Source organism: Hymenobacter jeollabukensis (assembly GCF_005771675.1).
GTDB classification, from domain to species: Bacteria; Bacteroidota; Bacteroidia; order Cytophagales; family Hymenobacteraceae; genus Solirubrum; species Solirubrum jeollabukense.
The window spans coordinates 110,656-291,466 of record NZ_VAJM01000009.1; the positions used below are offsets into that span (position 1 = coordinate 110,656).

The following is a 180,811-nucleotide window of genomic DNA, read 5'->3' on the forward strand; positions in this document are numbered from 1 at the left end:
AGGAAGTGGAAAACACTCCTGCTATTGCCGGCATGGTAGCCAAGGTTGGCCACCTGGTAGAAGTAACCGAACTGTAGACCTCAGCTCATCATGAATCTCAGCAATCTTAAGCCCGCTGAAGGCTCGGTACGCAATAACAAGCGTCTGGGTCGTGGTGAAGGCTCGACCCGCGGCGGTACCTCGACGCGCGGCCACAAAGGCCAGAAGTCGCGTTCGGGTTACTCCAAGAAAATCGGCTTTGAAGGTGGCCAGATGCCCCTGCAGCGCCGCGTGCCGAAGTTCGGCTTCAAAAACATCAACCGTGTGGAGTACAAGGGTATCAACCTGGACGTACTGCAAGCCCTGAACGAGAAATCGGCGACGGGTACGATGGATGTGGCCTACTTCATCCAGCACGGTCTGGTGTCGAAAAACGCCAAGATCAAAGTTCTCGGCCGTGGCGAACTGACCGCCGCCGTGGAAGTACACGCCCACGCTTTCTCGCAATCGGCTATCGAAGCCATCGAGAAGGCGGGTGGCAAAGCAGTGACCCTGTAGTCAAAGCACGCCGGCGATGAACAAGTTTATCACGACGATTAAGAACATTTTTGCGATTGAGGATCTGCGTACGCGGATTCTCAATACGCTTTTTTTCATCGCCATTTACCGGCTGGGTTCTTACGTTGTGCTGCCGGGCGTCGATCCGTCCCGTCTCGACACCAAGTCGGGCGGGATTTTCGGCATCCTCGACACCTTGCTCGGCGGCGCGTTTAGCCACGCTTCCATCTTCGCGTTGGGCATCATGCCCTACATCTCGGCCTCTATCGTACTGCAGCTGCTGACCATCGCAGTGCCGTACTTCCAGAAGCTGCAGAAAGAAGGGGAGTCGGGACGTAAGAAGATCAACCAGTACACCCGTCTGCTCACCATTCCTATTGTAATGGCACAGTCGGTAGGCTTTATCGCCACGATTAACGCAGATGCGCTGGTTAACCCCGGCGTGTTCTTCACCGTCTCGACGATGATTATTCTCACGGCCGGTACGCTGTTCTGCATGTGGCTGGGCGAGAAAATCACCGATAAGGGCATCGGTAACGGTATCTCGATGATCATCATGATCGGTATCGTCTCGCGCTTTCCCGGCGCTATCATCGGGGAAGCCGCGGCGAAAGGGATGCGTGGTTCGCTGATCTTCCTGATCGAGCTGGCGGTGCTGTTCTTCGTGGTTATGGGCGTTATCATCCTGACGCAGGCTGTGCGCCAGATTCCAGTGCAGTACGCCAAGCAAGTCGGTGGCGTAAGCCAACTGAATGCCCAGCGTCAGTTTATCCCGCTGAAGGTGAATGCGGCCGGCGTTATGCCGATCATTTTCGCCCAGTCGCTGATGTTCGTACCGGCCATTGCCGCCTCGGCGTGGAAGGACAGCGACACGGCAACGTTCATCGGCCAGAAGTTTTCGGATTACACATCGTGGCAATACAACCTAGTGTTTGCGGTACTGATCATCCTGTTCACGTACTTCTACACCGCCATCAGCGTGAACCCGAAACAGATTGCCGATGACCTGAAGCGCAGCGGCGGTTTCGTGCCGGGCGTGAAGCCTGGTGATGCTACCTCGGAGTATATCGACGAGGTGCTGACCCACATTACCCTGCCCGGCGCAATTGCTTTGGCTTTGATTGCAATCTTTCCGGCCATTGCGTTGTTGTTTGGGGTCACTCGTCCGTTCTCAGCCTTCTACGGCGGCACGTCGCTCATCATTATGGTGGGCGTGGTACTCGATACCATGAATCAGATTGAAAGCTATCTGCTCATGCGCCACTACGATGGAATGATGAAAACGGGCAAGCTGAAAGGTCGGTCGCAAAACATTGCGCTGGCCTCCTAAGCCATGATCCTCTACAAGACCGAAGACGAAATTGAGTTGATCCGAGCCAGCGCTGATGTGCTGGCTCGTGCCCATGGGGAAGTTGCGGGCATGATCCGGGAAGGAATTACCACTGGCGAGCTGGATAAGCGCGCCGAGGAGTTTATCCGGGACCACGGCGGAGTACCTTCCTTTAAGGGCTACAACGGGTTCAAATACAGCCTGTGCATTTCGCCCAATGCGGTGGTAGTGCACGGGTTTCCCGGCAACCATGTATTGAAGAGCGGTGACATCGTTTCGGTAGACGCGGGCGTGAAGCTCAACGGCTACCACAGCGACAGCGCCTATACCTACCCGGTAGGGGAGGTGAAACCGGAAATCCTGGCCTTGCTCGAAGCCACCAAGCAGTCCTTGTACGAGGGCATCGAGCAGGCCGTAGCTGGCAACCGCATGGGTGACGTCGGCTACGCCATTCAGAACTACGTGGAAAAACGTGGGTATTCGGTGGTTCGGGAACTTGTTGGGCACGGCATCGGTAAGAGCCTGCACGAAAAGCCCGAAGTGCCGAACTACGGCAAGCGTGGCTCGGGCCTGAAACTGCAGAGCGGCTTGGTTATGGCCATCGAACCGATGGTGAACCTTGGCACCAAAGCCGTAGTGCAGGAACAGGACGGCTGGACCATCCGAACCAAAGACCGACAGCCCTCGGCGCATTTCGAGCACACCGTAGTGGTTCGTCAACACAAAGCGGAGATACTAACCTCTTTCGCCCACATAGAAAAAGCGTTACAGCAGACCTCGCAGCCTTATGGCCAAACAGTCATCGATTGAGCAGGACGGAACCATCCTGGAAGCCTTGTCTAATGCCATGTTCCGGGTGGAACTGGAAAACGGGCACCAGCTGATTGCGCACATCTCCGGAAAGATGCGCATGCACTACATCAAGATTCTGCCCGGCGATAAGGTGAAGCTCGAAATGTCGCCCTACGACCTGTCGAAGGGGCGAATCGTTTACCGTTACAAATAACCCCCCGGACATGAAAGTCAAAGCCTCGGTCAAGAAGCGCAGCGCCGACTGCAAAGTGATCCGCCGTAAAGGGAAGCTTTACGTGATCAACAAGAAGAACCCGCGCTACAAGCAGCGTCAGGGCTAATCAACAAGCAATAGGAAGAACATGGCACGTATTGCAGGGGTAGACATCCCGGACAAAAAGCGCGGCGAAATCGCCCTCACCTACATCTTCGGCATCGGTCGTTCGTCGGCCCAGGCTATCCTCACCAAGGCAGGCGTCGACCTGAACAAGAAGGTGAGCGAGTGGACGGAAGCCGAGTCGGGTGAAATCCGTAGCATCATTGCTTCGGAATACAAAACCGAAGGTGTGCTGCGCTCGGAAGTTCAGCTCAACATCAAGCGTCTGATGGACATCGGTTGCTACCGCGGCCTCCGTCACCGCAAAGGGCTGCCGGTTCGGGGTCAGCGCACCAAGAACAACTCGCGCACCCGCAAAGGCAAACGGAAGACCGTTGCCGGCAAAAAGAAGGCTACGAAATAATTCATAGCGGGAATCGGCGGCGGGCCTTCATGACTTTCCAACTGCCGCCAACACCTCTCGCTCGTTTTCTGCGAAAACCAAATGGCACAAAAGAGAAAAGACAAAGCCAAGAAGCGCATTGTGCAGGTGGAAGCCACCGGCCAGGTGCACATCAAGGCTTCGTTCAACAACATCATCATCTCGGTCACCAACAACAACGGCCAGGTGATTTCGTGGGCTTCGGCCGGCAAGATGGGCTTCCGTGGTTCCAAAAAGAACACGCCCTACGCCGCGCAAACCGCAGCTCAAGATTGCGGCAAAGTGGCTTACGACCTGGGCATGCGCAAGTGCGAAGTGTTCGTGAAAGGTCCGGGCGCTGGCCGCGAGTCGGCTATCCGTGCGTTCCAAAATATGGGCATTGAGGTGCAGACCATCCGCGACGTGACGCCGCTGCCGCACAACGGCTGCCGTCCGCCCAAACGTCGCCGCGTCTGAGTAACGGCAGACGCGTGGCCGCTACCGCCCCGTGAGGGAGCTATGGTGGTCAGGCAGTTTTCTTTTCTTCCCAGAAAAATCACCTCTCAAGAATGGCACGTTATACCGGCCCTAAAACCAAGATTGCCCGTCGCTTCGGGGAAGCCATTTTCGGCCCGAGCAAGGCACTCACCAAGAAAGCATATCCTCCGGGCCAGCACGGCCGCGGCCGCCGCAAGAAGCAGTCGGAATACGCCGTGCAGCTGATGGAGAAGCAAAAAGTGAAGTACCTCTACGGGGTACTGGAAAAGCAGTTCGCTAACCTCTTCGACAAAGCCGCCCGCGTACCCGGTATCACCGGCGAAAACCTGCTGGCTTTCCTGGAGACGCGTTTGGACAACGTGGTATACCGTCTGGGCATTGCCCCGACGCGCCGCGCTGCCCGTCAGCTGGTTTCGCACAAGCATATCACGGTAAACGGCGAGGTAGTAAACATCCCGTCGTACCACGTGAAGCCCGGCACCATCGTAGCCGTGCGCGAAAAGTCGAAGTCGCTGGAAGCCATCGTGAACAGCCTGTCGGTGCGCAACGCCCGTCAGTTCGGCTGGCTCGAATGGGACGGCAAAGAGCTGGCCGGCAAGGTCATCTCGACGCCGCAGCGCGACCAGATTCCCGAGAAAATCGAGGAGCAGCTGATCGTCGAACTGTATTCGAAGTAAGCCTGATAGCAGAGCCGGCCGCTGCCTGGAATACCCATTCCGGCAGCGGCCGGCTCCTGCATTGGTTTCTTCCTTCCTTCAACATCCCTTACATCCGCATCTATGTCAATTCTCGCTTTTCAAATGCCGGAGAAGGTCGTAATGGAGAAATCCGACGACTTCTACGGAACGTTTGAGTTTAAACCGCTGGAGAAGGGTTACGGCGTGACGATCGGCAACGCGCTGCGGCGCATCCTGCTGTCGTCGCTCGAGGGGTACGCAATTACCTCGGTCCGCACGAGCAACGTGCTGCACGAGTTCCAGACCATCGAAGGCGTTATCGAGGACATGTCGGAAATCATCCTGAACCTGAAGCAAGTTCGGTTCAAGAAGATCAACGACGTTATCGAAGACAAAATCACGGTGCGCATCAGCGGCCAAGAGTCCTTCACGGCCGGCGACATCAACAAGTTCACCAACGGCTTCCAGGTGCTGAACCCGGACCTGGTGATTTGCAACATCGACCCGAGCACCTCGCTGGAGTTCGAATTCACGGTTCAGAAGGGCCGTGGCTACGTGCCCGCCGAGGAAAACAAGCCGGCTGACCAAGTATTCGGTCAGATTGCCATCGACGCCATCTTCACGCCCATCAAGAACGTGAAGTACAGCATCGAAAATACCCGCGTGGAGCAGAAGACCGACTACGAGCGGTTGTTGCTGGAAATCCACACGGACGGCTCGATTCACCCCGAAGATGCGCTGAAAGGCGCCGCCAACATCCTGATCCAACACTTCATGTTGTTCTCGGACAACACGATGACCTTCGAAACGGCCAAGGCCGAAGAGGAGACCAGCGTGGACGAAGAGACGCTGCACATGCGCAAGGTCCTCAAAACCCCGCTGCAGGACATGGACCTGTCGGTTCGCGCCTACAACTGCCTCAAGGCCGCCGATATCAAGACCCTCGGCGACCTGGTGCAGCTGGATCTGGCCGACATGATGAAGTTCCGCAACTTCGGCAAGAAGTCGCTGACCGAGCTGGAAAACCTCGTTGAGGAAAAAGGCTTGCACTTCGGCATGGACGTGGCCAAGTTCCGTCTGGAAGAAGACTAATTCTGTAATGTGCGGAATGCGGGTGAATGTGGGTAATGTGAAAATGCCGTTTTGACGGCTTCGCACGACCCGGTTCATTCTTCTGCATTCCGCACATTAATCACATTTCCCACATTCAACTAGGTGTGCCCTCCGGGGCGGCGGTTCTAATGAGGTTTCGGCCCGCCGTGGTCGTCGTCCGCAAGCACACCACTAACTTTTCTTGACCAATGCGTCACGGTAAAAAAGACAACCACCTGGGCCGGACTACCGCCCACCGCAGCGCCATGCTGTCGAACCTCGCCATCTCGCTGATCCTGCACAAGCGGATTACGACGACCACGGCTAAGGCCAAGGAGCTGCGCAAGTACGTAGAGCCGATTCTGACCCGCTCGAAGGACGACACGACGCACTCGCGCCGCATCGTATTTGCTGAGCTGCAGAACAAAGAAGCCATCAAGGAGCTGTACGGCGAAGTAGCTGGCAAAATTGCCGGCCGTCCGGGCGGTTACACCCGCATCATCAAGCTGAGCGCCGGCCGTGCCGGTGACAACGCTGATATGTGCGTAATCGAGCTGGTGGACTACAACGAAGCTATGCTGGAAGCCAAATCGGCTGGCGAGGCTAAGGCTACGACCCGTCGTTCGCGCCGCGGTGGTAAGAAAGCTGAAGGTGCCGCTCCGGCTGCTCCCGCTGCTTCGACCACGCAGGTAGAAACCTCGGCTCCGGCTGATACCGCTACCGAAACGCTGAAAGAAGGCGAAACCCGCGAAGACAAGACCGAAGAGTCGGCTTCGTAATTCGCCGCGCTGACAGCGCTTAGAATTGAAAGGGACGGTTCCTGCGGGAGCCGTCCCTTTTTTGTGACCTCACCCCCCGGCCCGCTCTCCTTAGATTCCGCGAATAAAGCGGCGGAAGGGGGAGCCACGGCGGCGCAGATAGGGTGCGTTTTGATATTGAATTGGGTCACCGGAAGTCCGATAGCCTGGAAACCATTGTTGGGAAGCTACCGGACTTCCGGTGGAGGCAGCTGCACCTGTATTCGAGCCTACCGGAAGTCCGGTAGCAGTTTTGTACATGTTTTTTGGGCTACCGGAGGTCCGGTAGCGCAGAAATCAATGTAAGATGATCTACCGGACTTCCGGTAGGGCGGAAACCATTGGTGGAGAGCTACCGGACCTCCGAATAAGCCAGAAACTGGGACAGCGTAGCTACCGGACTTTCCAGACGGTACTAAATCGTGGTGGGAGGAGCGCCGGAAAAGTCAGGTGGTGTCAGGGACAAGAAGGTGGTAGGGCATTCTTGGTCTGCGCAAACGGTTGATTTGGCCTGTCACCTAGGCGAATCCCCGGCACTTGTGTTTCTTTGCCATCGGGCCCGTGTGGGATGGGCCTTGCTGACTGATTCCCCATGGGCTGGTCAGGCCCGCAATTCACTTTTTCATTCTCCGATTATGAGCATCATCGCCGCCATCAATGCCCGGCAAATTTTTGACTCGCGCGGTAACCCGACCGTGGAAGTAGACGTGACCACCGACAACGGGGTGGTGGGCCGCGCCGCCGTGCCCTCGGGCGCCTCGACCGGGAAGCACGAAGCCGTGGAGCTGCGCGACGACGACAAGTCGAAATACATGGGCAAGGGCGTGCTGACGGCCGTGGACAACGTCAACAGCAAGATTGCCGAAGAGCTGGTGGGCTTCTCGGTGTTTGAGCAGGCGCTGCTGGACCGCATCATGCTGGAGCTGGACGGTACGCCGAACAAGGCCAACCTGGGCGCCAACGCCATCCTGGGCGTGTCGCTGGCGGCGGCCCGGGCCGCGGCGCAGGAAGCGGGCATGCCGCTGTACCGCTACGTGGGCGGGGTGGGCGCCAACACGCTGCCGGTGCCGATGATGAACATCCTGAACGGCGGCTCGCACGCCGACAACTCGATTGACTTCCAGGAGTTCATGATCATGCCGGTGGGCGCCAAGTCGTTCACCGAGGCTATGCGCTGGGGCTCGGAAATCTTCCACCATCTGAAGAACGTGCTCAAGAAGAAAGGCCTGAGCACCAACGTAGGCGACGAAGGCGGGTTTGCACCGAACATCGAGTCGAACGAGGCGGCCATCGAAGTGGTGCTGCAGGCCATCGAAACGGCCGGCTACAAGCCGGGCGACGACGTGATGATTGCGCTGGACGCGGCCGCTTCGGAGTTCTACTCGGATGGGCACTACCACTTCAAGAAGAGCTCGGGCGACAAGCTGACCTCCTCGGAAATGGCGAACTACTGGGCTGATTGGACCCGCAAGTACCCCATCATCAGCATCGAGGACGGCCTGGACGAGGACGACTGGAGCGGCTGGAAGCAGCTGACCGACGCCGTGGGCGACAAAGTGCAGCTGGTGGGCGACGACCTGTTCGTGACCAATGTGAAGCGCCTGCAGGAAGGCATCGACAAGGGCGTGGCCAACGCCATTCTGATCAAGGTGAACCAGATCGGCTCGTTGTCGGAAACCATCGACGCGGTGAACCTGGGCCGCCGCTTTAAGTACAAGAGCATCATGTCGCACCGCTCGGGTGAGACGGAGGACAGCACCATCGCCGACCTGGCCGTGGCCCTGAACACCGGCCAGATCAAGACCGGCTCGATGTCGCGCTCGGACCGCATGGCCAAGTACAACCAGCTGCTCCGTATCGAGGAGGAGTTGGGCGAGGTGGCCTACTTCCCCGGCCGCAACATGTAATCAAGGATTTCGGCGGATTTCTGGCTCCGCCGACCTTCGGTTCGGATTGCACGTGTAGATGATCAAAAAGGTCGGGGCTTCGTGTCCCGGCCTTTTTGTTTTGTGACCTGAACCCGCAAACAGCCCGGTAACGATGTCAACTGCTTGCGGTTGTCCGGGCAATCGTCCACGAAATCCGTGCAATCCGGAAAATCCGCCGGAATCCGTGATTATCTTTGGCTATGCGTTTTTCTGACGTGCTGGGGCGCGTACCACGTTTGCTGCGCAACTTTTACCTGCTCACCGGGCTGGCGTTTTTGGTGTGGATGCTGCTGTTTGACTCGAACGACCTGCTGAAGCAGTACGAGATGCTCGATAAGTACCGCGAGTTGCAGGAGCAGAAGCAGTACTATACCGGCAAAATAGAGGAGGTAAAACAGGATCGGGCCGAGCTGTTGAGCAGTCCGGAGATGCTGGAAAAGTTTGCCCGCGAGAAATACGTGATGAAGCGGCCGGGGGAGGACGTGTTCTTGCTGGTGCCGGAGGAGAAGGAATAGCGCGGCTGTAGCGCAAGGCTGGTTATCAGCTCATTCGGCTGATGCTTGTACAAAGGGCAGGTGAATTATGACGCCTCATTGCGCAACGCGTGATGATTGGGTGTTTATTGTAATATTTTGTGGGTGGGCTAAAACTCTGAGTGATTTTTCGCCTTAACTTTCGGAGTTCATTCTAACCAACAAATCATTTTTGGATATGGAGAAGCCCTACTTTTCGAGGTACGGTAACAAGCTCCGGCTGTTAACATGGCTGGTAATGAGCTGGTTGGGCCTACAGCAGGCCGCCGCTCAAACGTACACCATGCCGGTAACCGGCAGCAACACCATCACCACCTGCGCGGGAACCCTGTATGACAACGGCGGAGCCAATGGCCCCTACGTCGGTAACACCGGCTCCCTGACCATCATGCCGGCTACCACCGGCAACAAGGTGCAGCTCACGTTTTCGTCGGTATCGATTGATTACTACGATTACCTGACCATCTACGACGGCACCAGCACGTCGGCCCCGATTATCGGCACGTACTACGGCACTGCCAACATCGGAACGGTGTATGGTACGTCGACCAGCGGGGCCATCACGCTGCGCCTGACCGGCACCAACTACTACGGCTACACTGGTTTTGCGGCCAGCATTGCCTGCGTAACCAGCGTGCCGCAGCCTGACCTGGCCGTGCAGGGCGCTTCCGCTTACCCGCTGTCGGCGGTGGCGGGCAGCTACCTCTCGCTGAGCTGCAGCATCTACAACCTCTCGGGCACTACGGCCACGAGCAGCAACGTGGGCTACTACCTCTCGACGGACAACACGCTGAGTTCTTCGGACCAACTGCTGGGCTACTCCACGGGCTACGCGCTGGCCGTGGGCGGATCGTCGTCGCGGAGCGCTTCGGTGCAGATTCCGACGACGGTGGCGCCCGGTTCGTACTACCTGCTGTTTGCGGGCGACTACGATAACCTCGTCAACGAAAGCAACGAGAACAACAACGTCGCCAGCGTGTCATTCACGGTCAGCTCGCCGACCTACGACCTGGTGATTCAGACGCCGAGCGTGACGCCGACCTCGGTGGCGCAGGGCGGTACGCTCTCGCTTTCGTGCTACATCAGCAACCTGGGCAACGCCACGACGACCTCGAGCAGCGTGGGCTACTATCTCTCGAGCAACACTACGCTGGACGCTTCGGACGTGCTGCTGACCTCGACCTACGGCGGCTCATTGGCTCCTTCGTCGTTTGGCACCAGCCGCTACGGCTACACCAACATCCCGACGACGACGCCGACGGGCAGCTACTACGTGCTGTTCGTGGCCGACTACCAAGGGCTGGTTTCGGAAAGCAACGAAACCAACAACGTCGCCTCGGTGGCCATTACGGTGTCGCCGCCCGGCGTTGACCTGCAGATTCAGCAGGCCCAGTTGGGCAGCACTTCGGTGCTGGCCGGCTCGAGCATCTACGCCTCGGGCTACCTCTATAATACTGGCAACACCAACGCCGGCGCTCATCGGGTGGGTTACTACCTGTCGAGCAACACCACCTTCGACGCCTCGGACGTGCTGCTCTCGAGCGGCAGCGTAACCAGCCTGACGGCCGGTCAGTACCTCTCGCTGTACCCGACGCTGACCATTCCGTCGTCGACTACCACCGGCAGCTACTACGTGCTGTTCGTGGCCGACGACCAGGCCCAGGTGACGGAAACCAACGAAACCAACAACGTGGCCAGCGTGGCCCTGACGGTGACGCAGCCGAACGTGGACCTGCAGATTCAGCAGGCTACGCTGACGCCCACGACGACCACGGCCGGGGGCAGCGTGTACGCCAGCTGCAACATCTACAACGCCGGTACCACCTACGCCTCCTCGTCGTACGTGGGCTACTACCTCTCGACCAACACCACGCTGGACGCTTCGGATACCTATCTGAACTACGCGTACGGCAGCTCCCTGTCGGGTGGCTACAGCTCGTCGCGGGCAATGTCGCTGACGATTCCGTCGTCGACGGCTACCGGCAGCTACTACATCCTGTTCGTGGCCGATTACCAGGGCCAGGAGGCGGAGACCAACGAAACCAACAACGTGGCCAGTGTGGCCCTGACGGTGACGGCTCCGAACGTGGACCTGGTCATTCAGCAAGCGACGCTGACGCCCACGACAACCTCCGCCGGGGGCAGCGTGTATGCCTCCAGCAGCATCTATAACCAGGGCACCACCCAGGCGCTGTACAGCCCCGTGGGCTACTACCTCTCGACCAACACCACGCTGGACGCTGCGGATACTTACTTGAGCTCCTCGTACGGCAGCACGCTGTCGGGCGGTTTCAGCTCGTCGCGCACGGCTACGCTCTACATTCCGACCGGTACCGCGGCGGGCAGCTACTACGTGCTGTTCGTGGCCGACTATCAGGCGCAGGTGACGGAAACCAACGAAAACAACAACGTGAGCAGTGTGGCGCTGACGGTACTGCCGCCCAGCCCCGACCTGACCGTGAACAGCTTCTACCCGGCTTCGTACTACCTGAACTCCGGCTCCAGCACTGCCGTGTCGGGCTACGTGTACAACCAGGGACAGGCCTCGGCCACGTCGAGCAACGCTGGTTTCTACCTCTCGACGGATGCCTCCTTCAGCACCAACGACGTGCTGCTGGCCAGCAGCACCGGCGGCGCGCTGAGCGCCGGCGCGTCGAGCTACCGTACGTCGACCGTGACGATTCCGGCCGCCACGGCCACCGGTACGTACTACCTGCTGTTTGTGGCCGACGACCAGGCCCAGGTGACGGAAAGCAACGAAACCAACAACGTGGCTTACTACTCGGTCTACGTGACGAACGTCGCGCCGATCAACGGTACCCTGGTTCCGTACTCGGGCTCGGCCAGCATTACCAGCTGCAGCACCAACATTTACGACAACGGGGGCAACGGCCTCTACTCCAACTATTCGGACGGCTCGCTGACGGTTAACCCCGGCACGACCGGTAGCAAGGTGCGCCTCACGTTCAGCACGTTTAGCGTTGAAACCTGCTGCGACTACCTCATGATCTACGATGGCACGAGCACCAACTCGCCGTTGCTAGGTACTTACAGCTACAACCCGGGCGTGGTAACGGCGTCGAGCACCAATTCGAGCGGTGCGCTGACCGTACGCTTTGTTTCCAACAGCAGCGGCACTTACGCGGGTTTCGAAGCCGCCGTATCGTGCGTGACGACCGTGCCGGCCGACCTGACGCTGACGCAGGTAACTGCTACACCCACGACCGTTATGGCCGGTGGCACCACTACCGTGAGCCTGAGCGTGAACAACGTGGGCGCCGGCGCGGCTGCTTCGACGCCGGTGGCCTACTACCTCTCGGCCGACAATACGCTGGATGCCGCTGACCGTCTGCTGGCCAACGTGACCGGCGCGGGCCTGAACGCCAACACCAGCGTGACGCGCAGCAACGTGGTGACGATTCCGTCGACTACCACGGCCGGCAGCTACTACCTGATCTGCGCTGCTGACGCCAACAACGTGGTGACGGAAAGCAACGAGAACAACAACGTGGCTACGGGCGTCGCCATCACCGTGACGGCCGTTACCGCCGACCTGGCGGTCAGCTCGCCGACGCTGACGCCGACCACGGTAATGGCCGGCAACAACGTGACGGCAACCTGCTTCTACGAAAATGCCGGTATGGTAAGCTCCAGCGCCCATACGCTTGGTTTCTACCTCTCGACCGACGCTACCTTCAGCACCAACGACGTACTGCTGCACAGCATCAGCATTCCTTCGATGGCAGCCGGCAGCGGCCTGACGCGCGTAGGCACCTTTGCCATTCCGGCCGCCACGGCCGCTGGCAACTACTACCTGCTCTACGTGGCCGACGCGCAAGGGCAGATTACCGAAGGCAACGAAGTCAACAACATCGCCAGCCAGGCCCTGACCGTGACCGTCAACACGGCCGCACGGGAGCAGTCGGCGGGCTTTGCCATCACCCTGCACCCCAATCCCACCGCCACGGGCCAGCCCTTCCTGGTGGAGTTTGCGGGCAACGGCACGGCCCCGGCGGCCAACCTGGCGCTGTACAACAGCCTCGGTCAGCTGGTGAGCGAGCAGCGGGCTACGCTGCGCGGCAGTGCGGCTCCGGTGAGTGTTTCGACGGCGGGCCTGGCCCGTGGCGTGTACACCCTGCGCATCACCGGCGAGAAGCTGAACGCCACGCGTCAGGTTATCGTCGACTAACGGCGGGCAAACTATCCGCTAACATCGGCGGCATCGGCCGTGGGTTTTCGAACCCGCGGCCGGTGCCGCCGATTGGCGTTTATGGCCCCAGCCGCAACTTATGGCCGCAATCGACGCGTTAGCCAATCATGTTTCGTAGAGCAACTCGATTTCGGGCCGGACGGGCCGGCGTGCTGACCCTGACCCTGGGGCTGTGCCTGACGACGTGGCCGGCCACCCCGGCGGCGGAAGCGCCTTCGCAGGTGCAGGTGGCGCGGCGCTTTCTGCTGGCCGTGCTGGCCGGGCACCGGGCGGCGGCATACCGCCTGCTGGCTCCCGAAACCCAGGCTCGTTTGTCGCCCGACGGGTTTGCCGCCGCCGCGCAGCCGCTCTACGCCGAAGGCCAGCGCCGCGGAGCCACCATCGACCTCTACAAGTTCGGCGTGCGCATCGGCGACACCGACAGCCAGCCGTTCTGCGCCTTCATGTTTCGCAGCGACACGGCGGCGACGCGGCCCGAGGTACAGCTGGACGTGACCTTCGGCAGCGACGCGGCCCGGCAGGTGCAGGGCTTCGGCCTGGTGCCATCACCGCCCGCCCGCTAGCCCGGCAGGGAAATCTTGCCCATGGTGACGGCCGGCACGCGCTGCCGTCCCTGCCCGATGGAGAGGGCCGAGCCGGCCAGCGTCTCGTTGGCCAGCACGGCGAAGAGCACGGCTTCCTTGGCATCGGGCGCGACGTCCAGGGCCTGGGTGTCGGCGAAACGGCAGTGGGGGAGGCCCTGCCGGATGGCGCCCAGCAGCGCCGGATTGTGCATACCGCCGCCGCTGACGTACACGGCCGCGCGTGGACTGCTGCCCAATGCCTGCTCGACGGCCAGCCGGATGCCCGCGGCGCTGAAGGCCGTGAGCGTAGCTAGCAGGTCGGCGGGGGAGAGGCTGGTGGAGGCGCTGCGCTGCTGGGCGGCGCGCACGTAGGCGGGGCTGAACAGCTCGGGGCCGGTGGTCTTGGGCAGCGGCGCGGCGAAGAACGGGTGGTCGAGCAAGGCGGCGAGCAGCGCGGCATCGGTGGTGCCGGCGGCGGCAAACTGCCCGTCGGGGTCGAAGCTGTGGCCGGGGTACAGCTCGCGCACGAAGGCATCGAGCAGGGTATTGCCGGGGCCCACGTCGGTGCTGAACACGAGTGCCGCGTCGCGGGAGGCGGGCAGGTAGGTGAAGTTGGCAATGCCGCCGAGGTTGAGCAGCAGTCGGTCTTCGGCCGCGCTCGAAAACAGCAGGTAGTCGCCGTAGGCAGCCAGCGGGGCACCTTCGCCGCCGGCGGCTATGTGCTTCTGGCGGAAGTCGCTGAGCGTGATGAGGCCGCTGCGCACGGCCAGGTGGTCCCCGTCGCCGATCTGCAGCGTGGCGTTGAGCGGGTATTCGGCGCGCTGGTGCTGGTGCTGCGGGGCGTGGTACACCGTCTGCCCGTGGCTGGCCACCGCGTCAACGTCGGCGGGGCGGATGCCCCAGCCTTGCAGGGCCTCGAGCACCAGCTGGCCGTGCAGCGTACCGATCCAGGCGTTGAGCAGGGTCAGCTCTTCCAGCGAGGCGGTTTCGAGGGCGAATACCCGCCGGATGCGCTGGCGCACGTCTTCCGCGTAGGGCAGGGTGATGAACTGCTCCAGGGTGAGGCGGGTGGCGGGGCCGTGGCCTTCGAAGCGGCACAGGGCCAGGTCGAGGCCATCGAGCGAGGTGCCGGACATCAGGCCGAGGATGCGGCGGGTGGGCTGCTGGGCCGCCTGACAGAGGCGGGCGAGGTGCGGGTTCATGGCGGTGAAGGTAGCGCCCCGGGCCGGCACGCTGTATCTTCCGGCGTCACCAATTACCCGCCGCTATGCCACCCAAAACTACCCTTGCCGACCTGCCCCTGGTAACTGCCGCCACCCGCGCCGAGTGGCGGCAGTGGCTGCTGGAAAATCACGAAACCGCCCCCGGCATCTGGCTGGTCTACCACAAGAAAGCCAGCGGGCAGCCCAGCATCAGCTGGTCCGAAGCCGTGGAAGAGGCACTGTGCTTCGGCTGGATCGACTCGAAGGCCGTGAGCCTCGACGCGCACCGCTACAAGCAGGTATTCACGCCGCGCAAGCCCCGCAGCGTGTGGTCGAAGATTAACAAGGCCACGCTGGAGCGGCTGCAAGCGGCTGGGCAGATGATGCCCGCTGGCCTGCGCGCCGTGGAGGTGGCCCGGCAGAACGGCTCCTGGACGGCCATCGACTCCTCGGAAAACCTGGAGGTGCCCGCCGACCTGGCCGAAGCGCTGGCCGCGAATGAAGAGGCCGGCCGCAACTTTGCTGCCCTTAGCCCTTCGCGCCGCAAGATGCTGCTGTATCGTCTGCTGGCGGCCAAGCGCCCCGAAACCCGCGCCCGACGCGTTGCCGACGTCGTGGAGGAAGCCCGGCAGACGCCGCCGAAGCCGCGCAAGGCTGCCGCGGGCGAAGAGGGAGACGGTAAATAAGTAGAACGTCATGTCGAGCATGTTGCGCATCAAGCAAGGATCGAGACATCTTGCTTGATAGTAACTCCCTCGTTGAAAAGGATTTTACTATCGACCATCAGCACGCGAGATGTCTCGACAAGCTCGACATGACGTTCTGAAAACCTATTCGTAAGCTTTTTGGCGACTGGACGGTTATACCCTGCGGCATTTGCCGACCAGCATTTCCTCATCTTCCTCATCATGGCCGACACGACCACCAACACCGTTGCCAAAACCTTCGCCCTCGGCGGCGACCTGACCATCAACCGCATGGGCTTCGGTGCCATGCGCATCACCGGGGAGGGCATCTGGGGGCCACCCAAGGACCACGACGAATCCATCCGCGTGCTCCGGCGGGCCGTGGAGCTGGGCATCAACTTCATCGATACGGCCGACAGCTACGGGCCCAACGTGTCGGAGGAGCTGATTGCCGAAGCGCTGCACCCGTACCCCGCGGGCCTCGTCATCGGCACCAAGGGCGCACTGCTGCGCACCGGGCCCAACGAGTGGCCCATCGACGCCAGCCCCAAGCACCTGGAAGAAGCTCTGCACGGCAGCCTCAAGCGCCTCAAGCAGGAGCGCATCGACCTCTACCAGCTGCACCGCATCGACCCGAACGTGCCCGCCGAAGAAAGCTTCGCCTGGCTGCAGCGCAACCAGCAGAAGGGCCTGATCCGCCACATCGGCCTCTCGGAGGTGACCGTGGAGCAGATCAAACAGGCCCAGGAGTTTTTCCCGGTGGTGTCGGTGCAGAACATGTACAGCGTGGACAACCGCAAGTGGGAAGCCGAGCTGGACTACTGCCAGCAGCACAACATTGCCTTCATCCCGTGGTACCCGCTGGCCGGCGGCAACCAGGAGGCGCTCAACAAGCTCTCCGGCATCGGCCAGCGCCTCGGCGCCAGCCCGCAGCAGGTGGCCCTGGCCTGGCTGCTGCACCGCGCCCCCAACATCCTGCTGATTCCAGGCACTTCCAAGGTGAAGCACCTCGAAGAAAACGTGAAAGCCGCCGACCTGCAGCTCTCGGCCGAGGATATGGCCGCGCTGGATCAGCTGGGGTAGGGGAAGAGGCGAAAGGAAAAATGAACGTCATGTCGAGCGAAGTCGAGACATCTCGCTGGATAGTAATTCTCTCGTTGAACAGGATTTACTATCAGACGTCAGCACGCGAGATGTCTCGGCTGTGCTCGACATGACGTTCAGGTGGAACCTACATCAACAGAAACGGCCCGACGGTACACTACCGCCGGGCCGTTTGGGCAGCCGGAAAGACCGGACCTAGATAATCTTCTTGCCCGCCATGGCCTGCTTGATGCTGATCTGCATCACCCGCTCGGCAAAGGGGCTGGTCAGCGCCTCCAGGTCGTCGAGGGCGCGGTAGATGGTGTCTTTGTCGCCGGAGGTGAGGGTGCCGCGCAGCACCTCGGCCTGCTGGCGCGTCTGGCTGATTTCTTCCTCGGTCAGGTGCTGGCCGTTGGTGTGCACGAAGCGGTCCACCTGGTAGAGCATCTGCTCGGCGGCGGTGCGGGCTTCGATGACCATGCGGGCGGCCACGTCGTCCTTGGCGTGGGTCAGCGAGTCCATCAGCATCTGCTCCACTTGCTCGTCGGTGAGGCCGTACTGGGGCTTGATTTCCACGCTCTGCTTAGTGCCGGAGCGCAGCTCGATGGCCTCGACTTTCAGAATGCCGTCGGCGTTGAGGATGAAGTTGACGTCGATTTTGGGCAGGCCGGCGGGCATGGCCGGGATGCCGCGCAGGTCGAATTCGGCCAGCTTGCGGTTTTCCTTCACCAGGTCCCGCTCGCCCTGAAACACCGAAATCTTCATGTTCACCTGCCCATCCACTGAGGTGGTGTACTGGCGCCCGGCTTTGGTCGGAATCTTGGAGTTGCGCGGAATGATCGGGTCCATCAGCCCGCCCATCGTTTCGATGCCCAGGGTGAGCGGCGTCACGTCGAGCAGCAGGATGTCGCGGCGGTTGCCGGCCAGGATGTCGGCCTGAATGGCGGCGCCGAGGGCCACCACTTCGTCGGGGTTGAGCGAGGCGTTGGCCGGCTGCCCGAAGAACTCGGACACCGAATCGTACACCAGCGGCACGCGCGTGGAGCCGCCCACCAGCAGCACCGCGTCGAGCTTGTCGGCCGTAAGCTTGGCGTCGCTCAGGGCCCGGCGGCAGCTGTCGATGGTGCGCGTCACCAGCGGGCGGATCAGCTCGTCGAATTCCTGGCGGTTCAGCGTGAGGTTGTTGGCCTGGTCGAGCTGGGCGCCGAACAGGTCGTGGTCGGAGAGGTAGCGCTTGGCCTGCTCGGCCAGCAGGCGCAGGCGCTGCTTGAGCTGCGGGCTGTCGGCCACGGCCTGCTGCAGCTCGTGGCGGTGCACCCAGTGGTTGACGATGGCGCGGTCGAAGTCGTCGCCGCCGAGGTAAGTGTCGCCGTTGGTGCTCAGCACCTCGAAAATGCCTTGGTGCAAGCTCAGGATGCTGATGTCGAAGGTGCCGCCCCCGAGGTCGTATACGGCCACGGTTTTCTCCTCGTCGGGGTTCAGGCCGATGCCGTAAGCCAGCGCGGCGGCCGTGGGCTCGTTCACGATGCGCAGCACTTCCAGCCCGGCGAGGCGGCCGGCGTCGCGGGTAGCTTGGCGCTGCGAGTCGTTGAAGTAGGCCGGTACGGTAATGACAGCCTTGTTGACGGGCGTCTTGAGCGCGTGCTCGGCGCGGGCGCGCAGTTCCTTCAGAATTTCGCTCGACAGCTCGATGGGGGAGTAGAAGCGGTCCTCCACCCGGATTTTCACCAGCCCCTCGGAGTCGTCGTCGATAACCTTGTAGCCCAGGTCGCCGGCGTGCTGGCCCAGGTCGCGGTACGACTTGCCGAGCAGGCGCTTCACCGAGTAGATGGTGCGCTCGGGGGTGGTTTCGAGGTAGTCCTTGGCGTCGTTGCCCACCAGCGGGGCCGCGCCGTCCTGCGGGAAGTGCACTACCGAGGGCACGATGGTGCCGCGGCCCTGGTCGTTGATGGCAATGGGCTGCCGCGACTCGGGGTGGATGTAGGCGACGAGGCTATTGGTGGTACCCAGGTCGATGCCGACGATGATTTCCTCCTGCTGGAGGGCGCCGGTTGACAGGTTGATGGAAACTTTGGCCATATTAAGTGCTCAGAACGCAGCCCGGTTGGGACTGCCGCGCCGGGGCGCAAAAGTACAACGGAAACCGCCGCCCGGTCGGGCCGCTTATCTTTGCCGCGTATGCGCAGCACAACAACCATCCTGGGCCTGGGGTTATGCCTGCTCGGCGCCTTGGGCGTGCTGCCCGCCTGCCAATCCTCCGATGCCGGGCAACCGGCCGGGCCCCCGAGCACCCGGATCAGCGCCCGGCCGCCCCTGGCTACTACGCAGCCGGCCCCCGCAAAGCTATTGCCGGGCTTGCCCGATTCTTTGCAGCCCGCCGTCCTGGCGCCGCTGCCCGGCCTGCCCGATTCGACGCGGGCGGAAGTGCAGCGCTTGCACGCTGCCCTGGGGCCGGAGGCGGCTACGCTGCGCCCGGCGGTGCTGGAGCGGGCCTACGCCGGCTACCAGCGCCTGCGCCGCGCCCGGCAGCTGCGCGGCCCCCGCGTGCTGGCCGTGGCCGACATGGAGCTGCCGTCCTCGGAGCCGCGCCTCTGGGTTATCGATGTGCGCAACAGCCGCCTGCTGCACCATAGCCACGTGACGCATGGGCGCGGCTCGGGCGGCCTGCGCGCCCGCCGCTTTTCCGACCGGCTGAAGTCGGCCTGCACGGCGCTGGGCTTTTACCGCACCGGCGACACCTACCGCGGAAAGCACGGCCTCTCGCGCCGCCTGCACGGCCTCGACCGGGGCCAGAACGGCCACGCCAGCAGCCGCTACGTGGTGCTGCACGCCGCCGATTACGCCAGCGCCGACTACCTGGCCCGCAACGGGCAGCTGGGCAACAGCCGGGGCTGCCCGGCCCTGCCGCCCGCGCAGTATCGGGCCATCATCAACAGCCTGGACGAGGGCAGCTGCCTGTTCATCTACGGGCCCGATGCGGCTTACGCCTCCGCGTGGCTGCCGGCAATGCCCTGATTAGCAATGCGGCCGGCTACGCTTAGGTAGTCCTGCGGGAGAACTACGGAGCCGCGTAAGGGCTTGTCGTAAATTAATACCAGTGTTTTTTTAAAATACTTCAATCTTTCTGCCGACGCGTTACGTATCTGACGCTGTAATCGAATACTAAGCCACGCTGGCTGCCGCACCGGCTGTCGTTCGACTTATTCTTCTTTTGCCTGGTGGCTACGAGTTGTAGTGCCAGCCGCGCCCATTCCTTCTTACCGCCCCACCGCCGGGGCACCCTAGCGTCGAGTCGAGCCTGCCGGTTGCCGGTGGGCAGCGCGCTCATGTTTATCCTGGAATGTGTCGTCCGGCAATGTCGCCGGGTGCATGATTCATATATCCCAACCCAAACCCCCAATCCTATGAAGAACGGTTTCCGCCCGTTATTCTTCCTGGGCTTGTCGGCAGCCGCGACGCTTGGCGTCGTGGCCTACAGCGGGCAGCAAGCCCCGCTGGAAGCCTCAAGCCACCGCGAAGCCCCGTTGATTGCCGACGACCCGCTGGCCGACAACACCGACCTCTACGCCTTCCGCTCGCCGGACGACGACTCGAAGATTACCATCATTGCCAACTACATTCCGCTGGAGCTGCCCCAGGGCGGGCCGAACTACAACACGTTCGGCGAAAACGTGCGGTACGAAATCCACATCAAGAACAAGTCGACCAGCACGGGCGACGACATCACCTACCGCTTCACGTTCACGCGCGTCAATCAGGACCCGACCACGTTCTTCAACATCCGGTTGGGGCAGCAGAACCTGAAGACCACCTACACGATGGAGCAGAGCCTCGGGGGTGGGGCCTTCACCACGCTGATTTCCAACGGCGTAGTGCCGCCGCCCAACGTGGGCCCGCGCTCCATCACGGCCGCCGCCGGTCTGAATACGACCTACAATACCCTCATGACCGGCGCCATCCAGACGTTGAGTAACGGCGGTAAGGTGTTCTGCGGCCCCGTCGACGACCCGTTCTTCGCCGATCTGGGCGGCATCTTTGATTTGGGCGGCATCCGCGCCCCCGGCCAGGCCCGCGACGGGTTGGCCCGGAAAAACACCCACGCCATTGCCCTGCAAATCCCGATTGCAGCCCTGCAGAAGGATGGCAAAACGGCCGCGCAGGCCGCTAACATCCTCGATCCGGACTTCGTTATCGGCGTGTGGGCCTCGGCCAGCCGCCCGGCCCTGCGCACCCTGAACGCCGACGGCACGCAGACGCACACCGGCTCGTACGTGCAGGTGTCGCGCATCGGCATGCCGCTGCTGAACGAGGTGGTGAACCCCATCGGTGCCAAAGACGCCTGGAACGCCAAGACGCCCTACGCCGAAGCCACCGTCACCGACGACTACCTCTCCAACCCGGAGTTGGGCTTGTACATGGCTGAGGGCACTGCCAACGGCCAGACCTACTACGGCAGCTCGGTGCTCGGCTTAGCCGCATTGCGCATTCAGTCGGCTTCGCTAGCCGGTAGCCCTGGCCTGCCCGCCGCCGGCTTCGACTTCCGCAACGGCGCCGCCGGCCTCTCAGGTCTGGCCGGCAACTCGGCCCTGGCTGGTACGGCGTTGGCAGCCAATGCCTACGGCCCCTACCTGCTGCGCGCCGGAAAGCCCCGCTCGGTGGATATTCTGCCCATCTTCCACACCGGCGTGCCGAACGCCATTCCGTACCAGCTGGCTACCGGCAAAACGCCCCGCAACCCGCTCACGGCCGGCAAGCCTTTCATCAACAACTTCCTGCTGGCCAACGCCACGGCGGCTAACCCCGGCGGCGACATGCTGCGCTTGAACATGGCCGTGCCCGTAACGCCGCGCAACTCGGCTGACTTCAGCTCGGAGGGTCTGCTGCAGGCCGCCGTGCTCGGTCTGACGGACGCGCGCTATAACGCCAACGCCACGCTGCAAGCCATTCCGAACATGGACGGCTTCCCGAACGGCCGCCGCCTGGAAGACGACGTGACCCGCATCGAGCTGCAAGCCGTGGGTGGGGCCGTACTGGCCGCCATCGGCCTGTTCTACGACGACTACACCGCTACGTCGACCAACCCGCTGACGCCGCGCCTGCTGGGCGTAGTCGGCTTCAACGCCGGCATCACGGCCAACGACACCACGCTGAAAGCGGCCTTCCCCTACGTACAGACGCCCTGGAGCGGCACCAAGGCCCAGCAGACGGCCCTCTCGCAGCGCAGCAGCAACCTGAACATGCAGCCCCAGTTGATGTCGGCGCAGGTGTACCCGAATCCCTTCGGCGCCAGCACCACCATCCGCTACGAAACGGCCGTGAAAATGCCCGTAACCATCGTTATCATGGACCTGATGGGCCGCGTGGTGGCCACGCCCATGCGCAACAAGACGGAAGCCCCCGGCGTGCATGAGTTCCGCTGGGATGCCGGCCGTCTGGCCGCAGGCGAATACATTGCCACCATCCGCACCGGCAATACCACGCTGCAGTCGGTACACATTCTGCACCGCGGCGAATAGCCTAAGGTGAACTACGGTGGGGCGGCCCGGCGCCGCCCCACCCGCGGCGGCCCCCGGCTGCGTCGTCAGTTGCCGCTGACGACGCGGCCGAGGGCACCAGCCGTAGCTGAATTGCCCCTCTCAACTCCCCGTTTCCCTCTTCTATGTCTCTACCTCGACGCATACTATACGCCTTGCTGCTGGTGGGTTTCGCCGTATCGGTGGCGGCGGTATTGCTGGCCCGTAAGGAGGCGCCCGTGCCGCAGCTCAAGGAGCGCCGCGGCGCCCTGGCCGTGGGCGGCGAGTGGCTGAACACCAAGCAGGCCGTAGCGGGCCTGCAGGAGAAGCTGCGCCGCAACCCCGATGATTACGAAGCGCGCCTGCAGCTGGCCCAGGCCTACGTGCAGGAAAGCCGCGTGACCGGCGACCATACCTACTACGACGCCGCCGCGCTCAAGCTGGTGGACGAGGTGCTGCTCAAGCGCCCCGACGATTTTGAGGCGCTGTGCACCAAGGCTGTCATTAGCCTCTCGCAGCACCACTTCGGGCAGGGGCTGACGCTGGCCGAGCGCGCCGCCGAGCTGAATCCCTACAACGGCTTCGTGCAGGGCCTGCTCTGCGACGCGCACGTGGAGCTGGGGCATTACCCCGAAGCCATCAAGGCCGCCGACCGCATGAACGAGCTGCGCCCCGACCTGCGCGCCTACTCCCGCGTGTCGTACCTGCGCGAAATTCACGGCGACGTGAATGGCGCCAAAGAAGCCATGGACCTGGCCGTGCGCGCCGGCGTGACCGGGCTGGAACAAACCGAGTGGTGCCGGGTGATGCTCGGCCGCCTCTACGAAAACTCCGGGCAGCTGGCCCCGGCCGAAGCCGCTTACCGGCAGGCCCTGCAGACGCGCCCCGGCTACGCCTACGCCCAGGCCGGGCTGGCCCGCGTGGCCCGCACCCGCGGCGACTACCACACCGCCATCCGGCTGCTCAAGCAGGCCCGTGCCCAGGTGCGCGACTTCGCCTTCGACGACGAGCTGACCGACCTGTACCGCCTCAACAACCAGCCCACGCAGGCGGATGCTTCGGCGCAGAACGTCATCAAGCAGCTGCAGGCCCACGCCAACACCAACGACCAGGAAGACGGCCAGGGCCACTACACCGACCGGGAGCTGGCCTACGCCTACCTGAAAGCCGGCGACCTGGACCAGGCCCTTAAGCACGCCCAAACCGAGTACGAGCGGCGCCCGGCCAACATCGACGTGTGCGAAACCATGGCCTGGGTGCACTACAAGCGCAACGAGTACGCCGAAGCCCGCAAGTACATGACGCAGGCCCTGCGCACCAACTGCCGCAACCCCCAGCTGCTCTATCGCGCCGGCTGCATTGCCCTGCGCAACGGCGAAGTGGCCCAGGGCGAATCGTGGCTGCGGCAGGCCCGCGAGCAGAACCCCAATTTCAAGCCCGACCCGACCGACCCCACGCCGGCCCTGCTGGTGGCCCGCCGCTAGTCGGCTTCGCTTTTCCAGGCTGCGATGAAACCGCTTTTTCCGCCCCGCGCCGGTGCGCTGCTGGTGCTGCTGCTCTTACCGCTGTGGGCCGGGGCGCACCCGTTCAGCAACGTCGACATCAGCAGCCTCTCGCGGCCCCAGGCCGTGTGGGGCTACCTGCAGCTGGGCTTTCAGCATATCATTCCCCTCTCGGCCGACATGACCTGGGGGCTCGACCACATCCTGTTCATCGTGAGCCTGTTCGTGCTCGAGCCGCGCCTGAAGCCGGTGCTGCTGCAGGCCACGGCCTTCACGGTGGCCCACAGCATCACACTGGGTCTGGCCGCCGCCGGGCTGATTTCGGTGGCCCCGAGCGTGGTGGAGCCGCTCATTGCGCTGTCCATCCTCTTCGTGGCCCTCGAAAACCTGATTACCGACCGACTGCGGCCCTGGCGGCTGGCGGTGGTGTTCGGCTTCGGACTGCTGCACGGGCTGGGCTTTGCCGGCATTCTGCGCGACATCGGCCTACCCCGCCACCTCTTCTACGAAGCCCTCGTGAGCTTCAACGTGGGTGTGGAGCTGGGCCAGGTCAGCATCATCCTGCTCTGCTGGCTGATTATCGGCTGGTGGACGGCCCCGAAACCCTGGTACAAGCAGCGCGTGCTCATGCCCATGTCGGTATGCATTGCGCTGGTAGCCGCCTGGTGGACGGTCGAGCGGGTGTTCTTTGTCTGACACCGCGCGGGCCTGGTTCGATTGTTCCAGAGCCTCGTCTGCTTGATTTCCTGCGCCGGTTTTCCGGCCGCTTCTGCACCCCTGAATGGCTGCTGGCACCAGCGCAACCAGCCATTTAGCCATTCAACAATTTAACAGTTCAACGACCTCATGCGTCAGGCCTTCATCGTGCTGCTGCTGTGCAACTACCTGCTGGTAGTGGCTTGCGGCTGCGTGGGCCGGCGCACCGACGACTGGGAGCGGTACCGGCCCAAGCGGGCCTACGTGCACAGCTCCACCTGCCAGCGCGACAACGCGCTGCGCCTCGACTGCTTCGACCGCTGCAACGGCGACCAGCACCGCTGGACGCCCCGGCAGCCCGGCGAAGATATCTGGCACCACATTGCGGCTCAAGTGAACGGCACGGACGTGCACTTGCTGGCGGAAACAGCACTGCTGCCGCCGCGCCCCGCCCTGCGCCAGCCCCGGCCCGCCTTCCCGAGGTGGACGCCCGCGCTGGCCCTGGGTTTGTTGGCTGAGCCCGACGCCCCGCCCCGACGCGCCTAAGACCACCTGACCACCGCTCGGCCGACGTGCCCGCCGTGGTCGGTTTCCGGCCTGAGCCCGCCGCGCATCTGTCGCGTCGACTTGGGCACCCGTCTTATTCTCGTCATCCGACGTCCTGCCGGCCGCCGCGCTTTCCGCGGGCCGGTTTGGCGTCACCGCTTTGCCGCTATGCCCTTACTGCTACGCTCCGGCCGCTTGGCCCGGCAGCTAAGCCTGCTGTTGTCTTTCCTATCGGTTTTCCTGGTCTCGGCCACTACGGCGACGGCCCAATTGGTAGCTGCTCTGCGCGGCTCGGTGCTCGATTCGGCCTCGCACCGCCCGCTGCCGGGCGTGACGGTGCGCCTCGACGGCCGCCCTACCGACGGCGCCACCACCGACGCCCTGGGCCGCTTCCGCCTGGGCGGCCTGCCCGCCGGCACCTACCAGGTGCACGTATCGGCGCTGGGCTACCGCAGTCAGCACACTGCGCTGACCGTGGGCAGTGCCGCGCCCGAGCCGCTGACGGTGGCCCTGGTGCCCACCGCCCTGCAGCTGGCCGAAGTAACCGTGGCCCAGCCCCGCGACCTGAACCAGAGCGTGGCGGCCATCAGCGGCATCGACCGGCAGCTGCGGCCCGTCAATTCGGCCCAGGACCTGCTGCGGCTGGTGCCGGGCCTCTTCATTGCCCAGCACGCGGGTGGGGGCAAGGCCGAGCAGATTTACCTGCGCGGCTTCGACTGTGACCACGGCACCGACTTCAACGTGAGTATCGACGGGATGCCGGTGAACATGGTGTCGCACGCACACGGGCAGGGCTACGCTGATTTTCACTTCGTGATTCCCGAAGTAGTAGAGCAGCTGCGCGTATACAAGGGCCCGTACTCGGCCCGTTTCGGCGATTTTGCCACGGCCGGCGCGGGCGAATTCACCACCAAGACCAGCTTGGAGCAAAGCCAGGTGAAGCTGGAAGTCGGCCGCTTCGACACGCGCCGGGCGGTGCTGCTGCTGGATTTGCTGGGCAAAAACGGCCACCTGTTCAGCCAGCGCGGGCGCGAAAGCGCCTACCTGGCCGCCGAGTACAATTTCACCAACGCCTACTTCGAGCAGAAGCAGCACTTCAACCGTTTCAACGGTCTGCTGAAGTACACCGGGCAGCTCTCGGAGCGCACCACGCTGGCGGTGAGCGGCTGGCACTTCAGCTCCCGCTGGGACGCTTCGGGCCAGGTGCCGGAGCGCGCCATCCGGGAGGGCCTGATTACCCGTTTCGGCTCCATCGACCCCACCGAGGGCGGCAACACGGCCCGCACCAACGCCAACGTGCAGCTCACGGTGGATTTGCCCCACGACGCGGTGCTCACCCAGCAGGCGTACTACTCGCGCTACGGCTTCAACCTGTACTCCAACTTCACCTTCTTCCGCGACAACCCCGTGAACGGGGACCAGATCCGGCAGAACGAAGCCCGCCACCTCGCCGGCTACCGCGGCACCTACGAGCGGGGCTTTGCCGTGGGCAGTCGTACCCTGCGCACCACGCTCGGCGTCGGCACCCGCTTCGACGACGTGGACCTGGCCCTGCGCCACGCCGTGCGCCGCGCCGTCACCGATACGCTGGTCAGCGGCCGGGTGCAGGAGCAGAGCTACTTCACCTGGCTCGACGCCACGCTGCCGTTGTCGGACCGCCTCACGCTGAATGCCGCCGCCCGCCTCGACTACTTCCGGTTCCGCTTCCGCGAAGACCGGTTTGATTCCCTCTCCGGCCGGGCCAGCAAGGCCCGCGTCAGCCCCAAGCTGAACCTGTACTACCAGCTCAGCCCGGCCGTGCAGCTGTTTGCCCGCTCCGGCTTCGGCTTCCACTCGAATGACGCCCGCTCGGTGGTGCTGAACCGCGCCGGCGCCCTGCCCCGCGCCATCGGCTATGAGGTTGGCTCCAACTTCAAGCCGGTGCCCGAGCTGGTGGTGAACCTGGCCGTGTGGGCCCTGCATCTGCAGGACGAGCTGATTTACGTGGGCGATGAGGCCGTGGTGGAAAGCGCCGGCCGCACCCGCCGCCTGGGCCTCGACCTGGCCGTGCGCTACCAGCTCACGCCCGCCCTCTTCGCCGACGTGGACTTCAACCTGAACCGCGGCCGCTCGGTGGACGACCCCCGGGGCCAGAACTACATTCCGCTGGCGCCCAGCCTCACCAGCATCGGCGGGCTGACGTGGAAGCGCCCCGGCGGCTTCAGCGCCAGCTTGCGCTACCGCCACGTCGACAGCCGCCCGGCCAACGAGGACAACTCGGTGCGCGCCCGCGGCTACACCATCGTCGATGCCCTGGCCAACTACACCCACCGGCGCTACCAACTGGGCCTGACCATCGAAAACCTGCTGAACGTGGACTGGAACGAGGCCCAGTTCGACACCGAAAGCCAGCTGCGCGGCGAGGCGGCGCCCGTGTCGGAGCTGCACTTCACGCCCGGTACCCCGTTTTTCGCCAAGCTGACGGGCAGCTTCTTCTTCTAGGGTGTGTGGACAGTAAGCAAAAAGAACGTCATGCTGAGCTTGTCGAAGCATCTCTACCGCTTCGTTGCATCGTGCGGTAGAGATGCTTCGACAAGCTCAGCATGACGACCTGGAAAGCATCAGAATACCTCTTTTAATTACTGTCCACAGACTCTAGAACAGCAGCCCGTCATCCTGAGCGCAGCGAAGGAACTTCCTCGCACCCTGCACCGTCGCTGGCTACGAAGTACCAACGTTTTTTCAGTAACACCGAAGCGCAGCCACCGCGGCCCGGACGATTGGGCGTTGGTGGCTGCGCTTTTCGGTTGGTGCAGGGTTGGAGGAAGGTCCTTGACTACGTCGACCTGCGGTTCGGCTGCGCCTCAGGATGACGTTCTAATAATCGGGTGCCATTTAAGCAAAAAGCCGCTCCCGGATTCCGGAAGCGGCTTTTTTGCCTTCAATCAGTCTGCGGTTACTTCACCACCAGCTTGCGCGTGAGGTGCAGCTCGGGCACGCTCACCGTGTACACGCCGGCGGGCAGCTGCTTGTTCGGCTGCAGGCGCGTGGTCGTCGAGCCGGGGTAGAGCTTGATGACTTCCTCGTGCACGCGGCGGCCGGTCAGATCATGCAGCTGCAGGGTCACCGTCTGCTCCTCGGGCGCCACCAGCGTCAGCTCGATGCGGTCGGCGGCGGTGGGGTTGGGGTACAGCTGCAGGTCCGCCGCCACAGCCAGCTTGGCATCCGTGGCGGCCGTCACGGTGCTGTTGCGGCCAGCCGTGGCGGTGTTCACGACGGTCGGGGCCGTGTAGGTTACCTTCAGGAAGGCTTTCTGCGCGGGGTTGGCGGTGCTGTTCTGGCGGGCTTTCAGGGTAATCCAGCCGTCGGCTGTGGGCGTGTAGGAGCCCGTGAGCGTGCCGGTGCCGGTAGCGCTGCTTACCTGCGTGCCGCTGGCGTTAAACAGCGCCATTACCAACGAGCGGGTGCCATCCGAGGGAAACAGGTTATAGCTCACCGTCTTGTTGGCGCCCACGTAGATGCGGCCAGCCGTGCGCCAGGCCGTTGAGGCGGCTGGCAGCTGCCCGCCCTGGCCCAGGGAGCGGCTGTCCCGGTCGCCCAGGTCGTCGGCCAGTTCCCATTCCTGGGTGGTCGTCATGGCGGCGCGCACGTAGTTGGTGCCGATGTTCACCGGGGCCCACACCGAGTAGCCGCGGCGGCCGCCGGTGGCCGTGCCGTTGCAGGGCGGCGTGTTGATGCTCACCGTCTGCGAGCCGCTCACCGTGACGGTGGCCGTGCCGTTGGCGCCGGAGTAGTCCTTGAGCACCGTGCCCGGGGCAAAGTCGCACGACACGGTGTTGTTCTGCCAGGCGGAGAAGTTGTCGTTGATGCCGATGATGGCCTTGGTGCTGCGCTCGATGACGAGGTGGTCGGCGGCCTGGTAGCGCACTTTGTAAGCGCCGTCCTTGAAGCGCAGGTTTTGGTGGCACCAGATCAGGTTTTCCAGGTCCGAGCGCGTGGGCAGGTCGGTGGTGCTGGTGGGCTTGTGCGAGAACCGCTTGCCGGTGTTGCCCACGTTGAAGAGGTCCTCGAAGAAGATTTGCGGCGAACCGTCGAGGGCCAGCGCGGCGGCGTAGGTGGCCGACAGGCGCGGGTCGAACGGGTCGATGTGCGGGGCCAGCTCCGAGCCGGTGTTCCAGCCGGTGTAGTTGCCGGTGCTGCCAGTCTGGGGCCGGAAGGTGTCGTGGTTGTTCACGAAGGGCACCGTGCGGTGCACGTACTGCCCGTTGGTGAGCACCACCCGCGTGCCCTGCTGGTAGCTGGGCAAGGAGCCCAGGTCGAAGTTGCCGCCGCCGCTGACGATGCTGTAGAGGCCGTTGCGCAGCGAAAAGTCGAAGGTGCCCGCGCGGTTCTGCACGTTGGTGCACCACTGGTCGAGCTGGCTGCCGCCGCCTACCCATTCGCCCACGGCGTACATGCCCGCGCCGCCCGAGGCCCAGCCGGCGTTGCTCTGCAGGTTGTAAAGAAAATCCTCGGTGGCGAAGTCCGGGAAGTGCTTCACCGCGTCGAGGCGCACCCCGTCGAAACCCTCCTGCTTTTTGTACCAGATCAGCCAGTTGCGGGCCTGCGTCCGCATATAATCGGCCGTTTGGGCGGGGTTGTACGTGGCATTGGAGCTGCTGCCGTATGAGCCGGAATAATAGCTCACATCGGGCCCGAAATACACCGCGTTCCAGTCGCCGGAAGTAGAATTATTGCCGGGGTTGGGATTGAAATTCTGCCAGTTTTTGGGCCAGCGGCCCGAGCGCGCAAGGTAGTTGCCCGCGTCCTCCGCCGAGGCCGGCGTGTTGTAGGAAACGTAGCGGAAGTTTTTGTACTTACTCGTGCTGTAGTCTTCCCAAGCGGCCGGGTCCTGCCCGCCCGCGCCCGACTGCGAGCCGGCCCCGTCGACGTGGTTCAGCACCACGTCCTGCACCACTTCGATGCCGTTGGCGTGGAGCACCGCCACCATGCGCAGCAGCTCATCCTTGGTGCCCAGGCGCGTGCCCACGAAACCTTTCTGGTATTTGTCGCCGAGGTCGTAGTGGTCGAACGGGGAATAGCCGTTGCCCTGGTTGCCGTTTTTGATGCTCGGCGGAATCCAGACCGCGTCGACGCCCATAGCCTTAAGGCGGGGCGCCAGCTCGGCCAGGTAGTTAGCCCAGCCGTTGGGGTAGTTGGAGTTCCAGTAGTCCCACCAGAAGCCCTGGAGGACGACTTTGGATTGTGCCTGTGCGGCAGGGCCCATCAGAAGGGCCACGCCGACTGCGGCCAGCGCCCCCAAGCGGGACGCGGTGCGCCAGATTTTCAGCATGAGTAAAGGTTGGGAATGCGGTAAGGGAAAAGGGACAGAACCGGGATGCGTGCACGCAAACCGGGGCGGTAAGTTGCGGAATATTTTTAGGTTCCCCAATCGTTTGCGCAGGTTTTTCCGCTCCGGGGAATCATCCGCCGCCCCGGTTCGTTGAGAATATCAATTGCAGCCTATATCGGGGCCGCATCGTATAGAGCCTAAGCGGGCCGCAAGGCCCTGTAGCCCAAACGAAACCACTCCGATGGAAAAGCATAATAGCGTCGTTCACCGCCTCCGCCTGAAAGTCAAAGCGCGTCGTCTGGCCCGCCGGGCGCTGCCGTTCGTGGCTTCTCTGTTTCTGGCCACGCCACTGGCCGGGCCGGTGCGCACCACGCAGGCGCACGGGCACCAGCTGCCGGTGGCGCTCAGCCGCCCGGCTGCGCCCTCGCCCGTTACGCTGCTCACCCAAGGCACCCGCCAGCTCTACGACGAGATGAACCTGCAGGCTCAGGGGCTGAGCTTCGACGTGTTCGAGAAGGCCTACACGGGCTACTTGAACCTGCGCGCCGAAGACAAGCTCGACCCCAACCGCGAGCTGCTGGCCGTGGCCGATTTCGACCTGCCTTCCACCGAAAAGCGCCTGTGGGTGCTCGATCTGGGCAAGAAGGAAGTGCTGTTCCACACGCTGGTGGCCCACGGCCACAATTCCGGCGAGAACGTGGCCACCAACTTCTCAAACCAGAACGAGTCGAACATGAGCAGTCTGGGCTTCTACGTGACCGATGCCGAGTACGTGGGCAAGCACGGCCGCTCCCTGAAGCTTGACGGCCAGGATTTGGGCTTCAACGACAACGCCCGCGAGCGGGCCGTGGTGATGCACGGCGCCGACTACGTGAGCGAGGATTTCATCAAGCAGAACGGCCGCCTGGGCCGCAGCCTCGGCTGCCCGGCCCTGCCCATGGACCAGTACGCCCAGATTATCGATACGCTGGGCAAGGGCGCCTGCCTGTTCCTGAACGGCAACGACCCCAACTACCAGTCGCAGTACCTCGATACCGACGAAGCGGCCCGCGTGTACGCCACGGTGGCCAGCGGCGGCCAAACGGTGTAGTAAATCAGTGCCCTCGAAAAACGACGAAAGCCGGCGGATATCCGCCGGCTTTCGTCGTTTTTCGGGTAAATCAGGGGCGGCGCAGCTACAGCGTCACGCCAAACTTCTGCCCGACGGTCTGCAGGTCGTCCACCACTTTCTGCAGCAGCGGAATGCCGTGGGTGAGGCGCTCCTCCGTCATGCGGCGCTCCGGGTCGCCGGGGATGAGCACCTGCTGCCCGGACACGGCCTTAGCATGGCGGAAGGTTTCGATCCACTTGTCCATGTGGGCCTTGAACTCGGCGGCGGGGCGGAAGGCGTCCACGCGCATCACGCCGAAGAAGTGGCCTATGCCCTGGCCCACCGGGTCGGCGGGGGGCTGCAGGAAAGCCACGAACGGGGGCACCCAGGGGCCATAGTTGGCACCCGACAGCACGGCGGAGAGGATATCGACGGTGGCGCCGAGGCCGTAGCCCTTATGGCTGCCGGTTTCGCCGCCCAGCGGCACCAGCGCGCCGCCGTTGCGGGTTTCGGTGGGGTTGCTGCTGGGCTGGCCGTCTTTGTCCTGAATCCAGCCGGCGGGGGCGGGTAAGCCCTTGCGCTCCAGGATTTCCATCTTGCCCTGGGCGGCCGTGGTGGTGGCCATGTCGAGCACGAAGGGCGGCTGCTCCCCGGCCGGAATGGCGACGGAAATCGGGTTGGTGCCCAGCAGCCTTTCCAACGAATACGTGGGCGCCACCAGCGGCGAGGCATTGGTGAGGGCAATGCCAATCATGTCGTGGGGCAGGGCCAGCATGGCGTGGTAGCCGGCAATGCCGAAGTGGTTGGAGTTGCGCACGGCCACCCAGCCCGTGCCCGCCACCCGCGCCTTTTCGATGGCCAGCCGCATGGCGTGCGGGGCCACCACCAGCCCCAGGCCGGCGTCGCCGTCGACCACGGCCGTGCTCGGCGTTTCGTGCACCACGCCGATGCGCGGGGCCGCGTTGATGCGCTGGGCTTCCCAGAGGCGCACGTAGCCGCTGAGCCGCGCCACGCCGTGCGAGTCGACGCCGCGCAAATCGGCGGACAGCAGGGTTTCGGTGGCCTGGCGGGCGTCCTCGGCGGGGCAGCCCATGGCGCGAAATACGCCCTCGGCAAAATCAAACAGACGCTGGTACTCGAAAGTCAAGGGGGCAGCAGGTAAAGGTGGAAGGGTAGGAGGGCCGCGCCAGCCCGAACAGCCAGCGGCACTCATGCCACAATTCGGAAAGCGCAAAAATGGTTGTCAGATGCCATTCCGCATTTCGGAACGGGCAAAAATGCCTGTCGGACCCCGTTCCGCATTCCGGAACGACCAAAAACGGTTGTCAGACCCCATTCCGCATTTCGGAATGACCAAGAATGGTTGTCAGACCCCATTCCGGAATGCGGAATGGCTAAAAACGCTTGTCAGACCCCGTTCCGCGTTTCGGAATGGGGTCTGACAAGCCGCCGGGGGCATTACTGACAGTTACTCGCCCAGCATTTCGGCCAGCAGGCCCTCTTTCAGCGCGTAGGCGGAGGCTTTGATGCGGGTGAGGCGGCAGGCGTTGAGCACGAAGTCGATGAGCACGCAGGCCACCACAATCATGTCGGCGCGCATGGGCGTCATGCCGGGCAGGGCCAAGCGCTGCTCGTGGGTGGTGTTCAGCAGCTCGTCGTAGCTGCGGTAAAAGCTGTCGAGCGACACCTCGCGGGCGGCGGGCTGCCGCGCCAGGTCCTGGCCCTGCCGGGCCGCTTCCAGGTCGCCCAAGGTATCGAACGAGCCGGAGGCGCCCACCAGCGTGCCGGGGCGGAAGTGCTCCACGGCCGAGAGCATGGGCACCAGCGCGTGGCGCAGGAAATCCTGCTCGGCGCGCACGTCGTCCGGGGTGAGCGGGTCGTGGCGGAAAAACTGGTCGAGCAGGCGCTGTGCCCCGATTTCAAAGCTCTGCTTCCAGAAAATCTGCTGGTCGTTGGCAATGATAAACTCCACCGAGCCGCCGCCGATGTCCATGAGCAGATGCGGCTCGTCGCCCAGCGGCACGGCCTGCCGGATGCCCTTGCAGATCAGCTCGGCCTCGCGCGCGCCGGCAATGATTTCCACCCGAATGCCGGTCTGCTCGAAAATGGCCTTCACCAGCTCCTCGCCGTTGCGGGCCACGCGCACCGCGCTGGTGGCCGTGGCGCGCACGTCCGTCACCTGGTGCAGCTCGATTTCCTCCTGAAACGCCTGCAGCGTGTGCAGGGCCCGGTCGAAGGCGGCTGGCGCAATTTCGCCGTTGCTGATGCCGCCTTCGCCCAGCTTCACGCCCACCTTGGTGCGCAGCAGCACCCGCGGCGCCTCGCCGCGCCGCTCGGGCAGCTCCACGATGAGCAGGTGAAACGTGTTGGTGCCCATGTCGATGAGGGCCAGGCGCTTTTTGTGTGACATAGCTTTGAGGTGACACGTAACACGTGACAAGTAACAGGGAAGTAGTGAGGAGCGAAACAGGACACGTAGGCGGGAGTCCGCAACAAGTTACTTGCTCAACCTGTCACGTGTCACCTGTCACCTTTTCAATTCGCGAACCGGCAGAAGGTACCCAGCGGCAGCTTGCGCTGGCCCTTGTCGTGCAGGTAGATTTCCCCGATTTCGCGCTGCTGGCCGTAGGGCGCGTAAATCGTGTCGATGAGGTTGTCCAGAATCAGCGCGGAGTAGCCGATGGAGTAGAGGTTGATGACGTAGAAGTGGTCCTGCGGGTCGAGCAGCTCCCGGCACATCTTCAGCATCTCGTTGAGCTGGTCTTCGAGCTGCCACTTTTCGCCGGTGGGGCCGCGGCCGTAGGCGGGCGGGTCGAGGATGAGGCCCTGGTACTTGTTGCCCCGCTTCACTTCGCGCTGCACGTACTTGAAGGCGTCTTCCACCAGCCAGCGCACCCCGTCGAGGCCGGAAGCTTCCATGTTGTCGCGGGCCCAGAAGTTGACCTGCTTCACCGAATCGAGGTGAGTGACATCGGCGCCGGCGGCGCGGGCGGCCAGGGTGGCCCCGCCGGTGTAGGCAAACAGGTTGAGCACCCGGGGCTTCTCGGCGCGGCGCTTCTTCGTTTGCTCGTAGATGAACTGCCAATTCGGGTCCTGCTCCGGAAACAGCCCGACGTGCTTAAACGACGAGAGGCCCAGGCGGAAACGCAGCTTCAGCCCGTCGGGCCGCTCGTAGTCGATGTACCACTGCTCGGCCATGCCCGGCTTGAGCTTCCACTGGCCTTTTTCGGTGGCCGCGTTGGCGCCTTTTTCGCGGGTGAAAGTGGCGTGGGCCCGGTCCCATTCGCTCTTGGGCAGGTGCGGGTCCCACACGGCCTGGGGCTCGGGACGGCTGAGCACGTAGCGCCCAAAGCGCTCCAGCTTTTGAAAGTTGCCGCTGTCGAGCAGCTCGTAGTCGGGCCAGGGACTGGTGGTGAGGAAGGAGTACATGCGCTACCTTTGGTGAGCCCCGCGGGGCGGGCCGGCAAAGGTACGGCCGGGCGGCGGATGACGTTTGGGCGGGTAGGAGAGAAGAAGATTTTACTGAGCTTACCACATGCACGCGCCGTTGTCACCCTCGTTCAGCCTTGCGTCGCCGCGCGGCCACTCGTTGGATCCGCCGGAAGTGCTGGCGTTGTTCCTGGAGCTGCATCGCCGGAGTCAGCACCGCATCTACCTGCTCTATGTCATGCGTGAAAGCGGGATTCTCGCGGACGGCGCCGGCGCTGAAATCTATCTCGTCGATGACAAGAAGTTCGAGGTGGTAGAACAGCTAGCCCACGATGAATGCCGCTGCACGTTCATCTTGAAAGACAAAATGAATTGGCCTTACCGGATGGAGCTACTAAAAAAGGGCAGTTGGCGTGTCGAATCGTTCCAAGAGCAGTGCGTGGGCTGCTTTGGCGAAGGAACTGACGGTGGGCACGACTGGGGCTGCGGCGTGTGCGGTGGTAGCGGTTGGGGCGTGCTCTAGCGTATCTTGGCACATGCCTCACACCGAACTCCCCCGCCTGCTCGACCAGCTCGAACGCGCCTTCCACAGCGACGCCTGGTCCGGCCCATCCTTGCTGGCTACGCTGATTGGTTTGTCGGCCGAGCAAGCGGCGGCGCGGCCGATTCCGCCGGCGCACAGCATCTGGGAGCTGGTGCTGCACCTGCGCACCTGGGCCGCCACGGCCAGCGCCCGCATCGAGCAGCGCTACCACGTGCTCATCGAGGGCGAGGACTGGCCCGCCGTGCCGCTGGTGGCCGATGAAGTGGCCTGGCAAACCGCGCTGGCCGAACTCTCCAAAGCCCACGAGCGGCTGCTGACGGCCGTGCAGGCGCTGCACGACAAGGACTTGAACGAAGTACTCGGCGCCGAGCGCAACCGCCCGGACGGTTCGGGTGTTTCCATTTACGTATTGTTGCACGGCACGGCGCAGCACTACCTCTACCACGCCGGCCAGGTGGCACTGCTGCGCAAGCTGGTCTGACCGTTTTTTCTCTGCTTTTCCATGCGTTTTCATAAGTACCAGGGCACCGGCAACGACTTCGTGATGATTGACGACCGGAGCCGCAGCTTCCCGGCCGACGACTACGCCCTGGTGCGCCGCCTCTGCGAGCGGCGCCGCGGCATCGGCGCCGACGGGCTCATCCTGCTGCGCACCCTGCCCGGCTACGACTTCGAGATGGTGTACTACAACGCCGACGGCTACCTGGGCTCGATGTGCGGCAACGGCGGCCGCTGCACCGTGGCCTTTGCCCAGCAGCTCGGCGTGATTCAGGACAAAGCCCACTTCCTCGCCGCCGACGGCCCGCACGAGGCCACCGTGGATGCCGACGGTACCGTGCGCCTGCGCATGATGGACGTGGCCGGCCAGCAGGAGGTGCCCGACGGTATTTTTCTCAACACCGGCAGCCCGCACATCGTCCGGTTTCTGCCCGCCAGCTCCCTGGCCGAGCACAACGTGTACGCCGAGGGCCGCGCCATCCGCTTCGGCGAGTTTTTCAATGCCCGGGGCGGCACCAACGTCAACTTCGTGGAGGAGCCGCAGGTGAGCGGGCAGCCCTGGCAGGTGCGCACCTACGAGCGCGGCGTGGAAGACGAAACGCACTCCTGTGGCACCGGCGTAACGGCCGTGGCCCTGGCCGCCGCCCGCCGCGGCGCCCTCAGCCCGGTGCCCCTGCGCACCATCGGCGGCGACCTGTCGGTGTCGTTCCGGCAGCAGCCCGACGGCTCGTTCACCGAGGTGTACCTGAATGGCCCGGCGGAATTCGTCTTCGCGGGCGACATCCAGCTCTAGCCCATGCTGCGCGGCGACACCGTGTACCTGCGGGCCCTCGAAGCCGACGACCTCGCCTTCCTCTACGAAATTGAAAACGACGGGAGCGTGTGGGGCCTGGCCTCCGACACGCTCACGCCCATTTCGCACTACTCCCTGGAGCGCTACCTCGACGCGGCCGCGGCCGATTTCTACGAGGTGCGGCAGCTGCGCCTGGTCATCTGCGCGGCGGCGGATGGAGCCGCCGTGGGCACCGTGGACCTGTTCAACTTCGAGCCACACCACCGGCGCGCGGCCGTGGGCATCATGGTGCTGCAGAACCGCCGCCGCGCCGGCTACGCCGCCGAAGCCCTGCTACTGACGCAGCGTTACGCCCGCCGCACCCTGCACCTGCACCAGCTGTATTGCACCATCGCGGGAAATAATCAGGCCAGTCTGCGCCTGTTCCGCGGGGCCGGGTTTCGGCGCGTGGGCGTGCGGCGGCAGTGGCTCAGCACCGATGTGGGCTGGGAAGACGCCGTGGAAATGCAATGCGTGTTAACGGGCCAATAGGCCCGTTTTTTTGTGGGATATCATTCCATTTTATGGTTGAGTTAGCCGGGAAGTATCCTTTTGCCGGGGGCCTGCGTATGCCTATCTGCCGCGCTTGGTTGAGAAGGGTTGTGTAACCGGGCCGACCAATTCTTACTGCCACACCTGTCGCCAAATTTTTTGACGCTCTTACGCATGTCCTTACTCGACGTCCCATCCTACGCGCCGGCACCTGCCAACAACACTCCCTCGGATGCTTCCACCGAGGCCACTACCGAAGTTACCACCGACCAGCAGCTGCCCGACCTGGTGTGCTTCGCGCACCTGCACTGGGATTTTGTGTGGCAGCGCCCGCAACACCTGCTCTCCCGCTTTGCCCGGCACACCCGCGTATTCTATGTGGAGGAGCCCTGCACGCACTGGGGCGACAAAACGATGGAGCCCTGGCTGGAAATCAAGGACCGCGAGGAAGGTAAACTGAAAATCGTGGTGGTGCACCTGCCCGAAGGCCTGGCCGAAGAAGCCGCCGATAAGGTGCAGGCCGACATCCTGGGCGAGTACTTCAAGCAGGAAAAAATCCAGGACTTCGTGGCCTGGTATTACTCGCCCATGTTCCTGGCCAAGTCGCGGCAATTCAAGCCCGCTTTGACCATCTACGACTGCATGGACGAGCTGGCCAACTTCAAGGGCGCCCACCCCGAGCTGCGCAGCCGCGAGCAGGAGCTGTTTCGCAAAGCCCAGCTCGTTTTTACCGGCGGCCAGACCCTCTACGAAGCCAAAACCAAACAGCACCACAGCGCCCACGCCTTCCCGAGCAGCATCGACAAAGCCCACTTCGGCCAAGCCCGCAAGGCCGCTGCAGATCCGGCCGATCAGGCCCACATTCCGCATCCGCGCGTGGGCTTCTTCGGGGTGGTTGATGAGCGCCTCGACATCGAGCTGCTGGGCCAGCTGGCCGCAGCGCGGCCCGAGTGGCAGTTGGTCATCATCGGACCGGTGGTGAAAATCGACCCGGCCACGCTGCCTAAGTCGAGCAACATCCACTACCTCGGTGGCAAGGACTATAAGGAGCTGCCCGACTACCTGCGCGGCTGGGACGTAGCCACCCTGCTCTTCGCCGACAACGAAAGCACCAAGTTCATTTCGCCCACCAAGACGCCCGAGTACCTGGCCGCCGGCCGCCCCGTGGTCAGCACGCCCATCCGCGACGTGGTGCGCCCCTACGGCGAGCTGGGCCTCGTGCACATTGCTGCTCGGGCGCCCGAGTTCGAGCAGGCCATCGAAAAAGCCCTGGCTGACAGCGCCGACCCGGCCTGGCTGCAGCGCGTCGACGCCTACCTCGGCACCATCTCCTGGGACCAGACCTGGCAGGGCATGGTCGACCTGATGCAGGCCGAACTGAAAAAAGCCAACGCTTAGGATTCACGCCGCCGCTTGCCACACCAATTCGTCTTACCCAACCAACCCTAAACTGCCCCCGGAGCTATGTTTGATTACCTCATCGTCGGAGCCGGCTTCGCTGGCAGCGTGCTGGCCGAGCGCCTTGCCACGCGCTCCAATAAGAAAGTGCTGATTATCGACAAGCGTAACCACATCGGTGGCAACGCTTACGACCATTACAACGAGGACGGCATCCTGGTCCACAAGTACGGCCCGCACATCTTCCACACCAATTCCCGGGACGTATTCGAATACCTCTCCGACTTCACCGACTGGCGCCCTTACGAGCACTGGGTGCTGGCCTCGGTCGACGGGCAGCACGTACCGATTCCGATCAACCTGGACACTATCAACAAGCTCTACGGCACCAACATGACCAGCTTCGAAGTCGAAGCTTTCCTGGAGTCGCAGGCCGAGCACATTCCGGTCATTAAGACCTCGGAGGACGTGGTGGTGAACAAGGTGGGCCGCGAGCTGTATGAGAAGTTTTTCCGCAACTACACCCGCAAGCAGTGGGGCCTCGACCCCTCGGAGCTGGATAAGTCGGTGACTTCGCGCGTGCCCACCCGCACCAACCGGGACCGGCGCTACTTCACGGACACCTACCAGGCCATGCCCCTGCACGGCTACACCAAGATGTTCGAGAAGATGCTCGACCACCCGAACATCAAGATCATGCTGAACGTGGACTACCACGAAATCATGAACGTCATTCCCTTCAAGGAAATGATTTTCACCGGCCCGGTAGACGAGTACTTCGACTTCAAATTCGGCAAGCTGCCCTACCGCTCCCTGGAGTTCAAGCACGAGACGCTGAACAAGGAGCAGCACCTCGAAGCGCCGGTGGTGAACTACCCCAACGAGCACCTCTACACGCGCATCACCGAGTTCAAGGCCCTCACCGGCCAGCAGCACCCCAAAACCAGCATCGTGTACGAGTACCCCAAGGCCGAGGGCGACCCGTATTACCCCATCCCGCGCCTCGAAAACGCCGAGCTGTACAACAAGTACAAGAAGCTGGCCGACGAGACGCCCAATGTGCACTTCGTAGGCCGCCTGGCTACTTACAAGTACTATAACATGGACCAGGTGGTAGCCCAGGCGCTAACGCTTTATAAGAAGCTCACCGAGAAATCGGAGGAAGCGCAGCCGAAGAAACCCGCCATTACCGGCTCGGCTACGCTGATGGAAAAGCTGCTCCCCCGCGACCCGGACAAGTAGCAGGCGTAAGTTGATCGGGCCGGCAGAACGCTCCCATTAGAACGTCATGTCGAGCGAAGTCGAGACATCTCGCGTGTGTATTCAGATAGCATTCTTCTCGTTCAACGAGGAAATTACTATCGAGCGAGATGTCTCGACTTCGCTCGACATGACGTTCTTTTTAGCGCACAGGCATCATGGCTCCGCCCGCAATGACGTTCTGGTAGCGGCATCCGGCGGAAACCTGACAACTTAGCTTACTGACCCAACCCTGCACTCTTTTTGAAGAGGCGGGGTTGTTCATTTCTGGGGCATCTGATAACGCGTCTGGGGCTTTTCCCTTAGAAAACGTATTTTTGAGGTGCGCCCCAGCGCATTCAGTACATTTTCCTCTACAGCATGTTCGATTTTATCGGGAAGGCCGTCACGAAAGTCTTCGGCACCAAGTCGGAGCGGGACTTGAAAGGCATCATCCCCTACGTGGCGACCATCAACGCCGAATACGCCAAACTGGCAGGCATCTCCGATGACGAGCTGCGCGGCCAGTCCGACGAGCTGCGCGCCATCATCGATGAGCGCCTGCGGGCCGTAGACGGCCAGATTGCCGAGCTGCACGGCCGTATCAACGACCAGCCCAACCTCGACATCCAGGAAAAGGAACAGATCTTCGACCAGATCGACGCGCTGGAAAAGCAGCGCAACGTGCAGCTGGAAGAGGTGCTGATGGAAATTGCGCCGCGCTCCTTCGCCATCGTGAAGGAAACCGCCCGCCGCTACAAGGAAAACGGCCAGCTGGTGGTTACGGCCACCGAGCACGACCGCAGCCTGGCGCGCACCCGCCCGCACATTCGCTTCGAGGGCGACAAAGCCATCTGGCCGAACAAGTGGATGGCCGGCGGCTCGGAAATGACCTGGGAGATGGTGCACTACGACGTGCAGCTCATCGGCGGCCTGGTGCTGCACCAGGGCAAGATTTCGGAAATGGCTACGGGTGAAGGCAAGACGCTGGTGGCCACGCTGCCCGCGTTCCTCAATGCCCTGGCCCGCCGCGGCGTGCACGTGGTAACCGTCAACGACTACCTCGCCAAGCGCGACTCGGAGTGGATGGGCCCGCTGTTCGAGTTCCACAACATGCGGTGTGACTGCATCGACAAGCACCAGCCCAACACCGACGCGCGCCGGCAGGCTTACCTGGCCGACATCACCTACGGCACCAACAACGAGTTCGGCTTCGACTACCTGCGCGACAACATGGCCCGCGACCCGGAGGAGCTGGTGCAGCGCAAGCACCACTACGCCATGGTCGACGAAGTGGACTCCGTGCTCATCGACGACGCCCGGACCCCGCTCATCATCAGCGGCCCGGTGCCCCGCGGCGACGTGCACGAGTTCCTGATCCTGAAGCCGCGCATTCAGCGTCTGGTGGAAGAGCAGAAAAAGCTCATCCAGCAATACCTGCTCGACGCCAAGCGCCAGCTGAAGGAAGGCAAAGACGGCCCCAAGGAAGGGGAGGGCGGCCTGGCGCTGTTCCGCGCCTTCCGCGGGCTGCCCAAGAGCAAGCCGCTCATCAAGTTTCTCTCCGAAACCGGCAACCGCGCCATTCTGCAGAAGACGGAAAACCACTACCTGCAGGACAACTCGCGCCAGATGCCCCAGGCCGACGCGCCGCTGTTCTTCACCATCGACGAGAAGAACAACCAGATTGAGCTGACCGAGCGCGGCATCGACCTGATTACCGGGCAGGGCGAAGACCCGCACTTCTTCATCATGCCCGACATCGGCATGGACCTGGCCGCCATCGAGAACAACAAGGCCCTGACGGCCGAGGAGCGCCTGCACCAGAAGGAACACCTGATGCAGGACTACCAGGAGAAGTCGGAGCGCATTCACACCGTCAACCAGCTGCTGAAGGCCTACACCCTGTTCGAGCGCGACGACCAGTACATCGTCAGCGAAGACCACAAGGTGAAGATTGTGGACGAGCAGACCGGCCGCGTGATGGAAGGCCGCCGCTACTCCGACGGCCTGCACCAGGCCATCGAGGCCAAGGAAAACGTGCGCATCGAAGACGCCACGCAGACCTACGCCACGGTGACCCTGCAGAACTACTTCCGCATGTACCACAAGCTGGCCGGCATGACCGGTACGGCCGAAACGGAAGCGGGCGAATTCTGGCAGATCTACAAGCTGGACGTGGTGGTCATCCCGACCAACCGCGGCATTGCCCGCAAAGACCAGCACGATAAAGTGTACAAGACCACGCGCGAGAAGTACAACGCCGTGGCCGAGGAAATCCAGGAGCTGGTGAAGGCCGGTCGCCCGGTGCTGGTGGGTACCACCTCGGTGGAAAACTCGGAAATCATCAGCCGCCTGCTGCAGCTGCGCAAGATTCCGCACCAGGTACTGAACGCCAAGCAGAACCAGCGCGAAGCCGAAATCGTGGCCGGCGCCGGCTACCCCGGCACCGTGACCATTGCCACCAACATGGCCGGCCGCGGTACCGACATCAAGCTGCGCGAAACCTCCAAGGAGGCCGGCGGTCTGGCCATCATCGGCACGGAGCGCCACGAAAGCCGCCGCGTCGACCGGCAGTTGCGCGGCCGCTCGGGCCGCCAGGGTGACCCGGGTACTTCGCAGTTCTTCGTGTCCTTGGAAGACAACCTGATGCGCTTGTTCGGCTCGGAGCGCATTGCCGCCCTCATGGACCGCATGGGCCTGGAGGAAGGCGAGGTGATTCAGCACTCGATGATTACCTCGTCGATTGAGCGCGCCCAGAAGAAAGTGGAGGAAAACAACTTCGGCATGCGTAAGCGCCTGCTGGAGTACGACGACGTGATGAACGCCCAGCGCGAGGTGGTGTACCGCCGCCGCCGCAACGCCCTCTTCGGGGAGCGTCTGGAGCTGGACGTTTGGAACATGGTCTACGAAGTGGCGGAGGACATCGTGGCGGGCCACAAGGTCAGCGGCGACTACAACGACTTCCAGCTGGCCATCATCCGCGTGTTCGGCTACGACACCCACATTTCGGCCAACGAGTTTGCCTCGCAGCCGGCCGCCGCGCTGGTGCAGAAGCTCTACGACGAGGCCCTGGGCTACTACCACTCCAAGAACGAGGTCATCGGCGAGTCGGCCCTGCCGCTCATCAACGACCTGCTGGCCCAGAACGCGCCGTTCGAAAACATTGCCGTGCCGTTCAGCGACCAGCGCAAGCAGGTGACGGCCGTGGCCAGCCTGCGCAAGGCCCAGCAGACCAACGGGCAGGAGCTGATCCGCGCCATGGAGAAGGTCATCGTGCTGTCGATTATCGACGAGGCCTGGACCCAGCACCTGCGCTCCATGGACGACCTGAAGCAGGTGGTGCAGAACGCCGTGTACGAGCAGAAAGACCCGCTGCTGGTTTACAAGTTCGAGTCGTTTGAGCTGTTCAAGCGCATGATCAGCAAGGTGAACGAGGAAACCGTGAACTTCCTGTTCCACGCCGACATCCCGGCTACCACCCAGGCCCCCGGTCAGGAGCCGGAAATCTTCTTCGAAGAAGCCGACACCGTGCCGCGCATGCCGCAGCCCCGCGTGAAGGCCGAGAAGGAGCAGGTGCACTCGCAGCTGGAGTCGGGCTACACCGCCGAGGACGACAACGCCGAGGGCATCGTGGAAAAGCAGGAGCCCGTTCGCTCGCAGAAAATTGCCAACCGCAACGACAAGGTGAGCGTGCAGTACATGGACGGCCGCATCGTGCGCGACGTGAAGTTCAAGAGCGTGGAAGAAGACGTGCTCAGCAACCGCGCCGTGATTATCGACTAACGCTCGAATTCGGTGAAAGATTGAAAACCGCCCCGGCTACCAAGCTGGGGCGGTTTTGCGTTGCTGGCGCCGGTTTAGCGAGTGAAACGAGCGTAACCGGTGCCTAAAATCAGTCAGGCTTTCAGCCTGCGTCCGGCGTCTGATGCTCCGACGATACATGGCAGCGTTTCACGCCGGCTGAAAGCCTGCTTTATGGTGGGCACCGGTTACGCTCGTTTCACTCGCTAAACCGGCGCCAGCCGCAATCCTTACCTTTGCCCCATGCTCTCCACCGATAACCTGGCCGCGCGCATCGACCACACGCTGCTCAAGCCCGAGGCCACCCGTGACCAGATCGTGCAGCTGTGCGCCGAGGCGCGGGCGGCGCAGTTTGCCAGCGCCTGCGTGCCGCCGTGCTACGTGAGCGTGGCCGCCAACGAGCTGTACGACTCGGGCGTGGCCGTGTGCACGGTGGTGGGCTTTCCGCTGGGCTATCAGCTCACCAAGGTGAAGTTTTTCGAGGCGCACCAGGCCCTGAGCGAAGGTGCCACCGAAATCGACGTGGTGATGAACGTGGCCGCGTTTAAGTCGGGGCGCGACGCGGAGGTGGAGGACGAGCTGGGGCAGCTGGCCGAGCTGTGCCATTTCCGCGGCGGCATCCTCAAAGTCATTATCGAAACGGCGCTGCTCAGCGAGGCCGAAATCCGCCGGGCCTGCGACCTGTGCGCCGCCGCCGGAGCCGATTTCGTGAAAACCTCCACTGGCTTCAGCAGCCGCGGCGCCTCGGTCGAGGATATTCGCATCATGCGCGACCAGCTGCCGGCCCACATCCGTATCAAGGCGTCGGGCGGCATCCGCACCCACGCCCAGGCCGTGGCGCTGGTGCAGGCCGGGGCCGACCGCCTCGGGGCCTCCGCCGGCCTGGCCCTGCTCACGCCCCCCGATTCCGCCGAAGCTGCCTCCACCCATGAACCGACTGCCTACTAACGTGCCCGTGCTCCTCGCTACGCTCGCCCTGGCCGGCTGCGCTGCCTCGGGCCCGGCCGCGCCCGGCGCCACCACCGCCGCCCCCGATACCACCAAACCCGCTACTACCACGGCGGGCCGCGCCAGTCAGCCGGCCGAAGACCTGAGCAAGTACCGGCCGAAGTTCAGCCCGCCGCCCGCGCCCAAGCCGCTGACGGGCAAAGCCTTCGTCACGCCCACGGCCAGCGTGAACACGCTGATTGACCAGCGCCTGCGCGACCAGGCTTACACCAATCAGAACGTCAAGTACACCTCGGGCTACCGCATTCAGGCCTACGTGGGGCTGGAGCGCGACGAGGCCATGGCCATCCGCCGGGCCGTCATCAGCCGCTACCCGGAGGAAACCGACTACGTGGTGTTCAAGCAGCCGATTTACCGCCTCTTCATCGGCGACTACGCTACCCGCCTCGACGCCGAGCGGGCCATGCTGCGCATCAAGCCGCTGGCGCCCAAGGCGGATTTGCAGCCGGCGCAGGTGCTCATCAACAAAACCCGCTTCTAGCCTATGCCGCTCATTCGTCAGCTGCAGTGGGAGGAGCTGGATTTGTTGCAGGGCCTGGAGGCCATTCCGACCCAGGACGACAACGGCGGTATGCACTACCGCGTGCGCCACGACGGCCTAGTGCTGCTCGTGTCCTTGTGGCCCGATCTGGGTTTGGTCGACGTGACGCTGGTGCAGACGGGCACCGAGGCCATTCTGCTGGACCTCACCGTGGCCGTGCGCGGGCGCATCCGCTACAACAACGACAAGCGCGGCGAATACCTCGAGTTTGCCGACTGCGTGCTGGTCAGCCGCGTGACGCTGGCCGAGGAGCAGATGGAAGCCGCCTTCAGCCCCAACCTGCTGGGCCGCACCATGCTGCTGGCCGTCAAGCCCCACGTGAGCGTGCTGTTTGAGTAGGGGCGGGACCAGCTGACCAGCAAGCCGCGCGGTTGTACCTTGCGGCTTATGCAGCATTTGCTTACCCGCATTCAGGAACTGGCCGCCGCGCAGGCCGCCGACGTGGTGGCGCAGCGCCACCACTTGCACGCCCACCCCGAGCTGTCGTTCAAGGAGTTCGAAACCGCGAAGTACGTAGCCGCCGAGCTGCGCAAGCTCGGCCTCGACCCGCAGCCCATTGCCACCACCGGCCTCGTGGCCCACATCGAGGGCCGCAACCCCGGCCGCCGCACCGTGGCCCTGCGCGCCGACCTGGACGCGCTGCCCATTCAGGAGCAGAACGAGGTGCCCTACCGCTCGCAGAACCCCGGCGTGATGCACGCCTGTGGCCACGACGTGCACACCTCGTCCCTGCTCGGCGTGGCGCGCATCCTCTCGCAGCTGCGCGACGAGTTCGAGGGTACCGTCAAGCTGATGTTTCAGCCCGGCGAGGAGCTGGTGCCCGGCGGCGCGTCCATCATGATCAAGGAAGGCGTGCTGGACAACCCCGCGCCGCAGTCGGTACTCGGGCAGCACGTGTTTCCGCAGCTGCCGGCCGGCCAGGTGGGCATCCACGCGGGCCGCTACATGGCCTCGGCCGACGAGCTGTACCTGACCGTGCGCGGCAAGGGCGGGCACGGCGCCATGCCCGAGCAGAACATCGACACGGTGCTGGTGGCGGCCAACCTGATTGTGGCCGCCCAGCAGCTGGTGAGCCGCCGCGCCAACCCCAAAATTCCCTCGGTGCTGTCCTTCGGCAAAGTTATTGCCAACGGCGCCACCAACGTGATTCCCAACGAGGTCTACATCGAAGGCACCTTCCGCACCATGGATGAAGCCTGGCGCGAGCAGGCCCACGTGCACCTGCGCCAGCTCTGCGAGGGCCTGGCCACGGCCATGGGCGCGACGTGCGAGCTGGAAATCCGCCGCGGCTACCCCTGCCTCGACAACGACGTGACCGTAACCAGCCGCGTGCGCGCCGCTATGGTCGACTACCTCGGCCCCGACAACGTCATCGACATCGACCAGTGGATGGCCTCTGAGGACTTCGCTTTCTACTCGCAGCAGGCGCCGAGCTGCTTTTACCGCCTCGGCACCCGCGCCCTCGACGGCCGCTTCGCCTCCTCCGTCCACACGCCCACCTTCGACGTAGAAGCCCAGGCCCTCACCGTCGGCCCGGGCCTGATGGCCTGGCTGGCTTTGCGCGAGCTGGCCGTGGAAGCGTAAGCCGCAGTCACCGCTAATCATCCGTATCCGCTTATGAAGTCAATCCTGATGCGCGTGGCGCTGGCCGGTGGCCTGCTGGGGCTGCTCACGCCCACGGCCACCCAGGCCCAGCGCAAGCTCCGCAACCCGCTCAACGGCAGCACCGAGTTGCAGCTGGAGCTGGCCCGCCAGAACGGCGACTTTTTCTGGGGCAGCCTGCAGGCCCGACACAGCTTCGGTAAGTACGGCGAGTCGTTTGTCAACAACTGGGGGCAGGTCGGCTACGAGCATTTCTGGTCGGAGCACTGGAGCGGCGGCGGCAACGCCCGGCTGTACCTGCTGGAAGAGCTGGGCGGCGACGTGAGCAGTCTGCAGCTTTACTTCCGTCCGGAAGTGCTGCTGCGCCACCGCGGCGACGTGTTCGGGCTGACTTTCGGGCAGCGCCTGAGCCTGGATTACCTGTTCCAGCCCGCCGACCAGCGCAACCTCAGCCAGGCCCGCCTGCGCCTCGACCTGGAGCGCTTCTACAACGTGGGCGAGCGGGTGAAGCTACGTCCGCGCATTGCCTACGAAGCCGCCGCCAACATCCGCCTGCAGCCCCCCGACGACGCGCCCGATCAGCGCACGCTCGAACAGGGCATCTGGCGGGCCGAGGTTGGCATCCGCCTTTCCGACCACTTCGACCTGACGCCCTACGTTGCGCGCCAGACCGATTTTGCAATCTACCTGCCCCAGTTCGACGCCGACGGCAACCTCGTCTCCGGCGGCCGTACCAACGTGCGCACACCCGTCGTTGGCATCGACCTGCGCTATACCTTATTCCAAGGCAAATCGACCTTCAACCGGGTGCAGCTGCCGACGCAACATTGATGATGATGTCATTTTGTCGGTGCTGGCTGGCGCGGGAAATGGCGCTTTGCAGGCTTTGACCCTATAATAAGCTTTGTTTTCTTCGAACGTAGTTTGGGTTGTGATGATAAAATAAGACTTTTTGTCTGAATTATTTGATTGGTACGAAATTGATAAGTAGGAGAGCGTCCGCGCCACTTTCGACGCGGTTCACCTTCTGAACTCAACCCAATCAAATACTCTATGGCAACCATGTTCAACACCCAGCCCGCCCGTCGCGCCGTGCGTCCCTTCGACGCTGTTCTGAGCCAGTTGTTCAACGATACCCTGCCCGGCTACACCACCGGCACCGGCTTCCTGCCCGCCGCCGACGTGCTGGAAACCGCCACCGGCTTTGAGCTGCTGCTCACCCTGCCCGGCGTGCCCAAAGATGCGCTGACCATCGACGTGCAGGAAGGCACCCTGACGGTGAGCGGCGAGCGGAAAGCCCCGGTCACCGAAGGCGAAAACGCGGTGAAAGTGCGCCGCACCGAGTCGAGCTACGGCACGTTCTCGCGCAAGTTCCGCCTGCCCGAAACCGTCAACGCCAACGCCATCGAGGCCGAAATGACCGACGGCGTGCTGCGCCTCGTGCTGCCTTTCGACACCGACAAAACAACCAAGCGTCAGATCGAAGTGCGCTAACCGGCTACCAGACTGCAAAAAAGGCACCTTTCGTTGGTGCCTTTTTTGTTGGTACGCGTGTTGCTGCCTTAGCAAACTGATGCAACCCTGTACGAGCCGGCGGGTATCTAGCGTTAAAGCGCCGCTGGCTCATTGGAGCTTCACGAAGCGTTTCGTACTTTAAGCCCGGACTCACTTTTTTCCCTTCTTAGCTTACCCATGCAAGCCAAACAAATGATGCTCGGCCTCCTGGGCTCCGCCATTCTCGGCGGGAGCGTGGCCGTGGGCGGGTACAAGCTGCTGGAACCCGCGCGCCCCGATGCGCCGCAGGCCGTAGCTGCCGACCCCAACGTGCGCTACACCAGCGCGCTGCGTAGCTCCACCTACAACGTGCCCGAAGGCCTGAACTTCGTGGCGGCCGCCTCGGCCGTGACGCCCGCCGTGGTGCACGTGATGACGGAATACGCCCCTAAAATGGCGCAGAACGACCAGATTCGCATGGATCCGTTCCTGCGCCAGTTTTTTGGTGACGACTTCGACGGCGGAATGCGCCGACAGCCGCAGGGCGCGCAGGTCGGGTCGGGTTCGGGCGTGATTATCGCCGCCAACGGCTACATCGTGACCAACAACCACGTCATCGATAAGGCCGACAAGATTGAGGTGGTGCTCGACGACAAGCGCAAGTACTCCGCCAAGCTCATCGGCGCCGACCCCACCACCGACCTGGCCCTGCTGAAAGTGGAGGCCGACAACCTGCCCTACGTGCGCTACGGCTCGTCCGACAACGTGAAAGTAGGGGAGTGGGTCTTGGCCGTGGGCAACCCCTTCAACCTGAACTCGACCGTGACAGCCGGCATCATTTCGGCTAAAGGGCGCAACATCAACATCCTCAACCGCGAGGACCGCATGGGCATCGAGTCGTTCCTGCAGACCGACGCGGTAGTAAACCCCGGCAACTCGGGCGGCGCCCTGGTCAACCTGAACGGTGACCTGATCGGCATCAACTCGGCCATTGCCTCGCACACCGGCTCGTTTGAGGGCTACTCCTTCGCCGTACCCAGCTCCATCGTGAGCAAGGTGGTCGACGACCTGCTGAAGTACAAAGTGGTGCAGCGCGCCCTGCTCGGGGTGAACATCCGCGAGGTCGACGCCACGCTGGCTTCGGAGAAAAAGCTGAAGTCGCTCGACGGGGTGTACGTGGTGGGCCTGAGCTCGAACAGCGCCGCCGCCGACGCGGGCCTGAAGGAAGGCGACATCATCACCGAAATCAACGGCGCGAAGGTGAATACCTCCTCGCAGCTGCAGGAGCAGGTGGCCCGCTACCGCCCCGGCGACAAGATCAAGGTGAGCTACCTGCGCGGGGAAGACCGCCGTAGCGCTACGGCCACCCTGCGTAACTCGTCGGGTACCACCGACATCGTGCGCGAGGAAACCACCGCCTCTATCGAGTACGAAGGCGCCAAATTCTCGCCGCTGAGCCGGCAGGAAATGAACAAGCTGGACCTGGAAGGCGGCGCCAAAATCAGCGGCGTGCGCGGCTCCAACTTCCGCGAAACCGGCATTGCCGACGGCTTCATCATCACCCGCATCGACAAGAACAAGGTGAGCAAGCCCCAGGACGTGAAGCGCTACCTCGAAGCCGCCAAGCAAAGCCAGGGCGCGCTGGTTGAGGGCATCTACCCCGACGGCCGCAAGTCCTACTATCCCATCGGGCAGGTCGACTAAGCGGACTGGCTGCTACTGCGGCACTTACTGAAAAAGCCCTGCCACGGATACGGCGGGGCTTTTTTGTGCCAGTATGTGCGCAAAAGCCCCGTTTATAGGCTTATTTCGAATACCGGCTATCGGTCCCGCAGCCGCCCCGGGTTAGTAGCAATAGTACTGTACCGAAAGTGAGCGAAGAAGCTAACGACGACCAATTCCAGGCCAGAACCCGCGCCAACATCCAGCAAGCCGTCCAGGTATTGCAGCAGACGCTGCAGCCCTACCTGCGCACCTTCAGCGCCGAAGAGCTGACCATGCTGCGGAAGGTGGCCACTACGCCCGGCCCCCGCGCCTTGCCCTTGCCCGCTGCCAATACCGACCTGGGCCGCCTGCACGGACGGCTAACTCAGCTGCGCGGGCAGATGGCGCCGTTTGCGTGGCTGGACGACCTGCGCGCCGAGCTGGAGGACCTGCTGGTGCTGCTGGAAGGTACGCTTATCTGGTACGGCGCTGAGCGGCACGACCTGACGCCCGACCTGCAGCAGGCCCTGCGCCTGATAATGGCCAACTGACGGCTGGCGAGGCGCTGGCAGCGTGCCACGGGTATTTGCTAGCTTTGCTGACCGGGCGCGCCCCTGCCCCGGCTGCAACTCCCACCCCGCACCATTTCCTTATGAAACAGGCCATCGAAGAAGCCACCGCCACCGGCACCGACGTAATTGACCACGACCACCACGGCATTCGGCAAGTACTGCGCGAACTGGGCGTAGAGGCTACCAACCCGGCCTACAGCACCGGCCTGCAGTGGGGTGGTAACGGCAACGAGCGAATCCTGAGCATTTCGTCGCCTACCGACGGCAAGCTGATTGCCAAGGTGCGCGTGGCCACCGCCCAGGACTACGAGCAGGTCGTTACGACGGCCCAGGAAGCCTTTAAATCCTGGCGCCTGGTGCCCGCGCCCAAGCGCGGCGAAATCGTGCGGCAGATCGGCAACAAGCTGCGCGAGTACAAGGAGCCGCTGGGCAAGCTGGTGAGCTACGAAATGGGCAAAATCCTGCAGGAAGGCCTGGGCGAAGTGCAGGAAATGATTGACATCTGCGACTTCGCCGTGGGCCTCTCGCGGCAGCTGCACGGCTACACCATGCACTCAGAGCGCCCCGCTCACCGCATGTACGAGCAGTACCACCCGCTGGGCATCGTGGGCATCATCTCGGCCTTCAACTTCCCGGTGGCCGTGTGGAGCTGGAACGCCATGCTGGCCGCCGTGTGCGGCGACGTGAGCATCTGGAAGCCCTCGGAGAAAACTCCGCTGGTGGCCGTAGCCGTGCAGCACATCATCAAGGACGTGCTGCGCGAAAACGAGCTGCCCGAGGGCATCTTCAGCGTCATCGTAGGCGACGCCGAAATCGGTAGCCTCATGTCGGCCGATGAGCGCGTACCGCTGGTGTCGGCCACCGGTTCGACGCGCATGGGCAAGAAGGTGGGGGCCGTGGTGGGTGCCCGCCTCGGCAAGGCCCTGCTGGAGCTGGGCGGCAACAACGCCATCATCATCACCCCCCACGCCGACCTCGACATGGCCATCCGCGCCGTGCTGTTCGGGGCGGTGGGCACCGCCGGCCAGCGCTGCACCACCACGCGCCGCCTCATCGTGCACGCCGACGTGTACGACGACGTGAAGCAGCGCCTGCTCTCGGCTTACCCCAAGCTGCCCATCGGCCACCCGCTGCAGGAGGGCAACCTCGTGGGCCCGCTCATTGACACCGACGCGGTGCAGGCCTTTACCAAGGCCCTGGAAGCCGTGCAGCAGGAAGGCGGTACGCTGCTCACCGGCGGCGAGGTGCTCAGCGGCAAGGGCTACGAAACCGGTACCTACGTGCAGCCGGCGCTGGTGGAAGCCAAGAACGAGTACCACACCGTGCAGGAAGAAACCTTCGCCCCGATTCTGTACCTGATCAAGTACGAAGGCGCGGTGGAGAACGGTATTGAGCTGCAGAACGGCGTGCGGCAAGGCCTGTCCTCGTCCATTTTCTCGCTGAACATGCGCGAGACGGAAGCCTTCCTGGCTCACACCGGCTCCGACTGCGGCATTGCCAACGTGAACATCGGCACCTCGGGCGCCGAAATCGGCGGGGCTTTCGGCGGCGAGAAGGAAACCGGTGGCGGCCGCGAATCCGGCTCCGATGCCTGGCGCGTGTACATGCGCCGCCAGACCAACACCATCAACTATAGCACCCAGCTGCCGTTGGCCCAGGGTATCAAGTTCGATATCTAGGCCGTTTTCGGCCAACGTAAAAAAGCCCCGCTGCCATTGGCAGCGGGGCTTTTTTACGTTGGCTAGCGGGCTTGCTCCTTCGCAGGGGCGGGCAGTCGTCTGGGCTGCCGGGGGCGGTCTACCAACGGCCATGTGCCATCGGAGTTCAGGGCAACGGGGCGATACACGCGCACGTAATCAACCAGAAACGGGTCGTTGGGCTGCGGGCACTGCTGGTCGTTGCGAGTCACGCTATCAGGCAGTACGGGGCAGTGGTAGTTATTTTTGCAGTCCCACTGATAATGCGTGCTCAAGAGCAGCCCCATTTCCTGATCCGGAATGCCTACTTGGTTGCGGTCTGAGTTGCGCGGATTGCGCAGGCGCTTATAAAGCTTCCCATCGAGGTACCATGCCAGCGTGCGAGGCGTCCAGACCAATGTGTAAGTATGAAAACGAACTGCGGGCTCGTCGGCTGAGCGGAAGTAGTAATTGCCGACGCGGCGGCGGTGGCCGCCAAGCGCATTGGCTTGCAGTGTGCTAAAAAAATCCCGCCGGCCGTTAGTGTTGATGGTCTCAAAACCATCAATTTCCCAGGAGTCGCCCGCGGTCCAGCCGGCCGGCAGCGGCCCACAGGCCCCATTGCCGCTCCACAGCCAAAAAGCCGCCTGCAAGCCTGAAATGTTGGGCACCCGGCAGCGGATTTCAAAGATGCCGTAGCGGAAGCCTTCTTCGGTGCAGAGCGAGTCGCCGCGAAACAGGGCACGCAGCATACCGCTGGTCTTATAAAACTCGCCGGTCGTCACTTTGCCGGTGCGCGCCGACGTTACTTGACGCAGCGGCTCGGCGTGGTAATTAAAGTCCAGCGCGACGCACTGATCCCGCGGGTCATCCGGATTGGGCACCAGGCGGATATCCTCGCGGCGATACGCCACGTTGTCGGTACCGATGTTGCCGCACGGCGTCGAGGCTATCCAGTTGGCGTTGCCCCAAGTGTGCTCCGGCGCCCACTTGCGCAAATGTGGGCTCAGCAAAGAATCGACGGAAGAATAGCGAAAATCCTCCGCAAAAACGATGCGGTATTGACTAGCTAGCGTGGGCAGAATAGTAGGCTGGGCGCCCACAGGTGCACTGGTCGCACAAAGCAGCCCCGCTACGATATAGAGAAATCTGTTGTTTGGCGGCATAAATGATTCGCAAGGCATATGCGCTGCAGATAAACGCATTTGATCTGACCGCGGTATGTACGTCTCTTCGGACTAACGGGCCGGGTAGAGACAATAAAGTAATAGTTCTTGCCCTGCTCAAACTGCTGCACGAACTCCTGGCGCGTAAACGACGCCTCGCTGCGCGGCCAGCGAGTGAGCGTGGTACGTAAGGAGGGCGCCGTGGACGGCATCTACGTGCCCACCCTCGCCCGCCGGGCCAAGGTAGCCGAGGCCGTCATGCCGTTTTCCAGCCACGCCACCGAGCGTATTCAGGTGCTCTACTAATGCGGGCAACCGGCCACGCTGGAAGCGCCGAATGTGGCCGGCTGCGTAGTGCGGCCCTTCGCTCACCTTCGATGCCTTGACCACCTGCTGTTACGCGCTGATGAGCTGCGCCCCGTCACCTATATGTACCGCCTGAGCGGCCTGGCCGGCATCGTGGGCCGGCGAAAGTTTGTGGTAGAGCCGACAAAGCTTATGCTCCGCACCAAGCCTCGCAGCCACTGACAGCGGGACTTAGTGCTGGAAAAGAGCACCAAGAAAAGGACCTGAGCAGGTGCTTATTCCACCAATTTGATGTCGCCGTGGCCCTTATAGAGAAGTTGGTTGTCAGGCTCGTATAGCACGTAATACAAGCGGTAGTATTCGCCGCTTTTATATTCGCCGGCCGGCAGCGCTAGTGTAGTCAGTAGCTGCCCGTTGCCGTATAGCGAAGGCTCAGAGCGATGTTTGACCTTGTACTTCTTGTCCACAATCACAATGGCCAATCGTCGGAGCACCGAGGACGTTGAAGCCCGCAAGATCAATGAGCTGATACTGCCCACTTTGTTTGGGTTTGGGTACAGGCTGATGGAGCGCACGGCATCTATCTTCTGTGCGCCATTCAGGTCCATTGCAAGGTCCTTGAACAGATCTTTCTCCTTCGCGTTCCAGGTGGCGTCAGAAGTCCAGTCGGTATCGTCCTGGGCGCCGACGGGGTTATTGCTGCTGTCGCGGTAGCTGATGCCGTCGCCAGTGCCTGGATCAATCTTGCTTTTGCCGCAGCCCGTAAACAGAGTTAAGCTGAGCAGCGTGAGGAACGTTGTAACGTGGACAGGAGTACGCATGTGAATGTTACGATGAGTAGGCAATAAAGTAATAGTTCTTGCCCTGCTCAAACTGCTGCACGAACTCGGCCCGGGTAAATGGCGCCTCGCTGCGCAGCCAGCGCTTCATCAGCGACACCTGCAGGCCCGCTTTTTCCGTCAGCAGGTCGTACACCTGCTCGGGGCGGGTGCCGTAGCAGTCGGCCGCGCCCAGGCCGTGCTCGAAGATGACCACCGGCCGGGTGCGGCGCAGCGTTTCCACCGCGCCCTGTAGCACCTGCAACTCGGCGCCTTCCACGTCGATTTTGATCAGGTCGACGCGCTGATCCTGGGGGATGACGTGGTCCATCAAATCGGTCTGCACCTCGATGGTGGTGTCCTGCTCGTCGGGCTTGTCGTAGTTGCGCTTCTGCAGGCCGCTGTAGGCGGGGTTGCTGATAACGTAATTGAAAGTAGCCGTGCCTTTGCTGTTGCTCAGGGCCACATTGAGGATGCGGGCCAGGCCGGGCGCGTCGTAGCGACGCTGCAGGTCGGCGTAGAGGTCGGGGAGGGGTTCGAAGCCGAAGTGCTTGCCCTGCGGGGCGGCGGCCAGCATCAGGTCCAGTACTTCGCCCTTGTGGCAGCCGATATCAATACAAGTCGACTGCGGGCGGCACACGCGCTTAATCACGGCGCGGGTCTGCTCATCGTACTGCTGATTCTTGGTAAAGGCAATCGGCAGGCGTTTCAGGATGGATTTGAGCACTTCTTTCATGGCCGGCGGGGGCTAGGCAAGGGAAAATCGGCTTTAAAGTTGGGAAAAAACGGCCGGTTTCGCCCGGTTTGCGGCCGGTGCAACCTTCCTAAATCGGCCGGGGTCTTTGAGGCGCTAATGGTCAGAGGAGTAGAAAATCTGCCGCCGATGTCTGAACTTTACCCACCCCCTGCCGCCGTTAGTGATTCGCTGACCCCTCCTTCGCCTGCTGCGCCTATGGAAGCCGTTGCCTACGTTGACATTAATGCTCCGCTGGTGGAGCGCTGCCGCCTCGGCGACCGGCGCGCCCAGGCCGAGATATACAAGCGCTACGCCAAAGCCATGTTCAACGCCTCGCTGCGCATCACCGGCGACTACGCCGAGGCCGAAGATGTGCTGCAGGAGTCGTTTCTGAGCGCTTTCCGCGAGCTGCACACCTACAAGGGCGACTCCTCGTTCGGCAGCTGGCTGAAGCGCATCGTCATCAACAAGAGCATCAACTGCCTGCGCAACCGCCGCCTGCAGCTGGTGCCTCTGGCCGAGCAGCACGACGGCGCCGCTTCCGAAGAAGCCCTCACCCCGGGCGAGCAGGACGACGTGCAGTGGCGGGCCGATGTGCTGCGCCGCTGCATTCAGGAGCTGCCCGACGGCTACCGCCTCGTGCTGACCCTGTACCTGCTGGAAGGCTACGACCACGGCGAAATTGCCAGCATCATGGGCATCACCGAATCCACGTCCAAGTCGCAGTACAGCCGCGCCCGTAAGAAGCTGCTGGACCTGGCCCGCGAACAAGGACTGTAATCATCGTTTCATAAGATCAGCGGCCACCAAGGGCGTCCCACCCAATCAGCGCCCCGGCCGCGGGGAGCCCCGTGCGAAAGAACCATGACTGTCATGAAACCCAACTCCGGACTTGAGGCCTTCGTCGAGCGCAACCGCGCCGACTTCGACGCCTTCGAGCCGCGCCCCGACCTCTGGGACGCCCTCGAAGCCCGCCTCGACCAGCCGGCCGACGCTGACGAAGCCTCCGGCGCGACGCCCACCCCCGTCGTGCCCCTGCACCCCTTCCCGGCGGCCCCGGCGCCCACCCAGCCCCAGGTTACCGCTCCCGCCGCTAGCTTTGGCTGGCAGCGCTACGCCGCCGCCGCGGCCGTGGCCCTGCTGCTGGTAGCCGGCGGCTACGGCCTGCGCCGCGCCGACGAAACGCCCGGCGCCGTGGCCGCCACCGACACGGCCGCCATGACCACGCTGGGCGGCCCGTCGACCTCTGTAAGCGTCATGGACGAGCCCGAGGCCCTGGCCGTATCGAGCAATGCCGCGGCCCGCCGCCTGGAAAAGGCTGTGAAGCGCATGGAAACCTACTACGCGGCCCAGATCAGCGAGAAAAAGCACGAGCTGGATTTGCTCGACGCCGCCGCGCCCGGCACCATGCCCAAGGACGCCGACTGGCAGCAGGAAATGGCCGCGCAGGATTCCACTTACCGGCAGCTGCGCGCCGACCTGTTTCAGAACCCCGACCCGAACGCCGTGCTGGACGCGATGAACCAGAACCTGCAGATCCGGTTGGACATCCTGAACCAGCAGCTGCGCACCCGGGAGCAGATTCGCCAGTACCACGACGACGCGTACACCCTCGCCGCCGACAAGTAACCCCCGCTTTTCCTTCCACCCCATGCATTCCCCGATTCGACCTTTTCGGCAGGGCATTCTGGCGCTGACGGCCCTGCTGGCTGTGGCCGCCGGCCCTCGCGGCGCCGCGGCGCAGTCCGCCGCGGCCCGGCCGGCCGGCGGGTACGTGCAGCCCTGCCCCGCCGACCGGTTCTGGGACGAAACCCTGGACGCCCGCTTTCAGCAGCTGCAGCAGCCGGCTGACGGGCAGACGACTCCGGCGCAGACCAGCCCCGCGCAGCCGCAGCCCGAGCCCGGCAACAACGGCGGCCTGACGGCCGAGAAAACCCGCAAAATCACCCGTTCCTTCGCCGCCGTGGCGGGCCGCCCGCTGACGGTGGAGACGCGCTACGGCCGTGTGCAGGTGAATACCTGGACGCGCAACGAAATCAAGGCCGAAGTCGACATCGTGGCCCGCGCCGACGAGGACGATAAGGCCCAGCGCCTGCTCGACATGATTCAGGTGCTGATGCAGGAAAACGCCAACCCCGAGGTCGGGCTGCTGCTCAAAACCCAGCTGGGCGAAATGCCCAAGGAGTGCTGGAGTCGGCAGCGCATCTACGAAATCAACTACACCATCTGGATGCCCAAGAGCACGCCGCTGAAGGTGAAGAACAGCTTCGGCGACGTGAGCCTGACCGGCGACCTGACCGGCCCCACCGACCTGGCCGTGTGCTACGGCAGCCTGCGCACCGGCCGCCTCGAAGGCCCGCGCAACTCGGTGCGCCTCAACAACGGCGCCGCCGTGCTGCCCTACGCCCGGCAGGCTACCATCGAGGCCAACCACTCGCGCCTGCGGCTGGAAGAAGGACTGCGGGTGGATCTGCGCAACAACGGCTCCGACATCGACATGGGCACGGTGCAGAGCCTGGCCGTGCTCAGCAAGTACGGCGACGTGAACCTGGGCACGGTGTACAACCTGCAGGGCTCGACCGGCTACTCGCGCTTCAGCATCGACAAAGTGGCCGAGCAGATGGACATGAAGGTGCAGTATTGCCCCTCCTTCGAGGTACGCACCACCGGCCCCAACTTCCGCCGCATCAGCGTCGACGGGGGCTACAGCACCATCCTGCTGAACTTCCCCGACAACGCCGGCTTCAACTTCGACGTAAACTCGGAGAACGGCAAGGTGCTGATGGACAAGCGACTGGTGAAGGTGCATAGCGAGGAAAACAGCTCGTCGAGCACCGAAATGCAGGGCCAGTACGGCGGCGTGCAGGTGAAGCCCGCGGCCAACGTAAACATCAAAGCCCGCTACAGCAGCGTGAGCTTCAACCGCTAAACAGAACTTACCGCATACCCTGTTTCGGAAAAGGCAGGATGAGCGGAGTGAAGAGAAAAAGCCGGCTGCAACCGGCTTTTTCTTTTTTCGGGGGTAGGGAGGACAAAAAAAGCACGGTCATTCTTCATCTGGCGTACGGCGTAGCCGAAGGACCTTGCTCGAACCTTGCACCGCCGCTGCCTACGAAGTGCAGACGCTTTTTCGGCAACTGCATTAACTGACAAGCGCGGCCATCAAGCCCGGACGACAGGGCGTTGGTGGCTGCGCTTGTCAGTCCGCGCAAGGCTTGAGGAAGGTCCTTCGGCTACGCCTCAGGATGACGGGGAGCCGGCCTTACCTTTACCCGATGCGTTTCCTGTTATTGGCCAGCGCCGCGTTGCTGCTCAACGCGCCGGTCTTTGCCCAAACACCCGCCGCCATGCCCACGCCGCCCGCTGCTCCGGAAGTCACTGCCCACGCCTCGCGCATGCACACGCTCACGCTGCGGCTGCGCCCCGGCCAGGACCTGCGCCAGCAGCTCACCGCGCTGACGCAACAGCAGCACCTGCGCGCCGCCGCCGTGCTGACCTGCGTGGGCAGCCTGACCCAGGTGACCCTGCGCCTGGCCAACCAGGAAGGCCCGACGGTGTACCGCGGCCACTTCGAAATCGTGTCGCTGGTGGGCACGCTGGCCGAGAGCGGCAGCCACCTGCACCTCTCCGTGGCCGACTCGACCGGGCGCACCATCGGCGGGCACCTGCTCGATGGCAACGTGGTGTATACCACCGCCGAGCTGGTGCTGGGCGTGCTGGAAGACGTGGAGTTCGGGCGCGAGGCGGATCCGACGTTTGGCTACCGCGAACTGGCCGTGAAGCCGGCCGCTGCGGCGTCGGCAAAGGCGGGCCGCAAGCCGCCGAAAGGGAAAAAATAAGTCGGGCGGCGGCGCGCAATCTGCCGTCGTTTCCTTAGTATTATTGTAGTAATATCCGAATAGCGCCTAGCGTTATGCCCGGATGAGTGCTCGTGTTTTTACCCCGTTTCTATGCCCCACCGCTACGCTGGTTCCACGCTGCTGCTGAGCCTGCTGGCCGCTGCCGCCACGGCGCAGCCCTCCGCCCCCGCCGACGCTCCGTCGCGGGCCGCCCGGACTACCGCTGCCCCCACGCCCACCCAGATGCCGCTGCTCGGCCGCGAGGCCCTGCGCCAGGGCGTCGCGCTGCACGATAAGAACGACTTCGCCGCCGCCATTGCCACCTACCTGCGCGTGCCCGCCAGCGACTCGGCCTACACCGACGTGCAGGGCGAGCTGGCCCTTTCGTACTGGGCCAACGACCAGTACGCCGAAGCGGCCGCCGCCGCCCAGCGCGCCATCGACCTGGGGCAGCGCAGCCCCATGCCCTATGCCACGCTCGGCAACTCACAGGAGGAGCTGAAACAAGTCGATAAGGCGCTGGCCACCTTCAAGACCGGGCTGAAGCAGTACCCGTACTCCGGGCCGCTGTGGTTCAACCAGGCCGTGACCCTGGCCGGGCAAACGGGCCAGACGGCCGCCGCCGTGGCCTCGTACCAGCGCAGCCTGGAGCTACGGCCCATGCACCCGGCCAGCCACCTGCAGCTGGCCCGCGTGGAGCTGCAGCAGGGCCATTCGGCCCACGCCCTGCTCGGCTACCTGACTTACCTGATGCTGCAGCCCGACGCCGACGGCAGCCAGAGCGTGCTGATCCTGGCCGAGCAGCTGTCCTCGGGCAGCCTGGAAGTGGAGGCCAAGGACAAGCGGCCCGCCACCACGCCCAACGAGGCTTTTGCGGAGCTCGACGAGCTGCTGGCCTCGCGCGTGGCCCTGCGCAAGGACTACCAGAGCCCGGTGAACTTCCAGGCCGCCGTGGTGAAGCAGACCAAGCTGCTGGTGGAGAAATTCCCGCTGGCCAAGGACGCCGCCTCCGCTGACTTCTGGCAGCGCGCCTACGGGCCGCTGGTGGAGGCGCTGCGCCAGGGCGACAACCTCACGACCTTCACCTATCTCATCCTCTGCTCGGCCGACGACAAAAAGGCCCTGAAGTGGGTGAAGGGCAACATGAGCAAGGTCAACAAGCTCTACGACGCGGCCCGGCCCCAGCTGAACCTGCTGCGCGACTTTACCACCGTGGAGCGCGGCGGCAAGCCCACCAAGGTAGAAGCCTGGTACTACGACGAAGGTGCCCTCAGCGGCCTCGGCGACGCCAAGCGCGACGCGGCCGGCAAAGTCATTCCCGAAGGCCCCTGGCAGTTCTTCGACAATCAGGGCAACCTGGAAGGCGAGGGCAGCTACACCAGCGGCGAAAAAACCGGCGCCTGGCGCTACTACTTTGCCGACGGCAAGCTGCAGCGCGAGTGCACCTACGACGCGCAGGGCAAGCTCACGGGCGCCTTCAAGCAGTATTACGACACCGGCAAGCTGGAAATCGAGGGCAACTACCGCGCCGGGGAGCCGGTGGGGCCCGCCAAGATTTTCCATCCCTGCGGGGCCCTGCGCGAGGAGCGGCGCTACAACGACGCCGGCCAGCAGGACGGGCCCTTCGTGAAGTACTTCGCCAGCGGACAGGTGGAGGAGCGCGGCACCTACCGCCAGGACCAGACCGACGGTCCGCTGCTGGATTTCTACGCCGACGGCACGCCCGAGTACGAGGTGACCATGGCCGCCGGCAAGCAGCAGGGCCCAATAACCTCCTACTACCCCGGCCCCGGCAAGCGCGTGGAATACCGCGGCACGATGGAGCAGGGCGAGATGAATGGCGCCTACACCGGCTACCACCCCAACGGGCAGGTGCGCGAGCAGGGCAGCTACACCAAGGGCAAGCGCACCGGCCTCTGGAAAACCTTCTACGCCGATGGCAAGCCCTCCACCGAGCTGAGCTACGACGCCCAGGGCAAGCTGCACGGCGTGCTGCGCGACTACGACGTGGACGGCCAGCTCTACAGCGAAATCACCTACGACCACGACCGGGCCCGCAAGTCGGTGTACCTGGACCGGCAGGGCAAGCCGCTGCAGCAAAACAACCTCAGCGGCAACGGCGAAGTGGCCGTGCGCGGCCTGCGCCCCGACGGCACGCCCGCCTACAGCGGCACCTACCGCCAGGGCCTGCAGCAGGGCGAATGGACCTACGTGTACCGCCACGGCACGCCCTCGGTGCGCCAGCGCTACCGCGACGACCAGCTCGACGGCGTGGTGGAAGCCTTCCACCCCAACGGCCGCGTGCGCACCCGCACCACCTACGAAGCGGGCAGCAAGCACGGCCGCTTCGAGGAGTACGCCGCCGACGGGGTGCTGCGCCAGGAAGGCTGGTACGTGAACGGGCAGCGGCAGGGCACCTGGCGCGACTACTACGCCGACGGCACGCTCAGCGAGGAATACGGCTTTTACCAGGGCGACGAAAACGGCCAGCGCCGCAGCTACACGCCCACCGGCAAGCTGTGGGGCGAGCAGTGGTTTAAGGCCAGCCTGCCCACCCGCGTCGTGGCCTACGACTCCACCGGCCGCGTGCTCGACGACCGGAAGCTGGCCGTCGACGCGCCGAACTACGAGCTGACCTACCCCTCGGGCAAGCTCCGCACCCGCACCGGCCTGAGCTGCGGCCTCTACGCCAGCAAGGAGTGGTATTTCGCCTCGGGCCAGGTCGAGAGCAGCGTGGGCATGCGCCAGGGCCGCCGCGAAGGAGTGTTCCGCGCCTTTTATCCCAGCGGCAAGACCTCCGTGGAGGGCAGCTACCAGAGCGGTGAGCCCAGCGGCGAGTGGAAGTATTACTCGGCCGAGGGCAAGCTGCGCAGCCAGGGCCGCTACGTGGGCGGCGAGAAGGACGGCGAGTGGACCACTTACTACGAAAGCGGGCAGGTGGCCTCGGTGGAAACCTACCGCAGCGGCGAGCTGCACGGCCTGAGCCGCACCTTCGACCCCGCCGGGCAGCTCATCTACGAGAAGCGCTACCAGCAGGACGACATCATGGCCTGGCGCAGCGCGCAGGCCGACGGCAAGCCCGGCGCCTGGCAGGACCTGAGCAGCCAGAACGGCACCGTGAAAAGCTACTACGCCAACGGCAAGCTGGCCGCCGAGGAAACCTACCGCAACGGGCAGTTCGACGGTACCTGCAAGCTCTACCACAGCAACGGCCAGCTCATGCGCGAAAACACCCTGCGCGACGGCCTGAACGTGGGTCCGCAGCGCGAGTACGGCGCCGACGGCAAGCTGCTGGCCGACGAAGCCTACGCCCACGGCGAAAAGCACGGCCGCAGCCGCTACTACCGCCCCGACGGCACCCTGCTGCGCGAGGAAAGCTGGCGCAGCGGTGAGCAGAGCGGCCCCACCGTGTACTACACCGCCCAGGGCAAGCCCGAGCGCACCGACTCGTACTGGAACAACTACGTCTATGGCAGCAAATAACTGGCAGCGCGCGGCTCTGGTGGCCGCGCTGGGGCTGAGCGTATTCGGCGCCCGCACGGCCCGGGCCCAGCAGCCCGCGCAGGTGCTGGCCGAGGCCCGGCAGCAGTTTCCGGGCCAGCCCGCCGTCTTCCTCGACTACCGGCAGGATGTGCTGCTGGAGCTGCGCGGCGACTCGCTGGTCGTGTCGGCGCGGCACCACCGCGACCTGCTGCACGTGGCCGAGGGCACCGGCGCCTACGCCGCAGACCGGGTGTTCAGCTCGCATTTTTCTAAGCTGCAGAAGATTGAGGCCCGCACCATGGTGCCCAATGGCACGAGCTACCGCGCCCAGAAGGTGCAGCAGTTTCACGAGCAGTTCGAAATTCGGCCGGGCATCTTCTTCGACGACGTGCGGGCCACCAACTTCACCTACCCTAACGTCAGCCCCGGCGCCCGCACCATCAGCGACTACACGCTGAAATTCCGCGACGCGCGCTTTCTGCAGCCGTTTTACTTCGCCACCGGGGTGCCCGTGCGCCACGCCGAGCTGACGGTGACGGCCCCGCGCGCGGTGAAGCTAAACTACAAGCTCTTCGGCACCGAGGGCGCCAACGTGCAGTTCTCGAAGGAAGAGAAAGGCAGCACCGTGGTCTACCGCTGGGTGGCCGACAATTTGCCCGCCCCGCCCACCGACGCCGACGCCCCCGAGGATGCCTGGTACCTGCCGCACGTGGTCTACTTCGTGGAAGAAGCCCCGCTGGCCGGCAAGCCGCAGCGCATGCTTTCGGGCGTGCCCGAGCTGTACACCATGTACCGCAGCTTCGTGAAGGACCTCGACCAGCCCGCGCCCGCGCCGGTGCTCCAGCACCTCGTCGACTCGCTCACGGCCAAGGCCGCCACGCCCGACGACAAGGCCCGCAACATCTACCACTGGGTGCAGGACCACGTGCGCTACATTGCCTTCGAGCAGGGCATGCGCGGCTTTGTGCCCCACGCGCCCGCGGCCGTGTATACCCGCCGCTACGGCGACTGTAAGGACATGGCCAGCCTCACCCACGGCATGCTGCAGCTGGCCGGACTGAAGTCGCACATGGCCTGGATTGGCACCCGCGACCTGCCCTACCGCTACTCCGAGCTGGCCACGCCCGGCGTCGACAACCACATGATTGCGGTGTACGAGCGGCCCGGCGGCGAGCTGGTGTTCCTCGACGCCACCGACCCCTACAACCCCTTCGGCCTGCCCACGGCCATGATTCAGGGCAAGGAAGCGCTGATTGGCCTCGATAAGGAGCACAGCCGCGTGGCCGAAGTGCCGGTGGTGGCCCGCGAGCAGAACGCCCGCACCGACGCCACCAAGCTCACCCTCGACGGCACCAGCCTGCGCGGCAGCGGGCAATTGGCCCTGGCTGGCTACGCCCGCGGCCGCGCCACCGCCGCCCTGCGCAGCGCCGACCAGCTCACCCAACAACGCACCGTGCGCAGCGTGCTGGAGCGCGGCTCCAACAAGTTTTTCGTCGACAAATACACGGTGAGCGGCCTCGCGGAAGCCGAAAAGCCGCTGACCGTGGACTACCAGTTTCACCTCGACGACTACGTGCAGCGCGCCGGCGACGAGCTGTACGTGAACCTGAACCTGGAACGGGAGCTGACCAACGACCAGATCGACCTGGCGCGGCGCCGCCTGCCCCGCGCCAACGAGTACTGCCGCCGCTCCAGCCAGCAGACCGAGTTTGAAATACCCGCCGGCTACGACCTGAGCCACCTGCCCGCCAACGTGCAGGCCGACGACGCGGTGGCCGGCTTCCGCATCAGCTACCGCCGCGAGGGCAACAAGGTGGTGCAGGACAAGGAAGTGTACGTGAACTACCTGCTGCTCGAACCCAAGCAATTCGCCGCCTACAACAAAGTCGTCGGCCAACTCAGCGAAGCCTACCGCGACGCTTTGATTTTGAAACGCAAGCCGCTGTAGCACGGGCTTTATCTGCTTTATTATCCGCTTATGCGCTCTGCATTCACCTTCCACCGGCCGCTGCTGGCCCTGCTGCTCACCGGTGCCGCCCTGCCCGCGCTGGCCCAGAAAACCGCCAAAGTCGAGCTGCCCGATGGGCTGACCTACGCCGACTACAAGTGGCAGGACCGCCACGCCCGCCTGCCCGTGTCGGCCGCTGATGAAGGCCAGCCGGCCGTCATCCTGCGCGACTTCACGGCCCGCGAGTACGCTTTCGACGCCCGCCACCGGCCGCTGATGTATACCGTGGAGCACCGCATCGTGCGCGTGAACACCGACGAGGGCATCGAGCAGTACAACAAAATCTACCTGCCCGTCGACGGCAGCGGGCAGGTGCTGCAGCTGCGGGCGCGCACCGTGAGCCCGCGCGGGCAGGTAGTGGAAGTGGCCGAAAAGGATATGAAGGAGCTGAAGGACGGCGAAGGCAGCCGCCGCAACTTCCGCATCATTGCCGTGGAGGGCGTGGAGAAGGGCAGCGAGGTGGAATACATCTACGCCCACCTTTCCGACGCCGACTACTTCGGCCGCGAGTGGCTGCAGAACGCCGTGCCCGCCCACGACGTGGACTTCGAGCTGATTGCCCCGGCTAGCGTGACCTACGAGGCGCGCACCTACCATGGCCCCGAGGCCAAAATCGACACGCTCAGCAGCACCAAAAAACGTCGCCTGCGCGTGCAGCTCGCCGACGTGCCCGCCCTGCGCGACGAAGCCTTTGCCCACAGCTCGGCCCAGCGCATGCGCGTCGAGTTCAAGATTGCCTACACCGCCCAGCGCGGCCGCAGCCGCCTCTTCACCTGGAACGACGCCAGCCAGCTGGTGTACGGGCAGGTGTGGGAGCTGGACAAGGACGAGAAAAAGGCCGTGGAGAAGTTCGACAAGCAGCTCAATGTGTCGACTTCCCTGCCGGTGGAAGAGCAGATCCGGGCCCTGGAACAGGGCGTCAAGACCAGCATCAACGTGGGCCCCGGCGTGTACCGGGTGGGGCAGGTGGTGGCCACGCGCACGGCCTCGGAGCTGGGCATGGCCCGCCTGCTGGCCGGCCTGCTGCGCGCCCACGACATCACCCACGAGGTGGTGGTGGTGGCCGACCGCAGTGAAATTCCCTTCGACGGCGACTTCGACACCTGGAACCAGCTCGACCATTACGCCTTCTACTTTCCCGCCACCAAGCAGTACCTCGCCCCCGGCCGCCCCGAATACCGCTACGGCATGATTCCGGCCGAGTGGACGGCCGGTAAGGCCTTGTCGGTGAAGCTGGTGCAGCTGGGCACGGCCGAGTCGGCCGTGGGCGTGCTGCGCGACATTCCGGCCCTGCCCGCCGAGCTGAGCCCCAACGACCTCGACATCAAGGTGGACTTCGCCCCGGCGCTGGACAAGGCCACCGTGGCCATCCGGCAGATTTTCGGCGGCTACCAGGCCCAGCCCATTCAGCCCTACTTCCCGCTGATGCCGACCGACAAGCGCACCGAAGTGCTGCAGACGCTGGTGAAAAGCTCGGTGCCCGATGCTACGTTTAAGTCGCTGGAGGTGAAAAACGCCGAGCCCAACCGCAACGCCCTGCAGCACCCGCTCACCATCGACGCCACCGTGGAATCGGCCGCCGTGCTCGACCGGGCCGGGCCCAAGTACCTCTTCAAAGTCGGGGAGCTGATCGGGCCGCAGTCGTCCCTGTACCAGCAGGAAGAACGGCAGCTCGACGTGGAAAACGTGTACAACCACCGCTTCAACCGTACCATTACCTTCGACATTCCGACCGGCTACCGCATCCGCAATCTTACGGACCTCAACATCAAAGCCGACGCCGGCCCCGCCGACAAGCCGGTGTATTTCTTTCACTCCGGCTTTCAGCAGCAGGGCCAGAAGGTGACCGTGCAGATCGAGGAAAGCTACAACCAGATCTACTGGCCGAAAAAAGACTTCGAGGCCTTCCGCAACGTCATTAACGCCTCCGCCAACTTCAATAAAGTGGTGTTGGTGCTGGAAAAAGGCTCGTAACCGCCCCAGCCCGTGAGCCGGCGCATGTCGCGCATCAAGAAGCGCAGCCATCATGCCCTTACGATTGGGCGTTGATGGCTGCGCTTCTGCTTGTTGATGCTGAAAAGACGTCTGTACTTCGTCAGCCGCGGCGGGGCAGGGTGCGCGGAAGGTTCTGGACTACGTCGACCTTCGGTGCGGCCATGCCTCCGGATGACGGTCTTTTTCCGTTGGCAACACCAGGCTACTCGCGCAGCCAGCGCGTCATGCGCGGAAATGCGTCGGCGGTGGTCAGGCCCATCCAGACCAGTAAGGGGAGGCCGGGGTACTGCCCGCGCTGGTAATTGCTGGTGAACCACTCGCTGTGGCCGTGGTAGCCGTCGGCGTGAAAGACGACGGCCGGGGAAAGGCCGAGGGCTACGGCGGCGGCGTAGCTCCAGAGCTGGGCCACGATTTCGTCGCCCTGGGCCTCGTCGGGCGTGCGGTAGTCGGCAATGTTGGCGCCGAGCGTGGCGCGCACGGCGGCGGGCACCACGGCCAGATGCCCCGCCTCGTGCAGAATGTCGCCGGGGTAGAGCAGGCGCCTGCGGTCCACCACCAGCCCGCCGTTGTCGATGCGCAGGCCGGGCAGAAAGGAGTCGGCCAGCACCGGGGCCTCGCGTACCGGCAGGCCGGTGCGGCGCACAAAATCAAGGAGCTGATCAACCAGCGCGGTGTCGGGAGCGGCTGGCGAGGCGGTAGGAGAGGCAGCGGGCATGGCGGAATAAAAAGGAAAGATAGGCAGTACCGCGAGCCGGTGCGTAAATAGTCGGCATGCCGAGTATTTCTGCTACCTTACCAGCCATCCATTCCCACCGAAGCCATGCTGCCCCAGCCCGCCCCGAATACCCTTGTCGACACGCCCGCGCTGGCCGCCTTCCGCCGCCAGCTACTCAACCCGCTCAAGCAGCGCCTGTTTTTGTTCAGCCGACTACCCGCGGCGGGCATTGCCGGGGTGCGCGTGCAGCAGCTCACGCTGGAGGCCGCCACCGTCACGGTGCCCTTCAAATTTCTCACCCAGAACCCCTTTCGTAGCATCTACTTCGCCTGCCTGAGCATGGCCGCCGAAATGGCCTCGGGCGTGCTGGCCATGATGCACACCAGCACCGGCGCCCCGGTGTCGATGCTGGTGGTGGGGCTGGAGGCCGACTTCACTAAAAAGGCCGTCACGCGCATTGCCTTCGAGTGCGCGGATGGGGCCGCCATTGCCCGGGCCGTGGCCGAAAGCCGGGCCACCGGCGAGGGCCGCACCGTGCAGGCCACCAGCACCGGCCGCGACGAAAGCGGCGACGTGGTGGCCGTGTTTCGTATCACCTGGTCGTTTCGGGCAAAAAAGCGGGCGTAAGAGCTGGGCAAGAAAACGGCTTCGGAAGCGTGCAGAGCAACCGCCCACGCACAAGCAAGGCGGTAGCACGGTTGTCGTGCGGCGGTAGTCAGCCCCGCTTACATGACGGCTGGCGAAAGGCGAGCAGGCAGTCAAAGTATTTTGCCGGGCCGTGCGTCTTGCTCCATACCCCGGCGGCCCTTTGCCAGCCGGCTATTCGTTTCGCTATGCCTTTTCTGCAGCGCGCCCGTCGTCAGGGCGCTGAGTTTCTGAATCCCGTGCCCACTGCCAAAGGCGTGGAAAACGGCATGTTGCCCATCATCTGGAAGATGCTGCGCGGGCCCGAGGAACGCGTGCCTAATCCCGCGCTGGCCCCGTTTCGCACCGAAGCCGCGGCCTGTGCCGGCCCGGCCGCCGACCTGCGCGTGACCTGGCTGGGCCACTCCACGGTGCTGCTGGAGCTGGACGGCCGCCGCATCCTGACCGACCCAATGTGGGCATCGTACGCCTCGCCGGTGCCGCTGGGTTTCGGCAAGCGCTTCTTCCCGGTGCCGCTGGCCCTGCAGGATCTGCCGCCGCTCGACCTCATCGTGCAGTCGCACGACCACTACGACCACCTCGACCCGGCTACCCTGCGCCAGCTGGCCCGGCTGCAGCCCACCGTGCCGGTGCTGTGCCCGCTGCGGGTGGGCCGTTACTACGCCGAAGCCGGCTGGGCGCCGCAGCTGATTCACGAGCTGGACTGGACCGACTCCTTCCAGGTGGCCGACCTGACCGTGACGGCCGTGCCCGCCCGGCACTTCTCGGGCCGCGGTATCACCGGCCAGAACCAGACGCTGTGGGCCTCCTACGTGCTGCAGGGCCCGCGGCACCGCGTATTCTTCGGCGGCGACACCGGCCCGTTTCTGGCCGGCCACACCGAAATTGGTGCCGCCTACGGGCCGTTCGATCTGACCATGCTGGAAGTAGGCGCCTACGGGGAGGGCTGGCCCGACATTCACCTCGGGCCCGAAAACGCCATTCAGGCCCACCAGGCCTTAGGTGGAAAGGTGCTGCTGCCGATTCATTGGGGCACTTTCAACCTGGCTTTTCACAGCTGGCGCGAGCCGGTGGAGCAGGTGCAGGAACTGGCCGCCGCGGCTGGTATTCCGCTGCTGTTGCCCAAGCCCGGCGTTCCAACGGAGGTCGAGCCCGCGGGCTTCATCTCGCGCTGGTGGGAGCGGTAGGGCGTGGAAAAGGCTGCGCGCAAGCCGGCCAGCGGCTTCCGTGGCGGATTACTTCAAAACCAACGAAGGCCGCGCGTCCCGGACGCGTGGCCTTCGTTGTTTGAGCCCAATGAGCGGGCTGCCTATTCGTGCCGGTTCGGCAGCGTGTCCTTGGTCAGAATATCGACCAGGCCGTCTTCGCTCACCACGATGGCCATGCACGGATAGGGCGAGCTTTCCACGTAGCGCAGGGCCGAGTTGTATCGCGCCCCCCGGGTGCTGGAGCCCCGGCCCGAGGCCTTGCCGTCCAGAATCACGCCGATGGAGTAGCAGTAGGCCTCCGGGTCGATGAGCACGGCCCCGTCGATGGCGGTGACGAGGCGGGTGATAAGCGGGGTGAGCGGTACCGGCTCGATGAGGGTGCACTGCAGCTTCAGGCGGTCGGCCTCGGCCAGGGCCTCGGTGGTGATGACGACCAGCGTACCGTGCTTCTGGCGGCTGGCTTCGAGCAGCACGTCCCAGAGGCGCTCCACTTTTTCGGGTTCCGTCACGCCGAAGGTGTCGCGCAGGCCGCGGCGGAACTCCGAACGGCTCAGGCGCGACTGGGGCAGGTTGGGTTGCCCGTAGGCGGCGCGCACCAGTACCTGCCCGTCGTGGCGCAGCTCCCACACGTAATGGTGCAGGAAGCTGATGACGAACATATCCTCGCGGGTGGCGTCGTACTGGCCCAGGGTGCGGCCCAGGGCGTACACGTTTTCGCCGTCGGAGAGCAGGCTCACGTCGCTGGTCGACATCTGCAGCAGCTTGCGCACGGCGCGGTAGTCGCTGAGCGGGGTGGGGCAGGTGAGGGCGAAGATTTCCTGCACGTTGGGGTGGCCGCGCCGGGCCAGCACCAGCTGCCCCACGCCGGCCGTGCCCTCGTAGCGCAACGACGACACCGTGTTCAGCACGTTGAAGAGCTTGGCGCCGGCCGGGTCGAGGCCCAGGGCCTGGGCGGGCGTGTCCATCAGGAACTTGCCGGCGGCCCGCACGATTTCGTCGGTGTCGCGGGGGCGGGTGAGCAGGCCGGAGCCGGGCTCGGGCTCGGTGAGGGCCTTCACGCACTCCTCGCTGAAGCGCGCAATGGCCGCTTCGATCAGCGACGACGCCAGGGGGCGGCCGTCGGTATAGTAGCGGTAGGGCTTCAGGGCCGGGTGGTGGCGCAGGGCCTTGCGGCGCAGCTGCAGCACCGTCACCACGAAAAACTCGCCGATGAGCACCGGCCAGCCGGCGAAGGAGCGGCGGGCGCCGTTGCGGGGCGTGAGCTCGTCGAGCACTTCCTGTACGGCCAGCTTAATGCCCTTGAACTCGTGGCGCTTCCGCCGGATTTCGGCGGTGTCGCCCTCGCGCCCCGGCCAGCCCTCCGACTCGGTGCGGCGCAGATACTGCCCGCGGGCCACCACGCCGTAGAAGGCTTCGGAGGGCAGGCCGCAGGTTTCGGGCTCCAGGCACACGGCCGCGCCGCCTTCCATCGGAATACCGATGAGCATCACGATGGGTTGCAGCTCGGCGTCAAGGTCGTCGAAAATGCCCTCGGCCATGTGCTGCGCGGCCTGCTGAAAGCGGTGCTGGTAGGGCCAGATGGTAAACTCGGCCGCTGCCGGAACGATAATGGCATTGGGCGAGACGACGGGCAGCGGACTGAACATGGGGCGGCGTTGGGGGAGAAAGGGTGCTACAAGTACCCGCCGCGCCCCGAAATGTTTCGGCGAATACAGCGGCGCGGGCCGGGCCTACAACGAGAAGAGGATCGGTAGTACCATCTTCTGACGGATGGGGGCCCCCTTATACTTTGCCGGCTCCCATTTGGGGCTGGCTTTTACGATGCGGATGGCTTCTTCGTCGAGGCCGGAGCCCAGGCGCTTCACCGGTTTGATGTTCGAGAGCGAGCCGTCTTTCTCGATGACAAACTCCATCATCACCTTGCCCGATACCTTGCGCTGCCGGGCCAGGGCGGGGTATTTCTGCACCTGCTGCACCCACTCAAACCAGGCCTCGGTACCGCCCACCGGCCGGGCCGGTTCGTCGGGCGCCACGGTCTGCAGGCCGTCGGCCGTGGTGGCCGGGGTGGTGCTGGCCGGAGCAGCGGCGGTGCCCGCGTTGTCGCTGCCGGCCGGAATCTGGAAGGTGATGGGCATGGTCACGCGCTGGCGCACCACGCCGCCCTTGTGCTGGGCGGGCGTCCAGCGCGGGCCAGCCTTGATCAGGCGCAGGGCTTCGGCGTCGCACTCCGGCGAGAGGCTCTTGGTGACTTCCCAGTTGGAGGTGGCGCCGGTTTTCTCCACCACGAAGGTCACTTCCACCGTGCCCTGCACGCCGGCCTGTAGCGCGGCGGTGGGGTAGTTCAGCCGGTCGCCGATGTAGTTGCCGTAGGCCTCCACGCCGTCCACGGGCACGGCGGGCTTCTCCACCGCGTCGTACACGTCGGGCGCGGCGGTCTGCTTGGGGTACTTCAGCTTGGTTTTCTGGGCCAGGGCTGCGGGCGCGGCGGCGGTGAGGGCGGCCAAGATGAGGGCCAGGCAAACGGGACGGAGCATAGGCGGTGAGATGGTGAAGTCGTGAAGTGGTGAGTTTGATGTTGGAGCAAGTTGAACGTCAACTCACCATTTCACGATTTCACCATCTCACCAGATTCACCTCAAGCTAGGAAAAAGCGGCTATTTTCGGCCCATGACCACCCCCGACGCCACCCCCGCCCCCGATTCCTCGGCCCGTAACTCGGCCCGCGCCCCCGAGCCGGTGGGCCTGTACCCGCACGCCCGCCGCGTGGGCAACCTGCTGTTCCTGTCCGGCGTGGGCCCGCGCCAGCGCGGGCAGAAGCACGTGCCCGGCGTGGAGCTGGACGAAGACGGCAACATCCTGCGCTACGACTTCGAGAGCCAGTGCCACGCCGTGTTTCAGAACGTGCGCTACATCGTGGAGGAAGCCGGGGCCCGCTGGGAAGACCTGGTCGACGTGACCGTGTTCCTGACCAACATGCAGGACGACTTTCAGACCTACAACCGCCTCTACGCGGAGTACTTTGCCACCAACCAGCCCTGCCGCACCACCGTCGAAATCAACTGTCTGCCCACGCCCATTGCCATCGAGCTGAAGTGCGTGGCCTGGGTGGGCGAGCGGTAGGCCGCGGCGTGTGCCGGCCAGCCTGACGGGGCCGTCGGAGCAACCGGCTCCGGCGGCCCCGCTGCGTTGATAGCATCGGGCGGGGCGCACCTGCGTATGTACAGCTGCCGCGTAACCCCGCTACCCGACAGAAAAGATGGCCAAAAGCAAAAAGTCTACGCCGCAGCATTCCGCTTCCGCCAGTTGTCCGCGCCCCAAAGGCACGCTGATTATCATTGGCGGGCACGAGCAGAAAGACCCGCAAACCGTGGGCGACGAGGTGGGCAGCTCCGCCGATGAGCTGGCGCCGGAAAGCATTCTGAAGCGCTTCGTGGCGGAGCTGCACGGCGACGGGCCGGTGCTCATCGTGCCCACGGCCTCCGCCGAGCCCGAAGACACCGCCCGCGACTACGTGCGCCTGTTCCACGACCTGGGCGTGAAGCGGGTGGAAGTGCTCAACATCCGGACCCGCGACGAGGCCAACGACGCGGACCGCCTGCGCCAGCTCGACGACGCGGCCGGCCTGATGTTTACCGGCGGCGACCAGCTGCGCCTCACGGCCACGCTGGGCGGCACCGAGATGATCCGGCGCCTGAAGGAACGCTACGCCCACTCGCGCATCGTCATTGCGGGCACCTCGGCCGGGGCCACGGCCATGAGCACGCCCATGATCTACCAGGGCCGCAACGACGCGGGCTTCCTCAAGGACGAAATCCACATCACCACCGGCCTGCAGCTTATGCACGACGTGGCCATCGATACCCACTTCGTGGCCCGCGGGCGCATCGTGCGCGTGGCCCAGATCATTGCCACCAACCCCGGCTGCATCGGGCTGGGGCTGGAGGAAGACACGGCGGTAGTGGTGACCGACGGGCAGGAAATGGAAGTTATCGGCAATGGCATGGTAGTCGTCGTCGACGGACGCCAGTGCCAGGGCAATACCATTCACGAAATCCAGCCCGGGGAGGTGTTCAGCATCCGCGAGCTGCGGGTGCACCTGCTAGCCCGCGGGCAGCGCTATACCCTGCCGGTGCAGGATCAACTGCACGTGTAAAACACCGCCGGCTCGCAAAAAAGCCCCCGTACCGCGCGGTACGGGGGCTTTTTTGCGGGCCGGGGCTGGCGGAGCGGCGGCCATCGGTCCGACTTAATTCAGCTTAGGCCGTCTTGGCGGTGCTGCGGCGGGTGCTGCTCTGCCCGCCCTTGCGGCCGGCTTCGCGGGCTTCCTGGGAGGTCCATTCGTGGCCGCGGCCGCTGGCGTGCGAGGCCTTGCCGCCCTCGGAGGCAATGCGGCGCTGCTGCTCGGGGTCCATCGAGGCAAAGCCGCGCCGGCTGGTGTTGCTCTGAGGGCGGCTGCCGCCGGCTTTGGCGGCAGCGGCGCCGGAAGTAGTGCGTTGCGTCACATGATTGGTTGCCATAACAGTAGGGGTTGGTTGAGGAAAAAAGAGCGGGGAGTGGGGACCTTGCTACTAACGCAAGCCCGGCGGCAACAGTCGATGATTGGGCCTGAAAAAACAGGTAACGCGGTGCATTTTACCGCTTTGTACGGATGGTTTGACCCCCGTCGGGCCGGGCTACTGCGTACAAATAGCGCGGCCCGTTACGCTGCCTCGGCCCGGACTGCTGCCGTCAGCCGAACTGCGGGGTGAGCCGAACCACGCAGGGCGGTGCTCAGGCGGTGCTCAGGCGGATGACGGGTGCTGCCGGAGAGGTGGGGGTGAATAAGGGTGCCGGAGCAAAAAGCCCGGTGCCACGGACGCGATAGAGCGGGGTGGATGACGGGTAAATGCCTGAAATACTGTTATTTATTGATGGTTTGTGGCGTCATTGCCAAAGTTAACCGCCTGGCCGCTCATAGCTCCCGGGGTTAGTTACTATTTTGATTATCCGTATTTATAACTACCTGTTGCGGCGGGTGGCTTCCGCTTCCGTGCAAGTGCTGAAAATGCCGCTTCCGGCCGGCCAACCGGCGGCTTTCCCCGTTATTGTCGAAACCCGGTTCTGCCCCCACCACGCCACGCCCATGATACGCCTCCTTCTGGTCGACGACCACACCATTATCCGCGACGGTATTCAGGCCCTGCTGGCCGACGTGCCCGATTTCCAGGTGGTGGGGCAGGCGCGCAACGGCCGCGAGCTGCTCGACATGCTGCCCGCTACCCCGGCCGACGTGGTGCTGATGGACCTGAACATGCCCGGCGTGTCGGGCTTCGAGGCCGTGCCGCTGTTGCGCGAGCAGTTTCCGCAGGTGCGGGTGCTCATCCTGAGCATGCTCGACCACGAGAAGTACGTGCAGCAGGTGCTGGAAGCCGGCGCTCTGGGCTACGTGCTGAAGAATGCCAGCAAGGAGGAAATCGTGCACGCCATTCGCACGGTGGCGGCCGGCAAGCCTTTCCTCTGCACCGAAATCGGGCTGAACCTGCTCAGCAAGCTGGTGCAGGGCCACGCCGCGCCGGCCGCCAAAAAGCCCTCTGACCTCTCCAACCGCGAAACGGAGGTGCTCAAGCTCATTGCCGAAGGCCTGACCAACGCTGAAATTGCCGACAAGCTCTTCACCAGCAAGCGCACCATCGAAACGCACCGGCAGAACATCATCGAGAAAACCCAGGCCAAGAACACGGCCGCCCTCATCAAATTTGCTATGGAAAACGGCCTGCTGGTCTGAGGTGGCCCGGCCGGCGCTGCCGTGGCGTTGTGTAAAAGGCTCGGCCCATCCCGGGGGCAGGGTAGTATGGCCGGCGGCGGCGGTTTCGCGGGGGCTTAGCTTATATTTAGCCGGCCGCCGCGGTTGCCGCCCGCGTTTTGGTTCCCATTCCCGACGACCCTTTCCTTATGGAGCAAACTCCCGACGAACAGGATGCGGCGCGGCACCGCATGCAGGAGTTGCACCGCCCGGTCGATGGCCACGACCCGAGCCCGACCACTGCTACCCCCCCGCCCGCCGACGCGGGCCGGCTGGTGCGGGAGCTGCAGCTCGAGCTGAAACGGCAGCAGGAAGCGCTGCGCACGGCTCAGGCCGAGCGCGACGCTCTGCGCGAGCAGTACGCCGACCTCTACGATTTCGGGCCCGTGGGCTATTGTACCCTCGATGCGCAGGGGCTGCTGCGGCAATTGAGCCTGCGCGCCGCCCAGCTGCTGGGCCTCAGCGGCAGCACGGCGCCGGGCCCGCCCTTCGCGCAGTGCGTGGCCCCCGAAGGGCGGGCGTCCTTCCACGCGTTTCTGCAGCGGGTGCTGGCCACCGATGAGCGCCAAAGCTGCGAGCTGGAGCTGCGGCGCCCCGATGGCAGCGCCTGCTACGTGCTGCTCGAAGGCCTGCGCCTGCCGCCCGAGGCGGGTGAGCCGCGCTGCCGCCTGGCCCTCACCGACGATACCGCCCGCCGCCAGGCCGCTGAAAGTCAGGTCGTGAGCGAGCAGAAATTCCGGGCCCTGTTCGAGGACTCGGCCGACGCGGCCGTGCTCGTGCGCGACGAGGTCTTCCTCGACTGCAACCCTGCCGCCCTGGCCATGCTCGGGGCGACCCGGCGCGAGCAGCTGGTGGGCCAGTCGGTGCTGCTGCTCACCCCCGAGTTTCAGCCCGACGGCGTGCCCTCGGCCCAGGGCCTGCGGCAGCACGTGGCCACTGCCCGGCACGAGGGCTCTTTCCGCTTCGAGTGGCTGCGGCACCGCTTCACGGGCGAGGAAATCTGGCAGGAAATCGTGCTGACGCCCGTGCGGGTGCAGGGCGAAGGGCTGCTGCACGCCGTCTGGCGCGACATTACCGCGCGACGCCGCGCCGCGCGGCAGCTGCAGGAAAGCGAAACCCGTCTCAGCACGGCCCTGGATGCGGCCGAGCTGGGCGTGGCGCAGTGGAATTTCACGACTGATGAGGTGTTTTTCGATGCCCGGGCGCGGCAGATGTTCGGCCTGCCCGCCGAGGGGCCGCCGCTGACTTTCCCCGATATCCGGCAGGTGCTGCACCCCGACGACCGGGAGCGGGTGGAAGCCGCCCTGCAGCGCGCCATCGAGGAGCACCAGCCGGTGGAAATGGACCAGCGCGTGGTGTGGCCCGATGGCACGGTGCGCTACGTGGTATCGAGTGGGCAGGTGGGCTATGATGCCGCCGGACAGGCCCTGCACATGACCGGCGTGGTGCAGGACGTGACCGACAAAAAGCTGGCTGCCCAGCGGCTGCAGGAAAGCGAGATGCGCCTGAAAACGGCCGTGCGGGCCGCCGACATGGGCATTGGCATCTGGAATTTCACCTCCCAGCTCTTCTACGTCGACGAGCGGGCCCGCCGCATGTTCGGCCTGCCGCCCGAAGGCCCCGAGCTGACTTTCGCGGAGCTGATGGCCATGGTGCACCCCGCCGATGCCGAGCTGGCTGCAAGTTCCCTGCAGCGCGCCGCCAGCGGCGAAGCACCCCTCGACGTGGAAGTGCGCGTGGTGTGGCCGGATGGCACGGTGCGCTACGTGTACGCTAACGGTCAGGTGATGGTGGGAGAGGCCGGCGCACCCGTGCGCATGAGCGGAGTGCTGCGCGACGTGACCGAGAGCCGCCTGGCCGAGCAGCGCCTGCGCGAAAGCGAAGAGCAGCTGCGCACGGCTCTGAACGCGGCCAACATGGGCGTGGGCCTCTGGGAGCCGCACCGGGAAGAGGTGGTGCTCGACGCCCGAACCGCCGAAATCTTTGGCTTCGCGGCCGGCGCCGGCCGCTTTCCCGCCGCCGCCTTGAGCCAGCTGGTGCACCCCGACGACCTGCCCGGCGTGGTCGGGCAGGTCGAGCGCGGCCTGCGCAGCCACCAGGCCTTTTCGCTGCACGTGCGCGTGCAGCCCCCGGCGCCGACGCCGCTGCGCTACGTACGCATCAGTGGGCAGGCCCTCTACGACGACCACGGCCAGCCCAGTCGCGTGGTCGGCGTGGTGCGCGACATCACCGAGTTCCGGCGCGCCAATCTGCGCCTGCGGGAAAGTGAGCAGCGCCTGCGCCTGGCCCTGGAAGCGTCGCAGACCGGAGTGTTCGAGTGGCTTTTCGAGAGCGACGAGCTGTTTTGGGACGCGCGCACCCAGGCCATTTTCGGGCGCTCCTACGACGAGCGCCGCCAGAGCTTCGACGTCATTCGCCGCGCCGTGCACCCGGCCGACGCCGACGCCGTCACCGCCGCCCTGACCACCACCATCCGCGACGGGGTGCCCTTCGAGCTGGAGCACCGCATCGTGCGGCCCGATGGCGCGGTGCGCCACGTGGCCACCAGCGGGCAGGTGCACTACGACGAAGCCGGCCAGCCCCAGCGCCTGGCCGGCCTGCTGCGCGACGTGACCGAGCGCCGCCAGGCGCAGGACGAGCTGAACGCCAAAAACCGCCTGCTCGACCACATCCTGACGGCCATTCCGGTGGTGCTGTCGCGCGTGGCGGCCGACGGCACGCTGGAGCAGGTGACGGGCGCCGGCCTGCGCCGCCTCGGCGTGGCCGACAACGCCCTGGTGGGCCGCAACGTGTTTGAGGACTGGCCCCAGCTGACGCCCTACATCAAGCGGCTGATGGCGGGCGAGCCGGTGGAGTTTGTGGGCGCCCCGCCCCGCCGCGGCGACGAGCAGCTGTACTTCCAGAATTACGGCTTCTTCGACGAGGAAAGGCAAACGGGCGTGCTCTTCGGCCTCGACGTGACCGAAACCCACCAGGCCAACGCCCGGCTGGCGGCCGACGCGGCCTTTCTGCAGGGCCTGGTGTCGAACATCCAGGAGGGCATCATGGCCTTCGACACCGAGCTGCGCGTGACGGAGTGGAACTACCTGATGGAGGAGTATCTGCAGGCCGAGCGAAGCACGGTGCTCAACCAGCCGATTTTCGAGGCGTTTCCGGCCGTGGATACCCCGCGCAACCGCGACATTCTGCGCCGCACCCTGGCCGGCGAAACCCAGACCTACTACAACGTGCCCTTCAGCCGGCGCGAAGGCTTCTTCGATGCGGCCTTTGTGCCCCTGCGCGACGCGCAGGGCGCGGTGGCCGGGGCGCTGGGCGTTGTCCGCAACGTGACGGAGCGCAACCGCCTGATGGAGGACGCCACCCAGGCCCGGCTGCAGCGCGAGAAGGAGGTGCTCAGCGCCATCATGCACACTCAGGAAGACGAGCGGAAGCGCATTGCCGAAGCCCTGCACAACGGCGTGGGCCAGCTGCTGTACGCGGCCAAGCTGCACCTCTACAACCAGCCCGTGGACGAGGCCCACCGCACCGCGGCGCAGGGGCTGCTCAACGAGGCCATCAAGGCCACGCGCACCATCAGCTTCGAGCTGACGCCGAACATTCTGGAGGACTTTGGCCTGAAAACCGCGCTGGAGGAAATCTGCAAGCGCATTCCGCAGCAAAACCTGGCCGTGCACCTGAACGTGAGCGTGATGCCCCATCCCTTGCCGCGCCTGCTCGAAACGGCCGTGTACCGCATCGTGCAGGAGCTGCTCAACAACGTCATCAAGCACGCGCAGGCCCGGGAAGCGTTTATCTACGTGGAGGTGCAAAACCAGGTGCTGCACGCCAGCGTGGAGGACGACGGCACCGGCTTCGACGTGGAAGCCAGCACCCGCAAGCACGGCGGCATCGGCCTGACCGGCATCCGCAACCGGGTGAGCCTGCTCGGTGGCCGCCTCGACATCCGCTCCAAGCCGGGCCTGGGCACCACCATCACCATCGAGCTGCCCCTGGCCGCGCCCGAACCGCAAGCCGCTGACTAGCGCCCGGCGGGCATCCGGCCGGTAGTCGCTTCCTTTGCCCCATGCCCGTTGCCAACACCATCCGCCCGCTGACTATCGAGCCGCGGGACATCTTTACCGACAACCTCGCCACCTACGCCGCCGAGGAGCGGCACTTTGCCGGCCGCCACAGCCTCATCGGCTGGCTGCGGGTGGCCGTGTTCCTGGCCGGGGCCGGCGGGGCGTGGGGGCTGTTTCGGCACGACGAAAACCTGGCCGCCTTCGGCTGGCTGATTGGCGCCTACGTCATCTTCATGCTGGTGATGCGCTGGCACGGCCGCGTGGGCTACCAGCTGCGCCAGCGCCAGCTGCTGCGCCTCATCAACCAGGAAGAGCTGGACCGCCTGGCCGGCCAACTCACCGGCTTCGACGCCGGCCTGCGCTACCAGGACGCCCAGCACCCCTACACCGCCGACCTCGACGTGTTCGGCCCGCACTCCCTGTTTCAGCTGACTAGCCGGGCCACCTCGCGCCTGGGCCAGGACCGCCTGGCCGCCTGGCTGCAGGCTCCGGCCACCATACCAGAGTTGGAGCAGCGTCAGCCCGCCGTGGCTGAGCTGGCCGCCGACGTGGCGTGGCGGCAGCACTGGCAGGCCCGCGCCCGGCAGTTCCCCAAGCAGTCCGATGACCCGCGCCCTTTCCTGGCCTGGATGCACGCCCCCGATTTCTACCAGGGCCGCGGCTGGGTGCTGGCCCTGCTGCCGGTGCTGCCGCCGCTGGCCGTGCTGGGCATTGCCGCCTGGCTGACGGGCTCCTCGGGCTGGCTGGCCACCGTGCCGGTGCTCCTGATGTACGCCGTCAACTACCGCTTCCGGCAGGAGCGCGACGAGGTGTTTGAGCGCTGCATGGATATGTACGACGTGCTGCGCGCCTACCGCGACCAGCTGCGCCACCTGGAGCAGCGCGAATGCGCCGCCCCGCGCCTCGCCGAGCTGCGGCAGGTGTTGCTGGCCCACGGCGCCCCGGCCTCGGCCTACGTGGGCCGGCTGGCGGGCATCGCGCAGAATTTCTCGCTGCGCTGGAGCACCCTGGCCGGCTTCTTCGCCAACAACCTGCTGATGTGGGACTTCTTCTGGATGTGGCGACTGGAACGCTGGAAACGCCAGCTCGGCGGCCGGCTGGAGCCCTGGCTGGAAGTGGTGGCCGAAGTGGAAGCCCTCGGCAGCCTCGCCGCCGTGCAATACGCCAACCCCACCTGGGCCGTGCCCGCGCTGACCGCGGCGCCCCTGACCTTCGCGGCCACTCAGCTGGCGCACCCGCTCATCTTCAGCCCGGGCCGCGTGGCCAACGACTTCGCCACCGAGGGCCCGGGCCGCACCGGGCTGGTGACGGGCTCCAACATGTCGGGCAAAACCACTTTCCTGCGCACCATCGGCGTCAATGCCGTGCTGGCCCTGGCCGGCGGGCCGGTGTGCGCCCAGGCGCTGCGCATCGGGCCGCTGCAGCTGTTTACGGCCATGCGCACCCAGGACAACCTGGCCGAAAGCACGTCGTCCTTCTATGCCGAGCTCAAGCGCCTGCGCCAGCTGCTCGACCTGACGGCCGCCGGCCAGCCGGTGTTCTTTCTGCTCGACGAAATCCTGAAGGGCACCAACTCCCGCGACCGGCACGACGGCGCCCGCGGCCTCATCCGGCAGCTGCACCGCCGCCCCGCCAGCGGCCTCGTGAGCACCCACGACCTGGAGCTGGGCGACCTAGCCGAGGAGCTGCCCGGCTTCGTGACCAACTACAGCTTCAACAGCGACATCGAGGGCGACGAAATCCGCTTCGATTACCGCCTCACGCCCGGCCTCTGCCGCGAGTTCAACGCCAGCAAGCTGATGGAGCTGATGGGCATTGAGGTGCAGAAAAGATTCTAACCCGCACGACGCTCCATCTGCCTGTCAATAACGCGTGCCGCGCCTGCTAGCCGGCGGCTGCTGCTTTAGCAATGCCCGGTGCCCCCGCGCCGGGCGTTTTGCGTACAACGCGCGTTGCTAACCACGGCGCCCCGGGCGCCACCAACTTGCCGCATGTACGTCCGCCAAAATCTTCGATGGAGCATCATCTGGCGCAGCGCCTGGCGCAGCGTGTTCATTCTGACGCTCTACAACCTGGTTATCTGCTGGTTTTACACCCACGGCTTCAACCACTTTTCCATTCCCTGGCAGCCCGTGGCCACGCTGGGCACGGCCGTGGCGTTCTACATCGGCTTCAAAAACAACGGCTCCTACGACCGGTTCTGGGAGGGCCGGCAGATTTGGGGCGGCATCGTCAACACCAGCCGCACCTGGGCCATTCAGGCGCTGGAGTTTGTCACCTCCCGCGTCGATGCGCCCGAGCTGACGGATGTGCGGCCCCAGGCCACGGCCCGCGAGCTGACGGAGCGCCACCACCGGCTGCTGTACCGCCACATTGCCTGGTGCAATGCCCTGCGCCTGCAGCTGCGGCTGCAGCGCGACGACCTCTGGGACAGCGACGTGGCCCCGTTTCTGCAGCCCGAAGAATCGGAGTTTATGCGGCAGCGGGCCAACCCGGCCACCCATCTGCTGCGCCGCCAAGCCGCCGAGCTGCGCATCCTGCGTGAGGAGCGCGGCCTGCTCAACGACTTCCAGCACGTGAACATGATGCGCACCCTGGAGCGCCTCTTCGACCTGCAGGGCGGCTGCGAGCGGATCAAAAACACGCCCTTCCCGCGCCAGTACGCTTTCTACAGCTTCCTGTTCGTGTGCCTGTTCTCGCTGATGCTGCCCCTGGGCCTGCTGCGCGAGTTCGACCAGCTCGGGCCCGGCATGGTCTGGCTTACCGTGCCCTTCTCGGTGCTCACCAGCTGGGTGTTCAACACCATCGAAGTGGTGGGCCACACCAGCGAAAACCCCTTCGAGTACCAGATGAACGACGTGCCGATGACCGCGCTGTGCCGCACCATCGAAATCGACCTGCGCGAGATGCTGGGCGAAACCGAGCTGCCGCCGAAGACCGTGCCCATCCAGGATATTCTGTACTAAGTGAGGCCGGAGCGGGAGCCAGAAGCCCTGCCAGGCAGCGCTGCCATCCGGGCATCGGTCTGCCAGATGCCGCGCTCGGCCCGCCGCTCCGAAACGGTGGGCGGTCTGACGGGCATTAGCCGCTACCAAGCCGGGAGCCTCGGGTATTGTTGAAGGAATAGTTGTGGCTTTTTTTAAGGTTTGTTTGGGCGCGGGAAAACGCGTTGAATAAGACGCAGATGCTAAAGCGGTAAAATTCAGGCAGTAAAATGCCGGGAAATAATAGGGCTGTTGTATATTAGGGGTATCAGAGCAAGAAAGACTTGTATAAAAGCAAGCTGATTGGTAATCTGACCAGACCGCCCCCGACTTCCCGCCACCGTTAACACCGCACACCTATCCTCGCACCTGCTCCCACGAATTATGGAGGTTTACCGCGAAATTCTGCCGGAGAGCTACCTGCTCATCCTGGCCGACGACGTTCCGCCGAGCTTCGAGCGTGAGCACGCGCTCGACTATGCCCTGCGCCGCGCCGCCCGCAGCGGCAAATCCAGTGTGTGGGTCGACTGCAGCCACCTGCATCACCTGCCGCCCGATGCGGCCGAACTGCTGGCCTACTACCACGACCGGCTGGCCCGGCACGGCATGAGCCTGGTACTCTGCCACCTGACCGACGACGTGCAACTGGAGCTGCAGGCCCTGACGGCCGCCCCGCTCCCCGTGGTGTCGACGCTGCTCGACGCCGAGCGGTACTGTCACCGTCCCGCCTCCTTTGGGCGCTTCGCTTCCTAGGCTCGGCGCCCGGCGGCACTTGAGGCACTGCCCCACGCGTTTGGCGGCCACTTTTGGGCTGCCTGGCAGCGGCTGTTGTCCTACATAAGGTCCACAAAACCTGGCTTAGCACCGCCACGGCCGAGCGGCCGTGGTGGTTTTTCGGCGGGCGTTGGTTACGTTCGGGCGCGGTTGCGTTTAAGGCTGGGCTTTGGGCCTGGCCCGCGCCGCCCGCCTCCGCTTATGCGCCGACACGAACGCACCCTTCAATACTTCTTTTTCGGACAGGACTTCGCCGACGGTCTGCGCGTCACGCTCGGCATTCTGCTGCCCACGCTCCTGATGGCCCAGTTCGGTCAGTTCGAGCTGGGCCTTACCGTGTCGCTCGGGGCCGTATGCGCCAGCCTGACGGACATTCCCGGTCCGGTACGGCACAAGCGCAACGGCCTCTGGCTTTGCACCGCGCTGGTGTTTGTGGTGGCCCTGCTCACCGGCGTGGCCCGGCTGAACGTGTGGGTGCTCGGCGGCGAAATCCTGCTGCTCAGCTTCGCCCTCACCATGCTGCTGGTCTACGGCGCCCGGGCCGGGGCCATCGGCTCGGCCGGGCTGCTCATCATGATCCTGACCATGGACCGCGACCTGACCATGCCCCAGCTGGCCAGCTACGCGGGCCTGGTGCTGCTGGGCGGGGTGTGGTACACGCTGGTGTGTCTGCTGTTTTTTCGCATTCGGCCCTACCGGCCGGCGCAGCGGGCCCTGGGGGAGTGCATTCACGCCATTGCCGAGTATTTGCGCCTCAAGGCCGAGTTTTACGACCCCGAAACCAGCCTCGACCGCGACTACCGCCAGCTGGTGCAGCAGCAGGTGACGGTGAGCGAAAAGCAGGACGCGGCCCGGGAGCTGCTGTTCAAGTCGCGCATGATCGTGCGCGAAACCACCGGCACCGGCCGCCGGCTGGTGCTGACGTTCGTGGATGCGGTGGACCTCTACGAACAGATTACGGCTACTTACTACGACTACGCGGCCCTGCGCCAGCGCTTCAACCACACCGGCGTGCTGGCCGACGTGGCCCGGCTGATTCGCGTGATGGCCGTGGAGCTGGACCACATCGGCCTGGCCATTCAGGCCAACCGCGCCCCGGCCACGCCCCACGACCGGCTGCCCGAGCTAGAGCAGCTTAAGGCCCGCATCGACCGGATCGGGGAGGAGGAGCCGGGCTCCAACCTGGTGCTGCGCAAGATTCTGGTGCAGCTGCGCAACCTGCACCAGCGCCTGGCCGACATCAGCCGCGAAACCGACCCGACCTACCGCGCCCCCGCGCCCAACGGCGCCGCCGAGGCCGATTACAGCCGCTTCGTGTCGCACCAGTCGCTGAGCCCGGCCATTCTGCTGGGCAACCTCACCATGTCGTCGGCCACGTTTCGGCACGCGCTGCGGGTGAGCGTGGCGGCCATCATCGGCTTCGCGGTGGCGCGGCTGCTGGTGAGCGGGCACCACAGCTACTGGATTGTGATGACCACGGTGTACATGCTCAAGCCCGGCTTCAGCCTGACCAAGGAGCGCAACATTCAGCGCGTGACGGGTACCCTGGTGGGCGGGCTGATTGGGGTGGCGGTCATCTGGCTGGTGCCGAATGAAATGGTGCAGTTCGGCTTTCTGCTGGTGTTCATGATAACGGCCTACAGCTTCCAGCGGCTCAACTACGTGGTGATGGTCACCTTCCTGACGCCCTTCCTGGTCATCATGTTTCACTTCCTGGGCATCCGCTACGTGGCCGTCATCGAGGAGCGCGTGCTCGACACGGTTATCGGCTGCGCCATTGCCCTGACCACCGGCTACGTGTTGTTTCCGCGCTGGGAGTCGGAGCAGCTGACCACCTATATGCGCGACGTGCTGCAGGCCAACCGCTACTACCTGCACCGCCTGGGCGAGTGCCTGGCCGGCGGCACGCTCAGCCTCACCGACTACAAGCTGGCCCGCAAAGACGTGTACATCAGTTCGGCCAACCTGGCGGCGGCGTTTCAGCGCATGCTCTCCGAGCCCAAGAGCAAGCAGCGCCACGAGGCCGAAGTGCACCAGTTCGTGGTGCTGAACCTGATTTTGTCGTCGAACATTGCCACGCTGGCTTCGGCGGCGCGCGGCGGCGCCTTGCCTGCCCGCCCGGCCGAAGCGCTGAAGCCGGTGCGGCAGTCGTTGATGCTGCTCACCGAGAGCCTGCGCAAGCTCAGCCCCGACGAAGTACCGGAGCTGGCGCCGCTGTCCACCGCCCCGGCACCGCTGGCCGCCGCCAAGCCTGCCCCGGTCGGGGAGGAGCGGCTGCTGCTGGAGCAGCTGGAGTTCGTGCAGAAAGTCAGCAACGACCTACGCAAGGTGACGGACGTGGTGGCCGCATAGGCCGGCCAGGTCTATTCGTAGTAAGCGTAGAGGTAACGGTAAAACGTGTTTTTGCCGCCATGGCGGTTGGTGTTTTCGCGTTCCAGCAGGCCCGTTGGGGTATACGAAAAGACCGTGTAGTGCTGCCCCTGGGTGCCCGTGGATACGCTTTCTTCGCGCCCGATTAGCTGGTGCAGGACGTTGTAGGTAAAGCGGACGCTGGTCGTACTCACGGTACCTTCGGGCGAGGTAGTGGTGGTTTCGTGCCGTACCAAGCGGCGCCACCGGTCGTAGGCAAAACGCTGGTGTACCTGCCGGGGCTGGCCGTGGCGTAAGGCCGACAGCATGCGCTGCAGCTCCTGGGCGCCTTCCTGCTTTCGGGTCTTGTTGCCTGTTAGCGCATTCGCTGGGAGCTGCCCGTACTCTATCGGCCGGCCCTGCCGGTAGAGGCGGTAGCTGGCCTGGCTCCGTAGCACTCGGCCTTTAGCTGAATAATAGCAATGCAGCGTCAGGGCAGTGTCGGGGTGCGGGGTGTAGGTATATACCCGCTGCAGCACCGTGGTGCCGTACGGTCGGCCGTTGACGGTCAGCCGGTAGTGCCAGCTCTGGGCCAGGGTGGTGTCGCCGTGCTGGTAGAGGTGGGTTTCGGCCAGGATAGGCGAGGAGCCATCGGAAAGGAATGCCTTTTGCACGCCCTGCTGGGTAGCCGGGTTAAAGTAGTAAAGGGTCAGAAAGGGCCACCGCTGCGTGGGCGCATCGACGCGGCTCACGCACTGGCCCTGCGCGTCGTAGCCCCACTGCCGCCGGCTGGGTGAGTTGGCCGAGCCGGTGGTGGCCATCGTCCAGCGGCCCTGCGGGTCGATTTCCTGGTATCCCACCGTGTCGCGGACCATTCCCTCGTCGTCGAGTTGCAGGCGCAGCACCGACCGAACCCGGTTGCGCGCGAATACCCGTTGCGTGGCCGTATCGGGTTCGGGGTGCAAGGGGGCGACGGGTTTGAGGTTGGCAGTAGCGTCGGGCAGCCACGCAGCGGGGGCGGAGGTGACGCGCCGCATGGGGTCCCAGCCATAATAGCCCAGGGGCAGGCGGGGATTACCGGGTATCACCACGCCGTTTTGAATGACGGATTGCGCTACTGCAGCGCGGGCGGCCAACAGGCTGCTCAGCAGCAGCGCGGCCATCGATAAAGTGGAGGTACGTACGATAATGAATTGAATTAAATGGGAGCTTAAAATAACGCAAAAGCGCCGCAACTGGAAGAGCTGCGGCGCTTTCTGTCCTGAAATTCAAGCGGCTTATTTGGCCGCCTGCCCGTCGGGCTTGAGCGTGCGACCCAGCCAGTCGAAGAACACGCGGTTCCAGAGCACCGAGTTCTGCGGCTTCTGAATCCAGTGGCCCTCGTTGGGGAAGTACAGGAAGCGGCTCGGAATGCCGCGCAGCTGCGCCGCCCCGAAGGCCTCCATGCCCTGGCCCTCGGGCACCCGGAAGTCCTTGCCGCCGTGGATGACCAGGATGGGCGTATCCCACTGGCCCACGAAGTTGGCCGGGCTGAATTCCTGATAGCTCTTGGGCTGCGTTTTGTCCCAGGGCGCACCCTTAAACTCGTAGTTGGCGAAGAACATTTCCTCGGTGGTAGGGTACCAGCTGGCCAGGTCGTAGAGGCCCGCGTGGGCAATGAAGGTCTTGAAGCGGCCCTGGTGGTGGCCCGCCAGATAGTACACCGAAAAGCCGCCGTACGAAGCGCCCACGCAGCCGCGCCGGTCCTTGTCCACGTAGGGCTCCTCGCTCACTTTGTCGATGGCGGAGAGGTAGTCGCGGATGGGCTGCCCGCCCCAGTCGCCGCTGATGGCATCGTTCCACTCGCGCCCGAAGCCGGGCAGGCCGCGGCGGTTCGGGGCCACCACGATGTAGCCCTGCGCGGCCATCAGGGCGAAATTCCAGCGGTACGAGAAGGCCTGGGTGATGGGGCTCTGCGGGCCGCCCTGGCAGTAAAGCAGCGCCGGGTACTTCTTGGCCGGGTCGAAATCGGGCGGATAGATGACGTACACCTGCATCTGCTTGCCGTCGGTGGTCGTCACGCGGCGGTTTTCCACCTTGCCCACCTTCACCGGGCCCATCACGTCCTGGTTGAGCTGGGTCAGCGCGGTTTCCTGGCCGTTCTTGAGGTTCACGCGCACCACTTCGGCCGGGCTTTGCATGGTGGTGCGGTTGCAGATGGCCACGTCCGTTCCGGCCAGCTCAAAGCTGTTGTAGTTCTGCAGACCCTGGGTGAGCTGCTTGATTTTGCCGCCCTTGCTGGGCATCGAAAACAGCTGCTCGGTACCCTCCACCACGGCCACGAAGTACAGCGTCTTACCATCGGCCGACCAGCGCACGTTGCCCGCGCTCAGCTCCGAGCCCTTGGTCACGTCCTCGTGCTTGCCGGTTTTCAGGTCGTGCACGATGATGCCGTTGCGGTCCGACTCGAAGCCCGGCGTGGCCATGCTCAGCCAGGCCACTTTCGAGCCGTCGGGCGAAAACACCGGCTCGATGTCGTAGCCGCCCAGGCCTTCGGAAAGGTTCTGGGTTTTCCCGTCACGCACCGAGTAGAGGTACACGTCCGAGTTGGTGCTGACGGCTTCGGCCCGGCCCGAGAGCTTGCGCGAGGTGTAGGCCAGCCAGTAGCCGTCGGGCGAAAAAGCCAGCTGCTCGGAGCCGGCCAGGGGCCGCACCGGCGCGTCGAAGGCTTCACCGGCCTGCACGTCCTTGCCGTAGCCGGTCGGGCGGCCATCCTCGCCCACGGGCTGGAAGAACACGTGCGAGGCCTTGTCGTCTTCCCACTGCGTCCAGTGGCGGTAAAACAGGTCGTCGTAGAGCTTGGCGTCGGCTTTGGGCAGGTCGGGGTAGAGGTCCTGCAGCGACTTGCGCACCTTCACGTCCTGGGTGTACAGGATGAACTTGCCCGAGCCGGCATACTTCAGATTCGACAGGCTGCCGTCCGCAAACTCGCTGATTTTCTGCTTGCCGGCGCCATCGGCATTCATGGCGTAGAGCTGCGTACCCTGGCCTTCGTCGGCCAGGAAGGTGAGCTTGCCGTCGGGGCGCCAGTTCAGGGTGTTTTCGCTGAACGGGGTGCTGGTGAGCTGCTTCACCGCGCCGCCGGCTGCGGGCACCGTGTAGATGTCGGTGTTGCCGCGGTTGGCGCCCAAATCGTAGCGCGTGACGGTGAAGGCCACGGTTTTACGGTCGGGCGACACCTGGTATTCGCCCAGGCGGCCGAGCTTCCAGAGCAGCTCCGGCGTGAGCGTCTGCTGGGCCGAGGCGGAGAGCGTAGCGCCGGCCAGCACGGCCAGCAGCAACGGTTTTTTCATGGCAGAAAAGAGGGGGAATGTGAAGTCCCGAAGGTAGGCAGCCCCGAGGGCTTTTAAGCCGGCCGGTCGGCGCATTTTGGGGTACCTTTGCCGGAGCATGGCAGCAAACTCCCGGCAGATGAAGCTTTTGCAGCACCCTTCCCGCTACGGGCGAGGTGCCCGCGGCTACGCGCGCCAGCTGGTGTTGCTGCTGGCTCTGCTGCTCAGCGGCCTGCTGCGGCCCGAGCGGCCCCTCGCCGCCGCCACGGTCGTCGCCCGGCAGACCGACGACGCCCTGGCGGCGGCCAGCCGGCACGCCGTGTTGCCGGCCCTGCTGCCGGGCGCCGAAGTGGCCGCACCGCAGCCGGGGCCCGAGCCGCTGCCGTTGCCGCCCGCGCTGCTCCCCGCCGCGCTGTTCCTGCCAGCGGCCCGGTTGCCCCGTCCGGCGCCGATCAGCATTCGACCGGTCCAGCCGGCGCGCGGCGAGGCCACCGCCCGCCTGATATCGGAAGTCCCGAACGGCCCGTAAAGGCAAGGGTCATCGGGCGGCAGCCCGGCTGCTTTGCCCGTTCATCCATCGGTTGCGTCGCCGGCCGGCTCCTACTAGGCCGCTGACGCCTGCCCGCGTTTTTCTACTCCTGAGTCACGCGCCCGTCCATCGACTGATGGGCCGGCGCCTTTGCGGCCTGTCCGCCCCCCCTACCTATGCCTACTACCGTTGCCCCGCCCGCGTCGTCGCCGGCCGAAACGCTCAAAAATACCGCCCTCGTCGTCCTGGGTATCATTTCCGCCGCCTTCGGGCTGAAGGGCTTTCTGCTCGGCAGCCATTTCATCGACGGCGGCGTGACCGGTGTTTCCATGCTGCTGGCCCAGGTGCTCGGCCTGCCGCTGGCCGCCCTGCTGCTGGTTATCAACCTGCCCTTCGTCATCCTCGGCTACCGGCAGATCGGCCGCCTGTTCGCCCTGAAAAGCGCCCTGGCCATTGCGGGCCTCTCCGTGGCCTTGGCCGTGCTCCCCATTCCCGACATCACCCCCGACAAGCTGCTGACGGCCGTGTTCGGCGGCTTGTTCATCGGCGCGGGCATCGGGCTGGCTATGCGCGGCGGGGCCGTGCTCGACGGCACCGAAATAGCCGCCCTGCTCATCACCAAGCATAGCCCGCTAGTCAAGGTCAGCGACGTGATTCTGATTCTGAACGTGTTCATCTTCACCGCCGCGGCGTTTTTCCTGGGCAAAGAGCCCGCGCTGTACTCTATCCTGACTTACGTTGCGGCCTCCAAGTCCCTGGATTTCCTGCTCAACGGCTTGGAGCAGTACACCGGCGTCACCATCGTGTCGGACTTGAGCGAGGAAATCCGCGAGGCCATTACCGAGAAGCTGGGCCGGGGTGTGACCATCTACCAGGGCAAGCGCGGCTACGGCAAGCGTGGCGACCGAAACGTGGACCGCGACATCGTCTTCACCGTCGTCACCCGCCTGGAGCTGCCGCAGCTGCGCACTGAAGTCCGCCGCATCGACCCCGCGGCCTTCCTCATCCAGCAAACCGTCGACGACGCGGAGGGCGGCATGGTGAAGAAACGGCCGCTGCATTAAGAAGCGGCATAATATTCTAGAACGTCATGCTGAGCCCCGCGAAGCATCCCTACCGCTTCGTTGTTCGGTAGAGATGCTTCGCTGGGCTCAGCATGACGTTCTTTTTGTTTAGTATGTGCGCAGCCCCGGCCAGCCAGCAGCTCTACTTTTGACTTCCCGGCGCCGTTTCCGGCGCTTCGCACCATGCCCGATTTCCGTCTTCGCGTTTTCCAGGCCGTGGCCCGGCACCTGAGCTTCACCAAGGCGGCCCAGGAGCTGTGCATCACCCAGCCGGCCGTCACCAAGCACATCCGCGAGCTGGAGCGCAGCTACGAGCAGCGCCTGTTCGAGCGGCGCGGCAACCGCGTGAGCCTCACCGAAGCCGGGCAGCTGCTGCTGCGCTACGCCGGGCAGGTGCACGAGCTGCACCACCAGCTGGCCGAGCAGCTGCACACCCTGCACGATACCACCGCCGGCCGTCTGCGCCTCGGGGCCAGCTCCACCCTGGCCCAGTACGTGGTACCGCCCATTCTGCCCGGTTTCCAGGCCCGCTACCCCCGCGTCGAGCTGACCCTGCTTATCGGCAACTCCGAGCAGGTGGCCGAAGCCCTGCTGCGCGGCGAAATCGACCTGGGCCTGGTGGAAGGCCAGGTGAAAAACCGCGACCTGCACTACGAATTTCTGCTCGACGACGAGCTGGTAGCCGTACGCCGCGGCACCGGCGCGGCCCTGGCCCCGCAGCCGCTAGCCGAGGTGCTCCGGCACCCGTTGGTGCTGCGCGAACGGGGCTCCGGCACGCTGGAAGTGCTGGAGCTGGCCCTGCGTGACCGAGGCATCCGTCTGGCCCAGTGCCGCGTGGCCATTTACCTCGACAACACCGAGGGCATCAAGTCCTACCTCGAAGCCGCGCCCGAGTGCGTGGGTTTCGTGTCGGTGCGCGGGCTGAAAAAGGAGCTGGCCAGCGGCGAGCTGGCGGTGGTACCCATCGAGGAGCTGCGCCTGACGCGCCATTTCGAGGCGGTGTGGCTGCAGGGGCAGCCCCTGCTGCGGGCCGCCGAACAGTTTCTGCGCTACGCCCACCAGCAGTTCGGAACCGATGCTCATAACCAGAAGTAATTACCGATAAATATTATTGATAACCGTTCGGGGAGGGAAGGGCGTAATTTTGGGGCAACGCACCCACCCATTCCCGCCCACCCGTGAAACTTGCTCATCACCCCACCGCGGCCCCAGTCGAAGAAGACTGTAGCCGCTCCGTCCCGTTCTGGCACCGCCCGGTCCTGACCGTCGGTAGCCTCCATATCACCCCGCAAATGCTGGCTTTCGGGCTGGCCCTGCTGATTTGCCTCACGCCCTGGGGCTCCCCGCCGCTGGCCCTGGCCCTGGGCCTGGCCCTGGCGCTGACCATCGGCAACCCTTTTCCCGCGCAGAGCAAGCAGTACACCAGCAAGCTGCTGCAATGGTCAGTAGTGGGCCTGGGCTTCGGCATGAACGCCCACGCGGCCCTGCGCGCCGGGCAGGAAGGGCTGCTGTTCACCGTGGCCTCCATTTTCGGTACGCTCACCCTGGGCTACTTCGTGGGGCGCTGGCTGGGCATTGCGCCCAAAACCTCCCACCTCATTGCCAGCGGCACCGCCATCTGCGGCGGCTCGGCCATTGCGGCCGTCGGCCCGGTGGTGAAGGCCTCGGACGAGGAAATGTCGGTGGCGCTGGGCACGGTGTTCGTGCTCAATGCCGTGGCGCTGTTCCTCTTCCCGGTTATCGGCGAGGCGCTGAGCATGACGCAAAACCAGTTCGGTCTCTGGGCCGCCATTGCCATTCACGACACTTCCTCGGTGGTAGGAGCCGCCAGCCACTACGGCGACCAGGCCCTGCAGGTGGCCACCACCGTGAAGCTGGCCCGCGCCCTCTGGATTATCCCGGTGGCCCTGGGTACGGCGGTGCTGTTTCGCACGCCGGGCGCCAAGGTCAAACTGCCCTACTTCATCCTGGGCTTCATCGGCGCCATGCTGCTGACTACCTACGTGCCCGCGCTGCAGCCGCTGGGCCCCTGGATGGTGAAGCTGGCCAAAATTGGCCTGACCGTGACGCTGTTCCTCATCGGCGCCGGGCTCAGCACCAAGGTGCTCAAGGCCGTCGGGCCGAAGCCTTTCATGCAGGGCGTGCTGCTGTGGCTGACCATTTCGGCCGCCTCGCTCTGGGTGATTCTGCATACCGTAGCCTAACCCCTCCCGCCACCCACCCGAGCAGAGCCCCGGCTACTAAGCCGGGGCTCTGTTACTTTTGTAGTCTTTCTGCTAATTCCACGTCCGATCATCTGCCCGACACCGCTGGCCCCGCCGCGGTCAATCGTCCACTAAATCCGTGCAATCCGGCAGGATCCGCCCAAATCCGTGATTCATGAAGCTGCCCGCTTTTCAGGACCTCATTATTTTTGAAAACGATGACTACATCGTCATCAACAAGCCGCCCTTCCTGGCCACCCTCGACGAGCGGGTAGGGGGGGCGCCCAACATCCTGCGCCTGGCCCGGCAGCACTACGACGACATTCAGGCCTGCCACCGCCTCGACAAGGAAACCAGCGGCGCCCTGGCCCTGGCCAAAAATCCGGAGGCCTACCGCAACCTCGCCATGCAGTTTGAGGACCGCAAAGTGCGTAAGGTCTACCACGCCGTGGGCTGGGGTGTGCACCACTTCGACGGCTTGCGGGTGGAGCGCAACATCGAAACCACCACCAAGGGCAAGGCCCGCCTGGCGCCCGGCGGCAAACACGCCGAAACCCTGGTCCGCACCCTCGAAACCTTCGCCCGTCACACCCTCTTCGAGTGCCTGCCCGTCACCGGCCGCATGCACCAGATTCGTCTGCACCTGATGTACCTGCAGGCCCCCATCGTGGGCGACAAAATGTACGGCGGCGAGGATTTCTACCTCTCCACGCTCAAGCGCAAATTCAACATGAAGGAAGGCGAGGAGGAGCAACCATTCATCAAGCGCTTCGCCCTGCACGCCCGCCAGCTCACCTTCGCCGGCCTCGACGGGGAGCCCATCAGCGTGGAAGCCGAGTACCCCAAGGACTTCCGCGTGCTCGTCGACACCCTGCGGCAGTACAGCTAAACAAGTCAGTTGACAGGAACGGCCGGTGCGCCGGGAGTTGCACAAACTCCCGGCGCACCGGCCGTTTTTATTAGCCTGACCTACCGCCGCTCAAACACCGCCAGCCGCGTGTAGCCTTTCTCCGGCTTGCGGGCGTCGCGCTGCACCGAGTCTTCGCGCACCAGCCGCAGCCGCGCGTCCTGCCGCAGCTGCCCGTAGCTCACCCGCGCTTCGGTGGGCGAAAACCAGTTGTCCCAGAGCAGCAGCGTGCCCGCCGGCACGGGCTTGTTCTCGCGCCAGGTATCCAACAGTTGATGCCGCGTGCTATCAAACGGGTCGATGCCCAGGCCGACGCTCCAGTACGGATGGTCCCAGAGCAGGAGGCGGCCGGCGGTGCGCGGCTGGAGTTGCGCGGCCACGTCTTCAATGAGCTGCTGCTCGGCCGGGCGGCTAAAGTCGGTGCGCCAGCGGAAGCCGGTGCGGGCCCCGGTGAGCGGGAAGACTAGCACGGCGGCGGCCAGCACGTAGGCCACCGCCGCCCGCCGCGGCTCCGGGGCCAGGCTCGTCAGCAGCGCCAGGCCCTGCAGGGCAATGACGGTCATTAGTGGCACCACGGCGTCCATCACCCGCGTCATGCCGAAGGAGGCGAACAGGCCCAGTGCCCAGAATACGGTGTGCGCGCCCAGGTAGGTCACCACGCTGCCGTACACCAGCAGCCGCTCGGCCCAGCGGTAGGCGGGCGGGCGGGCCGCGTCGCGGGCCGTGAGCCAGTTCAGCACCCCGGCCAGCATGCCCAGCCAGAACAGCCCCAGCAGCACCCAGCCCAATATTCCCGGCAGCTGCTGCACGAAGTGGCCCCAGCGGCCCGCGCCGTAGTGCGAAATGGTTTCGTAGGCGTTGCGGTGAAACACCCAGCCCAGGTCGCGGTACACCACGGCGCCGGCCACGCTATAAACCACGTAGCCGAAGGGCAGCCAGGGCAGCACCCGCCACTGCCGCGTCAGCACCAGGTACACCGCCCACACGGCCAGGATCAAAAAGCCCTCAGAGCGCACGAAAGGCAGAAACGACAGCACGATGGCCGCCGCGGTGGCCCGGTTGCGCACCGTCAGCGCTGCCCCACTTACCAGCAGCAGGCTGAACAACGGCTCGGTCAGCCCCGAAAACTGAATGCGGAAATAATCCGGGGTGCAATACACGAACAGCACCGCCAGCCAGGGCCAGCGCAGCCGCAGCCCCGCGGCCACGCGGTAGGCCTGCCAAGCCGCCAGCGCCGCCACCACGCAATTGAAGAGCTTGATGCCGATAAAGCCCGCCTGGCTCGGCAGCACCGTCAGCAGCACAAACACCGGCTTGGCCCAGGAATCAAAGAAATTGTCGGGGTGCGCGGGGGCGTAGCGGCTGAACAGGTAGTGGTTGATACTGTCGCCCAGGTCGTAGGTATTGCCCGTCAGAAAGGCCGTCAGCACCGAAACCAGCAGGCCGGCCAGCGTCAGGCGCAGGGCCAGGCGGCGCTCAGCCGGGGCCGGTGAACTAGGGGCCGGGAGGCGCGGAATAGCCAGTGAATCGGCGAAAATCATGCGTAGCAGCGTTGGGGCGCCGAAGATACGGCCGCTTCGTTGTGAGGGCCCGAATTGGATTAATTACGCTACTGCTTTGCTTCTCAAGCAAAAAGCACTAATTTTGTGTCCGTTTTTCCCGGACCCTTTCTTCTTTCTCAGGGTTTCGGGCTGAATCGTAAATACTTACCCAACCCCACAAGAAACTGATCCATGGATCATCTGAGCTTCAAGACGCGCTCGGTGAACAAAGCCTCGGCCGATAAGGCCTGGGTTGTTGTTGACGCCAGCGACAACACGCTCGGGCGAGTGGCCAGCCAGATTGCCAACATTCTGCGCGGCAAGCACAAGCCCTCGTTCACGCCCAACGCCGACTGCGGCGACTACGTCATCGTCATCAACGCCGACAAGCTGCGCGTGACCGGCAAAAAGTTGACGGACAAGATCTACCTGCGCCACACGGGCTACCCCGGCGGTCAGCGTAGCATCAACCTCCGCGACAAAAAGGCCAAGAACTCGGCCTCGGTTATCGAGCACGCCGTGAAAGGCATGTTGCAGGGCAACCGCCTCGGCGCCGCCCAGTACCGCAACATGTTCGTGTATGCCGGTGCCGAGCACCCGCACGAAGCCCAGCAGCCCACCACGGTTTCGCTGACCAACCTGTAAAAAACCGCGTAGCCCCGCTGCGGGCCGCGTCTCATTGATTCTCAACTCATGGAAATCACCAACACCTCTGGTAGAAGAAAAACCTCGGTGGCGCGCATCTACATGCAAGCCGGGCAAGGGAATATCACTATCAACGACCGGGACATGAAGTCGTACTTCAGCAACGAGCTCCTGGAAACCATCGTCAACCAGCCCTTCGCTACGGTCGATGCCGTGGGTAAGTACGACGTGCAAGTAAACGTGCACGGCGGAGGCATCGCCGCTCAGGCCGAAGCAATTCGCCTGGCTATTTCGAAGGCCCTGGTTGAAGAAAACGCCGAAGCCCGTCCGGCCCTGAAGAAAGAAGGCTTCCTGACCCGCGACCCCCGCATGGTGGAGCGCAAGAAGCCGGGCCGCCGCAAGGCTCGTCGTTCGTTCCAGTTCTCGAAACGCTAATCTTCCAGAGGAACTCCTATCATGGCTCAGTCCGTAACCTATAAAGACCTGCTGGATGCTGGTGCCCACTTTGGTCACCTCACCCGTAAGTGGGACCCGAAAATGGCCCCGTTCATCTTCATGGAGAAGAACGGCATCCACATCATCGACCTGAACAAGACCCTGGCGTCGCTGGAGCAAGCCACCTCGGCTATCCGCAACATCGCCAAGTCGGGCCGCAAAGTAATGTTCGTAGCCACGAAGAAGCAGGCTCAGGAAATCGTTTCGGACGAAGCGAAGCGCCTGAAAATGCCCTACGTGACCGACCGTTGGCTGGGTGGCATGCTCACCAACTTCGCCACCGTACGCAAGTCGCTGAAGAAGATGAGCACCATCGACAAGATGGTGAAAGAGAACACCGCCTACGCCGCCCTGGCTAAGCGCGAGAAGCTCATGATGAACCGCGAGCGTGAGAAGCTGGAGCGCGTACTCGGTGGCATTGCCGACCTGAGCCGCCTGCCCGCCGCCCTGTTCATCGTGGACGTGAAGCGTGAGCACATTGCCGTGAAGGAAGCCCAGAAACTGGGTATCCCGGTATTCGCCATCGTCGACACGAACTCGAACCCCGAGCTGGTCGACTTCCCGATTCCGGCCAACGACGACGCCTCGAAGTCGATTTCGCTGATCATCAACGCCGTCGGCAAAGCCATCGAAGAAGGCCTGTCGGAGCGTAAGGTGGACAAAGAAGACGCCGACCGCAAGCAGGCTGACGAAGAAGCCATCCAGGAAAAGCAGACCGCCGACGAATAGTCCCGCACTGCCCCTGATTTGAGAGGAGGGAACATTCGAAGCACACAGGCTCCGGTTGTTCCCTTCTTTTTTAAGCTGCGGCTAGCAGGAACGACTTTGCAGAACGTCATTCCGAGCGAAGTCGAGGAATCTCGCTGGATAGTAAAATCAATCATTGAGTTGCTATCAGGCATCAGCACGCGAGATGTCTCGGCTGCACTCGACATGACGTTCTAAAGTCACCGGCCGCAGTTATCCACGAGAAACCCTCATCAACCTCTCCCAATTTTCACCGCTATGGCAATTACCGCCCAAGACGTGAACAAGCTGCGCGCTATGACCGGCGCCGGCATGATGGACTGCAAAAAAGCGCTGACCGAAGCCAATGGTGACTTCGAGCAGGCCAAAGACATCCTGCGCAAGCAGGGCCAGAAAATTGCCGACAAGCGTTCGGACAACACCACCTCGGAAGGCCTCGTGCTGGCCAGCGTAAGCGAAGACGGCACCAACGGCAAGCTGGTGGCCCTGGCCTGCGAAACCGAGCCGGTAGCGAAAGTAGCCGACTTCAAAGCCCTGGCCCAGCTGGCCATCGAAGCGGCCGTGAAGAGCAACGCCGCGACCAAGGAAGACCTGCTGGCCGCCCCGCAGGCTGACGGACGCTCGCTGCAGGAGCACATCACCGACCTGATGGGCAAAATCGGCGAGAAAATCGACGTGGTAGCTTACGCTACGCTGAACGCCGAGAAAGTGGCTTCGTACATCCACTCGGACAACAAGAAAGGCGTACTGGTGGGCCTGAAGAACACCGGCGGCACCGACGTAGCCGGCGTAGGCCGCGACGTGGCTATGCAGATCGTAGCCATGCGTCCCGTAGCCGTTGACAAAGACGGTGTGGACTCGGCTACCGTGGAGCGCGAAATCGAAATCGGCAAAGAGCAGGCGCGTGCCGAAGGCAAGCCCGAAGCTATGCTGGAGAAGATTGCTCAGGGCAAGCTGAACAAGTTCTACAAGGAAAACACCCTGCTGAACCAGGAGTTCGTGAAAGACGGCTCGCTGACCATCGCCCAGCTGCTCGACAAGACGTCGAAAGGCATGACGGTGACGGACTTCAAGCGCGTGGCTATTGGTGCGTAAAACACCTAGTAACTAATACGGAAAAAGCCTGCTGGTACTTACCAGCGGGCTTTTTTTATTGCCAAAGCGGAACTCAAACGCTTTACGGCCGTAAACGCCCTTCCAATGATATATGATACCATGCTAAAAGCAGATCAAATAGGTAGGTTAAAATATTTAATTGCTTCTAATCTATTGTATGATACCGATAAAATATTATCTTTGGTAGTGTCAAAATGGGAAGCGCATTCGACTAGCAAAATCTTGCTTTAAGCTAGGAAAGTGCCCCGTTCGGCGAAATTACGGTCTTGGGCAGACCAGGTAAGATGATAATAGAGTCAATAACGCCCACTTTTGTACCCCGCTTCTCCACCGGCTTCTTGCCACTGCAACAATCTAACCTTTTCCAAAAATGAAACTTAGCGCTACGCCTTTTCACCGCGCCACCGGTGAACTGCTGCCCGCTTACAGGGACGCTTACCTGCGCGGGGACCTCACAAGCGAAAACACCGAACTGGTGGACGCCTATCTGAAAGCCAACAAAGGTTTGGCTGACGAAACGCTCCGCCGCTTCTACGAAATGAAAAATGCTGGCCACAGTGTCAAGCCGGTAGGCTGGGTACAGCGGCAGTTTGATTTGATTCGGACAGAACCGGAGCGTTTCCGCCGCCGGGCTGCCATGCTGGTAACGGCTGGTGCGCTGGTTGGTGGGGCCGTGTTTGCCGGCACCAACCTGCCCACTACGCCGACGGAAAACCTGCCGGCCGTGACGGAAGTAACGGATGCCGCCATGGGCACCGAAGCCGCCGGCGCCATGCGCATGGTGGCCGTACGTGGCCGCATTCTTGACGAAAACGGGCGGCCCCTGGTAGGCGCCACCGTGCTGCAAAAAGGAACCCGCACGGGCGTGAGCACCGACGCCAACGGCACCTACACGATGCGCATTCCGGCCGGCCAGAAAGCCACGCTGCAGTACGCTTACGGCGGCTACGCCGAAGAAGAACTGCAGGTACGAGCCGGAGCTACTGAGAACGTAACTCTGGTACCGCGCGCAGCTGAGCGCGCACCGAAAAAGCGCTGGCTGTTCTTCTAACCTGAGAAAAGGCCAGCGGCGCAACACGGAACGCAAGAAGCCGGAGCGCCGCCTGGGCTTGACTTCACTGCAAAAGTCCCTCCGCTGCGGCGAAGGGACTTTTGTCGGGCCCAGCCGGGCTACTATTTCCATGCTTCCTGACTGCCGAAATTCCGCTACATGAGACTTCCTTTTCTGCACAAAACGGTTGTGAAGAAAATCACGGGAGACGCATTAGGCATCGAACGTTACAAGGCCGACGCGGTCATCTCCAACCTGCTACGTGAGCTGCCCGAGCTGGTAGCCGCCGCGGTAGTGGATATCCAGTCGAAAAAAACCCTGGCCGCCTACACCACCGTGGCCAGCTTCGACCCCTACAAAATCAGCAGCCGTAACGCGGAGCTGATTAGTCAGACTCAAAAAAACCTGACCGCGCCGTGGCTGGCCGGCCAGCAGCTCAATGACCTGGTGATTGTGCTCGACGAACAGCTGCACTGCCTGCGCACTACGCCCGACGGGCAGCGCTTGTGCTACGTAGCCGTGCGCCTCGCCGATACCAACATGGCGCTGGTCCGCGACGTGATGCGTCGCCATTCCAACTGACCTTCTTTTTAACATCCACCACCTCTTTTCCTCACCCTTTCATGGCAAACATTACCCCGCAACAAGCTGTCCAGAACATTCTGAAGGAAATCCCCTCGCTGGTTGCCGTTGCCGTCGTGGAGACCGAAACCGGTATGCCGCTGGCCCACCACTCCAACCTGGCTACGTTCGATGCCGAAACCGCCGCTGCCTACAACACGGAGGTTATCAAGCAAAAGCTGAAGGCCATCCAGGCCCTGAAGCTCAATCAAACGCTGCAGGATATTCTGCTGACGCTGACCGACCAGCTGCACCTGCTGAAGCTGTCGGCCGACGGCGGCAAGTTCATCTACCTGGCCGTCAACTCGGCTGACACCAACCTGGCTATGGCTCGTCAGGTAATGAAAGGCCAAGCTTCGGTGCTGAACTAAGGCACTTTTGCTTCTGACAGAAAGCCCGCTGGCACAATGCCAGCGGGCTTTCTTGTTTGTACGCCTCACTGGTCAAAACGCGTGGAATTAGTTTCAACCTACGGGTTGGCACGCTGCCAGGCGCGCAACCGGGCCCTAGCGTTGCGCCGCACGCTGAGGTAGTACAGGCCGTAGTCGTTGAGGTGGTAGGAGTGGCGCAGCTCCCACTTGCCCGGCAGCGGAAACCGGAAGTAGCCGCGGCGGCCCGAAGGGTGGGTCCAGAGGATGCCTTGATGGACCTGGGCATCGGCCACGCCGGGCTGGTCGAGGCGCTTGAAGGAGAGAGGGACGCTGCCACGGTTCAGGCGGGCAGGCGCGTAGGCGGTATCGACGCGCCAGGTGAGCGGGTTGGTGACCAGGGCGCCGTCGTAAGGCGGATAGTCGTGGCCCCAGGAGCCGGTGTTCCAGCTCACGTAGCAGCCAGTTTGCAGCGAGTCGCGGCAAGGGCGCAGCGCCCGGTAGCCCAGCGTGTCGACGTTCAGCCCGACGAGGTAGGCGGCTACGAGGCGGCGGCGCAGGGCCGGGTCGCGGTCGAAAAACTCGCGCAGCAGGCGCCGGGCGTGGTAGGTGCCCTGGCTGTGAGCGGCAATGATGATGGGCCGGCCCTGGTTGTAATGAGCTAGGTAGTACTCGAAAGCCGATTTGACGTCGGCATACGCTAGGGCCAGAGCCTGCCGGCTGTTGGCGGTGCTGTCGAAGAAGGAGTAGAGCGTGGCCTGCCGGTAGCGCGGAGCATACACGCGGCCGGCGGCGTTGAACACGCTGGCCTGGGTGCGGATGCTGTAGCGGTCGGTGTAGCGGTTGACGTGCCGGTTGGCAATGTCCGTGTTCCAGCCCCGCGGGCGCACGCGCGTGGTCAGGTGCAGAAAGAACACGTCGGCCGGGGCACTGGCCTGGCGGCTGCGCAGACCGGAGTTCAGCGGCACGGCATCGGCCGAATCGGCGCGGGTGGGCAGGGTAGCCCAGCTCTCGGGGCGGCTGTAGTCGGGCGCGGGCGGCGGCGTGTAGTGCTCGAAGCTGCGCAGGGGCTTGATGAGCCGGATGCAGCCGCCACTAATCAGCATCAGCAGCACCAGCGCTGCCGGCCACCAGAAGCCTGACCGTGAGGAGGCGCCCATGCGGCTAGTTCTGCTGAGGCGTGGTGCCCGCGTCCGGCGTGGTGGTGACCGGGGCGGCTGGTTTAGCGTCGGTGAAGGTGTTTTCGAGCAGGCGCTCCTGGCGGAAGTACGTCAGCTTGCCGCTACGGTCGAAGCGGGCGCGCACCTGGGCCAAGGTCTGCTGGTACTGGTTCAGGGACTTGCGCAGGGAACGGCCGCGCTCCTGGAAGGTGGCCGTTACGGCACCATCGGCGTCGGGGGCGCTGATCTGCAGCGTGCTCGGGTCGAAGCTGATGCGGCTTTCGGTGAATTCGGGGAAGTGCGTGCGGTTCAGCTCATCCTCGATACCGGCGGGCGTGGTGTTCTGCAAGGAGAAAAACCGCTCCACCTGCGGGGCAAAGTGCTGGCTGGCGTTGAAAGGCGCCGTCAGCAGGTCGTTGTAGAAGGCCGTAAGCACCCGTTGCACCTTGGCGCGGGTAGCGGCCTCCAGCGCCGCCGCGTCGGTGACGGGGCCGGTGGTGCTGCCGGTGGCGCCGACGGAGTCCAGCGGCTGCGAAGTCAGTGGGATGGTGGGCTGCACGCGCACGGTTTCGGGGGCCTGCACGGGCGGCAGATCGAGCTGGGCCGCCTGCGGGCCTTCTTCCACGGCTACGGCGGTGGTATCAGCGGCGGTGATGGAGTTGCTGGTCAGGCGCTCCGAGCTGCGGTTGCCGAGCACCAGGTAGCCAATCAGCGCCAGCAGCGCCACCACGCCGCCGATGATGAGCACCATGCCCAGCGGCGACTGACGCGGAGCTTCCACGGGCTCGTCAGCCTCATATGCTACCGGCGACGAGCCTATGGGGCCTTCCGTCGGGCGGTGGGTGCCAGGGTCAATCACCACCGGCTCCAGGGGCGGCGCACCGTAGGGCGCGGCCACCGGCGGCAGCAGCGGGTCGTCGATGGGTGGGGGAATGACGTGGGGACCGGCTACCGAGGTGGGCGCATCGAACGAGAAAGGCGGTACTGCTACGGGTTCCGCGGGTACGTCGACCGGGGCGGCGGGCGGCGCGGCGTTGGTTTCGCCGAACAGCAACTGCTGCTTCAGCCTGTTGAATTCGTCCTGGGTAATGGCGCCCGCGTCGAGCATTTCCTTGAGCTGACGCAGGGTATCGAGGGGAGACGGAGTGGGCTTATCCATGGGGAGCGGAGGAGGACCGGCGGTTCAGGCTACTTACGGTCGAGGGCGGACAGTCGGTCACGCCGGCGCTGCACCAGAATCTTGCGGCGCTCGGTTTCGGTGGCGTTCTGCGTGAGTTTCTGCTGGTCTTCCTTGATTTTAGTGGCATGCTGCACGTTCTGCTCGCGCAGCTGCTGCATCTTGGCCAGGTTGCTCACCGTATCGGCCGCCAAGGTCTTGATTTCCTTGTCGAGCCGGGCCTTTTCCTTTTCGGCATCGGCCAGCTGCTTTTCGGCGGCGGCCACCTCGAGCTTGTAGTGGTAGGGGCGGTAGTCCCGGGCAAAGTTCTGCACCATGGTGCGCAGGGCGGCAAACTCCGAGGCGGTTTTGTCCGGGTCTAGCCAGGTACTGCCGTTGTCAAAGGCGGCGAAGACCTGCAGCTCGGCGGTGCTGTCGGTGGGGGCCACCACGTTGGTATAAAGGTCGAGCAGCTTGCCCGACACGCTCGAAACCGGCGTTTGCTTGGCCAGCAGCACGTCCTTATTGCCGCCGATGCCGAGCACGCCGCCCGCGCGCAGCTTGATGTTGTAGCTGTCCTTCAGAAACTGCTGCCAGAACTCGCGGGCTTCCTTGGCGGGGCCTTCCACCTGCACTTTCAGGGCCGGCCGCTCGCGCTTGTCCACGCTCACGGTGCTCGTACGCACGTCGTATACCTGCGCCGCGGCGGGCAGGCTCAAGAGCAGCAGCCCGGCCAGCAAAGCGCGGAAAAATGGGGTTGTCATCAGCAAGGAGGTTGTAGTGAGAGAGGGGGAGGCCAAGCTACACCAAATCGTGGCGTTCGAGGGCGGCGCCAAAGTCGGCGCGCATGTCGGCGAAGCGGCGCAGCACGGCGGCTACGAAGGCTTCGTCGAGCAGCTGCGGCAGCTCGGCGTCGCCGCCCAGCAAGTCCAGCTCGGCCACCTTGTAGGTCTGTTCCAGCGGGCCCTGCTCACACTTGAGCAGGTACTTGCCGTTCCACGCCAGCAGCGTGAGTTTCATGTCGGGGTGCGGAATGTCGGCTACGTGGCGCATGGGCAGGTATTTGGCGGGGCGAAGATACCACCTTGGGGCGGCAAACGCCGGGCTACTCAAACCGCGGTTTAGGCCCGCGCGTACAACAGGATCAGTTGCCGCGCTCCTTTCACTCCAACCATCCACAGCCATGCCACAGGGAGATAAGTCCAAGTACACGGACAAGCAAAAACGCCAGGCCGAACACATCGAAGACAGCTACGAAAAGCGCGGCCTCTCGGAAGAAGAAGCCGAACGCCGCGCCTGGGCCACCGTCAACAAGCACGACGGCGGCGGCAAAAAGCCCGGCGGCTCCGGCCGCAAGTCCAGCTAAGTTTCTTGCTGACATATATAGAAAACGGCCGCCGGAAGCTCCGGCGGCCGTTTTCCGTGTAGTGGGCTGGCATCAATCTATAATCAGCGCCAGCCTTAACCGGCGGGCGGCGTTTGCCGGGCCCGCGGCAGCTTAAATTCCAGCGTGGTGCCCTGCCCGGCGCTGCTGCGCACCCGGATGGTCGACTTGTGCGCCTCCACGATGTGCTTGCTGATGGCCAAGCCCAGGCCCGAGCCGCCCGCGTCGCGTGAGCGGCTTTTGTCGATGCGGTAAAACCGCTCGAAGATGCGGCGCTGGTGCTCTTCAGCAATGCCTTCACCGTCGTCGTGCACGCTGATGCGCACCGACTTGCCCACGTCGGCAAGCCGGACGGTGACGTGGCCCTGCTCGCGGCCGTACTTGATGGCGTTGTCGATGAGGTTGACGAGCACCTGCCGGATGCGGTTGCGGTCGGCCAGCACCGGCATTCCTTCGGCGGGCAGGTGGTCGGGCTGCAGGTGCAGCGTCATCTGCCGCTTGCTGGCTTTCTGTTCCAGATGATCGAAGATTTCGCGCACCAGCAGGGCCAGGTCGAAAGCCTGCCGGCGCATGCGCACCACGCCCTTTTCCAGCTGCGAAATCGTGACCAGGTCCTGCACCAGCGCGTCGAGGGCGTCGAGGGCGGAAGCGGCTTTGAGCAGGAACTTCTCGCGAATAAATACCTCGTCTTCGCCCGCGTCGAGCACGGTGTATACAAAGCCTTGGGCGGCGAAAATCGGTGTTTTCAACTCGTGCGACACGTCGGCCAGGAAGTCGGAGCGCAACTGCTGCAGGCGCCGCAGCTCGTCGATTTCCTTCTGGCGGCGCACGGCCATGTCGAGGATTTCCTCGCGCATGCGCTTGAGCGGCTCGGGCCGGAACAGGAACTTGTTCGACAGCTTCTTGAACTCCTTGCGCTTGACGTGCTCCAGGCCCGAGTAAATCTGGTTGACCTCGCGGAACATTAACGCCTCAAACGAGAGGTAAACCAGCAGAAAGCAGGCCGCCACCGTGACCCCCCCCGCCAGCACGGCCTGCTGAAACGGCAGCTGCGGCACCGCCGAGGCAAACAGCGTGAGCACGCCCGCAACCAGCAGCGCGATGATGACGGCAATGGCCCGGGACGACAGATGGAGGCGAAACACGAACGGAATGGGCGCCTCCTGGGCCGAAAACGCGCTGCGGACGGCCGGCTCCTGCACGACGCGGCCCACCACGGCGCGCCACAGCCCGGCGACGGTTTGGTTGGTCTTCACCGCAAAAGTCGTTGTTTAAATGGCTAAATGGCTGCCTCATTAAATGGCTGGCCGTTCAGGAAGACAGAACGGTCGGCCATTTAACAAGGCAGCCATTTGACAATTAATCAGTTATCCGCGTTGAACTTGTAGCCCACGCCCTTGATGGTCTGGATGTGGTGTTCCCCCACTTTCTCGCGCACTTTGCGCACGTGCACGTCCACGGTGCGGGCCAGCACGAATACGTCGTTGCCCCAGATGTTCTGCAGCAGCTCGTCGCGGCCGAAAACCTTGTGGGGCGAGGCCGCCAGGAAGGCCAGCAGCTCAAACTCCTTTTTGGGCAGGGTGATTTTGCGCCCGTCCTGGTACACGGCGAAGCCCGTGCGGTCGATACGCAGCCCGTTGATGTCGATAACGTCGGACTGGGGGCCGGCGGGCTCCAGGTCGCGGCGCACCACAGCGGCCAGGCGGCTCATCAGGGCGCGGGGCTTGATGGGCTTGCTCAGGTAGTCGTCGGCGCCGGCGTCGAAGGCGGCTACTTCCGAAAACTCCTCCGAGCGGGCCGTCAGGAACAGGATGTAGGTGTCCTTGAAGCGGGGCATGGCGCGCAGCTCACGGCAGGCGGCAATGCCGTCGAGGTTGGGCATCATCACGTCGAGCAGGATGATGTCGGGCCCGAACTGCGGGGCCACCTCCAGCGCCTTGCGGCCGTCGGAGGCCGTAGCCACCTCGTAGCCTTCCTTGCGCAGATTGTATTCGAGCAGCTCCACGATGTCCGGGTCGTCGTCGACCACCAGAATCTTGTAGGGCGTGGAAGCGGAAGCGGCGGAATGTTGCACGGCGGGAATGACTTAGGTGAGCAAAGGCACGCGTTGCGCCACAAAAATACCGCCTAGCCGGGGAGTGTGCGTGTTACCATATTGTGAACCACGGATTCGACGGATTTTTCGGATTACGCGGATTTCGTGGACGATTGTCCGTCAGACGAGACAGCCCGACCGCAAGGCTGAGCTGTTTGTGTTAGTGCCGGCTCAGTTCGTCACCAAAAAATGAGCCGAAGCGGTCAGCCTCGGCTCAATAATCGTCCACGAAATCCGCGTAATCCGAAAAATCCGTCGAATCCGTGGTCTAGTTCTTCGCTACCACGGCCAGCTTGTTTTTCAGGCCGCTGCATTTGTACATGTCAATCTTCACCGAGCCGACGAACATTTCCGCCTCGAACAGCACCGGAATCTTGTTCCGGTCGTCGGAGAGGTACACGGAAATGGCGTCCTCGCCGCGAAACAGCTTGTTCTTGGGCATCTTGGGCGTCAGGCGGATGGCGCGGATGACGCCGGCCTTGGTTTCCACGTTCTGCCGGCCCATGTACTTCACCGTCATGTCGAATACCTCGTCGTCGAAGAAGCCCTTCACGTTCATCACCTCGCCGATTTTGCGGTTGTTGTAGTCCAGCGTCCGCAGGTAGTAAAAGCCGCTGACCAGGTCCTGCACATTGTCGGGCACCTTGAACGACTCGCGCTTGATCTTGTTCTTATCCCGTTTGTGAGACTCCACGTCCACCGTATTCTTGTAGTGGTCGAAGTCCACGGTTTCGCGCTTGCGGTAGTTGTTTTCCTCGATGTTGCGGAAAAAGCGCTGCGGCAGAATGCTCGTCGTGTCGATGTAGGAGCGCCAGGTGTCGCGAACTTTCAGAAACAGGTCGAAGGAGCCGGTGGTGCGGCCCGTCACGGTGGCCTTGTAGCAGGGCCGGTCGTTCACTTTGTGAATGTCGTCGGACAGCTCGATGGTGGCTTCGGCGGCCGTAAGCAGGCCGTAGTGCACTTTGTACTGCATCGTCTCGCCGCGGCCGAAACTATCGTTGCGGACGGTACGCGGCGCCTCGTTTGGCGCGAAGGCCATCAGGCCGGCGCTCAGCAAAGCAGGTAGGGAAAGCAGAAGCCAGGGGCGACGGTTCATGTAAGCAAGTAAACGATATGCAATCTGGGGCTTTTTGATGCTAGGCAAAGCAGGTGCCAAGCAAATATACCGGGCGCCGTTGCCACACGAAACCCATATACGGGATTTCCGCCGTTGGCAGCTTAACGGATGTTGATGTGGCTGTAGTTCAGCGGCTAAGAAATTGTGACCCGGTGTGATACTATGTCGTCCGCGCCCTCAACGTCGTAGCGCGGTCGACACCAAACGAAAAAAGCCCGCGACACCAGTCGCGGGCTTTTCCAAATGAAAGCAGAGAGGCTTACAGCGTGTCTTCGCCGTCCTCGGGGCCGCTCAGGTCCACCGGAATGGCGGCGGCTACGGCTTCGGGCTCACCCTTGGCCATGGCGCGTACTTTAGCTTCGATTTCGTCGGCCAGCTCGGGGTTGTCCTGCAGAATGGTTTTCACCCCTTCGCGGCCCTGGCCGAGGCGGTTGCCGTTGTACGAGAACCAGGAACCCGACTTGGCGATAATGCCCATGTCGGTAGCCAGGTCGAGTATTTCACCGACTTTGCTGATACCCTCGCCGTAGATGATGTCAAACTCGACCACTTTGAAGGGCGGCGCGACTTTGTTTTTCACCACCTTCACCTTGGTGCGGTTGCCGGTCACGTTATCCTTGTCTTCCTTGATCTGACCGATGCGGCGGATGTCGAGGCGGACGGAGGCGTAGAATTTCAGGGCGTTACCACCGGTGGTGGTTTCGGGCGAGCCGAACATCACGCCGATTTTCTCGCGCAGCTGGTTGATGAAGATGCACAGGCAGCCGGTCTTGTTGATGGTGCCGGTGAGCTTGCGCAACGCCTGCGACATGAGGCGGGCGTGCAGGCCCACTTTCGAGTCGCCCATGTCGCCTTCCAGTTCGCCTTTCGGCACCAGGGCGGCCACAGAGTCGATAACGATGATGTCGATGGCACCCGACGAAATCAGCTGGTCGGCAATTTCGAGGGCCTGCTCGCCGTTGTCGGGCTGCGAGATGATCAGGTTTTCGGTGTCGATGCCGAGCTTCTGGGCGTAGATCGGGTCGAAGGCGTGCTCGGCGTCGATGAACGCGGCAATGCCGCCCTTCTTCTGGGCTTCGGCAATGGCGTGCATGGTCAGCGTGGTCTTACCCGACGATTCCGGGCCGTAAATCTCAACGACGCGGCCGCGGGGCAGGCCACCAATGCCAAGGGCAATGTCCAGCCCGAGCGAACCGGTGCTGATGGCGGGAATGTCGCCGACTTTGTTGTCGCTCAGCTTCATGACGGTGCCCTTGCCGTAGGCTTTGTCGAGCTTATCCATCGTGAGCTGAAGCGCCTTGAGTTTCTCGGCTTGTTGGTTGACCGTCTTGTCAGTGGTAGCAGCCATGTGTTGCTGGGGGTTGGGGAGATATGATGTAGGTTTGAAAGTCCTTTCGGGCCAAGCCGCCGGGACGGGAGCTATTACGGTGAAAACCGCGTCAGCGTCCGTTGCAGGCAGCTTTTTCTAACACAGCCGACCGTCTTTTTGTGCCAACTGCGCAATAAATATATGAGAAAATCTTTGCTAAAACTATTAGTAGCTGGGGTTCTGTATTTTATAAGTCCGTTAGCATGGGGTCAGCTCGACAACCGGGCGTTTCAGTACCGCGCCCCGGTGCGGCCGGAGTACGACAATCAGCTGCGGCTGGCGGTGCAGAGCTTTCTGTTCACGAAGGATAACGAATATTTCAACAAGATCTTCGAGGGCCGCACCTACTACGGCACCCAGCTGGCCACCCGGCTGGCCTACTTTCCCAGCCCCAAGCTGCGGCTGGAGGGCGGCATCTTTCTCTATAAAGATTACGGCAACCCGCGGATGCGGCAGGTGCAGCCGCTGTTTACGGCCATCTACCAGACGGGTCCGCACCGCATCCTGTTCGGCAACATCGACGCCCACCTCAACCACAACTACATCGAGCCGCTGTTCGACTTCGAGCGGGTGATGCTCAAGCGGCTGGAGGAGGGCATGCAGTACCAGTACACCACCCGCCGCTGGAACATTGATGCCTGGGTGGACTGGCAGCGGCAGCAGTACCGCTTCAGCGACTTCCAGGAGCGCATTGCCGGCGGGCTGGTAGCCGACGCGGCCGTGGTGCGCGACTCCAGCGGCTGGCTGGTGCGGGTGCCGTTTCAGTTTCTGGCCACCCACCGCGGCGGGCAGCTCGACACCATCGAAACGCCCTTGCAGACCCTGTTCAACGTGGCCAGCGGCCTGCGCGTGCGCAAGGAAGTGGGCCGCAAGTTCCTACATAGCTGGTACGCCGACGCCTACGGTACCTTTTTCCACGACTATTCCTTCACGCGGGAGCTGCCCTACAAGAACGGCACCGGCCTCTACCTGAACTTGGGCGCCGATACGCGCTTCTCGAAAATCCAGGTCAGCTACTGGAGCGGCACGGGCTTCGTGGCGCCGCTGGGCGGCCCGCTCTACCAGTCGATTTCCTACACGGTGCGCAACCCCGACTACACCGAGCGCCACCGGCAGCTGCTGATTCTGCGCTTCTTCAGCGACTACCGCCTCACCGACGGCCTCACGCTCAGCACCCGCTTCGAGCCGTTCTACGACTTCACCAACAAGCAGATCGAGTTTTCCTTCGGCACCTACATCAACTTCAACCGCGAATTTCGCCTGACCACGCTCAAGCGGGAATAAGCGGCAAGACGACGAGGCTGAACGGCTCCTGGGAGGTGCCAGGTGCTCAGAAACCATTGGTTTTGCCCAGGTGCGACGTCACATAAGGACGAAAACCACAGTTTCCGGGCATATGCGACGTCACATGAGGATAAAAACTGTGGTTTCCGGGCAAGTGCGACGTCACATGAGGACGAAAACCACGGTTTTTGCCTTCATGTGACGTCGCACTTGGGTAAAATCAATGGTTTCCGGGTACCTGGGATGTCCTATGTGCCTCGCGGCAGCAGTTTTGCGCGTAGCAGCAGGCCCGGTAGGGTTCGAGTAAATGCAGAACAGACCTGCTACCTGGAATAAGGTGGATTCCACCGCGGTTACGCTCGGCTGAGCGTGTAGTGCCAGATGCCGGGCTCGTCGATGCCGGTGCGCTGAAAGCCCAGGGCCTCGGCCGTGGCCTGGCTGCGCTGGTTGTCGGGGCGGCAGCGCAGGGTGAGCTGGCGGGCGTGCAGCATGGCAAAGGCAAAGTCGACCACGGCGGCCAGGGCCTCGCGGGCGTAGCCCTGGCCTTCGGCGGCGGCGGCCAGGTAGTAGCCGATTTCGCCGGTGCGGATGCGCGGCGAATCGGGCTGCAGACTGATGTCGCCGAGGTACTGGCCGGTGCCGAGCTGCCAGATGCCCCAGACCAGCAGGCGCCGCTGCCGCCACTGCTCCGTGAACAGGCGCAGCTGCTGCTCAGCGTCGGCGTAGGTGCGCACCGCCGCCACGCGGCGCGGAAAGGCCGGTTGCAGGCGCGCCGCCTCCGCATCGAGCAGGGCGAAGAAGGCGGAGGCGTCGGTGAGCAGGTAGGGGCGGAGCAGCAGGCGGGCCGTGCGCAGGGGCGTCGGGGCCAGCAGAGGCAGGAGCGTCATAGGCGGCACTTTTCCACACGTAAGGCGGTGCGGAACGGTTGCGCGCGGGCTGGTTTCAGTGGGCAAACTCCAGGCGCGCTACGCGAGGCGACGATAATCAGGACCAAACTGCGCTTCTACATCTGCGAGTGAGGCCAGGTGCCACAGCGCAGCCGCTCCGGTACCACTTGGCGCCATGTTCACCTCGGTAAGCAGATAACCGTTGGCAAGTTCCAGCAGCGCGGCAGTGAGTATGTCGTCTTCATACTCATAGCTGATGATGCCCACAATAGGTTGATTCAACACAAACGGTACCCGATGAGTTAGCTCCGTTGACCCGGCAGGTAGCGCGTCCTGCGTGCCCACTCCGTCCTCAAGGGATTCGACCATCGAAGGCAGGTCGATAACCAGCCCGTTATCCAGTTGCAGGTAGCAGTAGCACGTATCGAGCCAGCCATCAACGAGGCCAAACTGAGCGGAAATCCGGATAATGGAACGGCCTAATAACTCTCTGAGCAACATATGGCAATGGACCAACCTAAACGCAATAACGCCGCGGCTGGTAAACCGCGGCGTCACCAAGTAAAACCATAATCTGCTTACCGCTGCGCCGGCAGCGTCGAAATCAGGGCAGCTTCGCTCAGGTGCGGGTGGCGGTACTGGGCCGGGCTGCCCAAGGACTGCTGGGTGCGCATCACGTTCATCTGCCGGGCGGCTTCGTTGAAAAATTCCAGGCGGCGGATGAGCATTTCCTTGGTCAGCACGCGGCCTTCGGGCGTCTTCATGTAGTCCTTCGCGTCGTCGAGCAGGCGGCGCATGATGGCGTTGCTGTTGTCGAAGCTGGCTTCGTACTGCTGCTTGAACTCGGCCACGCGGGCCAAGCCGTCGGTGGTGAGCTGAAACGAGGCGCCGCCGTGGTTGAGCACCTCGCTCAGCACGTAGATTTCCAGCGGCAGCGAGGTTTCGAGGGCCGTGGTGCGCAGGTCGAGGCCGGCGCGCAGCGCGTCGTCCACCATGTGCAGGTTGCGGGAAAAGCTGTCGTAGTAGCCTTGGACTTCCATGGGAAGAGAATGATGAATTATGAATGCTGAATTATGAATTTGATTCTGGCTTGGTGCGGAACGACCAATTCATAATTCAGCATTCATAATTCAGAATTGCTAGAGCAGTTCCTGAACGATTTGGTCCACCGTCACGCCTTCGGCCTCGGCCTTGAAGTTGCGCACGATGCGGTGGCGCAGGATGGCCGGGGCCACGGCGCGCACGTCCTCGATGTCGGGGGAGTACTTGCCGTTGAGCAGGGCGTTGCACTTGGCCCCCACGATGAGGTGCTGCGAGGCGCGCGGACCGGCACCCCATTCCAGCAGCTGGGTGGCGCGCGGGGTGGCGCGGGGCCCGCCGGGGCGGGTTTTGTGCACCAGGTTCACGGCGTATTCGATGACGTTGTCCGTCACCGGCACGCGGCGCACCAGGTGCTGGAAGGCCTCGATTTCGTCGGCCTGCAGGATGCGCTGCACCGTGGGCTTGAAGTCGGCCGTGGTGTTTTTCACGATCTGCAGCTCGGCCTCGTAGCTGGGGTAGTCCAGCGTGATGTTGAACATGAAGCGGTCCAGCTGCGCCTCGGGCAGCGGGTAGGTGCCTTCCTGTTCGATGGGGTTCTGCGTCGCCAGCACGAAGAAGGGGCGCGGCAGCGCGTAACGCTGCCCGGCCACCGTCACGGCGTGCTCCTGCATGGCTTCGAGCAGGGCCGCCTGCGTCTTGGGCGGCGTGCGGTTGATTTCGTCGGCGAGGATGATGTTGGCGAAAATCGGCCCCTTCACGAAGTGAAATTCGCGCTGCTGGTTGAGCGTTTCCGAGCCCACGATGTCAGAGGGCATCAGGTCGGGCGTGAACTGAATGCGGTTGAAGGAGAGGTCCAGCGCGTTGCTGATGGTTTGCACCAGCAGCGTTTTGGCCAGACCCGGCACGCCCACCAGCAGGGCGTGGCCCTGCGAGAAAACGGCGGTCAGCATCAGCCGCACCACCTCGTCCTGCCCGATAATAACCTTACCGATTTCCTGCCGCAAGGTGCGGTACGACTGCGCCAGGGCGTCAGCCGCTTCTTTGTCCGAGGAGTATGTGCGCATTAAGGGAGGTATCAGTGGTCAGTTGCGAGTTGTCAGTGTAGCATGGTCGAGGTTCCGCGCCCGGAGGCTGCGTCAGGCCCGACAACTAAAAACGGACAACGGACAACCGCTTATTGTTCGGCATCCAGCACTTTGCAGCCGGCGTACTCGGGGTCTACTTCGATAAACACGGTGCCGCGGTTGCGCAGGAACCACTCATCGAGGGCTTTATTTTTCTTCTGGTTCAGGGCCGCCAGCGCAATCTTCTGGTAGTCGTCCTTGAGGTTGGCCTGGTGGGGCGGGGTGTTCGACTTCAGCCAGATGATGCGCACCGCGTCCTTGCCGTCGTCGGTGCGGTAGGGCAGGGGCTTGCTGATGCGGCCCACCTTCATCGTGTCGATGGTGAAGAAGATGGCCGGGTCGAGCTGGTCGAGCGGAATGTAGGAGCTGCCGTCGCGGCGGTTGGCGAGCAGGCCCCCGTTGGCACCCGACTCCTTGTCCTCCGACATATCCTTGGCCGCTTTGGCGAAGGTGATGCTGTCGTGCTGAATGCGCGAGCGAAGCTTGAGCAGCGCCGCCGAAGCCGCGTCGATATCGGCGCCGCCCGATACGGGCTTCATCAGGATGTGGCGGGTGTTGTAGGAGTCGCCCTTCTTCTCGATCAGCTGAATCAGGTGGTAGCCGAACTGCGACTTGACGATGGGCGAGAGGCCGCCCGGCTCCATGCGCAGCGAGGCCGCTTCGTACTCGGGCACCAGCTCCTTGCGCTTGAAGAAGCCCAGGTTGCCGCCGTCCTTGGCCGATACCGGGTCTTCGGAATACTGCCGGGCGAGGGCGGCAAAATCGGCGCCGGCCAGAATCTGGGCGCGCAAATCGTTCATTTTGGCCACCACGGCCTGCTCGGCCTTCTCATCGGGCTTGGCCAGCTTCACGATCTGGCCTACTTCCACTTCGGTGGAGTAGTAAGGCAGCGAATCCTTGGGAATCTTGTTGAAGAACTGGCGCACCTCGCGCGGCGTCACCGTCACCTTGCCAGCAATCTGGTCCTGCATTTTCTGCTGCACCAGCTGTTCCTTCACCTGAAGCCGCAGCTCCTCCTTGAGCTGGCGCAGGGGCTTGTTGTAGTACTCTTCGAGCTTCTTCTCCGAGCCGATCTGCTGGATGAAGTAGTTCATGCGGCGGTTCAGCTCGTTGTTTACCTGCGAGTCTTCCACCACCACCGAGTCGGTTTCGGCCTTGGCTACCAATAGCTTGTTGAGCGTGAGCGACTGCAGAATCTTGCACTGAATGTCGGGCGGCAGGGGCTTGCCCTCGGCCTGCTGCAGCTGCTGCTGGTAGATGGCATCGAGGTCGGAGCGCAGCACAATCTGGTTGTCGACTTTCACGATGATACCGTCGACGGTCTGGCGAGCGGGGCCCGAGCGGCCTACCCCGGCCAGGGTTTGCGCCTCAGCGCGGCCGAAAACCAGCACGGCCAGCAACAAGGCGGCGAAACGAAACAAATAGGTCATGTCAGAAGAAAAAGCAACGGTGGCGGGCCCGGCAAACGCCCGATGACGGCCGACACTACCACCCCGCCAAGGCAAACGCCACAAGCGGCCGGTAAATTTCAACATAAATAGCTGCGCGGACAAAAAGCCGGCCCGCTACGACCGAAAGAGCCCGGCTGCGGGGCCAGGGTTGCAAGCGTCCGGCCGTGGTTTTCGGCCAGTCGCCAGTCATTGCTGCGGCCGGTTAAAAAGCGCCACGGCTACAACCAAGTGGCCAAGAAATACCAGTAGCTTAAAAATAGTGGTGCCACGGCTTTAAGCCGTGGCACCACTTCGTTCGGACGACAATCGTCCACAAAATCCGTGTCCGTCAAATCCGGAAAAATCCGTGGTCTACTTGGTGACCAGCTTGCTTACTTCGGCTTCGTTGACTTTCACCGGGTACTTGCCGCGCAGCTCCTGCACCCACTGCTGCTCCAGGTAGTTCTGGTAATCGGAAGTGGCCTGGCCGCGGGCTTCGGCGAGGGTTTTGGGGCCGGCGGGCAGCACTTTCTCCACCTTCACGGCGTAGTAGCGGCCATCCTGCTGCACGGTGTAGGTGCCGGGCTGCTGGGGCACGCCGTCCACCACTTTGTTGTCGCCTTTGGGGAAGGCCCGCTGCTGAATCTGCACGCCCAGCGGGTTCTGAGCCTGGTTGTTCAGCATTTCCTCCAGCACGCTGGGCTGAGAGCTGAGCAACTCAATTTTGGCCGTCGGTGCGCTGGCGCGCGCAGCCGTAGCGGAGCTGATGCGGTTGGCCGAAACCTTGCTGTCGGTCAGGAATTTTACCACGCGCTGGGTGCGGTCCTTGGCTAGGCTGGCTTTTTCACCGGCTTTGAACTGCCCCGTGACGCGCACGCTCATGTCCGGCTCGTTCACCAGCCGCTGCAGCAGCTTCGTGCGGTTGAGCAGCCCAATCTTGGTCATTTCCACCGAGTTGGGGCGGAACTCCAGGGCCGGCGGCATGTCGCGCTGCACTACGTACTGCCCCACGGCCAGCTGCTGCTGGGCTTTCTTGAGCAGCTCCGGCGTGGCGGCGTTGATGACGGTAGCCTGCACGCGCGGCTCCCACTGGTATTTCGCCTGGTTCTCGGTGAAATACTTCTGCAGGCCCACGGTGTCCTCGATGGCCTTCGACCATACCTTCTCGTCCATCAGCTGGAACAGCAGAATTCCGTCGCGGTACTCTTTCACGAGCATGCGGTAGTCTTCGTGCTTGGTTTCCAGGTTGGCGCGCTCGTACTCCATCAGCGACTGATCCACGAACTGGTCGTAGAGCAGCTGCATGGCGTAGCTGGGCGAGGTGCCAGGACGGGCCTGTTGGTGCTGGGCTGTGTAGTCGGCGAAGTCCTTCACCGTGTAGGCCTTGGTGCCGATGGTGAAGACCGGCGTAGCGCCGGCCACGGTGCTCTTTTTACCCTTGGCGGCCGGCACGTTGGTCAGCCGGGTCAGGTAAGGGTCGGTTTTGAAATGGCCGGCCGTCAGCGCGGTGTCGGCCTGGGCCAGCAGCAGGTCTTTTACCGGCGCCACTTCGGTGAAGTGGTTTTCGGTGCGCACGCGCTTGATGAAGGCGGCGCGGTTCAACTCGGAGCGGGAGTCTTTGGCTACTTTTTGCTTCAGCCCGGCCTCCGACTGCTCAAACGTGGGCACCGCCTGCTTTTCGATCAGCTTGATGATGTGCCAGCCGTAGGGCGTCTGCACGGGGCCGGCAAGCTGGCCCGGCGTCTGCAGCTTGAAGGCGGCCTCCTCGAAGGAGGGAATCATGCGGCCGGTGCCGAAGGGCGGCAGCTCCCCGGCGTTAGCGGCTGAGCCCTGGTCCTCGGAGAACTGGGCCACGAGCTTGTCCCAGTTTTCACCCTTCTGCAGGCGGCTGTACAGCTCGTCGACCTTCTTCTTGGCCATGACGGAGTCGGCCTTGGGCATGCCGGGCGTGGCGCGCACCATCAGGTGAGCCACTTTGATTTCGCCCTGGGCCGGGCGCATGTCGTTGACCTTGATGATGTGGTAGCCGAAGCGCGTGCGGATCGGCTGCGACACTTGACCCACCGGCGTTTTGTAGGCCGCGGCCTCAAACGGGTACACCATCTGCAGGGCCGTGAAGTAGCCCAGGCGGCCGCCGTTTTCGCGGGCTGAGGGGTCTTCCGATGTTTCGCGGGCTACTTTCTCGAAGTCCTCGCCGCCGGTTACGCGCTGGCGCAGGGCCACAATCTTGTTGTAGGCGGCCAGCGTGTCCTTGGGGTCGGCCTCGGGCGTGACGCGGATGAGAATGTGCGAGGCGTTGACCTCCTTCTGCATGTGCTCATACGCTTCGCGCACCAGCTGATCCGTGACGCTTTTCTCCGTCAGGTAGGGCTGGGCCAGCTGCTGCTTGTAGCCCTCCAGCTCGCGCTTGAAGGCCTGCGTAGTGTCGAGGCCTTTGGCTTCGGCTTCGATGACCTTCAGCTTGAAGTTGGTGTACAGGTTCAGGTATTCCTGCACACTGGCCTTGCTGCCGGCATCGGGGGCGGAGCTGTTGTTTTTGCGGTACACGTAGGCAAACTCCGACGCGGGCACTTCGTGGGTGCCCAGGGTCATCAGGACCGGCTGCGGGGTGGAGGTTGCGGTAGTGGGTTTAGTGGCCTGGCAAGCGGCCAGGAAGGCGGCCACCGCGGCGGCGCCGGAAAACAGAATGCGGTTGTTACGCATACAAAATAATTGGCACGAAAAAGCCGTCCGCACGCTAGATCACGCCCGGCGCGGACGGCTGCTTGTCGCAATGTTACGCAAAAATCGGCGCCTGCCGAAGCCTTAAAGCTCAGGGCAGGCGCTTACTCAGGCGGCAGAAATTGCGCGTACCGACGGTGGTGTACTCCACGTGGTCCATGATGCGGTTGACCAGGGCAATGCCCACGCCGCCTTTTTTGCCGATGCGGATGTGCTCCTGCAGGTCTGGGTCGCGGTATTCAGTGGGGGAGAAGGACTGCCCGTCATCCTCGGCTTCAAAGCGAAACTCGTGGTCGGCAATTTCCACCCGGATGTCGAGGTGCTTGTGCTCGTCCTCGTGGTTGGAGTGAATGATCAGGTTGGCTACAATCTCGTCGACGGCCAGAATAATCTGGTTCTGCAGAATATCCGAGAGCTGGTGCTCCTGCAGCACGCCCGCCACAAAATCGCGCACCGTCTTCAGATTGCTGCGGCTGCAACTGACGCGGATGGTGTGCTGCATGGCGAAATCGGGCGTAGACAACGAAATTAAACGGCCGTAGCCTCCTGCTGGGTGGGCACGATGGTCATCAGCGAGTCGAGGCCCAGAATCTCGAACACGTTGTGGACTTTGTCCTGCATGTTGAAGAATACCAGCTTCACGCCGGCATCCTGAAAGCGCTGCAGGTGCGAGATGAATACCCCCAGACCGGCCGAAGAGATGTAGTTAAGGCGCTGGCAGTCAATCATTACCTTGCGGTAATCGAGCACGTCGGGCTTGGTCAGCTCTGTGTCGAGCGACACCGAGGAGCTGGCGTCCAGCTCGCCGTCGAGGGCGAGGGTGAGGGTATCGGTGGAGGCGTGGGGTACAATTTTCATAGCTGAGTTCTACGCGGTGGTCAGGCGAGGGGTTGGGCGTTCTTGAACTTGATGATGAGCAGGGTCTGGTCGTCGAAGGGCGGCAGGCCGCGGCTGAACTCCTCCACGTCGCGGATGATGCTCTGCTTGATGTCCTCGGCTTCGAGGTAGTGGCTGCGTTCCAGGAGCTTACGCAGGCGGTCCTCGCCGTACTCCTCGTCCTGGGCGTTGCGCGCCTCCACGATGCCGTCGGTATACATGACCATCACGTCGCCGGGATTGTAGTCGTAGTACATGTTCTTGATGCGCTTCTCGTAGGCCGCCCCGTCGCGCAGAATGCCCAGGCCGAGGCCTTCCGTCTGGAAATAGAACGTTTCCTCGGTAATGGCATTGTAGTAGAGCGTGTGGCAGTGCCCGGCCCGCGCGAAGGCGAAGCCCCGCTCTTTGTAATCGACGATGTAGAAGGAAGCGGTGATAAACGAACTGCGCTCCAGGCAGTGGCTCAGGGCCTGATTGGCCATAGCCATGAACTTGCTCGGCTGCAGGGGCTGGCCCTTTTCGGGCTTGTCGAGCAGCATCAGCGAGTGGAAGATGCCCTTCATCTGGGCCACGTGGAAGGCCGCCGTGGTACCCTTGCCCGACACGTCGCCGATGATAATGGCAATGCGCGAGGCGCTCAGCTGCAGGAAGTCGTAGAAGTCGCCGCCCACTTCGCGGGCGGGCAGGCTGTGCCAGCGGATTTCAAACCAGCTGTCGGCGGGCAGGGTCTTCGGAATCAGGCTTTCCTGCACCAGGCTGGCAATCTTCAGCTCCTCCTTCACTCGCTCCGACTGCAAGGACTCCTGCAGCAGGCGCAGGTTTTCGATGCTGAGCACCGTCTGGTTGGTGAAGATCTGCAGCAGGCTGAGGTTTTCGCGGTCGAAGCCCTGGCGCGTTTCCTTCAGCAGGTAGAGCGTGCCGTAGTGGTGCTTGGTGGAGCGCAGCGGCATCACGATGAGCGAGCCGTAAGGAAGCTCCAGGGCGCGGAAGCCGGCGCTGTTGGGCAGGTCGTTGTTGAGGTACTCGATGTGGCCGATGTTGTAATCGGCCAGCAGGCGGCAGATACCTTCACGGGTGGACGCGTCTACCTGGTAGGAGAAGCCGGGCGCTCCGCCGTCGGTGTCGAGGTCGAGCCACGCGGCGTCGGCCTCCACCGTTTGCACGGCGGAATCAAACAGGAGCGAGTAGACCTCCTTTTCGCTTTGCCCTTTCTGAATCAGCTGGGAGAGGCGTTGCATGCTCAGGATTTCCTCGCGCTTCTGCTCGAATACGCCCGCAGTGGGCAGGTTGAACAGGGTCACGAGGAAGCCCATCACGGCGTAAAAACCGGCAAAGAAGCTGGTCAGGACCAGAAAGGCGTGCTGGGCCAGCGGGCCGGCCAGCTGCGGGTCGTCCTGCAGGCTATAGAAATAAGCCCCGAACACCGCCATGACGCCCAGAATAGCCAGCTGCAGAAACACGATTTCCCACTTCTGGCGGCGGTTCAGGTAGGCTATCCACTGCTGGTGCGCACTCAGGTACACGCCCAGGCCGGCCAGCAGCAGCAGCACCGGCAGGATAAACCAGGAAATCGTGTCGCCGCTGACCAGGCGGAACATCAGGGCCACGCCCAGCAGTACCTCAAACCAGCGCCATTCCTGCCGGATGCGCGGCTGGGAGCGGAAAAACACCAAGGACCGCCACGTGTAGCAGGTGCGGGCCAGGAAGTAGACGAAGAGGCCGAGGTTGATGACGTAGAACGTGTTCAGCAGCACCGGGCCGCGGTCGGGCACGTAGGCGGCGAGCAGGTGCTCGGTGAGGTGCAGCACCACGCACACGGCCGCCAGGGCGCCGGGCCAAACCAGCAGCTGGCGCAGCAGGGGCACAAACTCGGTGCCGCGCAGGCGGTCGGGGCGGGCCCGCTCGTGCAGGAAGACACCGGCGGCAAACAGGGCCTGGGTGGTCAGAATGGCCCAGTCGGGGGGAAAGCCCCAGCGGGCCGCCGCGGGTGGGCTGGCGCGCAACAACATGCACAGCAACAGCCCCAGCCAACTGAGCACCGCCACGGGCAGGGCTAGCGGAATAAGCTTGCGGAGCAGTGCAATCATGCGTGGTGGTGGAGAGGGCAAGGCGCCGTCAAAAAACGGCAACGAGGGCGACAGGAGGACCAAGATACGAACCACCCAGAAAATAGATAAGCCCTTTAACGGGCTTTTAATTAGGAGGTACTGGCAGTCAGCGGTATACCAAAACCGCCGCCCCAAAGTGGGCGGCGGTTCGGCGTAAAACAACTCGGAAAACGTCCGGAAGCAGCGTCAGCCGTTTCCGGATCAAGACCAGAATTAGCGGGAGCTGTAATTGGGCGCCTCGCGGGTAATCTGCACGTCGTGGGGGTGCGACTCGCGCAGGCCGGCGCCGGTGATGCGCACCATCTGGGCCTGCTGCAGGGCGGGCACGTCGGCGGCGCCCACGTAGCCCATGCCAGCGCGCAGGCCGCCCACCAGCTGGTAGAGCACCTCGGCGGTGCTGCCCTTGAAGGCCACGCGGCCCACGATGCCCTCGGGCACCAGCTTTTTCACGTCGTCTTCGGCGTCCTGGAAGTAGCGGTCCTTCGAGCCTTCCTCCATGGCCTCTACTGAGCCCATGCCGCGGTAGGTTTTGAATTTGCGGCCCTCGTAGATGATGACCTCGCCGGGGGCCTCCTCGGTGCCGGCCAGCAAGGAGCCGATCATGATGCTCGACGCGCCGCCGGCCAGGGCCTTCACCGCGTCGCCGGAGAACTTGATGCCGCCGTCGGCAATAACCGGCACGCCGGTGCCTTCGAGGCCGCGGGCGGCTTCCATCACGGCCGAGAGCTGCGGCACGCCGATGCCGGCAATGATGCGGGTGGTGCAGATAGAGCCAGGGCCCACGCCCACTTTCACGGCGTCGGCGCCGGCGTCGGCCAGGGCTTTGGCGCCCGCGGCGGTGGCCACGTTGCCGGCAATCAGCTCCAGGTTCGGGAATTCCTTTTTCACCCGGCTCACCATGTCAATCACGCCCTTGGAGTGGCCGTGGGCGGTGTCAATGCTGATAACGTCGACGCCGGCTTCCACCAGTGCCTTCACGCGGTCCAGAGTGTCGGGCGTGACGCCCACGGCGGCCCCGACGCGCAGGCGGCCAAACTCGTCCTTGCAGGCGCGGGGGCGGCTGCGGCGCTTCCGGATGTCGCGGTAGGTGATGAGGCCCTGCAGGCGGCCGTCGGCGTCCACCACCGGCAGTTTTTCCACCCGGTTGTCCTGCAGCACGATTTCGGCCTGGGCCAGGTCGGTACCCACGGGCGTGGTGATGAGCCGCTCGCCGGGCGTCATCAGCTCCGTGACGGGGCGGGCCGGGTCCTTCTCGAAGCGCATGTCGCGGGAGGTGAGCAGGCCCAGCAGGCGCCGCTCGCCGTCGACGATGGGAATGCCGCCGATTTTGTTGTCGCGCATCAGCTTCTGGGCGTCGCCCAGGGTGGCCGTGTTGCTGAGGGTAATGGGGTCGAGCACCATGCCGCTCTCGCTGCGCTTCACGCGGCGGACTTGGTTGGCCTGCTGCTTGATGCTCATGTTCTTGTGGATGAAGCCGATGCCGCCCTCCTGGGCCATGGCAATGGCCATGTCGGCCTCGGTCACCGTGTCCATGGCGGCCGAAACGAACGGGATGTTGAGGGTGATGCGGCGGGTGAGCCGGGTGCCGGCGTCGGCGTCGCGGGGCAGAACCTCGGAGTAAGCTGGCAGCAGCAGTACGTCGTCGTAGGTCAGGGCCTCGAAGGCAATCTTGGCGGCGGGGTCGGCGGCCATAGGCAAAAGGCTTTTAGCGTGGTTTACTCCTCTTGCCACGCAAAGCTACGGCGAATTTCGGACTCCCGACGAATCGGCGGCTTACTTAATGGAAAGCTGACGGGATACATGCCCGGGGCCAAGAACCAAACAAGAACGTCATTCCGAGCTTGTCGAGGAATCTCGCGTGGGTTCGTCCGAGAGTAGAATTCTCGTTGAACGAAAGGAATAGTACCCGAACATCAACACGCGAGATTCCTCGCCAAGCTCGGAATGACGTTCTGAGTAGCGGCGTAACTGGTGCTCAATATCCTGGCGGCAGCGGCGCGGCCATGGGCGCGTCCGCCCGCAAATCCAGGTTCAGCAGCAGGCTCAATTGCAGGGTGTGGTTGTGCTCGAATACCCGGCCGTTGCGCTGCTGTAGCAACTGATTGAGGTAGCCGGCTTCCAGGCGCACCAGTTTGGAAGCGGTGTAGCCCAGGCCGGCGTAGAGGCGGTTCTGATCGAAACGGTTGGGGGCATTGCGGCCAAAATTCACCAGGATTTCGTCGGAGGCAATGAGGTAGGGCATGCGCGTGGTCAGCCTGGGGCCGAGCAGGGGCAGCAGCAGGCCGAGCTGGTAGCGGGTGCGGTTCTGGTAGGTGAAGCGGTTGGCTTCGGGCCAGCGAATCCAGCGCTGCTCCAGGCGGTAGCGGTGCAGCAGCTGCACCCGGCCCGATACGTCCTGCACCTGCACCTGCTGATAAAAGCCGTGCTCGGGCGCCGATTCGGACGCGGCGAACTGGCCGTAGGGGTAAATCTTCTGGTAGAGCGCGCCGGCGCCCAGCTGAAAGTGCTGGCCGAGGTGGTAGTTGGCGGCGAGGCGCAGCACCGTTTGCTGGGGCTTGCGGCCCTGGTCGGCGCGGCGCAGCTGCATTTCGGCGTAGCTGCTCCACTTATCGGTGAGGCGCAGCTGGCCGGCGCCGACCAGCCAAAGGTTGTCGTTGCGTTCGGCCACGCGGGCTTCGGGCAGCTGTTGGGCGGCGACGAACAAAGGAAGGAAGAAGGCCAGCAGCGGGCCGGTAGCGCGGAAAAGTGCAGTCATGCCGGGGCGGGAAAAAAGGCGGACGACCAGTGTTATCAAACTGTTACCGAAGATCGGTCAAGGTTACGGGAATGTTACGCTTTGGTATGTTAAGTTTTCGGCCGGTGTATGTTAAGTTTTTCGGGATGCGGTGCCGCCCGCGGAGCCGGGGCTGGCTGCCCCGCGCCAACTTTGCGTACTTGCAGGGCCGCTTGGCCCCAATGCTCCCGCCCGTGTCCACCTCCCCCAACGAAATTGAAGTCAGCTCCTGGGAGGAGCTGCAGCACGTCCTGTTCCGCGACACCTGGGACGGCCGCCTCGGCCGGTTCCGCTCGCCGTTTGTGTACCGGGGGGTACGTTCCAGGGCCTACACCCTCAGCACCAGCCTGCAGCGCCTCGGCGGGCCCTACCACGAGCTGGAAAACCACTTGCTGCGCAACTTCCGCAAGTACGCCCACGACACGGCCGTGCCCGATCATTCCTCGGTGTGGGACTGGCTGGCGGTGGCCCAGCACCACGGTCTGCCCACCCGCCTGCTCGACTGGACGTACTCGCCCTACGTGGCCCTGCACTTCGCCACCGACGACCTCGAAGCCTACGACCAGGATGGCGTTATCTGGGCGCTGAACTACGTGAAGGCGGCCGAGTACATGCCCCAGCGGCTGCGCGAGGCCCTGCGCGCCGAGGGCTCCAACGTGTTTACGCCCGAGCTGCTGCAGCCCGTGTGCCGCAACCTGCGCGAGCTGGGCGACATGCAGCCCGAGCAGCCGTTTCTGCTGTTTCTGGAGCCGCCCTCGCTGGATGCGCGCATCATCCACCAGTACGCTTTGTTCGCCCTTATGTCGACGCCGCACGCCAACCTGGACAGCTGGCTGGAAGAGCACCCGGAGCTGTTTTACCGCATCATCCTGCCGGCCCGCCTGAAGTGGGAAACCCGCGACAAGCTCGATCAGGCCAATATCACCGAGCGGGTGCTGTTCCCGGGCCTGAGCGGACTGAGCCGCTGGCTGCACCGCCACTACAGCCCCACCACCGGCCACGGCGGCCAGCCCCTCGACTCCGGCCGCGACCCGCTGGGTTAGTAGATAGCGGATTCGTAGCCGCTGGCTGGTGCGGGCCGAATCCGTAGCTTGGCCGACCAACCCAACGGCCCCGTCATGGTTATTGCCCAGCTCAGCGACACCCACATCAACGACGACGCGCCGGAGGCCGCCGTCCGGCTACGGGCGGCCGTGGCGCACCTGCTGCACCTGCCGGCCGTGCCCGACATCGTCCTGCTCACCGGCGACTGCGCCGAGCACGGTACGGCCAGCGAATACGCGCAGCTGCGGGAGCTGCTGCGGCCGCTGACCGTGCCCGTCTACGTCATCCTCGGCAACCACGACGACCGGCCGCGGCTGCGGGCGCTGTTCGGGGCGCAGGGCGAGCAGACCATGCCCGAATTCATGCAGTACACAGTGGCGGCCGGGCCGCTGCGGCTGCTGGCGCTGGATACTCACGTGCCGGGGCAGGACGGCGGCACGCTGTGCCCCGCCCGCCTGCAGTGGCTGGAGGAGCGACTCACGGAGCAGCCCGAGCGGCCCACCATCATCCTGATGCACCACCCGCCGTTCCGCTGCGGCCTCGCGCCCTTCGACGCCATCGGACTGGACGCCATAGCCGAATTCGGCGCCGTGCTAGCCCGGCACCCGCAGGTGACGCGCGTGCTGGCCGGGCACCTGCACATGGCCATGCAGCGGCCCCTGCACTCAGCCCTGGCGGTTACCTGCCCCTCCACACTACACCAGCTGCTGGCTGATGTTCGGCGCCCGGCCGGGCTGGAAGTCCGGTTCGACCCGCCCGCCGTGCTGCTGCACACCTGGTCGGACGATACCGGTCTGCTCACGCACACCAGCCCCATCGGGGAGCCTGGGCCAGTAGTCGTCATGCACGACGGGCAGCAGTGGCAGGCGCCACCGTGGCCGGTGCGCGGGTGAGGTAGCGCGAAGCTCTGCTGCGCGTATTCAGCGCGTTAATCATCGATATACCTAACCTGTTCTGCGGCAATCGTTCGGAATACGCGCAGCAGAGCTTCGCGCTACGGCGCTACATGCCTTCCAGCCGCTTCTTGGTCAGCTTAGTGGGAATGTGGTTCATAGGGTCGTCGGGCCAGGGGTGCTTGGGGTAGCGGCCCTTCAGGTCCTTGCGCACCTCGAAGTAGCCTTTCTCCCAGAAGCTGCGCAGGTCGCGGGTGACCTGGGCGGGGCGGCCGCCGGGGCTGAGCAGGTGCAGCAGCAGCGGCACTCGGCCGGCGGCCACGGCGGGCGTTTCTACCAGCCCAAACAGCTCCTGCAGCTTCACGGCCAGCACCGGCGCGGCCGGGTCGCCGTAGTCGATGCGGACGTGGGAGCCGCTGGGCACTTCCAAGTGCGCGGGTGCGAGACGGTCCAGCTCCTGGCGCTGGGCCCAACCGCCGGGCAGGCGCTGCAGCAGCAGCTCAGCCACGTCGAGGCGGCCTACGTCGGCGAGGCTGCGCAGGCCGGCCAGGTTGGGCGCCAGCCACTCGTCGGCATCGGCCAGCAGGGCTTCGGTGGAGGCGGCGGGCCAGTCGGCGGGATTGAGGTGGTGCAGGAAGGTCAGCCGCTCGCGCAGCTGCTGGGCGTGCTCGGTCCAGTTGAGGGCGCGCAGCTCCCCGTCGCGCACGGCCGTGAGCAGGGCCGCCGCCACGTCGTCGGCGCTGGGGTTGGGCAGGTTGGTTTCCGACAGCACCAGCGCGCCCAGGCGGCGCAGCTTGCGGGCCAGCACCCGGCCGGTAGCCGCGTCGAACTGCACTTCAGCCTGCTCGCTGATTTGCTCCCGGAACAGCTCTTCTACCTCCACCTTGGTCAGCGGCGCGGCCAGGGCGGCGCGGGGCGCGTTGGCGGGGCCGTCGAGGTGGGCGGCGGCGAAAAACACGTCGGAGCCGGCGAAAAACTCGGCTGGCAGCTGCACCCGCTGTCCGGTGACGAGGCGCAGCCGGTCCGAGCCTTCGCGCTGGCCGAGGCGGTCGGGGTAGGCGAGGGCGGCCAGCAGGCCGGCTACGTCGGGCTCCAGGTCGGCTGATTTCACGCCGGCGCGGCCCCGCAGGGCAGTAGCGGCTTCGCGGACGCGGCGTAGGCCCTGGCTGTCGGGCTGCAGGCCGGGCAGGGGCGCGCGGCCGGTTTGCAGGGCTTCGAGGCGCAGACGCAGGTCGGGCGGGGCGGGGCGGCCGTCGGTGGCGCGCAGGATGTCGCGCTCGGCCAGCAGGGCGGCGAGGGCGCAGGCCGTGGGGCCGTGGCCCAGCTCCCGGCCGCGCACCACCAAGTGGCCCAGGCGCGGCGGCAAGCCCAGGCGGGCCAGCTCGCGGCCGTGCGGGGTGGGCTGACCGGCCGGCGTGAGGGCGCCGAGGCGCACCAGCAGCTCCCGGGCCTGGGCCAGCGCCGGGGCGGGCGGGGCATCGAGCCAGAGCAGATTTTGCGCTTCGGCGCCCCACAAGGCCAGCTCCAGGGCCAGGGCGCTGAGGTCGGCGGTGAGGATTTCGGGCGCGAGGTGGGCGGGCAGCGCGGCCTGGTCGATTTCGGGCCAGAGGCGGTAGCACACGCCGGGGCCGAGGCGGCCAGCGCGGCCCCGGCGCTGGTCGGCGGCGGCCTGGCTGACGGGCACGGTTTCGAGCGTGGTGAGGCCGGTGCGGGCAATGAAGCGCGGCACCCGGGCAAAGCCGCCGTCCACGACCACCCGCACGCCTTCGATGGTGAGGCTGGTTTCGGCAATGCTGGTGGCCAGCACCACCTTGCGCCGGCCGGCGGGGGCGGGGCGCAGGGCGGCATCCTGCTTGTCGAGCGGCAACTCGCCGTGCAGCACGTGAAGGTCGATTTCCGTGGGCAGCGTGGCTTCCAGCTTTTCGCCCACGCGGCGCTGGTCGGCCAGGCCGGGCAGGAATACCAGCACATCGCCGGCTTGGGTGTTCAGCGCCTCGCGCACGGTGGCGGGCGTCAACTCGGCCAGCCGCTCGCCGGGGCGGTTCGAGAGGCCGGCGGCGCGGCGCGGGCTCAGGTAAATCGTTTCGACGGGGTACATGCGGCCCTCGCTCGTCACCACCGGGGCCTGCAGCCAGGGGCCGAGCCGGGCCGCGTCCAGCGTGGCCGACATCACGACGAGGCGCAGATCGGGCCGCAGTACCTGCTGGGCGTCGAGGGTGAGGGCCAGGCCCAGGTCGGCCTGCAGGCTGCGCTCGTGAAACTCGTCGAAGAGCACGGCGGCCACGCCTTCCAGGGCCGGGTCGTCCTGCACCATGCGCGTGAGGATGCCCTCGGTGACGACTTCGATGCGGGTGCGGGCCGAAACCTTGTTTTCGAGGCGCACGCGGTAGCCGACGGTCTGGCCCACTGGCTCACCCAGCAGCTGGGCCATGCGGGTGGCGGCGGCGCGGGCGGCCAGCCGGCGCGGCTCCAGCACGATGATTTTGCCTTCCGCGGGCCGCCAGGGCGCGTCCAGCAGGGCCAGCGGCACCAGCGTGGTCTTGCCGGCGCCCGGCGGGGCCTGCAGCACGACGCGGTTGCCGGCCACCAGGGCCGCCAGCAGCTCGGGCAGCGCGGCGCGAATCGGCAGATCGGGGAAGGTCAAGTGGTGAAGTGGTGAGATGGTGAACTGGTGAGTTGACGTTCTGGCTTGGTAGACGGCACTCACCAGTTCACCATCTCACCACTTCACTAATTAATACACCGGCACCTGCGGGTCGACTTTCACCGACCAGGCGTGGATGCCGCCGCGCAGGTTCAGCAGGTTCTGCAGGCCGTGGCGGTGCTGCAGGTAGGCCAGGGCCTGCATGGAGCGCACGCCGTGGTGGCAGATGAGCACCACCGGCTGCTCGGGGCTGATTTCGTCGGTGCGGCGGGCCAGCTCGCCCAGCGGAATGAGCTGGCTACCCGCGATACGGCAGTACTCAAACTCCTCGGGCTGGCGCACGTCCACCAGCTGCAGGGTTTCGCCGGCGGCCAGCCGGTCGCGGAGTTGTTCGGGCGTGAGTTCGGGCAGGGACATGCGGCGGTGAAATGGCGAGATGGTGAAATGGGGCGTTGATGTTCGGGAGGTGCGGTGCTGCGCGTTTCGCGCAAGCAGGACGGCACTCACCAGCTCACCATCTCGCCATTTCACCGACAAAAGTAGCTTCGGAGTCGTTAGCTTTGACGGCGCCACGCGTTGGCTGCCCGCTCCGTCCACCGTTTCGTTTCTCTGTTTTGTCCTGGTATGACCTTCTGACCGCGGTGGCCGGCACCGGCCCGCTGGAGTGGGCGGCCTTTGCCACCGGGCTGGCCTGCGTGGTGCTGGCGGCCGTGGGCACCATCTGGAATTTCCCGGTAGCCATCGTCAGCTGCGCGTTTTACGTGGTGGTGTTTCACCGCGCCCAGCTGTATTCCGACCGCAACCTGCAGTTCGTGTTCATTGCCATGAGCGTGTACGGCTGGTACGAGTGGCTGCGCGGCGGCAAGGCGCACACGGCCCTGGTCGTGACGCATTCGACGGCGCGGGAGTGGCTGTGGCTGACCCTGGCCGGGGCCTGCTACACCGGCGGTTTCGGCTACTACCTGGCCCATCACACCGACGCCGCGCTGCCGTTTCTCGATTCGCTGACCACCGCCATCAGCCTGATGGCCCAGTACCTGATGACGCGCAAGCGCCTGGAAAACTGGCTGCTGTGGATTCTGGTTGATATCATTTACGTGCCGATGTACTGGGTCAAGAGCCTGCACGCCACCAGCGGGCTGTACCTGCTCTACCTCGGCATTGCCGCCTTCGGCTACTGGGAGTGGCGCCGACTGATGCGCCAGGCCCAGGCCGCTCCCGCCTTCGACACCGCTACTCCACCCACCCGCTGATGCTGCGCGTTGCCCTCACTGGTCCCGAATCGACGGGCAAAACCACGCTTAGCCAGCAGCTGGCTGCCCGCTACGGCACGCTGTGGGTGCCCGAATACGCCCGCGAGTACCTCGACCAGCACGGCATCGGCCTCGACTACACCCCCGACGACCTCGAAGCCATTGCCCGCGGGCAGCTGGCCGCCGAAGAAGCCGCCGTGGCCGAAGCCGAAGCCCGCGGCCTGCCGGTCATCTTCTGCGACACCGAGCTGCTGGTCATCAAGGTATGGGCCGAGCATGCCTTCGGGCAGTGCCCCAACTGGGTGCGCGAGCAAATCGAGCAGCACCGCTACGACCTGATTCTGCTGCTGGGCACCGACATTCCCTGGGAGCCCGACCCGCGCCGCGAGCATCCGCACCTGCGCCAGTATTTCTACGAGCTGTACCGCCGCGAGCTGAACGGGCAGCTCTCGAACTTCGCCGAAATCAGCGGCCCGGCGGCCCACCGCCTGGAAGAAGCCTGCTTCCTGGTCGATACCCTGCTGGGCCGCGTGCCCGATTCCATCCTGCCCGGCCGCGACCCGTTTCAACTACCCTTATGAGCGCCTATTTCCTCGAAAACGAGCAGTGCCGCGTGCGCGTCAACCAGCACGGCGCCGAGCTGAGCAGCCTCGTGCGCAAAGACCTCGACGGCCTCGAATACCTCTGGCAAGCCGACCCGGCGGTGTGGGCCCGCCACGCGCCGGTGCTGTTTCCCATCGTCGGCCGCCTGCCCGAGGATACGTATTACCACCAGGGTCAGGCCTACCGCCTGTCCCAGCACGGCTTCGCCCGCGACCGGGCCTTCGAGCTGGTGCGCGCGTCGGCCACCGAGGTGCAGCTGCGCCTGACGGACGACGCCGCAAGCCAGCAGGCGTTTCCCTTCGCTTTCGAGCTGACCATCACGCACCGGCTCCAGGGAACCACCGTGCACGTTATCTGGGAGGTGCGCAACCCGGCCGCCGACCAGGAGCTGCTCTTCAGCATCGGCGCGCACCCGGCCTTCCGCTGCCCGCTGCTGCCCGAGGAAACCTTCGAGGACTACGCTTTCCGCTTCGACCACCCGGTGCAGCTGGAGCGCCACCTGCTGCAGGGCGGTTTGCTGAACGGCCAGACCGAAGCCGTGCCGACCAATGGGCAGGAGCTGCCGCTGAGCTACGAGCTGTTTGCCCACGATGCGCTGGTGCTGAAGCACTACGACTTCACCCGCCTGGCCCTGGTGAGCCGCCGCAGCCCCCGGGCCGTGCAGATGCAGTTCGACGGCTTTCCCTACCTCGGCCTCTGGACCAAGGGCCCCGGTGCCCCGTTCGTGTGCATCGAGCCCTGGCACGGCATTGCCAGCAGCGTGGGCGACCCCGCCGAGCTGGCCGACAAGGAAGGTATTCTGACGTTGGCGCCCGGCGCCTCGTTCCGGGCCGCCTACACCATCAGCGCCGAGTAAGCGGTGGAAATCCGCCTCATTCCCGCCGCCGCTACCTACGACCTACGCCACCGCGTGCTCTGGCCCGACCAGCCGGCGGCCTACGTCGAGCTGCCCGAGGATGCGGCGGGCTGGCATTACGGCGCGTTCGAGGACGGGCAGCTGCGCAGCGTGGTGTCGTTGTTCGTCGACGGCGAAGTGGCGCGTTTCCGCAAGTTTGCCACCGAGCCCGCGTGGCAGGGAAGGGGCATCGGGTCGGCTTTGCTGCGGCACATGATGCAAGAAGCCGCCGAGCATGGGGCCCGGCGGCTGTGTTGTGATGCCCGGCAGGAGAAGGCCGGTTTTTACCAGAAGTTCGGCTTCGGTGTGGAGGGGGAGCCGTTCTACAAAGGCCCGATTCCCTACGTGCGCATGAGCTGCGCGCTGCCGGCGGCGGGCTGAAAACTTAGAGCAGCATCGGCTCGCGCGGGCGCACCGGGCGGCGGTTGTAGTCGGGCTCCCAGTCGTTGATGGGGCGCGAGATGCCCGGCGGCAAGTCCAGGTCGGGCAGGCCGTCGTCGAGCGGTTCGCCGCCGTCGTCGTCGTTGTCGGTGGCGGGCGGGCGGTAGGGCGTGGGGCGCGGCATCACCATGAAGTAGGCCAGAATGGTGAGGACCACGAGGGAGTAGATAAGGCTAATCATGGCGGTTTCCGGGCTGGGGTGACAACCGGCGCCACGGCGTCGGCTATGTAGCTGGTAACGGGACAAGGGCCGGCCTGGTTTTGGTCGGACCCGGTTTTTTGCGGGGGAGCGGCGTCACAGGTAATATACTTAAGGGTAGTGGGTTATCCTAACTATTGGAGCTGCGTCAGGCGTGGTCATGGCAAGTCTGCCGGGACAATACCAGACGTCCTGCTGAGCCCCGCGAAGCAGCCCTGCCGCCTCGCGGAACAATCCAGATGAAGCGGTAGAGATGTTTCGCGGGGCTCAGCAGGACGGTCCTGCTTACCCCCGCCGCTTTCCGGATGGAAACCCAAAAGTTGCGGCAATCCGCGCCCGCCGCTACCTTTGCGCCGCGTTTAGGGGTGCTTTGCCGTACGCAGCAAAGCTGAGATGATACCCATTGAACCTGATTCGGCTAATACCGACGAAGGGAACAAACGGTCCGCGAGCGAGCAAACCATGACTCCGACCCCTGGGGTGTGGCTTCGTTCCATTTTTTTCCATTCACACCTTGTTTAAGTTGTCGAATCTGCCGGGGGCAGCGCTGCTAGCGTGCCTGCCCATCGGCGCGGCGTGGGCCCAGGGCCCCGTCAGCGGCACCGTCACCGACGGCCGCACCCAACAGGGCCTGCCCGGGGCCACCATCCTGCTCGACGGCACGGCCGTGGGCACCACCGACGCCAGCGGGGCGTACCAGGTGCCGGCCGTGGCGGCCGGCGCGCACGAGCTGCGCATCACCTTCGTGGGCTACGACGCGGCCACGCGCTCGGTGCAGGGCCAGCCCGGCGCCCAGCAGCTGAGTCTGGCTTTGCAGCCCGGCAGCGTGCTCACCGGCGAGGCGCTGGTAACGGCCAGCCGCGCCAACGACCGCACCGGCACGGCCTACACCAACCTGAGCAAGGAAGACCTGGAGAAGCGCAACTTCGGTCAGGACATTCCCTACCTGCTCGACCAGACGCCCTCCGTCGTGACCAGCTCCGATGCCGGCACGGGCATCGGCTACACCGGCCTGCGCATTCGGGGCACGGGCATCGAGGGCATCAACGTGATGGTGAACGGGGTGCCGCTCAACGACGCGGAGTCGCATGGGGCGTTTTTCGTGAACCTGCCCGACCTGGCCTCCTCGACGACCTCCCTGCAGATTCAGCGCGGGGTGGGCACCAGCCAGAACGGCGGGGCAGCTTTCGGGGCCAGCCTGAACCTGAGCACCCTGGCCCAGCGGCGCGAGGCCTACGCCGAAAGCCAGAACAGCTTCGGCTCCTACCACACCTGGAAAAACAACGTCTCGTTCGGCACCGGGCTGGTGGGCAAGTACTTCACCTTCGACGGCCGCCTCTCGCGCCTGGCCTCCGAGGGCTACATCGACCGGGCCTCGTCGGACCTGAAGTCGTACTACTTCGCGGCGGGCTACCAGCGCGGCAGCACGCTGCTGAAGTTCATCACCTTCTCAGGCCGCGAGAAAACCTACCAGGCCTGGAACGGCGTGCCGGAGGAGTTGCTCAAAACCAACCGCCGCTACAACGAGTTCACCTACGACAACCAGACCGACAACTACCAGCAAAACCACTACCAGCTGCACCTGGCCCAGGGCATCGGGGCCGACTGGAACCTGGCGGCGGCCCTGCACCTGACGCGCGGCTTTGGCTATTACGAAGAATACAAAACCGACCGGGCACTGGCTGATTACGGGCTGGCGCCGGTGGTGCTGGGTGATACCACCATTGAGTACACCGACCTGATCCGGCGCAAGTGGCTGGACAACTACTTCTACGGCGGCACCGTGGCCCTGAACTACCAGCCGCGCCACAACGACCGGCTGCAGGCCACCGTGGGCGGCGCCTGGAACCGCTACGACGGCGACCATTACGGCGAGGTCATCTGGGCGCAGTACGCCTCCAACGGTGCCATTCGCCACCGCTACTACTTCAACGACGCCACCAAGACCGACTTCAACACCTACGCCCGCGCCACCTGGCAGGTGCTGCCACGCCTGGGCGTGTACGGCGACGCGCAGGTGCGCCACATCGGCTACGACATTCGGGGGCTCGACGACGACAAGCGCGACGTGACCACCCACGCCCGCTACACCTTCTTCAACCCCAAGGCCGGCGCCACCTTCGACCTGGCTACGGGCAGCCAGCTCTACGGCAGCGTGGCCGTGGGCCAGCGCGAGCCGGTGCGCTCCGACTTCACCGACCGCCCCACCACCGACCGCGCCAAGGCCGAGCACCTGACCGATTTCGAAGCGGGCTACCGCCTCACCCAGGCCACCGACTCCTGGCTGGGCCGCGGTACCAGCCTGCGCCTGGAAGTGAACTACTTCTACATGGACTACCGCAACCAGCTAGTCAACACCGGGCAGCTGAACGACGTGGGCTCGGCCATCCGCACCAACATCCCGCGCAGCTTCCGCACGGGCGTGGAGCTGACTGGGGCCGCCGGGCTGCTGCAAAACCGCCTTACCCTGAGCAGCACCCTCACGCTGAGCCGCAACCAGCTGCGCAACTACCTCGAAACGGTGTACGTGTACGACGACGACTATAACCTGCTCGACACCCGCGAGCTGACGTACCGCAACTCCACCATTTCCTACTCGCCTGCGGTGGTATCGGCCAGCACGGTGGAGGGCGAGCCGCTGAAAGGCCTGCGCTTGGCCTTGCTCTACAAAACCGTCAGCCGCCAGTACCTCGACAACTCGGCCAGCGCGGCCCGCAGCATTCCGGCCTACCAGGTGATGGACCTGCGCCTGCGCTACACGCTGCGCCCCTCGTGGATGCGGGAGCTGGAGCTGGGCCTGCTGGTCAACAACCTGCTGAATAAGGAGTACGTGAACAACGGCTATACCTTCGGCAACTTCGACCCCGCCGGCCAGCGCCTGAGCTACAACTACTACTACCCCCAGGCCACGCGCAACTTCCTGGCTTCGGTGGGCGTGAAGTTCTAGATTCAGAACCAGGCCGCTAATTGCAGAGCCCGGCGCGTCAAATGGATGCGCCGGGCTTTTGCTTTGGGTGCTATCCGGCGGGCAAAAATCCAGTTCCGGCCCCGGCCGAAGGCAAAACCTCTTTCCCTGAGCGGCGGGATTAACTATATTTGTAGCCCCCGCTTTGCATCGTGCTGTTTCTCACCACCATATTGCCCCGTCTGCGCTTCAGTCTGCTGGCCGCTACCCTGCTGCTGGTCGTCGGGCTGAACAACCAGGCCGTAGCCACCTTCCGCGTCGCGGCCAAGGCTGGCGCGCCGGCGCGGGTGACGGGCGCGCCCAAGGGCACGGTGGTGAAGCAGAAGGTGATGCTGGAAGCCACGAGCCAACTCGGCCCCTGGCTGCAGCCCGCCGCCGAAGCCTGGGAGCCCGCGGCCCCTGCGGCCGCCACCCGAATTGCCTGGTTCCGGGCCACCGCGCCCGCCGTACGGCCCTCGGCCGTACCCGACTGGTTCCGCACGCGCCTGCTGGAAGCGGCGCTGTCGCCGCACGCGCCCTAGGGCGGCCGCGCGCCGCATTGGGCGCGCCGGCCCCGGCTTTAGGCGAAGCCTGAGCGGATGGCCGAAAAACGGAAGCAGGTTTTCTGACCTGCGTCAGCCGAAGAGGCGGCCGCGTAGCCGCCGCAGTCGATGACTTTCATCGGCCGCACCCCAACCCCGCAATTCATTTACCCCTTTTTTCATGCGTAATAAAGGTATAGTCATTGCGCTGACGCTTATCGTGTCGGCGTTGTGCGTCTACTTTCTCTACTTCACGTTCGTCTCGCGGCGGGTGCAGGCCGATGCCGTGCGCTACGCCACCCACAACGGTGAAGTCAACCAGCCCCAGCGCCAGCACTACCTCGACTCGGTGTGGCGGGCGCCCGTCACCAGCGTGCTCGGGGCCGATTACACCTACCGCGACGTGCGCGCCTCGGAGCTGGGCCTCGGCCTCGACCTGAAGGGCGGCATGCACGTGACGCTGGAAGTGTCGCCGGTGGAGATTGTGCGCGCCATGGCCGGCAACTCCAAGGATGCCAAGTTCAACCAGGCCCTGCGCCGCGCCCAGGAGCTGCAGAAGCAGAACCCGAGCACCTCGTTCACGGCCCTGTTTGGTCAAGCCTGGCGCGAAGTGGCCCCCGGCGACCGGCTGGCCCGCATCTTCGCCAACACCACCAACCGCAGCCGCAACATCGACGCCGGCACCACCGACGAGAAAGTGTTGCGCACCATCGACCAGGAAGTGGAGGAGGCCATTACCCGCGCCTTCACCATCCTGCGCACCCGCGTCGACAAGTTCGGCGTGAACCAGCCGAACATTCAGCGCGTGAAGGGCACCGGCCGCATCCAGGTGGAAATGCCCGGCGTCGACAACCCCGACCGTATCCGCAAGCTGTTGCAGAGCCAGGCCAAGCTGGAGTTCTGGGAAGTGTGGAACATCGACGAAATCGGGCCGTTCCTGACCCAGGCCAACGAGCTGGTCATTGCCCAGGAGAAAGCCGCTAAGAACGGCACCGCCACCACGGCTGCCGCCACCCCCGGCGACACCACCGCTGCCGCTGCTACCGCCGCCGCCGACACCACTTCGCTGGCTGGTAAGCTGGCCAACAAAACCAAGGACGCCAAAGCCGCCGCCAAGGACACCAGCGCCGCCGCCCAGCAGGGCCAGGGCCTGTTCCGCTACCTGACGGCCGTGGGCCCCGGCACCCTAGGCGCCCGCCTGCGCGACACCGCCCGCGTCAACAAGCTGCTGGCTTCGCCCGAAGTGCGCGCCGCGCTGCCCCCGAACCTGACCTTCCTGTGGAGCTTCAAGCCCGACGTGATTGGCAAGGAAGAGATGCTGACCATCTACCCAATCCGCAAGTCGCGCGACCAGCAGGCCCCCATCGGCGGCGAAGTGGTAACCGACGCCCGCCAGGACTACGACCAGAGCGGCCAGCCGGAGGTATCGATGCAGATGAACCCCTCGGGCGCCAAGAAGTGGCAGAAGCTGACCGGGGCCAACGCCGGCCGCCAGGTGGCCATCGTGCTTGACGACCAGGTGCAGTCGGCCCCGCGCGTCAACGGCGAAATTGCCGGGGGCAACTCCAGCATCTCGGGCTCCTTCACCATCGACGAAGCGCAGGACCTCGCTACCAAGCTGAAGTCGGGTACGCTGCCGGCCCCCACGCGCATCGTGGAAGAAGCCGTGGTGGGTCCCTCGCTCGGTCAGGAAGCCATCAACCAGGGCCTGTACTCCTCGCTGGCTGGTCTGGGCGTCATCATGCTGTTCATGGCCTTCTACTACGGCCGCGCCGGTCTGGTCGCCGATGCCGTGCTGCTCTTCAACATGTTCCTGATTCTGGGCGTACTGGCTCAGTTCAGCACCGCTCTCACCCTGCCCGGCATTGCCGGTATGATCCTGGTCATTGCCACCTCGGTGGACGCCAACGTACTGATCTTCGAGCGGATCCGCGAAGAGCTCAACCACGGCCTCTCGCACAAGGACGCCATCAACAAGGGCTACTCGCGCGCCTTCACGGCCATCTTCGACACCAACGTCACCACGCTGATTATTGCCATCATCCTGGGCTTCTTCGGCACGGGTCCGGTGCAGAACTTCGCCGTGACGCTGGGTATCGGCGTGTTCACCTCGTTCCTCTCGGCCTTCTTCGTGTCGCGCCTCATCATCGAGTGGCTGATCAAGGGCAAGGAAACGACCCGCATCACCTTCTCGACCTTCCTCTCGCGCAACCTGTTCCAGAACGTGAACTTCGACATCGTGGGCAAGCGCTACTTAGCCTACGCCCTCTCGTCGTCGATCATCGTGATTGGCTTTATCCTGATGTTCATTCAGGGTGGCCCGAACCTGGGCGTGGACTTCCGTGGGGGCCGCGCCTACGTGGTGGACTTCAACAAGGAAATGGTGGCCTCCGACGTGCGGGAGCACCTGCACGGGGTGTTCCAGGATGCCGGTACCGAGGTGAAAACCTACGGCTCGCCCGACCGCCTGCGCATCACCACCGGCTACCTGGCCGATGACGAGAGCGTAACTGCCGACCAGAAAGTGCGCGCCGCCCTCGACCGCGGCCTGCAGCAGTACGCCGCCGACGCGCCGGTGGTGCAGAGCACCTCGAAAGTGGGCGCTACCATTGCCGACGACATCAAGAAAACCTCGGTGCTGAGCCTGGGCCTGACCCTGCTGGCCATCTTCGTGTACGTACTCTTCCGCTTCGAGAAGTGGCAGTACTCGATGGCCGCCGTGGTGGCGCTGTTCCACGATGCGCTGTTCGTAATTGCCTGCTACCCGATTGCGCGGGCCCTGGGCATGAACCTGGAAATCGACCAAGTATTCGTGGCCGCCGTGCTCACGGTAATCGGCTACTCGATGAACGACACCGTGGTTATCTACGACCGGATTCGCGAGTACCTCAAGGAAAACCCCAACCTGACCTTCGCGCAGGTGGTGAACCCGGCCCTGAACAGCACCTTCTCCCGCACGATGATTACCGCCACGACCATCCTGATGGTAGTGACGGTGCTCTTCTTCTTCGGCGGCGAGACGCTGCGCTCGTTCTCCTTCGCCATGATTGTGGGTATGATCATCGGGACGTACTCTTCGCTGTTCATTGCCGCCCCGCTCATTCTCGACACCTCGGCCGGCAAGGCCAAAGGCAAAGGCTCGGAACCCGGCGCTCCGACCGACGCCGCCGCGCCCAAGCTGTCGACGGCCCTGCAATAAGGACCACGGATTCAGAAGGATTATTGCGGATTCTACGGATTTCGTGAACGATTCGGCAAGCAGCCCGACCTCAACAGGTCGGGCTGTTTTGTTTTGTGGGTATGTCAAGGTCAGGATTAAAAGTCTTAATCAGACATTGACATCCGCTAATATTTTATTTAACTATGAAGGTTGCCGACAAGCGGTGGATACTAGTTATCAGTTGATTTCCACTGGTTTTGTCGGCTGGTGCTTTCCCTGAAAATCGGTTGTCACTGAATTTCATGTAGCTACATGGCTTTTCGGGAATTTTAGGAATTATCAAGCAACCATTTGTCCAGCAGCCTGCGAGTTGCCAGCTGTAAACTTCTCCCACCGCCGTGTCCTCCGCTCAGCCCGACCACGACCCCGATTTGCTGCTTGGCCTGCTTGGCGGCTGCCAGCGGGCTGACCGTGGCAGCCAGCGCCGGCTCTACATGCTGTACTACAGCTACGCCATGGGCATCTGCCTGCGCTACGCCCGCACCCGCGACGAAGCCATGGAAGCCGTCAACGACGGGTTCATGAAGGTGTTCCGCGACGTGACGCGTTTCGACACGACGAAATACGACCAGCTGACCAGCACCTTCCGCGGGTGGCTGAAGCGCATCATGATTCACACCGCCATCGACCAGTACCGCGCCAGCGGCAAGCACCGCCTGCAGCAGTCCATCGACGACACGCCGGCCCTGCAGTACGCCGACGACCACTACACCGCCCTCGACGCGCTGAGCTACGACGAAATCATTGAATTGGTCGGTCAGCTCACCCCCGGCTACCGGGCCGTGTTCAACCTCTACGTCATCGACGGCTACACTCACGAGGAAATTGCCAGCCAGCTCGGCATTTCGGTGGGGGCTTCCAAGTCCAACCTCTCCAAGGCCCGGGCCCACCTGAAAACCTTGCTCTTTAAAAACCGCCACCATGCATACGCCGGATCTATCGGATGAAGAACTCGATGCGCTGTTTCGGCAGGGCGCCGAGCGCTACCCCGAGGAACTGAACCTGGGGGCGTGGGCGCGCATGGAGCAGAAGCTGGACGAGGCCCACGTGCAGCAGCTGGTCAACCGCAAGGTGGCCCGCCTGTTCGCGGCCGAAATCGGTATCGTGGCGGTGCTGCTGCTCATCTGGGGCGGCTACCGCGAATACCTGCCGCTATCGGAAACCGCCGCTCCGGCCGCTGCCGCCGTGGTGGGACATGCAGCCGCACCGGGTAATGATGCATCGGCACCGATTCGCCCCGGCGCAGCAGCCGGCACGACGCGTAAGCTGAGCCCCGCCGCTGAGGTGGCCGCCGCAACCGCCGCTGCCAGCCAGACCGCTGAACCGGCTGAAACGAGGACCGAGGCACCAGGTCAGCCGCCGGTAAATGCTGCCGATCCGGCCGTGTCGGCACCCGCGGAGCTGGCCGTCGGGCCAAATTCGCGCCGCAAAACGCGCCGCGTGCCGTTGACCGCGGGGGCTCTGGCCGCTGATGAACCAGGTGCGACGACGGAAGCCGGCGAGGCAGCTACCAGGTCGGCAGCCGGCCGGACGCCCAACCGCCGCCGGCGCCAGGCTAAGCTGAACGCGGCGCTACTGGCGGCGGCAACCGCCCGTCCGAAGCATCCGGCGGCTAGTGCCGCTGCCAGCCGTGAAATGAGCGCCCGGTGGTCTGAGCATACGATTCCCACCACGGCTGCCGCGCTGAACGATGGTTCGGCACCGGCTGCCGCTGAAGCCGGGACGGGGAGCAAGGCCGCCAGCCGTACCAACCGCAACGTCGGTTCCAAAGGCGGGCAAGGCACTTCGGCTTCGACGGGCTTGCTGCCGCTGCCTTCTGTCAGCAGCAATCAGGCAGGAGCCTTACAGCCCGCCTCTGAATCGGCACTACTGGCTGCTCCAGCCGCTGCCGCGACGCGGGGCAACGCTACCGGCACTACGACTGCCGGGGCGGACCAACCCAACAACGAAGGCGCCGGGCTGACGGCCGACGCGCTGCGGCCGCTGACGACGGCGCTGCTGACGATGCCCGCCGAGGAACTGCCCGCTACGCTGCCGGCCGACAGCATCGTGCGGCGCCGCCCGCGGCCGTTCGTGCCCAGCCGCATCTTCATCACTGGGCTGTACGCGCCGGAGCTGACCACCGTGCGCAACGCCGGCTTCGAGCGGCCAGGCCACAGCGCGGGCATTCAGGTGGAATACCTGCTGCTGCCGCGGCTGCGCCTGAACGTGGGCCTGCTCAGCTCGATGAAATACTACCAGGCGCGGGGCTCCGACTATACCTGGCCCCGGCCGCCGATGTACACCATTCCGCGCGTGGAAGGCACCTGCCGAATTACCGACGTGCCGGTGAACCTGCGCTTCGATGCCATGCAGGGCGTGCGTTACCGGGCTTTCGTCAGCGCGGGGCTGTCGTCGCTGCTGATGCGCGACGAGCAGTACTACTACCACTACAACAACTACGGTACCTCCTACAGCCGCACCTGGCAGGTGAAAAAAGGCAGCAAGCACCTTTTCAGCGTGGTCAACCTCTCGGCCGGGCTGGAGCGCCAACTTTCGCTACGCTGGGCCCTGCAGGCCGAGCCCTACGTGAAGCTGCCCCTGGGCGGGGTAGGGGCGGGCAAGGTGCGCCTGAGCAGCGGCGGCGTGTTCTTCGGCCTCAAGTACGGCTTGTAACTTCTCATCCTCTCCACCGGGCGCGGGCCACTGGTCCGGGCTACATTTCCTCCACCATACCATGTTTTCACGGCAAATACCCCGCGTGCTTGGCCTAGCGGCGGCAGTGGCCCTGGCGGCCGGTGCTGCGCTGGGCGTGAGCAGCTGCTCGTACCAGAACGAGCAGGAGCTGTTCGCGGGCGAGCAAATCAGCTGCGACACCGTCAGCGTCACCTACCGCGGCACCATCGCCCCGCTGCTGGCCCAGCACTGCCAGCGCTGCCACGGCCCCACCCGCGCCGAGAGCGGGGTGGTCGTCACCTCGCACCACGACGTGCAGACGCTGGGCCGCACCGGGCAGCTGCTGGGCGTGATTCAGCACAAGCCGGGCTACCCGGCCATGCCCGACGACGAGCCCATGCTCGGGGCCTGCGACATCAATAAAGTGAAGATCTGGGTGCGCGCCGGCATGCCCGATAATTAATCCTACCCAAGCCTCCACCAACCATGAAACGCCTTTTCACCCTGCTGGCCGCTACCCTGCTGCTGGCCGCGCCCCTCTCGGCCCAGCAACGCTATACCACGCGCTCGGCCAGCATCGATTTCTTCTCCGATGCCCCGCTGGAAGACATTTCGGCCAAGAACACCCAGGTTACGGCCGCCATCGACCTGCTCAGTCAGCAGATGGCCTTCGTGGCAACGATGAAGGAATTCGTGTTTCCCGACGGGCTGATGCAGGCGCACTTCAACGAAAACTTCGTGGAATCGGAAAAGTACCCGCGCGCCACCTTCAGCGGCCGGCTGCTGGGCATTCCGGAAAGCGGCATGCCCACGGCGGGAATCGTGCCGGTGGAAGTGGAGGGCGACCTGACCATTCACGGCGTGAAGCGCCGCGTGAAAGTGCCCGGCACGCTGGAGTTTATCGACAAGCAACTGGTGGCCAAGGCCAAGTTTTCGGTAGCCCCGGCCGACTACAAGATTGACATTCCGAGCTTGATCAAGGAGCACATTGCCAAGACGGTGGACATTACGGTGTACGCCGTGTGCGCCCCGCAGATTGCCCCGCCCGTGTCGCAGCAGCAAGCCACGCCGCCGGCCCGGCCCTGATAACCCGCCTTCTTCCTCCACCACCTCCTCCGTATGCTTACTCTTTACCCCACGCCGCTGCGGCGGCTTTTGCTGAGCGGAGCCCTGCTGCTGGGCCTGCACCTGACGGCCGCCGCCCAGGACGACCTGCTGCAGCAGCTGGAGCAGCAATCCACCACCGAGGCCAAGCCCGACTTCGCCACCGGCACCTTCAAGGGCACGCGCATCGTCAACGGGCAGTCCATCGAAACGCCGGCCAGCGGCTCCATGCAGTTTCTGATCGGGCACCGCTTCGGGCAGCTCAACAGCGGCGCCTACAACTTCTTCGGGCTCGACCAGGCCACCATCCGCCTCGGGCTGGAGTACGGGCTGAACGACCGGCTGGCCGTGGGCATCGGCCGCAGCTCCATGGACAAGACTTTCGATGGCTTCGTGAAGTACAAGGCGCTGCGGCAACACTCCGGCCCCCACGCCGTGCCCGTAACGGTGACCTTGCTGGCCACCAGCACCATCACCACGCTGAAATTCCCCGTCGGGGCCGACCGCAGCACCTCTTCGCGCATGGCCTACAGCTACCAAGCCTTGGTGGCGCGCAAGTTCAGCCCCGGCCTCTCGGCCCAGCTGATGCCTACGCTGGTACACCGCAACCTGGTGCCCCTGCCCGGCGACGACAACGACGTGTACGCCGTGGGCGGGGCCGTGCGGCAGAAGCTCACCAAGCGCATTGCCCTCACGGCCGAGTACTACTATGTGCTGTCGAGCACCACGGCCAACCAGACGCACAACCCGCTGGCCCTGGGCTTCGACATCGAAACCGGCGGGCACGTGTTTCAGCTGCACTTCACCAACGCCCAGGGCATGGTGGACCCGCTGTTCATTCCGCGCACCACCGGTAACTTCTTCAAGGGCGACATTTTCTTTGGCTTCAACATCAGCCGCTCCTTCGGGCTGAATCACAAAAAGCAGTAAACCAATCCTGTAGCGCGAACCAGTGGTTCGGGAGCGGCAGCCCGGTTTGTAATCCGAGTGTCGGCCGGGCTGCCCCCACGCGAGCCAGCCGGCCGGGCCGGCGGTTCGCGCTACAGGTTGCCAAACGGGAAGCTCCGTTTCGGGTGTCCGGCCGCGCCAATGGAGGAGGCGTGCGGATGTCCTAACGCACGACGGTAGCGGCCGCGCCGCCGGCAACGGAGCTTCCCCATTATGCCAGGATGCCCGGTCGATTGGCCGGGCATTTCTGCGTTTGGCGCGGCTGGGTGCGGGGCCGCCACACGTGGGGAGACGCGGCCGGTAGTGCGGGCAAGCGGGGCGTTGCCCAACACCAGAAGCCACCCGGCCGTTAAACTGAACGGTTGGTGGGACATAGCGCCAACGCGACGCCATGCGCAAGCTGCTTTCCTTTCTCGCGCCGCTGATAGCCAGTACGGGCTGCGGCGACTGTGTGCCCGTCGAGCCGACGCCCGACGAGCGGGCCTGGGTGGAGGTGTACCGGCCCGGTCAGCAGATTACGTTTCGCAGCAACCGCGGCGCCACCAACGTGCTGACCATGCAGCCGCTCAAGGAAATGCGCAGCAACCAGGACTGCAACAAGCTGGAATCCGGGAAGTACCAGCCCCTGCGCCTGACGCTGGTGCTGCAATCGGCTACCAACCACGGCGGGCCGGAAAACCCCAGCTGGTCGCTGCAACTGGACAAAACCAGTCCCGAGCGCCCGGCCACGCTGCTGTTTAACCTGGCCGGCCTGCTCGGCGACAACAGCGACGTGCCCGGCGGCAAGGTATTCAAGCTGCTGCCGGCCCCGGTGACGCTCAGCAACGGCCGCAGCTTCCCCGCGGCCTACGCCATCCGCAATGGGCAGAACGCCATCTACCTGCGCGGTAGCCAGCTGCGGGCGGCCTACTGGGACCAGCGCGCCGGCCTGCTCCGCTACGAGCTGGAGAGCGGGGAAGTGTTCGACCTGGCCAACTAACGGCCTATTGTAGAGAGGTATAATTGCGTGTCGTCGCCCGCGCCGCGTGGGAATTGTTCACGCATGAATCGTTCCACGACGAGACGCAACCTTGCGTTTCCACATCGTTCGACGACCCGTAACCAATCTGGCCCGCTCATAAACGACAACAGCCCCGGTCACGTGACCGGGGCTGTTGCTGAACGGAGAAAAGTCGGAATCAGGCGTTAGAACGAAGCCGTGACGCCTTCGGCCACTACTTCCTTCACTTCGGGAACCATGCGCTTGAGCAGGTTTTCGATGCCCGATTTCAGCGTCACCGTGGCCGAGGGGCAGCCTGAGCAGGAGCCCTGCAGGTTCACCGTCACGATGCCTTCGTTGTAGCTCTTGAAGGTGATGTTGCCGCCGTCCTGCTCCACGGCGGGACGCACGTAGTTGTCGAGCAAGTCGATGATTTTCTGGGCCGTGGCCTGGTCTTCGGCCGAGCCGGCGGCGCCAGCGGCTTCCTGCTGGGCGGCGCGGTGCTCGGTCACGGGGTCGACGAGGAAAATGGGCCCGCCCGACTCCACGTAGGACTTCAGGAAGGTGCGCAGCTCCGGAATCAGGTGCGTCCAGGTCAGGTCCGACGACTTGGTCACCGTCACGAAGTTCTGGGCTAGGAACACGCGGCTCACGTAGTCGAACTTGAATAGCTCCTGGGCCAGCGGCGAGTTGGCGGCGGCTTCGGCATCGGGGTAGTCCACGCTCACCCCGTCGCTGAGCAGCTGGGTGTTGAGCACGAACTTCATCGACTCGGGGTTCGGGGAGGCTTCGGCGTAGATGGACACCGAGCCGGCGGGGGCGGTAGTATTCATGGTTGAGACTGTGCTGCTTAGAGACGAAGAGGGAGCCGCAAGGAAGCGGATTTGGTGTATAACCGCAACTGCCGGCCCGCGGTTGCAAAAGTAACAGATTGCGGCCGCCCGGTAGGCGAAAATACCCGCTGGCGGGTATGGCGGCGAGGCCGCCGCAGCGGGTAGTTTTGGCCTTTGCCCGAGCCCGGTTGCTATGAGGCGCCGCCTGCTGTTGCCCTTCGGCCTGCTGACCCGCCGCGCGGAGGCTGTGGCTAGGCCGTGGTGGCCGGGTGGCCGGAATATTTCCTAGCATCTCCCCGATGACCCGAATTTCGTTGCTCTTCTGCTGTTTGGGGGTGCTGTGGCTGGCGGCCGCGCCGGCGTATGCCCAGACGCCCCCGCTGGATGTGCTCTGCGACGAAACCTTTCAGCATCCGCCGCCCGACCACTACCTGCTGGGGCAGTTTCAGAACAACTCCCTCGCGCTGGGGCCCGAGGGCTACACCATGCGCTTCACGGCCGCGCAGCCGACGCTGGTGAACCAGTCTACCAACCCGCCCGGCCCGGCCCTGAACCAGCAGACCGACTTCGTGCTCGAAGCAGAGGTGCGCGGGCAGGGCTCCATCGGATTCTACTGGGGCGGGCAGTCGTCCGCCGAGGGCAACGAGTTCAACCTGTTGCAGCTCGACCTGGCCAATGCCGGCAGCCCCGGCTTTTCGGTGTGGCAGTTGCGCCGGGGCAGCCAATGGACCAAGCTGACCAGCGGTGCCCTGCCCGGGCCGGCCGCCGCGCCCGACTGGCACGCCCTGCGCGTGGCGCGCCGGGGCGACGCGGTGCAGTACTGGCTCGACGGCACCCAGGTGTGGCAGCAGCCCTGGAGCCCGCCCCCCGGCCGTAACGTGGGCCTGACGGTGCAAAACCCCGGCTCCCTCATCACCCTGCGCCGCCTGCGCATCCTGCATCGATACCACCTCAACCTGGCCCCCAACCTGCCCGCCGGCCTGCGCCGGGAGCGGCTCACGGCGCCGGGTCTGAACACCGAGCGCGAAGAAAGCTCGCCCCGGGTATCGGCCGACGGGCGGTGGCTGTACTTCGCCCGCGTTATGGGCGACAATAAGGCCGTGGACAGCTCCACCGGCTACAACTCGGACAGCTACGTGACCGAGCGGCAGGCCGATGGCAGCTGGGGCCCCGTGCGCGCCCTGGGCTACCCCATCAACAACGACGTATCCAACTACCCGCAGGCCGTGTCGCCCGACGGGCAAAGCCTGCTGCTGGGCGGCCTCTACACCCCCGAAGGCCGGGGCGGCGGCATGGGCTACTCGCACAGCCAGCGCCAGGCCGATGGCAGCTGGACGATGCCGGCCGCTCTCATTCCCGCCGCCGACGACAGCCAGCAGCCCGCGTTCGGGGTGCGCAACCAGTCGGGCGCCCTCGACGCCAGCGGCACCGTACTGGTGCATTCGGCGGTGCTGGCCTCCGACCTCAACAACACCGAGCTGTACCTGCGCCGCCGCTTGCTCGATGGGCACTGGTCGCCCTCGGTGCCGCTGCCAGCTTCCATCAACACCGCCGGCAACGAAACCACGCCTTTCCTGGCTCCCGACGGCAAGACGCTCTATTTTTCCTCCGATACCCACCCCGGCTACGGCAGCTTCGACGTGTTCGTGAGCCGCCGGCTCGACGACTCGTGGGCGCGCTGGAGTGAGCCGCTGAACCTGGGGCCGGCCGTCAACTCCGCACTCAGCGAAATCGACTTCTCCACCACCGCCACCGGCGACTTCGCCTACTTCGCCAGCGTCGACAACCTCACCATGCTGGGCGACATCTACCGGATGGCCCTGCCGACGGCCCTGCGCCCCACGGCCACCGTGCTGGTGCGCGGCCGCGTGCTCGACGCCCGCACCGGCCAGCCCGTGCCCGGCGCCCAGCTGCGCTACGAGCAGCTGCCCGACGGCCGGCAGGCCGGCGAGGTGCCCGCCACCGCGGCCGGTACCTTCGAAATAGCCCTGCCCGCTGGCCTCCAGTACGGCTTCCGGGCCGAGGCCACGGGCTACCTCACCGCCTCCGACAACCTGGACCTGGGCGCCACCGCCACCGGCGAAGTCAGCCGCGACCTGTACCTGCTGCCCGTGCTGCCCGAGGTGGCCCCACTGGCCGCCGCGCCGGTGGCCGTGGCCGCCGCCTCGGTCGGCACCCCGGCCAAGGTGGCCCCGCTGACGCCGCCCCGGCCCACCGCGGCGCGGCTGGTGCTCAACAACGTGTTTTTCGAGCAGGGCAAGCCGGTGCTGCTGCCCGCTTCCTTCCCCGAGCTGAAGCGCCTGGCCCAGACGCTGCGCGACAACCCCACGCTGCGCATTCGCCTGGAAGGCCACACCGACAACCAGGGCGACGCTGCCAAAAACCAGCTGCTGAGCGAGCTGCGCGTGGCCGAAATCAAAAAGTACCTGATCCGCCAGCAGGTGGCCGCCGACCGGCTCGAAACCGTGGGCTACGGCCCCACGCGCCCGATAGCGGCCAACGACGTGGAGGCCAACCGCCGCCGCAACCGCCGCGTCGAATTTGCCATTCTGCAGCGCTGAGCCGCCTTTCCCCTTTCTGATGATGACTTTACCCCGATTCCGGCGCGTGGCGCTGTTGGTGTTAGCCGCGCTGCTGAGCGGGCGGCTGGCGTCGGCCCAGCAGCTGGTGCCCCGCCTGCTGCTCGACGAGGATTTTCAGGACAACCGCCGCAACTGGCCCCTGGGCGAGCTGGGCAATGCCCGCTACGAGCTGAAGCACGGCGAGTACAGCGGCGAGGAATACACCCACAACAACCGCCAGCGCGTGGCCCTGATTCAGGTGCCGCTGCGCGCCGACCGCGACTTCGACATCGAGGCGGAGTACCGCACCAACAACGTGGGCACGCTGGCCTGGGGTGCCCGCGACGAGTACAACATGCAGCTGTTCGGCATCAATCCTGACAAGCACGTGTCCATCTGCGGCTGGCAGCGCGGCACGTTTTTCTGGGGCGCCCCCGAAAGCACCACCGCCCGCGGCATCAGCCAGAAAGGCTGGAATACCCTGCGTCTGGAGCGGCGCGGCGGCCGGGTGCGCTACTTCATCAACGGCGAGCAGGTGGCCGAAACGGCCTTTGCCGGGCTCTGGGGGCAGGGCATCGGGCTGGAAACCAACCGCAGCTCCACGGCCCGACTGCGCCGCCTGCGGGTGTGGCAGCTGGAGCCCGCTCCGCCGGCCGCCCCGGCGCCGGTAGCAGCCGCGCCGCCCGCCGCGCCTGCCCCCACCGAAACGGCCGACGCGGCGGAGGCGCTGGCCACGCCGCTGCACGCCGGGCAGCGGCTGGCGTTGCGCAACGTGTTTTTCGTGCAGGGCAAGCCGGAGCTGCTGGGCACCAGCAAGCCCGAGCTGGCGCGGCTGGCGACGGCCCTGAACGGACAGCCCGCGCTGCGCATCCGCCTGGAAGGCCACACCGACAACCAGGGGCCGGAGGAGAAGAATCAGACCCTGAGCGAACAGCGCGCCGAGGCCATCAAAGCCTTCCTGGTGAAATACGGCGTGGCTGCGGCCCGTCTCCAAACGGCCGGCTACGGTTCCACTCGCCCGGTAGCGGCTAATGATTCCGAGCCGAACCGCCGCCGCAACCGCCGGGTGGAATTCGTGGTCGTGGAGTAAGCTGCGGGCCGGGCTGGCCCCGTAGCTTTGGGCATGGCTGCCACCGTTTCCCGCCTCACCCGCGCCCTGTTCCGCCCCGTCGACATTGCCTGGCTGGTGTATCTGCGCCTGGGCGCGGGCTTTCTGCTGGCCCTGGAGCACGGCGGCGGGCTGCTCATCGGGCGGGTGCGCAACTACACCGCGCCGCGCTTTCACCTGCGCTACCTGGGCTGGGAATGGCTGCCGCACCCGCCCGCCGGCGTCATCTATGCCCTGTATGCGCTGATTGTGGCCGCCGGCCTGGCCGTGGCCGCCGGCTGGCGCTACCGTTGGGCCGCCGCCCTGCTCAGCCTGGGCTACGTGGCCCTGCTGCTGCTGGAAGAAACCGAGTACATCAACCACTTCTACCTCTACGCCCTGCTGGCGGCCGTGCTGGCCCTGCTGCCCGCCCACCGCGCCGCCTCCGCCGACGTGCGCGCCAGCCGCGTGGCCCCCGTCGCCACGGTGCCCGCCTGGATGCGGGCCCTCATTCTCTTTCAGGTCGGCGTAGTGTACGTGTTTGCCGCCCTGGCCAAGCTCAACCCCGACTGGCTGGCCGCGCGCCCGCTCAGCGTGTGGCTGGCGGCTAAGGCGCACTACCCGCTCGTCGGCGGGCTGCTGGCGCACCCGAGTACCGCCTGGCTGCTGAGCTACGGCGGGCTGGCCTTCGACGCGCTGGTGGTGCCGCTGCTGCTCTGGCGCCGCACCCGGGTGTGGGGCTTCGCCTGGGCGGCCCTGTTTCACCTCTCAAACGTGGTAGTGTTCGGCCTGGGCACCTTTCCGTGGGTGGCGCTGCTACTCACCAGCCTGTTTTTTGCCCCCGATTTTCCGCGCCGCCTGCCCGGTTTCGCCGGCCGCTGGTTTCGTAGCCGATTGCCCGCGGTGCCTGCCACTGAGCCGGCCGCATTGGTCACCGATAACTTGCCCCCGGCCCCGACGCGTCGCCGGGTGCTGGCCGGCCTGGCCGCTTTCGTGGCGGTGCAGCTGCTACTGCCGCTGCGCCACTTCCTTTACCCCGCCGACGCGCACTGGACCGAGGAAGGCCACCGCTTCAGCTGGCACCTGATGCTGCGCGCCAAGCAGGGCTCGGCCAGCTTCCGCGTACGCCTGGCCAATGGCCGCGAAGAAACCGTCTGGCCCGATCAGTACCTGACGCCCAACCAGGCCCGCAAGCTCGTCGACAGCCCCGATCTGCTCCTACAGTTTGCCCACCTGCTGGCCCAGGACTACCGCCGGCGCGGCCTGCCACCCGTCGCCGTGTACTGCGACTCGCACCTGAGCCTGAACGGCCACCCCGCCCGCCCGCTGGTCAGCCCCCGGCTGAACCTGCTTACCCAACGGCGCGGCTGGGGCCACTACCCTTGGGTGCTGCCGGGGCCGGGCGAGGAAAGTAATCCGGACCGGTAAAGACCCGTTGGATTATGAACGGGCTGACTTGCTACACCCGGCTCCCGCGGGCCCGCAGCAGCATATCGGCCAGCACCAGCGCCGTCATGGCATCCACGATGGGCACGGCGCGGGGCAGCACGCAGGGGTCGTGGCGGCCTCGGCCGGCCAGCTCGATGGGCTGACCCTGGTCGTCGATGGTTTGCTGGGGCTGCAGAATGGTGGCCACGGGCTTGAAGGCCACGCGGAAGTAGATGTCCTGCCCATTGGAGATGCCGCCCTGAATGCCGCCGGAGTGGTTGGTACGGGTGCGCACCTGCCCGGCCTCGTCGGTATAAAAAGCGTCGTTGTGCTCCGAGCCGAACAGCAAGGTGCCCGCGAAGCCCGAACCGTACTCGAAGCCCTTCACGGCGTTGATGCTCAGCATGGCCTTGCCCAATTCCGCGTGCAGCTTGTCGAACACCGGCTCGCCCAGGCCGGCGGGCACGCCGCGCACCACGCCTGTTATCAGCCCGCCCACGGTGTCGTGCCGGTCGCGGGTCTGCCGGATCAGCTGGGCCATGCGCTCGGCCGTGTCGGGGTCGGGGCAGCGCACCAGGTTCGAGTCGATGAGCGCGAGGTTGAGCTGCTCGTAGCCCACCGGCACGGCCACCGCCCCCACCTGCGACACGTAGCTCTGCACCGTGATGCCGTGCTGGCGCAGAAATGCGGCGGCTACAGCCCCGGCGGCCACGCGGGCGGCCGTTTCGCGGGCCGAGGAGCGGCCCCCGCCCCGGTAGTCCCGGTGCCCGTATTTCTGGTCGTAGGTGTAGTCGGCGTGCGAAGGCCGGTAGGCGTGCTGAATGTGCGAGTAGTCGTGGCTGCGCTGGTCCTGGTTGCGAATCAGCAGCGCAATGGGCGTGCCCGTGCTCCGCCCCTCAAACAGCCCCGACAGCACCTCCACCTCATCGGCCTCGCTGCGCGGCGTGGTCAGCTCCGACTGGCCCGGGCGGCGGCGGTCCAGCGCGTGCTGAATGTCGGCCACCTCTACGGCCAGCCCGGCCGGGCAGCCGTCGATAATCACGCCGATGCCGGGGCCGTGCGACTCGCCGAAGGTGCTGATGCGAAACAGGGTGCCGTAGGAATTGCTCATGGGGGCAAAGGTAGACGGCGGAAAGCCGTGGTGCTGCGCTGACGCGAATGACACAGCTGTACGGCATGTCATTGCTGGGGCTACGCTTCGCAATGACAGCGGGGTGGTCGTCGGCTTTTCCTGGCGTACCTGCGTACTGCCAGGCGTTACCGTTCGCCATGCCCTGCCTTTACCGCTGCCTGATTCTCGCCTGCCTGCTCGGCCTCAGCCAGCGCGCCCGCGCCCAAACCAGCCCGCCGCCCCGCCGGCTGGACCGCGCCTTCCAGACCTGGTACAACTACACCGGCGACCATCAGCTCACCGACTTCTGGGGTCTGCACACCGAAGCCCAGCTGCGCCGCGCCGATTTGCTGCCCCGGCGCCAGCAGCTGCTGCTGCGCCTGGGCCTGAATCAGCACTGGTCGGATAAGCTGCAGACGGCGGCCGGCTACACGTTCCTGCGCACGTATCCCTACGGCGAGTACCCCGAAGGCCACAGCTGGGAGCACCGCGGCTACGAGGAAGTGCAGCTGGCCGACACGCTGGGGCGCCTGGCATTGGGCCACCGCTTCCGCCTGGAGCAGCGCTGGATTCGGGGCGCAGGCGAAGCCGGTCCGACGTTCAGCAACCGCGCCCGGTACCAGTTCAGCGCCCAGCTGCCCCTGCAAGGCCGCCGCGTCGACCCCAAGGAGTGGTACCTGACTGCCTACGATGAACTGTTCGTGGGCTTCGGGCGGAATGTGGACCAGTCTTTCAATCAGAACCGCCTCTACGCCGCCCTGGGCCGGCAATTCACCAAAGCCGGCAGCGCCGAGCTGGGCTACATGTACCACGTGAAGGCCCACGGCGACGGCCGCACCTTCGAGCGAAACCACACGCTGTACGTGGCCGTGACCTACGACCTGGATTTGCGGCGGAAATAGCGCGAGCTTTATAGTTCGCGTATCGTTACTGACGGCCGCACGACAATCGTTCAGGCGTGTTGTTCAACGAAACGCGAACTGAAAGTTCGCGCCACAACTCGTCAGATAATCAGCCGCACGCCGCCCAGCTCCGAAATCTGGTAGGGAAACTGGTCGCCGGGCGAGCCGATGAACATGAAGTTCTTCGGAATGCCCCACTCGCGCGACAACTCGTCGATCAGCTCGGGCCCGAACTTGCCTTGCCGGGTCACGAATTCCACCTCGATCTGCTCATAGGCGCGGTCGAGCACGCGCACGTCGTTGAGCAGCTCGGGCGCTACTTGCTCCCCCTCGCGCAGCAGCGTCACGATTTTCAGGCGGGTGGTGAATTCGTTTTCCACCACGTAGGTCATCACCTTGTTGAGGTTCGATACGTTGTCGCCCTTGGTAAAAAACACGAATTCCTGCTGGTTCAGCTCGCGCAGCAGGCGGCGCACCGTGAGCCGTCCGTAGCGCGACCAGCTGCCGTACCGCTCCGAGAGGCGCTGAATGCCGTGCAGCAGCAGCTTCAGAATGGCCACCCGCTCCAGCATCACCACCACCAGCAGCATGGTGGGCACGAAATACTGCAGGAAGGTCACGAGGTGGGCGGGGTGCAGCTTGATGTTGCCGAACAGCCCCACCACCACGCCCAGCAGGGCCAGCACCACCGTCGGGATGGTGGCGTAGACGGGCCGGGGCAGGCGCCGCCGCTTGCCCTTCAGCAGGAAGTTGCCGATGGCGAAGAAGGCCATGACCGAGAGAAAGGAAATGGTGTAGACGCCCGCCAGCGGCCCGAGCTGCCCGCGCGTGATGAGCAGGATGCTGATGCAGAGCGCGAAGAAGCTGATGAGGATGATGTAGTTGCTGCCGCGGCGGTTTTCCTTCAGAAAGCTCTGCGGCCAGATGCGGTCCAGGGCCATGCGCTTCATCAGCCCGCTCACGCCCACGAAGGACGTGAGCACGGCCCCGCTGAGCACGGCCACCGCGTCGATGGAAATGAGCGCGGCCAGCCAGCGGCCCCCGGCCACCTGGCCGAGGTAGGAGAGGAGCGTTTCGGTGTGCTGGCCCACCGTCAGCAGCGGCAGCACGCCCACGGCCAGCAGGGCCAGCACTGGGTTGAAGAAGCTCACCACCACCCACATGTTGCGCAGCGTCTTCTGAAACACGCCCGGCGCCTGCTCCTCCACGAAGTTGGCCGAGCTTTCGAAGCCCGAAATGCCCAGCATGGCCGCGCTGAAGCCGTAGAACAGCGCCGTGCCCAGGCTGCCGTGCAGCGGCGCCCGGAAGTTGAGGTGGAGCGTATCTAGGCCGTGCGTGACCAGGTACCAGGTGGCGGCGCCCACCAGCAGCACCAGCGTGGCCAGGTGCACCAGGAAAATCACCACCGCCACCTTCGCCGACTCCGACATGCCCAGCAGCGTGAGCACCAGGAACAGCCCGAGCAGCCCCATGGTAGCCGGCAGCACCGGCAGCGGCTCCCAGAGCGTGTGCAGGTAGTGCATGGCCTCGCTGGCCGAAATAACCGCCGTGGCCATGTAGGAGAGGATGGTGAGGGCCGCCGCCAGCGAGGCGTTGCTTTTGCTGGTGGTATTCAGCAGCACGTTGTAGGCCCCGCCGTTGAGGGGCAGGGCGCCCACCACCTCACCGTAGATTTTGCGGAACAGAAACAGCACCGCCGCCACCAGCAGCAGCGCCAGCCAGGCATACTGCCCGGCGTAGGTAATGGCCAGGGCCGACACGTAGAGGCACGACGAGGAAATGTCGTTGCCGCAGATGGCAGTGGCTTCCAGCTCATTCAGCTTGGTATGCGTGCTCATGGGAGAGGAAAGCGAAAAGGAGGGAAGCAGGCGGCGCATAGCCTACGCGCTGCCGGGCCAAAAAGATGAAGATATTCCGCCAATAACCCCGCAACTACCCCAGGCCCGACCCCGCAAACGCCCGCCAAGCATCCCGAATCGTTTATCTTTGAGCTTCCCATCCCAACTCATCCCACGCATGTCTTCCGAAACCGACGTCCTCTCGCCCAAGGCCCAGGTGCAGCGCAACAAAGGCTCCCTGAACGCCGCCGGGTTCACCGATTACTACGACATCGACGACCTGCTCACCGAAGAGCACAAGCTCATCCGCCAGAGCATCCGTGACTTCGTTAAGAAGGAAATCAGCCCCAACATCGAGAAGTGGGCCCAGCAGGCGCACTTCCCCTCCGAAATCGTGCGCAAGTTCGGCGAAGTGGGCGCCTTCGGCCCCACCATCCCCACCGAGTACGGCGGCGGCGGGCTCGACTACATCAGCTACGGCCTGATCATGCAGGAAATCGAGCGCGGCGACTCCGGCATGCGCTCCACCGCCTCGGTGCAAGGCTCCTTGGTGATGTACCCCATCTACCAGTACGGCTCGGAGGAGCAGCGCCGCAAGTACCTGCCCAAGCTGGCCTCCGGCGAGTGGCTGGGCTGCTTCGGCCTCACCGAGCCTGACCACGGCTCGAACCCTGGTGGCATGACCACCACCATCAAGGACATGGGCGACTACTACCTGCTCAACGGCGCCAAGCTGTGGATCAGCAACTCGCCCCAGAGTCAGGTGGCCGTGGTGTGGGCCAAGGACGACAACGGCCGCATCAAGGGCGTCATCGTGGAGAAAGGCATGGAAGGCTTCACCGCCCCCGAAATCCACAACAAGTGGAGCCTGCGCGCCAGCATCACCGGCGAGCTGGTGTTCGACAACGTGAAGGTGCCCAAGGAAAACCTGCTGCCCAACGTGGAAGGCCTCAAAGGCCCGCTCGGCTGCCTCGACTCGGCCCGCTACGGCATTGCCTGGGGCGCCATCGGCGTGGCCATCGACTGCTACGAGTCGGCCCTGAAATACTCGCTGGAGCGGGAGCAGTTCGGCAAGCCCATTGCCTCGTTCCAGCTGCAGCAGAAGAAGCTGGCCGAAATGATTACCGAAATTACCAAGGCCCAGCTGATGGTGTGGCGCCTGGGCATGCTCAAGAACGCCGGCAAAGCCACCTCGGCCCAGATTTCGATGGCCAAGCGCAACTCGGTGGAAATTGCCCTGCACATTGCCCGCGAAGCCCGCCAGATCCACGGCGGCATGGGCATCACCGGCGAGTACCCCATCATGCGCCACATGATGAACTTGGAGTCGGTCATCACCTACGAAGGCACCCACGACATCCACCTGCTCATCACCGGGGCCGATATTACGGGCATCCAGGCGTTCAAGTAAGCCTTTTGTCGCAGCCTGAAAACGGCCGCCTCCCTGTCAGGGAGGCGGCCGTTTTCGTTTCTTGTGCTCATGAACCAGGAAACCGTCCGCTACCTGATCAACTACTACCCTCAGCTGATGACGGCGGCTGAACGGCGGCTGCAAACCCACGTTGTTTCCACGCAAAAGCTGGCGGCGGTGGCCCGGCCCGAGTCCCGGCCGCGCTTCCGGCAGTGGATGGAGGAGCGCGACTTGCTGGTCCACGACGAGGCACTGCTGAGTCGCCTTGCCAACGGCCCCGACGCGTTTTTTCAAGCCACGGCCGAGCGCATATACCGGGAGCACGGCGGGGAGCTGCTGCTCAACAACTGCCCGCATTGCGGCCGCATGGCCCGTACGCCGCAGGCCCGGCAGTGCCGCCACTGCGGCCACAACTGGCACTGAGCGGTATCTTGCGGCCCAATGGGAGCTAGCTGTGAACTAAGACGCATCAGCGCCGCCGATGGCCTGTTTTTTCTGCAGAATCCGCGGGCCCTGGCCCGGCAGGTGAAAGCCGAATCCGAGCAGCACTACGCCGATTTACAACGCCTGGGCTATGCGGCCCAGCAGGCGAATCATGCGCCCGATCCAAACGTGCGCTATTACGACTGGATTGTCTTAGTGGCGCAGACAGCGGGCAGCAACGCCGCCTGGCAGCTTCTGGTTGAGGAAAGCCACGTAGTCGGTGAGCTGGAAGAACAATGCCTGATGGAGTGCGAAGCCCGGCTGCTGCTGCCCGCTCAGGTACGGGCGCTGACCATAGCCATGCGCAGTGCCAGCCAGCCGGCCGAGCTGTACCCCGATCAGGCGGAAGATACGCTTGCTGAATTGCAGCAATTGCAGAATGACTTCAACCGCTTTCTGCGGGCAACAACTGACACGGGCCAGGCTCTGTTGCTGCTCACGGGCCCCTGAAGCGACCAGCGGGTTTTTACGGTTTCTTTAAAAGCGCCTGAAAGCCTGAGCATCTGCCGAGCAAACGGGAAAATCGGATTACAGCAGCTCCGTCAACTCCCGAACTTCCGCCGCGGCTTGGGCGAAGTCGGGGTGCTCAGTTCCGAAATGCGCCTGCACCCGCTGGCAAAACGCCTGCAGATCAGCGGGGCCGGTGGTAGTGACCATATCGAGCTTGTCCTGCTCGTAGGTGGACACGAAGGGCCGCGGCGGATCGGGGTTTACGATCCGGGACGCTACCCAGTCGGCCCAGGTGCCTTCGGGGGTAAGCTCGACGAGCAGGGCCAGCAGGGTAACCTGGGCGGATTGGTAGAGTACCAGCGCCTCTTCTTCGGAAAGGCTGATTCCCCGGTCAGGGGGCAAGCCGATCAGGCGCTGAAACAGGGGCAGGCGGGCACTGGCCTGCGTGAAACTCAGGCTCGGCAGACCGTGCACCAGGCCGTGGTCGGAAATATACGGGAGGTGGTCGATCAGGCTGACGGCGAGCAGCAGGAGCTGGGCCAGCTCGGGCGAAACCGACTCGAAGGGCGCCGATGCAGGAGTACCGGGGGCTGGGCGGGGCGCCATGCCCGAGCGGACGGTATGGCCAAGACGGGCAAACAAACCCTGCAGCGCCAGCTGCCGCAGGTGCAGCTCTTCCGTCAAGGAGCTGTTCTTGCTGGTCACGCGCCGGATGAGCTGGAGCGGGGCTTCCAGGCAGTGGCGGCTATTCCGGTACTTCAGCTCCAGGGCGGCTGCCTGCTCGTCCGGGTCATCGTTGGGGTGCAGGGAGGACGCTATTTTGCCCCAGATAGGCGGGCATTCCAGGGCTAGGCGGGCCACCACCAAGTAGCGGTGCATAGCGGGCAGGTCGGCGCGCAGCTCCTCCAGCAGTTGGGGAAGCTCGCGCACGTTCCGGCAGCGAACCTGCTCTTCGGCCGTAAAGCCAAATTCCTGATCCAGGATGCGGGGCAGCGGGTCGTGTGAATTCATCAAGAGCAGGGAAGTGGTGACATGGGCTAAGGTCAGCCCTACTGGTACCGCATCAACCAGAAAGTTGTCATCCGTGGGCAGTTCATCGTCGGAGAAAATAGCAGACATACTAGAGGGAAATAAAGCAAGCAATGCAATTATAGAAGATCCGGCCAACGATTCATCAGGCACGGAAAGACAAAAGGCCGCTCTGCGCAGAGCGGCCTTTTGCTTGTCGGATTCCGACACGGTCGAACAGGCCCCGCCGGCGAAGAATTACTTCTTCTCCAGGTAGTAAATCGTCTGGCTGAACACCGTGCTGCCGCCGTTAGCTACGTCGCTGGGCGCGATGTTGACGATGCGCCAGCCCTGCGCGGCGTACTGGTTGACGATGGTCATAGCAGCCTTGTGTACTTCGGTCATGTTGTTGGCCATCTGCTTGGCCGAGAAGCGGCTGAAATCCACCGCTTTCACTTCTTGCTTGCCGTCGGGTTGTATGGTCACGATGCTGGCCTGCGCGTCGAAACCCATCGATACGCGGCTGATAACCATCATGTAGCTGCCGCCGTCGCCCGCGGTAGCTGCGGGCGCCAGATGGCTGAAGCTAACCAGACCCAGGATCAGAGCGAACAGGAGTAAACGAATCTTCATGCGGAAAGGGAAAAATTGGGTGAAACAATGCCGCAATATTGCCAATGCCGCGCCGAATACAAGCCTTTGCATTGATAGATTTATAAAAAATACTTGTCGTTACCGCAGTTCGTCAAACGCGTACTGCGCCGTGCTCCAGAACTCGTCCAGGGCCACGATGCGCGGTTTGAAAAAGGAAATCAGCCGGGGCCAGTCGTTGCGGTCGAACATATTCACCGGCGTCAGCTCCTGGTAGATGCGGCTGATGGGCTTGCCGTACTCGTCGGCGGCGTCGGCGGCCCAGGTCCAGGCTTCGCCGGTGGTTTCTTCCAGCAGGGCCCGCAGCTCCCGAAACTGCTCGAAAAACAACTCGCGCAGCCCCGCGTCGGGGTGGGTGATGTCGATGCCGACGGTGGCGCGGCGCGTGTCGGCGTGCAGGCGGAAGAACACGTGCTTGAGGCCGGTTTTGTAGTTCACCCAGTTGGTGGGCAGGCCTTCCGACGAAGGCACCGGCTGCATGTATTGGCCGAAGGCGGTCCAGAACGCCTGCCGCAGCTGCGCGGCTTCGGTTTTGCTGTACATCGGGGAAAAGGCTAAGCGGGGCGCGAAGGTATAATGCGCCCTACGAAGTAAGTTGGCCCGACGATATGCTTCACCCGCCGCGTTTGTCTGTGCTATGGGCCTCGATACCGTTGAGCTGATCTATGAACTCGAAACCTACTTCGGCCTCGCCATTCCCGACCGCGAAGCCGAGCAGATGGGCACCGTGCAGCAGCTGGCCGACGGCGTCTGCCGGCTGCGCGGCGGCTGCGACGCGGCCACGCCCTCGCCGGTGCGGCAGCACTGCCTCGCCACGCTGAGCCGGGAGCTGCAAGCCGCGCTGAATCTGGCCAACCCGCCCGCCGGCACCACGCCACTGGCCGAGCTGCTGCCCGCCACGGCCGCGCACTGGCGGCCCCTGCTGGCGCGGCTGGCCGCCCAACTCGGCTGGGCTCTGCCCCAGTTCACCGACCCCTGGCTGCCGGTGCCGCCGACGTCCTGGCTGGGGTGGCTGTTCTGGCGGGAGCCCCAGCGCTGGATCGACTGGCGGCAGGCCACGGTGGACGATTTGGTGGACTGGACAGTGGCGCTGAACTACCAGCGCTTCTACCACGGTCCCCATTTGACCCGGGCCTACGACGTGCTGCGCGCCGTCTGCGGCCTCGTCAGCGAGAAGTCGGGCGTCGATATCTGGGAAATTCGGCCCCAGGACAGCATCACCAACGACCTGGGTATGGATTGACAAGCCCGCTACATTGCTATTTTGCAGCCGCTAAGCCTCCGCCCCATGCCCACGACCCCCGCCGCTCCGCTCGTCATCCTCGAATGCCTCGTCGCCGGCACCTCGCACCGCGACAACCTCGCCGAGCACGAGCCCCAGCTGAAAATCAACCAGCCCCTGGTGCTGCGCCGCGAGGCCGACAGCACCTTCGATGACTGGGCCGTGCAGGTGCATACCGAGCCCGCGGCCGGCGGCGTGTGGCTGGGCTACCTGCCCGAAGGTCGCAACGAAACCGTGGCCCGCCTGCTCGACGCGGGCAAGCATATCAGCGCCCGCCTCACCCACAAATCCTGGGAAGACGACTGGCTGTACCTCAACATCGAGGTGCTGCTGCACGAGTAGCCGGGGCGTTTCGCCAACCCGGCCCGGCTCGTCAGCGCCGTTGGGCCGCGCCAAGGGCGTAGCCAACCTTGAAGCGCAGGGCCAGCTGCGGCAGCCAGGCCGTCGTGCCGGGCGTTTCGTCGCTGGCGAAGAGGCCCTCGTACACGCCGCCGCGCGACATCACGTGTTCGTTCTGCACGGCGTAGCGCACGCTGCGCCGCCGTGCGCCCAGCCCGCCCGCCAGCTCCAGGCGCCAGTGCGGCCCCAGGCCCCACAGCCAGCCGGCATTGGCGCCCAGCGCCCACACGTCGCGCCGCACCCGGGCCGGGTCGAAGTAGTGCAAGTACTCGGCCTGGTCGTAGCTGCGCAGGGTGTAGCGCTGCGGCACGTAGGCCGCTTCCAGAGCCCAAAATCCGGCCTGGGTGGCCTGTTCGGCAAAGTAGGAGCGCAGCTCGGCCCGCAGCTTGTGGCAGTGCCAGTCGGTGCGGTACCGATACCTGTACGGCTGCCGGCGAATGGAGTAACCGTAATCGAGGGCCACGCTCAGGCGCGGAAGCAGCCGGTACTCGGCCCCCAGCATCAGCGTGGGCGTGCTCGTGTCGATCAAAGTGAGGGGCACCAGCTTGAGCGTGGTGCGGGCCCGCAGAACCGTGGGCGGTTCCGTTTGGGCCAGCGCGAGGCCGGGCAGCAGCAGTAGCGCGGAAAGCGAACGAAGCATTGGGCGGGGTATCGGATAGGAGCGGAAGATATTCATTTTGGCGTGGTGCGCGTGGGGCTGATTTGGCCGGCGCCGGGGGCTGTCGGGGCGCGCCGGGCAAATGGGTATATTCCGTAACCCGCCACCGCTCCGTCGGCGAAATGGCAATTTCGGTCAAGGCGGCGGGGCAGGTGCCAGCCTGGCTTTGGAACGCCACTCACCAGGTTTCTTACTTCCATGAAAACGTTGTTGTATCTGCTGGCCGCCGGGCTGTTCGTAGCCGTGGTGGCCGTGGTGCTGGCCGCCGTGCTGCTGGGCCTGCGCCGGGCCCTGCGTGGGGCTGCCTCCGGTAATCCGGTCCCGCGCCGGGCCCTGCCGCTGACCGCCGCCGCCCTGGCCTTCTGGCTGGGCCTGACGGCTGCCCTGGCCGCTGCCGGTGCCCTGAGCTTCGACGCCCGGCCGCCCCGGTTGCTGCTGCTGTTGCCGCTGCCGCTGCTGGCGACGGTGCTGCTGGCGCGCTCGGCCGCCGTGGGCCGCCTGCTCGACGCGCTGCCCCGTGCCGGGCTGCTCTACCTGCAAAGCATGCGCGTGGCGGTGGAGCTGGTGCTGTGGCTGCTGTTTCTGGCCGGCGCCGTGCCCCGGCAGATGACCTTCGAAGGCCTGAACTGGGACGTGCTGACCGGGCTGACGGCGCCGGTGGTAGCGTATTTCTGCTTCACGCGCCGGAGCTGGCCCTGGCAGGTGGCCGTGGGCTGGAACGTGCTCGGCTTGGCGCTGCTGCTGAACATCGTCACCATTGCTCTGCTCTCGGCCCCGACGCCCTTCCGGCAGTTCTGGAACGAGCCGGCCAACGTGGTCATCAGCCAGTTTCCATTCGTGTGGCTGCCGCTGTTCATCGTGCCCGTGGCCTACACCTCGCACGTGTTGTCGCTGCGGCAGCTGTGGCGCCGGGCCGCCAATACGGCAACGCCGCTACCGGAAACCGCCGCCCCGACGGCGTAACCGCAGTTAGTGCGGGCTGGGCTCGTTTGCTAGTGGGTGCCGATGCGCAGCAGGTAGCCCACCTTGACGTTCAGCGCCACGTGGGGCAGCAGGTAGTCGCCCGGGGAGTGGTGCTCGTGCTCGATGGCCGGCAGCTCCGTGCCGCTGTAAATCTTGGGCAGAAACTCCAGCTGGCGCTGGCCGGGCGCCTCCTGGTTGTTGCGCACGCGCACCCAGCGCAGCCCCAGGCCCCCGAAGGCGTCCAGCCGCCAGCGCGGCCCGAGCCGGGCCATTACGCCGGCTTTAGCGGCCAGGCCCGTCACCTGCTTGCGGTACGCCACCCGCCGCAGCGTCGGGTCGTATTGATACGTGTACGGATCGAACGGACCGGGGCGCAGCTCGTCGTAGCGCTGCGGAATCACGAATACTTCGGCGGCCCAGTAGGCGAGGGGCGTGGTACCGGCGCTGGGATAATAGCGCACTTCCGCCCGCAGCTTGGTGTAGCGGAAGTCCAGCTTTTCTTCGTGGGCGGTGCCAGGCTGCCAGCGCCGGAAGCGCGGCGCGTAGCTGGCCTCCACGCTCCAGGCCGGCGAGCAGAAGTATTCCAGGCTCAGCGGCAGGCAGCTGGTATTCGGGTCGGCGGTGCTCAGCGGCGCCACTTTCAGCACCAGCGCCCCGGCCGCAGTCGGCGTCTGGCCGCGGCCGGTTTGCGGCAGCAGGCAAATCAGGAATAACAAGCCTGGCAGGCGGTACACGGACATACTGATTAAGAAGCGGGCGCGGACTTCAACCGCAAAGACAAACTTATAGCAGATCCGCCAGGTCGGTCATTTCCTGGCGTAGCTCATCCAAGCGCGGCTCGTCGGCAAAGTGCTCCTGCACGCACTCCACGAAGCCGGTTATCATCATGCAGATGATTTCCTGGCGCCGGACGAAGCGCTCCGCCGGCGTCAGCGCTGCTTCCGGATCATCGGCGGCGGTATCGGCAGGGGCGGCCGGCGCTTCGGCGGGCGGCTCCTCGCTCAGGTGCTCTTCCCAGCGCAGCACGTCCAGCACGTTCGACACCAGCGCCATGGCCAGCACCTGCGTGCTTTGGTAGAGCAGGGCCACGTCGTGCCACGACATCTGCGTGGGCGCAGTGTCGTCGGCCTCGCGCAGGCGCGCGTTGAGCGACACAATGGCCGCCGGCGTGCAGCCCGATAGCTGGGCCACGGCCTGCGCGAAGGGCAGTTCCGAAATGGTGGGCAGCACCCGCGCCAGCGTCACGGCCAGCCGCAGCATGTGCAGCTGCTCTTCCCGAAACCTGATTTCGAAAATGGGCTCGTCGTCCTCGTCAGCTTCGTCGTCCTCGGCGTCCTCGTCCCAGTCGTCCTCCTCTTCCGCGTCGGCTGGTGCTGCGGGGGCGTTGTCCGGCAGCTCGGTGGTTTGCAGCGTGTCGGCCAGGCGGGCAAAGGCGCCTTCGATCTGCAGGCGCAGCAGGTGCAAATCTTCCTGCGCTTCCTCGTCGTCGTGCGCCGCAAACCGGCCCACCAGCTCCACGAAGGTTTCCCCAAACGGCAGCAGGTGCGCCCGGATGGCGTCGGTCTGCTCCGCGTCGAGTTGCATACTCTGCTCCAGAAAGCGCAGCACCGGCACGGCCAGCGGCCCGTCGAGCACCAGGCAGCCCACCAGCAGGTACACGTAAAACAGCTCCGGCTCTTCCAGCAGCTGCCGGGCCAGCATGTCGTTGCTGTTGATGGCCGTAATCATGCGGGTGCCGGCCAGGTCCAGCCCGGTCAGGTCGGTTATTTCCTGGGGCAGCGGGTCGTGGGGGCGGCTGAAGAACTGCAGGCAGCCCATGCCGCACAATTGCAGAAAAGGGGCTACGCGCTCATAAAAGCCGGGCGGCAGCGCGTCGGCGGCGGTGGGGGCGTCACTCTGTTCAGACATATATCGACGGCGGATGAACACGCGGTACAGAGGATAAGGTAAGCAACATTTCGTTGTCTTATTCGCAGCCTGCAATGCAACTTATTTGCTAATATTTTTGGCAAATAAAGCTTGGCTCCGAAAAGATTTGGCTAAAAATATTGTGCAGGCGAAATGATTTGCCGCCGACTGGTGTTACTTTACCTACTGAACCTACCGCTTTACGCTTTTCCCGTATGCGCGAATCATATCTGACCGGTGGCGCCGACAACATGAACGCCACCGACAAAGAGATTGACAAGGCCTTGCGCCCCCTGAGCTTTGCCGACTTCGCCGGTCAGGCCAAGGTCGTCGACAACCTGCAGGTGTTCGTGGCCGCCGCCAAGCAGCGCGGCGACGCCCTCGACCACGTGCTGCTGCACGGGCCTCCCGGCCTCGGCAAAACCACCCTTTCGCACATCATTGCCAACGAGCTGGGCGCGGGCATCAAGATGACCAGCGGCCCGGTGCTCGACAAGCCCTCCGACCTGGCGGGCCTGCTCACCAACCTCGACCCGCACGACGTGCTCTTCATCGACGAGATTCACCGCTTGAACCCGGTGGTGGAGGAGTACCTCTACTCGGCGATGGAGGACTACCGCATCGACATTATGCTCGACTCGGGCCCGAACGCCCGCTCCGTGCAGATTTCGCTGAGCCCGTTCACGCTCATCGGGGCCACCACGCGCTCGGGCATGCTCACGGCGCCGCTGCGGGCCCGCTTCGGCATCAGCTCCCGCCTGGAGTACTACGACGCCAAGCTGCTCACCGACATCGTGCAGCGCTCGGCCGACATCCTGGGCACGCCGATTCACGAAGACGCGTCCTTTGAAATTGCCCGCCGCTCGCGCGGTACGCCGCGCATTGCCAACAACCTGTTGCGCCGCACCCGCGACTTCGCCCAGATCAAGGGCACCGGCACCATCACCCGCGACATTGCCCAGTTCGCCCTCAGCGCCCTCGACGTGGACTCGCAAGGCCTCGACGACATGGATAAGCGCATCCTGTCGACCATTATCGACAAGTTCAAGGGCGGGCCGGTCGGCATTACCACCATTGCCACTGCTTGCGGCGAGGAAGCCGAAACCATCGAGGAAGTGTACGAGCCGTTCCTGATTCAGGAGGGCTACATCAAGCGCACCTCGCGCGGCCGTGAGGCCACCGAGCAGGCTTACACCCACTTGGGCCGCCCGCTGCCCCAGCACATGCGCGGCAACGTGGCCGGCGACCTGTTCACGCAGGAATAGAGCCGCGTAATAAGGGAGCTGACTGTATTTAATATGATGCAGTCGGCTCCCTTATTATTAGCCTGCGTCTCACAGGTCAGCCACCTGGCCGATAGCGGCAACAGAAGGATTAAGCAAATATCGAAGTCCTTATGAAAGAGGGTATAGTAGTAATGAAATCATTTTTAGGGACGACTAAAGCCGATCCAGACGTGGAGAAGCGGGAGGACTACTGGCAGCTGATTGGCAAGCGAGGCAGAATCATAGACGCTCCCGCCACTTCCGATGGCCGGGTGCTGGTGTTATTTGAGAATGACCTGGATGATTATGGTCTGGAAAATCATAATCCGGTCAGGAACTCTCTTTGGATTTGTCTTTCCGATTTGGTAACGGAGAAATAGCCTTTTAAAGGCGCCAGGTATTACCTCCGCGGCAAGCTTGATTAGGCCTGTTGCCAAGTGTGCCCGTGCCTACCCGGGGCGCTTTTTTGTTGGCTGGGCTAGCGTCCGTTCCGCAAAGCAAGTCGCGAATCGGAGCCTGCATCTATGCGGCTGTTTCCCGACCTTTGTGCTCATGCTTGCCTCTGACCTCACCCGCGCCGAATGGACCGGCTTCATCAAGCGCCGGGCGGCGGAGCTGGGCTTCATGGCTTGTGGCATCTCGCGGGCCGAGTTTCTGGAGGAGGAAGCGCCACGGCTGGAGCAGTGGCTCAGCAAGGGTATGCAGGGCCAGATGCGCTGGATGGAAAACCACTTCGACAAGCGCCTGGACCCGCGCCGCCTGGTCGACGGGGCCAAGTCGGTGATTTCGCTGCTGCTGAACTACTACCCGGCCGCGGAGGACCAGCAGCCCGACGACACGCTCAAAGTCAGCAAGTACGCCTACGGCCGCGACTACCACCACGTCATCAAGGACAAGCTCAAGCACCTGATGTGGGATATGCAGGCCCACATCGGCGAAGTGGGCGGCCGGGCCTTCGTCGATTCGGCGCCGGTGCTCGATAAAGCCTGGGCCAACAAGAGCGGCCTGGGCTGGGTGGGCAAGAACTCCAACCTGATTACGCCCGGCGCCGGCTCGTTTTACTTCATTGCCGAGCTGATCGTGGACGTGGAGCTGGCCTACGACGGCCCCATCCGCGACTACTGCGGCAGCTGCACCCGCTGCCTCGACGCCTGCCCCACCCAGGCCATTACCGAGCCCTACGTAGTCGACGGCAGCAAGTGCATCAGCTACTTCACCATCGAGCTGAAGGACCAGCTACCCGCCGAAGTGCAGGGGCAGTTTGGTAGCTGGATTTTCGGCTGCGACATCTGCCAGGACGTGTGCCCCTGGAACCGCTTCAGCCGCCCCACGCAGGAGGCGCAGTTCAGCCCGCACCCGCAGCTCAAGGAAATGCGCGAGCAGGACTGGCGCGAAGTCACCCAGGAAGTGTTCCAGACGCTGTTTCGGCACTCGGCCGTGAAGCGCACCGGCTACGCGGGGCTGCAGCGCAACATCCAATTTATAATAGAAACGCCGGCCTCAGGGGGGCCGGCGTCCATCATCACAGAAGAAGGGGGAACTACGTCAGGCTAACCTGGCGGAATACCCGGTTAAGCACCCGGCGGTAGAGCCGGGCAAATTGCTGGTAACACCAGGCCTTGAGCTGGCCGGCCTCGTCGGGCACCAGCGTACGCAGGGCCTTCCGAAGCTCTTTCTCAAACAGCGTTCCGTCGAAGCTGACCTTGAGCAGAATGGTTTTTACGTATTCCAGCATCGTGGTAATGAAATGAAGTGGAAGTGGGAATGATGGGGGCTGGGAGAACGGACGGCATCCCTATACGTGTAGGAACGAAAAAGGCTAACAAACATTAGCTCTTTCTAACCGGTACGAGGAAAGATACAACCATTAGGAGGTAAAATGCAAGGCGTGGGCAAAAAAAAGGCCGCTGCCAAGTAGGCAGCGGCTGGTAGGCCAAAAAATGCGAATACTCGCGTAACTCCGGATCAGTAGGTGAAGACCTGAATGATGGCCGATGCCGCGTCGTAAGTGAGGGGCTCGTCGAAGGCTTCGGTAGCAGCGGCGCGGATTTCGGCCGCCGTAATGCCACCAATAGTAGGTAGCAGGGTACTGGCGTCGCGCAAGGCCAAATTCGCTACTTGCTGCATTACGCGGTCCTCCTCGGCATATACGTTGGCCTGCGCCGTGGGCAAAGCCGCAGCCTCGGTGCCGCTGATCCAGTGCTTCACGGTGGCACCCGCCTGCCGACGCAGTTGACGCAGGTGCGCCGCGTGGCGGCCTTCCACCGCGAACATACGGCTGAGGCTGTCAATCTGGGCGTTGTTGCTGGCTAGTAGCGGCATGGCATACGCATACACGCGCACCCCCAAGTCTTCGAGTACCTGGGCCACCAGCAGCAGGGTGCTGGTGTTGGTGAAGACGTCAGGGAAAATCCGGTTCGAGCCGCCGCGGCCGCCGGTAAAATCATAGTTGGGACGCGCTGCCAGTACGCCACCTGAGGTACGGATGTACGATTCGAGCAGGGCAATATGCTGGCGTTGTTGGGCTCGCATCAGCAGGAAATCGGGCGCGCTACCAGCCGGTACGATACTGATGGGCAACCGGGTGTAAAACTCATCCTGCAGCCATTCTACTCGCAAAGCCAACTGCAAGCCGTCGAGGCTGGTGCCGGTGATTTGGGCGGAAGCCGGCTGCGCGGTCAGGGCACCGAGCACGGCGGCCGGCAGAGCTGCGGCCGCCGTGTGGGCCAATTGCGTCAGGGCGCCGCGCCGGGCCGTGGGATGCGCCGCCGCATCGGCCGTGGCTAGTTGCTCAAGAAAAGAAAGCAGATTCATACGGGAAGTGCGCGGCATTAATTGGTGGGCAGGGAGCCTACCGAGAGTTGAATGGGGGCGGTATACTTGCTGAGCTCGGCCAGCACCTCGGCGGGCGTCAGTACTTGGTTGAGGCCCGCATCGGCGCCGCTTTGAGGCACCACATCGGAACCCGCAAAGCTGCCGGGGGTACGCAGGTCACGCACGGCGGCGGCGTGGCGGGCCTTCACGGCCATCATCTTCACGTATAGGCGTAGCAACACCGGGGTGCTCAGCAGCCGGGCCGCGCCGCAGTACGCGGCCACGGTCAGGTCGGCCAGCGACTGCGCCGCCGCCAGCACGCCGACGCGCGTAGTCAGCGTAAATGACGAGTAGTCGAAGCCCAGCCCGCCGATGTTGCTGTTAGCCGTAAACCCGTTGGCGCTTATAGTCAGCAGCAGCAACTCGCGGTGAATGGTATTGTGGCGGTTGATGTCGCGCAGCACGCCGAGGTCGGCGGCCGCAGCGGTCAAATCAGCGGGCGGATTGGCCAGCACTTTATCGTACAGCTCGGTGGCGGTGCGCTCCAGCAGGTAGAGGTAGTTCAGCACGCCTTCGTCGCCGCCCGTCAGGCTGATGGTGGGGGTAGTCAGCGGGGGCGTTTCCGGGTCGGGGCAGGCCGTCAGCAGCAGCAACGACGCGGCCGCCACCCCGGTGTGGGTAAGAAAGGTCCGCCGGCTGAGGCCCGACGGGGTAGTAGAAGTTGATGCCTCGGGCATACGCAGAATCAAATGAGCTTACGGGCAGGGAATTGCCGCCGGCCTGAACCGCAAAGGTACTCGCTCCAACGCAAATCCGCAGCTTCCATCACAGGAGGCTACACCGCGCCACGGAGTTGCACCCGCCGAGCCGCTGCAGCCAAGTAATTTCCCTAACGAACAAGCGCCAGCCCGCGGGTGGCGGACTGGCGCTTGTGGCTTGAACATCGAGGAACGCCTCAGGGGCGAATGTAAGGACCAGCAATGCCGCGCACGGTGGTGCTGTCGAGCGGCTCATCGAAAGCCTCGCTGACCTCAGCCGCCGTGTAAGCCGGCGAAGCAGTCAGGCCCGTCGTTAGGTCGGCCACGCCACCCTGCGCCAAGTTGCTTTCGGCCGGGAAGTCGGTTGCCAGTGAAGCGGTGGTGGAAGCGGCGTACACGGCTGTGGGCGCCCCGTTGGACTGCGCATTGGTAATCCAGCCGTATTGGCTGACGCCACCGAAGGCCGTTTGCCGACGGATGTAGCGAATATAAGCGGCGTGGCGGGCTTCGGTAGCGTGAATCTGCAGGGCTACCTGCAGCACGTTGGAGCCACCGATGTTGACGGTCGACGACTGGCCCGCGTTGGTCACCGTTACCGAGGTGTTGGCCGCTACTTGAGCGGTGCGAGAGATATTGCCAGCCTGGCCTTTGTAAGCGCGTACGCCCAAGTCTTCAAAAGCCTGCGCCGTAGTCAGAAAATTGTTGATGGTGCCGAACGCGGCGCTGAAATCGAAGCCCGACGGCGCCGCAGCGACGTTGGGCCCCAACGCCGCCGTCAGCAGGGCTACGTGGGCGTTTTCATGGTCCCGGATTTTCTCGATACTTGTCCGCAGCCCGGTGTTGGCCGTGAACGAGGCCACCAGCGCCGGTGCTGAAGTGGCTTGCAGGGCTTGGGTATAGAATGCTGCTTCGAGACGCTCCAGTAGCAGGGCGTAGTTCAGCACGTCATTCAACGGGCTGCCCGAGCTCTGCGCCAGCGTCTTGTTAAACGCTGCCCCGATGATGGCCGGCGCGCTGGCCAGCGTGATTTTCTTGGAAATATCGCCGAGGGCAGCGAGGGCGCTCCGGCGAGAATTCAGGCGGTCGGTTACTTCCGGGTCCACCTTCTCCAGTTCAGCGATAATTTTAAACAGGTTCATGTCGTATGGAGGCTTGGAGGTGGATTAGCTAGGCAGGTTGCTGCCGTTGATGGTTTCGCGGATGAACGGCTGCGCGGTGGCCAGTACTTCCGTGGGCGTGAGGGCGCGGTCGAGGCCCAAGGCATTCACCACGTCGTTGGAGAACGTGCCGAGGGAGATGATGTCGCGGATTTGGGCAGCGTGACGCGCTTCTACCGATACTATCTTGCCGGCCAAGCCCAGGTACGTTTTGCCGGCTGCCGTCGTGGTGTCGATCAGACGGCCGGCACCATTGTAGGCCGCCACGCCCAGATCCTCGAAAATGCGCGCCGTCTCCAGCACGTTGGTGCGGCTGGTGAAGTTGATGTTCGAGAAATTGGGGGTCAGGTCGGCGATGATGTTGCCTGGAGCGTCCCGGTTGATAGCTGCCTTGAAGAAATCCCGGTGAATGGCTTCGTGACGGGCAATAGCCTGCAAGGCCGTACGCTCGGCAGCATCGGTGAAAGTGGTAGCGAAGGCCGAGTTGGAGACTACCTGGGCGTAAAAAGCCGCCTCGAGCTGTTCCAGAGCATAGGCATAGTTAAGAATGCCGACGTTGCCGGTGCCTAGGTTAACGCTGTTCGGCATGCTCGAGCCGTTGTCGTCGTCGTCGCAGCCAGCTAGCACCAGCCCGACTGCGGCGGCCGTCATGCCAGAGTAGCGCAAAAAGGAGCGGCGGTTGACGGATTGCAGCAGCTGGCTGCTGAAGCCGGCCTCATCGGGGGCCGAAACAGGAGGTTGGGTGGCCATGCGAAATAAGGGGGTGTGGTGAATGGTTGGGTGAAAACCTTCGGCGTAGCACTTCCTAGGCCGGTGCCTGATGGGGCGCCGGAAGGAATATGTTGTACCAGGAAGGGAGAGGAATTTGATGCACGTACGCGGCGGTAGGATGTGTGGATTCTTTTTTGGAAAATATTTGTTTATATGTTGTAATTTTTATATAGAATCACTGAGAGCTGTGCCTTTAGCGAAACCACCGCCAGCAGCCCGAAAACGGGTTTTCTTCGTAGGTTTGACTGCATGGCGTGGCGTAGTTTTTTTTTATGGGCCTTACTGCTGGCGGGCCTGGTAGCCGCGCCGGCCCCGGGCTACGCTCAGACCGCCGCCCCCGCCGCCGAGCAGCAGGCCGCGCTGGAGCTTGGCCGCAGCAGCTTCCCCGTCAACGAATACTTCACCATTGCCTTCCGGCTCAGCGGGGCGCCCCTGGAGCGCTATTCCGCCTTCCCCGACATTGAAGGCTTCAAGAAAAGCGGCAAGACCTCGACCACCACGACCCGCACCGTGGGCGGGCGCAGCAGCATGGAGCTGGTGCTGACGCAGCGCTACGCCGCCTTTGCGGAGGGTGAGTTCGTGCTGAAGCCCTTCACTATCACCGTCAACGGGCAGGTGCTGCGCTCGGCCGGGGCCACACTGCGCGTACTGCCGCAGGCGGCGGGGGCAGCGGGCAGCACACCGCCGGCCGGGGCCGGCCCGCCGCCCGCCGGCAAGCAGCCGCTGGTAGGCATTGGCAACCTCGACCAGCTGCTGGGCAAGCCCAAGCCGCAGGAGTACGTGGAGCCGCGCGACAACGCCTTTTTGAGCGTGGAGCCGGACCGGGCCACCGCCTGGGTGGGCGAGCCGGTGCACGTGGGGCTGTACTTCTACCTGGCCCCCGCCGACCAGGGCCTGCTCGATTTCTACCGCTTTGCCGAGCAGCTGCCGCCCATTCTGCGGCAGCTGCGCCAGCCCACGGCCTGGGAAGAAGCCTTCGACGAAACCGACATCCGGCCCGACTCGGTGCGCGTGGGCGGCAAGCCTTACCTGCGCTACCAGCTACACGAGGCCGTGTACTACCCGCTCAGCGCCCGGGCGCTGACGTTTCCGCGGGTGGCGCTGCAGATGAAGAAATACCGCCTGGCCAAGCGCCCCGTCGAGGGCGACGACAACCGCCTGGAAGGCTACAAAACCTACTTCAGCCAGCCCCGCACCGTGCAGGTACGCGCCCTGCCCCCGGTGCCCGCCGGGGCCGCGCCCTCGGCCGTAGGCCGCTACCAACTGCGCGAAGGCGTGGGCAGCACCAGCTTCCGCACCGGGCACACCATTAGCTACACGCTCACGGTAGAGGGCGAAGGCAACCTGACCGCCCTGGCGCCGCCCGTGCCCCGCCCCCTGCCCGGCCTGGAGGTGTACGGCCCCGAAGTGCACCAGGAACTCACCCGCGCCGACGGCCGCGTGACGGGCCGCAAGGTGCTGCGCTACCGGCTGGTGCCGCGCCAGCCCGGCCGCCTGCGCCTGCGCGACGTGCTGCGCGTGCCCGTCTTTAACCCCGACCTCGGCCGCTACGACACCTTGCGGCCGGAGCTGGAGCTGGCCGTGACGGGCCCGGCCGTGACGCCGCCGCAGGAAGTCACCGCCTTCGTGCGCACCGACCCGTTCTACGCCCAGCAGCTGGCCAATGCCGACGCGACGCTGATGGACATGGACACGCCCCGGCAGGTGAAGCGCTACGCCAACCTGGTGCTGGCCCTGCTGTTGGTGTTGGCCGGCATCGGCTGGTGGACGGCCCGGCGCTGAGCCCCCGACTAATCATAAAAAAAGCCGCTGACCCCGGGCCAGCGGCTTTTCTTACGGAACTCAGGTGCCTTACGACGCCGTCACGCGGCTTTTCAGGTAGGCCACCAGCACTTCCAGGCCCTTGTCGAAGTGGCGGTTGTTCGGGATGATGATGTCCGCGTCTTGCTTGAAGGGCTTGATGTACTTCTCGTAGGTCGGCGCCACGTGGTGGGTGTAGCGGTAGAGCACGTCCTCCAGGTCGTAGCCGCGCTCGTCCCGGTCGCGCACGATGCGGCGCAGCACCTTCACGTGCTCCCGGGCGTCGATGTAAACCTTCAGGTCGAGCAGCTTGGCCACTTCCTCGAAGTAGAACACGAAGATGCCTTCGACCACCACGATGGGCGCGGGCTTGAATACCAGCTCCTTGGCCGGGGCGTCGGGGTTGTTGAAGGTGTACTCCGAGCGGCGCACCTCCAGGCCCTGGCTGATGCGCAGCACGTCGGCGGCGTAGGCGGCCGAGTCGATGCTGGAGGGCAGGTCGAAGTTGGTGACGCCCTGCGCGTCCACCTGCTGATCCTCGCGGGGGTGGTAGTAGTTGTCCTGCGAAATCAGGCAGATGTCCTCTTCCGGAAACGAGGCCAGAAGACGGCGCAAAAAGGTCGTTTTGCCGGAGGCGCTGCCGCCGGTGATACCAACGATGAAAGGCTGTTGCATGGGTGCTGACTGCGGCCCGACCAGCAGGGCCAACCTTGCAAAAGTAAGGGTTTGGGAGATTAAAACGCTTGTCGGCCGCCCAATGAAGCCGGCTTTCGTTGCGGCGGGGCTTATTCCACAGAGTATTGCTCCCGTAGAAACGCGGCCAGCTGCGCCACGGCCCGCGCCCGGTGGCTGAGGGCGTTTTTTTCGTCCAGCGTCATTTCGGCGAAGGTGCGGCCCCGGTTTTCGGGCTCAAACACCGGGTCGTAGCCGAAGCCACCCTCGCCGCGCGGGGCCGTGGTGATGTGGCCCGGCACCTCGCCCGCAAACGTCCACTGATCGGCCGCGCCCGACACCAGGGCAATGACGGTGCGGAAACGGGCGGTGCGCTCGGCCGAGCCGTCCAGCTCCCGCAGCAGCTTCTGCAGGTTGTCGGCGGAGGAACGCTGCGGGCCGGCGTAGCGGGCTGAGTACACGCCCGGCGCGCCGCCCAAAGCCGTTACTTCCAGGCCGGTATCGTCGGCGAAGCACGACACGCCGTAGTTGTCCCACACGTAGCGGGCCTTCTGCAGGGCATTGCCCTCCAGCGTGTCCTGGGTTTCGGGCAGCTCCTCCGCGCAGCCGATATCGGCCAGGCTCAGCAGCTCGACGTGGGCGGGCAGCAGGGGCCGGATTTCGTCCAGCTTGTGGGCATTATTGGAAGCGAAGCAGAGGCGCATGGGGTGAGATGGTGATTGGTGAAATGGTGAGTGTCACGTTCGGAAGAAGCCAGGTCTGACTTGCCTTGCTCTGCGGGCAAAGGTAGGGGCGCAAAAAAACCGGCTGCTGCCGGTCTTAGCTTAACGTCCGCACATTCCGAGCCGATGGGCTATTAAATTCACCATTTCACTATATCTCTATTTCGCCACCTACCGAAACATCGACTTGATGCTGCCCCAGGAGCGTTGCACGGCGCTGGGCGTCTGGCTGAGCATGGTGGTGTACACCTGGTCGCCGGTGCTGGTCTTCACCTGCAGGCGGTAGGTGTAGGGGCCGGAGTTGGTACTGGCGGTGCTGGTCGTGCCGCGGTAGAGGTTGGCGTCGAGGTATTGGTAGCGGCGCTGCCCGGTGGGCACCACCACGCTGATGCGGTCGAAGCTAACGTCGGTGGCGCCTTTGCGGTAGAGCTCGAAGTTGGTCAGCCCGTTTTCGTTGAGCACCTCCCACTCTACGCGTACCGAAGCACCATCCAGCGTGGCCTGGAACACCGTTAGGGTAACGGCCCAGGCGGCGGAAGCGGCCAACAACAGCGTAAACAGAAGCGACAGAATAAATCTACGGGTCATGCGGCACGGGTAACAAAGGGTGGGATGGGGGCGAGGTCGGGCCGGACCGGGACCAAAAATAACTTTTTTGCCCAATTCAGCTAGGTAAAGTTTCTATTACGGCCGAAAAAAACGGGCTGGCTTTTCTTTTTAGCCTCAAGGTCTTACCTTTGCCCTCCCTTCCGCAAAACCGGCGGGGCCTAACAGGACATCACGCATCAGCGCCATGAAAAAGGACATCCACCCCGAGTACCGCGAGGTAGTGTTTCAGGACACCACGAGCGACTTCAAATTCATCACCCGCTCGACCATGACCTCGAGCGAGACCATCACGATGGAGGATGGCAAAACCTACCCCGTCATCAAGGTGGAAGTTAGCAGCCAGTCGCACCCCTTTTACACGGGTAAGAACGTACTGCTCGACACGGCTGGCCGCGTAGAGAAGTTCATGAACCGCTACAAGAAGAAGTAAGCTTCTTTGAGGTATTAGTTGCGGGTGGGCCGTTGTCGGTGACGATGGCCGCTTGCTCCGAAGCTCCCGCCGGCTCCGTGCCAGCGGGAGCTTTTGTTTTGGCGCGGGGTTTTATGCTGACCAGCAGACTCCGACCTTTGCACCCGGCGCCGCGCAGCTGCGCGGCGCCGTTGCCACTGACAACCGGCAACTGTCACCTGACAACTTCCCATGACTGTTCTGCTCTTCGACGACCCCGCCATCCGGCCCAATCTGCTCCCGTTTACCTTCACCCGGCCCGTGGCGGCGCTGCGCTGCGGCATTCTGACGCTGGCCGAGAAGTGGGAGCACCGCCTCGGCCAGGAAGTGCATTACCTCACCGAGCCCTACCTGCAGGCCAAGTTTCCGGCCGCGCCCGCCGAGGGGCCCGCGCTGGTTATCAACGGGGCCGTGTGCGCCGACGACCTGCTGGCCCGGCAGGTGCAGGCCCTGCAGCCCGGCGAGGCCCTGTTCGACGACGAGCTGCTGGTAGCGGCCCATTTGGCCGACGCGAGCAAGGTGGCCGAGCTAATTCAGGACGGCTTTAGCCGCACCAAGCAGGTGGCCGAGCCGGTGACGGTTATCAGCCAGCCCTGGCACTTGTTTCTGCGCAACGGGGCCGAAATCCGCCGCGACTTCGCCCTGCTGACTAAGGGCCGGGTGTCGCAGCCGGTGAACGACGCGCACACCATCGTGTACGCGCCGGAAAACATCTTTATCGAGGAGGGCGTCAAGATTCGGGCGGCCATTCTGAACGCGGAGGACGGGCCGATTTACCTCGGCAAGAACTCCCAGGTGCACGAAGGGGCCATCATCAAGGGGCCGCTGGCGCTTGGTGAAGGCTCGCACATCAACTCGGGCGCCAAGATGCGCGGCGACAACACCGTGGGCCCGCACTGCAAGGTGGGCGGCGAAGTGGGCAACTCGATTCTGCTCGGCTACTCCAACAAGGGCCACGACGGTTACCTGGGCAACTCGGTCATCGGGGAGTGGTGCAACCTCGGGGCCGACACCAACACCTCGAACCTAAAGAACAACTACGCCCCGGTGAAAATCTGGAGCCACGCCGCCGGCCGCTTCGTGAATACCGGGCAGCAGTTCTGCGGGCTGATGATGGGCGACCATAGCAAGTGCGGCATCAACACCATGTTCAACACCGGCACGGTGGTGGGCGTGGCGGCCAACATCTTCGGGGCCGGCTTCCCGCGCAACTTCATTCCTTCGTTCAGCTGGGGCGGCCCCGCGGGCTTCGAAACCTTCCGCCTGCCCAAAGTGGCCGAGGTGAATGAGCGCGTGATGGCCCGCCGCGGCCTGGCCTACGACGAAGTGGAGCGCGGCATCATGCAGCACGTGTTCGAGCTGACGACCAAGGACCGCGCGTGGGAGCGGACGGCCCCCGCCGCCGACAACGCCAGCATCGAGCTGTAGTCCCATGAGCGAACAACCATCCTTGCAGGGCCCCGACCGGGCGCTGACCATCTTTCTGGTGGCGGTGCTCTTTGGAGGCGCGTTTTTCGCGTTTTTTCAGTCCATCACGGCCGGCCTCGTGGCCGAAGCGGTGACGGCGGCGGGCGCGTGGGGGCTGCTGCGCTTCGTGCGCGGCGCCCAGGCGCAGCCGCCGGCGGTCCGGATTATGGGCGCCATCGGCATTGCCGTGCTGGTCATGGCGGTGCGCACGGGGCTGCTGTTTTTGTTGCGTTAGCGGTTGAGGGCCTATGCGTTTCGCTGATATTCCGGGGCTGAACGAGGTCAAGCAGGTGCTGCGCCAGTCGGTGCGGCGCCAGCACGTGGCGCACGCGCAGCTGTTTCGCGGGGCCGAGGGCTCGGGCGCGCTGGCGTTGGCGCTGGCCTACGCGGCCTTTCTGAACTGCGAAAACCGCCAGCCGGAGGACTCCTGCGGGCAGTGCCCGAACTGCCGCAAAATCGACCGGCTGGTGCACCCCGACCTGAACTTCATCTTGCCGGTGACGACCACCAAGGCCGTCAGCAAGGACGCGCTCAGCCACAAGTTCACGGCTGACTGGCGCACGTTCGTGCTGGCTGACGGTGGCCTGTACCAGGGCCTGAACGACTGGATGCAGCACATCGGGGCCGACAACAAGCAGGGCAGCATCTCGAAGGAGGAGGCCGTGCAGCTGCTCAAGCTGGTGTCGTTGAAAGCCTTCGAGGCGCCGTTCAAAATCGTCGTCATCTGGCTGCCCGAGCTGATGCACCCGGCCGCCGCCAACGCCGTGCTCAAGCTGCTGGAGGAGCCGCCGCCCGCTACCGTGTTCCTGCTGGTGAGCCAGCAGCCCGACAAGCTGCTGCCCACCATCCTGAGCCGGGTGCAGGTGGTGCCGGTGCCGCGCTTCCAGGAGCCGGACCTCACGCAGTACCTCGTGGATAACTACCAGGTGCCCGAGGCCAAGGCCCGGCAGCTGGCGCTGGTGAGCGAGGGCAACCTCGGCGCCGCCCTGGCCGCCCGCGACGCGCCCGACAACGACTACTTCACCTTCTTCCGGGAGTGGATGCAGGCCTGCTTCCGCGTCAGCCAGGGCAAGCTGGAGGACATGGTAGCCCAGGCCGACAAGTTCCAGAAGCTGGGCCGCGAAAACCAGAAGGAGCTGCTGCAGTACTCCCTGGGCCTGGTGCGCAAGGTGCTGCTCTTCGGCCTCGACAGCCAGCTGGTGCCCCACCTGCCGGCCGCCGAGCAAACGTTTATCAGCAAGTTCAGCCCCTTCGTGCACCGCTACAATGCCGAAGGCCTGGCGCAGGTACTCAACGAGGCGCACTTTCACGTGGAGCGCAACGCCAACCCGCGCATGACCTTCGTGGACGTCTCGCTGCAAGTGGCCGACCTGCTGCGCGTAGCGGTGAACTAGTGAGGTGGTGAACTGGTGAGTTGATGTTTGGGAGGCGCAGACTGCGCAGTTAGCGCAATCAGAACGGCACTCACCATTTCACCAGCTCACTGGTTCACCAACTCGCCACTCACCATTTCACTATCTCACCATTTCACCATATGACCCGTCCCATCCGCATCGGAACCCGCGGCAGCAAGCTGGCCTTGTGGCAGGCCCACCACGTGGCCGATACCCTGAACGCCGCCGGCCTCGCCACCGAAATCGTCATTATTACCACCAAGGGCGACGTGGTGCTGGACCGCTCCCTCGACAAGATCGGGGCCAAGGGCGTGTTTACGGAGGAGCTGGAGGAGAGCCTGCGCACCGGCCACATCGACATTGCCGTGCACAGCGCCAAGGACGTGCAAAGCACCATCCCCGACGATTTGGAGCTGCTGGCCTTTATGACGCGCGAGCAGGTCAACGACGTCATCATCAGCTTCGACCCGGGTTTCTCGCTCGATAAGCCCGACATCGTGCTGGGCACCAGCAGCACCCGCCGCCGGGCCCTCTTCAAGCGCCACTACCCGCACGCCATTACGGCCGAGGCCCGCGGCAACCTGCAGACGCGCCTGCGCAAGCTAGAGGAAGGCCAGTACGACGCGCTGGTGCTGGCCTTTGCCGGCGTGCACCGCATGGAGTACGACAAGCTCATCGTGCGTGTGCTGCCCGAAACGCAGTTTATCCCCGCCGCCGGGCAGGGCTCGGTGGCCATCGAGTGCGCCAAGAGCCTCGACATGCCCCGCAAGCTGGCCCTGCGCAACCTGCTCGACGACCCCGACACGCACACCTGCCTGCGGGCCGAGCGTGCCTTTCTGCGCACCATGGAAGGCGGCTGCAGCATCCCTAGCTTCGCCCTGGCCACCTTCACCGACGAGGGCGCCCTGCAGCTGCACGGCGGCCTCATCAGCCTCGACGGGCAGCAGTACGTGGAGGAAATCCAGCTCACCCACGACCCCGAAGCCGCCGAGCAGCTGGGCGTGGCCGTAGCTGAAGCCGTGCTCAGCCGCGGCGGCGTGCAGATTCTGCGCGACATCCGGGAGCATCGCGAGTCGGAGTCAGCGACGTTTTAATTTTTAGATCTATCAGTATGAAGCAGCATTTCGTTATGAAATGCTGCTTCTATGTTTCAATACATTGTGCTTTTCCTGATACCATGCAAACAGGTCTTACACGCTGGACAACTATCATGATGATGCTAAACCTTGGTGCCTGCTATCCGGACAAGCCAAGTAAAAATCTGGAAAGGCCAGCAGCAGGTCAGATTAAGCCAGAGGTAACCCCGGATAGCTCGAAGTATTATTTGGTAACTCAGGATATGTTATCGGCTCAGCCGCTTGCCTATGCCCGCGCCCGGAGGAGGCTGAAAGAACGTCTTGCCGAGCCCAAAAAAGAAAGGATACTTATCCAGCCGGTTATCCGAAATGCAGAAACCGCAGTTGCAATTGCCGAAGCACTAGCCTTTGATGCATTCGGTGGGCCAAGTGAAATAGTACCAGAGCGGCCTTATTCGGTTATGCTGTTGGATGGGTATTGGATTGTCAACGGCACATTGCCTGAGAGCTATATTGGTGGAACGTTTGAAGTGACGCTAGATGCCAAAGATGGGCGCGTGGTATGTCTATGGCACGGCGAATAAGTAACTTAGCAATGCCCAACAACATATCTATAAACGGTGAAAGACTATGGCTGGCCTTTGGTCAAGCCTATTGGCTTATCGACGCGCTGTACCTGACAGAGATTGTAGCAGAAGCACACAAACTGGATGCGCAGGATTTAGTCGCGTCTGCCCAGCATGTGTTTGAGTGGAACCCTACGCCCTTCGCCCGGTTTGAGCTACCCGCAGCAAGTGGCCTGTACTAGCTGGAAGTAACCGATATAATCCTAGGCAACGACGCTGGTTCAGCGTACGCGGAACGTCCGCAGCACCATTTCGGCACCGATTCGGCCGTGTTGGTGGTAGTGGCCGAGAAAAACATTCCCACGTTGATCGAGCGGCAGTTTTCGTAAGACGCGCTGATCGAGTGCCAGCCAGATGAACGGCCCTACCACGACGTATTCAGCGCCCGGTACTGGCAGCAGGTGACGGCTGGCTTGGTACCCGTTACCGTTGGGTTGATTTATAGCCCGGGGCTGGACTCCGGGTTTGATTTTGTCGGCAGCGGCTTTTATCAGCTAAAGGTCTGATCGGCGGGTGCTCGTTTGCTAGTCACCGCGTACAGCACCAACGCCATGACGGCCCCGCTGGTGTCGGCCAGCATGTCCTTCTGCGCGTCCCAGATGTCGCCCTGGCTGCCGAGGAAAGCCGCGCCCGACTCGCCGCCGGCCGTGGCCGCGTACAGCCACTCGATGATTTCGTAGCTCATGGCCACCGTGCCGATGACGCACAAGGGCAGCAGGTAGGAGAGGAAGCGGCTGCGGATCAGCCCGCGCGCGTCGGTGTATTCGATGAGGGCGTAGGCGTAGAAACCCACCGTGACGTGCGCCACCCGGTCGTACATGTTGCGCTTGAAGCCGAACAGGTCGTTGAACCAGTCGAAGGGCACCCGCTCGAAGGTGTAGTAGCCGCCGATGGTGTGCATATAGAGCAGCACGCTCATCAGCAGGTAGGCCGTGTTGGAAAACTGCACGCCGCGCAGGTATAGCACCGTCAGCGCCCCGGCAATGAGCACGATGGGCAGGTTTTCGACCACCCAGGTGGCGCGGCTGTAGGGGTGAATGGCCAGGGCCAGGAACAGCACCACGTAGCCGGCCAGCAGCAGCTTGGGAAACCAGGAGGGGTTGCGCAGGGGAGTAGGGGTAGACGTCATAGGGGGCGGCAAAGGAGAGTTGGAGCCGCTTACGCAGAAAGCTGGACCATTGGTGGCCCTGATTTTTACGGATAAAGACGATTCAGCGGCACGGCGCAGGCACCCCGGGCATCGGGTAGCCTGATTCAGGCGGCCGAAAAGCTGGCGTAGCGCTGTCCAAACCTGTTACTTGTGACCTGTTACCCGTCACCCTCCTTATGCGCCCCAACCCGCTGCCGCCCGCGCCCGAACTGCGCACCGCCCGCCTCACCCTGCGCCCCTGGCACCCCGACGAAGCCCCTGCCGTGCTGCAGCTTATCGAGCAGGACCGCGCCCGCCTCACCCGCGACTTTCCCAAAACCACCCGGGCGGTGCAGGACGAGGCCAGCGCCCGGGTGTTCATCGAAATCTGGGACGCCGACTGGCTGATCGGCAAGGGCATTCAGTTTGGCATCTGGCCGCAGGGGGCCGAGGCGCCGGTGGGCTTCGTGAGCGTGCGCAACATCGAGTGGGAAGTGCCCAAGGCCGAGCTGGCCTACCTGCTCAGCCGCGCCGCCGAGGGCCAGGGCCTGATGCACGAGGCCGCCACGGCCGTCATCGATTGGGCGTTTCGGACGCTGGGCCTGGAGCGGGTGTACTGCCACGCCGACCCCGAAAACCAACGCAGCGCGGCCCTGGCCCAGCGCTGCGGCCTGCGCCGCGAGGGGTTGCTGCGCAACAACTTTCGCGGCGGCGACGGACTGCTGCACGACAGCTACAGCTTCGGCCTGACCAGGGCCGACTGGCTGGCGGGTTCCACCGAATCGGCTTAGCTTCGCCGCCGTAACTTGCGTATCGGCCTTTTTCTCCCCCGATACCCCATTCGGCCCATGATTCGCTCATTTCGCTTTTCCGGTCTGCTGGCGGCCGCGCTGTGGCTCGGCGCGGCCGCCGCATCCGCCCAAGAGGCCAAGACCAAAAAAACCAAGCCCAGCAAAAAGGACGAAGTAGTGACCCTGCACGTCACGCAGGGCAGCACCACGCTCGGCGACATCCGGCTAGTGACCTACGAGCAAACCCCGCTGCACCGCGCAAACTTTCTGCAGAAAGCCAAGAGCGGCTTTTACAACGGCACCACCTTTCACCGCGTCATTCCCGGCTTCATGGTGCAGGGCGGCGACGCCAACTCCAAGGACAGTGACCCCAGCAACGACGGCATGGGCCAGCCCGGCGACCCAACCATTCCGGCGGAACTGCGCCCCGAGCTGACGCACAAAGCCGGCGCCGTGGCCGCCGCCCGCATGGGCGGGCCTCCCGGCACGCCCAGCAGCTCCTCGCAGTTTTACATCGTGCAGAACCCCAACGGCACGCCCCACCTCAACGGCGGCTACACGGTGTTCGGCCAGGTGATTCAGGGGCAGGACGTGGTGGATAAAATAGCCAAGGCCCCGCGCAACGAGATGGACCGCCCGAACGAAGCCATCAAGATGGACGTGAAGGTGCAGAAGCTCAGCAAGAAGAAAATTGCCAAGCTCTACGGCTATCAGTATTAGGTGAGGTGGTGAGGGGTGAACTGGTGAGTGTCGTTTTGACGGCTCAACATGCGCGGAGCCGCGCCGCCAGCACATCAAACTCACCATTTCACCACCTCACCAGTTCACCACCCTATGCGCCTGCTCATTACCGGGGCCAACGGCCTGCTCGGCCAGAAGCTGCTCGACCGTCTGCACCAGGAGCCCGGCGTGGCGCTGATTGCCACCGGCCGCGGCCCGTTTCGGCTGGCGGAGGCCTATCCCGCCGTGCCCTACGTGCCGCTCGATGTGAGCGACGCCGCCCAGGTGGCCGCGGTGCTGCGCGAGCAGCAACCCACGCACGTCATCCACACCGCCGCCATGACGCAGGTGGACGACTGCGAGGTGCACCCCGACGCCTGCTGGCTGCACAACGTGACGGCCGTGGACATTCTGGCCCGCGCCTGCGCCGCCCAGAGTGTGCACCTGACGCACCTGAGCACCGACTTCATCTTCGACGGCTCGGACGGGCCGCTGGCCGAGGACGCCCGGCCCAACCCCATCAGCCACTACGGCCGCAGCAAGCTGGCTGCCGAGCAGGCCGTGCAGGCCACGCCCGGCCTGCGCTGGGCCATTGCCCGCACGGTGCTGGTGTACGGGGTGCTGCGCGGCGGCGGGCGCCCGAACATCGTGCTGTGGGTGCGCGACTCGCTGCGGGCCGGCAAGCCCATCAACGTGGTGTCGGACCAGTGGCGCACGCCCACGCTGGCCGAGGATTTGGCCGAGGGCTGCTGGCTGATAGCCCGGCAAAGCGCCCGGGGCATTTACCATCTTTCCGGCCGCGAGCTGCTGACGCCCTACGATATGGCCCGGCAGGTAGCCGCGCACTTCGGCCTCGATGCCGGGCTGATTACCCGGGTCGACGCCAGCACCTTCACCCAGCCGGCCCGCCGCCCGCCCCGCACCGGCTTCATCATCGACAAAGCTGAGCGGGAGCTGGGCTTCCGGCCGCACTCCTTCGAGGAGGGAATTGCAGTAGTGGCCGCGCAGGCGTAGGTCGGCTGTTCGGGAGTTAGCGGTGGTCTAATACATGGTGCATCGTCGATTATGCTCGTCAATGACGAGTTGAATGCGGACGTGGTGCATGGCCA

The 180,811-nt window shown here is 64.3% G+C and carries 167 protein-coding genes and 1 riboswitch (1 of these 168 cut by a window edge); of the genes, 111 read left to right on the plus strand and 56 right to left on the minus strand.

All coding sequences use genetic code 11. The features are described 5' to 3' along the window. The 15 genes from rpmD to FDY95_RS17415 all read left to right on the plus strand — a co-directional run. Positions 1-77 carry the 3' portion of a 50S ribosomal protein L30 gene (gene rpmD / locus FDY95_RS17345; RefSeq protein ID WP_138079747.1) on the plus strand. Its footprint begins 103 nt before the window's first position, so 77 of the gene's 180 nt are visible here — the last part of the coding sequence; its start codon lies beyond the left edge, outside the window; the stop codon is at positions 75-77. 13 nt (positions 78-90) lie between these two features. After that, positions 91-537 (plus strand): 50S ribosomal protein L15, encoded by a 447-nt coding sequence (rplO, locus tag FDY95_RS17350; RefSeq protein WP_111478208.1) that lies wholly within the window; start codon positions 91-93, stop codon positions 535-537. A gap of 16 nt (positions 538-553) precedes the next feature. After that, entirely contained in the window at positions 554-1,867 is a 1,314-nt protein-coding gene (secY, locus tag FDY95_RS17355) for a preprotein translocase subunit SecY (RefSeq protein WP_138079749.1), read from the plus strand. Positions 1,868-1,870: 3 nt separating this feature from the next. Further along, on the plus strand, positions 1,871-2,677 hold the full coding sequence (gene map, locus FDY95_RS17360) for a type I methionyl aminopeptidase (protein WP_138079751.1): 807 nt from the start codon (positions 1,871-1,873) through the stop codon (positions 2,675-2,677). Next, positions 2,655-2,873 (plus strand): translation initiation factor IF-1, encoded by a 219-nt coding sequence (gene infA / locus FDY95_RS17365; RefSeq protein WP_078013177.1) that lies wholly within the window; start codon positions 2,655-2,657, stop codon positions 2,871-2,873. Before map ends, infA begins: the two co-directional genes overlap by 23 nt. Positions 2,874-2,883: 10 nt before the next feature. Next, positions 2,884-3,000: a type B 50S ribosomal protein L36 gene (gene ykgO, locus FDY95_RS17370; RefSeq protein WP_034256541.1), complete on the plus strand. Its 117-nt coding sequence runs from the start codon at positions 2,884-2,886 to the stop codon at positions 2,998-3,000. Between the two features lie 21 nt (positions 3,001-3,021). Continuing rightward, positions 3,022-3,399, plus strand: coding sequence for a 30S ribosomal protein S13 (rpsM, locus tag FDY95_RS17375; RefSeq protein WP_126691125.1), 378 nt, complete (start codon positions 3,022-3,024; stop codon positions 3,397-3,399). 81 nt (positions 3,400-3,480) lie between these two features. Next, a complete protein-coding gene (gene rpsK, locus FDY95_RS17380) occupies positions 3,481-3,873 on the plus strand; it encodes a 30S ribosomal protein S11 (RefSeq protein WP_138079753.1) in 393 nt (130 codons plus the stop codon). 92 nt (positions 3,874-3,965) lie between these two features. After that, a complete protein-coding gene (rpsD, locus tag FDY95_RS17385; RefSeq protein ID WP_111478211.1) occupies positions 3,966-4,571 on the plus strand; it encodes a 30S ribosomal protein S4 in 606 nt (201 codons plus the stop codon). 102 nt (positions 4,572-4,673) lie between these two features. Then, entirely contained in the window at positions 4,674-5,663 is a 990-nt protein-coding gene (locus FDY95_RS17390) for a DNA-directed RNA polymerase subunit alpha (protein WP_111478212.1), read from the plus strand. A 209-nt stretch (positions 5,664-5,872) separates the two neighbouring features. Beyond that, complete coding sequence (rplQ, locus tag FDY95_RS17395; protein WP_138079755.1) at positions 5,873-6,442, plus strand: 50S ribosomal protein L17; 570 nt, start codon at positions 5,873-5,875, stop codon at positions 6,440-6,442. Positions 6,443-7,095: 653 nt separating this feature from the next. Further along, positions 7,096-8,367, plus strand: coding sequence for a phosphopyruvate hydratase (gene eno / locus FDY95_RS17400; protein WP_138079757.1), 1,272 nt, complete (start codon positions 7,096-7,098; stop codon positions 8,365-8,367). A 221-nt stretch (positions 8,368-8,588) separates the two neighbouring features. Then, on the plus strand, positions 8,589-8,903 hold the full coding sequence (locus FDY95_RS17405; protein WP_111478215.1) for an FtsB family cell division protein: 315 nt from the start codon (positions 8,589-8,591) through the stop codon (positions 8,901-8,903). Positions 8,904-9,159: 256 nt separating this feature from the next. After that, on the plus strand, positions 9,160-13,110 hold the full coding sequence (locus FDY95_RS17410) for a CARDB domain-containing protein (protein WP_171025729.1): 3,951 nt from the start codon (positions 9,160-9,162) through the stop codon (positions 13,108-13,110). A gap of 128 nt (positions 13,111-13,238) precedes the next feature. After that, the gene (locus FDY95_RS17415; RefSeq protein ID WP_138079761.1) at positions 13,239-13,694 is read left to right on the plus strand and encodes a hypothetical protein; all 456 of its coding nucleotides are present in this window, start codon (positions 13,239-13,241) and stop codon (positions 13,692-13,694) included. On the opposite strand, the gene FDY95_RS17420 is transcribed toward FDY95_RS17415, so the two are convergent. Beyond that, positions 13,691-14,896, minus strand: a complete 1,206-nt coding sequence (locus FDY95_RS17420; RefSeq protein WP_138079763.1) for an anhydro-N-acetylmuramic acid kinase — start codon at positions 14,894-14,896, stop codon at positions 13,691-13,693. The two genes, FDY95_RS17415 and FDY95_RS17420, sit on opposite strands and share 4 nt — an antisense overlap. 65 nt (positions 14,897-14,961) lie before the next feature. Between FDY95_RS17420 and FDY95_RS17425 the strand changes: the two genes are divergently transcribed. Together FDY95_RS17425 and FDY95_RS17430 are read left to right on the plus strand one after the other, a co-directional pair. Next, positions 14,962-15,582: a YdeI/OmpD-associated family protein gene (locus FDY95_RS17425; RefSeq protein WP_138079765.1), complete on the plus strand. Its 621-nt coding sequence runs from the start codon at positions 14,962-14,964 to the stop codon at positions 15,580-15,582. Between the two features lie 222 nt (positions 15,583-15,804). Beyond that, a complete protein-coding gene (locus tag FDY95_RS17430) occupies positions 15,805-16,665 on the plus strand; it encodes an aldo/keto reductase (RefSeq protein ID WP_138079766.1) in 861 nt (286 codons plus the stop codon). 216 nt (positions 16,666-16,881) lie between these two features. Here the strand turns inward: FDY95_RS17430 and hscA are convergent, their stop codons facing one another. Then, on the minus strand, positions 16,882-18,744 hold the full coding sequence (gene hscA, locus FDY95_RS17435; protein WP_138079767.1) for a Fe-S protein assembly chaperone HscA: 1,863 nt from the start codon (positions 18,742-18,744) through the stop codon (positions 16,882-16,884). A gap of 99 nt (positions 18,745-18,843) precedes the next feature. On the opposite strand from hscA, the gene FDY95_RS17440 reads away from it, so the two are divergent. The 6 genes from FDY95_RS17440 (at position 18,844) to FDY95_RS17465 (ending at position 27,403) form a co-directional block, all read left to right on the plus strand. Next, the gene (locus tag FDY95_RS17440; RefSeq protein ID WP_138079768.1) at positions 18,844-19,680 is read left to right on the plus strand and encodes a murein L,D-transpeptidase catalytic domain family protein; all 837 of its coding nucleotides are present in this window, start codon (positions 18,844-18,846) and stop codon (positions 19,678-19,680) included. 389 nt (positions 19,681-20,069) lie between these two features. After that, positions 20,070-22,181: a DUF4331 family protein gene (locus FDY95_RS17445; protein ID WP_138079769.1), complete on the plus strand. Its 2,112-nt coding sequence runs from the start codon at positions 20,070-20,072 to the stop codon at positions 22,179-22,181. 143 nt (positions 22,182-22,324) lie between these two features. Then, positions 22,325-23,662, plus strand: coding sequence for a tetratricopeptide repeat protein (locus FDY95_RS17450; RefSeq protein ID WP_138079770.1), 1,338 nt, complete (start codon positions 22,325-22,327; stop codon positions 23,660-23,662). 24 nt (positions 23,663-23,686) lie between these two features. After that, positions 23,687-24,376: a HupE/UreJ family protein gene (locus FDY95_RS17455; protein WP_138079771.1), complete on the plus strand. Its 690-nt coding sequence runs from the start codon at positions 23,687-23,689 to the stop codon at positions 24,374-24,376. A 150-nt stretch (positions 24,377-24,526) separates the two neighbouring features. Further along, the gene (locus tag FDY95_RS17460) at positions 24,527-24,922 is read left to right on the plus strand and encodes a hypothetical protein (RefSeq protein WP_138079772.1); all 396 of its coding nucleotides are present in this window, start codon (positions 24,527-24,529) and stop codon (positions 24,920-24,922) included. 168 nt (positions 24,923-25,090) lie between these two features. Then, positions 25,091-27,403, plus strand: a complete 2,313-nt coding sequence (locus tag FDY95_RS17465) for a TonB-dependent receptor (protein ID WP_138079773.1) — start codon at positions 25,091-25,093, stop codon at positions 27,401-27,403. A 454-nt stretch (positions 27,404-27,857) separates the two neighbouring features. Here the strand turns inward: FDY95_RS17465 and FDY95_RS17470 are convergent, their stop codons facing one another. Then, complete coding sequence (locus FDY95_RS17470) at positions 27,858-30,233, minus strand: alpha-amylase family glycosyl hydrolase (protein WP_138079774.1); 2,376 nt, start codon at positions 30,231-30,233, stop codon at positions 27,858-27,860. Between the two features lie 241 nt (positions 30,234-30,474). On the opposite strand from FDY95_RS17470, the gene FDY95_RS17475 reads away from it, so the two are divergent. Then, complete coding sequence (locus FDY95_RS17475) at positions 30,475-31,323, plus strand: murein L,D-transpeptidase catalytic domain family protein (RefSeq protein WP_138079775.1); 849 nt, start codon at positions 30,475-30,477, stop codon at positions 31,321-31,323. An 85-nt stretch (positions 31,324-31,408) separates the two neighbouring features. Here FDY95_RS17475 and FDY95_RS17480 read toward each other — a convergent pair whose 3' ends face one another. The 3 genes from FDY95_RS17480 to FDY95_RS17490 form a co-directional block, all read right to left on the minus strand. Continuing rightward, complete coding sequence (locus FDY95_RS17480; RefSeq protein WP_138079776.1) at positions 31,409-32,470, minus strand: Ldh family oxidoreductase; 1,062 nt, start codon at positions 32,468-32,470, stop codon at positions 31,409-31,411. A 321-nt stretch (positions 32,471-32,791) separates the two neighbouring features. Then, the gene (locus FDY95_RS17485; protein WP_138079777.1) at positions 32,792-33,733 is read right to left on the minus strand and encodes a Ppx/GppA phosphatase family protein; all 942 of its coding nucleotides are present in this window, start codon (positions 33,731-33,733) and stop codon (positions 32,792-32,794) included. 125 nt (positions 33,734-33,858) lie between these two features. After that, positions 33,859-34,752: a class I SAM-dependent methyltransferase gene (locus FDY95_RS17490; RefSeq protein WP_138079778.1), complete on the minus strand. Its 894-nt coding sequence runs from the start codon at positions 34,750-34,752 to the stop codon at positions 33,859-33,861. A gap of 106 nt (positions 34,753-34,858) precedes the next feature. Between FDY95_RS17490 and FDY95_RS17495 the strand changes: the two genes are divergently transcribed. From FDY95_RS17495 to amaB, 16 genes are all read left to right on the plus strand, one after another. Continuing rightward, complete coding sequence (locus FDY95_RS17495; RefSeq protein WP_138079779.1) at positions 34,859-35,275, plus strand: hypothetical protein; 417 nt, start codon at positions 34,859-34,861, stop codon at positions 35,273-35,275. A 13-nt stretch (positions 35,276-35,288) separates the two neighbouring features. Continuing rightward, positions 35,289-35,777, plus strand: coding sequence for a DinB family protein (locus tag FDY95_RS17500; RefSeq protein ID WP_138079780.1), 489 nt, complete (start codon positions 35,289-35,291; stop codon positions 35,775-35,777). 21 nt (positions 35,778-35,798) lie between these two features. After that, positions 35,799-36,587, plus strand: a complete 789-nt coding sequence (gene dapF, locus FDY95_RS17505) for a diaminopimelate epimerase (RefSeq protein ID WP_138079781.1) — start codon at positions 35,799-35,801, stop codon at positions 36,585-36,587. A gap of 3 nt (positions 36,588-36,590) precedes the next feature. After that, entirely contained in the window at positions 36,591-37,118 is a 528-nt protein-coding gene (locus tag FDY95_RS17510) for a GNAT family N-acetyltransferase (RefSeq protein WP_138079782.1), read from the plus strand. A gap of 174 nt (positions 37,119-37,292) precedes the next feature. Continuing rightward, the gene (locus tag FDY95_RS17515; protein ID WP_138079783.1) at positions 37,293-38,516 is read left to right on the plus strand and encodes a glycosyltransferase family 1 protein; all 1,224 of its coding nucleotides are present in this window, start codon (positions 37,293-37,295) and stop codon (positions 38,514-38,516) included. Positions 38,517-38,582: 66 nt separating this feature from the next. After that, entirely contained in the window at positions 38,583-39,758 is a 1,176-nt protein-coding gene (gene glf, locus FDY95_RS17520) for a UDP-galactopyranose mutase (protein WP_138079784.1), read from the plus strand. Between the two features lie 378 nt (positions 39,759-40,136). Continuing rightward, positions 40,137-43,538, plus strand: coding sequence for a preprotein translocase subunit SecA (gene secA / locus FDY95_RS17525; protein ID WP_138079785.1), 3,402 nt, complete (start codon positions 40,137-40,139; stop codon positions 43,536-43,538). Between the two features lie 261 nt (positions 43,539-43,799). After that, the gene (gene deoC, locus FDY95_RS17530) at positions 43,800-44,504 is read left to right on the plus strand and encodes a deoxyribose-phosphate aldolase (RefSeq protein WP_138079786.1); all 705 of its coding nucleotides are present in this window, start codon (positions 43,800-43,802) and stop codon (positions 44,502-44,504) included. Beyond that, complete coding sequence (locus tag FDY95_RS17535; protein WP_138079787.1) at positions 44,485-45,045, plus strand: SPOR domain-containing protein; 561 nt, start codon at positions 44,485-44,487, stop codon at positions 45,043-45,045. Before deoC ends, FDY95_RS17535 begins: the two co-directional genes overlap by 20 nt. A 3-nt stretch (positions 45,046-45,048) precedes the next feature. After that, complete coding sequence (locus FDY95_RS17540) at positions 45,049-45,444, plus strand: hypothetical protein (RefSeq protein WP_138079788.1); 396 nt, start codon at positions 45,049-45,051, stop codon at positions 45,442-45,444. 48 nt (positions 45,445-45,492) lie between these two features. Next, complete coding sequence (locus FDY95_RS17545; RefSeq protein WP_138079789.1) at positions 45,493-46,689, plus strand: M20 metallopeptidase family protein; 1,197 nt, start codon at positions 45,493-45,495, stop codon at positions 46,687-46,689. A gap of 33 nt (positions 46,690-46,722) precedes the next feature. Then, positions 46,723-47,538: a hypothetical protein gene (locus FDY95_RS17550; protein WP_138079790.1), complete on the plus strand. Its 816-nt coding sequence runs from the start codon at positions 46,723-46,725 to the stop codon at positions 47,536-47,538. Between the two features lie 222 nt (positions 47,539-47,760). Further along, positions 47,761-48,201, plus strand: a complete 441-nt coding sequence (locus FDY95_RS17555; RefSeq protein WP_138079791.1) for an Hsp20/alpha crystallin family protein — start codon at positions 47,761-47,763, stop codon at positions 48,199-48,201. Positions 48,202-48,399: 198 nt separating this feature from the next. Beyond that, on the plus strand, positions 48,400-49,905 hold the full coding sequence (locus tag FDY95_RS17560) for a Do family serine endopeptidase (protein ID WP_246074065.1): 1,506 nt from the start codon (positions 48,400-48,402) through the stop codon (positions 49,903-49,905). Positions 49,906-50,072: 167 nt separating this feature from the next. After that, complete coding sequence (locus FDY95_RS17565; protein ID WP_138079792.1) at positions 50,073-50,456, plus strand: hypothetical protein; 384 nt, start codon at positions 50,073-50,075, stop codon at positions 50,454-50,456. Between the two features lie 101 nt (positions 50,457-50,557). Then, positions 50,558-52,156: an L-piperidine-6-carboxylate dehydrogenase gene (amaB, locus tag FDY95_RS17570; protein ID WP_138079793.1), complete on the plus strand. Its 1,599-nt coding sequence runs from the start codon at positions 50,558-50,560 to the stop codon at positions 52,154-52,156. A gap of 62 nt (positions 52,157-52,218) precedes the next feature. Here amaB and FDY95_RS17575 read toward each other — a convergent pair whose 3' ends face one another. Further along, positions 52,219-53,358, minus strand: a complete 1,140-nt coding sequence (locus FDY95_RS17575) for a glycoside hydrolase family 16 protein (RefSeq protein ID WP_138079794.1) — start codon at positions 53,356-53,358, stop codon at positions 52,219-52,221. A gap of 135 nt (positions 53,359-53,493) precedes the next feature. Here FDY95_RS17575 and FDY95_RS27000 point away from each other — a divergent pair, with 135 nt between their 5' ends. Next, a complete protein-coding gene (locus FDY95_RS27000) occupies positions 53,494-53,625 on the plus strand; it encodes a hypothetical protein (protein ID WP_262710193.1) in 132 nt (43 codons plus the stop codon). Between the two features lie 275 nt (positions 53,626-53,900). Here the strand turns inward: FDY95_RS27000 and FDY95_RS17585 are convergent, their stop codons facing one another. Next, positions 53,901-54,446, minus strand: a complete 546-nt coding sequence (locus tag FDY95_RS17585) for a hypothetical protein (RefSeq protein WP_138079796.1) — start codon at positions 54,444-54,446, stop codon at positions 53,901-53,903. Positions 54,447-54,453: 7 nt separating this feature from the next. Beyond that, positions 54,454-55,179: an FkbM family methyltransferase gene (locus FDY95_RS17590; protein ID WP_138079797.1), complete on the minus strand. Its 726-nt coding sequence runs from the start codon at positions 55,177-55,179 to the stop codon at positions 54,454-54,456. A gap of 216 nt (positions 55,180-55,395) precedes the next feature. Between FDY95_RS17590 and FDY95_RS17595 the strand changes: the two genes are divergently transcribed. The 7 genes from FDY95_RS17595 (at position 55,396) to FDY95_RS17625 (ending at position 66,483) form a co-directional block, all read left to right on the plus strand. Next, positions 55,396-55,959, plus strand: a complete 564-nt coding sequence (locus FDY95_RS17595; RefSeq protein ID WP_111478249.1) for an RNA polymerase sigma factor — start codon at positions 55,396-55,398, stop codon at positions 55,957-55,959. A 93-nt stretch (positions 55,960-56,052) separates the two neighbouring features. After that, a complete protein-coding gene (locus tag FDY95_RS17600; RefSeq protein WP_138079798.1) occupies positions 56,053-56,808 on the plus strand; it encodes a hypothetical protein in 756 nt (251 codons plus the stop codon). A 22-nt stretch (positions 56,809-56,830) separates the two neighbouring features. Next, complete coding sequence (locus FDY95_RS17605) at positions 56,831-58,108, plus strand: hypothetical protein (RefSeq protein WP_138079799.1); 1,278 nt, start codon at positions 56,831-56,833, stop codon at positions 58,106-58,108. 346 nt (positions 58,109-58,454) lie between these two features. Further along, positions 58,455-59,018, plus strand: coding sequence for a PPC domain-containing DNA-binding protein (locus tag FDY95_RS17610; RefSeq protein WP_138079800.1), 564 nt, complete (start codon positions 58,455-58,457; stop codon positions 59,016-59,018). Positions 59,019-59,129: 111 nt separating this feature from the next. Beyond that, on the plus strand, positions 59,130-62,501 hold the full coding sequence (locus FDY95_RS17615; protein ID WP_138079801.1) for a toxin-antitoxin system YwqK family antitoxin: 3,372 nt from the start codon (positions 59,130-59,132) through the stop codon (positions 62,499-62,501). Continuing rightward, positions 62,488-64,449 (plus strand): DUF3857 domain-containing protein, encoded by a 1,962-nt coding sequence (locus FDY95_RS17620; RefSeq protein WP_138079802.1) that lies wholly within the window; start codon positions 62,488-62,490, stop codon positions 64,447-64,449. Before FDY95_RS17615 ends, FDY95_RS17620 begins: the two co-directional genes overlap by 14 nt. Before the next feature lie 30 nt (positions 64,450-64,479). Further along, entirely contained in the window at positions 64,480-66,483 is a 2,004-nt protein-coding gene (locus FDY95_RS17625; RefSeq protein ID WP_138079803.1) for a DUF3857 domain-containing protein, read from the plus strand. Between the two features lie 223 nt (positions 66,484-66,706). Here the strand turns inward: FDY95_RS17625 and FDY95_RS17630 are convergent, their stop codons facing one another. Beyond that, positions 66,707-67,219, minus strand: coding sequence for a hypothetical protein (locus FDY95_RS17630; protein WP_138079804.1), 513 nt, complete (start codon positions 67,217-67,219; stop codon positions 66,707-66,709). 105 nt (positions 67,220-67,324) lie between these two features. On the opposite strand from FDY95_RS17630, the gene FDY95_RS17635 reads away from it, so the two are divergent. Both FDY95_RS17635 and FDY95_RS17640 read left to right on the plus strand, forming a co-directional pair. Then, a complete protein-coding gene (locus FDY95_RS17635; RefSeq protein WP_138079805.1) occupies positions 67,325-67,846 on the plus strand; it encodes a DUF4442 domain-containing protein in 522 nt (173 codons plus the stop codon). 206 nt (positions 67,847-68,052) lie between these two features. Then, the gene (locus tag FDY95_RS17640; RefSeq protein WP_138079806.1) at positions 68,053-69,051 is read left to right on the plus strand and encodes an MBL fold metallo-hydrolase; all 999 of its coding nucleotides are present in this window, start codon (positions 68,053-68,055) and stop codon (positions 69,049-69,051) included. Positions 69,052-69,173: 122 nt separating this feature from the next. Here FDY95_RS17640 and FDY95_RS17645 read toward each other — a convergent pair whose 3' ends face one another. Beyond that, a complete protein-coding gene (locus FDY95_RS17645) occupies positions 69,174-70,718 on the minus strand; it encodes a DNA integrity scanning protein DisA nucleotide-binding domain protein (RefSeq protein ID WP_138079807.1) in 1,545 nt (514 codons plus the stop codon). Between the two features lie 84 nt (positions 70,719-70,802). Further along, positions 70,803-71,606 carry an energy transducer TonB gene (locus FDY95_RS17650; RefSeq protein ID WP_138079808.1) on the minus strand — a complete coding sequence of 268 codons (804 nt, stop codon included), beginning with the start codon at positions 71,604-71,606 and terminating at the stop codon, positions 70,803-70,805. A 133-nt stretch (positions 71,607-71,739) separates the two neighbouring features. Between FDY95_RS17650 and FDY95_RS17655 the strand changes: the two genes are divergently transcribed. After that, positions 71,740-72,192, plus strand: coding sequence for a RidA family protein (locus FDY95_RS17655; protein WP_138079809.1), 453 nt, complete (start codon positions 71,740-71,742; stop codon positions 72,190-72,192). A gap of 136 nt (positions 72,193-72,328) precedes the next feature. Then, complete coding sequence (locus tag FDY95_RS17660) at positions 72,329-73,225, plus strand: cyanophycinase (protein WP_138079810.1); 897 nt, start codon at positions 72,329-72,331, stop codon at positions 73,223-73,225. A gap of 103 nt (positions 73,226-73,328) precedes the next feature. Here the strand turns inward: FDY95_RS17660 and FDY95_RS17665 are convergent, their stop codons facing one another. Next, complete coding sequence (locus FDY95_RS17665; protein ID WP_138079811.1) at positions 73,329-73,589, minus strand: KGG domain-containing protein; 261 nt, start codon at positions 73,587-73,589, stop codon at positions 73,329-73,331. 605 nt (positions 73,590-74,194) lie between these two features. Between FDY95_RS17665 and FDY95_RS17670 the strand changes: the two genes are divergently transcribed. The 6 genes from FDY95_RS17670 to FDY95_RS17695 all read left to right on the plus strand — a co-directional run bounded on the left by FDY95_RS17670 (position 74,195) and on the right by FDY95_RS17695 (position 85,025). Continuing rightward, positions 74,195-74,836, plus strand: coding sequence for a response regulator (locus tag FDY95_RS17670; RefSeq protein WP_138079812.1), 642 nt, complete (start codon positions 74,195-74,197; stop codon positions 74,834-74,836). 167 nt (positions 74,837-75,003) lie between these two features. After that, positions 75,004-78,876, plus strand: coding sequence for a sensor histidine kinase (locus FDY95_RS17675; protein ID WP_138079813.1), 3,873 nt, complete (start codon positions 75,004-75,006; stop codon positions 78,874-78,876). 41 nt (positions 78,877-78,917) lie between these two features. Beyond that, positions 78,918-80,753 carry a MutS-related protein gene (locus FDY95_RS17680; protein ID WP_138079814.1) on the plus strand — a complete coding sequence of 612 codons (1,836 nt, stop codon included), beginning with the start codon at positions 78,918-78,920 and terminating at the stop codon, positions 80,751-80,753. Positions 80,754-80,906: 153 nt separating this feature from the next. Further along, complete coding sequence (locus FDY95_RS17685) at positions 80,907-81,881, plus strand: bestrophin family protein (protein ID WP_138079815.1); 975 nt, start codon at positions 80,907-80,909, stop codon at positions 81,879-81,881. Between the two features lie 402 nt (positions 81,882-82,283). Next, a complete protein-coding gene (locus FDY95_RS17690; RefSeq protein WP_138079816.1) occupies positions 82,284-82,652 on the plus strand; it encodes a hypothetical protein in 369 nt (122 codons plus the stop codon). A 222-nt stretch (positions 82,653-82,874) separates the two neighbouring features. Beyond that, positions 82,875-85,025 (plus strand): FUSC family membrane protein, encoded by a 2,151-nt coding sequence (locus tag FDY95_RS17695; RefSeq protein ID WP_138079817.1) that lies wholly within the window; start codon positions 82,875-82,877, stop codon positions 85,023-85,025. Between the two features lie 11 nt (positions 85,026-85,036). On the opposite strand, the gene FDY95_RS17700 is transcribed toward FDY95_RS17695, so the two are convergent. Then, positions 85,037-86,185: a hypothetical protein gene (locus FDY95_RS17700; protein WP_138079818.1), complete on the minus strand. Its 1,149-nt coding sequence runs from the start codon at positions 86,183-86,185 to the stop codon at positions 85,037-85,039. 114 nt (positions 86,186-86,299) lie between these two features. Then, a complete protein-coding gene (locus tag FDY95_RS17705) occupies positions 86,300-88,354 on the minus strand; it encodes a S9 family peptidase (RefSeq protein WP_138079819.1) in 2,055 nt (684 codons plus the stop codon). A gap of 97 nt (positions 88,355-88,451) precedes the next feature. Here FDY95_RS17705 and FDY95_RS17710 point away from each other — a divergent pair, with 97 nt between their 5' ends. From FDY95_RS17710 to FDY95_RS17730, 5 genes are all read left to right on the plus strand, one after another. Continuing rightward, a complete protein-coding gene (locus FDY95_RS17710; protein WP_138079820.1) occupies positions 88,452-88,862 on the plus strand; it encodes a hypothetical protein in 411 nt (136 codons plus the stop codon). Positions 88,863-89,038: 176 nt separating this feature from the next. After that, entirely contained in the window at positions 89,039-89,926 is an 888-nt protein-coding gene (locus tag FDY95_RS17715; RefSeq protein ID WP_138079821.1) for a YitT family protein, read from the plus strand. A gap of 183 nt (positions 89,927-90,109) precedes the next feature. After that, positions 90,110-91,021 carry a LysR substrate-binding domain-containing protein gene (locus FDY95_RS17720; RefSeq protein WP_138079822.1) on the plus strand — a complete coding sequence of 304 codons (912 nt, stop codon included), beginning with the start codon at positions 90,110-90,112 and terminating at the stop codon, positions 91,019-91,021. 83 nt (positions 91,022-91,104) lie between these two features. Then, positions 91,105-92,130 carry a YeiH family protein gene (locus tag FDY95_RS17725; RefSeq protein ID WP_317129500.1) on the plus strand — a complete coding sequence of 342 codons (1,026 nt, stop codon included), beginning with the start codon at positions 91,105-91,107 and terminating at the stop codon, positions 92,128-92,130. Between the two features lie 175 nt (positions 92,131-92,305). After that, positions 92,306-93,019, plus strand: coding sequence for an RluA family pseudouridine synthase (locus tag FDY95_RS17730; protein ID WP_138079823.1), 714 nt, complete (start codon positions 92,306-92,308; stop codon positions 93,017-93,019). A gap of 80 nt (positions 93,020-93,099) precedes the next feature. On the opposite strand, the gene FDY95_RS17735 is transcribed toward FDY95_RS17730, so the two are convergent. Continuing rightward, positions 93,100-94,578, minus strand: a complete 1,479-nt coding sequence (locus tag FDY95_RS17735; RefSeq protein ID WP_138079824.1) for a hypothetical protein — start codon at positions 94,576-94,578, stop codon at positions 93,100-93,102. 192 nt (positions 94,579-94,770) lie between these two features. Here FDY95_RS17735 and rplM point away from each other — a divergent pair, with 192 nt between their 5' ends. From rplM to FDY95_RS17770, 7 genes are all read left to right on the plus strand, one after another. Next, complete coding sequence (gene rplM, locus FDY95_RS17740; RefSeq protein ID WP_138079825.1) at positions 94,771-95,223, plus strand: 50S ribosomal protein L13; 453 nt, start codon at positions 94,771-94,773, stop codon at positions 95,221-95,223. Between the two features lie 48 nt (positions 95,224-95,271). Further along, positions 95,272-95,658: a 30S ribosomal protein S9 gene (rpsI, locus tag FDY95_RS17745; protein ID WP_111478281.1), complete on the plus strand. Its 387-nt coding sequence runs from the start codon at positions 95,272-95,274 to the stop codon at positions 95,656-95,658. Between the two features lie 21 nt (positions 95,659-95,679). After that, entirely contained in the window at positions 95,680-96,447 is a 768-nt protein-coding gene (rpsB, locus tag FDY95_RS17750; RefSeq protein WP_111478282.1) for a 30S ribosomal protein S2, read from the plus strand. A 276-nt stretch (positions 96,448-96,723) separates the two neighbouring features. Continuing rightward, positions 96,724-97,560 carry a translation elongation factor Ts gene (gene tsf, locus FDY95_RS17755; protein WP_138079826.1) on the plus strand — a complete coding sequence of 279 codons (837 nt, stop codon included), beginning with the start codon at positions 96,724-96,726 and terminating at the stop codon, positions 97,558-97,560. A gap of 391 nt (positions 97,561-97,951) precedes the next feature. Beyond that, entirely contained in the window at positions 97,952-98,632 is a 681-nt protein-coding gene (locus tag FDY95_RS17760; RefSeq protein WP_138079827.1) for a carboxypeptidase-like regulatory domain-containing protein, read from the plus strand. 159 nt (positions 98,633-98,791) lie between these two features. Continuing rightward, a complete protein-coding gene (locus FDY95_RS17765; protein ID WP_138079828.1) occupies positions 98,792-99,214 on the plus strand; it encodes a hypothetical protein in 423 nt (140 codons plus the stop codon). Positions 99,215-99,255: 41 nt separating this feature from the next. Continuing rightward, the gene (locus FDY95_RS17770) at positions 99,256-99,624 is read left to right on the plus strand and encodes a hypothetical protein (protein ID WP_138079829.1); all 369 of its coding nucleotides are present in this window, start codon (positions 99,256-99,258) and stop codon (positions 99,622-99,624) included. A gap of 98 nt (positions 99,625-99,722) precedes the next feature. Here the strand turns inward: FDY95_RS17770 and FDY95_RS17775 are convergent, their stop codons facing one another. From FDY95_RS17775 to FDY95_RS17790, 4 genes are read right to left on the minus strand one after another with little or no spacing between them, the layout of a single operon-like run. Further along, positions 99,723-100,781, minus strand: coding sequence for a DUF3089 domain-containing protein (locus FDY95_RS17775; protein WP_138079830.1), 1,059 nt, complete (start codon positions 100,779-100,781; stop codon positions 99,723-99,725). Between the two features lie 4 nt (positions 100,782-100,785). Further along, entirely contained in the window at positions 100,786-101,940 is a 1,155-nt protein-coding gene (locus FDY95_RS17780; RefSeq protein WP_138079831.1) for an SHOCT domain-containing protein, read from the minus strand. 29 nt (positions 101,941-101,969) lie between these two features. Continuing rightward, on the minus strand, positions 101,970-102,701 hold the full coding sequence (locus FDY95_RS17785) for a hypothetical protein (protein ID WP_138079832.1): 732 nt from the start codon (positions 102,699-102,701) through the stop codon (positions 101,970-101,972). Positions 102,702-102,738: 37 nt separating this feature from the next. Next, positions 102,739-102,990 carry a hypothetical protein gene (locus FDY95_RS17790; protein WP_138079833.1) on the minus strand — a complete coding sequence of 84 codons (252 nt, stop codon included), beginning with the start codon at positions 102,988-102,990 and terminating at the stop codon, positions 102,739-102,741. Between the two features lie 130 nt (positions 102,991-103,120). Here FDY95_RS17790 and FDY95_RS17795 point away from each other — a divergent pair, with 130 nt between their 5' ends. Next, positions 103,121-103,303: a hypothetical protein gene (locus FDY95_RS17795; RefSeq protein ID WP_138079834.1), complete on the plus strand. Its 183-nt coding sequence runs from the start codon at positions 103,121-103,123 to the stop codon at positions 103,301-103,303. Positions 103,304-103,398: 95 nt separating this feature from the next. Here FDY95_RS17795 and FDY95_RS17800 read toward each other — a convergent pair whose 3' ends face one another. From FDY95_RS17800 to recA, 4 genes are all read right to left on the minus strand, one after another. Further along, positions 103,399-104,577 carry a sensor histidine kinase gene (locus FDY95_RS17800; RefSeq protein ID WP_246074066.1) on the minus strand — a complete coding sequence of 393 codons (1,179 nt, stop codon included), beginning with the start codon at positions 104,575-104,577 and terminating at the stop codon, positions 103,399-103,401. Positions 104,578-104,684: 107 nt separating this feature from the next. After that, positions 104,685-105,395 (minus strand): response regulator transcription factor, encoded by a 711-nt coding sequence (locus FDY95_RS17805; protein ID WP_138079835.1) that lies wholly within the window; start codon positions 105,393-105,395, stop codon positions 104,685-104,687. A 289-nt stretch (positions 105,396-105,684) separates the two neighbouring features. Continuing rightward, positions 105,685-106,512 (minus strand): DUF3108 domain-containing protein, encoded by an 828-nt coding sequence (locus FDY95_RS17810; RefSeq protein WP_138079836.1) that lies wholly within the window; start codon positions 106,510-106,512, stop codon positions 105,685-105,687. Positions 106,513-106,792: 280 nt separating this feature from the next. Continuing rightward, entirely contained in the window at positions 106,793-107,881 is a 1,089-nt protein-coding gene (recA, locus tag FDY95_RS17815) for a recombinase RecA (protein ID WP_138079837.1), read from the minus strand. 267 nt (positions 107,882-108,148) lie between these two features. On the opposite strand from recA, the gene FDY95_RS17820 reads away from it, so the two are divergent. Next, entirely contained in the window at positions 108,149-109,186 is a 1,038-nt protein-coding gene (locus FDY95_RS17820) for a hypothetical protein (RefSeq protein WP_138079838.1), read from the plus strand. A gap of 353 nt (positions 109,187-109,539) precedes the next feature. On the opposite strand, the gene FDY95_RS17825 is transcribed toward FDY95_RS17820, so the two are convergent. The 11 genes from FDY95_RS17825 to FDY95_RS17875 all read right to left on the minus strand — a co-directional run bounded on the left by FDY95_RS17825 (position 109,540) and on the right by FDY95_RS17875 (position 122,128). After that, positions 109,540-110,073 carry a GNAT family N-acetyltransferase gene (locus tag FDY95_RS17825; protein ID WP_138079839.1) on the minus strand — a complete coding sequence of 178 codons (534 nt, stop codon included), beginning with the start codon at positions 110,071-110,073 and terminating at the stop codon, positions 109,540-109,542. Positions 110,074-110,151: 78 nt separating this feature from the next. Next, positions 110,152-110,574: a hypothetical protein gene (locus FDY95_RS17830; RefSeq protein WP_138079840.1), complete on the minus strand. Its 423-nt coding sequence runs from the start codon at positions 110,572-110,574 to the stop codon at positions 110,152-110,154. A 77-nt stretch (positions 110,575-110,651) separates the two neighbouring features. Continuing rightward, entirely contained in the window at positions 110,652-111,113 is a 462-nt protein-coding gene (locus FDY95_RS17835) for a hypothetical protein (RefSeq protein WP_138079841.1), read from the minus strand. 99 nt (positions 111,114-111,212) lie between these two features. Continuing rightward, complete coding sequence (locus FDY95_RS17840) at positions 111,213-112,178, minus strand: AAA family ATPase (RefSeq protein WP_138079842.1); 966 nt, start codon at positions 112,176-112,178, stop codon at positions 111,213-111,215. A gap of 110 nt (positions 112,179-112,288) precedes the next feature. Next, positions 112,289-113,668 (minus strand): peptidylprolyl isomerase, encoded by a 1,380-nt coding sequence (locus FDY95_RS17845; RefSeq protein ID WP_138079843.1) that lies wholly within the window; start codon positions 113,666-113,668, stop codon positions 112,289-112,291. Between the two features lie 372 nt (positions 113,669-114,040). Continuing rightward, positions 114,041-116,371 (minus strand): peptidylprolyl isomerase, encoded by a 2,331-nt coding sequence (locus FDY95_RS17850; RefSeq protein WP_138079844.1) that lies wholly within the window; start codon positions 116,369-116,371, stop codon positions 114,041-114,043. A gap of 109 nt (positions 116,372-116,480) precedes the next feature. Next, complete coding sequence (locus tag FDY95_RS17855) at positions 116,481-116,891, minus strand: ATP-binding protein (RefSeq protein WP_138079845.1); 411 nt, start codon at positions 116,889-116,891, stop codon at positions 116,481-116,483. Between the two features lie 26 nt (positions 116,892-116,917). Continuing rightward, a complete protein-coding gene (locus tag FDY95_RS17860) occupies positions 116,918-117,247 on the minus strand; it encodes an STAS domain-containing protein (protein WP_138079846.1) in 330 nt (109 codons plus the stop codon). Positions 117,248-117,267: 20 nt separating this feature from the next. Then, positions 117,268-119,352, minus strand: a complete 2,085-nt coding sequence (locus tag FDY95_RS17865) for a GAF domain-containing SpoIIE family protein phosphatase (RefSeq protein ID WP_138079847.1) — start codon at positions 119,350-119,352, stop codon at positions 117,268-117,270. A gap of 234 nt (positions 119,353-119,586) precedes the next feature. Beyond that, entirely contained in the window at positions 119,587-121,065 is a 1,479-nt protein-coding gene (gene guaB / locus FDY95_RS17870) for an IMP dehydrogenase (protein ID WP_138079848.1), read from the minus strand. 283 nt (positions 121,066-121,348) lie between these two features. Then, on the minus strand, positions 121,349-122,128 hold the full coding sequence (locus FDY95_RS17875; RefSeq protein ID WP_138079849.1) for a DUF2490 domain-containing protein: 780 nt from the start codon (positions 122,126-122,128) through the stop codon (positions 121,349-121,351). A 212-nt stretch (positions 122,129-122,340) separates the two neighbouring features. Here FDY95_RS17875 and FDY95_RS17880 point away from each other — a divergent pair, with 212 nt between their 5' ends. Together FDY95_RS17880 and FDY95_RS17885 are read left to right on the plus strand one after the other, a co-directional pair. After that, positions 122,341-123,189, plus strand: coding sequence for an FRG domain-containing protein (locus FDY95_RS17880; RefSeq protein WP_246074067.1), 849 nt, complete (start codon positions 122,341-122,343; stop codon positions 123,187-123,189). Positions 123,190-123,237: 48 nt separating this feature from the next. After that, complete coding sequence (locus FDY95_RS17885) at positions 123,238-124,083, plus strand: phosphodiesterase (RefSeq protein WP_138079851.1); 846 nt, start codon at positions 123,238-123,240, stop codon at positions 124,081-124,083. A gap of 109 nt (positions 124,084-124,192) precedes the next feature. Here the strand turns inward: FDY95_RS17885 and hrpB are convergent, their stop codons facing one another. Together hrpB and FDY95_RS17895 are read right to left on the minus strand one after the other, a co-directional pair. Next, a complete protein-coding gene (gene hrpB / locus FDY95_RS17890) occupies positions 124,193-126,727 on the minus strand; it encodes an ATP-dependent helicase HrpB (protein ID WP_138079852.1) in 2,535 nt (844 codons plus the stop codon). A gap of 90 nt (positions 126,728-126,817) precedes the next feature. Further along, positions 126,818-127,144, minus strand: coding sequence for a rhodanese-like domain-containing protein (locus tag FDY95_RS17895; protein WP_138079853.1), 327 nt, complete (start codon positions 127,142-127,144; stop codon positions 126,818-126,820). Positions 127,145-127,341: 197 nt separating this feature from the next. On the opposite strand from FDY95_RS17895, the gene pnuC reads away from it, so the two are divergent. From pnuC to FDY95_RS17915, 4 genes are read left to right on the plus strand one after another with little or no spacing between them, the layout of a single operon-like run. After that, a complete protein-coding gene (gene pnuC, locus FDY95_RS17900; RefSeq protein WP_171025730.1) occupies positions 127,342-127,980 on the plus strand; it encodes a nicotinamide riboside transporter PnuC in 639 nt (212 codons plus the stop codon). Then, complete coding sequence (locus FDY95_RS17905) at positions 127,980-128,561, plus strand: AAA family ATPase (RefSeq protein WP_138079855.1); 582 nt, start codon at positions 127,980-127,982, stop codon at positions 128,559-128,561. Before pnuC ends, FDY95_RS17905 begins: the two co-directional genes overlap by 1 nt. After that, positions 128,558-129,439: an aldose 1-epimerase family protein gene (locus FDY95_RS17910; RefSeq protein WP_138079856.1), complete on the plus strand. Its 882-nt coding sequence runs from the start codon at positions 128,558-128,560 to the stop codon at positions 129,437-129,439. Before FDY95_RS17905 ends, FDY95_RS17910 begins: the two co-directional genes overlap by 4 nt. Before the next feature lie 3 nt (positions 129,440-129,442). Continuing rightward, complete coding sequence (locus tag FDY95_RS17915; RefSeq protein ID WP_138079857.1) at positions 129,443-129,859, plus strand: GNAT family N-acetyltransferase; 417 nt, start codon at positions 129,443-129,445, stop codon at positions 129,857-129,859. Positions 129,860-129,863: 4 nt separating this feature from the next. Here the strand turns inward: FDY95_RS17915 and FDY95_RS17920 are convergent, their stop codons facing one another. Then, positions 129,864-130,100 (minus strand): hypothetical protein, encoded by a 237-nt coding sequence (locus FDY95_RS17920; protein WP_138079858.1) that lies wholly within the window; start codon positions 130,098-130,100, stop codon positions 129,864-129,866. A gap of 369 nt (positions 130,101-130,469) precedes the next feature. Beyond that, positions 130,470-130,573, plus strand: a riboswitch (TPP riboswitch). 59 nt (positions 130,574-130,632) lie between these two features. Between FDY95_RS17920 and FDY95_RS17925 the strand changes: the two genes are divergently transcribed. From FDY95_RS17925 to FDY95_RS17965, 9 genes are all read left to right on the plus strand, one after another. Further along, on the plus strand, positions 130,633-133,065 hold the full coding sequence (locus tag FDY95_RS17925) for a TonB-dependent receptor (protein WP_246074068.1): 2,433 nt from the start codon (positions 130,633-130,635) through the stop codon (positions 133,063-133,065). A 170-nt stretch (positions 133,066-133,235) separates the two neighbouring features. Further along, positions 133,236-133,604: a hypothetical protein gene (locus FDY95_RS17930; RefSeq protein WP_138079859.1), complete on the plus strand. Its 369-nt coding sequence runs from the start codon at positions 133,236-133,238 to the stop codon at positions 133,602-133,604. Positions 133,605-133,785: 181 nt separating this feature from the next. After that, entirely contained in the window at positions 133,786-136,803 is a 3,018-nt protein-coding gene (secDF, locus tag FDY95_RS17935) for a protein translocase subunit SecDF (RefSeq protein ID WP_138079860.1), read from the plus strand. Between the two features lie 359 nt (positions 136,804-137,162). After that, positions 137,163-137,771, plus strand: a complete 609-nt coding sequence (locus FDY95_RS17940; RefSeq protein ID WP_246074069.1) for an RNA polymerase sigma factor — start codon at positions 137,163-137,165, stop codon at positions 137,769-137,771. Beyond that, positions 137,746-139,479 carry a hypothetical protein gene (locus FDY95_RS17945; protein WP_138079861.1) on the plus strand — a complete coding sequence of 578 codons (1,734 nt, stop codon included), beginning with the start codon at positions 137,746-137,748 and terminating at the stop codon, positions 139,477-139,479. The genes FDY95_RS17940 and FDY95_RS17945 overlap by 26 nt, the downstream gene beginning before the upstream one ends. A gap of 61 nt (positions 139,480-139,540) precedes the next feature. Next, entirely contained in the window at positions 139,541-139,942 is a 402-nt protein-coding gene (locus FDY95_RS17950) for a c-type cytochrome (protein ID WP_138079862.1), read from the plus strand. 23 nt (positions 139,943-139,965) lie between these two features. Next, positions 139,966-140,565 (plus strand): YceI family protein, encoded by a 600-nt coding sequence (locus tag FDY95_RS17955; protein WP_138079863.1) that lies wholly within the window; start codon positions 139,966-139,968, stop codon positions 140,563-140,565. A 33-nt stretch (positions 140,566-140,598) separates the two neighbouring features. After that, a complete protein-coding gene (locus tag FDY95_RS17960) occupies positions 140,599-141,513 on the plus strand; it encodes a DUF5777 family beta-barrel protein (protein WP_246074070.1) in 915 nt (304 codons plus the stop codon). A 409-nt stretch (positions 141,514-141,922) separates the two neighbouring features. Continuing rightward, the gene (locus FDY95_RS17965) at positions 141,923-142,510 is read left to right on the plus strand and encodes a hypothetical protein (protein WP_138079864.1); all 588 of its coding nucleotides are present in this window, start codon (positions 141,923-141,925) and stop codon (positions 142,508-142,510) included. Positions 142,511-142,716: 206 nt separating this feature from the next. On the opposite strand, the gene FDY95_RS17970 is transcribed toward FDY95_RS17965, so the two are convergent. Next, the gene (locus FDY95_RS17970) at positions 142,717-143,343 is read right to left on the minus strand and encodes a NifU family protein (RefSeq protein WP_138079866.1); all 627 of its coding nucleotides are present in this window, start codon (positions 143,341-143,343) and stop codon (positions 142,717-142,719) included. Positions 143,344-143,642: 299 nt separating this feature from the next. On the opposite strand from FDY95_RS17970, the gene FDY95_RS26395 reads away from it, so the two are divergent. From FDY95_RS26395 to FDY95_RS18000, 3 genes are read left to right on the plus strand one after another with little or no spacing between them, the layout of a single operon-like run. Beyond that, positions 143,643-145,904 carry an OmpA family protein gene (locus FDY95_RS26395; protein WP_171025731.1) on the plus strand — a complete coding sequence of 754 codons (2,262 nt, stop codon included), beginning with the start codon at positions 143,643-143,645 and terminating at the stop codon, positions 145,902-145,904. A gap of 22 nt (positions 145,905-145,926) precedes the next feature. Beyond that, entirely contained in the window at positions 145,927-146,994 is a 1,068-nt protein-coding gene (locus FDY95_RS17995) for an OmpA family protein (protein WP_171025732.1), read from the plus strand. Positions 146,995-147,027: 33 nt separating this feature from the next. Further along, positions 147,028-148,419, plus strand: coding sequence for an HTTM domain-containing protein (locus tag FDY95_RS18000; RefSeq protein WP_138079870.1), 1,392 nt, complete (start codon positions 147,028-147,030; stop codon positions 148,417-148,419). A 31-nt stretch (positions 148,420-148,450) separates the two neighbouring features. Here FDY95_RS18000 and aroC read toward each other — a convergent pair whose 3' ends face one another. Further along, the gene (aroC, locus tag FDY95_RS18005) at positions 148,451-149,530 is read right to left on the minus strand and encodes a chorismate synthase (protein WP_138079872.1); all 1,080 of its coding nucleotides are present in this window, start codon (positions 149,528-149,530) and stop codon (positions 148,451-148,453) included. A 158-nt stretch (positions 149,531-149,688) separates the two neighbouring features. Between aroC and FDY95_RS18010 the strand changes: the two genes are divergently transcribed. Beyond that, complete coding sequence (locus tag FDY95_RS18010; protein ID WP_171025733.1) at positions 149,689-150,432, plus strand: DUF2490 domain-containing protein; 744 nt, start codon at positions 149,689-149,691, stop codon at positions 150,430-150,432. Positions 150,433-150,533: 101 nt separating this feature from the next. Here FDY95_RS18010 and FDY95_RS18015 read toward each other — a convergent pair whose 3' ends face one another. After that, complete coding sequence (locus FDY95_RS18015) at positions 150,534-152,270, minus strand: APC family permease (RefSeq protein ID WP_138079875.1); 1,737 nt, start codon at positions 152,268-152,270, stop codon at positions 150,534-150,536. Positions 152,271-152,448: 178 nt separating this feature from the next. On the opposite strand from FDY95_RS18015, the gene FDY95_RS18020 reads away from it, so the two are divergent. The 3 genes from FDY95_RS18020 (at position 152,449) to FDY95_RS18030 (ending at position 154,614) form a co-directional block, all read left to right on the plus strand. Then, a complete protein-coding gene (locus tag FDY95_RS18020; RefSeq protein WP_246074071.1) occupies positions 152,449-153,681 on the plus strand; it encodes an acyl-CoA dehydrogenase family protein in 1,233 nt (410 codons plus the stop codon). Positions 153,682-153,750: 69 nt separating this feature from the next. Continuing rightward, positions 153,751-154,104, plus strand: coding sequence for a hypothetical protein (locus FDY95_RS18025; protein ID WP_138079877.1), 354 nt, complete (start codon positions 153,751-153,753; stop codon positions 154,102-154,104). Positions 154,105-154,206: 102 nt separating this feature from the next. After that, a complete protein-coding gene (locus FDY95_RS18030) occupies positions 154,207-154,614 on the plus strand; it encodes a hypothetical protein (protein ID WP_138079879.1) in 408 nt (135 codons plus the stop codon). A 78-nt stretch (positions 154,615-154,692) separates the two neighbouring features. Here FDY95_RS18030 and FDY95_RS18035 read toward each other — a convergent pair whose 3' ends face one another. The 3 genes from FDY95_RS18035 to FDY95_RS18045 form a co-directional block, all read right to left on the minus strand. Further along, positions 154,693-155,733 carry a hypothetical protein gene (locus FDY95_RS18035; protein WP_138079881.1) on the minus strand — a complete coding sequence of 347 codons (1,041 nt, stop codon included), beginning with the start codon at positions 155,731-155,733 and terminating at the stop codon, positions 154,693-154,695. A gap of 147 nt (positions 155,734-155,880) precedes the next feature. Then, positions 155,881-156,255, minus strand: a complete 375-nt coding sequence (locus tag FDY95_RS18040; protein ID WP_171025734.1) for a DUF4177 domain-containing protein — start codon at positions 156,253-156,255, stop codon at positions 155,881-155,883. Positions 156,256-156,354: 99 nt separating this feature from the next. Next, on the minus strand, positions 156,355-156,816 hold the full coding sequence (locus FDY95_RS18045) for a DUF4268 domain-containing protein (RefSeq protein WP_138079884.1): 462 nt from the start codon (positions 156,814-156,816) through the stop codon (positions 156,355-156,357). A gap of 94 nt (positions 156,817-156,910) precedes the next feature. On the opposite strand from FDY95_RS18045, the gene FDY95_RS27140 reads away from it, so the two are divergent. Continuing rightward, the gene (locus tag FDY95_RS27140; RefSeq protein WP_212744918.1) at positions 156,911-157,516 is read left to right on the plus strand and encodes an acyl carrier protein; all 606 of its coding nucleotides are present in this window, start codon (positions 156,911-156,913) and stop codon (positions 157,514-157,516) included. A gap of 45 nt (positions 157,517-157,561) precedes the next feature. After that, positions 157,562-157,897, plus strand: a complete 336-nt coding sequence (locus FDY95_RS18055; protein WP_138079886.1) for an HIRAN domain-containing protein — start codon at positions 157,562-157,564, stop codon at positions 157,895-157,897. A 31-nt stretch (positions 157,898-157,928) separates the two neighbouring features. Here the strand turns inward: FDY95_RS18055 and FDY95_RS18060 are convergent, their stop codons facing one another. Then, a complete protein-coding gene (locus FDY95_RS18060; protein ID WP_171025735.1) occupies positions 157,929-158,594 on the minus strand; it encodes a DUF3575 domain-containing protein in 666 nt (221 codons plus the stop codon). 216 nt (positions 158,595-158,810) lie between these two features. Between FDY95_RS18060 and FDY95_RS18065 the strand changes: the two genes are divergently transcribed. After that, positions 158,811-159,575, plus strand: coding sequence for a hypothetical protein (locus FDY95_RS18065; protein ID WP_138079890.1), 765 nt, complete (start codon positions 158,811-158,813; stop codon positions 159,573-159,575). Between the two features lie 29 nt (positions 159,576-159,604). Here the strand turns inward: FDY95_RS18065 and FDY95_RS18070 are convergent, their stop codons facing one another. Both FDY95_RS18070 and FDY95_RS18075 read right to left on the minus strand, forming a co-directional pair. Further along, entirely contained in the window at positions 159,605-160,315 is a 711-nt protein-coding gene (locus tag FDY95_RS18070; protein ID WP_138079892.1) for a DUF3575 domain-containing protein, read from the minus strand. Positions 160,316-160,358: 43 nt separating this feature from the next. Next, on the minus strand, positions 160,359-161,483 hold the full coding sequence (locus FDY95_RS18075) for a hypothetical protein (protein WP_138079894.1): 1,125 nt from the start codon (positions 161,481-161,483) through the stop codon (positions 160,359-160,361). 215 nt (positions 161,484-161,698) lie between these two features. Here FDY95_RS18075 and ruvB point away from each other — a divergent pair, with 215 nt between their 5' ends. From ruvB to queG, 3 genes are all read left to right on the plus strand, one after another. Continuing rightward, entirely contained in the window at positions 161,699-162,748 is a 1,050-nt protein-coding gene (gene ruvB / locus FDY95_RS18080; protein ID WP_138079896.1) for a Holliday junction branch migration DNA helicase RuvB, read from the plus strand. A gap of 152 nt (positions 162,749-162,900) precedes the next feature. Then, complete coding sequence (locus FDY95_RS18085) at positions 162,901-163,128, plus strand: hypothetical protein (protein ID WP_138079898.1); 228 nt, start codon at positions 162,901-162,903, stop codon at positions 163,126-163,128. A 172-nt stretch (positions 163,129-163,300) separates the two neighbouring features. Beyond that, complete coding sequence (queG, locus tag FDY95_RS18090; RefSeq protein ID WP_138079900.1) at positions 163,301-164,302, plus strand: tRNA epoxyqueuosine(34) reductase QueG; 1,002 nt, start codon at positions 163,301-163,303, stop codon at positions 164,300-164,302. On the opposite strand, the gene FDY95_RS18095 is transcribed toward queG, so the two are convergent. The 5 genes from FDY95_RS18095 to FDY95_RS18115 form a co-directional block, all read right to left on the minus strand. Further along, entirely contained in the window at positions 164,289-164,483 is a 195-nt protein-coding gene (locus FDY95_RS18095; protein ID WP_138079902.1) for a hypothetical protein, read from the minus strand. The two genes, queG and FDY95_RS18095, sit on opposite strands and share 14 nt — an antisense overlap. A 230-nt stretch (positions 164,484-164,713) precedes the next feature. Continuing rightward, a complete protein-coding gene (locus FDY95_RS18100; protein ID WP_171025736.1) occupies positions 164,714-165,562 on the minus strand; it encodes a ferritin-like domain-containing protein in 849 nt (282 codons plus the stop codon). Between the two features lie 17 nt (positions 165,563-165,579). Then, positions 165,580-166,299 (minus strand): ferritin-like domain-containing protein, encoded by a 720-nt coding sequence (locus FDY95_RS18105; protein ID WP_138079906.1) that lies wholly within the window; start codon positions 166,297-166,299, stop codon positions 165,580-165,582. Positions 166,300-166,517: 218 nt separating this feature from the next. Further along, on the minus strand, positions 166,518-167,459 hold the full coding sequence (locus FDY95_RS18110; protein WP_138079907.1) for a ferritin-like domain-containing protein: 942 nt from the start codon (positions 167,457-167,459) through the stop codon (positions 166,518-166,520). 24 nt (positions 167,460-167,483) lie between these two features. Beyond that, on the minus strand, positions 167,484-168,227 hold the full coding sequence (locus FDY95_RS18115; protein ID WP_138079909.1) for a ferritin-like domain-containing protein: 744 nt from the start codon (positions 168,225-168,227) through the stop codon (positions 167,484-167,486). 270 nt (positions 168,228-168,497) lie between these two features. Here FDY95_RS18115 and FDY95_RS18120 point away from each other — a divergent pair, with 270 nt between their 5' ends. After that, entirely contained in the window at positions 168,498-170,030 is a 1,533-nt protein-coding gene (locus FDY95_RS18120; protein WP_138079911.1) for a BatD family protein, read from the plus strand. A 69-nt stretch (positions 170,031-170,099) separates the two neighbouring features. Here the strand turns inward: FDY95_RS18120 and FDY95_RS18125 are convergent, their stop codons facing one another. The 3 genes from FDY95_RS18125 to FDY95_RS18135 all read right to left on the minus strand — a co-directional run bounded on the left by FDY95_RS18125 (position 170,100) and on the right by FDY95_RS18135 (position 172,030). Then, positions 170,100-170,723, minus strand: coding sequence for a uridine kinase family protein (locus FDY95_RS18125; protein WP_138079913.1), 624 nt, complete (start codon positions 170,721-170,723; stop codon positions 170,100-170,102). Positions 170,724-170,833: 110 nt separating this feature from the next. Continuing rightward, complete coding sequence (gene rdgB, locus FDY95_RS18130) at positions 170,834-171,424, minus strand: RdgB/HAM1 family non-canonical purine NTP pyrophosphatase (RefSeq protein WP_138079915.1); 591 nt, start codon at positions 171,422-171,424, stop codon at positions 170,834-170,836. 189 nt (positions 171,425-171,613) lie between these two features. Further along, positions 171,614-172,030 (minus strand): hypothetical protein, encoded by a 417-nt coding sequence (locus tag FDY95_RS18135; protein ID WP_138079917.1) that lies wholly within the window; start codon positions 172,028-172,030, stop codon positions 171,614-171,616. A gap of 205 nt (positions 172,031-172,235) precedes the next feature. Here FDY95_RS18135 and FDY95_RS18140 point away from each other — a divergent pair, with 205 nt between their 5' ends. The 7 genes from FDY95_RS18140 (at position 172,236) to FDY95_RS18170 (ending at position 177,244) form a co-directional block, all read left to right on the plus strand. Then, entirely contained in the window at positions 172,236-172,481 is a 246-nt protein-coding gene (locus FDY95_RS18140) for a type B 50S ribosomal protein L31 (protein WP_111478349.1), read from the plus strand. Between the two features lie 210 nt (positions 172,482-172,691). Beyond that, entirely contained in the window at positions 172,692-173,927 is a 1,236-nt protein-coding gene (locus tag FDY95_RS18145; RefSeq protein ID WP_138079918.1) for a GlmU family protein, read from the plus strand. A gap of 4 nt (positions 173,928-173,931) precedes the next feature. After that, positions 173,932-174,201, plus strand: coding sequence for a hypothetical protein (locus FDY95_RS18150; protein ID WP_138079920.1), 270 nt, complete (start codon positions 173,932-173,934; stop codon positions 174,199-174,201). A 13-nt stretch (positions 174,202-174,214) separates the two neighbouring features. Continuing rightward, positions 174,215-175,360 (plus strand): DNA polymerase III subunit, encoded by a 1,146-nt coding sequence (locus tag FDY95_RS18155; RefSeq protein WP_138079922.1) that lies wholly within the window; start codon positions 174,215-174,217, stop codon positions 175,358-175,360. A gap of 140 nt (positions 175,361-175,500) precedes the next feature. Beyond that, complete coding sequence (gene hemC, locus FDY95_RS18160) at positions 175,501-176,454, plus strand: hydroxymethylbilane synthase (protein WP_138079924.1); 954 nt, start codon at positions 175,501-175,503, stop codon at positions 176,452-176,454. 17 nt (positions 176,455-176,471) lie between these two features. Beyond that, positions 176,472-177,020, plus strand: a complete 549-nt coding sequence (locus FDY95_RS18165; protein WP_138079926.1) for an NTF2 fold immunity protein — start codon at positions 176,472-176,474, stop codon at positions 177,018-177,020. 11 nt (positions 177,021-177,031) lie between these two features. Further along, the gene (locus FDY95_RS18170; protein WP_138079928.1) at positions 177,032-177,244 is read left to right on the plus strand and encodes a hypothetical protein; all 213 of its coding nucleotides are present in this window, start codon (positions 177,032-177,034) and stop codon (positions 177,242-177,244) included. A 308-nt stretch (positions 177,245-177,552) separates the two neighbouring features. Here FDY95_RS18170 and FDY95_RS18175 read toward each other — a convergent pair whose 3' ends face one another. Further along, entirely contained in the window at positions 177,553-178,191 is a 639-nt protein-coding gene (locus FDY95_RS18175) for a DUF2238 domain-containing protein (protein ID WP_138079929.1), read from the minus strand. Between the two features lie 197 nt (positions 178,192-178,388). On the opposite strand from FDY95_RS18175, the gene FDY95_RS18180 reads away from it, so the two are divergent. From FDY95_RS18180 to FDY95_RS18190, 3 genes are all read left to right on the plus strand, one after another. Next, entirely contained in the window at positions 178,389-178,982 is a 594-nt protein-coding gene (locus FDY95_RS18180; protein ID WP_138079931.1) for a GNAT family N-acetyltransferase, read from the plus strand. Between the two features lie 57 nt (positions 178,983-179,039). Then, entirely contained in the window at positions 179,040-179,702 is a 663-nt protein-coding gene (locus FDY95_RS18185) for a peptidylprolyl isomerase (RefSeq protein WP_171025737.1), read from the plus strand. 114 nt (positions 179,703-179,816) lie between these two features. Beyond that, positions 179,817-180,716, plus strand: a complete 900-nt coding sequence (locus tag FDY95_RS18190) for an SDR family oxidoreductase (protein ID WP_138079933.1) — start codon at positions 179,817-179,819, stop codon at positions 180,714-180,716. Positions 180,717-180,811: the final 95 nt, after the last annotated feature.

Bases quoted from the DNA above. Each gene is read 5' to 3' on its own strand.
- FDY95_RS18190 (WP_138079933.1), top strand. From the start codon at position 179,817: ATGCGCCTGCTCATTACCGGGGCCAACGGCCTGCTCGGCCAGAAGCTG.
- ykgO (WP_034256541.1), top strand. From the start codon at position 2,884: ATGAAAGTCAAAGCCTCGGTCAAGAAGCGCAGCGCCGACTGCAAAGTG.
- FDY95_RS18025 (WP_138079877.1), top strand. From the start codon at position 153,751: ATGAACCAGGAAACCGTCCGCTACCTGATCAACTACTACCCTCAGCTG.
- FDY95_RS18000 (WP_138079870.1), top strand. From the start codon at position 147,028: ATGGCTGCCACCGTTTCCCGCCTCACCCGCGCCCTGTTCCGCCCCGTC.
- rplO (WP_111478208.1), top strand. From the start codon at position 91: ATGAATCTCAGCAATCTTAAGCCCGCTGAAGGCTCGGTACGCAATAAC.
- amaB (WP_138079793.1), top strand. From the start codon at position 50,558: ATGAAACAGGCCATCGAAGAAGCCACCGCCACCGGCACCGACGTAATT.
- FDY95_RS17410 (WP_171025729.1), top strand. From the start codon at position 9,160: ATGAGCTGGTTGGGCCTACAGCAGGCCGCCGCTCAAACGTACACCATG.
- FDY95_RS17840 (WP_138079842.1), bottom strand. From the start codon at position 112,178: ATGCGCACATACTCCTCGGACAAAGAAGCGGCTGACGCCCTGGCGCAG.
- secDF (WP_138079860.1), top strand. From the start codon at position 133,786: ATGCGTAATAAAGGTATAGTCATTGCGCTGACGCTTATCGTGTCGGCG.
- rpsI (WP_111478281.1), top strand. From the start codon at position 95,272: ATGGAAATCACCAACACCTCTGGTAGAAGAAAAACCTCGGTGGCGCGC.
- FDY95_RS17955 (WP_138079863.1), top strand. From the start codon at position 139,966: ATGAAACGCCTTTTCACCCTGCTGGCCGCTACCCTGCTGCTGGCCGCG.
- FDY95_RS17535 (WP_138079787.1), top strand. From the start codon at position 44,485: ATGAACCGACTGCCTACTAACGTGCCCGTGCTCCTCGCTACGCTCGCC.
- FDY95_RS17510 (WP_138079782.1), top strand. From the start codon at position 36,591: ATGCTGCGCGGCGACACCGTGTACCTGCGGGCCCTCGAAGCCGACGAC.
- FDY95_RS18065 (WP_138079890.1), top strand. From the start codon at position 158,811: ATGAAAACGTTGTTGTATCTGCTGGCCGCCGGGCTGTTCGTAGCCGTG.
- FDY95_RS17475 (WP_138079775.1), top strand. From the start codon at position 30,475: ATGGAAAAGCATAATAGCGTCGTTCACCGCCTCCGCCTGAAAGTCAAA.
- rplQ (WP_138079755.1), top strand. From the start codon at position 5,873: ATGCGTCACGGTAAAAAAGACAACCACCTGGGCCGGACTACCGCCCAC.
- FDY95_RS18135 (WP_138079917.1), bottom strand. From the start codon at position 172,030: ATGACCCGTAGATTTATTCTGTCGCTTCTGTTTACGCTGTTGTTGGCC.
- FDY95_RS17645 (WP_138079807.1), bottom strand. From the start codon at position 70,718: ATGTTCAGTCCGCTGCCCGTCGTCTCGCCCAATGCCATTATCGTTCCG.
- FDY95_RS18075 (WP_138079894.1), bottom strand. From the start codon at position 161,483: ATGTCTGAACAGAGTGACGCCCCCACCGCCGCCGACGCGCTGCCGCCC.
- secA (WP_138079785.1), top strand. From the start codon at position 40,137: ATGTTCGATTTTATCGGGAAGGCCGTCACGAAAGTCTTCGGCACCAAG.
- FDY95_RS18095 (WP_138079902.1), bottom strand. From the start codon at position 164,483: ATGCTGGAATACGTAAAAACCATTCTGCTCAAGGTCAGCTTCGACGGA.
- glf (WP_138079784.1), top strand. From the start codon at position 38,583: ATGTTTGATTACCTCATCGTCGGAGCCGGCTTCGCTGGCAGCGTGCTG.
- ruvB (WP_138079896.1), top strand. From the start codon at position 161,699: ATGCGCGAATCATATCTGACCGGTGGCGCCGACAACATGAACGCCACC.
- FDY95_RS17685 (WP_138079815.1), top strand. From the start codon at position 80,907: ATGTACGTCCGCCAAAATCTTCGATGGAGCATCATCTGGCGCAGCGCC.
- FDY95_RS17555 (WP_138079791.1), top strand. From the start codon at position 47,761: ATGGCAACCATGTTCAACACCCAGCCCGCCCGTCGCGCCGTGCGTCCC.
- deoC (WP_138079786.1), top strand. From the start codon at position 43,800: ATGCTCTCCACCGATAACCTGGCCGCGCGCATCGACCACACGCTGCTC.
- FDY95_RS17640 (WP_138079806.1), top strand. From the start codon at position 68,053: ATGCCTTTTCTGCAGCGCGCCCGTCGTCAGGGCGCTGAGTTTCTGAAT.
- FDY95_RS17720 (WP_138079822.1), top strand. From the start codon at position 90,110: ATGCCCGATTTCCGTCTTCGCGTTTTCCAGGCCGTGGCCCGGCACCTG.
- rpsM (WP_126691125.1), top strand. From the start codon at position 3,022: ATGGCACGTATTGCAGGGGTAGACATCCCGGACAAAAAGCGCGGCGAA.
- FDY95_RS17945 (WP_138079861.1), top strand. From the start codon at position 137,746: ATGCATACGCCGGATCTATCGGATGAAGAACTCGATGCGCTGTTTCGG.
- hemC (WP_138079924.1), top strand. From the start codon at position 175,501: ATGACCCGTCCCATCCGCATCGGAACCCGCGGCAGCAAGCTGGCCTTG.
- FDY95_RS17950 (WP_138079862.1), top strand. From the start codon at position 139,541: ATGTTTTCACGGCAAATACCCCGCGTGCTTGGCCTAGCGGCGGCAGTG.
- FDY95_RS17785 (WP_138079832.1), bottom strand. From the start codon at position 102,701: ATGACAACCCCATTTTTCCGCGCTTTGCTGGCCGGGCTGCTGCTCTTG.
- FDY95_RS17680 (WP_138079814.1), top strand. From the start codon at position 78,918: ATGCCCGTTGCCAACACCATCCGCCCGCTGACTATCGAGCCGCGGGAC.
- FDY95_RS17905 (WP_138079855.1), top strand. From the start codon at position 127,980: ATGCTGCGCGTTGCCCTCACTGGTCCCGAATCGACGGGCAAAACCACG.
- FDY95_RS17440 (WP_138079768.1), top strand. From the start codon at position 18,844: ATGCGCAGCACAACAACCATCCTGGGCCTGGGGTTATGCCTGCTCGGC.
- FDY95_RS18015 (WP_138079875.1), bottom strand. From the start codon at position 152,270: ATGAGCACGCATACCAAGCTGAATGAGCTGGAAGCCACTGCCATCTGC.
- FDY95_RS17960 (WP_246074070.1), top strand. From the start codon at position 140,599: ATGCTTACTCTTTACCCCACGCCGCTGCGGCGGCTTTTGCTGAGCGGA.
- rpsD (WP_111478211.1), top strand. From the start codon at position 3,966: ATGGCACGTTATACCGGCCCTAAAACCAAGATTGCCCGTCGCTTCGGG.
- FDY95_RS17775 (WP_138079830.1), bottom strand. From the start codon at position 100,781: ATGGGCGCCTCCTCACGGTCAGGCTTCTGGTGGCCGGCAGCGCTGGTG.
- FDY95_RS18170 (WP_138079928.1), top strand. From the start codon at position 177,032: ATGCCCAACAACATATCTATAAACGGTGAAAGACTATGGCTGGCCTTT.
- FDY95_RS18035 (WP_138079881.1), bottom strand. From the start codon at position 155,733: ATGTCTGCTATTTTCTCCGACGATGAACTGCCCACGGATGACAACTTT.
- FDY95_RS17920 (WP_138079858.1), bottom strand. From the start codon at position 130,100: ATGATTAGCCTTATCTACTCCCTCGTGGTCCTCACCATTCTGGCCTAC.
- FDY95_RS18085 (WP_138079898.1), top strand. From the start codon at position 162,901: ATGAAATCATTTTTAGGGACGACTAAAGCCGATCCAGACGTGGAGAAG.
- FDY95_RS27140 (WP_212744918.1), top strand. From the start codon at position 156,911: ATGGGCCTCGATACCGTTGAGCTGATCTATGAACTCGAAACCTACTTC.
- FDY95_RS17665 (WP_138079811.1), bottom strand. From the start codon at position 73,589: ATGGCAACCAATCATGTGACGCAACGCACTACTTCCGGCGCCGCTGCC.
- FDY95_RS17490 (WP_138079778.1), bottom strand. From the start codon at position 34,752: ATGTACTCCTTCCTCACCACCAGTCCCTGGCCCGACTACGAGCTGCTC.
- secY (WP_138079749.1), top strand. From the start codon at position 554: ATGAACAAGTTTATCACGACGATTAAGAACATTTTTGCGATTGAGGAT.
- FDY95_RS18055 (WP_138079886.1), top strand. From the start codon at position 157,562: ATGCCCACGACCCCCGCCGCTCCGCTCGTCATCCTCGAATGCCTCGTC.
- FDY95_RS18045 (WP_138079884.1), bottom strand. From the start codon at position 156,816: ATGTACAGCAAAACCGAAGCCGCGCAGCTGCGGCAGGCGTTCTGGACC.
- FDY95_RS17970 (WP_138079866.1), bottom strand. From the start codon at position 143,343: ATGAATACTACCGCCCCCGCCGGCTCGGTGTCCATCTACGCCGAAGCC.
- FDY95_RS18110 (WP_138079907.1), bottom strand. From the start codon at position 167,459: ATGAACCTGTTTAAAATTATCGCTGAACTGGAGAAGGTGGACCCGGAA.
- tsf (WP_138079826.1), top strand. From the start codon at position 96,724: ATGGCAATTACCGCCCAAGACGTGAACAAGCTGCGCGCTATGACCGGC.
- FDY95_RS17705 (WP_138079819.1), bottom strand. From the start codon at position 88,354: ATGAAAAAACCGTTGCTGCTGGCCGTGCTGGCCGGCGCTACGCTCTCC.
- recA (WP_138079837.1), bottom strand. From the start codon at position 107,881: ATGGCTGCTACCACTGACAAGACGGTCAACCAACAAGCCGAGAAACTC.
- FDY95_RS17420 (WP_138079763.1), bottom strand. From the start codon at position 14,896: ATGAACCCGCACCTCGCCCGCCTCTGTCAGGCGGCCCAGCAGCCCACC.
- FDY95_RS17765 (WP_138079828.1), top strand. From the start codon at position 98,792: ATGAGACTTCCTTTTCTGCACAAAACGGTTGTGAAGAAAATCACGGGA.
- FDY95_RS17610 (WP_138079800.1), top strand. From the start codon at position 58,455: ATGCGTTTCCTGTTATTGGCCAGCGCCGCGTTGCTGCTCAACGCGCCG.
- FDY95_RS17790 (WP_138079833.1), bottom strand. From the start codon at position 102,990: ATGCGCCACGTAGCCGACATTCCGCACCCCGACATGAAACTCACGCTG.
- hscA (WP_138079767.1), bottom strand. From the start codon at position 18,744: ATGGCCAAAGTTTCCATCAACCTGTCAACCGGCGCCCTCCAGCAGGAG.
- FDY95_RS26395 (WP_171025731.1), top strand. From the start codon at position 143,643: ATGACCCGAATTTCGTTGCTCTTCTGCTGTTTGGGGGTGCTGTGGCTG.
- queG (WP_138079900.1), top strand. From the start codon at position 163,301: ATGCTTGCCTCTGACCTCACCCGCGCCGAATGGACCGGCTTCATCAAG.
- FDY95_RS17710 (WP_138079820.1), top strand. From the start codon at position 88,452: ATGGCAGCAAACTCCCGGCAGATGAAGCTTTTGCAGCACCCTTCCCGC.
- FDY95_RS17615 (WP_138079801.1), top strand. From the start codon at position 59,130: ATGCCCCACCGCTACGCTGGTTCCACGCTGCTGCTGAGCCTGCTGGCC.
- FDY95_RS17470 (WP_138079774.1), bottom strand. From the start codon at position 30,233: ATGCTGAAAATCTGGCGCACCGCGTCCCGCTTGGGGGCGCTGGCCGCA.
- FDY95_RS17620 (WP_138079802.1), top strand. From the start codon at position 62,488: ATGGCAGCAAATAACTGGCAGCGCGCGGCTCTGGTGGCCGCGCTGGGG.
- FDY95_RS17690 (WP_138079816.1), top strand. From the start codon at position 82,284: ATGGAGGTTTACCGCGAAATTCTGCCGGAGAGCTACCTGCTCATCCTG.
- FDY95_RS17405 (WP_111478215.1), top strand. From the start codon at position 8,589: ATGCGTTTTTCTGACGTGCTGGGGCGCGTACCACGTTTGCTGCGCAAC.
- rpsK (WP_138079753.1), top strand. From the start codon at position 3,481: ATGGCACAAAAGAGAAAAGACAAAGCCAAGAAGCGCATTGTGCAGGTG.
- aroC (WP_138079872.1), bottom strand. From the start codon at position 149,530: ATGAGCAATTCCTACGGCACCCTGTTTCGCATCAGCACCTTCGGCGAG.
- FDY95_RS18145 (WP_138079918.1), top strand. From the start codon at position 172,692: ATGACTGTTCTGCTCTTCGACGACCCCGCCATCCGGCCCAATCTGCTC.
- FDY95_RS18010 (WP_171025733.1), top strand. From the start codon at position 149,689: ATGCCCTGCCTTTACCGCTGCCTGATTCTCGCCTGCCTGCTCGGCCTC.
- FDY95_RS17500 (WP_138079780.1), top strand. From the start codon at position 35,289: ATGCCTCACACCGAACTCCCCCGCCTGCTCGACCAGCTCGAACGCGCC.
- FDY95_RS17875 (WP_138079849.1), bottom strand. From the start codon at position 122,128: ATGACTGCACTTTTCCGCGCTACCGGCCCGCTGCTGGCCTTCTTCCTT.
- FDY95_RS18115 (WP_138079909.1), bottom strand. From the start codon at position 168,227: ATGGCCACCCAACCTCCTGTTTCGGCCCCCGATGAGGCCGGCTTCAGC.
- FDY95_RS18020 (WP_246074071.1), top strand. From the start codon at position 152,449: ATGTCTTCCGAAACCGACGTCCTCTCGCCCAAGGCCCAGGTGCAGCGC.
- FDY95_RS18100 (WP_171025736.1), bottom strand. From the start codon at position 165,562: ATGAATCTGCTTTCTTTTCTTGAGCAACTAGCCACGGCCGATGCGGCG.
- FDY95_RS17860 (WP_138079846.1), bottom strand. From the start codon at position 117,247: ATGAAAATTGTACCCCACGCCTCCACCGATACCCTCACCCTCGCCCTC.
- guaB (WP_138079848.1), bottom strand. From the start codon at position 121,065: ATGGCCGCCGACCCCGCCGCCAAGATTGCCTTCGAGGCCCTGACCTAC.
- FDY95_RS17675 (WP_138079813.1), top strand. From the start codon at position 75,004: ATGGAGCAAACTCCCGACGAACAGGATGCGGCGCGGCACCGCATGCAG.
- FDY95_RS17735 (WP_138079824.1), bottom strand. From the start codon at position 94,578: ATGATTTTCGCCGATTCACTGGCTATTCCGCGCCTCCCGGCCCCTAGT.
- FDY95_RS17595 (WP_111478249.1), top strand. From the start codon at position 55,396: ATGGAAGCCGTTGCCTACGTTGACATTAATGCTCCGCTGGTGGAGCGC.
- FDY95_RS17810 (WP_138079836.1), bottom strand. From the start codon at position 106,512: ATGAACCGTCGCCCCTGGCTTCTGCTTTCCCTACCTGCTTTGCTGAGC.
- FDY95_RS18175 (WP_138079929.1), bottom strand. From the start codon at position 178,191: ATGACGTCTACCCCTACTCCCCTGCGCAACCCCTCCTGGTTTCCCAAG.
- FDY95_RS17780 (WP_138079831.1), bottom strand. From the start codon at position 101,940: ATGGATAAGCCCACTCCGTCTCCCCTCGATACCCTGCGTCAGCTCAAG.
- map (WP_138079751.1), top strand. From the start codon at position 1,871: ATGATCCTCTACAAGACCGAAGACGAAATTGAGTTGATCCGAGCCAGC.
- FDY95_RS17695 (WP_138079817.1), top strand. From the start codon at position 82,875: ATGCGCCGACACGAACGCACCCTTCAATACTTCTTTTTCGGACAGGAC.
- FDY95_RS17845 (WP_138079843.1), bottom strand. From the start codon at position 113,668: ATGACCTATTTGTTTCGTTTCGCCGCCTTGTTGCTGGCCGTGCTGGTT.
- FDY95_RS18120 (WP_138079911.1), top strand. From the start codon at position 168,498: ATGGCGTGGCGTAGTTTTTTTTTATGGGCCTTACTGCTGGCGGGCCTG.
- FDY95_RS17450 (WP_138079770.1), top strand. From the start codon at position 22,325: ATGTCTCTACCTCGACGCATACTATACGCCTTGCTGCTGGTGGGTTTC.
- FDY95_RS17660 (WP_138079810.1), top strand. From the start codon at position 72,329: ATGGCCAAAAGCAAAAAGTCTACGCCGCAGCATTCCGCTTCCGCCAGT.
- FDY95_RS18105 (WP_138079906.1), bottom strand. From the start codon at position 166,299: ATGCCCGAGGCATCAACTTCTACTACCCCGTCGGGCCTCAGCCGGCGG.
- FDY95_RS17635 (WP_138079805.1), top strand. From the start codon at position 67,325: ATGCTGCCCCAGCCCGCCCCGAATACCCTTGTCGACACGCCCGCGCTG.
- FDY95_RS17515 (WP_138079783.1), top strand. From the start codon at position 37,293: ATGTCCTTACTCGACGTCCCATCCTACGCGCCGGCACCTGCCAACAAC.
- FDY95_RS17910 (WP_138079856.1), top strand. From the start codon at position 128,558: ATGAGCGCCTATTTCCTCGAAAACGAGCAGTGCCGCGTGCGCGTCAAC.
- FDY95_RS17700 (WP_138079818.1), bottom strand. From the start codon at position 86,185: ATGGCCGCGCTGCTGCTGAGCAGCCTGTTGGCCGCCCGCGCTGCAGTA.
- FDY95_RS17830 (WP_138079840.1), bottom strand. From the start codon at position 110,574: ATGTTGCTCAGAGAGTTATTAGGCCGTTCCATTATCCGGATTTCCGCT.
- FDY95_RS17445 (WP_138079769.1), top strand. From the start codon at position 20,070: ATGAAGAACGGTTTCCGCCCGTTATTCTTCCTGGGCTTGTCGGCAGCC.
- FDY95_RS18060 (WP_171025735.1), bottom strand. From the start codon at position 158,594: ATGCTTCGTTCGCTTTCCGCGCTACTGCTGCTGCCCGGCCTCGCGCTG.
- FDY95_RS17770 (WP_138079829.1), top strand. From the start codon at position 99,256: ATGGCAAACATTACCCCGCAACAAGCTGTCCAGAACATTCTGAAGGAA.
- FDY95_RS17390 (WP_111478212.1), top strand. From the start codon at position 4,674: ATGTCAATTCTCGCTTTTCAAATGCCGGAGAAGGTCGTAATGGAGAAA.
- FDY95_RS17630 (WP_138079804.1), bottom strand. From the start codon at position 67,219: ATGCCCGCTGCCTCTCCTACCGCCTCGCCAGCCGCTCCCGACACCGCG.
- FDY95_RS18040 (WP_171025734.1), bottom strand. From the start codon at position 156,255: ATGAAGATTCGTTTACTCCTGTTCGCTCTGATCCTGGGTCTGGTTAGC.
- FDY95_RS17850 (WP_138079844.1), bottom strand. From the start codon at position 116,371: ATGCGTAACAACCGCATTCTGTTTTCCGGCGCCGCCGCGGTGGCCGCC.
- FDY95_RS17995 (WP_171025732.1), top strand. From the start codon at position 145,927: ATGACTTTACCCCGATTCCGGCGCGTGGCGCTGTTGGTGTTAGCCGCG.
- FDY95_RS17550 (WP_138079790.1), top strand. From the start codon at position 46,723: ATGAAGTCAATCCTGATGCGCGTGGCGCTGGCCGGTGGCCTGCTGGGG.
- FDY95_RS18165 (WP_138079926.1), top strand. From the start codon at position 176,472: ATGAAGCAGCATTTCGTTATGAAATGCTGCTTCTATGTTTCAATACAT.
- FDY95_RS17560 (WP_246074065.1), top strand. From the start codon at position 48,400: ATGCAAGCCAAACAAATGATGCTCGGCCTCCTGGGCTCCGCCATTCTC.
- FDY95_RS17760 (WP_138079827.1), top strand. From the start codon at position 97,952: ATGAAACTTAGCGCTACGCCTTTTCACCGCGCCACCGGTGAACTGCTG.
- FDY95_RS17425 (WP_138079765.1), top strand. From the start codon at position 14,962: ATGCCACCCAAAACTACCCTTGCCGACCTGCCCCTGGTAACTGCCGCC.
- FDY95_RS17495 (WP_138079779.1), top strand. From the start codon at position 34,859: ATGCACGCGCCGTTGTCACCCTCGTTCAGCCTTGCGTCGCCGCGCGGC.
- FDY95_RS17465 (WP_138079773.1), top strand. From the start codon at position 25,091: ATGCCCTTACTGCTACGCTCCGGCCGCTTGGCCCGGCAGCTAAGCCTG.
- FDY95_RS17590 (WP_138079797.1), bottom strand. From the start codon at position 55,179: ATGAAAGAAGTGCTCAAATCCATCCTGAAACGCCTGCCGATTGCCTTT.
- eno (WP_138079757.1), top strand. From the start codon at position 7,096: ATGAGCATCATCGCCGCCATCAATGCCCGGCAAATTTTTGACTCGCGC.
- FDY95_RS17655 (WP_138079809.1), top strand. From the start codon at position 71,740: ATGACCACCCCCGACGCCACCCCCGCCCCCGATTCCTCGGCCCGTAAC.
- rplM (WP_138079825.1), top strand. From the start codon at position 94,771: ATGGATCATCTGAGCTTCAAGACGCGCTCGGTGAACAAAGCCTCGGCC.
- FDY95_RS17895 (WP_138079853.1), bottom strand. From the start codon at position 127,144: ATGTCCCTGCCCGAACTCACGCCCGAACAACTCCGCGACCGGCTGGCC.
- FDY95_RS17460 (WP_138079772.1), top strand. From the start codon at position 24,527: ATGCGTCAGGCCTTCATCGTGCTGCTGCTGTGCAACTACCTGCTGGTA.
- FDY95_RS17865 (WP_138079847.1), bottom strand. From the start codon at position 119,352: ATGATTGCACTGCTCCGCAAGCTTATTCCGCTAGCCCTGCCCGTGGCG.
- FDY95_RS17600 (WP_138079798.1), top strand. From the start codon at position 56,053: ATGAAACCCAACTCCGGACTTGAGGCCTTCGTCGAGCGCAACCGCGCC.
- FDY95_RS17825 (WP_138079839.1), bottom strand. From the start codon at position 110,073: ATGACGCTCCTGCCTCTGCTGGCCCCGACGCCCCTGCGCACGGCCCGC.
- FDY95_RS17545 (WP_138079789.1), top strand. From the start codon at position 45,493: ATGCAGCATTTGCTTACCCGCATTCAGGAACTGGCCGCCGCGCAGGCC.
- infA (WP_078013177.1), top strand. From the start codon at position 2,655: ATGGCCAAACAGTCATCGATTGAGCAGGACGGAACCATCCTGGAAGCC.
- rpsB (WP_111478282.1), top strand. From the start codon at position 95,680: ATGGCTCAGTCCGTAACCTATAAAGACCTGCTGGATGCTGGTGCCCAC.
- FDY95_RS17540 (WP_138079788.1), top strand. From the start codon at position 45,049: ATGCCGCTCATTCGTCAGCTGCAGTGGGAGGAGCTGGATTTGTTGCAG.
- FDY95_RS17835 (WP_138079841.1), bottom strand. From the start codon at position 111,113: ATGGAAGTCCAAGGCTACTACGACAGCTTTTCCCGCAACCTGCACATG.
- FDY95_RS17715 (WP_138079821.1), top strand. From the start codon at position 89,039: ATGCCTACTACCGTTGCCCCGCCCGCGTCGTCGCCGGCCGAAACGCTC.
- dapF (WP_138079781.1), top strand. From the start codon at position 35,799: ATGCGTTTTCATAAGTACCAGGGCACCGGCAACGACTTCGTGATGATT.
- FDY95_RS18125 (WP_138079913.1), bottom strand. From the start codon at position 170,723: ATGCAACAGCCTTTCATCGTTGGTATCACCGGCGGCAGCGCCTCCGGC.
- FDY95_RS18140 (WP_111478349.1), top strand. From the start codon at position 172,236: ATGAAAAAGGACATCCACCCCGAGTACCGCGAGGTAGTGTTTCAGGAC.
- FDY95_RS17485 (WP_138079777.1), bottom strand. From the start codon at position 33,733: ATGTCACACAAAAAGCGCCTGGCCCTCATCGACATGGGCACCAACACG.
- FDY95_RS17965 (WP_138079864.1), top strand. From the start codon at position 141,923: ATGCGCAAGCTGCTTTCCTTTCTCGCGCCGCTGATAGCCAGTACGGGC.
- FDY95_RS17650 (WP_138079808.1), bottom strand. From the start codon at position 71,606: ATGCTCCGTCCCGTTTGCCTGGCCCTCATCTTGGCCGCCCTCACCGCC.
- FDY95_RS17605 (WP_138079799.1), top strand. From the start codon at position 56,831: ATGCATTCCCCGATTCGACCTTTTCGGCAGGGCATTCTGGCGCTGACG.
- FDY95_RS18155 (WP_138079922.1), top strand. From the start codon at position 174,215: ATGCGTTTCGCTGATATTCCGGGGCTGAACGAGGTCAAGCAGGTGCTG.
- FDY95_RS17625 (WP_138079803.1), top strand. From the start codon at position 64,480: ATGCGCTCTGCATTCACCTTCCACCGGCCGCTGCTGGCCCTGCTGCTC.
- FDY95_RS17730 (WP_138079823.1), top strand. From the start codon at position 92,306: ATGAAGCTGCCCGCTTTTCAGGACCTCATTATTTTTGAAAACGATGAC.
- FDY95_RS17430 (WP_138079766.1), top strand. From the start codon at position 15,805: ATGGCCGACACGACCACCAACACCGTTGCCAAAACCTTCGCCCTCGGC.
- rdgB (WP_138079915.1), bottom strand. From the start codon at position 171,424: ATGCGCCTCTGCTTCGCTTCCAATAATGCCCACAAGCTGGACGAAATC.
- FDY95_RS17415 (WP_138079761.1), top strand. From the start codon at position 13,239: ATGTTTCGTAGAGCAACTCGATTTCGGGCCGGACGGGCCGGCGTGCTG.
- FDY95_RS17455 (WP_138079771.1), top strand. From the start codon at position 23,687: ATGAAACCGCTTTTTCCGCCCCGCGCCGGTGCGCTGCTGGTGCTGCTG.
- FDY95_RS17575 (WP_138079794.1), bottom strand. From the start codon at position 53,358: ATGCGTTTATCTGCAGCGCATATGCCTTGCGAATCATTTATGCCGCCA.
- FDY95_RS17795 (WP_138079834.1), top strand. From the start codon at position 103,121: ATGCCACAGGGAGATAAGTCCAAGTACACGGACAAGCAAAAACGCCAG.
- FDY95_RS17670 (WP_138079812.1), top strand. From the start codon at position 74,195: ATGATACGCCTCCTTCTGGTCGACGACCACACCATTATCCGCGACGGT.
- FDY95_RS18180 (WP_138079931.1), top strand. From the start codon at position 178,389: ATGCGCCCCAACCCGCTGCCGCCCGCGCCCGAACTGCGCACCGCCCGC.
- FDY95_RS17585 (WP_138079796.1), bottom strand. From the start codon at position 54,446: ATGCGTACTCCTGTCCACGTTACAACGTTCCTCACGCTGCTCAGCTTA.
- FDY95_RS18185 (WP_171025737.1), top strand. From the start codon at position 179,040: ATGATTCGCTCATTTCGCTTTTCCGGTCTGCTGGCGGCCGCGCTGTGG.
- FDY95_RS18070 (WP_138079892.1), bottom strand. From the start codon at position 160,315: ATGTCCGTGTACCGCCTGCCAGGCTTGTTATTCCTGATTTGCCTGCTG.
- FDY95_RS17855 (WP_138079845.1), bottom strand. From the start codon at position 116,891: ATGCAGCACACCATCCGCGTCAGTTGCAGCCGCAGCAATCTGAAGACG.
- FDY95_RS18150 (WP_138079920.1), top strand. From the start codon at position 173,932: ATGAGCGAACAACCATCCTTGCAGGGCCCCGACCGGGCGCTGACCATC.